Origin of the sequence: Rhodococcus sp. OAS809 (assembly GCF_040546695.1) — a bacterium.
Classification (GTDB): domain Bacteria; phylum Actinomycetota; class Actinomycetes; order Mycobacteriales; family Mycobacteriaceae; genus Rhodococcus_F; species Rhodococcus_F qingshengii.
Map to the genome: position 1 here is coordinate 2,012,578 of NZ_JBEPOI010000002.1, position 230,686 is coordinate 2,243,263.

Here is a 230,686-nt window from a genome sequence, read left to right on the forward strand (position 1 = left end):
CGTGCTTCCCGCTGTTCACCTTCGGCACCGACGAACAGAAGAACCGCTGGCTACCGGACATGCTGGGCGGCAACACCATCGGCGCGTACAGCCTTTCCGAAGCGCAGGCCGGATCCGACGCCGCCGCGTTGTCGTGCAAGGCGACGCCCACCGACGGTGGCTACCGCGTCAACGGCTCGAAAGCCTGGATCACCAACGGCGGCAAAGCGGACTTCTACAACCTCTTCGCACGCACCAGTGACGACGGTTCACGCGGCGTCTCCTGCCTCCTGGTGGACAAGGACACCGAAGGCCTCAGCTTCGGAAAACCCGAAGAGAAGATGGGGCTACGCGCGGTCCCCACTGCCTCCGCGAACTACGACGACGCCTTCATTCCTGAGGAGCGATTGATCGGTCAGCGCGGCCAGGGGCTGCCGATCGCCTTCAGCGCACTCGACTCCGGCCGACTCGGAATCGCTGCCGTTGCCGTCGGAATCGCTCAAGGCGCGCTCGACGACGCGGTCGCTTACGCGAAGGAACGCAAGGCATTCGGCAAGCGGATCATCGATCACCAGGGACTCGGTTTCGTGCTCGCGGACATGGCTGCCGCAGTCGACTCCGCGCGAGCCACCTACCTCGATGCAGCCCGCCGCCGCGACGCCGGAGTTCCGTATTCACGCAACGCGAGCGTCGCCAAGCTCGTGGCCACCGACGCGGCAATGAAGGTCACCACCGACGCCGTTCAGGTATTCGGCGGGTACGGATACACCCAGGACTTCCCCGTCGAGCGCTACATGCGCGAGGCCAAGATCACGCAGATCTTCGAGGGCACCAACCAGATTCAGCGATTGGTCATCGCGCGCCAACTGGCGGGATAGCCCCCCGATACGAATGCCCTCCCACACAGAGTGGGAGGGCATTCGGCATGGTGAAGTTCAGTCGCCGCAGCATCCACCCGAAGACGGAATCTCGCGGGTCTCACGGGTAATCGCGTTGCGGGCAGCCAGTTCCGAGTAGTCGGGGTAGTCCACGCGGACCAACGAAAGTCCGTGCGCCGGCGCAACGAGGATGGAACTGGATCGCGACGTTTCGTCGAGCAAACCTGCCACCCAGTCGGCGGTGCGCCGTCCCTCACCGACGGAGAGGACTGCGCCGACAAGACTGCGAACCATCGACCAGCAGAACGCATCGGCATTCACGTACGCCGTGAACACCGTGCCCTCTTGGGTCCAGTCGAAACGCTGCAGCTCCCGCACCGTCGTAGCGCCTTCTCGACGCTTGCAGAATGCCGCGAAGTTGTGCAGACCCAGCAGCCGATTCGACGCACCCTGCATCGCTCCGAGATCGAGTGGTTTGGGATACGAGACGGTGTCGCGTGCGCGTAGTGGTTCCACTCCGAACGCCGCGTTGGTCACCCGGTACTCGTAATAGCGTCGCATCGCGGAGAAGCGCGCATCGAAGTCACCCGGAACCACCGATATCTGTTTGACCCGAACGTCCTTGGGCAGAAATCGTGCAAGTCTGCGCACGAGTCGCGACGGATCGTCCGGGAGCAACTCTCCCGGAACGTCGACGTGCGCTACCTGACCGGTGGCGTGGACACCGGCGTCGGTTCGACCGGCAACGGTCAACTGAACCGGGCGTCGAAGCACCGTTCCCAACTTGTCTTCGATCTCACCGCACACGGTGCGCAGATCGGTCTGGCGAGCCCAACCCGAGAAGTCGGTGCCGTCGTAGGAGATGTCGAGCCGCAATCGAACGAGCCCGCCGTCCCCGATGGGGGCGGCGGGCTCGTTCGATTCAGCGTGTGCCGAAACCAAGGGAGACTAGTCCTTCTTGGCCTCTTCGGCCTCGGGAGCGTCGGCCGCAGTTGCGGTCTCGTTCTCGATGGCCTCGACGACTGCGTCAGCGTTCTCGACCTCAGCGTCGGTCGCGTCGGCCTCTACGGCCTCGACGACGTTCTCTGCGGCGGGAGCTTCCTGCGAGGACTTGACGCGACGAGCGCGGTCAGCCTCGGAGGTGACGGTCTTTTCCTTGACGAGCTCGATGATTGCCATCGGAGCGTTATCACCCTTGCGGGGGATCGTCTTGATGATGCGGGTGTATCCACCGTTACGGTCCGCGTAGAACGGGCCGATCTCGGCGAACAGGGTGTGAACGACATCCTTGTTGCGGATGACCTTCAGCACCTCACGACGGTGAGCCAGCGTGCCGGCCTTCGCGTGCGTGACGAGCTTCTCGGCGTAGGGGCGCAGTGCCTTGGCCTTGGACTCGGTGGTGGTGATGCGACCGTGCTCGAAGAGCGCGGTAGCCAGATTGGCGAAAATCGCCTTCTGGTGGGAAGCCGACCCGCCGAAGCGGGCACCCTTCTTGGGCTTGGGCATGATGATCTCCTAGTAAAGGACCTGAGCTGCTACAGCTGTTCGGTCTCGGCGTAGTCCTCGGTACCTTCGGCATCGCCGAAGGAACCGGCATCAGTGTCACTCCACGTTCCGGTGGCGGCGTCGTAGCCGGCAACGGTGGTGGGATCGAAGGATGCGGGGCTGTCCTTGAGGGACAGGCCGAGCGAATGCAGCTTGACCTTGACCTCGTCGATGGACTTCTGTCCGAAGTTGCGGATGTCGAGCAGATCGGACTCGGTACGGCCGACAAGCTCACCGACGGTGTGAACACCTTCGCGCTTGAGGCAGTTGTAGGAGCGGACCGTGAGGTCCAGATCCTCGATGGGGAGTCCGAAGGAAGCGATGTGATCGGCCTCGGCAGGCGAGGGTCCGATCTCGATTCCTTCTGCTTCGACGTTCAGCTCACGGGCCAGGCCGAAGAGCTCAACCAGGGTCTTGCCCGCCGAAGCGAGCGCGTCCCGTGCGGTGATGGAGTTCTTCGTTTCCACGTCGAGAACGAGCCGATCGAAGTCGGTGCGCTGTTCGACGCGAGTGGCCTCCACCTTGTAGGTGACCTTGAGCACCGGCGAGTAGATCGAGTCGACCGGGATACGGCCGATCTCTGCGCCGGACGCCTTGTTCTGAACGGCGGGGACATAGCCACGACCGCGCTCGACTACGAGCTCGATCTCCAGCTTTCCCTTGTCGTTCAGGGTGGCGATGTGCAGATCAGGGTTGTTCACGGTGACGCCTGCCGGGGGCACGATGTCGCCCGCAGTAACAGCGCCGGGGCCCTGCTTGCGGACGTACATGGTGACCGGCTCGTCCTCTTCGGAGTTCACGACGAGGCCCTTGAGGTTCAGGATGATGTCGGTGACATCTTCCTTCACGCCCGGGACGGTGGTGAACTCGTGGAGAACGCCGTCGATACGGATGCTGGTAACAGCAGCGCCGGGGATCGACGAGAGCAGCGTGCGGCGCAGCGAATTGCCGAGCGTGTACCCGAAACCTGGCTCCAGGGGCTCGATGACGAACTTCGAGCGGTTATCAGCGATGACCTCTTCGGTCAGCGTGGGTCGCTGAGAAATGAGCATTGGTATTTCCTCCTGTACGGACGTCCACTATTTGACGCCCACGATGGGAAAGGGCCTGCGGCCCTGTGAGTGGTTGAGGAGTCCGGAGACTCCTCAACCACTCACGGGGTGCGAAGCGCCTTACTTCGAGTAGTACTCGACGATGAGCTGTTCCTGCAGAGCGATGTCGATCTGCGCGCGCTCGGGAAGCTGGTGAACCAGGATCCGCAGACGCGAGCCGACAACCTGCAGCCACCCGGGAACCGGGCGATCGCCGACGGTCTCACGCGCAACCTGGAACGGAAGCGTGGAGAGCGACTTCTCCTTGACATCGATGATGTCGTACTGCGAGACGCGGTAGCTCGGGATGTCGACCTTCTTGTTGTTCACGAGAAGGTGACCGTGCGTGACCAGCTGACGTGCCTGACGGCGCGTGCGAGCGAGGCCTGCGCGGTACACGACGTTGTCGAGACGCGACTCGAGGATGCGAAGCAGGTTCTCGCCGGTCTTGCCGGGGCGGTTGTTCGCCTCCTTGTAGTACAGGCGGAACTGCTTCTCCATGACGCCGTAGGTGAAGCGAGCCTTCTGCTTCTCCTGCAGCTGGAGCAGGTACTCGCTCTCCTTGATACGCGCGCGGCCGTGCTGTCCGGGCGGGTACGGGCGACGCTCGAATGCCTGGTCGCCTCCAACGAGGTCGACGCGCAGACGACGCGACTTGCGGGTGATGGGTCCGGTATAACGTGCCATTTTCTTCTACCTATCCTTCCCGCTATACCCGACGCCGCTTGGGCGGACGGCAGCCGTTGTGCGGCTGGGGGGTTACATCGGAAATGGTGCCGACCTCGAGGCCAGCGGCCTGGAGGGAACGGATTGCGGTCTCGCGACCGGATCCCGGTCCCTTGACGAAGACGTCAACCTTCTTGACACCGTGCTCCTGCGCCTTACGGGCAGCGCTCTCAGCAGCAAGCTGAGCGGCGAAGGGAGTCGACTTACGCGAACCCTTGAAGCCGACGTGTCCCGAAGACGCCCAGGAAATGACATTTCCAGCGGGGTCCGTGATGGACACGATGGTGTTGTTGAAGGTGCTCTTGATATGAGCGGCGCCGTGCGGGATGTTCTTCTTATCCCTGCGACGCGTCTTCTGGGTCTTCTTCGGACCGGTGCTACGTGACTTCGGGGGCATTACTTCGCCTTCTTCTTGCCGGCAATGGTGCGCTTCGGACCCTTACGGGTACGGGCGTTGGTCTTGGTGCGCTGACCACGCACGGGCAGACCACGACGGTGGCGCAGGCCCTGGTAGCAGCCGATCTCGATCTTGCGACGGATGTCGGCCTGAACCTCGCGGCGAAGGTCACCCTCGACCTTGAGCGACTCCTCGATGTACTCGCGGAGCTTTGCCAGGTCCTCGTCCGAGAGGTCCTTGCTCCGGAGATCCGGGCTGACGCCGGTGGCGTCAAGGATTTCCTTGGAGCGGGTACGGCCGATGCCGTAGATGTATGTCAGTGCGATCTCCATGCGCTTTTCGCGAGGAAGATCAACACCAGAGAGACGTGCCATGGTGGCATTTCCTTATCGGTGTGCGGAGGTCTGCTCCCAGCCCTTCCCCTGTGCCTCTTGCCGAGTACCGACGCCCGAAGGCGCAGATGATCTCATCAACTAACTCAGTGGGGCCCCGGCCTCCGTGCCGGGGGTGAACCATTGTCCGACCTTGGCGATCGGTGAACGATCGCGTGGGGTCTCGTCAACAATGGCTGGTACTGGGAGGTCTTCTTTGCTTGTTGCCAAGCAGATCTTCGAAAAGCTAGATCTAGCCCTGACGCTGCTTGTGACGCAGGTTCTCGCAGATCACCATGACTCGACCGTTACGGCGAATCACTTTGCACTTCTCGCAGATCTTCTTGACGCTCGGCTGAACCTTCACGTCTTCTGATCTCCTGTTTTGTCGCAGCCTGCCGCGATGAACCGCAGCAGACATACTTCTCCCTGACCCAGGTCAGGTCCGGGAAGTTCGTTACTTGTAGCGGTAAACGATGCGTCCGCGCGACAAATCGTAGGGCGAGAGCTCTACGACAACGCGATCTTCCGGGAGGATGCGAATGTAGTGCTGACGCATCTTTCCGCTGATGTGGGCGAGGACCTTGTGGCCATTCTCGAGCTCAATGCGGAACATCGCATTGGGCAGCGGCTCGACTACTCGTCCTTCGACCTCGATGGCCCCGTCTTTCTTAGCCATATCCTCCGCGATCCGTTTGGTTTGGCATGCTTCGTGCATCGGCTTCCGTTACATTGGCACGCAATGGAAAGATCGTCGGCAGTTCGAAAGCCCGATCCCGGAGTGATCCGAGCGTAGGCACACGAACTATCGACGCGCATAGCGCACCGCCTAGCCATGTTACGCGATGTAAACGACCAGGCCAAATGCGCCTCCGGTCAGGGTGACGACGCACACCGCTCCCCCATCGAAAAAGTCCCAGCCTCGAAATGAGGCTGGGACTTCTCGAACATGAAACATGCTCGCTGCCAACACTTGTCAGCGACTGTGTCGACTACTCCGGCCGGAGTGTCAGAATCCGCGGACCGTCTTCGGTCACTGCGACAGTGTGTTCCCAGTGCGCCGCACGGGACCCGTCGGTCGTCACAACGGTCCAGTCGTCGTCGAGAATCACCGTGTCGGTGGTGCCGAGCGTGAGCATCGGCTCAATCGCCAGGCACGATCCGACAACCAGTTCAGGACCCTTACCCGGGGCACCTTCATTGGCGAGGAACGGATCCATGTGCATTTCCCGGCCGATTCCGTGTCCGCCGTATCCGTCGACGATGCCGTAGGAACGACCGTGCAACTTCTCGGCGGCATGAGTACCGACCTCGATCGCGTGCGAAACATCCGTCAGACGGTTGCCGGCGATCATTGCCGCGATCCCGGCTTCCATAGAAAGCCGAGTGGCTTCGCTGAGCTCCTGATCGGCGACGCTGATCTCACCGACACCGAACGTCCAAGCGGAGTCACCGTGCCATCCGTCGAGGATCGCGCCACAGTCGATGGAAACCAGGTCGCCTTCAGCCAGGATGTCCTGAGCTGAAGGGATTCCGTGAACGACGCGATCGTTGACCGAAGAGCAGATCGAGCCGGTGAAGCCGTGGTACCCGAGGAACGAGGGCACGGCGCCGGCGTCACGAATGACGGATTCAGCGACCGCGTTCAATTCCAAAGTGCTGACACCGGGCTTCGCCGCAGCGCGAACCGCCACCAGAGCCGAACCCACGATCGCGCCGGCAGCAGCCATCGCGTCGAGTTCGCCCGCGGAGCGGAACGGAACAACCTTGCGTTTGCGCCCGAAGACCATTACTTACCCAACGCTGCCAGTGCGCGAGCGTTGACCTCTTCGACCTCGCCGATCGCGTCGACGGAGACGATGCTGTCCTTGTAGTAATCGAACAGCGGTGACGTCTCGTCGCGGTAGACCCGGAGTCGGTTGCGAATGACGTCCTCGGTGTCGTCTGCACGACCACGGGCGAGCATACGCTCGACCACGATGTCCTCGTCGACGACGAAGGAGAGGACACCGTCGAGCTTGGTGTCGAGATCCTTCAAGATTCCCTCGAGTGCCTGAGCCTGTTCGACCGAGCGCGGAAATCCGTCGAGAAGGAAACCGTTTGCTGCGTCCGGTTCTGCGACGCGAGCCTTCACCATGTCGTTGGTGATCGAGCTCGGTACGAGTTCGCCGGCGTCGATGTACTTCTTTGCTTCCACACCGAGAGCGGTGGCCTGACCGATGTTCGCGCGGAAGAGATCACCCGTGGAGATATGGGGAACGCCGAACTTCTCGGACAAGATAGCGGCCTGGGTGCCCTTGCCGGCACCGGGAGGACCAAGGAGGACAAGTCTCACTTGAGGAACCCTTCATAGTTACGCTGCATTAGCTGACTCTCGATCTGCTTCACGGTGTCCAGGCCGACGCTGACCATGATCAGCACCGCGGTGCCACCGAACGGCAGGTTCTGCGCGCCGCCGCCGTTCCCGATGTCGAGGAACAGGTTGGGCAGAACAGCAATGGTGCCGAGGTAAATCGCACCCGGAAGGGTGATGCGACTCAGCACGTAGTTGAGGTAGTCCGCGGTCGGCTGACCGGGTCGGATACCGGGGATGAAGCCGCCGAACTTCTTCATCTCGTCGGCGCGCTCTTCGGGATTGAAGGTGATGGCGACGTAGAAGTACGTGAAGAAGACGATCAGGCCGAAGTAGATCGCGATGTACACCGGGTTGGCCGGATTCACCAGGTAGGTGTTGATGAGGCGCTGCCACCAACTGGGGTCGACCGCTGTACTGGCCGAAGTCAGCTGTGCAATCAAGTTCGGGAGGTACAGCAGTGAAGACGCGAAGATCACCGGGATGACGCCGGCCTGGTTCACCTTCAGAGGCAGGTACGTCGAGGATCCGCCGTACATCTTGCGTCCGACCATCCGCTTCGCGTACTGCACCGGGATACGACGCTGACCCTGCTCGACGAAGACGACACCGGCGATGATCAGCAGCGCTGCGAGGCAGACGAAGGCGAAGACCAGCGGACCACGGCTGTCGAGGATTGCCTTGCCCTCGCTCGGGATACGCGATGCGATACCGGCGAAGATGAGGAGGGACATACCGTTGCCGACGCCACGTTCGGTGATGACCTCGCCGAACCACATGACCATGGCAGCACCGGCAGTCATGACCAGCACGATGATGACAAGTCCGAAGATCGACTTGTCGGCGATGATGTCGTCACAGCCCTGGAGCAACTGTCCGCGTGCCGCAAGAGCGACGATGCCGGTCGACTGCAGGATTGCCAGAGCAATGGACAGGTAACGCGTGTACTGCGTCATCTTGGCCTGGCCGGACTGGCCTTCTTTCCGAAGTTCCTCGAACTTCGGAATCACCACGGTCAGGAGCTGCACGATGATGCTCGCCGTGATGTACGGCATGATGCCGATCGCAAAGATCGACATCTGCAGCAGAGCGCCGCCGGAGAACAGGTTGATCAGCGAGTAGATACCTGCTGAGTCACCGGAGTTGGCGATATCGATGCACTGACGCACACGGCCGTAGTCGACACCTGGGGACGGGATGAGAGCGCCGACCCGATACAGAGCCACCAAGCCGAGGGTGAAGAGGATCTTCCGCCTCAGGTCTGGGGTCCTGAGGGCCGAGACGAAGGCGGAAAGCAAAGATCCTCCTGGCACGACGGTAGGGAGACAGATCGTTTTGACCTGTCGAACTTTTGAACTCTAACAGTGAGCATTTGGGAACTAGGCGGGCAGACCACGAAAACCGGGTAAGCCGAAGATACATTTGCCACTCGGTGACCAGAATACTGGCCCGTCCGAGCACGCACGACCAATCTGTGACACGACCTCGTAGACGCCGATGGCCGCACCGCAGCAAACGCTGCGCTGCGGCCATCGGACTAGCTACGCGTGATCACTCACAGCTCGGTGGCGGAACCACCGGCAGCAGCAATCTTTTCCTTGGCGGAACCGGTGAACTTGTCGACGGTCACCTGAACGGCAACTGTCAGTTCGCCGTCGCCCAGAACCTTGACGAGCTGGTTCTTGCGGACTGCGCCCTTGGCGACGAGATCCTCGACCGTGATTGCTCCACCTTCGGGGAACAGACGGGCGATGTCGCCGACATTGACGACCTGGTACTCGACGCGGAACGGGTTCGTGAAGCCCTTGAGCTTGGGCAGACGCATGTGAAGCGGCATCTGTCCACCCTCGAAGCCCACGCGCACGGTGTTACGTGCCTTGGTGCCCTTGGTACCGCGACCTGCGGTCTTACCACGCTTGCCGCCCTCACCGCGTCCAACACGAATCTTGTTGGACTTGGATCCCGGAGCGGGGCGCAGGTGGTGCAGTTTGATGGTCATGGTTAGACCTCCTCAACTGTTACGAGGTGGCGCACCACGTTGATCAGACCGCGGTTCTGTGCGTTGTCCTCACGAACAACGGTCTGACGGATGCCCTTGAGACCCAGCGTGCGCAGAGAATCCTTCTGGTTCTGCTTGGTCCCGATGATGCTCTTGATCTGAGTGACCTTGAGATCTGCCATTACTTCACACTCCCAGCAGCCTGTGCGCGAGCGCGAAGCATGCCGGCGGGTGCAACCTCTTCGAGGGTGAGGCCGCGGCGAGCCGCAACTTCCTCGGGACGCTGCAGACCCTTGAGCGCAGCAACGGTCGCATGCACGACGTTGATGGCGTTGTCGCTACCGAGCGACTTCGACAGGATGTCCGCGATACCAGCGCACTCCAGCACGGCGCGCACAGCGCCACCGGCGATAACACCGGTACCGGGGCTTGCCGGGCGAAGCATGACGATGCCGGCAGCAGCCTCACCCTGAACGGGGTGAGTGATGGTGTTGGCGATCATCGGGACGCGGAAGAAGCTCTTGCGAGCCTCCTCGACACCCTTCTGGATGGCCGCGGGAACTTCCTTGGCCTTTCCGTAGCCGACGCCGACCAGTCCGTTGCCGTCTCCGACGATCACCAGAGCGGTGAAGCTGAAGCGACGACCACCCTTGACGACCTTGGAAACGCGGTTGATCGTGACAACGCGCTCGATGAACTGTGACTTCTCCGCAGCGTTTCCGCCACGGCCACCGTCGCGACGGTCACGGCCGCCACCACGGTTGTCCCCACGAGCGTTGCTGTTGTCACCGCTGTTGGGGCCATTCTGTCCGGCGGGTCCGCTTCCGCCGTCACGCCTTTGACGTCCCGGCATCAGGCTGTCCTTCCGTTGAAAATGTTGGTCATCAGAACTTCAACCCGCCTTCGCGAGCCGCGTCTGCCAGGGCCGCGATGCGACCGTGGTAGCCGTGTCCGCCGTGGTCGAAGACAACTGCTTCCACGCCGGCAGCCTTGGCGCGCTCGGCGATCAGCTGACCGACCTTCGCGCTCGCAGCCTTCTTGTCGCCTTCTGCCACGCGCACGTCTGCTTCGATGGTCGACGCGGAGGCCAGGGTGTGGCCGGCCAGGTCGTCCACGAGCTGGACGTGAATGTGGCGCGAGGACCGGTTGACGACCAAGCGGGGACGCTCGGGCGTGCCGGAGACCTTCTTGCGGAGACGGAAGTGACGACGCGTCTTCGAGAGACGACGCTTGGTGGACGCATCCTTGCCCAGCGGAATCCGCTTGGCTTTCTGGTTTGCAGTCTGGCTCATATCACTTACCCGTCTTTCCGACCTTGCGGCGGATCTGCTCACCCTCGTAACGCACGCCCTTACCCTTGTACGGGTCCGGACGACGGAGACGACGGATGTTGGCCGAGATCTGCCCGACCTTCTGCTTGTCGATGCCGGACACCGAGAACCGGGTGGGCGACTCGACGACGAAGGTGATGCCTTCAGGAGCCTCGATCGGCACCGGGTGGCTGAAGCCGAGCGCGAACTCGAGGTCCTTGCCCTTCAGTGCCACACGGTAACCAACACCGTGGATCTCCATCTTCTTCGTGTAACCCTCGGTGACACCGGTGATGATGTTCGCAACCAGGGTCCGCGACAGACCGTGCAGCGCGCGGCTACGACGCTCGTCGTCGGGGCGCGTGACGCTCAGCGAGCCGTCCTCTGCCTTTTCGATTGCGATGGGCTCGGAGATGGTCAGCGCGAGGGTGCCCTTGGGACCCTTGACGGTGACATCCTGGCCGCTGATCGTGACGTCAACGCCCGCGGGGACGGTGACCGGAATCTTTCCAATACGCGACATTGTGGTGGCCTCCCTTACCAGACGTAGGCGAGGACTTCCCCGCCTACTCCTTGATTGGCCGCCTGGCGATCGGTGAGCAGACCGGACGACGTGGAGATGATGGCCACGCCGAGGCCTCCGAGGACCTTGGGCAGGTTGGTGGACTTCGCGTAAACCCGGAGACCGGGCTTGGAAACGCGACGCACGCCGGCGAGGCTACGCTCGCGGCTGGGACCGTACTTCAGATCGACGATGAGGGTCTTGCCGACCTCTGCGTCTTCGGTACGGAAATCGGAGATGTAGCCCTCGCGCTTGAGGATCTCGGCGATGTTCGCCTTGATCTTCGAGTGGGGAAGCTTCACCTCATCGTGGTACGCCGTGTTGGCGTTGCGCAGACGCGTCAAGAAGTCTGCGATGGGGTCAGTCATGGTCATAGGTCGACCTCGACACCTTTCTCGCTGTGGTTCCCATGCAACACCGGACGAATCCGATCGTGGGCCTCCAGCAATTCGGCTGGGCCGTCCGACTTGTGTCAGACGGCGTAAGTTACCGCACCGAGCTGAACGCATGCGTCAGCCACGGCAACCGCTCTAGTGTAGGGAACTTTGGCGCAGGTGTCCACCGGGATCCCATGTCGCCTCCCCCACTGCCGCCCGAAGGATGCGATCGGGAAGCTATCGACGCACCCCGAAATCTGAACTGCTCGTTCGGCACCGAAGAACGACACCGACGAACGATGATCGCTTTCAACCAGAGTCGCAGCGGGGCAGTTCTTTTCAGGATCGGCACGATTCACATCTCGATGAAAACCACGAATGGGCGTGGGTTCCAAAGGAACCCACGCCCATTCACATGCGTGGTGTGACGAAGCCCGAGGGCCTCAGATCACCAAGAGCTCTTGCGAACTCCGGGAAGCTCGCCGGCGTGAGCCATCTCGCGAACGCAGATACGGCACAAGCCGAACTTGCGGAACACCGAGTGCGGGCGACCGCACCGCTGGCAGCGGGTGTAGGCGCGAACCGCGAACTTGGGCTTCTTGTTGGCCTTGTTGACCAATGCCTTCTTAGCCATGCGCTCAGTTCTCCTTGAACGGGAAGCCGAGGTGCTTGAGCAGTGCACGGCCTTCTTCGTTGTTGGTTGCGGTGGTCACGACGGTGATGTCCATGCCGCGGGGGCGATCGATCTTGTCCACGTCGATCTCGTGGAACATCGACTGCTCGTTGAGGCCGAACGTGTAGTTGCCGTTGCCGTCGAACTGGTTGCCCGAGAGACCGCGGAAGTCGCGGATACGGGGCAGAGCGACAGACACGAGGCGGTCCAGGAACTCCCACATGCGGTCACCACGGAGGGTGACGCGTGCACCGATGGGCATACCTTCGCGGAGCTTGAACTGCGCGATGGACTTACGTGCCTTGCGGATCTCGGGCTTCTGGCCCGTGATCAGCGACAGGTCATGGACAGCGCCGTTGATCAGCTTGGCGTCACGGGCAGCGTCGCCGACGCCCATGTTGACGACAACCTTGACGACGCCGGGGATCTGCATGACGTTCGAGTAGTCGAACTCGCTGTTGAGCGCGTCCTTGATCTCAGCGCGGTAGCGTGCCTTGAGGCGCGGCTGGACCTTGTTTTCGGTGGAGGTCATGTCAGATGTCCTTCCCGTTCTTCCGGGAAATCCGAACGCGCTTGCCGGACTCTTCGTCGGTGCGGTAGCCCACGCGGGTGGGGTTTCCGTCCGAGTCGACGACTGCAACGTTGGAAACGTGGATCGGGGCTTCCTGCGTGACGATGCCGCCGGAGGATGCTCCGCGCTCGTTCGCGGAAACCGCGGTGTGCTTCTTGATTCGGTTCACGCCTTCGACGAGGACCTTGTCGGTCGCGGGGTAGGCCTGAATGACCTTGCCCTTCGCGCCCTTGTCCTTGCCGGCGATGACCAGAACGGTGTCACCCTTGTGCACCTTCATCACAGCACCTCCGGGGCCAGCGAAACGATCTTCATGAACTTCTTCTCGCGCAGCTCACGGCCGACGGGTCCGAAGATGCGGGTTCCACGGGGATCACTGTCAGCCTTGATGAGCACTGCAGCGTTCTCGTCGAACTTGATGTAGGAACCGTCCGGACGACGGCGCTCCTTGGTCGTGCGAACGATGACGGCCTTGACGACCTCACCCTTCTTGATGTTTCCACCGGGGATTGCGTCCTTGACGGTGGCGACGATGACGTCACCGATCCCGGCGTAGCGACGTGACGAACCGCCGAGAACGCGGATGCAAAGGATTTCCTTGGCACCCGTGTTATCAGCGACGCGAACTCGCGACTCCTGCTGAATCACTTGATCTCCCTAGACCTGGAATTTCGTGCGCAACGGATTACCGACCCGGTGCGCGCGGTCATTGTTGCCACCTGCGTCGTGTCTGAGCTGCAGTCCCACCGACTGACGTCGGGAGACGATCACTGCAAGCACCGTTCGAGCTGCGCACGTGAAGACACACCTCTGCCACAGGCAACCGTTCTATTGTAGGGAAGGGTTCACCGAATACCAAATCAGCCGTACTCGACGCAACTCGAACCCTTCGCCCGGAAAGCCCCGAAAGCCCCCGGAAAGCCGAATGGCCCACTCCCCCAAGGGGAAGCGGGCCATTCGGTGATACTCGATCAGCTCGAGGATTCGATCAGGCTTACTTGGCCTTTTCGAGGACCTCGACCAGACGCCAGTGCTTCGTCGCGGACAGCGGACGGGTTTCCATCAGCTGAACGCGGTCGCCGACGCCGGCAACGCCGTTCTCGTCGTGCGCCTTCACCTTGGTCGTACGGCGGATGATCTTGCCGTAGAGCTTGTGCTTGACGCGGTCTTCGAGCTCGACCACGATCGTCTTTTCCATCTTGTCGGACACGACGTATCCGACACGGACCTTACGGCTCGCGCGCTCTTCTGTGCTCACTGCTTTTTCCTCACTCATGCCGCGTCACCTGCATCCGGACCCACAGCGAGTCCGAGCTCACGCTCACGCAGGACGGTGTAGATGCGCGCGATCTCGTGACGAACGGTGCGCAGTCGTCGGTTGTTGTCCATCTGGCCGGTAGCCATCTGGAAACGAAGGTTGAAAAGCTCTTCCTTCGACTCACGGAGCCGGGTGACCAGCTCGTCTTCACTGAGCTCGCGGAGCTCTGCTGCTGGGGTTCCAGTAGCCATCAGAACTGCTCCTCTCTGGTCACGATCCGGCACTTGCACGGGAGCTTGTGCATCGCGCGGCGCAGGGCCTCACGAGCAATCTCCTCGTTGGGGTATGTCATCTCGAACAGAACGCGTCCGGGCTTGACGTTGGCAATCCACCACTCGGGCGAACCCTTACCGGAACCCATTCGGGTTTCGGCCGGCTTCTTCGTGAGGGGGCGATCCGGGAAGATGTTGATCCAGATCTTGCCGCCACGCTTGATGTGCCGAGTCATGGCGATACGAGCGGACTCGATCTGCCGGTTGGTGATGTAGGCAGGCTCGAGAGCCTGGATGCCGTAGTCACCGAAGGTCACCTGGGTACCGCCCTTGGCGGCACCCGAACGGCTCGGGTGGTGCTGCTTGCGGTGCTTGACCCGCCGTGGGATCAACATGCGTCAGCCCTCCTGATTCTGTTCAGTTGCGGGAGCATCGGCGGTTGCGGTCGCTGCGCGGCCGGCCTCGGTGCTGGTCGCAGTGGTACCGGTGGCACCGGAACGACGCGGACGGCTCGGACGCTCACGACGCGGGCGATCCCCGGCCGGTGCGGCCGTGTTGGCGGCGAGCTCACGCTTGCCACCGACGATGTCGCCCTTGTAGATCCAGACCTTGACGCCGATGCGACCGAAGGTGGTCTTGGCCTCGTAGAGGCCGTAGTCGATGTCCGCACGAAGCGTGTGCAGCGGCACACGGCCTTCGCGGTAGAACTCCGACCGGGACATCTCGGCGCCGCCGAGACGACCGGAGCACTGAACGCGGATTCCCTTGACGTTGGGCTGACGCATGGCCGACTGGATGGCCTTGCGCATTGCACGACGGAAGGCAACGCGGTTCGAGAGCTGCTCGGCCACACCCTGTGCGACGAGCTGTGCTTCAGCTTCTGCGTTCTTGACCTCGAGGATGTTCAGCTGAACCTGCTTGCCGGTCAGCTTCTCGAGCTCGGAGCGGATGCGATCGGCTTCGGCGCCGCGGCGGCCGATGACGATGCCCGGACGTGCAGTGTGGATGTCCACGCGAACACGGTCACGGGTGCGCTCGATTTCGACCTTCGCGATTCCTGCGCGCTCCATGCCGGTGGCGAGGAGCTTACGGATCGCGACGTCTTCCTTGACGTACTCCGCGTACTGCTTGTCTGCGTACCAGCGAGACTTCCAGTCGGTGGTGATGCCGAGACGGAAGCCGTGCGGGTTGATTTTCTGGCCCACTACTGAGCACTTCCCTTCCGGCGATTACGGGTCGATGTTCCGGTCTTCGGCAGGCTCTCCACGATCACGGTGATGTGACTGGTGCGCTTGCGAATACGGAACGCACGTCCCTGTGCACGCGGCTGGAACCGCTTGAGGGTCGCGCCCTCGTCCACGAACGCCGTAGCAACGACAAGCGTGCTGGGGTCGAGGTCGAGGTTGTTCTCGGCGTTGGCTGCTGCGGAGGCGATCACCTTGGCGACCGGCTCGCTCGCTGCCTGCGGCGCGAACTTCAGGATGTTCAGGGCGTCTTCAACCGAGCGCCCGCGGACCAGGTCCACAACTCGACGTGCCTTCATCGGCGTAACGCGAACGTGCTTCGCTACAGCCTTGGCAGTCGGGTTGGCGGTTTCGGTGTTGCTCATCGCCTCTTCGCCTTCCGATCATCCTTGATGTGACCCTTGAACGTGCGGGTCGGTGCAAACTCTCCGAGCTTGTGTCCGACCATGGAGTCGGAAACGAACACGGGGACGTGCTTGCGGCCGTCGTGAACTGCAAACGTGTGGCCGATGAAGTCCGGGATGATTGTCGAACGACGGGACCAGGTCTTGATGACCTGCTTGGTTCCCTTTTCGTTCTGTACATCCACCTTCGCGAGGAGGTGGTCATCGACGAACGGGCCCTTCTTAAGGCTGCGTGGCATCCTTCACTCCCTCCTAGCGCTTGTTCTTGCCGGTGCGGCGGCGACGGACGATCATCTTGTCGCTTGCCTTGTTCTTGCGGGTACGGCCTTCAGGCTTACCCCACGGGCTGACCGGGTGGCGTCCACCTGAGGTCTTGCCCTCGCCGCCACCGTGCGGGTGGTCGACCGGGTTCATCACGACACCACGAACGGTCGGGCGCTTGCCCTTCCAACGCATACGGCCGGCCTTGCCCCAGTTGATGTTCGACTGCTCGGCGTTGCCGACCTCGCCGACGGATGCGCGGCAGCGCACGTCGACGCGACGGATTTCACCGGAAGGCATACGCAGCGTGGCGTAGCTGCCTTCCTTACCGAGGAGCTGGATGCTGGCGCCTGCGGAACGAGCCATCTTGGCTCCGCCGCCGGGACGCAGTTCCACACCGTGGATGGTGGTACCAGTCGGGATGTTGCGCAGCGGCAGGTTGTTGCCCGGCTTGATGTCGGCGCCTGCACCGGACTCGACCGGTGAACCCTGCACCAGGCCCTTGGGGGCGATGATGTAGCGCTTCTCACCGTCTGCGTAATGCAGGAGTGCGATGTTTGCTGTGCGGTTGGGGTCGTACTCGATGTGAGCGACCTTTGCCGGGATGCCGTCCTTGTCGTTGCGACGGAAATCGATCAGTCGGTATGCACGCTTGTGTCCGCCACCCTTGTGACGGGTGGTGATACGACCGTGTGCGTTACGTCCACCGCGACCGTGCAGCGGGCGAACCAGCGACTTCTCGGGGGTCGACCGAGTGATCTCGGCGAAGTCCGAGACGCTCGAGCCACGACGGCCCGGTGTTGTCGGCTTGTACTTACGGATTGCCATGAGTCTTCTCGTCCTCTATGTCTCGTCAAGTCCCGGCGCTTACGCGACCGGTCCTCCGAAGATCTCGATGGGCTTGCTGTCAGCGGACAGGGTCACGAGCGCGCGCTTGGTGTCCTTGCGCTTGCCGTAACCGAATCGGGTCCGCTTACGCTTGCCCTGACGGTTGGCGGTGTTGACGCTGGTCACCTTGACGCCGAAGACCTTCTCGACGGCAATCTTGATCTGCGTCTTGTTCGAGTCCGGGTGCACCAGGAAGGTGTAGGTGCCTTCCTCGATCAGTCCGTAGGACTTCTCGGAGATGACCGGAGCGAGCAGGATGTCGCGGGGGTCAGCGATGGTGCTCACTTGGCGTCCTCCTTGTTCTGAGCGCTCTCTGCGGGCCCGTGGATGAACGCGTTGAGTGCCTCGACGCTGAACACGACATCGTCTGCATTGAGCACGTCGTAGGTGTTGAGCTGGTCGGGTGCAATGGGATGCACGCCTTCCAGGTTCTGCACGCTCTTCCAAGCGGCTACATCCTGGCGACCCACGACGAGCAGCAGCTTCTTGCGATCCGAAATCTCGCCGAGGAACGCGATTGCGCCCTTGGTCGAAGGCGTCTGCCCTGCAACCAGTTCGGTGATGACGTGGATGCGCTCGTTGCGTGCGCGGTCAGAGAGGGCTCCGCGAAGAGCGGCTGCCTTCATCTTCTTGGGGGTGCGCTGGCTGTAGTCACGCGGCTGCGGGCCGTGAACGGTTCCGCCGCCGACGAACTGCGGTGCGCGAGTCGAGCCCTGGCGTGCGCGGCCGGTGCCCTTCTGGCGGTACGGCTTCTTGCCACCGCCGCGGACGTCGCCGCGGGTCTTGGTGGAGTGGGTTCCCTGACGAGCAGCTGCGAGCTGCGCGACGACAACCTGATGGAGAAGCGCGATGTTGGCCGGAGCGTCGAAGATCTCAGCGGGGAGATCGACGGTGCCGTTGGTCTTGCCGCCGGCGACCTTGACGTCCAGGGTCAACTTGGTCTCGGTGCTGGTCATGCCCGTGCACCACCCTTCACTGCACTCTTGACGATCACGAGGCCGCCCTTGCGGCCGGGGATCGCACCCTTGATCAGCAGCAGGCCGTTCTCTGCATCCACCTTGTGGACCGAGAGGTTCTGCGTCGTGATGCGGTCGCTACCCATGCGTCCGGACATGCGCATGCCCTTGAACACGCGGCCGGGAGTTGCACAGCCACCGATGGAGCCCGGGCGGCGGTGAACAGCCTGGGTACCGTGCGACGCGCCCTGTCCCTTGAAGCCGTGACGCTTCATGGTTCCGGCGAAGCCCTTGCCCTTGCTGGTTCCGGTGACGTCGACGTATGCGCCGTCCTCGAAGACCTCGGCGGTGAGCTCCTGGCCGACCTCGTAGTCGGAGGTGTCCGCAACGCGGAGCTCCACTACGTGGCGACGCGGGGTCACACCAGCCTTGGTGAACTGGCCGGAAGTCGGCTTGTTCACCTTGCGCGGGTCGATGGCGCCGAACGCGAGCTGAACGGCGCTGTAGCCGTCACGCTCTTCGGTACGGATCTGGGTTACGACGTTCGGCCCAGCCTTCACGACGGTGACCGGGACAACCCGGTTGTTCTCGTCGAAGACCTGGGTCATGCCGAGCTTGGTGCCCAGGATTCCCTTGATCTTGGTATCAGTCATTGTTTTTGTCTCCGCCGTCACTGAATGTTCACGTCGACACTGGCCGGAAGGTCGATGCGCATGAGCGCGTCAACCGTCTTCGGCGTCGGGTCGAGAATGTCGATCAGCCGCTTGTGAGTACGCATCTCGAAGTGCTCGCGCGAGTCCTTGTACTTGTGCGGCGAGCGGATGACGCAATATACGTTCTTCTCGGTCGGCAACGGCACAGGTCCAACGACGCGGGCACCCGTACGGGTTACCGTCTCGACGATCTTGCGCGCTGACGCGTCGATCGCCTCGTGGTCGTAGGCCTTGAGCCTGATGCGGATCTTTTGTCCCGCCACGCTTAGTGTCCTTTTCTTGCCGCGTTTCGTAGCCCGCCTGGTCAGGCTCGAGCTACCTCGTCTGCACAGTCCTTGCCTGGACGATGACACGACGAACACTGAAGCGATCGGGACCAAGTCCAAGTTCTCGGGAGTACCGAGATTCGGATCGAGATCAGGATCTGCTGCCGCTGTTCGTTTGTCATTGTTCTCCGGTACACGCGGTCGGGCGTGTCGCCTTCTCACTCATCCTGCGCCGGACAATCTTTCGATTATCTGGCGCGTGATGCGTACCGGACGTGTTCGATGTCGAACACAAAGTAGGTACTGCTTCCGTCCTGCATTACTTCTCGTCTTGCATGGTCACAGTCGTTGACCCGATTACCCTGACGGGATCTGCCATCGATCGTCTGTGACGTCTTACCCTTACCCGATCACGGCCGCAATCGACCGCGTCCCGGACAAGGCAACCCGACCAGTATGCCGTACCTGGCCCAAATCCTCAACTCCCCCGAACTGCCTTTTCCGAGTGAGCTGCGCGACAACAACCTTACTCAGAAGTAAGATACGCCTATGACTACCTCCAGCCCTACCTATCGCGGATGGCAGAAATTGCCGGACAACGCCCTCGGACATGCAGTTTTCTCGGCGGCGATGTCCATTCGCGTGCCCTATTTCGCCTCTGTTCTCCCCCGGGTGACCAAGTTGGAACCAGGGCTCTGCGAGGTCCGCTCCCCCAAATGGTGGGGCGTCCACAACCATCTCGGCACTTTTCACGCGATCGCTGCCTGCAACCTCGCGGAGGTCGCGATGGGCATGCTGAGCGAAGCGACGGTTCCGAACTCGCACCGCTGGATCCCCAAGTCGATGAAGGTCGACTACCTCGCCAAGGCCGAGACCGGCCTGCGGGCGGTCGCCCGACTCGAGACTTTGCCGGACTTCGCGGCGATCGAGAGTGGCACGGAACTTCTCGTTCCCATCTCGATCTTCGACCGGGGCGGCAAGGAAGTAGTCCACGCCGAAATCACCACCTGGGTCTCCCCCAAGTAGGCACTCACGAACCCGCCTGCATCGCAACCTGATTCGCCCGCCAAACAGGTTTCGCAGAATTAGGCACCACCGCAGGTTTCGGCGAATGACGATCGTGGAACACCTCCCCGAACGGCGATGGTCGGTCGGGGTGCCGGTGTCCGGAGGTGGGTTGCGTTCCGGGCACCACATTGTCGACCTCGCGTCACGCCGAGCACCGGGAGGCCTCGTGGAAGAGTTCTTGACCACAACGAGTTCCGAAGCAGGCACGCAGACCTCGTCGTATCCGGACGAGGCCGAGGGATTGGACAGCTTCCGGCGCGACCTCGACGCCATCGACGCTCTACTTCTCGAGACGGTGCGGCAGCGGCTGGAACTCTGCCTGCGCATCGGCGAGTGGAAGCGCTCCCGCGAGGTTCCGATGATGCAACCCGGCCGTGTCCGCCTCGTGCAGGAGCGGGCGCGTGAATTCGCCCGTAGACACGACCTCTCCCCCGACTTCTTCAACGCCCTGTACGAGCTGATGATTGCCGAGACCTGTCGACTCGAAGACCTGGTGATCAACGCACCTGTTGAGGAGGAGGACACTGTTCGGGAATCCGTCGGACCGAGATCAGGATCATCGACATGAGTTCCCGCACCCTTCTGGTGGACAATTACGACTCGTTCACCTACAACCTGTTCACCCTGTTGACCGAGGTCAACGGGGTTGTGCCGATCGTGGTCCGCAACGACGCGGATTGGGATTCCCTCGATCTCGCGTCGTACGACAACGTGGTCATCTCCCCAGGTCCCGGCCGGCCGGATCGCGACCGTGATTTCGGAATCAGCCGCCGTTTCATCGAAGAAGCGCCTCTCCCACTTCTCGGTGTCTGTCTCGGCCACCAGGGCCTGTGCGAGTTGTTCGGCGCGGACGTGGTGGTTGCGCCCGTACCGATGCACGGCCGAATTTCGCTGATCGATCACGACGGCTCGGGCATTTTTGCCGGACTTCCGTCGCCGTTCCGAGCTGTTCGCTACCACTCGTTGACCGTCGAGAATCTGCCGAACGCCTTCGTTCGTACCGCGTGGACGTCCGACGGTCTGCTCATGGGTGTCCGGCACCGGACCAAGCCGATGTGGGGAGTTCAGTTCCATCCGGAGTCCATCAGCACCGAGTTCGGCATAGATTTGCTCGCGAACTTCCGCGATCTGTCCGTCGGACGCACTCTGGATTCGGTGATCCGACCCGAACCTGTTCCGCAAACACCCGACCTGCGGCCGGCGATCAACTACGACGTCGACGACGTGATTCTCGATTTTGCAGTGGACCCGTCGGCGGCCTATGCAGCACTGTTCGCCGACGGCCCGAACGCGTTCTGGCTGGACCGCGCGGCAACCGCAGAGCCGAGTGCGCGCTTTTCGATTCTCGGCGATTCGTCGGGGCCGCTGGCTGAGTTCATCACGTACGACGTGCAAGCCGAGGTACTGACTGTCAGCCGAAAAGGCTTGTCCGACGAGCACATTCGAGTTCCGTTCTTCGATTACTTGGACGCACAACTCGCGACGCGCTTCGTGCCCTCCCATCCGGAACTCGACTTCAACCTCGGCTACGTGGGCTACCTCGGCTACGAACTGAAAGCACAGACCGGAGGAAGGGCAGTCCATCCGGCACCCACTCCTGATGCTGCTCTGGTGTTTGCCGACCGCGCCGTCGTCATCGATCACACCGCGGGCCGCACTCACGTTTTGAGGTTGCGCGAGAAAGTCCGCGACGCCGGCTATGACGATTGGCTCGAATCGACCGTCGACACTTTGGCGCGGATCGGCGCGGACCTTCCGGAACGCACCCCGGTTCCGCTGATCAGCGACACCGTCTGGACGCAGGCTCGCCTTCGGCATGATCGCGATCAGTACCTGTCGTTGATCGGAACGGCCCTCTCGGAGATCCGGGCGGGTGAGTCCTACGAGGTGTGTCTGACCAACATGGCGAGCGTCGACGAGACGATCGATGCACAGCAGGCGTTCGAGTATCTGCGCTCGATCAATCCGACGCCGTACAGCGCACTTCTCGACTTCACCGGTATCTCGGTGGTCTCGGCCTCGCCTGAGCGGTTCCTTCGTGTCGACTCGGACGGCAACGTCGAGTCCAAGCCGATCAAAGGGACCCGCCCGCGCGGCGTCACCCGAGCGCGTGATGCTGCCCTACGGCAGGACCTGCTCGACAGCGAGAAGGACCGCGCCGAGAACCTGATGATCGTGGACCTCACCCGCAACGACCTCACCAAGGTCTGCGTTCCGGGAAGTGTCCACGTTCCGAGGCTGTTCGCGATCGAGTCGTACTCGTCCGTTCACCAAATGGTGTCGACGGTGCGCGGACACCTGAGTCCGGGGTCGTCGGCGGTGGACTGTGTGCGTGCCGCGTTCCCCGGTGGATCGATGACCGGCGCCCCGAAGGTACGGACGATGGAGATCATCGACCGTCTCGAATCCGGCCCACGTGGGGTCTACTCGGGATCGATCGGGTACTTCGCGCTCGGTGGCGCCGCGGACCTCTCGATCGTGATCCGGTCGCTGGTCTGCACCGAGAGCGGCGTGACCTTCGGAATCGGCGGTGCCATCACAGCGTTGTCCGATCCGGAAGAAGAATTCGACGAGACCACGGTCAAGGCGTCCACGCTGCTCCGTGCGCTCGATGCGGTGTCCTCGCGGGTCCTCGAGTACGGCGGGTAGATCCAGCCATGACGGCGGCATCAGGCACAGCGACGGTTGTCGGCGGGCTGGGTGCCGTCGGATCCATGTTCGTCGAACTGCTTCGCGCCGGGGGGTCGACCGTCACCGTCGTCGACCCAGCAGGCAGCGATCCCGACGGAGATGTAGTCGTCGGAGACATCACGAAACCCAGTGAGCAAGTCCTCGCGCACGTGGAGTCCTCGCGCATCATCGTGCTCGCGGTTCCCGAACGGGTCGCTCTAGCCGCACTACCGAGCCTTCGGACATCCGGCGCTCTCGTTGTGGACACGCTGTCGGTCAAATCGCGGATGGACGCAGCAATCGCCGACGCCGGCCGAGAAGGGGAGTTCCTCGGACTCAACCCCATGTTCCGTCCGTCGCTCGGGCCACGCGGTCGGGCCGTCATCGCAGTGCCGTACGTCGGCGGTCCGCAGTCCGACAGATTCCTCGACATCGTGCGCTCGTGGGGCGCGTCGGTCGCGGTGATGGACGCCGATCGTCACGACCGGTTGGCTGCGGCCACCCAGGTTCTGACACACGCGTCGGTGCTGGCTTTCGGCGTTGCCCTGGCTGAACTCCGAGTTTCCGCGGACGAACTCCTCGCGGTCGCCCCTCCCCCGCATCGGACCTTGCTCGCGCTCCTGGCGCGTGTAGCCGGCGGCGAGCCGGAGGTGTACTGGGACGTGCAAGCGGGCAATCCGTATGCAGGTGCGACACGAAAAGCACTGTTCGATGCCACCGCACAGGTGGACAGGGCGGCCGAAACCCTCGGCGACTTCACGACGCTGATGAAAACCGCCGACGCAGCGCTCGACAATCGCTCAGGCGAATTGAACGCGGAGTGCCAGAGCTTGTTCGATCGCATTGCCGAAGGGCACAGAGAGATCGCCGAAGGGCACAGAGAGTAGGGCACGATGAGACCTGGAGTGAGTCCGCCCAGCCTCCCGGAGTACGACGCCTCCGATCCGGTCGAGAGTGCAATCGTCCGCCGCCTTGCGAGCAATTGGGCGCGCCGGGCAACCGTGAAGAAGGCGGAACCGGAACTGGACGATCTCTTCGATTCGTCGCTGTCCGACTACCCCGAAGCACTTCTCCCGTTCGCGGAGCATCCGACCTACCTGGCATTGAGCCCCGAGCAGAAGCAACGCCTGCAAGCCTGGGCATGGATCGCGTTCAACAAGAACGTCATGGACATCGAGAAGTACGTCGTCAATCCCGGCTTCGACGTTCTCGCCGAAGACCGACTTAACGTCGGTCTCGGAGATTGGGCTGCAGTGGCGGTCAATCAGGCGATGGTCGACGAGCAATATCACACGCTCATGCACTTCAATGCCAGTTCAGCGACCCGTCGAGGCAGGGGCTGGGGGCTGCCGGCCAAGGCATTGCCCGACGTCCTGACGGTCCGCACGCGGGCGCAAGCCCTCGACGCAGCCGGTGATCCGCGCAAGATCGCGCTGACACAGTTGGCGTTCATGACCGTCGCCGAGGTGTCGATCACCGCATACCTCGACCTGATCTCGGACGATCCGGGCGTGCAGTCGATCAACCGCGCGACAATCCGGCTGCACGCTCGCGACGAGTACTGCCATGCCTCGATTGCCGGGGAATTGGCCGTCCTGGTCTGGGATTCCCTGGGTGGTGGAGATCGCAGCTATCTACTCGAAGGTTTCGAGGACGCAATGCGTGCGTTCAGCGGGACCGACTTCGGCGCGTGGCGAGCAATCATGGAAATTGAAGCCATACCTGGAGGACGGAAGATGCTCGACGATGTCGCATTGGAACCGCACAACGAACTGTTCGTGCAGGACTACAGTGGAATAACGTCCCTGCTCCAAAAGCTACAAGTTACACCAGAAGTAACAATCGCTGCAGATAAATATTCTGCCAGTTAATCCCGTGCAATAAAAGAAATAGTTCGCAACGAACGAGAACCAGCAATAGTCCGCAATTATCGGGCACTCCCGATTTTTCAGCTAGACACGAGCGTTCTCGAATCAATACCGGACGGATTTATCAAGAAAAGACGGGAAGATCCCGCGCCCGCTGCCTCCGACCCAAGACCCGAGACGAGAGTTGTCCGGAATCCTTGTCATAAATTCGATAAAGAGGCCACAAGATTGCATGCAGAATACTGTCTGCTGCAATCAAGAATGTTAACTTCCAATTCGATACACCATGATGCTCGAGGGTTTTCTTCGATGCTCGATTATATCGTGCATACACTCGCGGCGAACTAACTCCACGTCTACCCGAAACCTTTGCGGCCATGCTCGAGATCTGCCCCACTGCGCAACGAACATGCGCCATGCAGAGGGATAGATCGATATCCTCATGAATGTCGGTTCGATCGCTGACCGCACCCCTAACGGCCAACCAAGCCGACCGACGCATCGCCATGTTACTGCCTGGAACTGCAACAACGGGCCGAACCGCCCCCTGAGCCCCGCGACCGAGTCGCCAATTCGTCCATCGGCGCTGAAGGCCGGCGATCGGAGATTCATAAAGGTAAGTCAGGCCAGTTACGCCCGAGAAATCGTCGCGACGCTCGAAGAATTCGTGAACCGCAACGGCCCAGTCTTCCCCCACGATCGTATCCGCGTCGATACGTCCGATAATTTCTCCACTCGCCGCGTCAAACCCTTTGTTTCTCGCATGCACCACCCCGGGGCGGGATTCTTTGAGAAGCCGAACCTTGGGACAACTACTTTGATACTTCTCGATCAACTCGGAAGTGTTGTCCGAGGAATTATTGTCAACGATGATGATTTCGTCGACATATTCACCTTGAGCAATGAGCGCTTCGATGCACGTTTCGATGTATTCAGATTCATTAAAAGCCGGAACAACCACCGACAACGTCGCGTTCGCCATTTCCCAACGGTATCGCGAATCTCTCCACAAGACATCGAGCAGCGGGCCCAGGGGACCAACCGGAAGGAATCGGGGGACTTTCGTCACCGGTCAAATCAAAGACCTCCGGTCCGCGCAACCGAATACCCACCTGCGCAGATGCGCTGAAAATCTATTTGGTCATTCGTTCAATTAGAAGAGATCTTTACGTTACAAAGAATATTTGTGATTCTTGCCACAAGGTGAAATCGAAGGTGAGAGTTGCTGGCAGGAGCCACATACTCCCTCTCACGCGTCCGATTGCCCGAGTGTCGGTTTGACCCTCCGGTAACATCTGAGCGGAGATCACGGATAGAAGACAGAAGGCATCTGTGCGCCCGTCGGGAGCGCGTGCCCGTTCCGACAATGCAGACAGCGGAGTGTTGATGCCCTTTTCCACGGACGCAGCGGTACTAGTGGAGGACGTACACAAGTCCTTCAAGAACGTGCACGCGCTGCGAGGGATCAACTTCACCGCCCCACGTGGGACAGTGCTCGGCATCTTAGGTCCCAACGGCGCAGGCAAGACGACGACGGTGAAGGTCCTCTCCACGCTCATTCGTCCCACCAGTGGACGCGCGATGGTGGCTGGCTACGACGTAGTGCGCAACGCTCCCGAGGTTCGACGCTCCATCATGATGACCGGGCAGTTCGCCGCCCTGGACGATTCACTCACCGGCCGGGAGAACATCGAACTGTTCGGCAGGTTGATGGGTCTCGACCGAATGTCGGCGAAGGTGCGCGCTGCCGACCTGCTCTCTCAATTCGACCTCGTCGAAGCAGGATCTCGAGTAGTGAGGAACTACTCCGGCGGTATGCGCCGACGAATCGATATCGCGTGTGGCCTGGTTGTTCGCCCCGAGGTCGTTTTCCTCGACGAGCCGACCACCGGCTTGGATCCGCGCAGTCGGCAGAGCGTCTGGTCGCTGGTCCAGTCACTGAAGGAGCAGGGAATCACCGTGCTCCTGACAACTCAGTACCTCGAAGAGGCAGATTTACTGAGCGACAACATCATCGTCATCGACAAAGGCGCAGTCATTGCTGAGGGGACTGCTGACCAACTGAAGGCGCGAACCGGCGCAAGCTTCTGCGAGATTGTGCCCGCAGATCTCAAACAGCTGCCTCATGCGGTCCATGCCCTGGGCAATCTGGTCCCCCGCGACTTCAGATTCGATCTGGCACAAGAAAGCGGTCGCATCGCTATCCCCGCACCTGTCGGCGCAGGAACCCTCTCCGAAGCGCTGCGTCGTCTGGACCACGCACGGATTCCGCTTGCAGACATCGCGCTTCGTCGCCCGTCACTCGATGACGTCTTTCTTTCACTCACAGGTGAACAGCACGTAAGCGAGACGCCGTGACGACAACTACAAAATTCGGGGTCGATCAAGTGACTGTCCGCGGGGAAAGTCGCAGCAAGATTGCAGTCCCCGAGGCTTTAAGCGTTGGAAAGCACCGCCGACCGCATCCATCAGCGATCAATCAGTGGTGGGTGCTGACTGCACGCACCGTCAAATCGATGGTCAAGCGCTATGAGCTGCTCGTTGCAGTCATCGCACCGCTGATCTTCACGATCGGGTTCTACCTTCCCTTGAAGTTCGTCATGCAACTTCAAGGGATCAACTACGCGCAGTTCTTGATGCCGATCATTGTCCTGCAGGCGATGGCATTCACATCGATCTCGGCTGCTCAAATGTCTTCGACCGAATCGATCACCGGCTTCAGCAACCGGATGAAAACCATGCCGGTCGTCGGCCCGATCCCGCTGCTGTCCCGTCAATCCAGTGGGTTCGTCAGATCAACAGTCTCGCTTGCTGCCGCATTGGCGTTCGGCCACTTGATCGGTTTTCGATTCTCAGCCGGAGTCGGGCAGGCCGTCTTGTTCTGCGCTGTCGCCCTGGCGTTCAGCACCTGCCTGTCCTTCGCTGGTGACGCCATCGGCTCATTGTCGAAGAGCCCGCAGGCCACCAGTCAAGCGCTGACATTGCCACAGTTGATTCTGGGGATGTTGTCCTGCGGTTTTGCGCCCGAGACCGGCTTTCCCGAGTGGATTCGGCCGTTTGTACGCAATCAACCGGTATCGCAGTTTTCATTCGCCATGCGTGATCTTGCACAAGGCGGAGTCACCTGGAGCGTCCTGTTTCCCGTCGTTGCGTGGACTATCGGGTTGATCGTCGTGTTCGCGCCACTCGCGTTCTGGGCAAGTATGAGGCGGTCATGAACGAACCGACAGATCGATTCATGGCTGTAGTCCGCCCGGTCGAGGGGTTCAACTTCCCTTACCCGGATAAAGCGCTCCCCGAGAACTCGTTCAAGGCGCTGGTCGTGCACAGTGGGATTCAGGCTAAACGCCTGCTGCTCACCTGGCTGCGAGATCCGTCGACGGCCATTCAAGCCCTCATATACCCAGCATTCATGTTGCTCATGTTCCGGGTCGTATTGGGCAATTCGATTACAGCAGCAACCGGCCAGTCGAGTATTTTCGGGACAGTTCCACTGATCATCCTCGTAGGCGCTATGTTCGGGTCGATTGCGAGCGCCGTCGGCCTCAAAGGTGAACGCGCGTCCGGACTGCTGAGTCGATTCTGGACGCTCCCCGCGCATCGCGCCTCGAGTCTCGTCGGACGCATGATCGCAGAAGCAGTCCGAGTTCTTCTCACGTCAATCGTGATTCTCGGCGTCGGCTATCTGCTGGGGTTCCGATTCAATCAAGGTCCGCTGGCGGCCTTCGCGATCTTGGCGTTGCCCGTCATTTTCGGCGTCGGTTTTGCCATGATGGTGACGGCCCTGGCCACTGTCTCCGACAACTTGCCGCTCGTCGAAATCGTATCCATCTCGTGCACACTATTGATGTTCTTCAATTCCGGATTCGTCCCTGTGATGGCCTACCCGAAGTGGCTTCAACCAGTGGTGGCAGAGCAACCGATGTCCGTCGCTATCGACACGATGAGAGGGCTGTCGTTGGGCGGTCCTGTGGCGGAACCCCTCGTCAAGACGCTGATCTGGTCCATCGGCATGATTCTGGTCTTCGTCTACCCAGCAATTCGGGGATACCGACGCGCCGCGGCGATGTCGTAACGAATACAGACCGCAAACCGACTTCACAGTTCGAGAAACAAGTGGCACCAGGGATGAGCATCGATGTACCCGTGCCACGCAACGAGAGGTATCTAACTTGACGCGTACAAGGCAGTCCATGTGGAGGCGCGCTACCGGTGTCGCCGCGGTGACGATGGTGTGCGCTCTGGTTCCGGCCGGTATCGCAACTGCGTCGCCTGTCACTCACCAGGGCGGCGGAGATTCGGTGGAGCCCGTCACGAGTGGTTCTTACGTCGTCTCAGTCGAGCAAGTGAACGATCGCCAAAAGATCGTGAATGTATACGCGGCGTCGATGGACCGCGTTGTTCCAATTCAGGTCATCACTCCTGCCGATGACTCCGCGCCCCGTCCCATCCTGTACTTGCTCAACGGAGCCGGTGGTGGACAAGATTCCGCTACTTGGGAGTACCAGACCGATGTCGTCGACTTCTTCCAGGACAAGAACGTCAACGTCGCGACGCCAGTTGGTGGACGCCTGTCGTACTACACCGACTGGCAGAAGGAAGACCCGAAACTTGGTAAGAACATGTGGAGCACTTTTCTGGGTAAGGAGCTCCCCCCGTTGCTGAACAAGCAACTTGGCAGCAATGGCGAACAGTCGATTGCAGCAATCTCGATGTCGGGTACTTCTGTACTCAACCTGGCGATCGAGTACCCAGGTTTTTACAACTCCGTTGCCGCATTCAGCGGGTGTGCTCAGACCAGCGATCCGCTCGGCCAGCAGTTCGTCAAGACCACCACGGAGTGGATCGGCGGCGTTGACGACGTGCAGAACATGTGGGGTCCGTTCGACGGCCCCGGTTGGCGGGAACACGACCCCCTTGTGAACGCTGAGAAGCTGCGTGGCACACAGATTTACATGAGCACCGGCAGCGGGCTCCCCGGTTTCCCCAATGACACCCCTGCTAATCCGCGCATCCAGGACGGCCGCGCTGCGATGTTCGACCAGATCGTTGTCGGCAGTCCGATCGAGCTTGCAACCAACCTGTGTACCTCCAACATGGCGAAGCGGCTCTTCGAACTGAATATTCCGGCAGTAGTGGATTTCCGACCAACAGGTACCCATTCATGGGGCTACTGGCAAGACGATCTACACAAGTCCTGGCCATTCATCGCACAGTCTCTGGGCGTCTGATTCAAGTGCCTCGTGCTGGCTTCAACTCCAGCACGAGGCACCGATTAGCTTCATAGGAGGAATCAGCGGTGCGGTTCATTCGGATCATGCTGGTCGTACTGGGAACGTGTTTCCTGCTGTCTGGCACCTCAGTTAGTGCCCTGGCGGATGATCGAGAACCCAGCCCTGGTTTCGCGACTATGGGTCCATCGCCGGCGGGCTCCAACAACTGGAATTGCGTTCCGAGCGCCGATCATCCTCGTCCGGTAGTTCTCATCCATGGAACAACCGCGAACATGGTTGATACCTGGGCTGAACTTTCCCCGCAACTTGCTGATCTCGGCTACTGCGTATTTGCTCTCAATTATGGAGGGGCACGGGAAATCTTCAATCCCAACGCTCTCCAATGGGGTATCAGGGACATTGCGACTTCAGCGAAAGAGCTTGCAACCTTCGTTGATTCAGTTCGCCGTCATACGGGTGCAGGCCAGGTGGATCTCGTAGGCCACTCCCAAGGGGGAGTCGTCGCTCGCCAGTACCTGAAGTTCGACGGTGGTTCGACTCCGGAAGATCCGTCGAAAAACGCCGTCCATTCTCTGGTCACCCTCGGCGCTACCAACCACGGAACGACCTTCGGCGGCTTGCAAGCAAACGCCAAACAACTCTCAGATATGGGGCTTCCTGGAGACCTCTTGGTTCAGGCGATTTGGGGACCAGCCGGTGTTCAACAACTTCAAGGGACACCGCTGTTGACTGAGCTCAATGCGGGCTCGGAAACCCAACCGGGAGTTACGTATACCGTAATCGCGACCGCTCACGACCAGATTTCAACCCCTCCGGAAGCTTCGTTCCTTACCGCAGGCCCCAATTCCGTTGTAAACAACGTCTGGGTCCAGGATGGATGCCCAGGCAACACTGCCTCGCATGCGGGGCTGGTTCGTGACGCGCATTCGTTGGACCTCGTAAAATCCGCGCTCGATCCGGAATTCACGCCGATCCCCTGCGCATAGCTGCCCCAGACGTCGAGATGGTCAGCCGCAGCGGTCGAAATCGCACGCTCGACAAACTCCGATCGACAAGCGTGCGCTGTCACGGGTGAACATGACCTCCTACAAGGCCAATCACGAAGAGCGAAGCATACGAGCCTGGCCGTCGCCCGACCAGGCTCGTATACGCCGGTTGATCAATCAGCGGCGCCACCGCGCAACACACGCTCAATGATCAGCCCGATAGCGCGAACGCCTTCAGGAGACATCATCTCCAGGTGGTGAACGTCGACCAATTCATCCGTCAGTTCTCCTTGCGCGTACGGACCCCAAACCTTATCGGCTTGCTTTGCGTCCGAACGATCCAACGAACTCACGAAGGTGATCGGCCCCCCGAACGACTGCGGCCGATGGGCGTTGATCAGCTTCGCCGAAATCGCAATGCTTGTGAGCAACCGCTTGATCGCAGACGCATCGAGTCCGATTCTCTCTCCGTCGACAGCCGTCAAGATCTCTGCAGACCTTTCGACCGACAATTCATCGAGCTTTTCGTTCTCGCCGAAGACAATCCCCATTGCAGCCAACTCAGCGCGCACCTGGACAGCGTGCTCTGATTCGTCGCGTGTTTCCGGCGAACCGTCCAGCAAGATCAACGCCTCAACGATCTCGCCTCGCTCCTCCATCTTCGCCGCAACCGCTTGAGCAATGATCGCGCCGAGCGACCAACCGAGAATTCGGTACGGGCCTGACTGCTGAACCCGGGTGATCTCATCCACGTAGCGATCCGCGTAATCGTCAAGGGATCGTCCTTGGAATGCCTCATCAGTCAGAACAGGGCTCTGCAATCCATAAAGCGGAATCGAACGGTCCACAACAGCCGCCAACGGCGCAAAAGGCCACGCCAGTCCAACGAGTGGATGAACACAGAACAACGGCACATCGCTCCCTGTCGTTCTCAGCGGCAGAAGCGTTCGTAGTGCATCATCGGTTTTCGCATCGAAGCCCACCCGAATTCCGAGTGCAATTCGTTCTGCAAGTTCGCTGACCGTCGAAGTAGCGAAGATGAGTCGCAGTGGGACCTCCACGGAAACTGCCGCGCTCAGCCGAGCAGCAACCCTCGCTGCGACCAATGAGTTGCCACCCAACTCGAAGAAGCTGTCGTCCGCTCCGATGTGCTCGACACCGAGAATCTCCGAAAAGACGCTTGCGACAAGTAGTTCAGCTTCGGTAGTGGGAGCCCGGAACACCGCAACCTCGAACACCGGCTCCGGCAACAACTTCCGATCCAACTTCCCCGAAGCATTGAGCGGCAACGCATCCAACACCACAAACTGCGACGGCACCATATACGACGCCAACCGCTCCCCCACACCCACCTTCACCACATCAACATCAACCGAAGACCCCACCGCAGCAGTGACATACGCAACCAACTGATCACGCCACACCACCACCACAACAGAACCCACACCCACCTGATCCCGAACCGCAGCCTCGATCTCCCCCAACTCGATCCGCTGACCACGCAACTTCACCTGAAAATCACTACGACCGACATACTCGAGCTCACCCGACACACCGATCCACCGCACCACATCCCCCGTGCGATACATCCGCGAACCCACCCCACCGAACGGATTCGCCACAAACCGCTCCGCCGACAAATCCACCCGCCCGAAATACCCACGAGCGACCTGCACACCCGACAAATACAACTCACCCGCAACACCCACCGGCACCGGACGCAACCGCGAATCCAACACCAACACCGACGAATTCCACACCGGAGCACCCATCGGCACCACCACACCCACACCATCGAGCGGACCCGCCGCCGTCGCATGCACCGTGAACTCCGTCGGACCATACAAATTATGAACCTCAACCGACGGCAACACCGACAACACCCGACCCACCACCGACGCCGGCAACGCCTCACCCGCCGCGAAAATCACCCGCAACGAACCCAACCCACCACCACCGAGACGCGAAATCGTCGCCTCCGACGTGTCGACCAACTGATCGACGAACACCTCCAACATCGACGGCACAAACGAGACCATCGACACCGACTCCGCCGCCACCACCGACGCCAAATACCCCGGATCCCGATGACCGTCATGAGTAGCCACCACCAACCGAGCACCCACCGCCAACGGAACAAACAACTCCCACACCGACACATCGAACGTCACCGGAGTCTTGAACAACACCACATCAGAACCCGACACCGCATAACGCTCCGCCAACCACGACACCTGATTGACCACACTGCGATGACTGACCGCCACCCCCTTCGGCCGACCCGTCGACCCCGACGTGAAAATCACATACGCCGTATTCCCCGACCGCAACGGCGCAACCCGATCCACATCCGAGACAGGAGCATCCGAAAAACCAGACACATCAACAACATCAACCTCGACCACCGGCACCACACCAGCATCGAAACCAACATCAGAAGTACTGACCACACACACCGGCGACGCCGCCGCCAACACATACCCATTACGGTCCGCAGGCTGATCCGGATCCACCGGAACATACCCACCACCAGCCCTGAGCACACCGTAAACCGCAACCAACAAATCAACCGACCGACGAACCGCAACACCCACCAACGACTCCGGCCCCACACCCACCGAAACCAAATACCTGGCAAAACGATTCACCCGAGCATCGAACTCCGCATACGACAACGACACACCCTCGAACGAGAGCGCTACCGCATCCGGAGACGCCGCCACCTGCGCAACAAACCCATCCAACACCGACACACCCGCAACCTCACGAGCCGTGTCATTCCACCCCTCGAGCACCAACGAACGCTCAACAGAATCCAAAATATCAACGTCACCAACACGCACCGAAGGATCGGTGGCTACGGAGGAGAGCAGTCGAAGAACTCTGTCCAGCAACGCAGTTGCGTAGTCGGCATCGAAGAAGTCCGGTAGGTACCGCAGCGTCAAGTGCAACTGCTCGTCGAGTGCGATCAGCAGGGTCAACGGGTAGTTCGTGGAATCGTCCGAGGCAATGTCGTCGATCATCATTCCGTCGAGAACATCCGCCTGTGCGGCGAGGCCCTCACGGTCGACCGGGTACGACTCGAATACAACCAACGTGTCGAACAGTGTTCCGACGTCCGCTGCTTTCTGGACATCGGTCAAACCGAGATAGTGATGATCAAGCATTCTCGCCTGCTCGATCTGGACCCTGGCAACCAATTCTTCGACGGACTCCGCGGCGTCGAGGCGCACCCGCACGGGGAGGGTGTTGATGAACAACCCGACCATCGATTCGACGCCGGTGAGCGCCGGTGGCCGGCCGGACACTGTTGCACCGAAGACAACGTCGTCGGTTCCGGTCAACGCACCGAGGAGGACCGCCCACGCGCTCTGCACGATCGTGTTGGCGGTGACCCCGAGTCGTGCGGCCAGAGCGGTGAGCGCCGCGGTTGTCTCCGACGACATCGACACGTTCAGCTTCTGTGACAGCGCGGTGAATTCCTGTCCGCCTGTGACCTGAGCAAGCAGCGTCGGCTCTTCGACGCCGGAAAGCACATCAGCCCAGGCTGTGAGTGATCGATCACGATCCTGATCGACAAGCCACGCCAGGTAATTGCGATAGCTACGCACACGCGGAAGAACCGAGTCGTCACCACGCGTCGCGTACAGCGCCAACAGGTTCTGCAAGAGCAGTGGCACCGACCAACCGTCGAGAATAATGTGGTGATTCGCCACCACCAAGCGATAGTCCCCCTCCGCCATGGTGACGAAGGTGAACCGAATCAACGGCGGTGACGCCATGTCGAAGTGTGTCGCCTGGTCAGCCGTCAAAACTTCGTTCAGAGCTGCCTCACGGTCGACGGCCGCAATATCGCTGAGATCGATGTTCCGCCACGGGACTGGAACGTCTTCGAGGACTATCTGGACCGGCGTTCCGTCGTCGTCGGCCGTGAATGCCGTTCGCAGGTTCGCATAACGGTCGATGATTCCCTGTGCTGCAGTGCGCAAGCGGTCGGCATCCACCTTCCCGGACAGAGTGAGAATCATCTGCACCGAGTAGAGGTCGACGCTGGATTCTGCCAACATCGCGTGGAAGAGCAAACCGGACTGCAGCGGTGCCAGGGGCCAGATGTCGGTCACCGTACCGAATCGATTCTCGAAGCCGTCGATATCTCGTTGGCTCACGGAGACAAGCGGCACGTCGGACGGTGTGAGTCCACCGGCTCCGACGGAGCGAGAATGCTCCGCCAGGGCAGTCAGTGCTTCGACCCAAATCTGTGCAAATGTCTCGACACTCTCGCCGTCGATGGCACCGACGGGGTATGCGAAAGAGGCCTCCAGAACAGCACCGTCTGCGCCGTCGTTGACGATCGCATTGATGTCGACGACCTTGTTTGCGGGCATGTCGACGTCTTCGGGTGCCGACACGTTGGCGAAATCGCCGGCCGGCAGCCACCCGAGTCCCTCGACGCCTGCCGGAAGATCCTCGGCGACAACTCGTCCCAGGTAGTTGAAGCTGACCTGTCCCCCGGCGAAGCGAGAAAGCACTGCGCGCGTGTCTTCGTTCAGGTAGCGCAGCAGTCCGTACCCGACGCCCTTGTCCGGGATCGCCAGAAGCTGTTCCTTCACTGCTTTGATCGCGCGTCCCGCCGAATCACCTCCGGCGAAAGCGTCACCCAGATCTACCTCGGAAAGATCGAGACTGATCGGGAAGGCAGCGGTGAACCAACCAACGGTCCTTGACAGATCCGCGCCAGGAATCACGGCTTCTTCGCGACCATGGCCCTCGAGTTGCAGCAAGGCAGACGTCGAGTCGATTCCGGCTCGGCGACGCCACTCGATCAGCGCGAGTGCCAGTCCAGCGAGCAGGCCGTCGTTGGCGCCGCCGTTGAAAACCTCCGGCAGCGTGGTCAACAGAGTCTCCGTCACCTGAGTGGGGACCGTCACGCTTATCCGCTGAACCGTTGCCGCAACGTCGACGGCAGAGTCGTACGCCCTCTTACCCAGCACCGGGTCCGGTGTCTGCAACACCTTCCGCCACGTATCCAGCTCGGCCACACGCGAATCCCGATGGGCCTCTTCGGACAAAGCATGAGCCCAGCGTCGCATCGACGTACCGGTCGGCTCGAGAGCAACATCCCCCGTCGCTCCGCTCGCCCCGGCCATCTGAGCCGCAGCCGACACCAGATCCGGAACGATGATTCGCCAGGAGACCCCGTCGACGATCAGGTGATGTGCAGCAATGATCAAGCGCCCGGTGCGAGTGGGACCGAAGTCGACCCACACGAACTGAACCATTACGCCGTCCGCCGGATTCAACCGGCCGAGAGCCTCGTCGAGGCCCTTGGAAGCCGTGAGAACAATTGTCGACTCGTCCGCAGCCGCGTCGACATCGACGCGGCTGAGCAGATCCTCGACGTCCACGGTTCCGGGCTCGGAGACCGACATCCCCCATCCGCGACCGTCGGAGATCAGCCGTGAGCGGAACATGTCGTGGTGGTCGACGACTGCCGCGAGTGTTCGCACGATGTCGGCTCGCTGCACTCCGAGTGGAAGCTCGAGAGTCATCGTCTGTGTGAATCGGTTGTAGCTGCCACCGCGCTCGACCATGAATCGTTCGATCGGCGTCAACGGCATCCAGCCGACTCCACCGCCCGGCAACTCCTCGAGCACCACCGCGGCCTCGACGTCGGCGGCATACTTCGCCACTTCGGCCAATGCCGCGACAGTCTTGCTCTCGAAGACGTCACTGGGTGCGAATACGACCCCACGTGCCTTCGCACGAGAGACGAGTTGGATGGACATGATCGAGTCGCCGCCCTGAGCGAAGAACGAGTCGTCGGTGCCGATGCGATCCAGGCCGAGAACGTCCGCGAAGATCTCGCTCAGGATTTGTTCCATCTCGGTGACCGGGGCGCGGAATTCCTTGGTCTCGAAAACCGGTGCTGGGAGCGCTTTTCGGTCCAGCTTGCCTGCCGGACTGAGCGGCATGTCCGAGGAGACCATGACCGAAGCCGGAACCATATGGGCCGGAAGGGTTCTGGAGACGAATTCGATCAATTCCGCCGAAGTGACCGAAGCGTGCTTTCCGGTGAACACGTACGACACCAGCGCCGGGGCACCCGACGGCAGGGTCGTACCCATCGTCGCAGCGAACTCGACCTCGGGGTGTGCCGTCAGCGATGCATCGATTTCGCCCAGTTCGATACGGAAACCGCGAATCTTGACCTGGAAATCGTTGCGGCCCACGTATTCCACGGCGTAGGTGGAGGGTGCCGTTCCAGCGACCCAGCGCACCACGTCACCGGTTCGGTACATTCGCTCGCCCGGATTACCGTGCGGGTTTGCCACGAATCGATCGGCACTCAAGCCTGGACGACGATGATAGCCGCGGGTCACCTGAGGACCGGACAGATACAGCTCGCCCGAGACTCCCAGTGGAACTGGATTGAGTCGTGTGTCCAGGACGAATGCTGCCATGTCACCGATCGTGGCGCCGATGTCCATTCGGTCACCGGGCAGAAGCGGAACGCTGACGTTCGTCACGATCGTCGTCTCGGTCGGGCCGTAGACATTCAGGAATGTCCTGGGAGCCGAAGCCGACGCGGCCGATCCGTCCCCTGTCGTCCACTTGCTGATCAGTTCCGGCGAATACGCTTCGCCACCCACGCCTACCACCGTCAGGTCGTCCAGGCCGCTCGGGTCCATCGACGCCAGGGCAGCGGGTGTGATGAACGCATGCGTGACTCGTTCGCTACGGAACACCTCAGCCAGTTCGTCGCCGCCGTACACCCCAGGCGGGACGATGACCATCGTCGCGCCGGTGGCCACCGCGAGGAACAATTCGAGCATCGACGCGTCGAAACTCGGTGACGCGAAGTGCAATGTCCGCGAGGTGGGCTTCACGAGGTAATGCGCGGCCTGCGTGACACTGAAGCTCGCCAGTCCCGCGTTGGTCGCGACAACGCCCTTCGGCAGTCCTGTCGTGCCGGAGGTGTAGATGACCCAAGCCGGATGAGCAGTCGTCAGTGGACGGACACGTTCCTCGGCATCTATTGGCGCTCCGGACACTCCGGCGATCATCTGTTCGCCGAGCGGTCCGTCCACGACCAACCACTCGACGTCGTCGGCGAGATTCGGACGTTCGACGTCGAGGGTCAGGCCAACCTTCGCACCCGAGTCGCTGAGCATGTGCGCGATACGGTCTGCCGGATAGTGCGGATCGATCGGAACGACCGCTGCCCCGGTCTTCGACACTGCCCAGACCGCGAGTACCGATTCGACGGATCTCGGAATCGACACCGCCACAAGATCTTCAGCCCCGAGACCACGGTTGATCAAAACGCGGGCCAGCCTCGACGACCACTCGTCGACCTCGCGATACGTCATGGACCTACCGGCCGCGGCCTGCGCCGTGCCGGGGTAGCGCAAAGCGACGTTGTCCGGGTAGCGCGCAGCAGCGTCGGCAAGAATCTCGGCCAACGGCGCCTGCGCTACTCCTGACGAAGCCCTTTGACTCGTCAGAACCTCACGCTCGGACGCGTCGAGGATTTCGATGTCACCCACTGAAGTTGCGGGGTCCGTCGCAATTCCGTTCAGAATGCGCATCAATCGTGCGGCGAATCCGCGGACGGTCGATTCGTCGAACAGATCCGTCGCGTACGTGAACGTCGCCGACAGCCCTTCTGATACCTCACTGATCGTGAGCTGCAGGTCGAACTTGGCCACGGCCTCGTCGATTTCGAACTCGGCCGCCGTCAGACCGGGCAGAGCCAACGAGTTCTGCCCCAGGTTCTGAAATGCCAATGCCACCTGGAACAGCGGGTGATGTGCCCTCGACCGAACGGGATCCAGCACTTCCACGAGCCGCTCGAACGGAAGGTCCGAGTGCGCGAACGCCTGAAGGTCGGTTTCCCGAGCCGAGGCCAGAAGTGTTGTGAACGCCGCCGAAGGATCAACCTCGGTACGCAAAACCAGGGTGTTGACGAACATTCCGATCAAATCGTCGAGTTCGGATTCACCTCGCCCGGCCATCGGTGCACCGATGTTGATGTCCGTTGTTCCCGACAGACGAGCGAGAAGCGACGCCAGAGCCGCATGGACCACCATGAACATCGACGCATTGTGTTCCCGGCCCACGCTGATCAGCCGCTCATGCAATTCCTGACCGATCGAGAATTCGAATGTCGCTCCCTGACCGGAGAATACCGCCGGCCGAGCCCGATCCCCCGGAAGATTCAACTGTTCGGGCACGCCGTCCAGTGCTTGCGCCCAGTAAGTGATCTGTTGCGCGATGACGGACTGCGGATCGTCCTCGGACCCGAGAACCTCACGCTGCCACAACGAGTAATCGGCATACTGCACCGGCAACGGCGTCCAGGTCGGAGCCTGGCCGTTGGTTCGGGCGTAGTAGGCGGTCATGACGTCGCGGGTCAACGGGCCCATCGAGAAACCGTCGGTCGAGATGTGATGCACCACGAATACCAGAACGTGCTCGTCGGCCTTGATCTGGAAAAGCTTGGCGCGCAACGGCACCTCGGCCGTCACGTCGAAGCCTGCCGCTACGAAGTTCGTTACCTCGGAAACGATCTCCGAATCCGAGACCGAGGTTGCAGCGAGGTTCACGTCGACATCAGCCGGTGCAACGATCTTCTGGTAGCCGACGCCGTCGACCTCGGGGTAGACCGTGCGCAGAACCTCGTGACGGCCGATAACGTCGGCGACCGCTTGCTCCAGCCCCGAGACGTCCAGTTCTCCGGTGAGAGTTATCGCAACCGGGACGTTGTTCCCTGCCGAGCTCGTATCCAACTGGTTGAGGAACCACATGCGCTGCTGCGCCAACGACAACGGCACCCGAACCGGACGCACCTGCGCAGTCAACGCCGCACGTGAACCGCCACCGACATGAGAACCCAAACGAGCAGCCAACGCCTCCACCGTCGACGCCTCGAACAACTCCCGCACCGACACCGAAGCATCCAACGCCTGACCCAACCGAGACGTCACCTGCGTCGCAATCAGCGAATTACCACCGAGCGCGAAGAAATCATCATCCAAACCAACACGCTCGACGCCCAGAACATCCGCAAACGTCTGCGCAACAACCTCTTCCACCACCGACGTCGGAGCACGGAACACCGCAACCTGCAACGACGGAACCGGCAACGCCCGACGATCCAACTTCCCGTTCACCGTCAACGGAATCGAATCCAACACCACAAACGCCGACGGCACCATGTACTCCGGCAACAACGAACCCACCGACACCCGAAGATCGTCGACCGAAACGCTCACACCCGCAGCCGGAACCACATACGCCACCAACCGCTGATCACCCGGAGAATCCTCACGAACAACCACCGCCGTCTGCGCCACCGACACATCCGCCAACACCGCAGACTCGATCTCACCGATCTCGATCCGGAAACCACGGATCTTCACCTGATCATCCGCGCGACCCAGATACTCCAAATCACCAGCACTGTTCCACGAAGCGACGTCACCCGTGCGGTACAACACCTCGCCGGCATTGAACGGATTCGCCACAAACCGCGTCGACGTCAACCCCGCCTGACCCAGATAACCCCGAGCCAACTGAACACCAGAGACATACATCTCACCAGCGACACCAACAGGCACCGGAGCCAAACGCGTATCGAGCACGAACACCTGCAGACCCGAAATAGCCTGACCCACAACACTCGCCGACGCATCCGCCGCCAACGCAGCATCCAACACACGATGGCTCACATGCACCGTCGTCTCCGTGATGCCGTACATGTTCACCAACGTCGGCGCGAAGTCACCGCGGCGGCCGTACCAATCCGACAAGCGACGCAGCTCGAGCGCCTCGCCGCCGAAAACAACCCACCGCAACGACAACTCAGCAGCCCGACCGGATTCCGACGCCAACCGATCAGCCTCGGCCAACTGATAGAACGCCGACGGCGTCTGATTGAGCACCGTCACCCGCTCAGCAGCAAGCAACTCCAAGAACTGCTCCGGCGACCGCGACGTCACATAATCCACAACCACCAACGTGCCGCCGTACAACAGCGGACCCCACAACTCCCACACCGAGAAGTCGAACGCATAACTGTGGAACATCGTCCACACATCGGATTCGTCGAACCCGTACACACCCTCGGTATTCGCAAACAACTTCGCCACCGTCGTGTGCGGAACCTGCACACCCTTCGGGCGACCCGTCGAACCCGACGTGTAAATCACATACGCAACATTCGACGACCGCAACGGCGCAACACGATCCGCATCCGCCACCACCGAACCATCGAACTCCGACACATCCACCGCGTCGATATCAACCACAGGCAAACCAGCGGGCAACACCAACTCACGCCCGGACCACGAAATCGCAGCCACCGGAGCAGCATCAGCCAACATGAACTCGACACGATCAGCCGGATACGACGGATCCACCGGCAAATACCCCGCACCGGACTTCACCACCGCCAACAACGCCACCACAAGATCCGCCGACCGCGGCAACGCCACCGCCACCAACGACTCCGGACCACAACCCTGAGCAATCAACCTGCGCGCCAAACGATTAGCCCGCACCGACAACTCACCATACGACAACGACTCGCCACCAAACCGCACCGCAACCCGATCACCAAACCGCGCAGCAGCATCATCGAACCACGCCGACAACGTCGAATCCACACCACGATCGGTGCCGACCCCACTCCATGAGAGGACACGGTCCAATTCACCGACAGTGAGTACGTCCACATCACCGACAGCAAGATCCGGATCTGCGGCAGCGCCACGCAGAACATGCAGGAAACGATCGGCGAAGTCGGCAGCGGTCGATTCGTCGAACAGATCCGTCGCATACGTCAGCGTCGCAGACATTCCGGCTTCAGCCTCTTCGAGAGTGAGCTGCAAGTCGAACTTAGCCAGTGCGGCGTCGAACTCGACTGCAGCAGCACGGAGGCCGGGCATTTCGAGAGACGTTTGACCGAGGTTCTGGAACGTCAACGCCACCTGGAACAACGGATGACGAGCCTGCGAACGAACCGGATCGAGAACCTCCACCACACGCTCGAACGGAACATCCGCATGCGCGAACGCCTGCAAATCCACCTCACGCGCCGAAGCCAACAACTCGGCAAACGACATCGACGGATCAACCTCGGTACGCAACACCAAGGTATTGACGAACATACCGATCACGTCATCGAGCTCGGCTTCACCACGACCCGCGATCGGGGCACCGATCGCAATGTCGGTCGTCGCGGACAGTCGTGCCAACAGCACCGCCAGAGCCGAGTGAACAACCATGAACGGAGTTGCGTTCGTTGCCTTGGCCAGTTCGTCCAGCTCGGACCACAGCTGCGGTTCGATGGTGAAACTGTGATTGGCGCCGCGCCCTGAAGCAATCTCGGGACGCGGACGATCACCAGGCAGATCCAACTGCTCCGGAAGATCAGCCAACGCATCCGACCAGAACGCAATCTGCTTCGCGATCACGGACTGCGGATCGTCCTCGGACCCGAGAACCTCACGCTGCCACAACGAATAGTCGGCATACTGCACCGGCAACGGCGTCCAGGTCGGAGCCTGGCCGTTGGTTCGGGCGTAGTAGGCGGTCATGACGTCGCGGGTCAACGGGCCCATCGAGAAGCCGTCGGTCGAGATGTGATGCATCACGAACGACAACACGAAGTCGTCATCGGCGACCTGAAAAAGCTTGGCGCGCAACGGAACCTCGACAGTGACATCGAAGCCCTGAGCGAAGAACGAATACAGCTCCGCCTGGATTCGGTCGTTTGTGACGCGTTCTGCGCCGAGATCGATCGAGACATCTTCTACCGAGCAGATCTTCTGGTAGCCGACGCCGTCGACCTCGGGGTAGACCGTGCGCAGAACCTCGTGGCGGCCGATAACGTCGTGAACTGCCGAATTCAGGGCCGCCAGATCGAGCGCACCCGTGAGCCGAACGGCAACAGGGACATTGTTGACAGCAGAATCGGTGTCGAATCGGTTGAGGAACCACATGCGCTGCTGCGCCAACGACAACGGCACCCGAACCGGACGCACCTGCGCAGTCAACGCCGCACGTGAACCGCCACCGACATGAGAACCCAAACGAGCAGCCAACGCCTCCACCGTCGACGCCTCGAACAACTCCCGCACCGACACCGAAGCATCCAACGCCTGACCCAACCGAGACGTCACCTGCGTCGCAATCAGCGAATTACCACCGAGCGCGAAGAAATCATCATCCAAACCAACACGCTCGACGCCCAGAACATCCGCAAACGTCTGCGCAACAACCTCTTCCACCACCGACGTCGGAGCACGGAACACCGCAACCTGCAACGACGGAACCGGCAACGCCCGACGATCCAACTTCCCGTTCACCGTCAACGGAATCGAATCCAACACCACAAACGCCGACGGCACCATGTACTCCGGCAACAACGAACCCACCGACACCCGAAGATCGTCGACCGAAACGCTCACACCCGCAGCCGGAACCACATACGCCACCAACCGCTGATCACCCGGAGAATCCTCACGAACAACCACCGCCGTCTGCGCCACCGACACATCCGCCAACACCGCAGACTCGATCTCACCGATCTCGATCCGGAAACCACGGATCTTCACCTGATCATCCGCGCGACCCAGATACTCCAAATCACCAGCACTGTTCCACGAAGCGACGTCACCCGTGCGGTACAACACCTCGCCGGCATTGAACGGATTCGCCACAAACCGCGTCGACGTCAACCCCGCCTGACCCAGATAACCCCGAGCCAACTGAACACCAGAGACATACATCTCACCAGCGACACCAACAGGCACCGGAGCCAAACGCGTATCGAGCACGAACACCTGCAGACCCGAAATAGCCTGACCCACAACACTCGCCGACGCATCCGCCGCCAACGCAGCATCCAACACACGATGGCTCACATGCACCGTCGTCTCCGTGATGCCGTACATGTTCACCAACGTCGGCGCGAAGTCACCGCGGCGGCCGTACCAATCCGACAAGCGACGCAGCTCGAGCGCCTCGCCGCCGAAAACAACCCACCGCAACGACAACTCAGCAGCCCGACCGGATTCCGACGCCAACCGATCAGCCTCGGCCAACTGATAGAACGCCGACGGCGTCTGATTGAGCACCGTCACCCGCTCAGCAGCAAGCAACTCCAAGAACTGCTCCGGCGACCGCGACGTCACATAATCCACAACCACCAACGTGCCGCCGTACAACAGCGGACCCCACAACTCCCACACCGAGAAGTCGAACGCATAACTGTGGAACATCGTCCACACATCGGATTCGTCGAACCCGTACACACCCTCGGTATTCGCAAACAACTTCGCCACCGTCGTGTGCGGAACCTGCACACCCTTCGGGCGACCCGTCGAACCCGACGTGTAAATCACATACGCAACATTCGACGACCGCAACGGCGCAACACGATCCGCATCCGCCACCACCGAACCATCGAACTCCGACACATCCACCGCGTCGATATCAACCACAGGCAAACCAGCGGGCAACACCAACTCACGCCCGGACCACGAAATCGCAGCCACCGGAGCAGCATCAGCCAACATGAACTCGACACGATCAGCCGGATACGACGGATCCACCGGCAAATACCCCGCACCGGACTTCACCACCGCCAACAACGCCACCACAAGATCCGCCGACCGCGGCAACGCCACCGCCACCAACGACTCCGGACCACAACCCTGAGCAATCAACCTGCGCGCCAAACGATTAGCCCGCACCGACAACTCACCATACGACAACGACTCGCCACCAAACCGCACCGCAACCCGATCACCAAACCGCGCAGCAGCATCATCGAACCACGCCGACAACGTCGAATCCACACCACGATCGATCTGGCCGGCACTGAAGCGGGACAGCAGGTTTCGTTCTCCATCGACCAAGATGTCAACGTCACCCACCGCTACGGTGGGATCAGCAGTCACCGCACGGAAGGTCCTTACCAGCCGATCACCGAATTCCACAACGGTCGACTCGTCGAACAGATCCGTCGCATACGTCAAAGAGGCGGACATTCCGGCGGGTGCGCCGGCCTCGTCGGTTCGTTCGGTCAGGGTCAACTGGAGGTCGAATTTCGCCAACGCAAGATCGGCACTTTCGATCGACACTTCGAGGTCGCCCAGTTCGAGCGTTGTCTGTTCGTGGTTCTGGAACGTCAACGCCACCTGGAACAACGGATGACGAGCCTGCGAACGAACCGGATCGAGAACCTCCACCACACGCTCGAACGGAACATCCGCATGCGCGAACGCCTGCAAATCCACCTCACGCGCCGAAGCCAACAGATCCGTGAACGACATCGACGGATCAACCTCGGTACGCAACACCAAAGTGTTGACGAACATACCGATCAGATCGTCGAGCTGCGCCTCACCGCGACCCGCGATCGGTGTACCGATCGCGATGTCGGTCGTTGCGGACAAACGAGAAAGTACGACGGCGAGCGCTGCGTGAACAACCATGAATGGTGTCGAGTTACTGCTGTGCGCAATCGAATTGACAGCTTCGTGCAGGGTGGCGTCGATATCGAACTCGACCTCGGCTCCGCGCCCTGAAGCGACCTCGGGACGCGGACGATCGGCAGGCAGATCCAACTGCTCCGGAAGATCAGCCAACGCATCCGACCAGAACGCAATCTGCTTCGCGATCACGGACCGCGGATCGTCCTCGGACCCGAGAACCTCACGCTGCCACAACGAATAGTCGGCGTACTGCACCGGCAACGGCGTCCAAGCCGGCACCGACGCTCGTGTACGTGCTTCGTAGGCAACCATCACGTCACGGGTCAACGGACCCATCGAGAAACCGTCGGTCGAGATGTGATGCACGACGAACACCAGAACGTATTCGCTGTCGCCGACTTTGAAGAGCTTGGCGCGCAACGGGACTTCGGACGTCACGTCGAAGCCGACTGTCGCCAGCTCGGCGACGCCCGCAGCCAGGCGATCTTCCGTGATCGACACGGGGCTGAGATCGACGACAACGTCTTGGACGTCGAGGACGTCCTGATAGCCGACGCCGTCGACGTCTGGATACACAGTTCGCAGTGATTCGTGTCGGCCCACGACATCGATCACGGCGGCGTCAAGAGCTGCCACATCGAGGGCGCCCGAAATCCTGATCGCCGCCGGGACGTTGTTCACTGCCGACGCGGGTTCGAACCTGTTCAGGAACCACATGCGCTGCTGCGCCAACGAAAGTGGGATCCGAGCTGGCCGGGGCTGCTGCACCAGTGGGGCGGTGGCGCCCGAACCGGCGTGCAGCTCGAGCCGGACGGCGAGTGACTGCACGGTCGACGCTTCGAAGAGCGCACGAACCGGAACGCTTGTGTCGAGCGCCTCTCCCAGCCGAGCGGCGACACGGGTCGCGATCAACGAGTTGCCGCCGAGTTCGAAGAAATCGTCGTCGCGGCCAACCTGTGCGACTCCGAGAACTTCGGAGAACACCTGCGCGACAGTCTCTTCGACGGTCGTGATCGGCGCCTGGTACACCTTGGACTCGAACACGGGCGAGGGCAGAGCCTTGATGTCCGTCTTGCCCGCGGTGGTCAACGGAATCGAATCGAGTACCAGTACCGAGTCGGGGACCATGTAGCCGGTCAGGAACGTCGACACCGACTCGATGACCTGTGCGGGATCCACCTCGGCGCCGGCCTGCGGCACGACGTATGCAACGAGACGATCTCCGAAGTGATCGTCGGAACGAACGAGAGCAACAGCTTGCGCAACGCCCGCGCAACGGGTCAGCGCGGCCTCGATCTCGCCGAGTTCGATACGGAACCCACGGATCTTGACCTGGAAGTCACTGCGGCCCACGTACTCCACTGCGCCACCGTCGATCCACCGGACCACATCACCCGTGCGGTACAACCGCTCTCCCGGCGCCCCGAACGGGTCTGCGACAAATCGGCCCGCTGTCAATGCCGGCTGTCCCAGGTATCCACGAGCGACCTGAACACCCGACACGTACAACTCACCTGCGACACCAACCGGAACGGGCTGCAAGCGGCCGTCCAAGATCCGCGCGGCCATTCCCCGAATCGGGCCGCCGATGTTCATACGATCAAACGCGGTCAGCGTATCGCTGATGTTCGAGGCGACTGTCGACTCCGTCGGACCGTACGCATTGAAGAATCCACGCACACCGCCATCCGGAAGCGGCACCGCCCACTTGGCAACGAGAGACCGCGAACTGGCTTCGCCACCGACGACAACCACCCGCAACGCGTCGAGCCCGCTCGGATCCACTGATGCCAGCGCAGCGGGCGTCACGAACGCATGCGTCACGCCCTCCGAGCGCAAGATCTCGGCCAATTCCGCGCCGCCGTACACCGTCGTCGGCGCAATCACCATCGTCGATGCTGCTCCGAATGCCATCAGCAACTCGAGAACAGAAGCATCGAAACTCGGCGAGGCGAAATGCAGCGTTCGAGCATCCGCGGACAGCGCATAGCGCTCGACCTGCTCGGCGCAGAAGTTCGCCACACCCGCATTGGTGACCACAACGCCCTTGGGCAGACCCGTGGTGCCAGAGGTGTAGATGACGTAAGCAGGCTGCCGCTCGTCGATCGCACTGCGTCGATCCGAATCACTCACCGGCACGCAAGATTCTGCCGCGCACGCCGCCACTGTCTTCTCGTCGTCGAGAACAACCCACGTCAACGCCGACGGCAATCCTGCCTCGACGTCACTGAGCGCAAGACCCAGCACCGCACCGGAATCGGAGATCATGTGGACGATACGGTCAACCGGATACGTCGGGTCGACGGGCACGAATGCAGCACCCGTTTTCACCACTGCCCACAGAGCGAGAACCGAATCGGCCGAACGCGGAATCGCGATCGCGACCCGATCCTCCGGCCCGACGCCCTTCGCAATCAGAACACGAGCGAGTCGCGACGACCGCTCGTCGAGTTCGCGGTAGCTGATCGACTGACCGTCGAAGCGAATCGCATCCGCCGACGGATCCACAGCGGCCGCCGCTGTGAGGATCTCGACCAGGGTTCCCGAGACCGACTGACCTCCGTGAACATCGGCCAGCACACCCCGCTCGGCCGCATCGAGAATATCGATGTCACCGACGACAATCGAAGGAACCGACACGACAGTCTCGAGGATACGAACCAGACGCCGAGCAAACCCCTCGACCGTCGAAACGTCGAACAGATCTGCAGCAAACGTGAATTCGGCCGAGAGCCCTTGCTGGATCCCGTCTTCGCCGATCGACTCTGTCACTGCGAGTTCGAGGTCGAACTTGGCAGTGGTCGTGTCGATTTCGGCGGCCTTGATCGCCAGTCCCGGCAGTTCCAATGCCGTTTGCGCGAGATTCTGCAAGGACAGCACGACCTGGAACAGCGGATGTCTGGCCTGCGACCGGGCGGGAGCCAAGACGTCCACCAACCGCTCGAAGGGCACGTCCGAGTGAGCGAACGCTCCGAGCGCAGAATCACTCGCCGCAGCCAGCAGATCCGTGAATGCCTGGGCCGGGTCGACCTCGGTCCGCAGAACAAGCGTGTTGACGAACATGCCGACGAGATCGTCGAGCGCCTCGTCGCCACGACCGGCAACGGGAGTGCCCACGGCGATGTCCGAGGTTCCGCTCAGTCGGGCCATCAGAACGGCAAGCGCCGAGTGCAACGCCATGAAGAGCGTCGCGTTGTTCTGCCGTGCCAGCGCGTCCAATCGACGGTGCACATCCCCGGAGATCTCGAACGCGAATCGCTCGCCGCGCATCGACGCCACATCAGGCCGAGACCGGTCCGACGGAAGCTCGATCACATCCGGTAGGTCTGCCAGAGTCTCGGTCCAGTACGAGATCTGCTGCGAGATCAGTGATTCCGAGTCGTCTTCCGACCCCAGAACCTCACGCTGCCACAACGAATAGTCGGCGTACTGCACAGTCAACGGCTGCCACGCCGGCGCGATCCCGTCCTTGCGTGCCGAGTAGGCAATCATGACATCGCGAGCCAGGGGCGCCATCGACCAACCGTCAGCGGCGATGTGATGAACCACGATCGCAAGGGTGTGCTCGGTGTCGCTGACCGTCAACAGGCGGACACGGATCGGCACGTCGACGGTGACGTCGATCGCTGAGGATCCGATTGCAGCGACTCGACTTTCGAGCTCGTCCTGATCCGAAACCGACTCCACGGTCAGCCCGCCGAACGCCTCCGAGAGCGACAGAATCGACTGCTTCGGTCCGGAAGCCCCGTCCGGATATACCGTTCGGAGCACCTCATGCCGGGCCAGTACGTCCTCCAGCGCCATTTCCATCGCGGCAGTATCGAGATGACCAGTCAGGTGCAGAGCAAAAGTGATGTTGTAAGCAGCTGAGTCGGTGTCGAAGCGGTTCAGGAACCACATGCGCTGCTGCGCCAGCGACAACGGAATTTCCGCGGGACGCACCTGTGCGACGAGCGCCTTCTGCCCGCCGCTACCTACGTGCGACTCGATGTGTGCGGCGAGCGCCTCGACGGTGGAAACGTCGAATAGCGTTCGCACCGGCACCGTAGTGTCGAGCGCCCGCCCCAATCGGGAGGTGACCTGAGTGGCCACCAGGGAGTTGCCACCGAGTTCAAAGAAGTCGTCGTCGAGGCCGACTCGTTCCACTCCGAGAACATCCGCAATCACCTGCGCGACAATCTCTTCCACCGGCGTGGTGGGTGCACGAAACTCGCGGACCTCGAAAACAGGCTCCGGCAAAGCCCGGCGATCCAATTTGCCCACCGGGGTCAACGGAACCTCAGCGAGTTCCATGATGACGGACGGAACCATGTAGCTCGGCAGAGCCTCCGCCACGAACGAGGCGAGCACGTCCCGATCGAAACTCGACCCGTCAGCCAGTTCGACGTAGGAAACGAGGGTTGTGACACCCGCCGCGCCTTCGCTTCCGACCGTCACCGCGAAGCGCACAGACTCGTGCGAGGACAGAACTGCGTCGATCTCACCGAGTTCGATACGGAATCCGCGAACCTTGACCTGGAAGTCACTGCGGCCGACGTATTCGAGAACCCCCGCGTCACCGCGCGCGTCTCCGCCGGTCCAGCGCACGACATCGCCGGTCCGGTACATTCGCTCGCCATCCGGCGAATACGGGTTGGCGACAAACCGTTCCGCAGAAAGGCCTCGCCGCTCATGGTAGCCGCGAGCCAATGCAGCGCCCGCAAAGTAGAGCTCTCCCCTGGTACCGACTGGAACAGGATGCAGACGCTCGTCGAGTACCAATGCCGACATGCCCTCGACGGGACGCCCGATGTCGATCGATCGGCCGATCGCGAGATCGCCGAACGACGAGATGATAGTGGTCTCGGTCGGACCATACCCATTGAAGTAGGCGCGCCCTGGGGCCCATTTCGCCAGCAACTCGGGAGTGGTCACGTCACCGCCGACGGAGACGACTCGCAATTCAGGCAGCTCTGCCGGCTCCATGGTCCCGAGTACTGCGGGAGTGATGATCGCGTGTGTGACCTTCTCGGAATGAAGAAGATCCGACAACTCGTGTCCACCGATAATTGTCGACGGAACGATCACCAAAGTTGCACCCGCGGAGAAGGCGACCATCCATTCGAGTACCGACGGGTCGAAGCTCGGTGAACAGATATGGAGGAAGCGCGAGGACTGTTCTACCCCGTAGCGACGCTGTGCTGCGTCTCTGACGCCACGGAGTCCACCGTGAGTGACGCTGACACCCTTCGGTTTTCCCGTGGAACCGGATGTGTAAATGACATATGCAACGTGAGAACTGTGAATCGGAGCGATTCGGTCCTCGTCCGTGACCGGCGCTGAAGATTGCGCCGACAGTTCTCCGTTCAGCGCCTGGCCGTCAAGGACCAACCATTCTGTGACCGCAGGAAGCTGATCTACGAACTGTCCCGACGTGAGTCCGATCGCGGCCGAAGAATCGGCCAGCATGTGCCGGACACGATCTTCCGGATAACTCGGGTCGACTGGGACGTACGCCGCCCCTGACTTCGCCACCGCCCATACTGCACAGACCATCTCGTACGAGCGAGGAAAGGCGAGAGCAACAATGGTCTCGGGGCCGGCGCCACGTCCGATCAGAACCCGAGCGAGCTTCGACGACTGCTCATCGAGCTCTCGATAGGTGATCGATCGACCCTCGAAGCGCACAGCAACCGAATCCGCCTCAGCCGTGCCGGACAGGAAGATGTCGACGAGACTCTGCCGGGGCATCGTGTCATCCGCGGCTACGACCGTCAGATCGGTGCGCTCGGAGCGTGAGAGCAGGTCGATATCGCCGACGATCGTTTCAGGACGGGTAGCCACGGCATCGAGGATGCGCACGAACCGAGTAGCGAAAGTGTTCACCGTGGCCGGATCGAACAGGTCCGTGGCATAGGTGAAGGTGGCGCTCAAGACGTCCGAGTCTTCGCTGCCTTCAGGATTCTCGGACACCATGAGCTCGAGATCGAATTTGGCGACCGGGACTTCCAATTCAGCTGCAACTGCTTTGACACCTGAGAATTCCAGTTCGCGTCGTCCACTGATCTCCGCAGTGAGCGCAACCTGGAACAGCGGGTGACGAGCCTGCGAACGCGCCGGACTCAGGACTTCGACCAACCGCTCGAACGGCACATCGGCATGCCCGTAGGCAGACAAGCCCGATTCCCTTACCCGAGCGAGCAACTCTTCGAATCGTTCGTTCGGATCGACCTCGGTGCGAAGCACCAGGGTGTTCACGAACATGCCGATCACGTCGTTGAGCGCTTGATCGCCTCGCCCGCCGATCGGGGCACCGATCGCGATGTCGGAGGTACCACTGAGCCGGCTCAACAGCGTTGCATATGCCGCCTGCAACACCATGAACAGCGAGACGCTCCTCGAGCGCGCCAACTCGTTCAACTTGCGCGTCGTGCGTTCGCTGATCTGAAAATGGTGCTTGGCACCGTGATTGGACGCGATGGCAGGACGAGGTCGGTCGGTCGGCAGATCCAACTGATCCGGCAGATCGGCAAGTGCCCGGCGCCAGAAGTTGATCTGGCGAGACGACTCCGAGCGCGGGTCTTCGTCGGATCCCAGTGCTTCGCGCTGCCACAGGGCGTAGTCGGCGTACTGAATCGGCAGCGGCGTCCACGCCGGCGCAGACTTCTCACTTCGCGCCGAGTAGGCGACGAGAAGGTCACGTGCGAGCGGACGGAACGACAGTCCGTCTGCAGCGATGTGATGGAGAACCATCACCAGGACGTAGTCCGTCGGAGACACCTCGAAGAGGGCAACCCGTACCGGGATTTCGAGCGTCACGTCGAAGCCGCGAGACGCCACGTCGAACAGCGCCGCGTCGAGATGCGAATTCCGAATCTTGACCGGATTCAACTCCACCGCGGCCCGGTCGACCGGCAGAACCAGCTGTTGCGCGGTTCCGTCGACATCAGGGTAGATCGTCCGCAAGGACTCGTGTCGCTCGAGAAGATCCATCACCGCGGTATGCAGGGCGGACGGGTCCACCGAACCGGTGAGCCGGACTGTGAACGGAAGATTGTAGGCGGGCGTCGACGGATCGAGACGGTTGATGAACCACATGCGCTGCTGCGCAAGCGAGAGCGGGACGACCTCGGGACGAGGCTTGGCGACCAGCGGGGTGAGCTGCCTGGCGTTGCCCGCCACCGACTCGGCGCGGGCCGCCAGGGTGGCGACCGTGGTGGATTCGAAGAGCTCTCGAACGCCGAGTTGCACTCCCAATGCCGAACCCACTCGCGTCACCAATTGTGTTGCAACCAGAGAGTTTCCACCGAGCTCGAAGAAGTCGTCATCGATACCGACGCGCTCGACACCGAGAACGTCGGCAAACACGTCCGCCACGATGCGTTCGATTTCGGTGCGGGGCTCGCGGTACTGCTTCGCACTCGCGAACACCGGCTCGGGCAACCCGGCACGATCCAATTTGCCACTCGTGTTGAGCGGCAACGCATCGAGCACCATCAACGCGGCCGGAACCATGTACGACGGGAGGCTTCGGCCGGCGAACTCACTGAGCACCGCAGCATCGATGTTTCGGCCTGGACCCGGCACTACGTAGCCGACCAATTGATCACCGGTCGGGGTGACGGTCACCAAAACGACAGCCTGCGAAACGTCGGGGTGCGCCAGAAGGACGGTCTCGATCTCGCCGAGTTCGATGCGCTGCCCGCGGAACTTCACCTGGAAGTCTGTACGCCCGATGTAGTCGAGATTTCCGTCCTCACGGCGACGAACGAGGTCGCCGGTCCGGTACATACGCTCACCGGCCGTGCCGTACGGATTGGCTACGAACCGATCCGAGCTCAGGTCCGGTCGACCAACGTATCCGCGCGCGAGTTGAACGCCGGCGAGATAGAGCTCACCCGGCTGCCCGATGGGGGTCGGGCGAAGTTGTCCGTCCAGTACGTGCGCCTGAGTGTTCCACTGCGGCATACCGATCGGCACGGAAGTAGTATCCGTGGCCACGGCCTCGTAGTACGTGACCGATACCGCGGCTTCGGTCGGACCGTACAGGTTGTGCAGTCCGGCTCCACAGAGTTCGCGGAAGGCGGAAGACGTCTCGGGCGGGAGCGCCTCGCCGATGACAAACACGTGGCGCAACGAATCACAAGATCCGGCAGGTGCATTCGCAGTGAACAGCGTGAGCATGGATGGCACGAAGTCGGTGATCGTGACGCCGAGCTCCGCGATCTTGTTCGCCACGTAGATCGGGTCTCGATGACCGTCCGGAGTCGCGACGACGAGCGTGGCGCCGACCTGCAACGGCATGAAAAATCCCCACAGCGACACGTCGAATGTCGTAGCGGTCTTCTGCAGGTAGATGTCCGACGCCGAAAGCCCGTACTCGGCGTTCATCCACTGAAGCTGATTGTTGATCGCCGCGTGAGTGACCGCGACACCCTTGGGTCGACCGGTCGAACCCGAGGTGTAGATCACGTACGCAGTGTTCGAGAAATGCAAGGGAGACAGGCGATCCGCGTTGACGATCGGTCTGCTGTCGAGCTGCCCATAGTCCAGTGTGTCGATCTCGATGACCCGTGTGCCCGAGGGCAGATCCACGTCGTCCCGCGCAGTGGTCACAACACACGTGGGCTGCGCCGACTCGAGAATGTAGGCGGTGCGGTCGGCTGGGTGGTCGGGATCCACCGGTACCCAGGCCCCGCCGGCCTTGGCGATCGCGTACAAACCGACCATCAAGTCCAGAGACCTGCGGATCGAGAGCCCCACAAGCGATTCGGGTCCGACACCCATGGCGATGAGCTGTCGGGCCAAACCGTTTGCGCGGGCGTCGAATTCGGCGTACGTGAGGCTGGCGCCTTCGAAAACGACAGCGGTGGCATCGGGAGTACTCTCGACCTGACGCTCGAATGCTTCGGTGATGGTCTGCGAGGCAACGTGGAAGCCCGTGCGGTTCCACAAAGCGACCTTGTTCCGCTCCTCGTCGGTAGCGACAGGGAGATCCCAGACCCTGCGGCTCGTTTCGGCCGAGACGAACTTCTCGAGGAACTCCACGAACCGCGAGTGATTCCGCTGGGCGTCAGCGGGCCCGTACAGATTGGGGTTCGACTCGAAGTCGATGTGCGTGCGGGTATCGCCGACGCTCTGATACAGGTTGACACCGAGGTCTTCGATCAAACCCGTGGACAAGATGTGAAGTTCGCCGACGAGGGGCCCGAACGCCAACTCGGTGGAAAACATCATGATGTTGATCCACGGGCCGAAGAATCCGCCCCGGCCCGGCCCGTCACCGCCGCGAACCATGTCCTCGTGTCGGTATCGCTGGTGGCGCAGTGCGCCGGACATTTCGTTCCTGACGTCGTCCAGAAGCTCCTGGACGGTGGTGTCCGCAGTGACGGTCAGTCGCAGCGGCACGACGTTGGAGACCATGCCTCCGGATCGACGCAGCACGGCTGTTGTTCGACCGGAAACGGGCAGACTCAGCGACACGTCCTCTCGCCCGGTCATCTGAGCGAGGTACGCCGCAAACGCCGCGACGACAGTGCCGGCAACAGTGGTCTTCTCGATGCGCTCGAGGAACCGCCCGAGCAGAGCCTCGACGTGGTTGGACAGCGCTGCACTGTCGATCCGACTGACTGGAGCCGGCGCGGCACTTCGACCCGCGAGGCTCGAGATCTCGTCGAGCTTCTCGATCTTGTCTGCCCAGTACTTGCGATCGGTTTCGAAACGACTCGACTGGCGGTACTTGTTGTCCACCTCGTAGACGTTCCGGAGATCGGAGGCCTCACTCGGCTCCGGATCCCGGCCCTCCACGCGCGCCGAGTACAGCTCCGCCACACGAGTGACGAACGTCGACGCACCGAATCCGTCGAGAATTGTGTGGTGGACCCGCGTGTACCAGTAGTAGCGATTCTCGCCGAGCCGCAGGATCGTGGCAGAGATCAAGCGGTCCGTGAGCATGTCGATCGGCCGGCTGCGATCTGCTCGCATCCACCGCATGGCAGCATCGTGCGAGTCGTCTTCACTACGAAGGTCGACGTAACCGACCGAATCATCGAGTGTGGGGTCGATGATCTGGTAAGGCTGGGCGTCGATCTCGAAGATCCGGACGAAGGCCGACCCGATTTCGCGACCGGCGTCTGCGCAGGCCTGCCGAAGGGCGTCAAGTTCCAGAGCACCACGGAGTTCGACGTACTGAGCGATGTTGACCGGAACGGCGGGATCGAGGTGTTGCGCGAACCACATACCGAGCTGGGCCGCGGAAAGCGGGAATGCGTCGGATCGCTGAACGTCTTCCGGCGAGCTGCCGACCTCCGGCTTGCCGCTCCCCAGTTCTCCGTTACCCAGCGAATTCACGCCCACAGCCTCTCTTCCACACCATTGCGCACCCGTGCGAGCCGAACGTCCGATTCGCAGCAGCTACCGACCTCATCCAACCTCGATGAGCCAGAACCACCCATTGTCTCCGATACATAGGTGACAAGAGAAATCCATACCCCGGTGTATCGATGGTTTTGTTGCAATTCGTTACAAATCGCCCAGCTCATCTACCCCCCGATCGCATTGCCGAAACGCACCGTTCAGACGCGGCGCGCGACACCTCTCCCCCTGGGACAATCAATTGCAACCGACGATCTACACCCCAACCCACATCAGTCACCTCGGACAATTTACAGGGCCGCCAGGTACTGGGTGTCTGAGCTCGAACAAGATTCGACAGTCGCTGATCGAGACTATCGGTACTCGCCGACAGACCGACGAAAGAACGCGCCGACCAGCGGTCGGCGCGTTCTTCGATTTACGGTACGAAGCTTCAGGAAAAGCCCACACCAGTCACACTCTTCAGGTGCTCGCTGCTGACCCCTGGAGCCAGCTCCACAAGCTGCAGCCCGTCCGCGGTGACGTCCAGCACTGCCAGGTCGGTGATGATCCGGTTGACGACGCTCTGACCGGTAAGCGGCAGCGTGCAGGCCTCGACGATCTTGGGATTGCCGTCGCGGTCGGTGTGCTCCATCACGACGATGACGCGGCGGGCTCCATGGACCAGGTCCATCGCCCCACCCATGCCCTTGACCATCTTGCCCGGCACCATCCAGTTGGCAAGGTCACCGGTCTTCGATACCTGCATCCCGCCGAGCACCGCGGTGTCGATGTGACCACCGCGGATCATCCCGAACGAGAGGGCCGAGTCGAAGAACGCGGCACCAGGATTGACGGTGACGGTTTCTTTACCGGCATTGATGAGGTCGGCATCGACCTGATCATCGGTCGGATACGGTCCGGTACCGAGGATGCCGTTCTCGCTGTGCAGGACCACTTTGACACCCTCGGGCAGGTAACTGGGGATCAGCGTCGGCAGGCCGATGCCGAGGTTGACGTACTCCCCCGGCCGCATCTCGGCGGCAGCGCGAGCGGCCATCTCGTGGCGAGTCCAACCGATACGGGTTTCCTCTGCACTGGTCACTTGGTGCCTCCTGAGACGGTCCGCTTCTCGATCCGCTTCTCCTGTGGGCCTGTGTGCACGACCCGCGCGACGAACACACCAGGTAGGTGCACGTGTGCGGGGTCGATGTCGCCCGGCTCGACGAGGTTCTCCACCTGCGCGATGGTGATCCGGCCGGCCATGGCAGCAAGCGGGTTGAAGTTCATCGCCGTCTTGTTGAAGACGAGATTTCCTTCGGTGTCACCGTAGTCCGCATGCACGAGCGCGAAGTCAGCCGTGATCGCCTCTTCCAATACATACGTGCGGCCACCGAACACTGCCGTCGCCTTCGGTGGCGACGCCACGGCGATCGAACCGTCCGCGTTGTATCGCCACGGCAAGCCGCCCTCGGCGATCGGTGTGCCGACGCCCGCCGGAGTGTAGAACGCCGGAATGCCGGTACCGCCTGCTCGCAGCCGCTCGGCCAGCGTCCCCTGCGGCGTCAACTCCACTTCGAGCTCACCGGCGAGATACTGACGGGCGAACTCCTTGTTCTCCCCCACATACGACGCCGTCACCCTGGCGATCCGGTGCGCGCCGAGCAGAATGCCGAGACCGTAGTCGTCGACACCGCAGTTGTTGGAGAACACCTCGAGATCGGTGGCGTCGCCGTCGGCGATCGCCGCGATCAGTGCGTCGGGAATACCGCACAGCCCGAAGCCGCCCACTGCGAGCCTGGATCCGCTCGCGATGTCGGCAACTGCCTCAGCTGCCGTATTCACGACTTTGCTCATCCGCTAGTTCTCCTTCTGCTGAAAGATTCCGGCTCGGTGAAGAAGCTTCTCGGCGTGACGGAGAACGGGAGCGTCGACCATCTTGCCCTCGAACGCGAACACACCACGTTCAGTAGACACCGCGGCAAGCACTCGTGTGGCCCAGTCGATCTCTTTTTCCGAAGGTGCGAAGGCCCCGCGGATGACCTCGACCTGACTCGGATGGATCGCAACCTTCACGTCGAAGCCGACTGCGACGGCATCAGCGGACTCGACGCCCAGGCCGACGAGGTCCTTGATGTCGAGGTACACGGAATCGACAGCCAACCGGCCGTAGCTCTTCGCGGCCAGGAGAGACGTCGATCGGACATGCTTGGCAACGTCGCGGTACGAACCGTTCGGGTGCCTGCTCGAATTACCGCCGAGACCGGCCACAAGATCCTCGGCTCCCCACATGACACCGATGGCGTTCGCAGCAAGCGCGATGTCGGCCACGGCGAGGGCTCCTCGCGGGGACTCGACGAGCGCAACCACGTCCGCCGGTGCGAGCGAGAGGACGTCCTCGGCCGATTCGCACTTGGACAGCATGAGACGCGAATAGTGTGTGCCGTCCAGCGCGATCAGATCGAGTTCGTGATCATGTGTACCGACCGGATTGACGCGCACGACCGTCCGCTCCGGATCGAGAGGCGTGTCGATCAGGGCTGCACGTGCGGCTTCCTTGTCGGCCGAAGCCACACCGTCTTCGAGATCGAGGATCACGACGTCGGCAACAGCCGCGGCCTTCGCATAGCGCTCGGGACGATCCGCCGGGCAGAACAACCACGCCGGCCCCGGCGGTGTCCACGTCATGAGGACACCTCTGCCGGACGCAGTTGCACCAGTGTCTTGCGCGTGGCCAGTGCGACGACGTCACCGTGCTGGTTGCGCCCGGTGTGCACGAGCGTCACGATGCCTTCACCTGGACGGCTCTTCGATTCGCGCTTGTCCGCGATGAGCGTCTCGGCATACAAGGTGTCGCCGTGAAAGAGCGGCTTGGGGAAGCTGATCTCGGAGAAACCGAGGTTCGCCACGATGGTGCCCTGCGTCAACTGCGCGACGGACAGGCCGACGATGGTCGACAGGGTGAACATCGAATTGACCAGCCGCACACCGAATTGAGTGTCCTCGCTGTACGCGGCATCGAGATGCAACGCCTGCGTGTTCATCGTCAAAGTCGTGAACAGGACGTTGTCAGCCTCGGTCACCGTCCGGCCTGGGCGATGCTCGTAGATCGCGCCGACCTCGAACTCCTCGAACCAGAGCCCGCGCTGAGTGATCTTCTTGGGGTTCGTCACAGCCCTGCCTCACGAGCGATGAGCATCAACTGCACCTCGGTCGTTCCCTCACCGATTTCGAGGATCTTGCTGTCACGGTAGTGGCGCGCGACGGCGTACTCGTTCATGAAGCCGTATCCGCCGTGAATCTGCGTGGCGTCACGGGCGTTGTCCATGGCAGCTTCGGAGGAAATCAGCTTGGCGATAGACGCCTGCTTCTTGAACGGCTTGCCCGACAACATGAGTGCGGCCGCGTCGTAGTACGCGGTACGTGCGACGTGGGCACGAGCCTCCATACGCGCGATCTTGAACGCGATGGCCTGGTTGTGTCCGATGGGGCGACCGAACGCCTCGCGCTCCTTGGCGTACTTGATCGACTCGTCGACGCAGCCCTGGGCGGCACCGACGCTCAACGCGGAGATGGCGATGCGGCCTTCATCGAGGATGCGCAGGAAGTTCGCGTAGCCGCGGCCGCGCTCACCGAGCAGATTCTCTTCGGGGACACGAACATCGGCGAACGTGAGCGGATGGGTGTCGGATGCGTTCCAACCGACTTTGTTGTACGCCGGTTCGGCCGTGAAGCCGGGCGTCGTGGTCGGCACGAGGATCGTCGAGATCTCCTTCTTGCCGCCGTCCTTGACACCCGTGACCGCGGTGACCGTCACGAGCTTGGTGATGTCGGTGCCCGAGTTGGTGATGAACTGCTTGTTGCCGTTGATGATCCACTCACCGCTGTCGAACTTCGCGGTGGTCTTGGTGCCGCCGGCGTCGCTACCCGCACCGGGTTCGGTCAGGCCGAAGGCAGCCAACGACTTGCCGCTGGTGAGCTGCGGAAGCCACTCCTGCTTCTGCGCCTCGTTACCGAAACGGTAGATCGGCATGGCACCAAGGGACACACCAGCTTCGAGAGTGATCGCGACGCTCTGGTCGACCTTGCCCAGCTCTTCGAGCGCCAGGCAGAGTGCGAAGTAGTCGCCGCCCATTCCGCCGTACTCCTCGGGAAACGGCAGGCCGAACAGTCCCATGTCAGCCATCCCGGCCACTACCTCGTACGGGAAGGTGTGGTTGGCGTCGTGCTCGGCAGCAACCGGTGCCACTACGGTCTTCGCGAAATCCGCAACCGTCTTGGCGAGCTGCTGGTATTCGTCCGGAAGCGCTCCGGTGGCAAGGTAATCGGACATCAGGCGTCTTCCTTCTGCGTCGTGTTCTCGGTCTTTACTTCTGCAGTCTCTTCGTCCGCGACAGGTACCACGCGGGCCAGAACCTGATCCACCATCACCTGATCGCCCTGACGGACAAGCACTTCCACGATCCCGTCGATCGGGGACGTCAAGGAGTGCTCCATCTTCATGGCCTCGACCACGACGAGTGGTTGTCCCGCGCTCACTGCCGCGCCGTTCTCGACGTTGACTGCGATGACGGCACCGGGCATGGGGCTGGCGATTTCGGCGTCACCGGCATGCTTGTCCTCACCGCGAACGCTGACTTCGGCTACCTCGCGCACGTGCCAGGTTCCGCCGCCTGCCAGCCACAGACCGCCATCGGTCTGGGCGACGACAAACGTGCGTCGACGTCCGTCGATCACCACCGCCAGTTCGGATCCCGTCAGGGTCGCGCTGAATGCGCGAGGCTGTGAACCTTCGACCTCGACCTTTGCATCCGCGGGAACGCCGACGATCGCAACGTGCGCCGTTCGGGTGCCGGCGGAGAGCCTGATGCTGGTCGGAGCGGGAGTTCCGACGCGCCACCCACTCGGGACGTCCCAGGGATCAACGGATTCCGAAGTTGTCCACCGCGAGAGCCAGCGATACGCCGCGGCAGCAATGAGCACCTCGTCGGAGGCGTCGGCTGCGACAAAGTCTTCGACGCGACGATCGAGCAGACCGGTGTCGAGGTTGCCCGCGATCACATCCGGATCAGCGAGGAGGAACCGTGCGAATTCGATGTTGGTCACGACTCCGAGCACTGCGGTGTCACCGAGTGCGCGATCGAGCTTGCGCAGTGCGCCCGCGCGGTCGGGAGCGTGGGCGATGACCTTGCTGAGCATCGGGTCGTAGTCACTGCCGACGACGGTGCCCGCGAGCAGTCCGGAATCGACGCGCACGCCGGAACCTGACGGCTCGACCAGATCGACGACGCTGCCGCCGGTCGGCAGGAATCCACGGCCCGGATCCTCCGCGTACACACGAGCTTCGATGGCGTGCCCGGTCAGCGTGATGTCACTCTGGGAGAAGGCCAACTTCTCCCCTGCTGCCACACGGACCTGCCATTCGACCAGATCCAGTCCGGTCACCATTTCGGTGACGGGATGCTCGACCTGGAGGCGGGTGTTCATCTCCATGAAGAAGAACTCGTCCGGCTTGTCGGCGGAGACGATGAACTCCACGGTGCCGGCGCCGGTGTAATCGACGCTTCGAGCGGTGTTGCACGCTGCCGCGCCGATCCGGTCACGGGTCACCTGATCGAGCAGCGGCGAGGGAGCCTCTTCGATGACCTTCTGATGACGCCGCTGCAGGCTGCATTCGCGCTCACCGAGGTGAACGACGTTGCCGTGCTGGTCGGCGAGAACCTGGACCTCGATGTGCCGGGGCCGCAGGACGAATCGCTCGAGGAACAGGGTGTCGTCGCCGAACGACGACGCGGCCTCACGGCGGGCACTGCGAAGAGCCTCGGCCAGATTGGCCGGATCCTCGACCAGACGCATTCCCTTGCCGCCTCCGCCGGCCGAAGGCTTGACCAACACCGGGTAGCCGATGTCCTCGGCCGCTGCGATCAGTTCTTCGTCGGTCAGATTGGGGCGAGCGATACCCGGGACCACCGGCACGTCGAACGCGGCAACGGCGTTCTTCGCGGTGATCTTGTCACCCATCACCTCGATGGCGTGCTCGGAGGGGCCGAGGAAGGCGATTCCGGCAGCCGCACAGGCAGCCGAGAACGCCGAGTTCTCCGACAGGAAGCCGTAACCGGGGTGAATACCCTGAGCACCGGTGGACTTGGCAGCGTCGATGACCTTGTCGATGACGAGGTAGCTTTCACGCGCCGCGGCCGGTCCGATGTTGACGGCAGTGTCGGCCTCGCGGACGTGGCGAGCATTCGCGTCGGCGTCGCTGTAGACGGCGACGCTGCGAATTCCCAACTCACGCAACGTGCGGATCACGCGAACCGCGATCTCACCGCGGTTGGCCACGAGAACAGTATCGATAGTGCGCAACTCAGTCATTTCGCTCACATCCGGAAGACGCCGTAGGAGACCGGCTCGATCGGCGCGTTCGCGCACACCGAAAGGGCCAGGCCGAGAACAGTTCTGGTATCTGCGGGATCGATGACACCGTCATCCCACAGCCGCGCAGTGGAGTAGTACGGATTGCCCTGAGCCTCGTACTGCTCGCGGATCGGCGCCTTGAAGGATTCTTCGTCCTCGGCCGACCACGGATTACCCGCGCTGTCGAGCTGCTCGCTACGAACCGTCGAGAGCACCGAAGCTGCCTGCTCGCCGCCCATGACCGAGATGCGCGCGTTCGGCCACATCCACAGGAAGCGAGGTGAATACGCGCGTCCACACATGGAGTAGTTGCCGGCGCCGTACGAGCCGCCGATGACAACTGTCAGCTTGGGGACCCGCGCACACGCGACTGCGGTGACCATCTTGGCGCCGTGCTTGGCGATGCCGCCGGCCTCGTAGTCGCGTCCCACCATGAAGCCCGCGATGTTCTGCAGGAACAGCAGCGGAACACTGCGCTTGTCACACAGTTCGATGAAATGTGCTCCCTTCATGGCGGATTCGCCGAAGAGCACGCCGTTGTTGGCGATGATGCCGACCGGGTGGCCCTCGATGTGCGCGAAACCGGTGACGAGCGTCTTGCCGTATTCAGCCTTGAACTCCTGGAACGCGCCACCGTCGACGAGCTTGGTGATGACCTCGTGCACGTCGTACGGAGTACGGGGATCAGTCGGAACGACGTCGTACAGCTCGCTCTGATCGGCGACGGGCGGAACCGTGGAGATGACGTCCCACGGGCGCTCGGAGCGGGGGCCGAGCGTGGCAATGATGTTGCGCACGATCCGAAGTGCGTCGCGGTCGTCCTCGGCCAGGTGGTCGGTGACGCCGGAAACCTTGGAGTGCAGGTCGCCGCCGCCGAGCTCTTCCGCCGTCACGATCTCGCCGGTGGCTGCCTTCACCAGCGGCGGGCCGCCGAGGAAGATGGTGCCCTGGTTGCGGACGATCACTGCTTCGTCGCTCATCGCGGGCACGTAGGCGCCGCCCGCGGTGCACGAACCGAGAACCGCGGCGATCTGGGGAATCCCCTTGGCGCTCATGGTCGCCTGGTTGTAGAAGATCCGGCCGAAGTGCTCACGGTCCGGGAAGACCTCGTCCTGGCGCGGCAGGAAGGCGCCGCCGGAGTCGACGAGGTAGATGCAGGGAAGGTTGTTCTGCAGCGCAACTTCCTGCGCGCGCAGGTGCTTCTTCACCGTCATCGGGTAGTAGGTGCCGCCCTTGACCGTCGCGTCGTTGGCAACGATGACGCACTCGCGACCCGACACACGACCGATACCGGTGATGACGCCGGCGCCCGGGCACTCGTCGTCGTACAGGCCGTTGGCCGCCAGTGGGGACAGCTCGAGGAACGGGCTGCCCTGGTCGAGCAGCGAGTCGACGCGATCTCGCGGCAGCAACTTCCCTCTGCTCACGTGGCGCTCGCGAGAGCGCTCGTTGCCACCCAGCGCTGCTTGCGCCAGTTTCTTCTTCAGTTCGTCCACCAGAACGGTGTGATCGGACCGGTAGCCCGATCCTTGCGTGATTCCACTGGGAGTCATCCCGCCGCCTTCGCCATGAGTTAATGCTCGATAACTGAAACTAGATTAACTATGATTAACTGAGTTGTCCAGAACACAAGCGAAGAAAGATCGAGAGAATGACCTCTGAGCAGGTAGCAGCTCCGACGCGACGCGATCAGATGAAGGCCGACCGTCGACGTCAGCTCTTGGACGCCGCCGCACGGTTGATCGCCGAACGCGGATTCGTGAGTGTGCGACTCGAAGACCTCGGCGCGGCCGTCGGCATCAGCGGCCCGGCCGTGTACCGGCACTTTCCGAACAAGGACGCCGTCCTCGTGGAACTTCTCGTCGGCATCAGCACGCGCCTGCACGAAGGCGGCTCTGCGGCAGCGGAGGCAGCGGACTCACCGAGCGCTGCTCTCGACGCACTGGTGGAGTTCCACCTCGACTTCGCACTGGGCGAGCCGGACCTGATCCGCATCCAGGACCGCGACCTCGAAAGCTTGCCGGCCGACGCGCGTCGACAGGTACGCCAGACGCAGCGCAAGTACGTCGAGGTCTGGGTCGGGGTGCTCGAGCAACTCGATCCCCAACTCGATCAGGCGGACGCACGAATCAAAGCGCATGCCACCTTCGGTCTGATCAACTCGACCCCTCACAGCGCCAACCCCGCTTCGCCGGCACGCGCGCGTCGAGTCCTGCGGGATATGACGCTCGCCGCACTGCGCACCCACTGAAACCGGACACGGCACAATCGGTGGCAGACTGGTTACACCAGCTAACAGATGAGGGTGCCGAACGTGGAAGACAGCAGTGGGGTCAGCAGGGCCGATTTCGCCGAACTGCGGACCGAGTTCTCCCGCTTCATGATGTTGTACCAATTCGGAATCTCCGAACTGATGACCAAGGTGAACATCCTCAAGGACGAGTTCACTCACATCAATCAGTACAGCCCCATCGAACACGTCACGTCACGGGTCAAGTCACCGGACAGCATCCTGCGAAAGGCTCAACGCCTGAACGTCCCGCTGACGATCGACGACATCTCGAAGAACATCTTCGACATCGCTGGAGTACGTATCACCTGCAGCTTCATTTCCGACACGTACCGAATCGCCGAGATGCTCACCAGCCAGACGGACCTTCGGGTGATCGAGCGCGAGGACTACATCGCCGATCCGAAACCCAACGGCTACAAGAGCTTGCACTTGATCGTCGAGGTCCCGGTTTTCATGAGTGACCGCGTCAGGCACGTACCGATCGAACTTCAGATCCGCACGATCGCGATGGATTTCTGGGCGAGCCTCGAACACAAGATCTACTACAAGTACAACCGCGAGGTTCCCGTCGAACTCCTCGACGAACTCACCGAGGCTGCAGCCGCGGCACACCGCCTGGACGTCAAGATGGAACGACTCAACGACGAGTTCGCCAAAATCAAAGCGCTACCGCATCCTGACGACGAAATCCTCGAGCAGGATCTGCCGGCGCAGTTCCTCGAGGCGCTGCATCTTCAGCGACGGGCGCTCTGAATTCGGTCCCCCTCCCCTGAGCGAACGCGCCTTTCGGCGCATCTGAGGCGACGAAAGTGCCGTTCGCTCACAACTGGGGTCGGACAACTAGGGCAAACAAAAAGAAGTGCGCCCTCCCGAACTTCGGGAGGGCGCACTTCTCGAATTGGGTCGGCTTGCTATTTCTTGCCAGTGACGGCGCTGTAGCCGATCGAGAGCACGGCCGCCGCGGCGATGCTGATGATCCAGCGGATCCAGTCGATTCCACCCGTGTCGCCCTTGTCCGAGATCGCTCCCCAGACCCAGTACCCGATAAGCGCTCCGGCGATACCCAGCACGACGGTCACGATCATGCCGTACTGCTGCTTACCTGGCAGTACGAGACGAGCCAGGATTCCGATGACTGCGCCGAAAATGATGGTTCCGATAATTTGCCCCATGACAGCCCCTCTCACACGTCGTGCATGCACGCGGACGGAAGATCACCGCTCAGGGAAACAATAACCACAGTCACACACAACTGTCGCTTGTTGACCGAATTGTTGTCCGAGATGCAACCTCGACGCGTTACATCCACGACATTCGCGAGTTATTTTTTCGCAATCAAGCGGACCTACCGTTCCCATCCATGCCAACTTCCGTAAAACTGCCGAACAGCGAGCTCGCGCGACTCGCCAACAAGCCGCCCTGGTACCGATCACTGTTCGTGCAATTGATCGCCGCTATCGTCATCGGTGTTCTCATCGGCTGGTTGTGGCCGGAATTCGGCACGAACCTCAAGCCCCTCGCCGACGGGTTCATCAAGCTGATCAAAATGCTGATCGCGCCGATCATCTTCTGCACCGTTGTGATCGGGATCGCCCACGTCGGGGATCTGAAGGCCGTGGGGCGTATCGGCGTCAAAGCACTCATCTACTTCGAGGTCGTGACCACCTTCGCCCTGTTGTTCGGGCTGCTCATCGGAAATCTGATGAAGCCGGGTGCGGGATTCGACATCGATCCGGAGACGCTGGCGAACGGTGCGGACGCCGTGGCAGCCAAGACCGGAAGTGGCGAACTTCCCCACACCGTCGAATTCCTGCTCAATATCATTCCGGTGTCGATAGTTTCGGCCTTCGCCGAGAACGCACTCCTCCAAGTCCTCTTCTTCGCCGTACTGTTCGGGCTCGCATTGGCCAAGGCGGGTGAGAGTGGACCACCGATCGTGTTCGAACTCGTCGATCGTCTGAGCCATCTGTTCTTCACGATCATCGGCTGGATCATGAGACTGGCGCCGTTGGGCGCTTTGGGCGCGATGGCGTACATCGTCGGTCAGTACGGGATCGCTTCGCTCGGAAGTTACGGAAAGCTGATCGCCGCATGCTATCTCGCCGCCGTCCTGTTCATCCTCATCCTGGCCGCGATAGTCAGGTACTTCGCGGGCGTGAACCTGTGGAAATTCGTCAAGTACATCAAGGACGAACTCTTCCTCGCTTTGGGAACGGCGTCGACCGAAGTAGTTCTGCCCCGAATCATGATCAAGCTCACCAACGCCGGATGCTCGCGCACTACAACAGGATTGGTGGTGCCTACCGGCTACTCGTTCAATCTCGACGGCGCAACGCTGTACCTGTCGATCTGCATGCTGTTTCTGGCGCAGGCACTCGGCGTGGACCTGACACTCGGTGAACAGATCACTGCCGTCCTGGTTCTGATGCTCACCTCGAAGGGAATGGCCGGCGTGCCGGGATCGTCATTCCTGGCGCTGTCGGCCACCGTGGCCGCAATCGGTCACGGCGCAATTCCCGTCGCCGCAGTCGCTCTCCTACTGGGCGCCGATCGAATCATGGATTCGATGCGGGTGTCGGTGAACCTGCTCGGGAACTGTGTCGCAACCTTCGTGGTCGCCAATTGGGAGGGGCAGCTCGACAAGGAGCGCATGCGCCGAGTGCTCGACGGAGAAGACGTTCCACCGCTCGAGGAAGTCGATCCGATCACCGGGAAAACTGTTCCGGCACCGGAGGCCGAAGCACTCAAGACAGTTTCAACGCCGTGATGCGGTCTTCACTGGAACGCAACAGCATCTTGTCCCCCGCCCACAGCTCCCGCGGCATCGCCCAAGGCGTGAACTCGTCGTCCCCGTCCTGATCCACCCGAACCTCCCAACTACGTTGGCCCGTACGGACATCCGTTCCGTAGACGTTTCCCTCGTCGATAACGACATCGCCGTGCCAGACAACCTCCCCGGCGCGCTCGGCGTTCGATCGCCACAGGACCTCACCGGTGAAGAGGTCCACGAACTGGACCTCGGGTCCGGAACCGGAACGGGTCACGGCAACCACGTTGCCGATCACCGCCAACGACTGTGCGGTGTCGAAGAGTTCACTGTTGGACCACAATTTCTCGCCGGAAGTCCGGTCGAAACCGCTGTGTCCCAGAATGATCGGAGTCGATCTTCCCGCGGGATCATCTCGGCTGTATCGCCCGCCGTAGTACGAGGACTCCGAGGGCAGTTCGTCCGTCCTGGCGAACTCGCGCCCGTACTGATCGAGTGCGTACTCACTTGTCGGCCGGCCGTTCCCTTCGCAACCGCCGTCCGACACCAATGTCACACCGTCCGACGACGTATGCGCGGTCGAACAGGTGGAGTAACCGTGTACCCACCGCTGTTCGCCGGTCTTCAGGTCGAATCCCAGAGACTCGTCGAGAGCGATCACACCCAGATCGCCGTGCACCGACATCACCGGATCGACGTATCCGGCTTCCCACGATCCACCGACGTCGAACGCTTTGGACCAGTTCGCTTCCGGATCGTCGACGGTTCCGCTGTGCACGCGAACGTCGTTGCTCTCGATATCACCCTCGAGCGCGAGGACCGTATCACCCGAGACAACCGCGATGATCGGTGCCCACGGCGTCTTGACGTCTCGACGCTCTCCTGTCTCGATGTCGAAAAGTGAGTACGAACCACCGGATACGTACGGCCCGGAGAAACACAGCACCGAACTGCCGAGCAGAGTCTCGGAGCAACCACCGACGTCGACCGCCGACGTGCGCCAACGGACAGTGCCGTTGTCGGCATCGAGTGCGACCAATTCCGCGTCGTCCAGCGAGTATGCCTGGCGGTCCGGCATACCGATCATCGTGACCACGAGTGATCCGGCGTCGATGAATCCGCCCATGTCCATGTTGAATTCGGTTCCAACAAGCGGGCTCCGGAAGATCGCGAACTCGCGCCCGAGAATCTCGGAGGCCTCGACGCTCCATAGCTGCGACGAGATCGCTGTCGGGCCAGAACTCGTCGACGTGACCACCGTGGCGATGGCGGCAGTGGCGGTGACTACGGCTGCGGCGGCCGCGATCCGAAGTCGCGATTTCGGGGAGAATCTGGTGCTCATCGAATCTCCAAGCCTTCGGTCGTCGCGAGAAACTCCAACTGCTCGAACGTCATCGGATCGCTCGGGATCGCAGCCGACGACGAAACCGAGACTTGGGTCCCATTCGGGCGGGTGACGACCACCGACCTGCTCGTTTCCTGCGTCGATTCTGCTTTCGAGCCGTCATTTGTCATGGGCACGGTCGCGTAGTTCCGTTCGTCTCGCTCGATCACGGATCCATCCGGTCGCGTCACGACCTCCAAGGGGTGCCCGTCGTAGGAAGGGTCGTATTTGTTGGGCTCCGTAGGGAGTGGTTGTCCGCCGGTAATTGTCATGTTGAGCGTCGACTCGCTGTCTCCCGTCCGGGTGAGAAGTCTCTGACATGCAGTGGACTTGTCATTCTCCGCCACCGTCAGAGTGCCCGGTCCGGTATCAAGAATCGGAAAACCCGGAGATACAGCGCGCCATCTGATCTCGAGTACCGCGTTGAGACGTTCGATCGTCGCGCGATCGAGTTCAGCCACGTCGCTAGAGTCTCGAGGGATCCCGTGGCACCCGGGCGAAAGGGGTGCCGTACCCGGGGGAACTGGAGTAGTGATTCGCAGCTGTGGCATTTCGACAAGGGTTACAAGGTCGTCGAGAGTCAGTGGCACCACGCCGGAACTCTCGGCGTTCCGACCTCCGTCGTTGTTAGTGTCGTTGACATACGCCTGAATACGGGTCCCGTCGACTCCGTACAACATCGCCGACCGACCAAGGGTGCGTACACCATTGGTTTCGCTCCACGTATCCTGCAGATCCACTACCGACTGGTCAGCCAGCACCCGACGTTCGACGAGCGACCCCGCAACACACGATGGGATCGGATCAGAACTCGAGTGCAGCATCAGGCTGAGCGCGCCGATCTTCCCGTCCCGAATCAGCGTCCCGGACGCAGTGGTGGACGCCAACTCCTCGAGCGAGAAACCCTCGGGCAGCCCATCTGTGTTCGAAGGTGCAGAGATCGGCCCGAACTGCAGCGAATTACCCGGGCTGGCGAACTTCAGCTCGACATCTTTCGGGAGCGCCTGCTTGACCGCTTCCGACATCGCGGCGGCCTTGGCACTCGAGAACCACGGAAAGCGTGGATCGTCGTACGTATCAGATCCGTCGAGAATATAGGAGAAGAACGAATCCTCCTCCGGCGCTTCGACGCTTTCACAACCCGGAATCGTTGTCGGGTACACCGCGCTCGGCGTGACGTACGAGAATTCAGGCACGTCTTCCGCCGGAATCTCGTCCGGTGTGGATGTCATGGTGATCGAAGATGACGCAGCTACCGAGATGTCATCGGACGGCGAACTGCTCCACCGATCCACCAGCCCGGCAACCACTGTCCCGCCGGCGATCAGGGAGACGACCGTCAGCGCGAAGGTCCACTTCTCGGCCCGCTTCAAATCGGTTTGCTCCTTCGACACGTACCCTCGCAGTCACCGTCACGGCTCGCCCCCGATGCGCGTCGCCTCTGGAATTCCTGTCGCGATCACAGCAATTTCTGTTACCAACCGGATGGTTTCCTATCGCGCGGGCTCCGTATGAACACAGAAGAACGGGGTGCCAGTTGCTGTGCAACCGGCACCCCGTTCTGACTGCCTGAGTGCTTACACCCTCACAGGCACCTGATTCGGGTCTGGATCGGAATCCGGATCCTGCTCGATCGGAATCCGTCGAATCGCTTCACCCTCGATGTCGACGTTCGGCAGGATCTTGTCGAGCCACGCCGGCAACTTCCATGCCGAATCACCGAGAATCGACATGACCGCAGGGATCACGATCATGCGGATGATGAAGGCGTCGAAGAAGACTGCAGCCGCGAGGCCGAAGCCCATCATCTTGCTTGTCGTCTCCGAGGACAGCATGAATGCGCCGAACACGGAGATCATGATGATGGCCGCCGACGCGACCACGCGAGCACCATGGGTGTAGCCGGAGATGATGGCGTCCTTGGCCGACAATCCGTGCACGTATTCCTCGCGCATTCGCGTCACGAGGAACACTTGATAGTCCATCGCCAACCCGAAGACCACACCGATCATGAAGATCGGCAGGAACGAGATGATGGGTTGTGTGTGCTCGATCAGCCCGAAGTCACCCTCCTGGAAGATGGCCACCGTGGCGCCGAAGGTCGCACAGACGGAAAACAGGAATCCGAGAGTTGCGGTCAGCGGCACCAGGATCGAGCGGAAGACGACCATCATGATGATGAACGCCAGCCCCACAACCACGATGAGATACGGGATGAGCGCGGAACTGAGCTTCGACGACATGTCGGCAACGATCGCGGTTTGCCCCGCTACACCGAGTTCTGCGCCTTCCGATTTCACCGTCGATCCGTAATCCCGGATCTGATTCATCAGCTCGTGGGTTTCGGGGCCGCTCGGTGACATCTGCGGGGTGACCGCGATCAGCGCAGAGTTGGCGCCCGCCATCGGGTTTGCTGCGTCCGGTCCGTTTCCGACCCACATCAACTGATCCGGAGTTGCGACGTTGTCGAGGCCCTTGATGTGCGCGACAGTGCCTTCGGCAATCGCGGTGATGTCGGTGCCGTCAGGCGCGTCGAGCACGACGAACAATTCGCCATTGACGCCTTCACCGAACCCACGTTGCAGCAGGGCAAGTGCCGGCCGCTCTTCGTCCTGAGTGAACGAGAGTCCGAGTTCGAGCTTCGTCATCGGAATAGCCGCGATCACCAGAAGCACCAGCGCAGCACCCGCGATCGGCCACGGGTACTTGGTGACTATCTTGGCCCAGCGATGTCCGTTGGATTCCATCGTCTCGGGCTCGTCACCGTGGCGCAGCCCGGGGATACGAGGCGAGAACGCGAATCGGCCGAAGATACCCAGAACCGCTGGGATCAATGTGATTGCGCCGAGCACAGCGATGATGACGGCAACCGCTGCCGAGATTCCCATCTGCGTGATCATCGGAACCCCGACCACCGCCAGGGCCGCCAGCGCAACCACCACTGTCAGGCCTGCGAATACGACAGACGAACCGGCAGTACCTACTGCGCGTCCGGCGGCGGCTTCCCTGGTTCCGCCCAGGTTGAGCTCACTGCGGTAGCGCGACACGATGAACAACGCGTAGTCGATCGAGACTGCGATGCCGATCATCGTGACGATTCCCGTGACGCCTTCGTTGATGTCGAAGAAGCCCGAGCCGAGGGTGACAGTCAGAGTGGCCAGCGCAATTCCCAGAATTGCAGTGAACAACGGGATGAACGCCGCGATGAGTGCACCGAACGCCACGATCATCACGATGAACGCCACCGCGAAGCCGAGCATCTCCGACAGACCGCCCGCGGCCTGCACCTGCATCATCGAGCCGGTTCCTTCGACTTGCAAGCCGCCGGTGCGGAACTTTGCCATCAAGTCCAGGAACGCGGTCTTGTTGGCCTGCGTCTGATCCTCGATGCGAATCGACTGATTGAGCTGGATCAGCCCGACCTTGCCGTTGTCGCCGAGAACGGCCGACGCCACCGCTGGATTTGCCTCCGCGAGAGTGACCGGATTGACGATCTTCTCGGGATCGACGATGTCCGGCAACGTCTTCGCCTGCGCGATCAACTGATCGATCTGATCGCTGTGCGCGGCAAGCCCGTCGTCTGCCGCGATGAGAATGCTGGTCGACGCCTGAGTTTGCTGCTCCGCTGCCGCTGCAAAGTTCTCGTTCATCAACTCGGTCGCACGCTGTGAATCAGTGCCCGGAAGATTGAATTCTTTGGAGAACGTCGGATTTGTGGCGCTGATAGCGCCCCCCACCACCGCGATCACGATAATCCACGCGGCCACCACAAGATACTTGTGGCGGAAAGCGAACTTCCCCAACCTGTAAAGATACGTAGCCAACGTAGGCCTCTCTCGCCGTGGACTGGTCTGTCCGAAGAACACGGAGTCTTTCGGTGCCAAGGTCATACGGTACGGACCGACCGGCTCGTTGGCACCTGGTATATCTGCGAAAACGGCATATCCGGCGCGCTCTCCGAGTCCTTTTCAGACCGCTCGGTACCGTGGACACGACACGGGCAGGCGCCTCACCAGAGCAGACGTCGCGTAGCACGAAAGGCAATCCCATGAATCACGGCCAGGCCGTCGATCGCGATCTCCTCCTTGCAGGCCAACAGCGACTCGACGCGCGGGGGCCACGATTGACGGGATCACCTTCGCACCACGCGGTGGTGGAGGAAGTCGCGAACGAACTGACCGAACTGGGCCTCGAAGTCCGGCGTGATTCACACACTTTCGAACGCTGGGATCTACCGGCAACGTCTGACGGACTTCGCATCGAATTGCCCACGGGGCCGATCAAGGTTTCGTCCGCATTCCCCTACTCGGGATTGACCGGCCCTCAGGGAATCTCCGCTCCCCTGGTCCACGTCAGCGCGCGACGCCCCAAGTGGTCCTTGGCCAAGGGCGCGATCGCAGTGATCGAGGTCCCGCACATCGATCTTCCCCGCAAACTACTGGTCAGCGAGTGGGGTCCGATCGCCACCGACGAGACTCTTCGAAATCCGGTTCTCTCCGCGACTCTTCTTGGCCCGAAACTCGACAAGGCCCGCAAAGCCGGAGTGCTCGGCGTGATCGCGGTGTGGCGTGACATCGCTCCGGACAACGCGCTGGGACAATATCTTCCGTTCACGCAGCCGTACCACGACATCCCCGCCGTCTGGGTGGCCGGCGACGAGGGCAGGAAGGTTGTCGCTGCAGCTCGTTCGGGCCAGCGGGCCACTCTGGTTCTGGATGCAACTCTGCATCCGGACACCCGGACCGACACGGTGTGGGCGGTATCCCCGGGGACATCACCGGAAGAGACGATTCTGCTCATCACTCACAGCGACGGAACCAACGGCGTCGAGGAGAACGGGCATCTGGGAATGTTGGCCTTGGCGCGGCACGCCGTCGCGCAGCCGCATCGACGGTCGTACGTTTTTGTGCTGACGACCGGCCACCTTCGCATTCCAGCGGTGTCCAAGCACGGACAGGCAACGTCCACCTGGCTCGAAGCACACCCCGAGATGTGGAAGGGCGAAGACGGTCAGGCGCGCGCAGTAGCGGGGATCGCAATCGAACACCTCGGCGCACTGGGCGATACCGAGAACACCTCGATCGGCAGCTATTCGTTGGAGACCACTCCGGAACCGGAACTGCTCTACGCGACGAGTCGGGAAGTACACGACATCGTTGCACCGCTGTGGCGCGACATCGGGGCAGGCGATCGCCGAATCGTGGCGCCAGGACCGGTCATTCATTTCGGTGAGGGTGAACCGTTGTTCGAGCGGAAGATACCGGCGGTCGCCTTGGTGACGGCGCCGCAGTACCTGCTCGCTCTGCGTGACGCCGACACAGTCACGCACGTCGATCTCGACGCGATGGTCAAACAGGTCGAAAGTTTCCGCGATCTGCTCGACGCCTTCGACGCAACCGACACCGCGGCTTTCGGTCCGGTGGTCTCGCGCTCGGTGTTCGCGAAGTTCTCGGCGCTACTTCAGTTGATGCAGATTTTGTCGAAAGCCAAGAAATAGTGCTGTGCGCCTTTATTAACCGCGGGCGGTTAATAAAGGCGCACAGCACTTGGGGTTACTTGTCGTGAATGATCACGCCACGGATGTTCTTGCCGTCACGTAGATCCTGGTAGCCCTTGTTGACGTCTTCGAGGCTGTAGGTGTTGGTGATCAGTTCGTCGAGCTTGAGCTGACCGGCATCGTAGAGACGCAGCAGTCGCACGATGTCGTACTGCGGATTCATGGACCCGAACAACGTGCCCTTGATCGTCTTCTGATTCAGCGTCAGGTCGGTACCCGACACGTGAACGGTCAGCTTGGCGGGGTCGGCGAGTCCCGTGATCACCACGGTGCCACCCTTGCCGATCACTGCCGTCGCTGCACTGACCACGTCCTCGTCGACGGTGCCGACAAGGATGAGCGCAGCGTCGGCACCCTGTCCCCACGTCAGCTCGTTGACCTTGGCAGCAGCGCTCTCGGCGTCTGCAAAGGCATGGGTTGCACCGAACTTCAGTGCGGTCTCACGCTTGAGAGCAACCGGATCGACCACAACGACGTACTTGCAGCCGGCCGAAACGGCGCCCTGGACGGCGTTGATGCCGAGACCACCGATGCCGTAGATCACAGCGGTGTCACCGGCGCGAAGGTTACCGGCATTTACTGCCGTTCCCCAACCCGAAGGCACGCCGCAGCCGACGACCACCGCTGTCTCCAAGGGAAGCCAGTCGTCGATCTTGACTACCGAGTGCTGAGAAATGGTGGCGCGCTCGGAGAACGTTCCCAACATGCACATTCCGCCGAAATCCATTCCGTTGCCGTGGAAACGGAAGGAACCGTCGGGCATCGAGCCTTCGAGGATGGTGGCACCCATGTCGCAGAGGTTCTGGCGACCGGTCGAGCAGTAGCGACAGGTGCCGCAGTTGGGGATGAAGCTACACACGACATGGTCGCCCGGCTTGACCTTCGTGACGCCTGGGCCGACCTCTTCGATGATGCCCGAGCCTTCGTGTCCGCCGACGATCGGGTAACGCGGCGGGAGATCACCGTCGGTCAGGTGCAGATCCGAATGGCACAGTCCGGCAGCGGTGTACTTGATCAGTACCTCACCCACACCCGGGCCGTCGAGGTCGAGTTCCATGATCTCGAAGGGCTTTCCGGGCTCGAGCAGTACAGCAGCTTTGGTCTTCACTGGTGATCTCCTTGATTGTCGGACGAGAGAATGAGCGATGGGGTCGGTCAGAGAGCGATGTTGACGGCCTTGGTCTGGGTGTAGAGATCGATAGCCGAAGCGCCGAGCTCGCGGCCCCAGCCGGACTGCTTGTATCCACCGAAGGGCATTGCAGTGTCGAAGCCGTTGTACTGGTTGATCCACACCGAACCGGCCTTCAAGCGCTTCGCCGTGCGGTGAGCCTTGGAAATGTCCCGGGTCCAGATGCCGGCGGCCAAGCCGTAGATGGAATCGTTTGCGGCAGTGATCGGTCCGTCGTCCGCGTTGAACGGCAGCGCCGCCACGACGGGTCCGAAGATCTCCTCCTGAACGATGGAGAATTCGGGCTTGACGTCAACGAAGACGGTCGGCTCGACGAAGTAGCCCTGATCGCCCCAGCGGTTGCCGCCCGTCAGTGCACGTGCGCCGTCGGCGATTCCCTCACGCAGGTAGCCGGTCACCTTGTCGAACTGCTCCTGCGAGACCAGCGGTCCGAGCTGGGTGGTGGGATCGAGGCCGGGCCCGATCTTGACCTGGCTCGCTGCGTGCGCGACGGCCTCGGTGAACTTCTCGAAGATGGTGTCCTCGACGTACAGACGAGTACCCGCAACGCAGCACTGTCCGTGGTTGAACAGCCACGCGTTGAGCGAACCCTCCACCGCGGAATCGAAATCGGCGTCGGCGAACACGATATTGGGGCTCTTGCCACCGAGCTCGAGCGTAACCTTCTTCAGATTGCCCTTGGCGGCGTCGACGATCTTCTTACCCACCTCGGTGGAACCGGTGAACGCAACCTTGTCCACGTCGTCGTGGCCGGACAGAGCAGCACCTGCATCGCCGAAGCCGGGAACGATGTTGACGACACCGGGCGGGAAGCCTGCTTCTTCGAAGACCTCCGCGAGAAGCAGTGCGGTGAGCGGGGTCTGCTCAGCGGGCTTGAGGATCACCGTGTTGCCGGCGGCGAGCGCGGGGGCGAGCTTCCACGACGACATCAGCAGCGGGAAGTTCCACGGCACGATCAGTCCACAGACGCCGATCGCCTCACGCAGGGTGTAGGCGTGGAACTCGCCGCCCGGAGAGAAGGGCATCGACACGTTGACGGTGCTGCCTTCGATCTTGGTGGCCCAACCCGCGTAGTAGCGGAAAACGTCTGCGGCCCAAGCTACGTCGACGGCGGTGGCGATGGCAACGGACTTGCCGTTGTCGAGAGCTTCGAGCTGACCGAATTCCTCGGCACGAGCACTGAGAATGTCGCCGACGCGCCAGATCATCCGCTCGCGCTCGTTTGCCTTCATACGTGACCAGGGGCCGTCCTCGAAAGCCGTTCGAGCGGCACGTACCGCGCGGTCGATGTCTTCAGCCTGACCGTGTGCCACGTCTGCGAGCTTCTGTCCGTCAGCCGGGTTGTACGTCGCGAAGGTCTGACCCGAAGCGGCGTCGACGAATTCGCCGCCGATGTAGAGCTTCTTCGGTCCGTTCAGGAAACCCTGTACCGCTGAACTGATGGTGTGTTCGGCTACTGCCGTCATCGGAAACTCCCCTGAAGTAGTGAGGTGCGAATGTGATGCACGCCATACTTCCGCGCTTCCAGGGGTGCTAACTGTCCGAACTTTGTACAACTGAAGTCGGACAGCAAACTACACAGTGATGTCGAGCGCCCGCATCCGTGTGTAGAGAGTGCTTCGGCTGATTCCGAGTTGCGCCGACGCGTGAACCTTGTTGCCGCCGCAGTCTTTCAACGCTCCGATGATCGCCTGGCGCTCGGCTTTCTCCCGCCCTGCCAACCGAGACACCTTGGTCGTGGTGCGATAGTCCTCGGGCAGATCAGCGACGTCGATGCGATTGCTCGAGCGTTCATCCGAGGCGCGATTCAACACGACGCGCAATTCTGCCAGGTTGCCCGGCCAGTTGGCCGCCGCGAGTGCTTCGGCGGCACTGGCGGTCAACCTCAGTTCTGGCGAGATCCCCTCCAACATGGCTTGTGCCAACTCGGCGATCTCAGCCTGTCGCTCGCGCAGTGGGGTGATGACAACCCTGGAGGCGCATCGTGAGAGCAGCGCGGCGATGGTCGGCGGAAGATCAACTGCCGCTCCGCTGGTCAGTACGATTTTCGGCCCCTCGGCGCTGGCGTCGATCAGGTCTGCGACCAGCGGCAACACCGAGTCAGGAAGGAGTTGTACCTGTTCGATCACGACCACGCCCGAACGCTTACGGGCCGCTCGCACGAGATCGGTGACCCACTGCTCACGGCCGTCGAACGCGATTCGCGTGGCATCGAGCCAACTCGCATCGACACTGCCGACTACGTCCGATGCTGCCGAGGTTCGGCCGGATCCCGCTTCACCCGAGATCGCCACGGCGGCAGAGGTTGCCCGCGCCCGCATCAGGTCGCGCCGCAGTCGTTCGCCCGGAGACGGTGCCCGCTCGTGCGTTCTGCGGATCGGTGCCCGTTCCCGTTGGAGTGGTTCGACCAGGAAGAGCGCACCACCGTCAGCCCCGGAAATCCGGTCGGCTTGAACTCGCGCCAGCGCGCCGGACGCCAATTCGACTGTCACCAATCGTGATTGGTCCGGATTCAGGTCGGCAATCAAGGAACGGAGCGATACATGGTCTGCGGTGTCGAGCAGATCCAAAGCGGTTCGGTTGCTCAGCAGGATGTCGTCGCCGATGGCCGCGACGGCAATGTGGCGCTGATGTGAAACTCGCTGGAATGCGTCGACCAGCCGCTGCTCCGATGCTTTCGAGCCTTCGAGCAGCCGTTTCTCGATGTCCGCTGCAGCACGCGCAAGGAAGGGCGCGAACAGTGGGTTGGCCTGCGAGACAACGCCGGTCATGTCGAGAATGCCTTCGACACGACGTGTGACGGGATGCAGGATCGGCTGTCCGTAGCAGCTCAAACCCTTGAGGCTGTCGAGGAAATGCTCGTCACCGTGGATCACCACGCTTCGTCCGACCTCGAGGGGCGTACCGAGCGCGTTGGTGCCGGCGTGCTCTTCGCCGAAGCGTGAACCGTTGACGACGCCCAACCGCTCGATCGTTCGCTCGACGCGACTGTCGGAGTACACCGAAGCGACGACGCGGCATTCTCGATCGGCAAGCAGCACGCAGAAACCGGTGCCCGCGATCTGTTGCGAAACTTCGTCGAGCACGGGTGCGGCTGCCCGGAGCAGACGAGACTCACCGTCCTGCTCCTCGGTGTCCACGGCGATGGCCGACGACGGGTCGAGGCCACTGAGTCGAGAACGCTTCCAGGAGAGCGCGATCTCGGGGCGTACCGGCTCACGCTCCCCTGGGTTCGCGGACATACTCTCAGGCCTGACCGATCAATTCGATCGCCTGTTCTCGCATCGCGATCTTGCGGACCTTGCCCGTGACTGTCATCGGGAACTCGTCGACGACATGGACGTACCGCGGAATCTTGTAGTGCGCGAGCTTGCCGGTGCAGAACGCGCGGACCGAATCGGCGTCGAGATCGTCTGCACCTTCGCGCATCTGGACCCACACCATCAATTCCTCGCCGTACTTTGCGTCGGGTACACCGATGACCTGCGCATCGAGAATGTCGGGGTGGGTGTAGAGGAACTCCTCGATCTCACGCGGATAGACGTTCTCGCCACCGCGGATGACCATGTCCTTGATGCGTCCCGTGATGGCGACGTATCCGGCCTCGTCCATGACTCCGATGTCTCCGGTGTGCATCCACCGGGCAGCGTCGATCGCCTCGGCGGTCTTCTCCGGGTTCTCCCAGTATCCGAGCATGACCGAGTAACCACGCGTGCACAGTTCACCCGGCTCGCCACGGGGCACCGTCAATCCGGTTGCCGGATCGACGATCTTGATCTCGAGATGCGGCCCTACCCGTCCGACCGTTTCGGTGCGCTGCTCGATCGAATCGTCCGAGCGGGTCTGCAACGACACCGGCGAGGTCTCCGTCATGCCGTAGCAGATGGACACCTCCGACATGCCCATGCGATCGATGACCTGCTTCATCACCTCGACCGGGCAGGGCGAGCCCGCCATGATGCCGGTGCGAAGGGACGACAGATCGAAGCTGTCGAAGTCCGGCAACGCCAACTCCGCGATGAACATCGTCGGAACGCCGTAGAGGGACGTGCACTTTTCGGCCTGAACGGCTTCGAGCGAAGCACGCGGATCGAAAGCCGGACCCGGAATGACCATGGCAGCACCGTGACTGGTGCACGCAAGGTTGCCCATTACCATGCCGAAACAGTGGTAGAACGGCACCGGGATGCACACCCGATCGACCTCGCTGTAGTGGCACAACTCGCCGACGAAATAGCCGTTGTTGAGGATGTTGTGGTGACTGAGCGTCGCGCCCTTCGGGAAACCGGTAGTACCCGAGGTGTATTGGATGTTGATCGCGTCGTCGGCCGACAACGCGGCCTGGGCTGCGGCGAGCGGAGCCGGATCGCTTGCCTGCGCCGCCAAGCCGTCTGCAAGCACCGCGTCCCACTCGGGTGAACCGAGCAGGAGCACCGACGTCAGATCCGGGCACTGCGGCCGCACCGTCTCGATCATCGACGCGTAGTCCGAGGTCTTGAAGCTGGCCGCAGACACCAGCGTCGAGATCCCGGCCTGCTCGAGTACGTACTGCAACTCGTGCGAGCGGTACGCCGGATTGATGTTGACCAGGATCGCGCCGACCTTTGCCGTCGCGTATTGCGTGAACGTCCATTCCGGACAGTTGGGAGCCCAGATTCCTACCCGATCGCCCTTCCCCACACCACGGGAAAGTAGTCCGGCAGCGAGCCCGTTCACCTGCTCGGCGAACTCCCGGTACGTCCATCGTCGACCGCTGGCGTGGTCGATCAACGCATCGCGGTCGCCGTGTGCGGCAACCGTGCGATCGAGGTTGTCTCCGATGGTGTCGCCCAGCATCGGACCGTCCCATACTCCGGACGTATAGCTGGGCAGCGGCGTACTCATGTGTTCTGTCCTCTCCGGTTACCTGTTCAGGCACCTATGAGAGGGGCCGCCGCAGCGGACCCTCTCATCTACGAATTTACTCGATTCGGTGTGATGCACGACATACTTCCCGGTGCGGGGTGGCCGTAACTGTTCAGAGTCCGGACACCCCACCCGCCTGCTGTGCGCCTTTATTAACCGCCGGCGGTTAATAAAGGCGCACAGTGGTTACAGCGCGTGGTCCTTGGTCTCGACGAGTGCCCAGGTGCAGATCAGGCTCAACACACCCAGGATCGCCAACATGACTCCGATGGCCATACTCCCGTAGGCCGAGGCCAGCGGTGCGGCGATCAGCGGCGGCACTGCCCCACCGAGCACTCCGGCGAGGTTGTAGCCGAGGCCGGCACCGGTGTAGCGGTAGCGGGTCTGGAACATTTCCGGAAGCAGCGCACCGCAGGGGCCGTAGGCGATTCCGAAGATCATGAGCGTGCCGAACATTCCGATGATGAACGCGATCGGCGATCCCGTGTCGAGGAGCGGGAACAGCACCAGCGCCCAGACGACGGCCAGACCACACGAGATCATGATGACCTTGCGGCGCCCGATGCGGTCCGAGTACAGAGCGGAAACGACGATCGCCGCACCGAAGACAACCGCGGAAGCGATACCGACCGACAGGACGAACGGACGGGAGAAGCCGAGGGTCTTTGTTCCGTAGCTCGTCAGGAAAGCCGTGCCCATGTAGAAGAACGCGAACAGGCAAGCCAGGGCGCCTGCCGAGAGCAGGATCTCCTTGGTCTGGAACCGCCAAGCATCCAGGAACGGAAGGGTGCGCGGTGCTTCGTTCTTCTGCTCCGCGACGCGCTCTGCCTGCTCCGCCTTGAAGACGGGAGTCTCCTCGATAGCGAGTCGCATGTAGAGGCCGATGCCGACCAACACGATGGAGAACAGGAACGGGATACGCCAGCCGTAATCGAGGAAAGCCTGGTTGGTGTCGCCGAGAACTGCGCCGGTGATGAGGAAGGTACTGCTCGAGAGAACGAAGGCGATTGCAGGGCCGAGCTGCGGGAACATCGCATACAGACCACGTTTGCCCGGCGGAGCGTATTCCGCGGTGAGCAAGGTTGCGCCTGCCCACTCACCACCGACCGCGAAACCTTGGCCGAATCGCAAGAGCACCAAGATGATCGGGGCCGCGACACCGATGGTTGCAGCACCCGGCAGCAAGCCGATCAGGAGCGTCGAGATACCCATGAGCAGGAGCGTCGAGATCAGCGTCTTCTTGCGACCGATGCGATCACCGAAGTGTCCGAACAACATTGCGCCGACGGGCCGGGCGATGAATGCGACTGCGAAAGTCGCAAACGATGCGACAGTTCCCGCAGTGGCACCGAGCGCGGGGAAGAACACCGTCGGAAAGACAAGTGCCGCAGCGGTTCCGTAGATGAAGAAGTCGTAGAACTCGATAGTCGTGCCGATGCAACTCGCGATTGCGACGCGCCGCACACTGGTGGTGTTCTGCGGGGGCTGCGTCGCACCTGCGGCACTCGCACCCCCGGCGCCGGCGGCACTGGTGCCGCCTGTGGGAGAGACTGTGGTCACTCGATTCCTCCGTGGTCCCGTGGTGTCGCCCTGTGGGCATCACCGTCGATAGGAGGAAAGGTAGTGATGTGGCTCACCCCCGCACTACCCCCGAAAGGGGGTAGGAGTGATCTCGGTCACCACTTGTATGCAATGGTAACGAGTTTCACGACCCTCGACATGCCGCAGGCCGTCCGATTCGCTCTCACGAATCGGACGGCCCTCGAGAAACGGCGTCACGGTGCAACGCTACGGATCAAGCCTTACCGGCAGCCCCGAACAGTTCCTGACGGATCTCGCCCCACACCGTGGCGTAGGAGTCGATGATCGGTTCGGAAATCCACTTGGACTCCCCCGCTTGCACTTTCGCGAGAGCATCCGAGAAGAGATCCTGGTAACGAGACAACCGCGGAACGAATGCCGACAGATCGTCGAACAGGTTTGCCGCCCGGCGATCCAGCTCTGCAAGGGAATCCGCATCTGCGTCGTCGATGAGCGCGGCGAACTCCTCGTCCAAGGGAAGGAACGCCTCGTACACCTCACCGATGGAGTCCTCGTCGATCGAGACGCGCTCGGCGTCCAACTGATCTTCGAGTTCTGCCAAACCTTTCTCGGTCAGGCTGATGGCGTTTTCCGCTTCGACCGCTTTGCCCTGCGCGACAAGTGCGTCGTACGCAGCTTGACCGGAAGCCGAGCTGACGCCCAGGTGCTCGGCCAGGACGACCGCTCCGACCCGCTCCTTGAGACGTACTGCTTGGAGCAGTGCCAACTCGTCCACATTGCCAGCGAAGGCCATCGATTTCTCCTACTCACGTGCCGCCTCTGCGGCTCCAGCATCACAGCGGACACCCGTGGGTTTCCGCAGCCCGACAAAGGGCTCGACAGAATCAGATCACACCCCGATCGATCGTTGTGAAGTCACCGCGACAAGTCGACCGTCACGCGACGGTATCGGCCTGATCGGGGATCACGCTGCCGTCTGCGCGAGTCACGGCACCTTTTGCCCCGGCCGCGTCGGTGTAAGCATCGGTCGAGCAGCGATAGGGAGCGTCCGCCCGGGACTTCGGTTCGATGAACATGGGGTTGACCAGCCATTTCCCCGTCACTGTTGTCGTAGGCATTGCACATCAGTTCGGGATTGTTGCGGTTGATCACCAGGCGCGCACCGGTCGCATCTCCGAGGAACGTCACGTCGGTGACAGAATCACCGGCAGCAAATACCTGACGTCGATCGGCGGCCAACTGCTCGAACGCCGTAGGCCCTTGAACCCCGTAGACAACCTCGTTGACCTGGCACCGCTTGCCGTCGATGTACGGAATGACAGAGTCGTCGCCGTCCGCAACGCCACCACACCCACGCAGGCGCCCGGTGAGAACCCCGCCCTCGACGATGGGCCGAACTCCCATCACGTGATCGGCGTCCAATCCCAGCTGTTCCGCCCAGACTCGAACGACCGGTTCGGCCGACGCGGAGATGATCCGCACGTCGAATCCATGAGCGCCGAGGGATTTCACCAAATCTTCGATTTGCGCGTAGTACCGCACCGAGCCGTCGACTTCCGTCGTACCGACGGTCTGATCGGATCCTTCTGCAGCAGCGAGATTCTCGGCACGGGCTGCGCGAGCGTACTCGGTGATCTCGTCCTCGGTGTGCCCTGCCATCAACTGCACGGCCCACGCGTATGCGGCTTTTGTCCGGCGGTGATCGTAACCGTCGAATGCGGCCTGCCCGTCGCGAGTCTTCTCTTCGAGTACCGCAACGATCTCGTCCGCGCAGTCCAAGTCGGTGCTGGTTGCCAACGGTTGCCCCGGCGCGGTCTCGGAGCCGCACGCGGCGGAAAGTGCGGCAGCGCCGGCTGGCGTCATGAAGCGGCTGGTGGTTGCCCAGTCCCCTCCGGCAGGCTGTAACACCTTGTTGTTCTTGATCATCCAGAATGCGGTGGCGCTTCCGATGTCGTTCTTGACAACTGTGTTGTCCCAGTCGAAGAGCGCCAACGGAGCTCCGTCATCGACATCACCTGCAGCTCCACACGTTCCGAACTCCGTCATCATGGCATCCAACGTCACACGGTTGTCGCCGTACCACGCAAGACTGGGATCCAACGCAGCACAGGATGAACCCCTTTGCGCCACATCTTCTTTCGGGGCGCTCTCGGCCGAACTACATGCAGTTGCACTCAACAGGACACTACCTACCGCCAACGCGCACAGGGCGCGGGAATGCAGCGAACGGAACATCGATTCCCTCGTTTTCGTCGTGATTCGGGTACGACGGCATACCCGGGTCGATCGACCCGGGTATGCCGTGCAGTTGTCAATTAATCGAGCGTCAGCACTTCTCCCGACGCAACGGCGTCGGCGCGAGAGGTGTCCTTGAGGTCGACGCCGGAGCGGCCCAACTGGCGCGCTCCCGTCACCAATCCCAGGACGACACGAGCAGCCTGCTCGTATCCGAGTCCCTCGGGTGGGTGGACATTGGAAATGCAGTTTCGATCCGCGTCGGTACGACCGACGCGGGGAAGGTGAGTCAGATAGATCCCGACACTGTCCGCAACGGAGAGCCCTGGACGTTCGCCGATCAGGACGATCGCCGTCTGCACTCCCATCGCGGCAGCGATGTGATCACCCAGTGCCACACGGGCATTCGTGGCGATCACGGGCGGCGCGATCGAGTACCGCTCCCCCAACACCGTGACCAACGCGGACAGTAATTGCTCGCCGTGGTCCATCAGTGCTCGCGGCGAGAGTCCGTCGGCGAGGATGAACCCGATTTCCTTGTCGGAACTCGCGATCGCACCCAGGTCAGCCGGTTGGCGCCCCAGGTCGGGTCTCCGGAGATACTCACTGCGGGTGGAGACGCTGCTCGCGACCACCACCGGCGCCCCGATGCCAACCCCTTCGACCCGACTGGCAAGCGTCTCGGAGTCGAGTGGCTCGTGGACCGCGTCGCGGGCTGCGGCGTGAGCTGCCTTGAATTCGAGAACCCGCTTGGTGGGCAACGAATCTCCGGCACGCCCCAGCCCGATACGCGATTGTGTGGTCTTGCGCAGTGGACCCCAGAAATCGAGGATCGGTGCCTGATCTTCGGTCATGAGTTCACCGTCAAAGCCCGCAACGGCGACATTTCGGCATCGATCGGAAGAACCCGACCGTTTGCGTCGGTCATCCCCAAGTTGTGGAGCCAGGTCTCGAACTCCGGGGCGGGCTGCAAACCGAGAACCTTACGCACATACAGCGCGTCGTGGAACGCCAGACTTTGATAGCCGAGCATCACGTCGTCGGCGCCGGGCACCGCGATCACGAACGCCGCGCCGGCGACGCCCAGCAAGGTGAGCAGGTTGTCCATGTCGTCTTGATCGGCTTCGGCGTGGTTGGTGTAGCAGACGTCCACTCCCATCGGCAGCCCGAGGAGTTTTCCGCAGAAGTGATCCTCCAAGCCCGCGCGAATGATCTGCTTGCCGTCGTAGAGATACTCGGGACCGATGAAGCCGACCACGGTGTTGACCAGCAGCGGTTCGAGATCACGTGCCACTGCGTATGCCCTGGTCTCGAGTGTCTGCTGATCGACCGGGGCTCCGCCGGTGCCGTAGTGGGCACCTGAGCTGAGGGCGGACCCCTGCCCCGTCTCCAGGTACATGACGTTGTTGCCGACAGTTCCGCGGTTCAAGGAGCGCCCGGCCTCGTTGCCCTCACGCAGGAGCGGAATGTTCACTCCGAAACCGGAATTGGCGCCTTCGGTACCGGCAATCGATTGGAAGACAAGATCGACCGGCACCCCCGATTCGATCAGTCCGATCGTGGTGGTCACGTGCGAGAGCACGCACGACTGAGTCGGGATCTCGAATCGCTGACGGATGTCGTCGAGCAGGTGGAGCAGATCCGAGGTGGCCTGGGGTGAGTCCGTCGCGGGGTTGATACCGATGACGGCGTCGCCACATCCCATCAGGAGACCGTCCAATGTGGCCGCCGCGATGCCGCGTGGATCGTCTGTCGGGTGGTTTGGCTGGAGTCGGGTGCTCAGCCGGCCGGGCAGTCCGATGGTCGTACGGAACCCCGCGGTCACGGTGATGGCCTTCGCGACGGCGATCAGGTCCTGATTGCGCATGATCTTGCTGACCGCCGCAACCATCTCGGGGGTGAGCCCGGGACTTGCGGCGGACAACCGTGCGGAAGCTTCCGGCGCCGACGCGGTCTCGAGCAACCAGTCTCGTAGTCCGCCGACAGTCAGGTGCGCCACCGGCGCAAAGGCCAGGCGATCGTGGCTGTCGATGATGAGCCTGGTTACCTCGTCGTCCTCGTACGGAACCAACAGATCTTCGAGGAACACCGTCAACGGAAGATCAGCCAGAACCCATTGAGCAGCAGCACGTTCGGCGTCGGAGCTTGCCGCGCAACCGGCTAGTTCGTCACCCGACCGCAGTGGTGTCGCTTTTGCCATCAGATCGACGAGACCGTCGAACGAGTAGTTGGTTCCGGATACCTGCTGGTGATACTTGGCCATCCCGCGACTCATCCCAATTCTTCTTCCGCCTGTGCAAGTACAGCAAACTCCTCGTCCGGCGAGTTGGCAACAAGGTGGTGACGACTGTAGAGACCGAAGTACGCCATCAGAACTCCGAAGGCAACCAACGTCAGCAATGCCGCAACGGGATCGACCAGGAAGGTGGCCACCACCGACACTGCCGCGATCACGAGCGCAAACGAGGTGGTGGCGATACCGCCGGGCGTGCGGTACGGGCGCGGCATGTTCGGCTCACGCTTACGAAGAACGATGTGACTCACCATCATCAGGACGTAGCTTACTGCCGCGCCGAACACTGCCATGTTGAGCAACATTGCACCTTCACCGGTGAGTGAGAGCGCGAAGCCGATGATTCCGGGTACGACGAGCGCGAGAGTGGGGGCCTTGCGCTTGTTGGTCACCGACAGGTTCTTCGGCAGATAGCCGGCGCGGGAGAGCGCAAACGTCTGGCGTGAGTAGGCGTACATGATCGAGAAGAAGCTCGCGACCAGACCGGCAAGTCCGATGTAGTTGACGGCCTTTGCCGCTCCGCTGTCCCCCAGAGCCTCGACGAGCGGATTTCCGGAGGTGGACAGGGCGTCTGCGCCGAGCGCACCGGTGGCGAGGAAGAGAACCGTTGCGCCTGTGACGATCAGGATCAACATGCTGATGATGATGCCGCGGGGGACGTTCTTCTCCGGCTCACGTGCTTCCTCGGCGGCCAGCGGTACACCTTCGACCGCAAGGAAGAACCAGATCGCGAAGGGCACGGCGGCCCAGATTCCGAGCAGACCGAATGGCAGGAACGACGACGATCCGACTGCGCTGGTGTCGACGGCGATATCGGTGAGGTTGGACGAATCGAAAAGGCCGACAGCCGAAACCGCGAACACGACCAGGCCGACGAGTGCAATGGCGGTGATGATGAACATCGCCTTGAGTGCCTCACCGGCGCCGGTGAGGTGAATGCCGATGAAGATCGCGTACACCGCGAGGTACACCCACCAGCCGTCGGTGATCCCGAACAGGTTCAGGGACTCGACGTACGCACCGATGAAGGTCGCGATCGCTGCGGGTGCTATCGAGTACTCGATGAGAATTGCTGTGCCGGTGGCAAATCCGCCCCAGGGCCCCATGGCCCGTCTGGCAAACGTGTATCCACCACCAGCGGCAGGAAGTGCCGACGACATCTCGGCCATACCGAGCACCATCGCCAGGTACATACCCGCGATGACAACCGCCGCGATGAGAAGGCCACCGAAACCACCTTCAGCCAGACCGTTGTTCCAGCCGGCGTAGTCACCGGAAATCACATAGCTGACACCCAACCCCGCAAGCAGCACCCACCCTGCTGTTCCCTTTCGGAGTGTTCGTTTCTCCAGATACGAATTGTCTTCCGCATGGAAGTCTGCGCCGTCGTGGTGTGCACCCGCGGCACCGGCGTTTTTGCCGGTTGCGTGGTCGGAAAGAGACATGTCCATCCTCTGAATCGGTCAAGAATGAGACGACGCACGGTGGATGCGTCGCGTGAAATGAACGGTATGTGGGCGATGTACGGAGAAGGTCGCCTGGAGATGACCGTGCTGTTAACTGGCTGTCATGTGAGCGGCCCCGAGCCTGTTCAGATCTTCTTCAGGCTGCCGTTCTCAGGATCGGGCGGCCGCGCCCGGCACCGGGCAGGCGTCGACGGCCTCGGCGACCACCTGGGGAACCGTCGGGGGCAAAGGACGCACGCCCGCTTCCCAATCAGCGCCCACGAGAATGCTCGACGCGCCGAGTGCTTCGTTTTCGTCCGGTGTGAATGCCCTTGCTCGACTGAGGAATCTGAATCCTTCAGGAGACTCCAGGCTGAATCCACTGCCGCGGCCGGGCACGACGTCCAGTACCAACTGGGTGTGCTTCCAGGCTTCGAACTGTGATCCGGAAATCCAGACCTGTACAGCGTCGGTTCCGGTGGGAAGGTCTTCGGGAGTCTCTCCGACAGCAAGTCGGAGATCGACGATTCCGAGTAGTACGTCACGGTCCCCGACGATGAATTCGCCTGAGGGATAACACATCGGGGCCGAGCCGTCGCAGCATCCGCCGGATTGATGCATCATCAGTTCGCCGTGAGTCCCGCTGAGGCGGCGCAGGAGGTCAGCCGCCCCAGCGGTGGTCACCAACCGGGGTGGAACGGCGCCGGTATCGGGTGTGTCCGTGGCGCTCATTCCAACCTCCGTGTGTTTGTGCAGGTTTCGCGTGTTGCAGTCTTGCTCACCGGCACCCGCAGCGAGGGGCTCACGGGTGCCGGTGGGTAGATCAGAAGAAGCCCTGAGCCTTCTGGGCGTAGCTGACCAGGAGGTTCTTGGTCTGCTGGTAGTGCGAGAGCATCATCAGGTGGTTCTCGCGGCCGATGCCGGACTGCTTGTATCCACCGAAAGCGGCGTGTGCCGGGTACTGGTGGTACGTGTTGGTCCAGACGCGACCGGCTTGGATGTCGCGGCCTGCGCGGTAAGCAACTCCGCCGTCGCGGGACCAGACACCGGCGCCCAAACCGTAGAGCGTGTCGTTGGCGATTTCGATGGCCTCGTCGTAGTCCTTGAACGAGGTGACCGAGACGACGGGTCCGAAGATCTCTTCCTGGAAGATGCGCATCTTGTTGTTGCCGGTGAACACCGTCGGCTGGACGTAGTAGCCGCCGGACAGGTCTCCGCCGAGTTCGGCTCGCTCACCACCGGTGATGACCTTGGCGCCTTCGGCCTTGCCGATCTCGATGTACGAGAGGATCTTCTCGAGCTGATCGTTGCTGGCCTGGGCACCGATCATGGTGTCGGTGTCGAGCGGATCCCCTTGGCGCACAGCCTTGGTGCGGATGGCTGCCATCGCGAGGAACTCGTCGAAGATGTCTTCCTGGATCAGCGAACGTGACGGGCAGGTGCAGACCTCGCCCTGGTTGAGGGCGAACATCGTGAAGCCCTCGAGTGCCTTGTCCTGGTAGTCGTCGTTTGAGGCGAGAACGTCGGAGAAGAAGATGTTGGGGCTCTTGCCACCGAGTTCGAGGGTGACGGGGATAAGGTTCTGCGACGCGTACTGCATGATCAGGCGACCGGTGGTGGTCTCACCGGTGAACGCGATCTTCTTGATACGCGGGCTGGACGCGAGCGGCTTTCCGGCCTCGACGCCGAAGCCGTTGACGATGTTGAGAACGCCGGCAGGCAGCAGGTCACCGATGATGCCGATGAGGTGCAGGATCGAGACTGGCGTCTGCTCGGCAGGCTTGAGCACGATGGCATTGCCGGCAGCGAGGGCGGGGGCAAGCTTCCACACGGCCATGAGGATCGGGAAGTTCCACGGAATGATCTGGCCGACTACGCCGAGCGGCTCGTGGAAGTGGTACGCCACGGTGTCGGAGTTGATCTCCGAGAGCGAACCTTCCTGTGCGCGAATAGCTCCCGCGAAGTATCGGAAGTGATCGATGGCGAGCGGAATGTCGGCGTTGAGGGTCTCGCGGATCGGCTTGCCGTTGTCCCACGACTCGGCGAGTGCGATGGATTCGAGGTTCTCCTCCATACGATCAGCGATCTTGTTCAAGATGATCGCGCGCTCGGCGACCGAGGTCTTGCCCCAGGCCGGAGCTGCTGCGTGCGCTGCGTCGAGAGCGAGTTCGATGTCTTCTGCGGTGGAACGAGCCACATCACAGAAATTCTGTCCGGTCACCGGTGTCGGGTTCTCGAAGTACTGACCCTTGACCGGAGCAACCCATTCGTTGCCGATCCAGTTGTCGTATCGAGACTGGAAGGACATGATCGCGTCGGCGGTACCTGGGCGGGCGTACACGGTCATTGCAAGCTCCTATGTAAACGTGATCTTCCTGGGCGCACCCACCAAATCGGTGACTGCAATCCCACCCCCCGGTGGGGTGTGATTCACAACACTAGGAGTTGCAACGTTGCAAGTACGTTGCGTGCGAGAAACACAGATGATTCTCAGATGCCCAATTGGCGGTCGAGGAGATCAATTCTTGCCTGGACCTGCGAATACAGCGGCGATTGAGGATCCAACGTGGACAGGTAGGCCTCCCACACGACTGAGTCTTCGCGGCCGTGTACCGACGTGGTCCACCGGGCCAGAAGGTTGGCGTCACCTCCACGCAGCAGAGCTGCCTGGACCCTGGTGCGTAGTTCTTCCCGCACCTCTTCGATTCCCGGGGAGGCAGAGCCTGCCAGCACCGGGCCCGAATACAGTTTCATCGCCGTCGCTGCGTCGCCTCGGTCCAACGCTGCCCGCACATCGCCGACATCTGTCGTGAACTCCGTGATGATCCGATAGGGGCGCGAAGCCAGCCGGTCGGCACCGAAAACCTTACGAAGCCGCGACATTTCCGCGCGAATGGTCACTGCGTCGAGTTCGCCCTCGTCGAGCAGGACCGCAAGGTGGTCGGAGCTGAGACCCTCCGGGTGTTCGGAAAGCAGAAGGAGAATCTCAGCGTGACGCTGCGAAATCGGGATGCGGTCACCGCCGCGAACCAGCGTCGGCCGGCCGGCACCGAATGTTTCGAGGCGCGGAGCCGTGGCACTGAGTGGGATGGGCGAGTTCAAGAGATGGAATCGCAATTCCGATTCGGCGGCCGCGACAGTTGCACGGATCAGTGACAGCACTTCGGGAACCGCAACCCTGGGGCCACCGGTGATGTCGATGGCACCAAGGATTTGCCCAGTGGTGGGATCGTGGACGGGTGCGGCCGAACAACTCCAGTCGTGCACGGTTCGGTTGAAATGCTCGGATCCGAAAATCTGTACGGAGTGATCGAGAGCAAGCGCCGTTCCCGGCGCATTGGTGCCGACACGATCTTCGCTCCAGTCGGCGCCTTCAACGAAGTTCATGGACAACGCCTTGTCCTTGGCCGAGTTGTCACCCTCCACCCAGAGCAATCGACCGTGTGCGTCACTGATCGCGATCAGTAGTCCGGTCTCGGCAGCATCTTCCACCAGGAGTTTCCGAATCACCGGACGGATCAGTGACATGGGATGCGCGGAGCGATACTTTTCGAGCTCCAACCCTTCGAGCATCTCAGGGTTGCCGACCACATCGGGATTTACCCCCTTGTTGCGGCTCCGCATCCAGGACTCGAGTACGACCGAGCGGACATGGGAGTCGTCGGTCAGCCCCTGGCCGGGCACGCCGCGAGCATCGATGAACGACTGATGGGCAGACGAAAGTCGCCGCGCGAGTAACGCGACGTCATCGCCTGGCCTGACCGCCACCCACGGGTTGCCGGGCACAGCCTGTTCACGTGCCATATTTTGCGTTCCTCCGCTCCGTGGACCACTGTAACGCCGATCACAGCCCATAGGCGAGAACGACCATTCGGTATGACTGCCGACCCAGCCTGCTACCCCTCGCGGTCACTCGTCACCGAGCAGAATGGCGCTTGCTCGTTCCGCGACCATCACCGCGGTCGCATGCGGGCCGCGGGTCGGGATCGTCGGCAGGATTGACGTGTCAACAATACTGAGTCCTTGCGCGCCGATCACACGGCACCGACCGTCGACGACTGCGAACGGGTCCGCCTCGGCACCCATCACGCAACTACCGGACATATGCAGCGACGTTCCCAGGCGGGATTCGACCCACTCATCGGTGTACTCCACGACGGGGCGATCGATCAACCCCGTCTCGGCGATCGACTCGAGAAGATTCTCGGCGATCCGCATCCCTTCCCGAATGGCAGCTCGATCGTGCGCCGACGCGACATAGTTGTACCGAATACGCGGCGCCCCAGCGGGATCCCCCGATACCAGTTCGATGCTTCCCCGGCTGTGCGGCGCCATCAGGACCACTCCGACGCCGTGGTCCATGCGAGGCACACCGGGAACCAGGTCTGTGAAAGATGCGGTGTACGGACGGATTTCGATCTCAGCGAGGTTGAGGGCTGTCTCCAGCACCGGAGTCTGCGATCGAATCGTGCGGGGCTTCGAAAAATGGTACGGCAGCAGCACTTCCGGGTGGTCGACGAAGTTCTGTCCGACGCCCGGTCGATCGAGAACGACGGAAACTCCCTGCCCTACAAGTTGTTCCGCTGGACCAACACCGGAATTCAGGAGAATGTGCGGTGTCGCCACCGCGCCCGAACACACGACCACATGGTCGGCACGAATGCGTCGGACATTACCGTCGTCGAGAACGTCGACGCCGATCGCACGGGTACCCGAGAACGCGATGCGAATGACGTTCACTCCGGATTCCACCCGCAGATTCGGCCGGTGCAACGCCGGCATCAGATACCCGATCGCCGTACTGATCCGACGATGATCCGAGACGTTCAGTGGCACTCGGCCCACCCCGAACGAGTCCGGCGCATTCTTGTCGACGTCGTCGGGAAAGCCTGCTCCGAGCGCTGCCGCATGAAACTCGCCGCTCAGTGGATGTAGTTGGTCCCACGCTCGACGCTCGACCGGGATCGGTCCGGCGGTCCCGTGGAACTCGCCCTCGAAATCACGATCCGTTTCGGACTTCTTGAAGTACGGCAAGACGTCGTCGTATCGCCATGAACTCGGCCAATTCTCGAAATCAGCACGGGTCGCGCGGGTGAAGTACGCACCGTTGACGGCTCCGGATCCACCGAGTGTCCGCCCCCGCGCAATTGTGGACGCCCGACGCGGCGTCAGTTCGACCGGATAGGTCCACGTGTATTCGCTCGCAGGTCCGACCGGCAGTCGGTACGGATCACCCAGGACGTCCGGGAGTTCGAGCGCCGATCGATATCCGCTTCCCGATTCGAGGAGCATCACCGTGGCGGATGGATCTTCACTGAGCCTGGCTGCGACCACGCAACCACACGTGCCACCACCGACAACCAGGAAATCTGCGTAGTCGGCTTCTGTCACTTGGTGATTCGAGGTTTCAGCGCCGCCCAGTCGCGGGCGTCGAATGCGCCACGCCAGAGTCCGGCTCCATACGCGATGTCGTCGGCTCGTTTGAAGAAGACGTACCGAACCGGTCCCAGCCCGCCTGGCTCACGGTGGCGATACCAGTCCACCAAACCTTCGGTGACTGCTGCAGCGACGGCCAGCCGCCGAATTCGACGGGAGGCGATCACCGCCAGGAGCGTCACGGGCCAGTAGTGACGACACATTGCCGAGGCGAGTTGCCAGAATCCGCCGACAACTCCCTGCGCGGTGAGGATCGCCGCGATCCGGGTGGGTTGACTCAGGCCGGTGAACATCTTTCGCAGCCGGTAAACGGTAAACAGCAAAGCGCCGAGTGCGCCGGCAAGACCGGAACGGGTCAGTGTTGCAGCGGCGATACACGCGAAGAGCGTCGAGAACGACATCGCCATCGGCGGAACCGAACCCTCGTGTCTTGCAGCCAACGGCGCCGCACCCGTGCCGTAGAACGCTCTCCTGGCGAACCACTTGTCGAACTGAACTCGATGATCGTGGGCGACATGCGCAACCGGTTCGTACCTCAGTCGCCAACCCGCAGCCTGCAGTCGCCAGCAGAAATCGACGTCCTCGGCTACTTCGAGACTCTCGTCGAAACCGTTGCATTCGAGTGCCACGTCGCGCCGGACGATCACGGCGGCGCTGGGGACATAGGCGACCGGACTGCCCGACTTCACCGCAGCTTCCTTGCGTCCGAGGTCGAGAGACGATCGCATGTTCTCGTACCGCGCCAGCGCCGTCCCGTACGGATCGAGGGCGACGATGCGGGGTGCAACAAGGGCAACCCCCGGATCGCTGAAGTGGCCCAACATCAACTCGAGCCAACCGGCACGCGGTATGACGTCAGAGTCCAGAAAAGCTACGAAACGTGTTTGGGCCGAACGCAATCCCGAGTTTCTCGCTGCCGAGGGTCCGCGGGCACTCTCGTGCCGGACCACTGTGATGGTGCCGGTGCCCGGGCAGGCGCGACGGGGCTCCACCGGCACTTCCGAACCGTCGTCGACAACGATGACGGTCAGATCCTTGAGGACGGGCAATAGGCGTTCGACGCCGGCCTGGTTGTCCTTGACCGGAATCACGACCGTGACATCGGCAGCGGACGGCGTCGACATCGGACGAGGATTCGCGACACCTGAATCGAGAAGGTGTCGCGCAACCGCAGCGCTCTGCTGATCGACCACCTCGAGGAAGCCGTCACCGATCATCGCCGCAGCCGTCGGCGCCAGCTTGAGCATCCGCGTCGGAGATCCGCCGATGAGTACCCGGCCACCCGAGTACGTGCGCACCTTGGGGTCCAACCGAATGCCGAAGCCGTCGGGGAGTCTTGCTGGTCGCATCAGATGATCGTAAGGGACGTAGCCCGTCGTGCTGCAACTCGTCGCAGCCTCGAAAGCCGTCGCAGGTGGACCGTCCGCCCCCACTCGGTCGTGGTCGTCACCGAAGCCTCCCATCTGGACCAGGCTCCCACCGGGCCAGTCCATCCGTCACGCGTCCTACCAACTCACCGAAGATGTATGCGCCGTCTTCGGCGGTAGCCCCGACTGGATTGCCGAGAACGCCGTTTTGCGACACAGCGACCATACCGCCCGAACGCATTCCTGGCATCAGGTCCGCGATAGGAGACAAATTTCCTGTCTCAGCAAGGCTCATGTGCACCAAATCGGGCGAAAGGTGCAGCAATAGGCTCGTTTCAGTGTGTCCGGCATGCGCGTCGGCACCCGGAACAGCGCACGGCGCCCAAGCAGCATCACGCCCCTCATACCGCAGAAGTGCCACCGCTTTGGCCAATGCGGGACCATTTCCGCCGTGGCCGTTGACGAACAGCACCCTCTTCGTCCATCGGAACGCCGACCTTCCGTATTCGACGACGACGGTTTCCATGGCCTCCGCACCGATCGAAATCGTGCCGGCAAACCCTTCGTGTTCGCCGCTCGCCCCGTATTCGATGGCCGGGGCCACGACGACGTCGGGCAGAGCCTGTGCGACTGCTCTCGCAATCCGAGTGTCGGTATCGAGAGGCAGGTGCGGTCCGTGTTGTTCGAAAGAACCGACCGGGACCACGACGGTGAGCGCAGTGCCCTCGAGCGCAGGACTCGGGATGGCAGCAAGGTCACGCGGAGAACTCATCCCCCGATCGTATTTGGTGTGGGCCCCTCCCACCGCAACACTGCATGCGGATACACCGGGGCATTTTGTTGTGCCCGGCGTATTCGTCAGTTGTCGCGGTTCACGCCGCTGTCGGTGGGCTGTTCCCGCCGATCGGCTGCTGATACGGATCAACAGACATCGGCGGATAGAACACCGTCTTCCGATCCGGCCCGATCTCCACCCGCCACTCCATGTGGTGCAGCGTCCGGTGATGATGACCGCACAACAGAATCAGATTGTCGAGATCCGTTGGGCCACCATCGTTCCAGTGAACAATATGATGAGCATCGCACCACCCCGACGGTGTCCCGCACCCCGGGAACGCACACCCACCATCACGAACCGCCAACGCCCGCCGCTGCGGCACCGTCGCCGTTCTCGCTTCCTTGCCGCAGTCGAGCGGAACACCATTCTCGTCCAGGAGGATCCGCGTCACGGTGCAGTCGCATGCCAGCATCCGGGCAGTGTCGATACTGATCGGGCCCACCCAATCCGTCCACGCAAACCCGAGCTCTTCTGTCGACGGCAACAAATCCTTCAACGCTTTCAGGTCGGTCACGTCTTTTGCACTGGCGGTAACGGTGATGTGTGGTTTCACCCCGCCTTCGATCGGACCCAACCCCGCCCGCTCGTACCGGCGCAGTAGTTCGCAAAACCCGTCCGCGCGCCGTAATGCAGGCGTGCGTGTGTCCTTGACGCCGTCTTTTTCCGGTGTCGGCGCCGACAGGCTCGACAACAACGTGATCAGACGGGCCCCGTTCACCGCATCCAGATCACCCTTCACCGACACTCGCCCGAACAAGCCTTTCGAGGCGTAGAACTCGTTACGCTCCGAATCCTCACCCACCGGAACCCCGTCCTCACGCTTGCCGTACTGCTTCTCGATCCGCCGAATCGCCGCCCGCACCGCATCACAATCCGCGATGTTCTTCGACGCCAACCCCAACAGAATCCCGCGAGCCTTGTCCACATCCGCCAGGGTCATGTTCTTGGGCGGATGCTGACAAAACGACGCCACCTGACGGGCTTTCAACGCATCCACGTCACCACGATGAAACGCATCGCCCACAACGGGTTCGAGCATCAACAACCGCGCCAACCCGACCAGCAGACTGCACTCACCGATCTCCAAATTCGTCGAACCATGCAACCACAGCGCGATCGCCCGAAAACCCTTCCCGCCGAGAACGTCCCGGGAAAACATCTGCACGATCAACAACACCATCCGCGACTGCAACTCGTGCCGGGCGCGCACCAGATCGAGAACCTCGCTCTTGAGGCCCACGCCATCCAGTTGCCACGCTTCCCGACTGTCCATGCTCAAAACATACTTTCGAGAACCAGGGACAAAACGGACGACTATATCGCCAACGCGGCCCGATGCCCCTCGATGACGGCCGCGTGCGAACGCCTCGGAGACAAGGCGTCACCGATGCGAAATTTCTCGAAACAGCTTCCCTGCAAGGTGTTCCACAACTCGTCGACAGGTTCCTGCTGTGTCGCGAAGACCACCCAGTCGACTGCAACTTCCTCGGTCACACCCGTCGGAAGGTGAACCAAGCTCACGAGCGGCGAGGCCCCAGCGCTCACCGAAGTCACCATCAGATCTGTCCGTTGACCGATCGACTTCTCGAACGCTCGGCGGTTCCACCCCTCGAAATCCAGGGTGATGCTCAGGTCCTGCGCGACCACCATACCGTTGGTCGCGATCGTGACGGCACAGCCTCGATCAGCGAGGAACTCCGCCACCGACGTACCTTGATGGAATCCCAGTTCGTCGTAGACGAGCACCGTTCCACTCGGCAGAATCTTGCCGTCGAGAACGTCTCGAACACCCACCACACGCTCTGATCTACCCGCCCACGCTGGGCGTAAAGGCCGCGCTCCGGTTGCAATCACGACCACCTCGGGCGCGCGCTCCTCCACGATCGCGAGATCAGCTCCAGCATCCAACTCGATCGTCACACCACTTCGGCGACACTCAGATTCGAGATTCCGGACGAGGTCGGCGAGCTCACGGCGAGCCGGTACCACCGAGGCGGTAAGAATCTGTCCCCCAAGTCTTCGTTCACGCTCGAACAGCGTCACCGCATGACCTCGCTGGGCCGCTGTAGCCGCAGCTTGCAGGCCGGCGGGGCCGCCACCGACCACCACCACCGTGCGGCCCCGTCGCCGCGGCATCGGCAGCGGTACCGATTCCCGACCAGCGCGCGGATTTGCGGTGCACCCCAACCAACGTCCCAGACCCATCCGCCCGACGCATTCCTGGTTGCAGGACAGGCAGGTTCGCACCTGTACCGATTGACCAGCACGCGCCTTGTTCACAAAATCCGGATCGGCGATCTGCCCGCGAACTACGCCCACCAGATCGCATACACCGTCCTCGAGTGCAGCTTCGGCTTGCTCCGGCGTCTTGAAACGGCCGACTCCGACGACTGGAAGATCGATGACCTCCCTGATCGCAGACGGGACGAAGTTGGCGTAGCCGGTGGGTACAGCCATCGATGCTTCGACCAGATGCAGTGTTTCCGTGGCCATTCCGACGGTGGTGTTGATGTAGTCGACGTGACCGTCAGCTTCGATGAGTTGGGCGGTGGTTACCGCGTCGGACAGTTCGATGCCACCCCGCGTTCCTTCGTATCCACTCAGGCGCACACCGAGCACACGATCAGGGCCGATGGCCTTACGCAGTACCCCGAGCACTTCGAGAAGGAAACGCGCACGATTCGCCACGCCCCCGCCGTAGCGATCAGTGCGCAGGTTGGTCGAGGGTGCGAGAAACGCGCGCACGATGGACGACTGCGACGCCTGCAATTCCACCCCGTCGAAGCCACCGGCAACGCAGTTGCGCGCAACAAGGGCGAACCCTGCGAGAATCTCGGCAATGTCCGCGTCGTCGACAGCCTTGGGCACCTCGCGGAACAACGGATCCGCAACGGCGCTCGGCGCCAACAGCGGCGATCGCGAATAGGTTCCAGCGCCCTGACCCCCATTGTGGTTGATCTGCGCGAGAATCGACGAACCATGCGCATGAACGGCGTCGGTGATCCGCCGGTATCCCTCGATCGCTTCCGGCCGATAGCCCGCAATCATCTTCTCGTACGGTCGATCCGAAGGATGCGTCGAGTGCTCCTCGGTGATGATCAGACCCGCACCGCCGCGTGCCCGCGCCTCGTAGTAGCTCGCGTGCTGCTCCGTCGGCAACCCGTTCTCCGCGTAATTGGTCAGGTGTGCGGAGAACACGACCCGATTGCGGAGTGTCAGGTTGCCCAGGCGCAGTGGCGCGAAGAGGCGCGGGTACGGCGTCATCAGACCTTGGAGTTTCCTTGATCGAGAGCGATATGACTTGCCGTGACGGTGCGGGAACCGTCACCGGCGAGCCACAGGACGGTATCGGCGATCTCGTCAGGTTCGGCGAAAGCGATGTCCGAGAGGATCGGAGTGAAGTTGGGAAGGTACTGCGGAAACTTTGCAAATACCTCGAGAGCGCCCTGGTCGACCCCCATCGGCGTATTCACTCCGTAAGGATGGATCGAGTTGACCCTGATCTTGTACTCCCCCAGTTCCTTTGCTGCGGCCTGCGTCAGACCGACGAGACCGAACTTGGCGCTCGCGTAGTGCGCCTGTCCGGGCAGCGCCTTGAGTCCGGCCACCGAACTGACCACGATGATCGATCCACCGCGCCCACCCTCGATGATCGCCGGCACCGAGGCCTTGAGGGTTTTCCAGACTCCGGTCAGGTTGATGTCGATCAGGGTTTCCCACTGCTCGTCCGACATTTTCCAGAATCGATTCCAGTTGCAGACCCCGGCGTTGGCGACCACGATGTCGAGACGTCCGAACTGTTCGACGCCGTCCTTGACCACCGCGGTGAGCGCTGCGCCGTCACGGACATCGACCTCACGGGCGAGGATCTTCCCGCCCTCCGCTTCCACCAGACGTATCGTCTCGGCAAAGTCCTCGGAAGTTGCTGCGTCGTAGGAATTGTCCGACGCCACCGACGCGCATACGTCGACCGCGATGATCGTTGCTCCCTCGCGCGCCATCTTGACCGCGTGCGCACGTCCTTGACCGCGCGCTGCGCCGGTGATGAAAGCAACGCGACCTTCGAGCGAACGAACTGAACCCTGTGTCATGAGATAGCCCTCTCTGCAGAATTGAAACTCGTTCTAGTAGTAAACCCTGCAAAGCGCCCTTCGCGGATGGATTCGAGAACAGTTCTCGGGGCAACCGAGTCGCCCACCTGAATGTCGGCCTCTTCCTTCAGCGTTTCGTTCGGCAGACGAGGCGAGCAGTCGATCACCACTTCGCACTCGAGCTGTGACCGCTCGCCGGTATGGACGTGTTCGACGCAGACGGCCCCTCGAGCGATTTCGGTGACACGTGACGCGAGCACCCTGGTGACCCCGGCCTGCTGGATGCGCGTGTTGGCGCCGACCAGATCCCCACTCGCACCGAGCCTCGAACCGACGATGCTGTCGGGAGTCACAATCGAGACGGAGATGCCATGGGCCGCGAGTGCTTCTGCGAGCGCCACCGCGATCGGTCCACCGAGGGGATCGATCAGCGCGACCGGACCCGGCCCCACGGTGCTCAACTTCTCGAAGGCTTCCGACGCATCCAACCATCGAACCGAATCGTCGACCGGATACGTCGGCGGCCTCGCAGCACTACCGGTGGCAACGACAACAAACTCGCCCCGGCTGCGTGCGTCACCCAGGTCTTGGGCGTCGAGCGCCGCCCCGGTCCGCATCGTCACGCCGCTACGACCGCATTCGTCCTCCAACCACTGCGCGAGGAGTGCGAACCGGCTACGGCCGTCACCTCGCGCAAAAGTTCGGATCATGCCGCCGAACTGCGATGAACTCTCGACGAGTGTGACCGAGTGCCCCGCCACCGCCGAGATCCGTGCGGCTTCCATCCCAGCGGGGCCACCCCCCACGACCAGCACGGCTCCCGGTGTCGAAATCTGCTCTCGCTCATCGGGGTCCACCGTCTCGAAACCCGCGCTCGGATTCCCGACGCACGTCACGACAGGATTGCGAGGATCACGCACGAGGCACGTCTGATTGCAGAGCACACACGGCCGGGGACGATCGCCGCGCGCGGCTTTCACAACCAGGTCCGGGTCTGCGATCTGGGCCCGGGTCATCTCGACGAACTCACCTACTTCCAGCGCCGCGTGAGCGTCGGCGATGTCCACGACGCTCCCCTGCACGACAACAGGAATCGACAGAGCGGCCTTGATCTCACGGCACAGATCGAGGTTGAAGTTCGGCGGGCAGTGAAAATCGGGGCGGTACCCCTCAGACGAATAGAGTCCGCCACGAACGACGACAAGGAGATCGAGGAACGGAGACACTTCACGCGCGATACCGATGGCAAGATCGGGCGTCAGGCCCGCCCATGGAGCTTCCTCGTCACAGGACAACCGCAGGGAGACAACGTGATCCGACCCGACTTCCTCGCGCACTGCCGAGATGACCTCGCGAACAAGAGCAACGCGATCGCTACCGTATCGGTCTTGCCGAGTGTTGGTCAGACCCGAAAGGAATTGTCGCAGAATGCTTCGAGGACCGGCATCGAGTTCCACTCCGTCCATTCCCGAAGCGACGGCCAGCGCCGACGCCTCACGGAAGCCGGCTATCAACTGGTCGATTTCCGGCTGCCCCATTGCCATCGGCAACTCACGCGTCGCCGGGTCGGCCACTCTTGACGGTCCCCACAGCACCGACTGGGAGTATGCGCTCGATCCCTGCATGCCGGTATGACCGAGCCCGGCCAGAACCAGCGTTCCGTACGGAGCACATGCAGCCGCGATCGACTGCCACCCCGGGCCACATTGCGACGCCAACGGCGCCCGCTCGTACGGCCAGTCGTTCTCCGATACCGAGGCCACTTCGGTGACGACGATCCCGGTTCCGCCCTCGGCGCGGCGCTGGTAGTACGCACGGTGCCGATCGGAAAGCGAGCGTCCCACAGCAAGATTGGTCTCGTGCGGACCGAAAACAACCCTGGACCGGACGAGGCGTCCGGCCAGGGTCGTGTGTTCGTCGAGTGTCAACTCACAGCTCTATCGGAGCCGTAATCTCAGCTGGCACCCAATGTGCGTGTGAAGCCTTCCGGAATCACCAGGTCCGCCGGGCTCAGTTCGGTGATGGACGAGTGGCCGAGGCCCATCAGCCCCGAGTCGATGCCCATCCGCATGAGGTCGAGCACGTTCTCGACACCGGCCTGGCCGTTGGCCGAGAGGCCCCACAGGTAGGCGCGCCCGAGCATGACGGCCTTGGCTCCGAGTGCGAGCGCCTTGACGACGTCGCCGCCGCGTCGAATGCCGCCGTCGAGAACAACTTCCACCTGATCGCCCACGGCCTCGGCAATGCCCGGGAGCACACGGATCGGCGCCGGGGTCCCGTCGAGGTTGTTACCACCGTGGTTGGAGACCGAGATAGCGGAGACACCGGCGTCGACAGCTCGCTTGGCGTCGTCGATGCGCATGATGCCCTTGAGCATGAACGGTCCACCCCACTGCTCACGAAGCCAGGCGATGTCTTCCCACGTCGGAAGCGGAGTCTGCATCCACTCGCCGTATGCGCCGAAGAACGTCGGTGCAGGCTGGCCGGGAGCCGCGAGGTTGGGGGTGGTCAGGTCCGGGATCTTGCCGGTCTTGGCGAACTCGAGCAACCACTTCGGGCGCATGATTCCCTCGGGTGCGAACTGGAACATCGCCTTGAGGTCCATCTTTTCGGGGATGGACGGGCTGCCCCAGTCGCGACCGTACGAGAAGGACCAGTCGGTGGTGATGATCAGGCCCTTGGCACCGGCAGCGCGAGCGCGCTCCATACGCTGCAGGAGCACGTCGCGGCTACCGACCCAATACATCTGGAAGAAGACCTGCGGGTTGGCCGCGGCAACTTCTTCGATGGACTTGCTGGCAAAAGAACTCAGTCCGATGGCTGTTCCCCGTGCTGCAGCCGCACGGGCTACCGCTACTTCACCGTCGGGGTGCACTGCCTGCACACCGGTCGGTGAAATCATGACGGGCAACGAAATGTCCTGGCCCATAATGGTGGTGGACATCTCGCGCTTGTCCGACAGCCCGGCAGCGTGGGGAGCGAAACCCAATTCGCTGAATGCCGCGACGTTGTCGTCGACCGTCAGCCCTTTCTCGGATCCCGCTACCAACGCCGCGTACACGGACTTGGGCAACCTCTTCTTCGCACGGCGCTGTGCTTCTGCCACCGTCTCGAAGAAAGCATTCTTAGCCATTGAACTGACCTCTCTGGGGTGCAGCTTTCGCCGCACTGTCGGTATCGCGCAGTAGTTACTGCATTCCCGCAAGCGGGTTTTCGTCACAAATCTTGGCGGGCGGACGCATCATCAGTGTCAGTGGCACCGATGCGCGTGGGGTCTTACGTTGACCGGAACGGGAGTGGTCGACACTGGACTTCGGGACCTCGCCCGCCGACGCCAGTGCCATTTCACCGTTGCCGATGACGCACTCGGGGTCAGGTCCGTCCATCGGCAGTCCGGTGAAGAACTTGGCCGCCATGCAGCCGCCGCGGCAGGAGTCGTAGTGGTTGCACTTGCTGCAGGCGCCACCGGTTTGGGGCGAGCGCAGCTCCTCGAACAGGTCCGAGTGCTGCCAGACTTCCTGGAATCCACCGTCTTTCACGATGTTTCCGGCGAGGAACTGCTCGTGAATCGCGAAGGGGCATGCGTACACGTCACCGACCGGGTCGATCAGGCACACGACGCGGCCCGCACCACAGAGATTGAGACCGGGCAGTGCATCGCCGAAGGCGGAGAGGTGGAAGAACGAGTCGCCCGTCAGGACGCCTTCGCCATTGGCGACCAGCCAGTTGTAGAGCTCACGCTGCTGCTCCGGACGCGGGTGCAGGTCGTCCCACACGTCGGCGCCGCGGCCCGAAGGACGCAGTCGAGTGATGCGCAGGGTCGCGTCGTACTTGTCCGCGAGAGCCTTGAACTCGTCGAGCTGACTGACGTTGTGCCGCGTGACGACCACCGAAATCTTGGCGTCCTTGAAGCCGGCTTCCTTCAGGTTCGCGAGAGCGCGCTCGGCCATCGCGAACGAACCAGGCCCGCGCACAGCGTCATTGACCTCAGCGGTGGCACCGTCGATGGAAATCTGCACGTCGACGTAGTCACTGGCTGCGAGGCGCGCCGCGACCTTCTTGTCGATCTTCACGCCGTTGGTGGAGAACTTCACACCAACCTGGTGGTCGGTCGCGTAGTCGACGAGCTCCCAGAAGTCGGAGCGTACCGTCGGCTCGCCGCCACCGATGTTGACGTAGAAAACCTGCATACGCTGCAGCTCGTCGATGATGGACTTGCACTGTTCGGTGCTCAGCTCGTTGGGGTCACGACGACCCGACGACGAAAGGCAGTGCACGCAGGACAGGTTGCAGGCGTAGGTGAGTTCCCACGTCAGGCAGATGGGGGCGTCGAGTCCGAGTTCGAACTGATCGACGAGGCGACCCACCTTGGCGGGCGGGGAGGGCTGTTCAAGAACTGAGGTCATGGCTGTGTCCTCGCGAAGAAATGAAGCGGGCGAACGTGCGGAAGGGCTGTTCCGCACGTGGGGGCGAGCGTCTGGCTCAGACAGGCACGATCATGTGCGAGTCGGCGAGAGTGCTCAGCGCGCGGGCATATTGGGGAGCCGCGTCATCTTCGATGCCTTGCGCACGTAGTGCGGACCGGACATCAGGATGGTCTGGCAACGCCTTGACCACCGCAACGATGGTCGTGTTCTTCAGGAACGACAGCTTGCGTGTTCCGAAGTGGTAGAGCAACGCCCCGAAAGGTTCGGGGCGAAGCGCTACCTGCGGGTGGAGTTTCCACCCCGCATCGAGATCCAAAGCAGACACGGTCAGTACACGCCGCACATGCCGTCGATGGAAACTTCCTCCACGAGGGACTCCTCGACGAGGTCGTTCTCGAGCGCCTTGTTGTCACGATCTGACATGGATTCCTCCTGCGGTCGCACTCCGTCTGGAAGTCTGTAGATCAGACTTCCAACCTGGGAGTTGGTGGTCACTAGTGGGACTTCACTGTGACTCGGTTCACCACTGTAATGGCATCGAGTGCAGAATGACACACATGGAGCGAAAAAAGTATGCGTAGCCGCAAGAAACCGTCCGCTCGGATAGGTCGTCGCCCCTCCACAACGAAGGAGGGAATCAGCACGATCGGGATCGAACTGTTTTCGACAGTCGGCTTCAACGAGGTGAGCGTCGACCAGATAGCCGACGCCGCCGGCATCGCGCGTCGGACCTTCTTTCGCTACTTCCCGTCCAAGAACGCCGTCCCCTGGGGAGACTTCGACGGACATCTCGACGAGATGCGCGAGCACCTGGATTCACTGCCCGCTGATATTCCGTTGGTCGACGCACTCGAATCCGCATTGTTGACGTTCAACACCTTCCCACCGGAAGAGACTGCGGTACATCGCAAACGGATGGAATTGATCCTCGAAGTTCCGACGCTTCAGGCATACTCTGTGGTGATGTACGAAGGTTGGCGGCAGGTGGTCGCCGACTACGTCGCACGCCGAATGAATCTCGAGCCGACCGATCACGGCCCACGCACGGTCGGCTATCTTCTGCTCGGGGTCGCGATGTCGGCGTACGAGCAGTGGCTCACCGACGATTCACTCGAGCTACCGGAACTCTTGAAAACAGGTACGCAGTCCCTGCGGACCGGTATCAGCACCTGAGAAAGCATCACCACCTGAGAAAGGCGATCATGTCCACCATCACGAACGAACCCGTCTTGGATTCCCTGGCGCCGTCGACGCCGGGCTTGTGGTCGTTCGGACATGTCACCGTCGAACGCGTCGAGTCCGGTCCGATCTCGCTCGATCGCCGAGGCGGTCGCCTCCACGTCAGGCACTCCCTCACTCCCGCCGATCTGAGTGAGCGACTCGTCGCCGGAGTCACCTCGTCGATCCAGGACGCGGAGTTCGGTCAGGACGAATTCGAGTTGACGATGGTCGGCCTGGTTCGCTCCACCGTGGACGGCGCTCTCGAATCCTGGACCACCTACTACCGGAACTCCCTTGCCGAACTACTGGACGGCACTGCAGATTTCGCGCCGATTCACGACAAAGCCGAAGAGTTGGTCCGCGGTTCCGTGCTCGATCTGGGTTCCTGCTTCGGTTTCCTGCCCCTGCGGCTCGCGCGCGCCGGAATGGACGTGACCGCCACGGACATCCTGCCCGGAACGATGATCCTGCTCGACGCGGTTGCCCCCGAACTCGGCATCACGATCGACACGGTGATCTGCGACGCGGGTGAAGTACCGGCACCGGACAACAGCGCCGACACCGTCACCGCGATTCATCTCCTCGAACACGTCGACGACGCAGTCGGCGAGGCCGTGATCGCGCAAGCACTCCGGATCGCGCGTCAACGGGTCGTCATTGCCGTCCCCTTCGAAGACGAAGCCACCGCGTGCCACGGCCACATCCGCACTTTCGATCTCGAGTCACTGCGTGCGGTCGGCCGGCAGAGCCGTGTGCCGTTCGAGGTATTCGAGCATCACGGCGGCTGGTTGGTGCTGGACGCTTCGGCCGCCTGAAAAGAACTACCCTTCTTTCAGCGTATGGGCGACAAGCGCATTCGCGTGCCCATGACCCATACCGTGCTCCGACTTCAACCAGTTGACCAATTCCATGTGCTTCGTGAGGTCTGAGCTTCTGATCAGCTCTTGCCATTCACCGATCGGCCGACCGTACTTCTTCTCGATCGACGGAAAATACGACGCCGGGCCTTTCACGGGTTCAGTCATGACCGGAATCTACCTCCACCGCCCGACAATATTCGCGCACCGGCGGCGCCCGCATGTCCGCACCTGCGGAATCGCTGGGTAGATACGCGACCATCGCATTATGGTCGAAGAACACCCACCCGAGAGCACAGGAGTTCAGCGATGCGACTGTCCACACGAAATCAACTCACCGGCACCATCACCGAGGTCAACCTCGGCACCGTCATGGCGACGGTCAAGGTGAAGTTGGACGGCGGGAATCAGATTGTGACCTCGTCGATCACCCGCGATGCCGCACTGGATCTCGATCTTGAACCAGGCCAAGCCGCAACGGTATTCGTGAAGTCCACCGAGGTGACGATCGGCGTCGAGTAACTGGCGAGCGATGTGATCAGGGCCGGGTGAGATGCGTGGTCATCGTGTAGTCCTTGCTCGGCCCCGTCACGGTCCAGACGACAGTCCAGGTCGATCGATCTCCGGCAGTGACGTCGATTCGCCCGCGGTAGGTATCCGGACCGCACAGGTGCTCGACTTCCTCCCCCGGCGCCCAGTCGTGGAACTCTCTGCCGTCTTCGAATGTCACGGCCCACTCGAGGCCGCGCTCGGCAATGAACAGAGTTCGGAACACGGGTAATTCCAGGTCGCCGTCACGCAGCGTGCCGCTCTCGTACCAGCGCATCCGACCGTCACCGGCGTCGGAGATAGTGGTCTCGCCGAATACATGCTTGGTGGAACCGGAAAGGCGGTCGACGATGTCCCGCTCGAAGTGCCACTTTCCTACCAGCGCCCTCGGCTCGATTTTCGCGTCGTCGACCATGTGGCGATTCTAGTGACCCTGCATTGCCCGACGACACCGGAGACCGACTCGAACACACTGCGAGAGTATGTTCCGAGTACACCCGGAACACGCAGGAGATTTTCACAACCATGAACGATTCGGCCGCCCTTCACAAACGCGCAGTGTTCGCCGAGGATCTCGAGATCGGCCAAGTGATCCCATTGGGTTCGTATTCGGTGACCGAAGAGGAAATCGTCGAGTTCGCAACTCAGTGGGATCCCCAGTGGTTTCACGTCGACAAGGAAGCCGCCGAGTCCGGCGTCTTCGGCGGGTTGATCGCCAGCGGGCTGCACACCCTGTCGATCTGCCAGAAGTTGGTGGTCGCCAGTCTCTACGACCAGTGGAACGTGATCGCCGGGAAAACCATGCGCGACGTGAGCTTCCTCCGTCCACTTCGCCCCGGTGACACCCTGAGCGGAAAGGTCACCGTCGACAACGTCGTGTTCGACAATCGCGCGCGAGGATTGGTGACCATCACAGCGAAATTGGTCGATGCACACGGCAATCGCGTTCTCGACGTGGTCACTGACGCCTACCTGCACTGCCGCTCGACTCGCGGACAGTGAATTATCGGTAAATTTCGCACCACACTGTCCGAATTGCCGTACTTTCAGTGACGTTGCGACGCAACAATACCCATCCCTGCAATCAGGAGTTCCTCACACATGAGCAGCCTCGGCGAGATCAATCCTCTCGGCATTCTTCAGATCCTCATCTACATGCTCTTCGGTGGGTCGTCCAGCACTCCCGAATAAACCCTAGCTTGCCATAGCCATAGTCAGCATCTAGGGTGCTGACTATGGCAATTACTAGTCAGGCATCAGTGGCGGCCGCTCCGTCGACCGACGCAGCGCGTCATCACACCGAATTCGACTCCAGTTGGCGGAGTTTCGACGGCATCCAGGGCGGACTCGCAATTGCACGGATGCTGCGGGTGGCGGCCGACGCGTCCGGAGCCGAACCGCTGGCAGTCACGGCGCATCTGGACCGCCCCGTTCCTCCTGGGCCGGCCGAGTTGACTGTCGGCGAGATGCGGGGCGGGCGGACCGTCAGTTGCCACGTCACGCTGACCGGTTCGGGATCCGCTCTCGTTCGGTTGGCCCGCGACATAGGAGCTACAACAATGTCCGCCCCTGTCGCCGAACCGGCTCCGGCCGACCCGTCAACCCTGCCGCCGCTGGAGATCCCGGTGGATTTTGTGCCGTTCGCCCAGCACCTCGACATCCGGCCGATCAATTCCGCGAGGCCGTTCGCCGGTGGCGACTCCCCTGAATTCGACGTCTGGATCCGCCTGCTCACAGACCTCGATTTCACGGCCCAAGAGCGTGCCGCGGTCCTTCTCGACGCGCTTCCGCCCGGACTGTTCGCGACACTGACGATGCCCGTGGCCATACCGACCATCGAGTTCACCGCGCATTTCACACCGGAGCACCTCACGGCAGATCCCCGAACGCTGTCACCGTGGTATCGCCTACGCCACGGGACTGCCTGGGCGACGGACACTCTCTGTGTTGACGAATCCGAACTATTCGACTCGACCGGACGACTTGCTGCTCGGGCTCGCCAGCTTCGTCGAATTCTTAGTTGAGTTCAGCTCTCCTACACCTGGAGGTCGCGAGCACGGAACGCAACAAGTGATGCTGTCGAAAGTGCTACTGCCACAACGATCATTGCCAGCAGTGGCAGAACTGTCACCGGCTCGGCAGGGGCACCCGGCACGTGAGTGTAGGGCGACAGATCCAGCACTACCTGCGGAAGCTTCAGCAACGTGCCGAGTTGCCCGAGCACGATGCATGCCGCCAAGATTCCCCAGGAGAGCGCCGACGCGTACGTCGGAAACAGTCCGAAAGCCAACGACACCAACCCCACGACTACGAGCACCGCAGGCAGATAGGCCAACGCGGCGCCAGTCATGCGAAGTGTGTTGCCGCCGATGTCGTCCGTGACGAGCCCGAAGGCAAAACCGGTGAAGGCACCCATCAAGACGTGCGCGAGGATCACGCCGCCCACAACCACACCCAGGTGGGAAAGCATCCACCTCCACCGCGACAAAGACGTTGCCAGCAACGGTTCGAGCCGTCCCGAAGTTTCCTCGCCCCGCATCCGGAGAAGACTCTGGACCGAATACGCCGCGATGACTATCGACGTGAGCCCCAGAGCAGTGGCCAAGTAGGAATCCACCAGATCCGATCCGCCGCCGCCAAGTTTCGCGAACATCTCCGCGGTCTGCTGCGACGATCCCACCATCGCGTCGATCTCGTTGCCCACAGCGCCGTACGCGAACCCGAGTATGACAACGACAAAGATCCACCAGAACATCGTCATTCGCTGCATGCGCCACGCCAGGCCCCAAGCCGACGGTAGCCACGATGCCGCGACTGGCGGGCCGGGTCGGGGCTGAACGAGTCCCGCTCCCTGATCGCGATGGCCGATGAGAACAAAAGCCACCACCACGTGCACAGCCGCGAATCCGATCAGCAACAACAGGATCCACCAGGCGTCGTCGTCGAAAGGTCTGATCTGTTGTGCCCATCCGATCGGCGAGAGCCACGACAACCAGCCACTGACCACGCGAGTTCCGTCGTCGACGACCGTACTGTTCACGTCGCCGATCGCGCGCAGCATGAACGCAACGCCGATCGCGGCACCCGCCAGGCCGTTGGCCGTACGAGCACCGTCGGTGATCTGCGCCGTCACGGCTGCCACTCCGGCAAACGCGATTCCGGTCCCACCTATCGAGGCGCCCAACGCGAACGAACCGACGACAGGCAAACCGACGGCGATCGATCCCAGTGCAATTCCCAGTGCAAGAACGACGTTCGCACCGACCGTTACGATCAGTGCGGAGGTCAGGAGCGCTCGTCGACCTACCACCGCTGCACCGATCATCTCGGCTCGGCCGGTCTCCTCGTTCTGTCGCGTATGGCGAACCACCGCAAGGGTGCTCATCAATGCGGCCACCAACGCGAACACGAGCACCGACTGACTGGCGACTATCGCGCCCTGCGAATCACCGGACACGATCCCGTTGGTCGCCAGCGCGACCGGCGATACCGCGGAACTGACTGCGATGTTTCGTAATTCCTCGGGTGTCGAGTACAGCCCGGTCACACTGGCGACAACCAGCAGCATGAACAAGACGATGGAGATAACCCACACGGAGAGCTGAATTCGGTCCCGCCGCAAAGCCAGCCGAACCAGTCGGCGTGTGCCGGTGAATTGACTTGCCGAGGCCGGTACCGGTGGAGCGGCCTCGACAACAACGGTCACGGCCGTACTCCGGTCTCGGCTCGCAGGTGTACCGAAGTCTCCCTGGCCCGTTCGTCACCGTAATGCCGCAAGAAAAGTTCTTCGAGAGTCGGCGGAGTGGAAGTGAGCGCCACGATTCCGAATCCGACCAAGTACGTCATGAGTGGTCCGAGTTGCGCGCTGTCGACTTCGCAGGTGACGTGGTTACCGTCGATCACCGCGTCGTGGACACCGCCGAGTCCGTCGAGTCCACCGATCGGACGCTGCGTCTCCGCCGCGACGGACGTGCGCGTGAGATGCCTGAGTTCGGACAGTGTTCCCTCTTCCACCGTCCGCCCGTCGCGGATGATGCTCACACGATCGCACAGCGCTTCGACCTCGGCGAGGATATGGCTCGACAGCAGTACCGTCTTTCCGGCGTGAGCCACCTCCTCGACGCAGTCCTGGAATACCGCCTCCATCAACGGGTCGAGCCCCGATGTGGGTTCGTCGAGGACGTAAAGGTCGACGTCGGACGAGAACGCGGCCACGAGTGCAACCTTCTGCCGGTTACCTTTCGAGTACGTACGCGCCTTCTTGGTCGGGTCCAATTCGAAGCGATCGAGCAACTCGCTGCGGCGTTTTCGGTCCAAGCCACCGCGCAGGCCCGCCAACAGATCGATAGCCTCACCGCCGGTGAGGTTGGGCCACAGATTCACGTCGCCAGGCACATAGGCGAGACGTCGATGCAAAGTAACAGCGTCTCGCCACGGATCGCCGCCGAGAACGGTTGCGTCTCCGGAGTCCGAGCGGAGCAGGCCGAGGAGCACCCGAATAGTGGTGGACTTTCCGGAACCGTTCGGCCCCAGGAATCCGTGCACTTCACCCGTCGAGACGTCGAGGTCGAGGCCGTCCAGCGCGCGGGTGGTACCGAAGGTCTTGACGAGGCTTTTCACTGAAATTGCCGCACCCATGAATTTGACCGTACGCCGATTTCACAAATGTGTGAAGATAGAAAAGACGGAAAGATCGAAGGGTTCCGATGACCGACACCAGCCACACCGTTGCACCGGACGAGAGCCGACACTATGTCGAGCGACTCTCACTCGTACTGAGCGACATGGGTTTTCCGCCGATGCCCGCCCGCGTCTGGGCCGCGTTGATGACCAGCGAGACACCCTCGTCCACGCCAGGAGATCTCGGATCTCGGTTGGGAGTGAGCCCCGCCGCCATTTCCGGAGCCGTCCGATACCTCCAGCAAGTCGGATTGATCGAGCGTGTGGCCGTCCCCGGATCGCGGCGTCAGCACTACTGCGTCAGCGTCGACATGTGGGCCGACGCGTTTGTCACGAAACAGTCCTCGCTCTACCAGGTCTCGGCAGTTGCGGACGAGGGCATACGAGTCCTCGGTGAAGGAACAACCGCCGGCGATCGTATGGCAGATCTGCGCGACTTCTTCGACTTCATGGCCGCGGAAATGCCGCGAATGCTCGCGGACTGGCGCTCCCGGCGAAAAGACCGGACACCTGGCAGGTAACTTCAGGTTTACCCGCAATTTCGGCGGGGTACCTCAATTCTCGTTCCAGCATGGTCAGGTGCGGTGTAATCGAGGAGTTGCTGATGAAGCTGTCGATCAGGGGCGCGAACACTTCACCGACTCCACCCTTCGCGCGTACCGCTTCACCCGAAACCTGTGAACGATCGATTTCCCTGAATCGCACCGCCGCCGAGGCATTCGCCGGTGATCACCATGCACTGTCGAAACTACTGGCCCGGTTGCACCCTCGCGTCGTTCTCTACTATCGCGCCAGACTCCTCGGGACGCCCGTCGCGACATTCGCCGACGATCTCGCCCACCAATGCACCCTGGACGTCGTCACACGAATGTCCGACACGATCTCGGCCGACACACGCATCGAGACCTTCGCGTACGAGTTGGCCTCTCGACGAATTGCGTCAATTCCCCAGTCACGCAACATCGACGGACAATTCAAACGCCCGCGTCGCCTGACCGACGACCAACGTGAGGTTCTGGTACTACGAATCGCAGTGGGTCTGACTGCCGAGATGACCGCGTCGACTCTGCGCACAACTCGTTCGAGCGTGCTCCTCCTACAGCATCAAGCGCTGCGCGCCTGGACGGTCTCCGAGCAGAGCTAGATCAGACCTTGCTTACTCGCGGCATAGACGGCCTCTGCTCGACGGCTCACCTCGAGTTTGCGCATGATGTTGCTGACGTGAAACTTGACGGTGGTCGGTGAGATGAACAATCTCTCACCGATCTTGATGTTGGACAAGCCGTTTGCGAGGAGTCTGAGCACTTCGAGTTCGCGATCGGTCAATCGTTCTTTCGACGACGACTGCCCGTTGAGCGATCGCACGACAGCTGACGCGCTGCGCGAATCGAACGCACTCTCACCCCGCGAGACCGCCCTGATCGCACGCACCAATTCGGTGGTGTCGACGTCTTTGACGACATAGCCGCGAGCACCCGCGTGCACCGCTCGCACCACCAGTTGATCGTCGAGAAACGTGGTGAGAACCAACAGTCCGAGGCCGGGATGCGCCGAGGACAGCTGGCCACACAGGGTCAGTCCCTCGTAGTCGGAACTGGCGGAGAGTTTGAGATCCATCAGGACGATGTCCGGGCCGACCTTGTCGACCACGGCGAGGGCCTCGGCGAGGGACGACGCCTCCCCCACGATCTCGAGATCGCTTTCGCGCTCGAGAACCGAGCGGAGCCCTTGCCGCAGAATTGCATGGTCGTCGACCAGGACGATTCGAACCAATCCCTGAACCGGCGATGCTCCGCGGGTGATGACGGGACGCGCAGTGGTCATGATTCCTCGCTCTCGATTTCAGTTGTGGAGCAAAGGTTTTCCATGCCCGAGTCGAACGGCAGTGGTAGTCGCACGAGAATCTGAATCCCACCGATCCGCGCGCGCCGTACTTCGAGCGCACCACCCAACTCGAGTGTTCGCGCCTGCATGTTCGCGAGACCGCGATGGCGGCCGTCGACGTCGTTAGTGGCTGCGAGTTTGAGGATCAGACGCATTCGCGCAGGGTCGCCGTCACCGTCGTCGGAGACCGACAGCAACACGGAGTCCGCCCGATAGGTCAGACGTAGCACCGCCCGATTCGCGTGAGCATGGACCGCTGCATTGAAGAGAGCTTCCCCCGCGATCCGGAGAAGAGCGTGTTCGGCATCGCCCGGAAGTTCGGTCGGGGTACCGCCGACGCGAACGCTCACCGCCAACTCGTCCGGCATGTGAACCACGCCGAGCTGCTCGAGCATCTCGGGCAACGACGTCCGGTCCGCGTCCGACGAATGATTGAGCGCGTAGATCGCCGAACGAAGCTGCTCGACCGCCCTCCTGGTCAAATCCTTTGCCAAGTCCAGTCTTTCACTGCGTTCAGCCTCCGGGATGTCGCTCCGGCAGACCTCGATCTGCATGCCGGCCGACAACACCGCCTGTGTCACACTGTCGTGCAGTTCGCGGGCGATCCGGTGACGTTCGTCGTCGACCACTTGGTGCCGGTGCGCCACTCCGAGTTGACGCTGAGTGGACTCCAATTCGCTGTTGCGCACCGCAAGGTCGGCTGCAGTACGATTGGCCTCCGCATACGCATCTTCGGCACGCTCGAGCAGTAGTTGTCCGCGCTGATAGAGCGCCGAATTCTGCAGAGCCACAGCAGTCTGGCTGGCCAGAATGCTGAGCACGGCTCCGTCCGTCGTGTCGAGGGTTCGGTTGGCCGGCGTCCAGGCCGCAAAGGCACCTACCACGCCGCCACCGAGCACGATCGGCACAAACGCGTAGTGCGCGTCGATCACCGAGTTGGATTCGATTCTTCCGTACCGGATGTCGTCGAGGCATTCGACGACATCCTCCGGAAGTGGCGGCCCCTCGACGTTGTCGACCAGAAAAGGGGTGGCGTCCGGGCCGAGAACCAGTCGCCGTGGTCCGGCGTCGGGCAAAGTTCCGTCAGCCAAGGCGAAGACTATCCAGTTGGCACTCAGATGCGCACGGGCAGCTTCCGCGACCGCGCAGACGAGGGTTTCCGGCCCCTCGACGGTGCGCACCAAAGCCCGCGAGATCAACTCCAAGGCATGCACGACGCGTTCGAGGCGCTCGGCCGCACCGCGATACTGCGGGTAGAACGAACTCTTACCCGATCGTAATCCGGTGAGCCGGGACAGGTCCGCGGTCATCGCCTGCACCAATTCACAGCGGCCCTCTTCACAGCGTCCATCTTCACAAGGCACCTCGGAACAACGCCACCATCTGTTCCTGCGTCGCTTCCCTGGGATTGGTGGACATGCAGGCGTCGAGCAACGCGAAGCTGGCGAGCCTACTCAGGTCTTCCTCGCGAACACCCAACTCCCCCAGCCCCTTCGGCACACCGACCTCCCGTGCGAGACGTTCGACCCGGTCGGCCACTGCCAGCGCTGCTTCCTCCGGGGTGCCGCGTTGCTCGGGAAGACTCAGTGCCGCAGCGATGGCGACAAAGGGGGCGGCGTCCGTGGTGGAATTGAACCGGATGACGTGGGGCAAGAGAATTCCGTTGATGACGCCGTGCGGAAGGTCGAGCATGCCGCCCACCTGATGGCTCATGGCGTGCGCGGCTCCGAGTATCGCGTTGGTGAACGCCAACCCGGCCTCGAGGCTCGCCTGCGCCATCACCGATCGAGCTTCCATCTCCATCGGGTCCTGGATCGTGTGCACCAGATTCTCGGTCACGAGGCCGACAGCGCGGAGCGCGTGATGATCGGTCAACGGATTGTGCGCCAGTGAGACGAAGGCTTCGATTCCGTGCGTCAGTGCGTCCAATCCTGTTGCCGCATTGAGCCACTCGGGCATCGTCGTGAGCAACCGCGGATCGATGACCGTCACATCTGGAACCAGCGCCCGGCCGATGATGGTGATCTTGGTGCCGCGGGTCGTGTCCGTGACGATGCAGAACTGCGACACGTCCGCGCCCGTGCCGGACGTGGAGGGAACCATCACCAACGGCGGGATCGGTTTGGTCGCCTGATCTACCCCCTCGTAGTCGAGTATGTTGCCACCGTTGGCAGCGAGGACGGCTACACCTTTAGCCGCGTCGATGACCGAACCGCCGCCGAGCGCGATGATGACGTCACACTCGCCTTCCTGGTACACCTCGAAACCGGCCGCGATCTCGAAGTCCTTGGGATTGGGCGTCAGCCCTGACCACACCGTCGCCGTCAATCCCTGCTCCGTGAGATGGTCTTCGAGTTCGCTGACCCACCCCGCGTCGATCAGACCGGGATCGGTGACCAGGAATGGTCGGAACCCGCCGAACCTCAGAGTCGCGTGTGCTGCCTCGACCAGGGAACCGATACCGAAGACGATCTCGGGGGCGTGAAATTTGACCAGTCGAGCAGCAGTGCCGCGGCGATGAACACCGTGGTTCACAGCATCCGGGTATGCCACGGACACGACCCCACTCTCCTCTCGCTGCTCTGAGATCTCCGGTCGGGATTTCGCATCCGTCGCTCTCAGCGCATCAACTCCCACGTGCACACACTGGTGTGATCCACCTTACAATCGCTGGCCCCGAGCCTACGCGGACAGCAGACGGGGCACACCCACCGAAGGAGAGGCGCTTACCTACCCGTTCGGGCAGGTAAGGCGTCTCGGGAAAATGAATGGCGCGGCGAGAAGGTCCCGCTGTACTTTCGGTTGCGGCCAGAGTGGCCCGTAGAACCGATTCAGAAGGTGTTTATGACCCAGCCCGCGCCGAGCGCGCCTCTCGCCCCTGCACTGCCGGCAACCTCGAGGGTCACATGCTGATCCTCGAACCGTCGGACTGACAGCCGCGAGGCCCCCTCGGCCTGCTCCTACTGCTTTGTTCACTCAGCTAGGAGTTCTCCAGTGCCTCAATCACACAATTCCATCTCGAAAACCGACACCTTCTCGTGCATTCAGTGCGGACTCACAGTCATGACGTACGGCCCCGATGGTGATCGCCGAAACCACTGCCCCAGTTGCCTGCATTCCCGACACCTGTTCGACCAGGTGAAAGGTGGACCGTCGGACTGCGGAATGCGGATGGCTCCCATTTCGATCGCAGTACTGCGCAGTGGCGATTGGATGATCATCCACCGCTGCGCACAGTGCCTCGAGCTCACCTCCAACCCCGTCAGCCGAGACGACAACCAGTTGTTGTTGATGAGAATGGCAGTGCGGCCGCTCGCGCAACCGCCCTTCCCGCTCGAAGCCTTCGGCGACTTGTGAGGAGGAATCAGATGCCACGTAGGAATCCCAGCACCCGCCCGCGGCGGGCACCGCAACGGGCCAAGCACGTACTGCACGGAATCGGTGGAGAACAAGGATCGAGCTTCCGTTGTCTCACATGCCGTTTGGACATCTCCACTGCGGCGCCGGGTACCGCTCATCGGAACCACTGCCCGAACTGTCTGGCCAGCCGCCACGTGGACGGTCGCGTTCCGGGCGACCGAGCACAACAGTGCCGAGGTGCCATGGCGGCGCTCTGCCTGTCGGTCCGTCAAGACGGTGAATGGATGCTCGTTCACCAGTGTGTCGAGTGCAATACGTTGAAAGTCAACAGGATTGCCGGCGACGACAACGTCTTGGTCCTGCTGCGCTTGGCGCTACGTCCGTTGGCAGACCCTCGCCTGCGCTCGCGCGCGTTGCTAGCGCTCTGATGATTCGTCCGGTGTACTCGCGCGGCTCTGCGCACGATTACACCGGACGAAGACCACGAACACGATCCCGGCGAGCAAGCCCACCGCCGTCGGTCCGAGGACCAGTCCCGAGTACAACCACGGGGCAGGTTCTGCCGGAAAGAGGTCCATGAATATGGGTCCGGTGTATGTCGGTTCGGAAAACGGCTCCCGATAGGATCCTCCGGTGAGAATGTGCGGTGACGCCAACGACTTCCACCACCACTGAAACACGCCGAGCGCCACAACCCCACACACGGCGCCGAGCACTGTCAGCGCCGCGATCGGTCGCCAGATCGATCCCCTGATTTCGGACACGAGATCAAACTAGTTCACGACAGATCGCGCAGTGACATCGGTGAAGTGCACTGACATCAGCGAAGTGCGTGCCCCAGCTCGGCGGCCTTTGCCATCAGTTGCGCGGCATCTCGGGCAACAACAACCTCGTCGCAGATCTCCGAATACTCCGGCATCGCGCACGATGCCTGGTTCCAGTAACGCTGTGGTTCAGGCGTGATCCAGGCCAGACGGTGGACCTTTCGGCGGAGTTCCTCGAGCTTGTCCACCTGCGGGGGCAACCCGTTGCACCGACCGTCGCCCACGATGATGACAGACGTCCGTGAGTTCAAGGTGTTTCCGTGCTCGTCCAACAATTCTGTGAGCACCCGCCCGTAATCGCTGCTGGCTTCCAGATCCAGACCCGGGTGCGCGAGTACCGCGGCCAGTGCGCCGTCACCACTACTGGCGAGAAGGGTGTCGGTCACGTCGACCGGACGATCGACGAAGGCGAGGACTTCACAACGATCTGCTCGGCGATGCATTGCCTGAGCCAAGCGCAGAGTGAACGCGGTGATGGGGCGCACGGACAGCGACACGTCGGCGATGAGAAGTAGTCGAACACGATCGGGGCGAGGAGCTTTCACGACGAGATGGAAGGGTATCCCGTCGGTGCGCAGGCTCGAACGCACCGTGCGCCGCATGTCGAGATGCCCACGAGAGCGCTCACGGGGCCGAGGTCTGGACGGTCCTCTCATCCGCCGAAGCACTTCGTGGCACGCGAGTTCGATGTCGTTGTGCGTTGCGCCCGCGGCAGATTCACTGTCGGGCGCATCGGGAGCGGTTTCGGCGAGTGCAGCTGCCGAGAGTGCTTGCACGAACGCTTCGACCGCCTCGACGAGCCGGTTCAATTGTGCTTGCGTCAACGGCCCGTCGTCGGAGACATCTGCATACGCTTTGCTCGGGTCGTAGGCATCCAACCAGGCGAGGATCGACGTCGGATCGTCCCAGGACAGCGAGCCGACCACTGCTGCAGCAACACTGGTGCTCAGGTCACCGACCACCGCCGATGCTGCACGGTCCACGTCGACCGTGTAACTGACTCCGCGTCGACCGGTCTCCGAACCGGTATCGACCGACAGTTCGGCATCGCTCGACGTCATCGACACATCGTCGTCGTCCTTGTGCGGGTTGAAGCCCTTCTCCGCTTCCGGAGTGTCGAAGTAGTCGCCGACCTCGGCTGCACGCTCGTTGTACTCGGCGTACCGACCAACTTCTTGATCCTCGTCGATCCCCAGCGCGGTGGGCAGACCGTCCGCCACCTCGGCGCGCGACCCCATCCGCTCGCCGTGCGCTTTGCCTGCGGCCGGCCGGAACAGCGCGTCGAATGCCCGATCGAAACCGGCCTGCTCGTGAGAGTACTTGGCGCACACTGCCCGAAGACATGCTCGCAACGTCTCACGATCCGAAGCGCCGACCATCGCGAGAACACGCCGAACCTCGATGACCTCGGCCGGTGACGCGGAAACTCCGGCCGCCCTCAGCAATCGGCCGAAACTCGCGGACACCACGTCGAGAACAAACGACGGTTGCCACACGGCAAGGCCACCGAGCGTCGTCATCGCGTCGAACGGATTCCGCTGCCGCCGCGGATTCCCTGTTGATGAGGGTCACGTCCACCCGTGCCCCGGAACACGGCCGTCGTCGTGTTGGCGGGTTTGCTTGCCACCGTGGCCCGCTCGATCGGCTCGCCACCGTCACGCGACGATGATTCGAAACGCTTTCCGTCGAATCGTTCCTTGGCCAGCGTCACATCGGACGAGTACTTGAGCAACGCCGTGAGCAGGATGTCGCGCACCTTGGCGTCGGAAGCGGTGTCGAATCCGCCGGCCGCGAGCACTGTTGCCGCTCTGGCCGCGTCGATGACCTCCGAGATGGACGGGCTCTTGCGCAGCGGGAGATCACGCAAGATGCGAGCCAATTCGACGACCTCGGTGGCCGTAGCCGTATCCACCTCAGGCGCTCGGGCCGTGACGATCTCGCGTTCACGCTCCGATGTCGGATAGCCGAGATGGTAATGCAGACAACGACGCTTGAGCGCGGGTGAGAGCTCGCGGGTGTCGTTGGACGTCAGGATGACCCAGGGCTGCGAGCGGGCAACGAACGTACCGACCTCGGGAATGGTGATCTGCTGTTCGGCGAGAATCTCGAGGAGCAGTGCTTCCATCGATTCCTCGGTGCGATCTACCTCGTCGACCAGAAGCACTACCGGATCGGGTGAGAGGATTGCTTCGAGCAGCGGTCGTACGGACAGGAAGTTCTCGGAGTACAAACCGAAATCCTGATCGGCCAGAAACTTGGACGCTTCGGCGACGCTGTCGAATTCGGAAACCTGATCGCTGATCCGGTCGCGGAGCATCTGCACGTGCAGGAGTTGCTTCGCGTAGTCCCATTCGTACAGGGCGCGATTGTCGTCCAGCCCTTCGTAGCACTGCAATCGCACCAGTTTGCGGCCCCCGATCGCAGCCAGAGACTTAGCCAGTTCCGTCTTGCCGACACCGGCCGGCCCTTCGAGCAGGAGCGGACGCCCCAGCGCCGTCGCCAGATGAACGACTACCGCGAACTCGTCATCGGCAATGTAGTCCTGCTCTCGCAGAGCATCTTTCACTTCGATTCCGCTGGAGAAACTGCGACCGGGCATGGAACACCTTTCATGGGGGGCAAGCCCCTGTGCGCCTTTTTGGTAGTGCGGGCTACCAAAAAGGCGCACGGGGCCGAAGGCCCTGCTAGAAGTACGACTTGTTGATCGCGTGATCGACAACCGGGATCATCGACTCCACGGTCACCTCACGGGGATTGCCCGGGGTGCACCAGTCGTCCTGAATGTGCTCGGAGATGGCGCGCACAGTCTTCTCGTCACCCTTGATGACATCACCACGGCCCTCGTACTTCTTGGTGTTCATCTGGTTCTTCGCGTACGAGTCGGTGCGAACCTGACCGAAGTTGTCGGGGATACCGACGTCCTTGGCCAGACGGATGGCAGCCTCGACGGCAGCATCCGCGGCCTGAACCGTGGTGAGGTTGCGAGTGTCGACACCGAGTGCGCCGGCCAACTGGGCGTAGCGCTCGTAGCGCGAAGGCAGGTTGTACTCCCACACACGCGGCAACGCGATGGCGTTGTTCAAACCGTGGTGGCTGTCGAAGAAGGCACTGACCGCGTGCGAGATCGAGTGAACGATGCCGAGGCCACCGGAGTTGAAGGCCTGCCCGGCAATGTACTGCGCGTTCATCATTCCCTCGCGGGCCTTGAGGTTGCGCGGCTCGAAGACGGCCTCGCGCAGGTTCTTCGCGACCAACTCGACCGAGTAGATCGCATTACCGAGCGAAGGTGCGAAATCGAGACGAGACACGAAAGGCTCACTGCCGTGCGCGAGTACGTCGAAGCCGCAGTACGCGGTGAAATGCTGAGGGCAGGTGTAGTAGAGCAGCGGATCGTCGATCGCCAGGGTGACGATGGTCGCCTCGTCGAAACCCACCCACTTGTGCGGGTTGTTCATGTCCGACGTGTCGGTGATGACGTACGCCCACGACGTCTCGGAACCCGTTCCGGCCGTGGTGGATACGGCGATATGGGGCGGGTTCTCCTTGTTGGTGGACTTGGCGAAGCCCTCGAACTCGTTGATGTTGCGACCGTCGTGTGCGATCACGACGCGAGCGCCCTTGGCGGCGTCGTGGCTCGAACCACCGCCGATCGAGATGATCGAGTCGCACTTCTCCTTCTGGTAGAGAGCCGCGGCCTCCATGACGTTGTAGTCCTTGGGATTCGACTCGACCTTGTCGTAGAGCACGACCTCGACACCCTGGTACTCGATCTTGCCGACGAGTTCCTCGATGATGCCCGAACCGCGCAGACCGGTCGTCATCAGAAGGGTGCGCTTGAAGCCGAGGTTCTTGGCCTCCACCCCGATGATGTCGTGAGCGCCCACACCCATCAGGGCGCGAGGGAAGGGGTGGAACTCCTTGATGGGAAAGTCCCAGATCTGGTTGAGCTCGATAGCCATCGGTATCTCCTCAGGGATGTGCACGAATGTGACTGCGGGAGGGATTCGAGCCGATTCTTTGTGACCGGCGTCTCACCTGGTTCCCACTGTGTACCGACAAACAGCCCGTGCACAGACTTCGGCAGCTCAACCGCCCGGACGCCGCCCACGAACCGCCCGTTCGGGCAGGTCGACGCCACCCCGGACTGCCAGGACGGCTGGATCAGACCGCCGTGGTTCCCGCTGATCGGGAACGTGTTGCTCGGCGACTACGATCCCCAGTAGCTTTTCATCACTGCTAACATTGAACTAGAACACGTTCTAGATGTTGCACTTCACTGACCTGCGCTTTACCCAGCTTCACGAGAGGACTAGCTTCGCGATGACGACAGTCGAGGTACCGCACAGCTCGCGATCGGCGGTACTCACCGTGTCCGGAGTCATCGAAGAGACTTCCGACGCCCGGTCGCTGGTGTTCGAGATTCCCGCAGAACTGAAGGACAAGTTCGACTACAAGCCAGGTCAATTCCTGACCCTGCGCATCCCGAGTGATCAGACCGGCTCGGTCGCACGCTGCTACTCGCTGGCCAGTTCACCCTTCACCGACGACGCCCCCAAGGTGACCGTCAAGCGAACCGTCGACGGCTACGGCTCCAACTGGTTGTGCGACAAGCTCCAGGTCGGCGACACCATCGAAGTGCTGCCGCCGTCAGGTGTCTTCACGCCCAAGTCGCTCGATCACGACTTCCTGCTCTTCGGTGCAGGCAGCGGTATCACTCCGGTGATCTCGATCCTCAAGTCCGCCCTCACGCAGGGCAGCGGCAACGTCGTGCTCATCTACGCGAATCGCGACGAGAAGTCCGTCATCTTCGGCGCCGAACTTCGCGAATTGGCAGCGCAACACCCCGGCCGCCTCACCGTTGTCCACTGGATCGAAACCGTGCAGGGACTCCCCGCCGTCTCACAGTTGGCGACACTGGCCAAGCCATTTGTCGCGTACGAGGCCTTCATGTGCGGTCCGGGCCCCTTCATGGACGCCGTCCACAAGGCACTGGCAGAGGCCGGCATGCCCCGCACGCAGGTTCACGCCGAGGTCTTCAATTCACTCGCGGGTGACCCGTTCCGTGACGTCGAGGTAGCCGAGGTCTCCGACGAGGAAGCAGCCGACGCCGCAACCGTCGAGGTCGAACTGGACGGTGAAACCCACACCCTCGTCTGGCCGCGCAAGCAGACGCTCGTCGACATCATGCTCGCCAAGGGCCTCGACGTGCCGTACTCCTGCCAGGAAGGCGAGTGCGGGTCGTGTGCCTGCACCGTCACCGAAGGCGAAGTTCAGATGGACAACTCCGAAATCCTCGACGCCGAGGACGTGGCGAACGGCTACATCCTCGGTTGCCAGGCGAAGCCGATCACCGATCACCTGAAGATCGAGTTCTGAACCCTGCTTCGATGCATGACGGCCCCTGATTCCCTGCGGAATCGGGGGCTTTGTCATGTTCGGAGTCTCCCGAGTCATCTCCCGAGTCATCTTCCGAGTCCCGCCGCGAAACCCACGCAGGCTCCGTTGTGGGCAACCTCCACAGCGCAAGAATCAGTGCGAGGGTCACGATCAGGAAACCCTCACGAAGGACCAACCCGAACGGCAGCAGGAGCGGTGACGTCTCGATGAACTGCTGCCCCATGCTCGGCCCGCAATAGACGACGGCCAACCCCACAGCGGCCGCACCGAACTGCAGCGGCGATCGAAGCCGAAAGAGAACCGTGACGGCAGCAGGCACGAGATACACCCAGTGATGAATCCAGCTGATCGGCGAAAGAATCGGCGCGCTCAATCCGATCACCAACGCCGCATCGACCGCTCGCCCGACGCGATAGACATCTCGGGCGATCCATAGCGCTACCCCCGCGCACAGCACGGTCGACGGCATCGCCAGAGACGCTGTCCATGGGCCCAGCGCGGCAAGTCCGCCCTGCAGCGAACTGTTGCCGGCACTCGCGATCGCCTGCCCGCTCAAATCCACCCGGTCGCTGAGGTTCCAGACGACGTCCGACCAGAAGGTCCAGCTGACGGCCGGGTCCACCACTGCTGCGACGGCGGTCGCCGCGGCAAATCCGATCGAACTCCAGATCGCGAGTCGCCACTGCTTCGTGACGACGAAGTAGACGATGAAGAGAGCCGGAGTCAGCTTGATCGCGGCCGCGACGCCAATCAGCAGTCCTCGCGGAAACCACCGGCCGAATCTCGAATCCTCTCGGCGAGTCACGTCGAGCAGTACGAGCACCATCAGCACCAAGTTCACCTGGCCGAATGAGATGTGCGCACTGACAATGGGAGTCACCGACACGGCCAGGACCAATGCCGCCATGACGAGCGGCCGCTTGGGGACGCGAGCGGGAGTGAGCCTCGCAACCGTCCACACCAACGCCGCGATGCACAATCCCGACCACAGCAGATAGGCAGTCCACCAGTCGAAGAGGACAGTCGGCCAGAGGAAGATCACCGCGAACGGGGTGTAGGTGAACGGCATCCCTTCGTCGACGATCAACGGGCCGACGAGATTGCCCTCGTAGATGTTCGATCCCGCTGCGAACGCCTGGGCAGCGTAGCGGTAGACGAGAAAATCAACGGGTTCGACGGCTCGAACGGAGTACACGAGATAACACAGAGCTGCGACGCCGGCAGCGATCAGTGAACCGATCGTCACAATTCGAGACGCCTCGACACGGGTGGCGGGCATACCGAGAATCGTCCCACAACCTACCGAGCGGTACTTCGCTAGCGGGCCGCCCGGAAGTGCGCTCGCTCGTCTGCGGTCAGGTGTTCGCACGCGTAGCTCAGCGCCGTGCGTCCCATGTCTGCTGCATTCTTCGCGAGGAAACCGGTCAACAAATCCCGGTCCACCCGCTTGCCCACCTCGCGGAGCATCCAGCCCATCGCTTTCTGGGTCAGGTCTCGTCGATCACCCAGCACCCGCGCGGCAAGCTCGAGCGTGGTCGACCCGTCGCCGCGAGTGATGAATCCGTACGTCGTCAGCAGCGCCACCCGTCGTCGCCACAGGTCACCCGAATCGGAAAGCTCGAAGATCAGCCGGCGATCTCGGTCGTACAGCCAGCCGCCGAGGATCTGTCCGGCGGACGAATCCACGAGATCCCAATTGTTCACCCGCCCGTCCTCGACAGCGCTGAGATAGAAGTCGGCGATGCGGGAGCGACTCTCGTCGTCGAAAAATTTTGGGCGACTGACCTTTTCGAATCGAGCAACAAGGATCAACAGACCGGCCAAGCGATGCTCGTGGACGTCGCTGTCGAGAAGGAGGCGTACCTGAGGCAACTCGAGACCGACATGCTTCTTCACCACCGAACGCGTCTTCGGTACTCGCACGCCGATGAAGACGTCACCCTCGCCGTACTCCCCCGGCGCTGTCTTGAAGAACTTCTGTAGCTGGACGGCATCCGCGGGATCCGCGAGGTCGGCCAACTGTTCGATCACGTCCTGGGCACTCGATTGCGTCACCCCAGAACCTTCTCACGGGTCGTCTGTGCGGACTCTTCGATTCTCTCAGCGTCCTCACACCGTGTGCCCTGCTCGGCCACAGGTCGGCAGACGACACTCGAGGACAGTCAGTGAAAGGACCACCCATGATCACCGCCGCTATCGCATTCACCACTCTCACCCTCATGGCACTCTCGGGACATATCGCGGCCAGCGCTCCGCGCGGGCTCGTGGCAATCCGGACGAATAGTCACAAATCTTGATATTCGAGCCTCCACATCGCCTCTAACTGCAACGCGAATGCAATTGGCGGAGAGTTGATCTCGATCTGCCGCGGGCGTGTACTACAGGTGGACACACTCTCGTCTTTGGAGGTCTCGTCATGAAGTCGTGGAATCGAATGCAAGATGCCGTCGCGGTGGTTCTCGGCGTCTTTGCGGCTCTCTCGCCGATGTGGCTCGACACCACCGATCGGGCAATGTGGTCACTCGTCGTCCTGGGTGTCCTGGTTGCACTGTCGGGTCTGGCGCACATGGCACGTCCGGACATGGCCATGGCGGATTACGCGATGGGCGTTTTCGGCGTCTTGATGTTCATTTCACCCTGGGTCATGAGCTTCGACGCTCTACGCGGTGCGTCGTGGACGGCCTGGGTGGTCGGGGTCCTGACCGTTGTGGTCGCGGTGAGTGCGATGCCGGTGATGAGTGCGCGGATGCATCACGGGGGCCACGGCGGCGTAGCCGCACATTGACGGAGCGGCGTAGCCGCCCATTGACAGAGCGGAGTAGCTGCCCGTTGATGAATGGCTGAATACAGGTTGGATCAGGCTTTGATCGCGCCCAACAACCGCCCGGCGTCGAAGGCTTCGGCGCTGGGCGGTAGCGCGCCCGGACGACCACTCACGAAAACCTCGACGGTTCCCGATCCTTCACCCGCGTCACCGAGCCCGTCGATCCGCCGCAGGGTCTGTCGTGCAACGGCTTCGGCACTGTCGAAGAGTGTGACGCCGGCGGGTAGCCGCGCTGCGATTTCGTCCGCGAGCAGTGGGTAGTGCGTGCAGCCGAGGACAACGCCGTTGACGTCGTCCGGCGTCCGTGTCACTGCGGATTCGATAGCTGCAAGTGCGGCTGCACGATCACCGAGGTCTATCGAATCGGCCAGGCCGTGGCACGGCACCCCGACGACCTTGGCGCCGTTGCCGAACTGTTCGATCAGATCGGCTTGGTACCGGCTGGCAGTCGTCGCGGCGGTAGCCCAGATCGCCACTGAATCGCACGCGGCGGCCGCGGGCTTGATCGCGGGCACCGTTCCGATGACCGGCACCCCCGGTCCGACCAGTTCGCGGACGTGTGGGAGAGCGGTGACGCTCGCGGTATTGCATGGAAGAACGATGACCTGAGCCCCACGATCGAGGCTCCGCCGCACCGCACCGAGTACCCGGTCGACGACCCACTGCTCGGGCTTGGGTCCCCAGGGGGCGCCGTCCGGATCGAGGGACAGCACAAGATCGAGATCCGGGCGCAGGCGTCTGAGCCACGCAGAGGTAGGGAGCAGGCCCAGTCCCGAGTCGATGAGTGCAACGATCACCGCACAAATCTATCGCCTCGGAACCGGTCCTGCCTCATCCGTTCAGGCCGGTGTGGACTCCAACACGTCCGAGATGGGCGTGCCGGCTGCGATCTTCGCGCGCATCTTCATCACAGCTCCCGCGCTACCGCCGCCGACGACAGCTGCCAGCACACCGTCGCGCTCGTAGTAGGCGACGAACTTTCGGCCGTCGTCCTTCACGATGTGAACGGTGTCCGTGGGTGCGACGGTCCCCAATGCCTGGATCTTGACGTCGTACTGATCGCTCCAGAAGTACGGAACCTGCGCCGGCGCGTCCGGATCACCCGTTCCGGTGATCGCTCCCGCCAGGATCTTGGCCTGGTCCCCAGCATTGGTCCAGTGTTCGACACGCTTGCGTCGATCTCCGATCTGCCAGGACGCGACGTCGCCGACCGCCCAGACGTGTTCGGTGCTGGTGCGGCCGACGCCGTCGCAGAGCACTCCGTTGTCGAGTTCGATCCCCGAACCGTCGAGCCATCCCGTGACCGGCACCGAACCGACTCCGATCGCGACCACGTCGACCGGGATTTCCGAACCGTCGCTCAAGGTCGCCGCGGCAACCGCTCCGTCGCCGGACAACGAGGTCAAGCCCGTACCAACTCGGACGTCGATGCCCTCGTTCCGATGCAGACGTTCGACGAGGGCGCCGACCGTGGGGCCGAGCACCGACGCCAGCGGCGTCGGCTGGGGTTCGAGCAACACGACGTCGACGCCGTGAGACTTCATGCTCGCGGCCAGTTCGCAGCCGATGAAGCCGGCCCCGACGATCAGCGCACGCTTACCGGGAGCAAGGTCGGCGCGGAGGGCCAACGCTTCCTCGATGGAGCGCAGAACGTGCACTCCGGACAACTCCGGAAGGCCGGCGATGCGACGCGGAGTCAGTCCGGTCGCGATGACCAACTCGTCGTAGTCCAGGGTGGATCCGTCCGCGAACGCCACCGACTTGGCGGCCGTGTCCACCGAGGTTGCCGGCGAACCGAGCTTGAGATCGACCTTGTTCTCGACGTAGAACTCGGCCGGACGCAAGGTCGTCTCGTCCTTGTCGCCGCGGATCACTTCCTTCGACAACGGAGGCCTGTCGTAGGGCAGATGCGTTTCCCCACCCGCGAGCGTCAATTCACCTTCGAAACCAGCTCGTCGCAGTTCCTCGACGGTCCGCAGTCCCGACAAACCCGCACCCACGATCACTATCCGTGCCACCACGTACCACCCTGTCCGACCCACGTCACTTGCAGCGCTCACTATGAACGCCGTCACTATTTGCCTCCGACTCTGCCATACCAAATGCCGGAGTAGGTGTGGTGCATCCCGCATGGTCACCTACCAGTCACTACAGTTGGAGGTACTTCAGACGCACGCACTGACACATGAGCAGGGAGCCCCCATGACCAGCGATTCCAGTGAAAAGAACAGCGTCCGATTCGGCGCCGACGGTGGCGCGGAACTAGTCAGCACCCAGGGTAAGACGATCATCGCCGACGCCGTGGTCGCCAAGATCGCCGGTATCGCGACCCGCGAGATCAACGGCGTGTACGACGTCGGCGGGGGCACAGCGCGTGCGGTGGGGGCACTTCGCGACCGCATACCGGGCGCCCGCGTCAACCATGCCCAGGGCGTGGCGGTGGAGGTAGGCGAGAAACAAGCCGCCATCGACATCGGCATTGTCGCCGAGTACGGCGTCGCACTCCACGAACTGGCGGTAGGTATCCGCCGCAACGTCATTGCCGCAGTGGAAAGCATGACGGGTCTCGAGGTCACCGAGGTCAACATCACCGTCTTCGACGTCATGCTCTTCGAGGATGCAGAGAGCGGCGGCAGTACCGATCCGGAAGCCAAGCCGAGGGTTCAGTGAGTACCGCCGACGCCGGCCGCGAGATCGACGCGGCCGAGGTAGTCGCCGACGCGGTTCTTGCCATCCCGGAAGTGGCAGATCTGCACGGAGGACAGTTCGGCGAAGTGGGAACCTACCTCCCCGGACGCCGCATCACCGGCGTCGTCGTCGACGAAAACTCTTGTGCTGTACACATTTCCGTTCACTATCCGGCAGACGTTCGCAGCGTCGCCGAACGCGTACGAGCGGTGGTGGCGAGATTGGTCGACGTACCGGTGAACGTGACCGTCGGCGACCTGTCGACAGCGGGATATCTACCCGTTGATTCCGAAAATGCAGTCACCGAGCCTGCCACCGTCACAGACATTGCACCGAACATTCGAGAAGGGAACTGACATGAACAGCACCACCGTCGGACTGCTGGTCGGTCTGCTCCTCGCACTCGCCGGAATCATGGGTGGGTTCAGCGGTTTCGTCTTCGCAGTCCTGCTCGGCGCCGCCGGTATGGCGATCGGAGCACACCGCGACGGACATCTCGACCTCGGCGCGATCCTCCGAAGCCGTGGCCGTGGCTGAGCCGTCCGATCCCAGCGCAGCGGACGATCCTGGCCTACGCGGCTCCTTGGTCATCAAGGACCGTGCGATGGCCAAGATCGCCACGGCCGCAGCGGTGAACGTCCCGGGGGTGGTCCGCCAGTCCGGTGGCTTGACTCGCCTGACCGGACGCGACCTTCCGCGAGCCGACATCTCGATGGGTAGCGACGCCGTCGCCATCAATCTCTTCCTCGCCGTGTCCTGGCCGTGTTCGGTCACCGAGTTGACCGGCCGGGTGCGAACGGAAGTCGGACGCAGCGTCGAATCGCTGACCGGGCTTCCACTCCACGACATGAACGTGATGATCGCGGCAACCGAGGGTTCTGACGACTCCTGTGTTTCCGGCGTCGAGATCGCGGAGGGCCCGGCACAGCAGGCACTCTCGGATCCGATTCCGCCGCGGGTCCCCTCTGCGAACCCGGCGGCCGCGGTTTCGGCCGTCGTCATCGCGTGTGGTCTACTCGCACTCGCCTTCGTCGTCTCGCGCGAATGGTTCATCAACCGTGGAACTTTCGAATCGGCGCCCTGGATCCGAAACTCCGTGGAGTGGACGTCTCGCCTGCACTGGCAACCGTGGCTACTTCCGGTGGCGATCGCTGCCGTTGTCGCGGGTGTTGTCCTGATAATGTCGGCGATCAAACGCCGTGCGAAAACCCATGTCCCACTCGGGAACCCGAGCGCATCGACGGTGTGGATGCGGCCGACTGACATTGCACGTCTGTGCAGTAGCCACGCAGCGGTCGTTCCCGGCGTCGGCTCGGCTCACACCAGCGTCGACCGTAAACACGTCAAGGTCCACATCGAATCGACCGGTGGCGATCGAGCTGAACTTGCCGCAGCCGTCGACGCGGCGGTTCGGCCCCACCTCGCGATACTGCAGCGGCCACTGCAACTTTCGGTTGTCGTGCGAGAAACTGTAGTACGACGAAAGGACGCCTCGTGAACCGTTGGATCTCCGCGGTCGATCGGATCATCGTCCTCATCGTCGGAATCGCACTCCTCGCGGCGGGCGCATACGCCATCGCGTGGGACGCGGGCGCGTCGCTGATTCGAACCTGGGTGTCACGCCTCGATCGGGAGGTCCTCTTCGGCCTTCCGGAGGAGCCGTGGTGGCACTGGGTACTGTCGGGCACCTTCGTCCTCTGTGTCTTCGCCGGTTTCGGGCTGTTGTACCTGAACCTTCGCCGGCGCCGCACAAGCGCAGTCACATTGCGGCACAACGAATCCGGTACCGACGTCAGCGTGGATCTCGGACCCGTCGCAGACGGCGTAGCGGCCGAGCTCGCTCAGCTGACCGGCGTGCGGAGCACCAAGAGCAAAGCGACGGTCGATCGCGGACTGCCGACGCTGTCGATTGTCGTCACTGCAGATCCGTCGATCGACGTCGCCGGATTCTCCGCTTCGGCCGAACGTATCGCCGGCGCAACCAGGCGCAGCCTGGACGGCTCAACCGTCGCAGTACAGGTTCTGCTGCACCTCGACCGGGTGGAAGCCAACAAGTAAGTAAGAACCACGCAGGCACCCGATCACCGAACACTCGATCACAGGCCACCCGATGGAAGACACAGAAAAGGCGCTCACTCCCCGAAGGGAATGAGCGCCTTTTTCAGTGCTGTGAATCAGCTAGCGAGACAAGAGTCTCACTTGATGATCTTGGCAACCTTGCCGGCGCCGACCGTACGGCCGCCTTCGCGAATTGCGAAGCGCAGGCCCTCGTCCATGGCGACAGGCTGGATCAGCTTGACGGACATCTCGGTGTTGTCACCGGGCATGACCATCTCGGTGCCCTCAGGCAGCGTCACGACGCCCGTAACGTCCGTGGTACGGAAGTAGAACTGCGGGCGGTAGTTGTTGAAGAACGGGGTGTGGCGGCCGCCCTCGTCCTTCGACAGGATGTATGCCTGGCCCTCGAACTCCGTGTGGGGAGTCGTGGTGCCCGGCTTGACGACAACCTGTCCACGCTCGACATCTTCGCGCTTGATGCCACGAACGAGCAGTCCGACGTTGTCGCCGGCCTGGCCCGAGTCGAGCAGCTTGCGGAACATCTCGATACCCGTGACCGTGGTCTTGGTCGAGGTTTCCTTGATGCCGACGATCTCGACCTCTTCGTTGACGTTGACAACGCCACGCTCGATACGACCGGTGACAACGGTGCCACGGCCGGTGATCGTGAAGACGTCCTCGACGGGCATGAGGAAGGGCTTCTCGGTCTCACGAATCGGGTCCGGGATGGACTCGTCGACAGCAGCCATCAGGTCGAGAATGGACTGCGTCCACTTCGGGTCACCCTCGAGTGCCTTGAGTGCCGAGATCGGAATGACGGGGGCTTCCTCGTCGAATTCCTGAGCGGCCAGCAGTTCGCGGACCTCCATCTCGACGAGCTCGAGGATCTCGTCGTCGTCAACCATGTCGGCCTTGTTCAGGGCGACGAGGATGTAAGGAACGCCAACCTGGCGAGCGAGCAGGACATGCTCGCGCGTCTGGGGCATCGGGCCGTCGGTAGCTGCGACGACGAGAATAGCGCCGTCCATCTGAGCTGCGCCGGTGATCATGTTCTTGATGTAGTCGGCGTGACCCGGTGCATCGACGTGCGCGTAGTGGCGCTTTTCCGTCTGGTACTCAACATGCGAGATGTTGATCGTGATGCCACGAGCCTTTTCCTCGGGAGCCTTGTCGATCTGATCGAAGGCCGAAGCCTCGTTCAGGTCGGGGAATGCATCCGCGAGAACCTTGGTGATGGCCGCCGTCGTCGTGGTCTTGCCGTGGTCGACGTGACCAATGGTGCCGATGTTCACGTGCGGCTTCGTCCGCTCGAACTTCGCCTTCGCCACTTTGTGTCCTCCTGGACTGTTGTTGCTTGCCGTATGCAGCAGTGCGGTTGGTTGTTACTAGGTCGTGCTTCGTGCCGGAAGAAACCGAGGTTACTTGCCGGCGCGGGCTGGGGAGCTCGCTGTGCTTACTCGCCCGTCGCCTTGGCGATGATTTCCTTCGAGACGTTCGCGGGAACCTCTGCGTAGGAATCGAACACCATGGAGAAGTTCGCTCGGCCCTGGGTCTTCGACCGCAGGTCACCGATGTAACCGAACATCTCCGAGAGCGGAACCAGCGCCTTCACGACACGGGCACCACTGCGTTCCTCCATGGCCTGGATCTGGCCACGGCGGGAGTTGAGGTCGCCGATCACGTCGCCCATGTACTCCTCGGGCGTTGTGACCTCGACAGCCATGAGCGGCTCGAGAATGACGGGGCCGGCCTTGCGGGCGGCTTCCTTCAGTGCCTGCGAACCGGCAACCTTGAACGCCATTTCCGAGGAGTCGACGTCGTGGTAAGCACCATCGAGCAGCGACAGCTTCAGGTTCACGAGCGGGTAGCCGGCGAGAACACCGTACTGCATCGCGTCCTGCGCACCGGCATCCACGGAGGGGATGTACTCGCGCGGGATACGTCCGCCGGAGACCTTGTTCTCGAACTCGTAGGTAGCACCGTCTTCGCCCACGAAAGGCTCCAGAGCGATGATGACCTTTGCGAACTGGCCCGAGCCACCCGTCTGCTTCTTGTGGGTGTAGTCGTGCTTCTCGACCTTCTTGGTGATGGTCTCGCGGTACGCAACCTGCGGCTTACCGACGTTCGCCTCGACCTTGAACTCGCGACGCATGCGGTCGACGAGGATGTCGAGGTGGAGCTCGCCCATACCGCCGATGACGGTCTGACCGGTCTCTTCGTCGAGCTCGACCGAGAAGGTCGGGTCCTCTTCGGCGAGCTTCTGGATCGCGACGCCCAGCTTTTCCTGGTCGGACTTGGTCTTGGGCTCGATGGAGACCTGGATGACCGGCGCGGGGAACGACATCGACTCGAGGACGATGGGGCTCGCCTGATCGCACAAGGTGTCACCGGTGGTGGTGTCCTTGAGGCCGATCATTGCGTAGATGTGGCCGGCTACGGCCTCGTCTACCGGGTTCTCCTTGTTGGCGTGCATCTGGAAGAGCTTTCCGATGCGCTCCTTCTTGCCCTTGGTTGCGTTGAGCACCTGAGCACCCGGATCGATACGACCCGAGTACACGCGGACGAAGGTCAGCTTGCCGAAGAACGGGTGAGCAGCGATCTTGAAGGCGAGAGCCGAGAACGGCTCGTCCTTGCTCGGCTTGCGAGTGATCTCTACTTCTTCGTCACCGAGCTTGTGGCCGATGACCTCGCCGATGTCCAGCGGGTTCGGAAGGTAGTCGATGACAGCGTCGAGCATGGGCTGAACGCCCTTGTTCTTGAACGCGGAGCCACAGAGAACCGGGTACAGCTCGGAGGCGACCGTCATCTTGCGGATGGCGCCCTTGATCTCCTCGATGGTGAGCTCTTCGCCGCCGAAGTACTTCTCCATGAGAGCTTCGTCGGACTCTGCAACCGTCTCGAGCAGCTTCTCGCGGTACTCGGCAGCCTTCTCGACGAGATCCGCGGGGATCTCCTCGATGGTCGGAGCGGTTCCCGTCGGGACCACGCCGCGCCAGGTGATGGCCTTCATCTCGACCAGGTCGACGACGCCGTCGAAGTCGTCCTCAGCGCCGATGGGCAGCTGGAGAACGAGCGGCTTCGCGCCCAAGCGGTCGATGATGGTCTGGACTGTGAAGTAGAAGTCCGCGCCCATCTTGTCCATCTTGTTGACGAAGCAGATGCGCGGAACGTCGTACTTGGCAGCCTGACGCCAAACCTGCTCGGACTGCGGCTCGACACCCTCTTTACCGTCGAAGACAGCAACTGCGCCGTCGAGCACGCGCAGCGACCGCTCCACCTCGACCGTGAAGTCGACGTGGCCGGGGGTGTCGATGATGTTGATCTGGTTGTTGTTCCAGAAGCAAGTCACGGCGGCAGACGTGATCGTGATGCCGCGTTCCTTCTCCTGCTCCATCCAGTCCGTCGTCGACGCACCGTCGTGCGTCTCACCGATCTTGTAATTGACACCGGTGTAGAACAGGATGCGCTCGGTGGTGGTGGTCTTGCCGGCATCGATGTGCGCCATGATGCCGATGTTGCGGACCTTGTTCAGGTCAGTCAGCACTTCCTGTGCCACAGGTTTCTTCCCCGCTCGTTGCTTGGTTTTCGGGTGTCGGCCTTATCGGTGTGTTCCACCGTCAGGGCCATGGTCTTTCAATTATGTCTCTGCCGAGGCGAACCTTGCCACCTGCGTCCGGAATCGGTCGCGATGATCAGGCCGCCAACGGCGACAAGCGTCGGAGCCCCACCCGATGGCAGTTGCTCCGACGCTTTACATCACCAGCGGTAGTGGGCGAATGCCTTGTTGGCTTCGGCCATCTTGTGAGTGTCTTCGCGACGCTTCACAGCTGCACCGAGGCCATTGCTGGCATCGAGGAGCTCGTTGGCGAGACGCTCGACCATGGTCTTCTCACGACGTGCACGCGAGAAGGTGACCAGCCAGCGCAGTGCCAGCGTGGTGGAACGACCGGGGCGAACCTCGACCGGCACCTGGTAGGTAGCGCCACCGACGCGGCGGCTACGAACCTCGAGTGCAGGCTTGACGTTGTCCAGGGCGCGCTTGAGGGTGACGACCGGATCGGTGCCGGTCTTCTCGCGTGCCTGCTCGAGAGCCTGGTACACGATTCGCTCTGCGGTGGACTTCTTGCCGTCCAGCAGGATCTTGTTGACGAGCTGCGTCACCAACGGGGAACCGTAAACCGGGTCGTTGATGAGCGGGCGCTTCGGAGCGGGGCCCTTACGTGGCATTAGCTCTTCTCCTTCTTGGCGCCGTAGCGGCTGCGTGCCTGCTTGCGACCCTTGACACCCTGGGTGTCGAGGGAGCCGCGGATGATCTTGTAACGGACACCCGGGAGGTCCTTCACACGACCGCCACGGACGAGCACCATGGAGTGCTCCTGAAGGTTGTGACCTTCACCGGGGATGTACGCGGTGACCTCGACCGAAGTCGTGAGGCGAACACGTGCGACCTTACGGAGCGCGGAGTTCGGCTTCTTGGGGGTGGTGGTGTACACGCGAGTGCACACGCCACGACGCTGCGGGCTGCCCTTGAGGGCTGCCGTCTTGACCTTGGCGGTCTTGTCGCGGCGACCCTTGCGGACCAGCTGGTTGATGGTTGGCATTTACCGGCTTTCTTGTGACGAACAGACTGCTCGAGCGAACTCGGGCCGTTCGAAAACGTGGCTGTTCTGAAATTAGGGATCTAGCAGTTGGAGCAAGAGAGCTGCTGCTCCTCACCCACCTCAGAGTCTGTACTCAGCACTTTCATGCCGCGCACTGCCCCCGAGGTCGGGCGTGTCGCATACCCCCACACAGGCAGCCGGATGCTCGTTCATCAGCAGTTTCTGCTCGAACGCGCGCACGGCAATACCTAGCTAGGCACACAGATCGGCCCGGGCATGCCGGACACGACCCATAACGATACCTGTCGGCGCGCCACGAGGTCAAAGCGAGGCCACGGTGATAGTGACCTCACGCTCTGACCAGACACTCTGGCTGCACACTCAGACCACGCAGCCGGACCGGTCGCGATCAGATGCTGCGGTTCAACGTCAACGCGCCGAGCTTTGCCGCAGCCTCGCACGGATCCGCGCCGCCTTGCGGCTCGGTGACCCACCAACCGAACACTCCCCCGGCCGGTGCGCTCGCGCTCACCCCGCAGCTCTGCGGATCGGCCGGCTGGCGAACCTGGTACCCGCCACTGCCGTTGATGTCGATTTTCGCCACCACGTATCCCAGGTGCTCGAATGCAGCGCGCTCGTGATCGAGGGTGCCCGTCTCGAACCAGTTGAAGGTGATCTTGATCGGACCCGCGGCTCCGATGCCGTCCCAACGGCAGATAGCGCCGAAGAACCCACGCCCGACGGCGTCGGCACCCACGGCACCGGCGATCTGCTCGTCGGTGACGGCTTCGCATTCTTGGAGGACGTTCGCGAATTCCTGGCTGTCACTACCGCCGTAGCTGCCCTCCGCACGAGGAGTCCCGGTGACCACCGAGCCGCAGCCTGTCAGCAGAACCAGCGACCCCGCCAAGGCGAGTCCGATCCTTATGCGCTTCACGGCGCCCTCGAACTTCACTGTGCCCTCGAAACTGTTTTTTCCATCAGATCCCGCGCCACCGTGCATGGATCCGCGGTCGGTGGCAGCAAACCGTAGGTGATCGACCAGTGCACGAAGTCTCCGCCGAACGCGATACCCAACTCGCACAACGAACCTGCGGTGGACGCGATGAAGCCCTGGTGTCCACCGATCGTGATGTCGTCGGCAGGACGTCCGAGCAGGTCGGACCCGGCCCGTTCGCGGCCGATCGGGCTACCGCGGTACCAGGAGAAACTGACGCTCGGACCGTTCGAACCGGCGACTTCCCACTGGCACCCGACGCCGTTGCGCGTCGTCGTCGCAAAAGCGCCGAGATTGAAGGCGTTGACAACTTCCTCGTCGGTCACCGAGCCGCATTCGGCGAACATCGGGCCCGGATCCGTAGGTGCGAGTGCCTGCGAACCCGCACCGTCGCCCGGCTGATCGACGGACCCGTCGCCGGAGCTGCAGCCGACCACGGCCGAGAGCACGGCAGCCGAGACCAATACCGAAGTCCCGATCGAAGTGAGAGTGCGTGCGGCCATGGAGCCGACTGTACTTCTCGGTGGCCCCCGACACACGCCACGTGCGCGTCGAGAGCACCGGCGCCGGCCCCGCCGCTACCGATTCAGGGAGTTGCCACCGGTACCCGAACAAGTGTGGAATCCAATTGCGCCGCCCACTGTTTGACCACCTCGGTGCGTCGGCGCGAGTCGTCTGTCAAGACATCAGCCAGCCCCAGCCCGCGGGCCAGGTCCAGGGTCGCCTGTACCAAGCGGTGCGTCACCGGGTCGGAGTCGTCGACACCCAGACTCTCGACGGCCATGCGGTGCGCGATGCGCCCGAATCGTTCCTCGAGGGGCAGTACGCGGGCACGCAGGTCGGGGTCGGAGGCAGCGGCCGTCCACACCTGCAGTGCTGCTTTGAACAGAGTCCCGGTGTAGTACTCCACCAACCGCGAAATGATCGCCTCGGTTCGTCCGGCACCCACCGGAAGGTCGGTCGATTCCTTTCGTGCCTGATCCATCCGGGCGTCGAACATCACCTCGAGCGCCGCGGTGATGAGGTCCTCGCGGGTCGGGAAGTGATGCTGCATGGCGCCTCTGGACACCCCGGCACGCTGCGCGACGACGCTCATCGTCGTTGCGCTCCACCCGAGTTCGGCGAGACACTCCACAGTCACTTCGAGCAGGTGGGAGCGCGTGACTCGACTTCGGTCCTGCTTGGGCTCTCGAGTCATCGCGCCGCCATCCCTTCTACTTCTGTGTTCCAGCGCTTCTGTGTCCCAGCTGCGCAGTTTCTACTGCGCCCAGGCCGCTGGACGCTTCTGCAAGAAAGACATCATGCCCTCACGAGCCTCGTCAGAGGAAAACAGCCGAGCCGACTGCGCGATCATCTCCTCGCCGTCCCGGTCGAATCCAGCCAGGACCGAACGCGTCGTGATCCACTTCGATTCGGCAAGTCCCTGCGGTGAACATTGGCGCAAGGTGCCGAGCAGTTCGGTGATCGACTCCTCCGTGTCCTGCGACGCGGAGGTGACGAGTCCGATGGATTCGGCCTCGTGCTGGCCGAACTTCTCGCCGGTGAGCAGATAGCGGCTCGCAGATCGCTGGTCGAGCCTCGGTAGGACCGTGAGCGAAATGATGGACGCTGCCAAACCCAACCGTGATTCCGTCACCGCGAAGGTGCTCGCCGGTCCGGCGACGACGATGTCGCACGCCCCGACAAGACCCATGCCTCCGGCCCGGACGTGACCGTCGATCCGCCCGATCACCGGCTTGGGAAGCTCGAGAATGCTGCGCAAGAGTGTCAGCATCCCCCGTCCTCGCTCCTTGACGGCGTCCTCCGGTGATGCGGACGAACCGGAGGCCTCACTGAGATCGGCTCCCGCACAGAATGTTCCACCGGTGTGGGTGAGTACCACCGCTCGAACTGCCGGATCGGCGGCAGCCGACGTCAACCCAGCCTGCAACTCCGTGACCAACCGCGTCGAAATCGCGTTGCGGTTGTGGGGTGAGTCGAGAGTGATCGTGGCAGCACCGCCCGATACTTCGTACCGTACGTATGGCTTGTCCTGATCCGTCATGAGTCGCCTCTTCCTAGTAGGACCGTGGCAGACCGAGGGAATGCTGTGAGACGAAGTTGAGGATCATCTCGCGGCTCACCGGCGCGACACGGGCGATACGAGCCGCACCGAGCATGGCGGCCAGTCCGTATTCCTTCGTCAGTCCTGCGCCGCCATGCGTCTGGATCGCCTGATCGAGCGCCTTGATGCTGGCTTCGGCGGCGGCGTACTTGGCCATGTTCGCGGCTTCGGCAGCACCGAAATCGTCACCGCTGTCGTAGAGCACCGCGGCCTTCTGCATCATCAGCTTGGCGAGCTCGAGTTCGATCTTCACCTGCGCGAGTGGATGCGAAATGCCTTGGTGCGCACCGATCGGCGTCTTCCACACCGTGCGCTCGTTGGCGAACTTCACTGCGGCATTCAGGGCGTAACGGCCCATGCCGATGGCCATCGACGCACCCAGGATGCGCTCGGGGTTGAGGCCGGCGAACAACTGCATCAGGGCGGCATCGGCTTCGCCGACCAGAGCGTCGGCCGGCAGACGGACGTCGTCGAGGAAGAGGATGAACTGGTGGTCCGGTTCGATGATGTCCATCTCCATCTGCGTCTTCACGAATCCGGGAGAATCCGTGGGGACGATGAACAGAGCGGGCTTGAGCTTGCCCGTCTTGGAGTCCTCGGTGCGCGCAACGACGAGGACCGCGTCAGCCTGATCGACACCCGAGATGTAGATCTTGTTGCCGCTCAGGATCCAGTCGTCGCCATCCCTGCGTGCCGTCGTGGTGATCTGATGAGAGTTGGAACCAGCGTCGGCCTCGGTGATTCCGAACGCCATGATCTTGGAGCCGTCGGCGAGGCTGGGTAGCCACTGCTGCTTCTGCTCCGCCGTGCCGTACTTGCCGATGATGGTGCCGCAGATGGCCGGGGATACGACAACCAGGAGCAGACCGGCACCCTGCGCCGCCAATTCCTCCTGCACCAGCGCGAGTTCGTAGATGCCTGCACCGCCGCCGCCGTATTCCTCAGGCAGGTTGACGCCCAGGAATCCGAGTTTGCCCGCCTCGTTCCACAATTCGGTGAGCGGCTCCCCCTTTCGCGCCTTGGGCAGCACGTAGTCGACGTAGTTGAAGCGCTCACCCAGTTTGGAAACGGATGCCCGCAGTTCCTTCTGCTCTTCGGTTTCGATGAAACTCATCATGCTTCCTCTTCTGTAGCGGGTTCTTCCACACGTGCGAGTACCGATCCGACCTCGACCTGCTGGCCGACGGCGACCGGAAGTTCCACCAGGACACCGGCAGTCGGCGCGGTGACGGTGTGTTCCATCTTCATGGCCTCCAGCCACAGAATCGGCTGGCCGGCGGTGACGGTGTCACCGAGTGCGGCACCGAGGCGGATGACCGATCCCGGCATCGGAGCGAGCAACGAACCGGCGGCGACTTCTGCCGACGGATCCACGAAGCGCGGTGCTGCCGTCAACGCGACGGGTCCGAGCGAGGAGTCGACAAAAATCTCACTCCCGTAGGCCGCAACGTCGAACGAGCGCTGTACTCCGCTCTGCTCGAGCACTACCCGGGTCGCAGTTGCCGATACCAGGCGCACGTCGTCGAAGCCTTCTGCACTCAGCACGCCGCTTCGGCTCAGGGAGTAGCGGACGTCGTACTCGCCCGACGCAGTGGAGTAGCTCTTGCTCTGCGGCTGCGACGGGAGGTTGCGCCACCCGCTGGGCAAGCGGCCGATGACGCGGGCCGACGCCCGGTTGTGCGCGGCATCGGCAAGTGCCGCCGCCAGCGCCGAGAGTCTTTCGGCGGCGGTATCGGCCAAGGGCGTAGACAGCTTCTCGAGGTCGTGAGTCTCGAAGAAGGCAGTGTCGGTGTCTCCGGCAATGAAGGCGGGGTGGGCCAGGACGTTGACGAGCAGGTCGCGGTTGGTGCGCAGTCCGTGAATCCTGGTGCGCGCCAGCGTCGATGCGAGCAGCCGGGCAGCTGCGGTCCGCGTCGGCGCGTACGAGATGACCTTGGCCAACATCGGGTCGTAGTGGACGCCGACAACACTGCCGTCGACGACGCCGGAGTCGAGGCGAACGCCCTGCTCACGCAGAACACTGAATTCTTGCGGGTCACCGGGCAACTCGATGTGGTGGACGGTTCCGCTCTGCGGCTGCCAGTTCTTGGCGGGGTCCTCGGCGTACAGGCGCACTTCGATCGAATGCCCACGGATCTCCGGCTGATCGTCCGGAAGTGCTTCACCTGAAGCGACCTGCAATTGCAGTTCCACCAGATCGAGTCCAGTGGTGCACTCGGTGACCGGATGCTCCACCTGCAAACGCGTGTTCATTTCGAGGAAGAAGAAGTCGCCCTTCTCGTCGGCGAGGAACTCGACGGTTCCTGCGCCCTCGTAACCGATGGCGTTGGCTGCGAGCCGCGAGGCGTCGAACAGCCTGTCGCGCATGGCGGGGATGCGTTGCACGAGCGGCGACGGGGCCTCTTCGACCACCTTCTGATGCCGACGCTGGATCGAGCACTCGCGCTCCCCCACCGCCCACACCGCACCGTGGCGGTCGGCCATGACCTGGACCTCGATGTGCCGACCGGTCTCGAGGTAACGCTCACAGAAGACTGTCGGGTCGCCGAAAGCGGACTGCGCCTCACGCCGCGCCGCTTCCAGTTCGCCGTCCAGCGCCGACAATTCACGAACGACACGCATTCCGCGTCCGCCGCCGCCCGCCGACGCCTTGATCAGCACCGGCAGATGAGCCTCGGTCACCGCGGCGGGATCGAGTTCGGAGAGCACCGGCACTCCGGCGGCGTCCATGATCTTCTTGGACTCGACCTTCGACCCCATGAGCTCGATGGATTCGACGGGCGGGCCGATCCACGTCAGTCCCGCGTCGATGACGCTGCGCGCGAACTCCGCGTTCTCGGAGAGGAATCCGTATCCGGGGTGAATTCCGTCGGCGCCCGAAGCCTTGGCGGCGGCGATGACGAGCTCACCCCGCAAGTAGGTCTCGGCAGGCGTGTTACCCGGTAGGCGAACCGAAGCATCGGCTTCGGCGACGTGCGGGCTGTCGGCATCTGCGTCGGAAAATACCGCGACCGTGCCGATTCCGTTCTTGCGGCAGGTTGCAAAGACACGGCGGGCGATTTCGCCACGATTGGCGACCAGTACTGAAGTGATTGTCACGGCGTGCCTCACATACGGAAGACGCCGAAGTTCTCGGTGCCTTCGATCGGGGCGGTGGCGATGGCCGACAGGCACATTCCCACCACGGTGCGGGTGTCTCGGGGATCGATGACGCCGTCGTCGTACAGACGACCCGACAGGAACATCGGAAGTGACTCGGCCTCGATCTGGTTCTCGATCATCGCGCGCATGCCGGCGTCGGCCTGCTCGTCGAAGACCTGGCCGCGGGCCTCGGCAGCAGCGCGTCCCACGATGGAGATGACGCCGGCGAGCTGCGCACCGCCCATGACGGCGGACTTGGAACTGGGCCACGCAAAGAGGAACCGCGGATCGAACGCGCGTCCGCACATACCGTAGTGACCGGCGCCGTACGACGCTCCGAGCAGGATCGAGATGTGCGGAACCTTGGAGTTGGCAACCGCATTGATCATCATCGATCCGTGCTTGATCATGCCGCCCTCCTCGTATTCCTTACCCACCATGTAGCCGGTGGTGTTGTGCAGGAACAGCAACGGCGTGTTGGAACGATTGGCGAGCTGGATGAACTGCGTGGCCTTCTGTGATTCCTCACTGAAGAGCACTCCACGTGCGTTCGCCAGGATGCCGATCGGGTAGCCGTTCAGCTCGGCCCACCCGGTCACGAGGGAGGAGCCGTAGAGCGGCTTGAACTCGTCGAAGTCGGAGCCGTCGACGATACGGGCGATGACCTCACGCGGATCGAACGGGATCTTCAGGTCGGCCGGAACGATGCCGAGCAACTCTTCCGGATCCTCGAGCGGTTCGATGATCTCCGCGCGCGGCGCCGGCCCCTTCTTGGTCCAGTTGAGCCGCTTGACGATCGAGCGCCCGATGCGGATCGCGTCCTGCTCGTCGGCGGCGAAGTAGTCGGCCAACCCGGACTTGCGAGCGTGCATTTCGGCGCCGCCGAGTGCCTCGTCGTCGGATTCCTCACCGGTGGCCATCTTGACCAGCGGCGGGCCTGCGAGGAACACCTTGGAGCGTTCCTTGATCATCACGACGTGATCGGACATGCCCGGGATGTACGCACCGCCGGCCGTCGAGTTACCGAAGACCAGTGCAATGGTGGGGATTCCGGCTGCGGACAGCTGAGTGAGGTCACGGAACATACGCCCGCCCGGGATGAACACCTCTTTCTGCGTCGGCAAGTCTGCGCCGCCGGACTCTACGAGGGAGATCACCGGGAGGCGGTTCTGCATGGCGATGTCGTTGGCCCGGAAACCCTTACGCAGCGTCCACGGATTGCTGGTGCCGCCGCGCACGGTGGGATCGTTGGCGACGATCAGGCATTCGACACCTTCGACGACGCCGATACCGACCACGGTGCTGGCTCCGACCGGGAAGTCACTCCCCCACGCAGCGAGGGGACACAGTTCGAGGAACGGTGAATCCTGATCGAGCAGGAGTTCGATCCGCTCGCGTGCCAGGAGCTTTCCCCGCTTGTGGTGCCGCTCGGTGTACTTCTCACCGCCACCCGCCAACGCCTTGGCGTGCTCGACCTCGATCTCGGCGAGCTTGGTGTTCATGGTCGATGTTGCGGTCTTGTACACCTCGGAATTGGTGTCCAGTGTTGACCGGATGACACTCATGACTGATACCCCAATCGCTTGGCCGCGAGGCCGGTGAGGATTTCGGTGGTTCCGCCACCGATTCCCAGAATTCGCATGTCCCGGTACTGCCTCTCCACTTCGCTTTCCTGCATGTATCCGAGGCCGCCGAACAGCTGAACAGCTTGGTTCGCAACCCATTCGCCCGTCTCGACTGCCGTGTTCTTCGCAAAGCACACCTCGGCGATCAGATCGCCGTCACCGGCCATGTACCGCTCGATCACCGAGTGCGTGTACACCTTGGCGACGTCGATCTTGCGGGCCATCTCGGTGACGGTGTTCTGGACGGCCTGCCGACTGATCAGGGGGCGACCGAAAGTCTCACGGGCGCGGCACCATTCGAGCGTCAGCTCCAGGCAACGTTCTGCACTGGCATACGCCTGCGCGGCGAGCGCTACCCGCTCGGAGACAAATGCCTGGGCGATCTGCGCGAAGCCGCTGTTCTCTGCACCGACCAGATTCTCCACCGGAACCCGGGCGTCGACAAAGGAGAGTTCCGCGGTATCGGATGCGCGCCAGCCCATCTTCTCGAGTTTGCGCGAGACGGTGAATCCCGGTGTGCCCTTCTCGATCACGAGCAGTGAGACACCACCCGCGCCGGGACCACCGGTGCGCACCGCTGTAACGACGAAGTCCGCTCGAACGCCGGAGGTGATGAACGTCTTGGCGCCGTTCACGACGTAATGATCGCCGTCGCGCTTGGCTGTAGTTGTCAGGTGCCCGACGTCGCTGCCTCCGCCGGGCTCGGTGATGGCGAGCGAGCCGATCTTGTCGCCGCGCAGGGTCGGCTTGACCCACTTCTCGATCTGCGCCTCGTCGCCGGCCGCGATCAGGTGCGGCACCGCGATGCCGCAGGTGAAGAGCGATGCGAACAGCCCGCCCGACGCACCTGCCTGATGCATCTCCTCACAGATCACGATGGAGTCGACGGCGTCGCCGCCCTCACCACCGGCCGATTCGGGTGCACTGGCCCCGAGGAGTCCGAGAGCGCCTGCCTTGCGGTGCAATTCGCGCGGAATCTCGCCGTCGCGCTCCCACTGCGTCAGATGCGGCAGAATCTCCTGGTTCACGAATCCGCGTACGGTCTCGCGAAGCGCAAGCCTTTCCGGTGTGGTCCACACGGTCACCGTGAATCCTCTTTCTCGTCAGTTACGGGGAGTAGCGAAATCGGGATGTCGATGTGGCGCGAACGCAGCCATTCACCAATTCCCTTGGCCTGCGGATCGAACCGCGCCTGCGAGGCGACACCCTGACCGAGAATTCCCTCGATCACGAAGTTGACGGCACGAAGGTGCGGAAGCTGGTAGCGAGTGACGTTCAGGTCTACTGCTTCCGGTAGCAGTTCCTTGAGCATCTCGACGGTCAGTGTGTGCGCCAACCACTTCCACTGATCGTCCGTGCGAACCCAGACGCCGACGTTGGCATTTCCGCCCTTGTCGCCGCTACGGGCACCCGCAATCGTGCCGAGTGGTACCGACAGCGAAGACTGTGGCGGCAACGGCTCCGGACGCTCCGGTTCGCCGACGGGCTCGAGGTCCTGCGTCAACGTGGACGGAGCGATGTCCACGCGCGTGCCGTCCGGCAGTACGGCCACGTGCGGCACCGATCCCGCGTCGACGTAGCCGGGGGTGAACACTCCGTACGGTTGGCCGTTGCTCGGCGGAGCCGTCAGCGAGAAGCCGGGGTAGCTGGCAAGTGCCATTTCCACCGCAACCGCGGAGAAAGGGCGACCGATCACCTTGGGGTCGGAATCGCGAACCACGCAGCGCAGCAACGCACTCGCGGTTTCCTCGGTGTCGGAATCCGGATGATCCGTGCGAGCGAGAGTCCAGACCAGTTCGGCGGGCTTCTTCGTCAGCCAGGATTCGAGCTGAGTCTTCGCCAGATCGGCCTTGGCCTCGATGTCGAGACCCGTGAGGATGAAGGTGGCCTCGTTACGGAACCCGGCCAGCGTGTTCAGGGAGACCTTGTACTGCGGCGGCGGAGCCTCGCCCGTGACGCCGCTGATCAACACCCGGTCCGGGCCTTCCTGGGTGAGCACTGCGTTGTCGATGCGGGTCGTCACGTCCGGGCCCGCGTAGCGTCCACCGGTGATCTCGTACAGCAGCTGCGCCGTCACCGTGCCGACGCTCACCTCGCCGTCCGTTCCGGCGTGTTTGGTGATGACCGAAGATCCGTCCGCGTTGATCTCGGCGATCGGGAAGCCAGGCCGGCCCAGATTGGGAATCTCTGCGAAGAACGCGTAGTTGCCGCCGGTGGCCTGGGTTCCGCACTCGATGACGTGGCCCGCCGCGACAGCACCGGCAAGCTGATCGAAATCATCTCGCTTCCAACCGAAATGGTGAGCGGCCGGACCGACGATCACCGAGGCATCGGTGACCCGTCCGGTGACCACGACATCGGCGTCGGCCGACAATGCTTCGACGATGCCCCAGGCGCCGAGGTACGCGTTGGCCGTCAGTGGGGAGCCGAGTCCGAGTTCGTCTGCCCGAGAGATCAAATCGTCGCCCTCGACGTGGGCGATCTTCGCGTTCAACCCCAGCTTGGTGTTGACCTCGCGCAACGCGTCGGCCAGTCCGGCGGGATTGAGACCGCCTGCATTCGCGACGATCTTCACCCCCTTGTCGAGCGCAAGGCCGAGCGTGTCCTCCACCTGCCGCAGGAACGTCTTCGCGTAGCCGAGCGACGGGTCCTTCATCCGATCCCGCCCGAGGATCAACATCGTCAGTTCGGCCAGGTAGTCGCCGGTCAGGTAGTCGAGTTCGCCGCCCTCGAGCATCTCGCGCATCGCCGAGACGCGGTCGCCGTAGAACCCGGAGCAGTTACCGATCCGTACCGAACTCATTTGCCCACCTTCGATGCTCGTCCCTCATCGCTGGATCCGACGGCGGCTCGTCCCTCACCGCTGGGTCCGGCAAAGGCCTGCGCGAACCCGAGCCACTCGTCCGCATCGGCACCCACGGCGACCAGATCGAGATCGGCGCGATTGGCGCGCTGGGTGACCAGCAAGCAGAAGTCCAACGCCGGCCCGGTAACCTTCTGCGGCGCATCTTCCGGCCCCCAGGTCCAGAGCGACCCGTCCGGCGCGGTCAACTCAACCCGGAAATCGTCGGCGGGCGGCGTCTTCTCGTTGACCGAGTACGCGAAGTTTCGCGTCCGCACACCCAGGTGAGCGATGTTCTTGATGCGCGCCGTCGGAGCGCGTTCGACGCCGAGTGCGTCGGCAACGTCCTGCCCGTGCGCCCACGTCTCCATCAGTCGCGCGGTAGCCATGGAGACACCGCCCATGGGCGGGCCGTACCAAGGGAACTTGGTTCCGGCCGGGGCGGCGGTGAGCGCCTCGACGAGTGCGGTGCGCCCCGCTCGCCAATCGGCGAGCAACTCCGCCGGCTGGCGGGCCGCCTGTTCGGCAGCACCGTCGTCGACAAACCCTGCCGGGTTCACGAACGCCGCCTTCAACTGCTCCGCGAACCCGTCCGGGTCGGTGATCGCCAGGATCGCTGCACTGTCCGTCCAGTGCAGGTGCCCGATCTGATGTGCGATGGTCCACCCTTCCGCAGGCGTCATTGTCGCCCACTTCTCCTCGGGCAGATCCGCAACCAGGGCGTCGAGGCTCTCGCCTTCGGCCCGCAAGTCATCGATGAACGTCTGAAGTTCGGCCATGCGACCAGCATCACACCCACATCCATAAAAATCAAGCACGAATGATTGTTATTGCGAAATCCTGTGGTGAGAGACTGAGTTCAACTGCCATCGACAACCAGGAGCACCCATGAGCGACGCCGTACTGATCTCGCGAACCGGCGATGTGGTCACGTGGACCCTCAATCGCCCGGACACCCGCAATGCGATCTCCGAGATCGACATGATCGAGGCCCTCGAAGACGCAGTCACCGCGGTCAACCGAGATCAGAGTGTGCGCACGGTCATTCTGACGGGGGCCGGATCGGCCTTCTCCTCCGGCGGCAACGTCAAGCACATGCGAGACAAGGAGGGCATGTTCGGTGGCGCACCCGGCGAGATCCGCCAGGGCTACCGGCACGGCATCCAACGCATCCCGCTCGCGCTGTACACGTGTGAGGTGCCGACCATCGCGGCGGTCAACGGCCCGGCCATCGGAGCGGGCTGCGACCTCTCACTCATGTGCGACCTCCGCATCGCCTCGACCGCCGCAGTCTTCGCCGAGAGTTTCGTCAAGGTAGGACTCATTCCCGGCGACGGCGGAGCGTGGCTGCTCCCCCGCGCGATCGGTAACGCCCGCGCGGCCGAGATGGCGTTCACCGGTGAACCGATCGATGCTGCGAGAGCACTCGACTGGGGTCTGGTCTCGCAGGTGACCGAACCCGAGGAATTGCTTTCCGCAGCGCACGCTTTGGCAGCTCGAGTAGCCGCCAATCCCCCGCAGGTACTCCGCATGACCAAAAAGCTCCTCCGCGAGGGCCAGCACCAGAGCCTCGAGAGCTTGCTCGAACTCTCCGCCGCCATGCAGTCGATCGCCCACCACACCCGAGATCACCACGAAGCCGTCGCCGCGATGCTCGAGCGTCGAAGTCCCGAGTTCACCGGAGAATGAAGGCCGGCAGTCAGCTACTGCCGGTCGGAGCAGTCCTCACGTCGATACTGTCGCTCCAGTTCGGAGCGGCATTCGCGACGACACTGTTCTCGCAGATCGGGCCGGCCGGAGCCACGACGCTGCGGCTGACGATCGCCGCGATCATCCTCGGCGTCATCGTCCGCCCGCGATGGAGCAGATGGTCGAACCGGCAGCGCAAAGGCATCTTCGCGCTGGGCATCGCCCTCGCCGTGATGAACGGCGCCTTCTACCTCGCCCTCGACACGGTGCCCATCGGAACGGCCGTCACCATCGAGTTCCTCGGACCGCTCACCCTGGCCGCAGTTCTGTCTCGTCGGTGGGCCGACGGAGCATGGGTGCTGCTCGCCTTCGGCGGAGTGTTGCTGCTCGGGTTGGGCGATCACGGCGAATCCGGTTTGGACCCGATCGGGGTGATGTTCGCGTTGATCGCCGCTACTGCGTGGGCCGGATACATCGTGGCCGGTTCCCACCTGGCCGCGACGCTCCCGAGCGCCGACGGGTTGGCAGGCGCAAGCATCGTCGCGGCCGTATTGACGCTGCCCTTCGGCGTCGTCTCGGGCGGAAGTGAACTGCTGGATCCGACGATGCTCGCCGCAGGCGCAGCCGTCGCCGTCCTCTCGTCCGTCATCCCGTACAGCTTGGAAATGTGGGCGCTGCGCTCTCTAGCCAAGAAAGTCTTTGCCGTCCTCATCGCCCTCGAACCCGCAGCGGCCGCACTGGCCGGAGTCCTCGTGATCGGGCAAACGCTCGACGCATTCACACTCGTGGCCATCGCACTGGTGGTGACCGCGGGTGTCGGCACTGTCGTCATGAATCGAAAACCCACAGCGAAGTAGTCCAGGTACCGTCAGAGCACGTCATTCCAACGCACAGGAGAACCATGACCAACCCGATCATCGCCACCGTTCTCGGTAACACCCCGCAGATCGACGAAAGTGCGTTCATCGCACCCAACGCCACCGTTGTCGGCGCGGTGACCATCGCTGCGGGAGCCAGCATCTGGTACGGCGCGGTTATCCGCGGCGACGCAGAATCGATCTCCATCGGCGCTGACACGAACATTCAGGACAACTGCACCGTGCACGCCGACCCGACGTTCCCCGCAGTGCTGGGCGAACGAATCTCGGTCGGCCACAACGCAGTGCTGCACGGGTGCACCGTCGAAGACGACGTTCTCGTCGGCATGGGTGCCGTGGTGCTCAACGGCGCACACATCGGCTCGGGGTCACTGATTGCAGCCGGCGCCGTCGTGTCTCAGGGGATGCAAATCCCACCTGGATCACTGGTCGCCGGCGTGCCCGCCAAGGTCAAACGTGAACTCTCCGAAGGCGAAAAGGCCGGTATCACCGCCAACGGCGCCGGCTACATCATGCTCGCGAAGGCTCACCAGGACATCGAACAAGCCTGATCGAAACGACGCTCGCGGCCGGTAGCAGCAAGAGCAACGACTAGCCTCGGGGCCGCAACGTGCTGTTCGGCAACTCGGGTGCCGGGAGCGCCGGACCGTCGTATCCCGGCACGACGCCGAAACGCCGGTCCGGGACGCTGCCGTCGAATCCGGAGGCAAGCTCGGCCTGCCACTTGCGTCGATACTCGACGATCTCTTCGTGTGTACGGCCCATGAAGTTCCACCACATGATGACCTGCTCGCCCAACGGTTTCCCGCCGAGAAGTAGCAGTCGAGCCGGTTCGGATCCCGGATTGCGCAAAGTCAGTTTTCCGAAACCCGGTGCTTGATAACCCAACTCGGCCCAGCCGACAGTGGTACCACGCAGAACAACCGATCCTTGATCGACGATCACGCCGTGCTCATGTGAACGATCGACATCGAGGGCGATCTCGGCCCCAGGATCGAGAATCACCTCGGCACCGAGTAATTCGGTGAAGGTAGACACCGGAGACGTTTCACCGGCGAGCGAACCGAGGAACACACTGAGCGTGACACCATCGGTTGTCACCGGCTCCGGTCGATAGTGAACGAACGCGGGTGCGGTATCGCGCGCCGCATCCGGCAGGGCCACCCACAACTGCATCCCGTGCAGAACCTTCGTATTCGGCGTCGACACCTCGGAGTGCGCGATCCCACTCCCGGCCGTCATCAGATTCAGTTCACCCGGCCGCACCATCGCATGGGAACCGATGCTGTCACGGTGCTCGATCTCTCCGGTGAACAGCCAACTCACCGTCTGCAAACCGGTATGCGGATGCGGCGGCACATGCATGCCCCGTCCTGAGCCGACGTCATCCGGACCGTAATGATCTGCAAAACACCATCCCCCGATCAGCGAACGCTCGCGTTGCGGGAGGGTGCGTCGCACTCGCATGGCCCGCGGGCCACCGAGCGGTACGTCGCGCGGGGTGAGGATCTGAATCTCGCTCTCCGCCGGATGGCCTTCGCATTCCTGCTCGACGGGCTGCGCTTCGAGGTTGCTCATATCGTCCATCCTGCCTCCAGTCATGACTGCGCGAGACGCAGACGCGTGCACAATTCGGCCAACAGTCGAAGTTCATCCGCGTCCAGGGCCGGTCCGACGTGGCGGCGGATGCTCGCGGCATGACGGCGACCCACTGATTTCTGCAGCGCTGCACCCGTTTCGGTGAGTTGCACGATCGTCCCGCGGCGATCCTGTGGATCAACACTTCTCGTTACCAGACCTTCGCCCTCCAACCGTTCCACCAGGCGACTGAGCGAAGGCTGGCTCAGCAATATCTCCCGATTCAGGTCATGCAGGCGAAGGGAACTACTCGGCGCAAGACTCAGCGTGAACAGCACGTCGTACTCGCGCATCGACACCTGATCCCAGACGTCATCGGCAGAGAGCCGCCGCATCACCGACACCTGGGCGCGAAACAAGGCTTCCCAGGCGTCGGTGGCGAGTTCGGTGGTGCTGACCGGAACCTCAGGCGGTTGCTCGTCAGGCAGTGACACTGCTTGCCTCACGAGCCGCCTTCATCGACGCGTGAGTGGGCGGGTTGTCCGGCACATGTGCAGGCCGCCTGGCCGCGAACTCACGGCGCAGAACCGGAACAACTTCCTCACCGAGCAGATCGAGCTGCTCGAGCACCGTCTTCAGCGGCAGTCCGGCGTGATCCATCAGGAACAGCTGGCGCTGGTAGTCACCGAAGAAATCGGCAAACGCCAACGTCTTCTCGATGACCTGCTCGGGGGAACCGACCGTCAGCGGGGTCTGCTCCGTGAACTCTTCGAGTGAGGGCCCGTGGCCGTACACCGGGGCATTGTCGAAATACGGACGGAATTCCTTGACCGCGTCCTGACTGTTCTTGCGCATGAAGACCTGACCACCGAGACCGACGATCGCCTGATCCGCGGACCCGTGGCCGTAATGCTCGTAACGCCGGCGGTAAAGATTGATCAGCTCGATGTAGTGCTCTTTCGGCCAGAAGATGTTGTTCGCGAAGAATCCGTCGCCGTGATACGCCGCGATCTCCGCGATCTCGGGGCTGCGGATCGAGCCGTGCCACACGAACGGCGCGACGCCGTCCAGCGGGCGCGGTGTGGACGTGAATCCCTGCAGCGGTGTGCGGTACTCCCCTTGCCAGTTCACGACCTCCTCGTCCCAGAGCCGGCGAAGAAGTTGATAGTTCTCGAGCGCCAACGGGATACCGGCGCGAATGTCCTTGCCGAACCACGGGTACACAGGCGCGGTGTTTCCGCGACCCATCATCAGATCGACGCGCCCCTCGGCGAGGTGCTGGAGCATCGCGTAATCCTCGGCGATCTTCACCGGGTCGTTGGTGGTGATCAGCGTCGTGGACGTGGAGAGCGTGATCTTCTCGGTCTGGGCCGCGATGTATCCGAGCATCGTGGTCGGAGATGACGGCACGAACGGCTTGTTGTGATGCTCGCCGGTCGCGAAGACGTCGAGACCGACTTCCTCGGCGTGCTTGGCGATGGTCGTCATGGCCTTGATGCGCTCGTGCTCTGTCGGGGTCGCCCCCGTCGTGGGATCAGTGGTGACGTCACCGACCGTGAAGATTCCGAACTGCATGGTTGCTCCTCCGCGAACTAGATCCATGCGTTTGCATGTAACTGATCAAACATTCAACCATCCGGCTGTATTCCACGGCAAAAAGGTGAGGGCGGCACACAAGATGTGTGCCGCCCTCACCTGGACGAACGATCTACCGAAAAGCGGTCAGTGCATAACGATCGGCGTTGCCGTCTCGCCCTCGGCCACCGGCCTGGTGGTCTTGCTCCGCGGCAGGAAGAACGCCGGGATGAGGGTCAGGACGATCAGCACAGTGGCAACGAGGAAGGTGTTACCGAAGGCATCCGACGCCGCACTGAGAATCGAATTCGCAGCAGACTCCTGCGGACTTCCCGGTTCGGTCGGAATGTGCGAGGCCGCACCGACCATCGTCGTGTCGAGGCCACGATCGAGAAGCTGGTTGGTCAAGACCACCGACATCACGGCGGTACCGATCGAACCTGCGGTCTGCTGAACGATGTTCATCAGGGTGGAGCCGCGAGCAATCTGCTCGTTGGAGAGCGTCACGATAGCTGCGGTCATCAGCGGCATCATGGTGCAACCCATACCGAGGCCCATGACGAACAAGGCACCCATCAGCAGCCACGTCGGGGAATCCGAGGCAACCTGTGTGAACACACCCAAGCCGATCAGAATCAACGGCAAACCGGTCAGGACGATCTTGCCCGGGCCGATCTTGTCGACCAGTCGACCAGCGATGGGCATGGTGACCATAGCGCCGAGACCCTGCGGAGCCATCAACAATCCGGCAGCGAGCGTGGTGTGACCGCCGACCTGGATGAAGTAGCTCGGGAACAGCAACCCGGCGCCCATGAACGCGACGATGAACAGCGACGTCGTGATGACGGCGGTGGTCAACTGACGGTTCTTGAACAGGTGCAGGTCGATCAGCGGGTGATCCTTGTTGAGCGCGTGGAACACGAAGGCGATGATCAGCGCCAGACCGATACCGGCCGACACCAGAACCCGAGCCGACGCAACCGTTCCCACCTCAGGGATGGACGACACACCGAACAAGAACAGCGCGAGGCCGGGTGACAGCAGGATCATGCCGAGGAAGTCGAAGGACTCCGAAGGCTTCGCCTTGTCGGACGGCAGAATGATGAATGCCGCTGCCAACGCGATGATGCCGATCGGCAGGTTGATCAGGAAGATCCAGTGCCAGCTCGCGGCCTCGATCAGCCAACCACCGAGGATCGGGCCACCGATGGGGCCGAGCAGCATCGGGATACCGAGAACTGCCATGACGCGACCGACGCGGTCCGGACCGGCGGCCCGGGTCATGATCGTCATACCGAGCGGCATCAACATGCCGCCGCCGAGGCCCTGGAGCACACGGAAGCCGATGAGCGAGGTGATGTCCCACGCCATCGCACAGGCGACCGAACCGAGCACGAACAGCACCAGGGCCGTCATGTAGAGGCGCTTGGTGCCGAAACGGTCGGCAGCCCAACCGGTAACCGGAATGACCGTCGCCAAAGCGAGGGTGTAGGCCGTCATCGTCCACGCGACGGTGGCGTACGAAGTTTCGAAGTCCTCGGCAAAGGTGGTGAGCGCGACGCTCACCACGGTTACGTCGAGAATCGACATGATGGCGCCGAGCACCACCACGGAAGCGATCTTGAGGACCGCCCCGTCAAGTTTGTCGGACGCCGGTGCCGGCGCGTTCGGCGATGTCATCGCGAAGTCTCCTGGTTAAGTGCTCGCAGATAGTCACCCGCGAGAATGGGCTTGAGAGCCTCGAACAAACGAATCCGCTCTGGCTCAGGAACACGCGACGCGAATTCGCGAAGCTGGCCGCGCTTGCACTCGATGTGGTTGGTCGTCACCTTACGACCGGCCTCCGACAAGGAAACCCGCTTGACGCGTCGGTCCCGCTCGTCTTCACGGCGATCGACCAGACCCATGTTCACGAGCTGATCGATGTTTCGCCCCGTAGCTGCCACCGAGAGCCGAAGCTCGTCGGCAACCTCGTTGATCGGGATCGCCGCATCACGTTGTGCAAGTACGAACAGCACACGCACCTGAGAGAACGAGAGATCCAGTTCGATCAACGCATCGATCGACTCCGAATCACCGGCGCTCATCAGGCGAGTGAACAACTCGTCGAGTGCTCCATACAGGTCATCAGAATCGGAAGCGATCACCTGGCAAATGGTAGTGCGGTTGCAACTATTGCCCAAATGAAAACATGTTGCAACTTATTATTTGGTGACCACCATCACGTTGCAAAGAATCATTCCTGCAGCAAGATGGCCTTTCCGAGAACTTTGCCGCTTTCGAGATCAGCCAGGGCAACTGCTGCGTCGGCAAGCGGATACCGTGCCTTGACCAGCGGACGCAAGCCGTTTCGGACGTGCTCTACCAGCGATGCGTGTACCTCGGCTACCGCCTCGGGATTGGTACGCGTGAACTCACCCCATGCCGCGCCGACAATGCTGATATTGCGAAACAGCACCCGGTTCACCTTTACCTCGGGAATACCGCCGCCGGCGAATCCGATCACCACGAGTCGTCCTTCGGGTGCCAGAACCCGGACCGCGTCGTCGAACGCATCGCCGCCCACCGGATCCACCACGATCTGAGCGCCGACGCCGTCGGTCAGTTCCCGAATCCGCTCTCCCCATCCCGGAGCCAGCGCGACCACCTCGTCGGCACCGAGCTCACGCAAGAAGTCATCGACGCCCTCGCGTCGTACCACGGCGATCACCCGGGCACCGTGCGCCTTGGCCAGCTGGATGGTTGCCGTTCCGACTCCGCCTGCAGCGCCCAGCACGACGACTGTCTCCCCCGCGACGATCTTCGCGCGACGAGCGAGCGCGAACTCCATCGTCTGATAGTTGATGATCAGCGAGGCCGCCTCGTCGAAGGCGAGTCCGTCCGGAATTCGGAGTACCTGCGCCGGGTTGACGGCAATCCGCTCTGCATACCCACCCAGATACGCGGCCGCCAGAACACGATCACCCGGAGCGAAACCCGACCCTTCCGGCGCGGAGACCACGACGCCCGATATCTCCGCTCCGGGAATGAACGGCGGTTCCGGGCGGATCTGATACTTGCCGTAGGTGATGAGCAGGTCCGGAAAGCAGACGCCACTTGCCTTCACATCGATGAGAACAAGACCTTCGGCTGCGGGCTCGGGAACCTCCTGCGCGACAATTCCTTCGGGACCGGACAGTTCCGTAACCACCATGGCGCGCACAGAAAGCTCCTCTTCGGGACATCTGAAGTCTGGACCGGTAACCCGGTTTTCTCGACTTTAACCCGGTACTCACGTCAGATCATCGTTCGCTCCCGATGTGCAGACGTTCGAGTCCGTCGAGAATCAGATCGAGACCGAAAGCGAATTCGGCGGCGTAGCTGTATCCCGGAGCAAGGACGTGCTCGGTGGTCAACTCGGCCAGGTGCGGATACTGACCGCTCTCGAACGAGCCCATGATCGCCTTCGCCAGTTCCGTCGTTTCCTGCGCTGTTTCGAACGGCAAGCTCACTTCTTGCAGCACGAAGCCGTAGATGTACGCATCCATGATCGAAAAGGCATGCGCAGCAAGGGCGACGGGAAAGTCGGCGGCGCGTAGCGTTCCGATGACGGCATCGTGGTGGCGCAGGGTCGCGGGACCAGGCGTCGTTCGGGACTCCATCAACGGAGTTGCCCACGGGTGCCTCCCCAACACTTCCCTTGTCGATACCGCTCGCACGTGAAGTTCCGTGCGCCACGGGCGTCCCGGCGTCGGCAGATCGATCTCCGCGAAGACCGCATCGACCATTCCGTCGAGCAGATCCCCCTTGTCCGAAACATGGTTGTACAGAGACATCGCTTCGACGCCCAGTTCGGTGCCCAACTTCCGCATGGTCATCGAATCGATTCCGACGGAATCGGCAAGCGCGACAGCAGCGTGTACGACGTCGTCTCGGGTCAATCTTGCGCGCTTCTCCACGTTGACAGAACTTACACCGTAAGTGCAATACTTACGCTGTAAGTATTCGACGAACGGAGACTCGCATGCCGAAGGAACTGATGACCGCCGTCGTACAGGATCGCTACGGCGAGGCCGACGTTCTCTACGTCGACCACATTCCGCGCCCCGCTGTCGCCGACAACGAAGTGCTGATACGCGTCGAGGCCGCGTCCGTCGACCGCGGGGCATGGCATCTCATGGCCGGACTGCCATATCCGTTGCGCCTCGCGGGTTTCGGGCTGCGCAGACCTAGGAACCGGGTACGCGGACTGGACGTATCCGGCCGAGTCGAGGCCGTCGGCAGTTCGGTGACCCGCGTGGCAGTCGGCCAGGAGGTATACGGGATCGCGGTCGGTTCGTTCGCGGAGTACGCACGCGCACTCGAGACGAAGATTGCCGCAAAACCTGCCCGGTTGTCGTTCGCACAAGCAGCAGCGGTGCCGGTCTCCGCCCTCACAGCGTTGCAAGCCGTGCGCGACCACGGCCGCGTGCAGGCGGGCCAATCCGTCCTCGTACTCGGCGCATCCGGTGGCGTCGGGATCTACGCGGTGCAGGTGGCAAAAGCCATGGGCGCTCACGTCACCGGCGTGTGCAGCACCTCGAAAACCGATACCGTCCGCTCCATCGGTGCCGACGAGGTTCTCGACTACCGCGTCGACGACGCCACCGACGGATCGCATCGGTACGACGTCATCATCGACACCGGCGGCAACCGCCGACTGCGAGATCTTCGACGGGCGCTCACACGCACCGGAACGCTGGTGATCGTCGGCGGCGAGAACGGCGGACGGTGGCTCGGCGGAACCGATCGCCAAATACGCGCACAGTGCTTGTCTCCGTTCATATCTCAGAAAATGGGCACCTTCATCGCTTCGGAGAACGCCGACGATCTGGAGGTCCTGACGCAGATGATCGACGCAGGTGACATCACCCCGGTGATCGACTCCGTTCATCCCCTTGCCGACACCGCCGTCGCCGTGGCACGAATGGTCGACGGCTCCGGCTGCGGAAAGCAGATAATCGCCACTCGCTGAAAAGCCTGACAGAATCGGCTCACTCCAGCGAACAGGAATCTCACGTGAACCCAGATCTCACGCTCGCGCAACAGCCGGACCGAGGACCGATCTTCGTCAAGTCCCGCCCGGTCCGCACCGGCGACATCGACGTCGCCAAGCAGGTCAGGCTCGACGCCGTCGCCCGCTACCTGCAGGACATCGGCAACGACAACATCGAGGCCGCGGGAGCCATCGACACCCATCCGCTCTGGATAGTGCGTCGTACGGTCGTCGACGTCGTACGCCCGGCGATCTGGCCGGAAGAGTTGACGATGACTCGCTGGTGCTCCGGCTTCTCCACGAGATGGGCGAACATGCGTGTGCGCTTCGACGGCAGCAACGGCGCGCTGATGGAAACCGAAGGCTTCTGGATCAACATCAGCGCCGAGTCGGGCATGCCCACGCGGATGAGTGACGACTTCATGCGGCCACTGGAGGAATCCACCGACGAGCATCGCCTGAAGTGGAAGCGGGTACTCGCCGAGAACGCACCGGAGGCGGACGGCGCGGGTGTTCTGGACACGCCGTTCGCTCTGCGCGCCACGGATATCGACCCGTTCGACCACGTCAACAACGCCGTCTACTGGCAGGCAGTCGAAGAGGTCCTCAGCGCTCGCACCGAACTACGGACAGTTCCGCATCGAGCACTGATCGAGTACCTCTCCCCCATCGTCTCCAGCGACGACGTCGTCCTGCGCAGCCGCGTCGACGACAAGACCGTCACGGTCTGGTTCCTGGTCGGCGAAGCGCTCCGCGCAGTTGCGCAGGTGAGCGCCCTCTAACGCAGTTTCTGGGTCGCGACAGCCGCGACACCGAACACCAACGCAAGAAGAATCGCGGCCCAGAAACCGAAGAGCCACCACACCACGCCGAACACGACCACTGCCGGGGCAACGGTGATGAAAGCGATGGTGGGGCTTTCGCGTACCACCTCGAGTGCAGTTCGGGCATTAGTTCGATCGAGCTTCTTACCGGCCATCGAAAACCTCCTTCAAGGTCCTGACCATCCAGAGTAACCGGACTGACGGGCACAAAGCGGATACCGTGAACGCATGGCCGACCACCGCACCCTCGTCCTCATGCGACACGGCAAGTCCAGCTACCCCGAGGGCATCCGTGATCACGAGCGTCCGCTCGCCGAACGGGGCCTGCGCGAGGCCCGCATCGGCGGCGAATGGATCCGCGAAAACGTCCCGCCCGTCGACGCCGTTCTGTGCTCCACCTCCCGGCGGACCGTCGAAACCCTTGCCTCGACGGGAATCGAAGCTCCCGCCGGGTTCGAGAAGTCCATCTACGGCGGCTCACCCGCAGACGTCATTGCAGCTGCGCGAACCACGTCCGACCACGTCAAGACGCTCCTGATCGTCGGACACGAACCCGGAATTCCCTGGACTGCACTCGATCTCGCATCGAACGAAAACTCCGAAGCGGCCCAACGTATCCGCGACAAGTTCCCGACTTCGGCGATCGCCGTCCTCTCCGTACCGGTGCCGTGGACCGAACTCGACGACTCCGTCGCCACTCTGCTCGAGTTTCACGTGCCTCGTTAGATCAACCACACCGCTAAACCACCTCACGTAGCAGGCGGTCCGAAAGTGCAAGCGCGTCACGGTCGTACGTCGATGTCGACGCCAACACTTCGTCGGCACCGGTCCGTTCGGCGAGAGAGTGAAGTTGCTGTTTCACCTCGACGGGTGTGCCGTGCAGCGCCGAAGCCGTGAACGACTCGATCCGCCTGGCGTTTCGATCACTGCGCGGAGCACGCCTGATCTCGTCCAGCGACGCGAGCGGCGGAAACTCCCCCGTCCGTGACGATTCTGCGAGCGCGTATGCCTCCGAGATCAGCAACTCACGCGCCGCGTCGGTGGAATCGGCAACCGCCACTTCGAGAGAAACCACCACATAAGGTTCGGGATGAGCGTCGGTGGCCCGGAAAGCTCGGCGGTACTCGTCCAACGCATCCACCCGGCCGGTACCCCCGATTCCGAGTATCGGCCCACCCACGACCACCGGAAGCCCCAGCTGCGCTGCCACTTTCAGACCTGTGCGCGTCGCCAGCACGAAGATCGGGACTCCAGTCTGCGACGCCGGCCGTGCCGTCACTGCCGCGGAACCGTCCAGATAACGCCTCACCTCGTCCAGGTCCGACACAAACGTGTCCGGAGCGTCCTTGCCACGTCGTAGTGCCTGACGAACAGGCTCCGTGAATCCCAGCGATCGGCCGAGGCCGAGATCGATTCGCCCCGGGTACAGAGCCTCCAGCATCAAGAACTGCTCGGCGACGATCAGCGGTTGGTGATTCGGCAGCATGACCCCACCGCTGCCGAGTCTGATATCGCGCGTATGCGCGCCGATCGCGGCAAGCAGTACTGCCGGCGACCCGCTCCCGATCCCGGGCACCGCGTGATGCTCGGCCACCCAGAACCGGTGGTAGCCGAGAGCGTCGGCGTGCGCGGCACGTTCGACGGAATGCGTCAGAGCTGCGGAGTCGGGGTATCCGCTCCTGGTTCGGGATCGGTCGAGCAGTGAGAGAAGCACCCTCGGAGCAACAAGGAATTCGGAAAGTTTCATCCGGACGCCGAACGAGGACCGTTTCTGACCGCAATACCCGCAACACTGGACCTGTCGCCGGAATTCACCATCACATGAAGGGCACGTCATGGACATCAAGCTCGAACTGGTCGCCATTCCCGTCACCGACATCGACCGCGCCAAGGACTTCTACGTCCGCCTCGGATTCAATGCCGACCACGATCACACGGTCAGCGAAGACCTGCGATTCGTCCAGCTGACCCCTCCCGGTTCGGCCTGCTCGATCTGCATCGGCAAGGGAATCACCGACGCCGAGCCCGGCTCGGTCGTCGGCATGCAGGTAGTGGTCAAAGACATCGAAGAGGCCGAGCGCGAGTTCAAGAGCCGCGGCATCGATATCAGCCCGATCGACGACCAGGCCTGGGGGCGGTTCATCTACTTCGCCGACCCCGACGGGAACAAGTGGGCCGTCCAGGAGATCGTCATCCCGGACCTCAGCGGCAGCAACTCCTGAAAACGTCCCACTCCTGACATGAAAAATCCCCCCACCTCTTTCGAAGTGGGGGGATTTCTACGAACTAACGCTTAGCGGTAGTCGTTGCTGAAGCCGTAGTCGTCCAGCGGAACTGCAGCACCGGTGTTCTGGCCGAAGCCGTCCGGGCTGTAGTACTGGTCGTCGTACGACGGCACTGCGTAAGCAGCGGCGCGTGCCTCTTCGGTGGGCTGAACCTGGATGTTGCGGTAACGGTTGATACCGGTACCCGCAGGGATCAGCTTGCCGATGATGACATTTTCCTTCAGACCGATCAGCTTGTCCGAGCGGCAGTTGATAGCCGCGTCGGTCAAGACACGAGTGGTCTCCTGGAACGATGCCGCGGACAGCCACGAATCCGTCGCGAGCGACGCCTTCGTGATACCCATGAGCACCGGACGGCCGGCTGCGGGCTCGCCACCCTCGGCGACAACGCGGCGGTTTGCCGACTCGAACTCGGCGCGCTCGGTGAGCGAACCGGGCAGGAACTCGGTGGCACCGGAATCGATGATCGTCACGCGACGAAGCATCTGGCGCACGATGACCTCGATGTGCTTGTCGTGGATCGACACACCCTGGCTCCGGTACACCTCCTGGACCTCGTTGACCAAGTGGATCTGAACCTGACGCGGACCCATGACTCGCAGGACCTCGTGGGGATCGGCAGCACCTTCCATGAGCTGCTGTCCGACCTCGACGTGGTCACCGTCAGCCAAGAGGCTTTCGCGACCGTCGGCGTGCTTGAAGACACGCAGACGCTGACGCTTGCTGAGCTTGTCGTAGACAACCTCTTCGCCGCCGTCGTCCGGAACGATGGTGATCTTGTAGAAACGATCGCCGTCTTCGAGCTGTACCCGACCGGTGACGTCCGCGATAGGAGCCTTGCCCTTGGGCACACGTGCCTCGAACAGCTCCTGGACACGCGGCAGACCGCCGGTGATGTCATCTCCTGCGACACCACCCTGGTGGAAGGTACGCATGGTCAGCTGGGTACCGGGCTCACCGATCGACTGTGCGGCGACGATACCGACAGCCTCACCGATGTCGACCAGCTTGCCGGTGGCCATCGAGCGGCCGTAGCAAGTGGCGCAAACGCCGGTGCCGGTGGTGCAGGTCAGGACCGAGCGGACCTTGACCGTCGTGATGCCGGCTTCGAGCAGAGCATCGATCGCGGGGTCACCGAGATCGTGGCCACGCTCGACGATGACGGTGCCGTTCGCGTCGACTGCATCGGCCGCCAAGGTACGGGCGTACGTGCTGGTCTCCACGTGAGCATCGCGGATCATCGTGCCGTCGGCCTGCTTCTCGGCGATCGTGGTGACGATGCCGCGCTCTGTTCCACAGTCGACCTCGCGGACGATGACGTCCTGCGAAACGTCCACCAGACGACGGGTCAGGTAACCCGAGTCGGCGGTGCGGAGTGCGGTATCGGCCAGACCCTTACGAGCACCGTGCGTGTTGATGAAGTACTCGAGAACGGTCAGGCCTTCCTTGAAGGAAGACTTGATCGGACGCGGGATGAACTCACCCTTCGGGTTTGTCACCAGACCCTTCATACCGGCGAGCGAGCGAACCTGAGTCATGTTGCCGGCTGCGCCGGACTTCACGATCATCGGGATCGGGTTGCTGTCGGGGAAGTGAGCCTCCATGGCCTTGCCGACCTTGTCGGTCGCTTCCTGCCAAATGGTGACCAGAGCGCTGTTGCGCTCCTTCTTGTCCAGAGCACCACGCTGGTACTGCTTCTCGATCTTGTCGGCCTGAGCCTCGAAGTCCTCGATGATGGCAGGCTTCTCCGGCGGCACGAGCACGTCGGAGATCGAGACCGTGACACCCGAACGGGTGGCCCAGTAGAACCCGACGTCCTTGAGCTTGTCGACGGTCTGAGCAACCACGATCATCGGGTACCGCTCGGCGAGATCGTTGATGATCGTCGCCTGGCGCTTCTTCGGCATCTGCTCGTTGACGAACGGGTAGTCCGCCGGAAGCAGCTCGTTGAAGAGCACCCGGCCGAGTGTCGTGGTGGCGGTCCAGCCGTCACCGTAGTTCCAGCCCTCGGGGAACAGTTCGTTCTCGAGGTCGCGCGGCGGACGCTGCTGCGTCAGACGCACCTTGATCTGAGCCTGAACCGAGAGCGCGCCGCGGTCGACTGCCATCTGAGCCTCGGCGGGCGAGGAGTACACGCCCTGCTCTGCCTCGTCGTTGGTCGGAGCAACGAGCTCACCGGTGACACCCTCGTCGAGACGGGTCAGGTGGAACAGACCCGTGACCATGTCCAGACGCGGCATGGCGAGCGGGCGACCCGAAGCAGGCGAGAGGATGTTGTTCGAGGACAGCATCAGGATGCGTGCCTCGGCCTGTGCCTCTGCCGACAGCGGGAGGTGAACAGCCATCTGGTCACCGTCGAAGTCGGCGTTGAAGGCCTCACACACCAGCGGGTGGAGCTGAATGGCCTTGCCCTCGACGAGCTGCGGCTCGAATGCCTGGATACCCAGACGGTGCAGCGTAGGTGCACGGTTGAGCAGCACGGGGTGCTCGGCGATGACCTCTTCGAGGACGTCCCACACCTGGACGCGCTTGCGCTCGACCATGCGCTTTGCCGACTTGATGTTCTGCGCGTGGTTCAGATCGACCAGACGCTTCATCACGAACGGCTTGAACAGCTCGAGAGCCATCAGCTTGGGCAGACCACACTGGTGCAGCTTGAGCTGAGGACCGACGACGATGACGGAACGACCCGAGTAGTCGACGCGCTTACCGAGCAGGTTCTGACGGAAGCGACCCTGCTTGCCCTTGAGCAGATCGCTCAGGGACTTCAGCGGGCGGTTACCCGGTCCGGTGACCGGACGTCCACGACGACCGTTGTCGAACAGGGCGTCGACCGACTCCTGCAGCATCCGCTTCTCGTTGTTGACGATGATCTCGGGAGCACCGAGGTCGATCAGTCGCTTGAGGCGGTTGTTGCGGTTGATGACGCGGCGGTACAGGTCGTTGAGGTCGGAAGTCGCGAAACGTCCACCGTCGAGCTGAACCATCGGGCGAAGCTCCGGCGGGATCACCGGAACAGCGTTGAGGACCATGCCCATCGGCGAGTTGCCGTTGGTCTGGAATGCCGCAACCACCTTGAGGCGCTTGAGTGCACGCAGCTTCTTCTGGCCCTTGCCGCTGCGGATGGTCTCGCGGAGAGACTCTGCCTCGGCGTCGAGGTCGAAGTTCTGCATCAGGATCTGGATGGACTCTGCGCCCATCGCACCCGTGAAGTACTCGCCGTAACGGTCGACCAGCTCGCGGTACAGGAGCTCGTCGATGATGAGCTGCTTGACGCTCAGCTTGGTGAAGGTGGTCCAGATCTCGTCGAGACGATCCAGCTCACGCTGCGCGCGGTCACGGAGCTGACGCATTTCGCGCTCGCCGCCGTCCTTGACCTTGCGGCGGACATCGGACTTCGCGCCCTCTGCCTCGAGCTCGGCGATGTCGGCTTCGAGCTTCTGCGCACGTGCCTCGAGATCGGCGTCGCGCTGATCTGCGACGGTCTTCTTTTCGACCTGCATCTCGGCTTCGAGGGTGGACAGCTCGTTGTGACGGAGCTCCTCGTCGACACCGACGATGACGTAGGCAGCGAAGTAGATGATCTTTTCGAGATCCTTCGGAGCCAGGTCGAGCAGGTAACCGAGACGGCTCGGAACACCCTTGAAGTACCAGATGTGCGTGACCGGTGCGGCCAGTTCGATGTGACCCATGCGCTCACGACGAACCTTGGCGCGAGTGACCTCGACGCCACAGCGCTCACAGATGATGCCCTTGAAGCGGACACGCTTGTACTTACCGCAGTAGCACTCCCAGTCCCGAGTGGGGCCGAAGATCTTCTCGCAGAAGAGGCCGTCCTTCTCGGGCTTGAGCGTGCGGTAGTTGATGGTCTCCGGCTTCTTGACCTCGCCGTAGGACCAATTGCGGATGTCCTCCGCACTGGCCAAGCCAATGCGGAGTTCATCGAAGAAGTTGACGTCGAGCACGTAACTTCCTTTCCCCGTTGGGGTTACGGTTGCCGGTCACCCGGCAACCTGACTGCCAATTCAAATGTGAACTACGCCCCCGGGCCGCTCTCTCAAGAGCAACCCGGGGACCGAAACCTAGTTCGCGAGGTCGTCGACCGTCGCAGCTTCGTTCCTGGACAGGTTGATGCCCAGGTTCGCTGCGGCCCGCTCCAAGTCCTCGTCGTCGCCGTCCGCCATCGTGATGGCCGCGCCGTCCGAGGACAGCACCTCCACGTTGAGGCAGAGCGACTGGAGCTCCTTGAGGAGCACCTTGAACGATTCGGGGATGCCGGGTTCGGGGATGTTCTCGCCCTTGACGATGGCTTCGTACACCTTGACTCGACCGACCACGTCGTCAGACTTGATGGTCAGCAGTTCCTGCAGCGTGTAAGCCGCGCCGTAGGCCTGCATCGCCCAGCACTCCATCTCACCGAAGCGCTGGCCACCGAACTGGGCCTTACCGCCGAGAGGCTGCTGCGTGATCATCGAGTACGGACCGGTCGAACGAGCGTGGATCTTGTCGTCGACCAAGTGGTGCAGCTTGATGATGTACATGTAACCGACCGAGACCGGGTACGGGAACGGCTCGCCGGAGCGGCCGTCGAACAAGGTGGCCTTTCCGTCGGGTCCGACCATCTGCTCGCCGTCACGGTTCGGCAGCGTCGCGCCGAGGAGACCGGTGAGCTCGTCTTCCTTCGCACCGTCGAACACCGGGGTGGCGATGTTCGAGTCGGCCGGAGCGGACAGCATCTCTTCCGGCAGGGTCGCAGCCCAGTCGGGACGAGAGCCGTCGGACGCGATCTGAACGTTCCAGCCGGTCTTGCCGATCCACCCGAGGTGGGTCTCCAAGACCTGACCGATGTTCATACGACGCGGGACGCCGTGCGTGTTCAAGATGATGTCGACAGGCGTGCCGTCCGAGAGGAACGGCATGTCTTCCTGCGGCAGGATCTTGCCGATGACGCCCTTGTTACCGTGGCGGCCGGCGAGCTTGTCGCCGTCCTGGATCTTGCGCTTCTGTGCCACGTAGACGCGGACCAGCTCGTTGACACCGGGAGGCAGATCGTCGTCTTCGTCACGCGAGAACACGCGGATTCCGATGACCTTGCCGGTCTCACCGTGAGGAACCTTGAGGGACGTGTCACGAACCTCGCGAGCCTTCTCACCGAAGATGGCGCGAAGGAGGCGCTCTTCGGGGGTCAGCTCGGTCTCGCCCTTCGGCGTGACCTTTCCGACCAGCACGTCGCCGTCACGAACCTCGGCACCGATACGGATGATGCCGCGCTCGTCGAGGTCGGCGAGGACCTCGTCGGAGACGTTCGGGATGTCGCGAGTGATTTCCTCGGCACCGAGCTTGGTGTCGCGGGCATCGATCTCGTGCTCCTCGATGTGAATCGAGGTCAGGACGTCCTCTTCCACGAGACGCTGCGACAGAATGATCGCGTCCTCGTAGTTGTGGCCTTCCCACGGCATGATCGCGACGAGCAAGTTCTTGCCCAGCGCCATCTCACCGTTCTCGGTGCAAGGGCCGTCGGCCAGAACCTGGCCGGCCTCGACACGCTGTCCCTCGTCCACGATCGGACGCTGGTTGGCGCACGTGCCCTGGTTGGAACGCGCGAACTTGCGCATCCGGTACGTCTTGCGGCTTCCGTCGTCAGCCATCACCGTGACGTAGTCCGCGGAGATCTCCTCCACGACACCGGTCTTCTCGGTGATGATGACGTCGCCGGCATCCACAGCTGCACGCAGCTCCATGCCGGTACCGACGAGAGGTGCCTCGCTGCGAACCAGCGGGACAGCCTGACGCTGCATGTTCGCGCCCATCAGGGCACGGTTTGCATCGTCGTGCTCGAGGAACGGAATCATCGCGGTTGCGACGGACACCATCTGACGCGGCGAAACGTCCATGTAGTCGATGTCGGAGGACGCGACGAACTCGACCTCGCCACCCTTACGGCGGACGAGAATCTTCGAGTCGGTGAAGCGACCCTCGCGGTCGATGGCCGAGTTGGCCTGCGCGACTACGTGGCGGTCTTCTTCGTCAGCGGTCAGGTAGTCGACCTCGTCGGTCACCTGTCCGTCGACGACGCGACGGTACGGGGTCTCGATGAAACCGAACGGGTTGACGCGGGCGTAGACCGACAGCGAACCGATCAGGCCGATGTTCGGGCCTTCCGGGGTCTCGATCGGGCACATGCGGCCGTAGTGCGACGGGTGAACGTCGCGAACCTCGAGGCCGGCGCGCTCACGGGACAGACCACCCGGGCCGAGGGCGGACAGACGACGCTTGTGCGTCAGCCCCGACAGCGGGTTGTTCTGGTCCATGAACTGCGACAGCTGGGAGGTTCCGAAGAACTCCCTGATCGCAGCGACGACGGGACGGATGTTGATCAGCGTCTGAGGCGTGATTGCCTCGACGTCCTGTGTGGTCATGCGCTCACGAACCACACGCTCCATGCGGGACAGGCCCACGCGGATCTGGTTCTGGATGAGCTCGCCGACGGTACGCAGACGACGGTTGCCGAAGTGGTCGATGTCGTCGACCTCGACGGGAACCTCGACGCCGCCCGGAGCCGTCATCGAGGTGTCACCTGCGTGCAGACGCACGAGGTACTCGACGGTGGCGACGATGTCTTCTTCGGTGAGCGTGGATGCAACGATCGGCTGACCCGCGTTCAGGCCGAGCTTCTTGTTGATCTTGTAACGACCCACGCGAGCGAGGTCGTAGCGCTTGTCCTTGAAGAACAGGTTCTCCAGCAGGGTCTGCGCGCTCTCCTTGGTGGGGGGCTCGCCCGGACGCAGCTTGCGGTAGATGTCGAGCAACGCCTCATCGGTGCCGGCTGTGTTGTCCTTCTCCAGCGTGGCCATGAGGATCTCGGAGAAGCCGAAGCGCTCCGTGATCTGCTCGGTGGTCCAGCCGAGTGCCTTGAGCAGGACGGTGACAGGCTGACGACGCTTGCGGTCGATACGGACACCAACGGTGTCGCGCTTGTCGACGTCGAACTCGAGCCATGCGCCGCGACCCGGGATCACCTTGACGCTGTGCAGATCCTTCTCGGTGCTCTTGTCGACGCTCATGTCGAAGTACACACCGGGGGAACGCACGAGCTGCGAGACGACCACACGCTCGGTGCCGTTGATGATGAAGGTGCCCTTGTCGGTCATCATCGGGAAATCTCCCATGAAGACCGTCTGGCTCTTGATCTCACCAGTGTTGTTGTTGATGAACTCCGCGGTGACGAACAACGGCGCCGCGTAGGTCATGTCCTTGTCTTTGCACTCGTCCGTCGAGGCCTTGACCTCGTCGAATCGAGGGTCGGAGAAGGACAGCGACATAGTGCCGTTGAAATCCTCGATCGGAGAAAGCTCCGCGAGGATGTCCTCGAGACCACCGGACACTGCATTGTCGCCGAGTGCCGCTGCTCGTTCACGCCAACTCTGCGCGCCGATCAGCCACTCGAACGAATCTGTCTGTACGTCAAGAAGCCCGGGAACTTCGAGGGGTTCGCGAACTTTCGCGAACGAAACCCTCTTCGGGGCTCCGGGGATTCCGGAAACTGCCTTGGTCTGGCTAGAGACTGCCAAGATGCGTCCTTCCAGCACCTCACGCGGGCCGCTCCGTGCTGTTGCGACCGCCGCTGTATCTGCTTCGAATTTCGCTGGTTACAACCCGAACGAAACCCGTCGCAGAAAGCAAGAAGTACTTGACTTCGCAGCGGTTGAGACGAGGGGTGGACAGGAGGCAGCCAGCGCAACGTCCAAAAGTACACCCTTACTCTGGAAATGTCGAGTCGGGTGTAACTGAGGGTCGAATTCAGATACTGACGTGAGACTGCCGATCACTCGTCCGTGCATGTTCACCGATCAGAGTGGACCTTGCGGACCGCTCCGTCAAGGGCGAGAGCGCGTGTCGCAGCATTCGAACATTCGTGACGCGCATTCGAACACTGCCACCGGGAGTGTAGCCAGCAACGGCGTCACATACGAAAAATCTGGACCGACATCGTGCGTCGATCCAGATCTTCGCGCTGGTGCGCAGGTGCTACTGGTCGCGAATCTCCGAGCTACTGGTCGCGAATCTCCGAGCTACTGGTCGCGAATCTCCGAGATCAGCCAGTTTCCGTCCTGCTTCTCCAGACTCACGATGACCATTCCGGAGCGAGAGTCTGCCGCCACACCGTTCTGCGTCGAGCTGACGTTCAGTTGGGCGAGCAACTGCGCCCGGTCCTTCTCGAGCCGTGTGATCCCGATCAGCGGGACATCAGCGGTCGTTGCCGTCTGGGTTTGTTCGACGCCGGCCTTCTGCGTGTCCTTGTACTGCGTCAGCTGATCGCGCATCGACTGGTTCAGGCCCTGGACACCCTTGTCGAAATCGGCGTCGAAGGTGTCGGGAGAAAACGTGAAGACTGCAGCCAACGCCGACGGCGTCACACGAAGAACTTCAGCCGTGGCGCCTTCGTCCACCCAGGCGATGTCGCCCGTCTTCGCGCCGACTTTGAAGAAGGCGATGCCGGCGAGGATCGCGACGATGACCGCTGCGGCCCCCAGGATCGCGACCAGGCGCCAACCGGCCTTGGATTGTGTAGGTGTTGTCGCCGACTCCCCCGCGCCCGTCTCCGGGGTAGCAGGGGCCTTGGGCTCGTCTGCGACGGTTTTCGCCGGTTTGGTCAGATCGGGGCCTGGTGTGGATTCCGGAGCGTCGGTTTCCGTCTTCGGCGGCTCGATGTCTCCGGACTCTGCCTTCGTGAGCGTCGGCTTCGCAACCTCCGGCTTCACAGCCTCCTGTGTTTCCTCTTCCGGCTGTTCGATCGTGGGCTCGACCGGATCCGAATCGGACGTCCCCGCGGGGACGTTGAGCGAGCGAGCGCTTCCGGCGATCTTCGGCCGACGGTTCTGCGGGGAGGACGGTCCGCCGGTACGACGTTTGGGTGGCATTACGCGCTTCTCCTTCGAGGGATGTCGGTGTGCAGGTTCGACGAACTACTGGCCACCGGAATCACCACCCTCGGTTGTCGGTGCAGGAGTACCGGACGCAGGTGCCTCGGTCCCCGAACCAGGGGCAGGCGTTGCATCAGGTGCAGGCGTGGAGCCGTCGGCCGCCGGCAGGGTGCCGGAGCCGAGATCGAGTCGCGATCCGATCGGATCAGCCGACTGCGCCTTCCAGACCCCGTCGATCTCGACCATGCCCAGCCGCATGCCGAGCTGATTCTTGACGAACTGGTTGCCCTGGGTCGTGGTGACACGAACGACGACCAGTGCCGTGGCGGTCCGGTCATCGGTATTGAGCTCGGTCAGCGCGGACTGAACGACTTCGGTGTCAGCCTTCGAGCCCGAGTTACGCAACTCGTCGGTGATGGAATCCTGAACGGTCTGCAGATACGTCGTCATCTCGTCACCGGTCACCGAAGAACGCATGTTCTCGATCGACTGGTCGAGATTGGCCGAATCCGCGTTGTTGAGGTTGATCGCGACTTGCTGCGCACCGATAAGCGCGTCGTCACGCATCTCGGCGGTGGTGCGGTCGGTGGTGAGCGCCCGAACGTACGGGACGCCGAACACACCGAGCGCAACCACTGCCGCCAGAAGCAAGACACCGACCGCAATCAGAGACGCTGTCAGCCCCTTCGGTCTACCGGTTGTCGGCGCTCCCGATTCGACTTGCTCGGGCCCGCCGGACTGCGGGGAACTGTTTCTCTGAATCACACTCACTACCCTACTTACCTGTTTTGCCCAGCCTCTGGCCGCGAATCGTCAACTGCCACAACTCAGTAGCCTGAACTGCACAAACTCGACCACATTCGGATCGGTCTACTTCGGTGTCACTCCGAGCAACGGCGCCAACTGCGTCGCGATCGGGTTGAGGTTCAACTTGTCCGGATCGACCTTCGGCTTGAAGTCCCAAGGCTGGATCGTGTCGGGATCGGCGTACACCACGCGGTTGGCACTGCGGACGCCCGTCTCGCTGCCCAGCGGCGTCTCACACGACGCGGCGGTGTTGAGCGGGAAGTCCTGCTGGGTGTCGTCGAAATTGGGATTCTGACGCTTCATCTCGTCCAGGATCGCCATGGTGCCTTCGTAACCCACCGTGCACGAGAGCGGATTGTTGGTCTCCAGCACCAAGCCCTGATGGACCGTTCCGTCGCCGGGAGCAACCGTCGGTGCGGCAGCGGCCAGACCGGGAAGGAAGATCAGGAACGGCTGCAGCGCGATCGTTCGCGGCGCAAGCGTCTTGGTGGTCGCGGCAAGATTGGTCAGGTCAGTCGTCAGGCTCGGGCCCGCCTCGTTGATGAGGGCACCGATCTGATCGCTGGCCGGGATGCCGTTGTCGATCAAGCGACGGATGTCCGGATCACTGGTCCGCAACTGCGCCGTGACAGCATCGAGATCGGTACTGAACTGCTTGATCGCGGAGGACTGATCCGACTGCGTCGTCAGTACCGTCTCACTGTTCCGAATCAGCGCGAGCGTCTGAGGCAGAGTGTCGAGCCCGGACTGCGAGAGGCCGGACAGCGAATCGGCCAGGACCTGAATGTCCTCGCCCTTGCCGTTGAACGCTGCACCGAGTTCGACGGCGACGGTGTGGAGCGCGTCGACGGGCACGGACTTGACCAAGCCGTTGGCACTGGTCAGCACATCCTCGATCGGGATCGGAGTTGTGGTGTCCCCCACCGCGATCACCGAGCCGTCCTCGAGAAACGGTCCCTGGTCGGTATCGGGCTGAAGGTCGACGTACTGCTCACCGATGGCGGAGCGGTTGGCCACGACGGCACGGGCCGACGCGGGAATCTCCGGAGCACTGTTGTCGATCTTCAGGTCGACCTGAATTCCGTCCTCGGTCAACGACATGTCGCCCACTCGCCCGACCGGCACGCCGCGATACGTCACCTCGGCGTTGGTGAAAATTCCACCGGACGTGGCCAATTCGGTCTTGACCGTGTACTGACCGAACCCCATGAGGTTGTCCAGGCGCACGTACTTGGCGCCGACGTAGATGAGACCCAGGAGCGCAACCACGACAAAGCCGACGAGCTGCCATCTGACCAGAGCTGATCTCACTGTCCATCACCGCCGATTCCGAACTGTTCCAGCATTCCCTGGATGGGGTTGAGTGGGTTCGCCGCGGGCGCCGGCGTTGCCGGGTCACCCGCTGTTGTGGCGGGAAGGCCGGCGACAACGGGAACCTGCGGCAGGATCGGAGCGATCGGCAGCAGTGACACTGTCGGCCACCCCGGTCGCGGCCCGTTGCCGTTGTAGTACGGGTTGGAGGGGTCGACCACCGGCTTGGGATTGCCGAACTTGGGCTGGCGGTATTCCGGTTCTCCCTGCCCGACACCGAGACCCGAGAGTGTATTGCCGATCTGCAGGTCGACACTCAGGAAGAGGTTGACGGAACCACCCTGTGCAATCTTCTCGACACCGTCCGGGAACGGGAACGTCGGAAGGAACGGAAGTGCCCCCACGAAGTCGTCACCGGAGTCTGCGAGCGCCTGCAGCGTCGGACGCAGAGCCTGAAGATCAGCGATCAGATCGTCCTTGGACTGTGTGAGGACGTCGGTTCCCACTGTTCCGAGTCGATCCACCTGAGCGAGCATCTGCGTCAGCTGCGGACGCTGCTCGTTGAGAACCTGTGTCGCAACGGGGAGTTCCTCGAGAATCTTCCCGATCTTCTCGTTCTGATCGTTGACGCGAGTCGAGAGCACATCCAGGCCGTCGAGGGCGCGTGTGATGTCGTCACGCTGCTCGTTGAGTCCACCGATGAGTGTGTTCGCCTGCTCCAGAAGACTTCTCGTCTTGCCTTCGCGACCGTCGAACGCGGCACCGAGTTCTTCGACGATGGGCTGCAACTGGCCCACACCGCCGCCGTTGAGCAGCAGCGACAATGCGCCGAGAACCTGCTCGATCTCCGTGGCGTGGCGAGTGCGATCCAGCGGAATGAGGTCACCGTCGGCCAGCTTCGCAGAGTCCGGTCCGGACGGCGGGGCCGACAGCTGGATGAACTTCTCGCCGAGCAGGTTGGTCTGCTCGACCGCGGCAATTGCGTTGGCGGGCAGATCAACCGACGAGTCGAGGATGATTCCGACGTCCGCGGTCCATCCGTCCGGTCCGACCGACACGTCGTCGACTCGACCGACCGGAACACCGTCGACCTTCACAGCGGACTGCGGAACAAGGTCCAAGACATCGTCGAACTGAATGGTCAAGTGCATCGGATCGGAACCCACATCAGGACCGCCGGGAAGCGGGACAGCGTAGATCCCCTCGGACGAGCAGGCGGTTGCCGAGATCAGGACGGCGCACAATCCGGCGCCGACTATCAATGAACGCTTCACTCGCCCTCCCCGTTTCCACTGGTCAGTCGCGGTGACACGACGCCGGGCACAGTGCCCGGAACTACCTGCATCTGTCGTTCGGAACCGGCAAGGATGCCGAAGGGAAGGTTCAGGCCTGCAGCCTGATTGGCTGCGTCGGTCATCGCTGCGACGTTTGCGCACTGGTCGATGGCCGGTTGCATCTGCCGTCCCAACGCCTCAAACCGCGGATCACCAGGCAATAGTTTGCCGAGGTCCATCAACTTGCAGAGCACTCCGGCCGGGTTCTGAAGATCAGGGAACGCCAGACGTGAAGCCAGCACACCTGATTCGGCGTCGTACGAGTTGACCAGGTTGGAGATCGCCAGCGGAAGCATGGTGAGCGTGTTGGCCAGTGCTTCCTTGTTGTTCGCCAATGTCTGTGTCGGTTCGACGAGACCCTCGGTTGTCTGGACCAACTGATCGCGGTTGTCGGCCACGAACTTCGCGACGTCGCCGAGAGCAATCGAGAGCTGGTTCAGAGCGGCACCGAGATCGTCGCGCTCACCTGCCAGGAATCCGGTCAGGTCCGACAACTGCGTGTTGAACTGGCGCACCTGCTGATCGTTGGCCGCGAGAGCGCCCACAAAAGTATCCAGGTTCTTGATGGTGAGCGAGATGTTGTCACGCGAATCGTTGAGCGTCCGTGCGGCATCCGAGAGGTTGGTGATGCTGTCTCCCAACGCTTCACCGTTGCCCTCGAGGTTGGCCGCACCTGTCTCGACGAAATCGGACAGTGCTCCGTTCTTGTTGGCACCTTCAGGACCGAGAGCCGACGCGAGTTCGTCGATGCTGGAGTACAACTGGTCGACCTCGACAGGCGTCGCCGTCTTCTCGATCGGAATTACTGCACCGCTGGCCATCTTGTCGCCGCCGGTGAAGACCGGTGTCAGCTGGATGTAGCGGTCGGCAACCACCGACGGCGTGATCTGAGCGGCACTGGCACCCGCGGGAATGTCGATCCCACGATCGACACGCAGCTCGACCTTGACCTGATCTCCCTGGGGTTCGACGGATTCGACGGTGCCGACCTTGACACCGAGAACACGAACGTCGGAGCCGTCGTAGATACCCACCGACTTGTCGAAGTAGGCGGTGATCTTGGTGGTTCCGGCGCGAGTGAACACCCACCACAGCGCGCCACCGATTACGAGTAACCCGATCAGAACAGCGGCGATGATCGCGACCGAGCGCTTCTTGGAGCCGCTTCCGGCTTCGGCAGTATCAGCCATCAGTTGCCTCCCAACGTACGAACGGGGTCACGGTAGCCCGGAATGTCCGGTAGACCCGGCGGAAGGAGGTTCACGACGACCTGGTCGAACCAACGGCCGTTGCCGACCACGTTGGCATACAAGCGAATGAAGGGTTCGTAGAGCTTCAGTGCCTTGTCCAGGTTCTCGTTGTTTGCCTTCAGGATGTCGATGACGCCGTTGAGCTGCGTCAGCGCCGGCCCGATTGCCGCCTCGTTGTCACGAACGAGACCGGTGAGCTGCTGAGAGACGCGCTGAGTTCCGGTGAGCAGCTGCGAAATCGCTTGCTGGCGATTGTTGAGCTCCTGCACCAGTAGTCCACCGTCTCGGATCAGCTGGGTGAATTCCTTGTTGCGGTCAGCAAGAATCTGCGACGTCTTCCCGGTGGCGGCGAAGAGCTTCTGCAAGTCCTGATCGCGGCTCGCGATCGTCTGCGACAGCCGACTGACACCGTCGAGCGAAGCGCGGACATCGCCAGGTGTCTCGGAGAATGCCTGGGACAACGTCTCCATGCTCTTCGCCAACTGGTCGGTGTCGATGTCGCCGACGGTGTCCGCCGCGGCCGAGAAGGCCTGAACGACGTCGTACGGAGAGGTGGTGCGCTCTAGCGGAATCCGATCCTTGGGATCGAGGTTGTCGGTTCCGCGCGGATCTAGTGCGAGGTACTTCTGTCCCAGAATGGTCTTGATCTGAATGGACGCAGAGGTTTGATCTCCCACCCACGCGTCACTGACCTTGAAGTCGACGAGAACACGGTCACCGTCGAGATCGACGGAAGTGACCTTGCCGACCTTCACGCCGGCGATACGAACCTCGTTACCAGGCTTGAGACCCGCGGCTTCGGAGAACTCGGCGGAGTAGGACGAGCCTGCTCCCACGAACGGAAGCGAATCGAGGAAGAACGCGGACAAAGTGGCCAGCAGCACCACGAAGATACCGATGGCTCCGGCCATTGCCGGACTGCGACGTTTACTCATCGACCTTGCAACTCCCTCATACCGTCTTGAGTGCATCGCGTGGCCGCGTTGGTGTAAATCGGCTGATTGACCGTCGGCAGGCCGGTGGGCAGATTCAGCGACGCAGACTGTCCTGGACCGGCAACGATGTCGATTCCGCACAGATAGAACTGGAACCAGGAACCGTAGCTCGCTACGCGTGCGAGCTTCTCGAGCTTGACCGGCAAGGTCTCGAGCACCGCGTTGACGTCGTCACTCCGACGATTGAGTGTGGTCGCCAGTGTGTTGAGCGCCGTGATCGAGCCCTGAATCGACGGCCGCGTCGGCTCGAGCAGGTCTGCCGTCGCGTCGGTCAGGCCGGCGAGTGAGGTGACGGCCGAACCGACCACCCCACGCTCGTTGGCCAACCCGGTGACGAGTTGCTGGGTGTTGACGATCAGTGAATCGAGGTTCTTGTCGTTCGCGTTGACGGTGTCGAGAACGTCGTTGAGGTTCTTGATCACCGCGCCGATGACCGCGTCCTTGTCCGCGACGGTGTTGGTCAGGCTCGCGGTGTTGCGCACGAGCTCACTGATGGTGCCCGATTCGCCTTGGAACACCTGGATGATCTGGTACGACAGCTTGTTGACGTCGTCCGCGCTCAGGGTGGTGAACAGCGGCTTGAAGCCGTTGAAGAGTGTCGTGAGGTTGACTGCCGGGCGCGTCTGAGACAGCGGCAGGGTATCGCCGCCGGTGATCTTCTTGCCTTGGCTGCCTTCACCCTGCGAGAGCGAGATGTACCGCTGCCCCACCAGGTTGCGGAACCGGATGGTGGCGATGGAACTGGCCGGCAACCAATCACGATCGGACACCGAGAACTGGACCTCGGCCTGGTTGTCGTTGACGATGGCAATCTTCTCGACCTGGCCGACACGAACACCGGCAATGCGGACCTCGTCGCCCTCGTTCAACGAAGTGACGTCGGAGAAGACGGCGTTGAACTTGGTGCCGCCACCGCCGCCGAGGTTGGCGATACTGGCTGCCAGCAGTCCTGTCGCCAGGACCGTCACCACAACGAAGATGATGAGCTTTGTCAGCGGAGCTGCGAGTCCTCTCATTGGACGCTCACCTCCGCACCTGCGAATGCCGGAGCGCTGACCATCGTGGTCCACGCCGGAACATCGTCCGGCGCAACACCGTTGGCCTGTCCGTAGATCACCTTCAACGTATCCTCTTCGAGTTTCGAGCCCGCGTAGCCGGCCTGCTGAGCCGGACCGCTGTTGTTGGTCGAGAACAACTGAGGTCCGGAGCCCTCGGGTGCAGGCAGGAATTCCATGGTGGCGGGACCTGGATTGCGGGAAGGAACCTGGTAGGAACCGTCACCGTACGAACCGCCGGGGTACTGCGGGAACGGACGACCGGGCTCGGTGACGTTGTCGTAGCAAACCGGGCCGCGGTTGTCGACGAGCCGTGGCTCGTCTTGGTTGGGCAGGTAGCGACCCTTGGGGTTCACGATCTGAATACTCGCACGCACACCAGGATTGGGCGCGTCGGTGGACAGGATCTTGGCAGCTTCCGGAGCGGTGTCCGAGAAGCCCTTGAACGTGCACCCGAAGGTCGGAGAGTACTGGGCCAGAAGCTGGAGAGCTTCCTTCGAATCCGCAGCGAGCGTGATGATCGAGGACGAGTTCGCTTCGAGGAAGGCTGCGGTGTCAGACGATGTCACGGTGAGCGACGCCAGCAGTGTCCGCAACTGGTCCTGCTTCTGCACCACCGTGTTACCCGTGGTCCGCAGATTGTCGAGAGCGTTGATCAGATCGGGCGCAGCGTCCGAGTACGTCTGGGAGAAGTCCGCGAACTTGCGCAGATCCTCTTGCACCGCGGGCAGTTCGGTATTGACGCCGCGGAAGATCTCCTCGAGACGATCGACCGTCAGACCGAGCTCGGCGCCGCGTCCCGTCAGACCCTGCGCGAGAGAACCGAGAGTGTTCGCCAGATCCTGCGGCGGAATCGCCTGCAGAAGTGGGAGCAGTCCGTCCAGAACGTCGCCGACCTCGACAGCATTGCCGCTCTTGTCCTGGTGGATCACCGTTCCCGCGGAAATCGGGGTCGCGGTGGTTCCCTCCGGAATGATCAGGGAGACGTAGCGCTCACCGAAAAGCGTCTTCGGGAGCAGACGCGCCGTGACGTTGGACGGAATGAGATCAGCCTTGTCCGGCTCGATCGCGAGGACCGAGGTGACCTGGCCGTCTTTCGTCGACGCGGATCGCACCTCGCCGACCAGCAGCCCACGGACCTTGACGTCCGCGTTGGGTGGCAACGCATTTCCGACTGTGTCGGTCACGAGGTCGATCTTCACGACGTCCTTGAACGTCTTGTTGAAGGTTCCGATGGTGAAGGCCAGGAACAATGCCAACACCACGAAGAACACGAGTCCGAGCACACGGCGGCGCAGGACTGACGGAGCCTCGATCATCCGGCCACCCTCACTGTCGTCGTGGTGCCCCAGATTGCGAGGCTGAGGAAGAAGTCGAGAACGGCGATCGTCACGATTGCGGCGCGAACAGCGCGGCCGACGGCCACGCCGACACCTGCGGGACCACCTGAGGCATGGAACCCGTAGTAGCAGTGGATCAGGATCAGCACGAAGGCGAATACCAGGACTTTCGCAAACGAATACAGCACGTCCTGCGGTGGCAGGAACAGGTTGAAGTAGTGGTCGTAGGAACCCGTCGACTGCCCGTTGAAGACCGTGCTGATCACTCTCGAGGCGAGGTACGCCGCGAGTAGACCCACGATGTACAGCGGAATGACGGCGACGAAGCCGGCGATCATGCGCGTCGTGACCAGGAACGGCACCGACGGAACTGCCATGACCTCGAGCGCGTCGATCTCTTCGGAGATTCGCATGGCACCGAGCTGGGCGGTGAAACCACAACCAACCGTGGCCGAGAGCGCAAGAGCCGCAACGATCGGAGCGATCTCACGGGTGTTGACGTATGCGGAGAGGAAGCCGGTCAGGACCGAGCTACCCAACTGCTCCAGAGCGGCGAAGCCCTGGAGGCCGACGACGACACCCGTGAATCCGGACATCATCGCGATGACGCCGATGGTTCCGCCGATCACAGCGAGCGCACCGCTACCGAAGGTCACTTCGGCGAGTAGTCGAAGCGTCTCCTTCCGGTACCGATGCAGCGTGCGAGGGGTCCACGCGATGGCGCGCGCGTAGAACGACATCTGCTCGCCCGCGCGGTCCAACGCGTTCACTGGAATTCTGGCTACTTTGCGACTCTTCAGCAGGAACTGATCGCCGCGGCCTCGTGCGATGGTCATTTAGGTCAAGATCCCTTCGCCGGCACGATCTGGAGGTACACCATCGTCAGAATCAGATTGGCGAAGAACAACAGCAGGAACGTGATGACGACGGCCTGGTTCACCGCCTCACCGACGCCCTTCGGGCCACCGGACGGGTGGAGTCCCTTGTACGCGGAGATCACACCAGCGATGACACCGAACACCGCGGCTTTGATCTCACCGCTCCAAATGTCCGGTAGCTGCGCAAAGGCTGAGAATGACGAGATGTAGGCACCGGGGTTACCGCCCTGCAGGATCACGTTGAAGAAGTAACCACCCGCGATACCGACGACGGACACCAGTCCGTTGAGCAGAACAGCGATCAGCACCATCGCGAGTACACGCGGAACCACCAGGCGCTGAATCGGATTGATTCCGAGGACTTCCATCGCGTCGATCTCTTCACGGATGGTTCGAGAACCGAGATCGGCCGTCACGGCCGATCCGGCCGCACCGGCGACCAGCAACGCTGTCACCAGGGGGCTACCCTGCTGGATCACCGCCAGGACGCTGGCAGCGCCGGTGAACGATTCTGCACCCAACTGCTTGATCAGCGAACCGGTCTGCAGTGAGACGACGGCGCCGAAAGGGATGGCTACCAATGCCGTCGGCAAAATTGTCACGCTGGCGATGAACCAGGCCTGCTCGATGAACTCACGGAACTGAAATGGACGCCGGAACGTATTCCTGACGACGTCGACAAACAGTTCGACGATGTTTCCGGCCTGAGTTAATGCTCCGTTGACCGGACTCAGAACCGAGTTGCGGGTAACCCCCATCCGATATGCCTACCCTTGCCCGTGTGTCGTGTTTCCGTAGGGATCGCCCTCGTATGCAGGAATGACCTGCGTGTCTTGCGAGTTGTCGTTCCACTCCCCCTGATAGCCGCTCGCTTCGGCGTACTGGGGATCGTACTGCCCAGTTCCGTCAACCTCGTCGAGGCTGTCCTGAATCGCCGCCTGTGCGTTAGCTGGGAGGGTGTGCATGATCTGACGGACGCGCTCCTGGCGACGACGAACAGCCTGACGCTCCGGGTTTCCGGGGGTGGCCTTCATCTGCGGCACGATGCCCTCGACGTCGTCGACACCACCGGCGTGGTGACCGGCGTCGACGAGCGCCTGCTCGTGCGCCATCTGAGCCTCGTCCTTCTCCTCCGACATACCGATCGGACCGATCATCGTTCCGTTGAGGAACTGCTTGACGACGGGCTCGTCCGAGGTGAGCAGCACCTCACGAGGACCGAACATCACCAACTGACGACGGAAGAGCATGCCGATGTTGTCCGGCACCGTGCGTGCGAGGTTGATGTTGTGCGAGACGATCAGAATCGTCGCGTCCGACTGGGCGTTGATGTCGATCAGCGTTTGGCTGATGTACGTCGTACGCACCGGATCCAGACCGGAGTCGGGCTCGTCGACGAGGATGATCTCGGGATCGAGAACGAGTGCACGCGCCAGACCGGCACGCTTGCGCATACCGCCGGAGATCTCACCGGGAAGCTTGTCCTCGGCGCCGACCAGACCCGTGAGGTCCAACTTCTCCATCACGATCTTGCGGATATCGGATTCCGACTTCTTGGTGTGCTCACGAAGCGGGAAGGCGATGTTGTCGTACAAGTTCATCGAGCCGAACAGTGCGCCGTCCTGGAAGAGAACGCCGAACAGCTTGCGGATCTCGTAGAGCTCCTTGGAGGAGCACTGCAGGATGTCCGTGCCGTCGATGACGATGGAGCCTTGTTCAGGGCGGAGCAGTCCGATCAGGGACTTCAGGAACACCGACTTACCGGTACCCGAAGGCCCGAGCAGTGCGCTGACCTCACCCGCGGGAAGTGTCAACGACACGTCCTGCCAAATCCTCTGCGACCCGAAAGACTTTGTCAGTCCTTGTACCGCTACCTCGACTCCCACCATTACCTCCGCGACGTCCGTTGCATGCATGCACCCGTGTGGGTTGGGTCACTCTATCGCATGGGAGTGGTACCCGTGACTGCGAATACTACTAACGAGTAGGGAAGAAGCATAATTCAGATCACAGCCTAGTTCGGACACCCCTCCCACCTGCATGAATTCCTGCATATCACCCGCGAAAAAAGTTCAAAAAAAGAGGGCCACTCCCCGTGGGGAGTGGCCCTCTTCGTTACTACTCGCGAAGAGCAGCGGGAAAACCGTCTTACTTGATGACGATCTTTGCTCCGGCAGCTTCGAGCTTTTCCTTGGCAGCCTCTGCGGCGTCCTTGGCAACCTTCTCGAGGATGGCCTTCGGAGCGCTCTCGACGAGGTCCTTGGCTTCCTTCAGGCCGAGGCCGGAAACGACCTCACGGACGACCTTGATGACCTGGATCTTCTTGTCGCCAGCCGACTCGAGGACGACGTCGAACTCGTCCTGCTCTTCAGCAGCTTCTGCGCCGGCAGCCGGTGCGCCTGCAGCGGCGACGGCGACGGGAGCAGCAGCGGTGACCTCGAAGGTCTCCTCGAATGCCTTAACGAACTCCGAGAGCTCGAGGAGGGTGAGCTCCTTGAACTGGTCCAACAACTCTTCGGTGCTGAGCTTCGCCATTGTGGCGGTCCTTCCTGTAAGTCCCATGTCGCTGATCCGCGACCGGGCGGGGTTATAGCAGTGATGCGCGGGTGCGGATCAGCTTTCGGCTTCGGCCTCGGCCGGAGCCTCGGTGGCAGCCTCTGCGGGGGCCTCTGCGGCTCCGCCTTCTGCAGCCTTCTTCTCCTGCAGGGCAGCGGCCAGACGGGCCATCTGCGAAGCGGGAGCATTGAACAGGCCTGCGGCCTTTGCCAAGTTGCCCTTCATCGCGCCGGCAAGCTTTGCCAACAGGATTTCGCGGGATTCGAGATCCGCGATCTTGTTGACCTCTTCCACGGACAGCGCAGCGCCGTCCATGTAGCCGCCCTTGATGATGAGCGCCTTGTTGTCCTTAGCGAAGTTCTTCAGAGCCTTCGCAGCGTCGACCGGTTCGCCCTTGATGAATGCAATGGCGGTCGGACCAACGAACAGGTCATCAAGGCCCTCGATGCCAGCCTCTGCGGCGGCACGCTTGACCAGGGTGTTCTTGGCGACGGAGTAGGTGGCACCTTCTCCGAGAGCGCGTCGCAGTGTCGTGATGTTGCCAACCGAAAGGCCACGGTATTCCGTGACCACAGCGGCGGTCGAACCCTTGAACTGCTCGGTGATTTCCGCAACTGCGGAAACCTTCTCAGGCTTTGCCATACTTCGCCTCCTCTCGTGACAGTCGTTGTCCCACTCAGGAACCGCTGCACCTCATCGGGGTGAACCCGAGAAGACACAGTCCGCGACATGCAAAACGCCCCGGCGCAAGCGCACGGGGCGTACAGAGGAAACATGAAGAAGAGGCTTACGAATCAGCGTAACGATGCAAAGCGAGGCAGTGCATAACCAGGCAAACTGTAGAACCACTACATCAAGCTATCCCCCTACCTCGTTCACCTACGTGGGCCGCCGGGCACTCCCGGACTTTCAACCACACCCATCACTGAGTGCAATCACCAACGGTCTTGGGTAGAACATGATTTTGGGGTGAAGTTCATATCCAGCACTGAACTCCGCCTCGAAGACTACCTGACTGCTCGCTGCACAACCAAATCGGGTTCGTCACGCACCCGATTCCTTCAAGCACCGATAGCCCTGGCGATCTTGTGTTCGATTGCTGCCCGAGCTCGGTCCGGCAACACCAGCAGTCCATCGAGTTCCTTGTGGGCCTTCCGGTACGCACTCTGACGTTCCTGTGGCGTCGCGCCCTCGTCCATGGCCAGTCGCAGCAGACGTTGCGCCCTTACCAGGCGTTCTTGTTCGTCGAGGGTGAATCCGCTCCGTCGGCGGCGCTTCGCCTCAGCTTCCGCGATTTCGAAGGCGATCGAGTAAGCGTGCACCGCCTCGCGGTACTCGGTTTGTGCCTGCTGGTTGCCGATCATCGTCTCCGGATTGCCTGGGCGAAGCAGATCGGCACGGTATTTGGCTCGATGAAAATCGGCGGTCAAAGGCTCGCGCATGTCCGTCATCATCGGGGTGTCGAGCAGTGTGACCGGATCGAGCTCGTACGAGAACCATCGGGCGTCGACCGCATCGTGCTGCTCGATTGCCTTGGCCAGCTCTCGGCGCTGTGTTTCTTCGTCGGCGTGATGTTGTGCGTTGGCTTGCGCGATGGCGACCTTGGTCTGCTGCTTGAGCCGGAAGCGCTCTTGCCGGCGCTCGATCCGCCTTTCGTTGGCAACCGCGACACCCTTCAGCGCCCCACCGATGGTGCCGCCGAAAACGAAGATCAGCCACCAAAAGTTTCCGAGGAACTGGAACGCTTCGTGCATACCCCGATGATGCCACCGTTGGATCGATACCACCGTTGGACCGATACCACCGGCAGAGGCAGGCCCTCCCGACACAGACAAGAAGGCCGGCAGGGAGTGATCCCTGCCGGCCTTCTTGTTCGTATGCGGACTGCTTACGCGTCTGCAGCATCCTCGAGGAGGTTGCGAGTACGGTTCGGATCCACCGGGATGCCCGGACCGGTGGTGGTCGAGACCGTGATCTTCTTCACGTAGCGACCCTTGGCCGACGAGGGCTTCGCACGCAGGATCTCGTCCAGGGCTGCGCCGTAGTTCTCCACCAGCTTCTCATCGTCGAACGATGCCTTGCCGATGACGAAGTGCAGGTTGGCCTGCTTGTCGACGCGGAAGTTGATCTTTCCGCCCTTGATGTCGTTGACAGCCTTGGTGACATCCGCCGTGACGGTGCCCGTCTTCGGGTTCGGCATCAGGCCACGCGGTCCGAGGACACGGGCGATGCGGCCGACCTTGGCCATCTGATCAGGAGTCGCGATTGCGGCGTCGAAATCGACCCATCCACCCTGGATGCGCTCGATCAGGTCTTCTGCACCGACTACGTCAGCGCCTGCAGCCTCGGCTTCTGCTGCCTTCTCGCCAACAGCGAACACGATGACGCGAGCGGTCTTACCGGTGCCGTGGGGCAGGTTGACCGTTCCGCGGACCATCTGGTCAGCCTTACGGGGGTCGACGCCCAGACGAACTGCAACCTCAACGGTTGCATCCATCTTGGTGGACGACGTCTCCTTGGCGAGCTTTGCAGCCTGAAGCGGGCTGTAGAGCTTGTCTGCGTCGATCTTCTCAGCGGCGGCGAGGTACGCCTTGCTGCGCTTTGCCATTTGTTCTGTCCTTACTTGTCACTGCAGCGAATTACCTGTGCAGTGGTGAATGGTTCAGTTGTGGTCGGGGCCTGGCCGGCCCTCCCACGTAATGCTGTGGAGCGGACTATCAGCCCTGGACCGTGATGCCCATGGAACGAGCGGTGCCGGCGATGATCTTCGCGGCCTGCTCGATGTCATTGGCATTGAGGTCTTCAGCCTTGGTCTTCGCGATTTCGCGCACCTGATCCATGGTCACCGAGGCAACCTTGGTCTTGTGCGGTTCGCCGGAGCCCTTGGCGACGCCGGCTGCCTTGAGGAGCAGCTTGGCGGCGGGAGGGGTCTTCAGCTTGAAATCGAAGGTCCGGTCTTCGTAGACCGAGATCTCGACCGGCACAACGTTGCCGCGCTGGGACTCAGTCGCCGCGTTGTAGGCCTTGCAGAACTCCATGATGTTCACGCCGTGCTGACCGAGCGCGGGACCCACGGGAGGTGCAGGGTTAGCCTGACCTGCCTGGATCTGCAGCTTGATGAGCCCGGCGAGCTTCTTCTTCTTTGGGGGCATCTCTAGTTCCTAGTTTCTAGCTTGGGTGTGTGTCTTGCGTCGAACAAATTGCAAGTTTTGGGGTGGTCAGATCTTCGCGACCTGGTTGAAGTTGAGCTCAACCGGGGTTTCACGACCGAAGATCGACACGAGAACCTTGAGCTTCTGCTGCTCGCCGTTGACCTCGCTGATGCTGGCCGGAAGGGTTGCGAACGGGCCGTCCATGACGGTGACCGACTCGCCGACCTCGAAGTCGACCTCGATGAGGGGCTTGCCGAAGGACTCGGACGGTGCCTCGCCTGCTGCGACGGCGGCCGCTGCAGCCTGCTGCTTCTTCTGCTCCTGCTGCGGGAGCAGGAACTTGACGACCTCGTTGAGGGTCAGCGGCGAGGGACGCGACGTGGCACCGACAAAACCGGTGACACCAGGCGTGTTGCGCACGGCGCCCCACGACTCGTCGTTGAGCTCCATGCGAACGAGGATGTATCCGGGCAGAACCTTGCGGTTGACCTGCTTGCGCTGGCCGTTCTTGATCTCGGTGACCTCTTCGGTGGGAACTTCCACCTGGAAGATGTAGTCGCCGACATCGAGGTTCTGAACGCGAGTCTCGAGGTTGGTCTTGACCTTGTTCTCGTAACCGGCGTACGAGTGGATGACGTACCAGTCACCCGGGGCGCGGCGCAGCGCAGCCTTGAGTTCGGCAACGGGATCCTCGACCTCGAGCTCGGCGGCGGGAGCGGCCTCGTCGGAGTTCTCGGCATCGTCGGAGATGACGTCCTCGGTCGCTGCAGCGTCTGCATCAGTGCCTTCGGCAACGTCTGCATCGGTGCCTTCGGCAACCACGACGTCTACTTCGGCTGCCGCCTCGGCAGAAACACGCTCTTCGGCCAAAGCCTCATTCGTGTCGTTCTCGGGGGTGCTCACTGGGGCACTCGCTTCCTCTCGTTACTCGGACCCGGGTCGGGTCTTGTCGCGCTCGCAGGCAAAGACGCCCGACTGCTACGGCGATCAGCCGAACAGCCAGGTGACACCCTTGATCACAGCGATATCGACGCCGCTGATGAAAGCGACCATGAAGACCACGAACGTCAGCACGACGCTGGTGTAGGTGATCATCTGCTTGCGGTTCGGCCAGATGACCTTACGGAGTTCTGCGATGACCTCGCGGAAGAATTTGCGCAGGCGCTTGAAGATGTTGTCCTTCTTCGCCTTGGGCTTCTTGCCGGGGTTCGTTGCAGTCGGCTTGGCCGAAGATGTCCGGGATGCCGTCCGGGCCGGAGTCTTCACGGTGGACGCGCTGACCGAGGCGCCGCGTGCAGCGCGCTTGCCGGTCGGCTTGTTGGAAACCCCACTGGATGCGGAGGGAGCCTTTTCGGCACCGTCCTTGTCCAACGAAAGATCGGAACGCGTAGTCGCGTCAGCTGCAGTGTCGTCGACACCGGTCGAATCGGCAGACAGTGAAGTCTCCGCATCCGAAGTGTCGGCGTCGCGCTTGGCGCGCTCCTCGCTCACGTCGTTCCTCTCAGTCGCTGGCATCCGGGGGCAGGGGCGACAGGACTTGAACCTGCAACCTGCGGTTTTGGAGACCGCTGCTCTGCCAGTTGAGCTACGCCCCTTTGGTTGACCTCGACAGGTAGACCCTGCCTGAATCAACCGTTCTGCGATCACACAACATACGCGCTACCCGAGGTGAATGTCTTGCAACATTCAGGGCAGCGCGCAGCGCTGAGGAATCCCAGAAATCTCAGTGTACTTCAAAGCCCCGGAACAAACACAATCCGCCCTGCGATCAGGCTAGACGGACCGTGGCAGTGGCACGACCGAAGATCTTCTTACCTTCGGACTTGGCCACAATTGCCAGTACTGCGGTCTTGCTTTCTTCGTCGATCGACTTCACCTTGGCGGTGAACTCGATCTCGGCAGCCTTGTCGGCTGCCACGATCACCGGGCTCGTGAACCGTACGTTGTACTCGGTCACTGCGCCCGGATCTCCCAGCCATTCGGTGACGTAGCCGGCACCGATGCCCATGGAGAGCATGCCGTGCGCGACGACGTCCGGCAAGCCGGCAAGTCGTGCGACCTCGTCACTGAAGTGAATCGGATTGGGATCTCCCGAAACACCCGCGTAGTTGGCGAGGTTTCCACGCGTCAGGGTGACGGACTTCTCGGGGAGAAGTTCGCCGACACTCACGTCGGAAAATTTACGAAGCGACATGCATCATCACGTCCTTGACTGCGTGGGCGATGTTCTCGTCCACTTCCCCACCCGTTCGAGCAACAAGCGTCGTCCACGTGGTGACGACGGCTTCGTCGTTCTGATCGGTGATGATGTTCTTGGTCACGATGATGTCGCTACCTGCGGCCTGCCTGAACGAATCCAGGAAGACGTCGCAGAAGAGTCGGTCACCGACCTGCATGGGCTTGTGCAGCACCAAGCGCTGATCGGTCTGAAGAATCTGACTCAGGTCGTAGCCTGTGACGATCTCTTCGAACAGACGTCGCTGAGCAATGGCACCCACGATGGCGACGAACGTGATGGGAGCGATCAGGCCGTCGTATCCGAGGCCCTTGGCTGCCGACTCGTCGTAGTGCGCGGGATGGGCGTCCTGGACGGCGCGAGCGAACTCGCGCACCTTCTCGCGTCCGACCTCGTAGAAGTCTTCGACACGATAGTGGTGACCGACCATCTGGACGGCATGAGCGGCCGGGTCCGTAGGGACCTCGGCCGCTGCCTGGTTCTCTTGCAAATCTGTCACGCGGTGAGACTCTCTTCTAGCTAGGACCCGAAGACGCAGGCCCAGAGAGGGTCTTCCGCGAAAATCGTCGTCCTGTTAAGGACTTACTACTTCGACTCGCGATGCGACTGGTGGGTTCCGCAGTTGGGGCAGAACTTCTTGAGCTCCAGGCGATCGGGGTCGTTGCGCCGATTCTTCTTGGTGATGTAGTTGCGGTGCTTGCATACCTCGCAGGCCAAGGTGATCTTGGGCCGAACGTCAGTCGAGGAGGCCACGGGATGCCTTCTTTCGGGTGTATCTGATTACGAGCAATCAGGGTGGATCATGCATATTGTGTAGCGGTGACCGGACTTGAACCGGCGACGCAACGATTATGAGTCGTTTGCTCTACCAACTGAGCTACACCGCCTCGGTGTCGAGTGTCGCGCGGAAAGCACGGCACCACAATCCAGCGAGCCCCCTAACGGAATCGAACCGTTGACCTTTTCCTTACCATGGAAACGCTCTACCGACTGAGCTAAGGGGGCGTGGCTCAGGAGCGCGTTGCCGCTCTCTTGAAGCCTCCGAAAGATTACACACGAACGAGCGCCAGCACCAAATCCGCTGGTCATCGGGGCAAAAATGGTGCCGGAGCCCATTGTTGCACCGATCGAGGCCGCTGGCGAGGGCTTTGCGGGAACCAACTTGACCCCGCACTCCCCCTGAAACCATCCCCCGGGGCCCATCCCGAGGCCCTGAGCCTCCGACACCCCTGAGCCGAAGCCGGCGCCTGCGTCGCCAACGCGCGCTCGACCTCGGTACACGCACAAAAAAGTCAGCCCCGACTCTCGCGAAGAGAATCGGGGCTGACTTGGTGTGGCAGATGTAGGATTCGAACCTACGTAGGCATAAGCCGACGGATTTACAGTCCGCTCCCATTGGCCGCTCGGGCAATCTGCCGTGCTTGCACCAGGCTTCGATCCGGCGCATTCGCAAGTATATCGCGACGTGCGGCGGCCGAAAACGGCTTCCTCGGTGCGGTGAGAAGAATACAACGAACACACCCCCATTTTGCAAACCGGGTGGTAACGGGCGGTGCCGACCCGATAACGTCGAGGTGTCCACCGGTATGGAAGGTGGGCGGAACTCGATGTTCGTGAACTACCGGAAAGCGGGAGTGTGAAGTGGCTGATTCGTCCTTCGACGTGGTGAGCAAGGTTGACCGTCAAGAGGTGGACAACGCCCTGCATCAGGCTGCCAAGGAGTTGACCACGCGTTTCGACTTCCGAAACACGGGAGCGTCGATCGAGTGGTCTGGTGAAGAGACGATCACGTTGAACGCCGACACCGAGGAGCGACTGCTGGCCGCCCTCGACGTGTTCAAGGAGAAGTTGATCCGTCGTGACATCTCGCTGAAGGCATTCGATGCCGGCGAGCCGGCGCAGTCCGGAAAGATCTACAAGCTGTCCGGAACCTTGGTCCAGGGCATCAGCAGCGAGAACGCGAAGAAGATCACCAAGAAGATTCGCGACGAGGGCCCCAAGGGCGTCAAGGCGCAGATCCAGGGTGAGGAACTTCGTGTGAGCAGCAAGAAGCGCGACGACCTCCAGGGCGTCATCTCCCTGCTCAAGGGTGAGGACTTCGGGATCGCCCTGCAGTTCGTGAACTACCGGTAGTAGGGGCTGCGCCCCTGTGCGCCTTTTTGGTAGTTCCGACGACCAGAAAGGCTCACAGGGGCCGAAGGCCCCTACATCCCCGCCATCTTCTCCAAACGCTCGATCCGGTCCGCCATGGGCGGATGCGTCGAGAACAGCTTGCTGACCTTGTCGCCCGCTCTGAAGGGGTTGGCGATCATCAGGTGGGACTGCGCCGCGAGCTTGGGCTCAGGCGGCAACGGCGCGGCTGCGACGCCCGACTCGAGCTTGCGCAGCGCCGACGCCAACGCCAGCGGGTCACCGGTGAGCTCGGCTCCCGATTGATCAGCCTGATACTCGCGAGAGCGCGAAACGGCCAGCTTGACCACGGTTGCCGCGATCGGTCCCAGTAGGGAGACGAGCAGCAGCGCGATCGGATTGCTTCCCTGCCCGTTCCCTCGGCCGCCGAAGATGCTCGCGTACATCGCGAAGTTGGCCAGGCCAGAGATGACGCTGGCCATCGCGCCGGCCACGGACGAGATCAAAATGTCCCGGTTGTAGACGTGGGAGAGTTCGTGCCCGAGCACGGCACGCAGTTCGCGTTCGTTCAGGATCTGCATGATGCCGCTGGTCACGCACACCGCGGCGTGCCGAGGGCTACGACCGGTGGCAAACGCGTTCGGGGCGTTCGTGGGGCTGATGTACAGCCTGGGCATCGGTTGGTGCGCCGTAGTGGCGAGTTCGCGCACGATCCGGTAGATCGCCGGTGCCTCGACCTCGGTGATGGGCTGGGCGCGCATCGATCGAAGCGCCAGCTTGTCGCTGTTGAAGTACACGTAGGCATTCATGCCGACGGCAAACAGAACGGATCCCCACAGAAGGAACGGGCTGTTGAACAGCGAGCCGATGAAGACGATCAGCGCCGACATCCCCACCAACAAGCCGAATGTCTTCGCACCGTTCGCGTAGCCGTGCAAACCGCTCACCTCTTGCCTCGCTGGAGCCGAAGGCTCACCCGAACTCCCCGGTGTATGCACCGGTTCTGTTCAGTCAACGAAGGACAGGGTCATCAGGGTTCCCACCCAATGACTGTCGGGGTTTCCACCCGGTAGCCCCGATTCGCCGAGGTGTCAGCCGACTCGTTCGATCGTGTAATCGACGAGACGCACGAGCGCTTCGTTGGCCGGTCCCTGCGGGAGCTCAGCCAACTGAGCTTTCGCCGCGACGGCATACTCGCCCAGCTTTGCCTTCGCCTTGACCATGCCCGGCGAACGCTCGAGCAGTTCGAGAGCTTCTTCTACCAGGGCATCTTCGGTAACCGGGCCCGCGAGCAGCTCCCGCAGGCGATCTGCGTCGGCCCCTTCTTCGCGGAACGCGTACAGGACGGGCAGGGTGTGGACACCCTCGCGCAGGTCGGTGCCCGGAGTCTTGCCGGACTGCGCCGAGACGGACGAGATGTCGATGATGTCGTCGGAGATCTGGAACGCGGTGCCGACGGCATCACCCAGGCGCTCGAGGCGCTCGATGTGAGCTGCGTCGGCGCCGGAGAAGGTGCCGCCGAAGCGTCCCGAAGCAGCGATCAGCGAACCGGTCTTCTCCCACACGACCTTGAGGTAGTGCTCGACCGGATCCTGCTCCTTCTTGACACCGATCGTCTCGCGCATCTGGCCGGTGACCAGTTCGGCGAATGTTTCGGCGATGATCCGAACGGCCTCGGGTCCGAGCGTCGACACCAGTCGTGATGCGTGCGCGAACAGATAGTCGCCGGCCAGGATCGCCACACTGTTTCCCCAGCGGGCGTTGGCGCTGGGTGCTCCGCGCCGCATGGACGCCTCGTCCATGACGTCGTCGTGATAGAGCGTCGCCAGGTGAACGAGTTCGGTGACAGTCGCTGCGGTGATGATCGACGGATCGTTCGGCACCGGTCCGAGTTGCGCGGTCAGGATCGTGAACAACGGACGGAAGCGCTTTCCACCAGCTCGCGCGAGATGCAGCGCGGCCTCGGTGAGGAAGTCTTCTCCGTCGGACAGCTCGCTGACCAACAACTCCTCGACATCGGAGAGTCCACCACGCACTACTGCGGCGAGCTGTTCGTCGCCCAGGTCGATGCCTGCAACGACGGTGCTCGATGCGGTTGCGTCGGCAGCAGTCTTTTCGGTGCTCACGATGTCAGTACCCATTCCTGTCGTCAGTGACGGCTCGGTTCCCACGGTAGTGAACCTAGCGGTTCGCACTCGGGACGGCCTCGCCACGGTGGCGATCGCGAGCCTGGGAAGATGTGAGTGTGTCCGTAGAAGAGCAGTCCCCCGTCGTCGATTCGCTTCCGAACGAAACCGACATTGTGGTCATCGGCGCAGGTCCCGCGGGTTCTTCGGCCGCGGCGTGGGCCGCCCGCAGCGGCCGAGACGTCGTGCTGGTGGACGCTGCCGTCTTCCCGCGAGACAAGACTTGTGGTGATGGACTCACTCCGCGCGCCGTGGCCGAACTGGATCTCCTCGGCCTCGGCGAGTGGGTTCGGTCACACACGACGAACAAGGGACTACGGTTGTCCGGCTTCGGACAAGAACTCGAACTCGAGTGGCCGGGGACGTCGTTCCCGCCGATCGGCAGTGCAATCCCCCGGACCGAACTCGACGACGCCATTCGCCGGTGCGCCGTCGAATCGGGCGCGGTCATGGTCGAGGGCACCAAGGCCGTCGACGTCGAGCTCGACGGTGATCGAGTAGCCGCCGTCGTACTCGCCGGCCCCTCGGGACGAAGCACCCTTCGTTGTCGGACGCTGATCATCGCCGACGGCGTTCGCTCGACGCTCGGCAAGAAGCTGGGACGGCAGTGGCACCGGGACACCGCGTACGGCGTCGCGGCACGCGCGTACGTCGCGACGCCGCGCAGCGCCGACCCGTGGATCACCTCGCATCTGGAACTGCGGGACACCGAGGGCACGTTGCAGGCGGGGTACGGCTGGATCTTCCCGCTCGGCACCGGCGAGGTGAACATCGGCGTCGGGACACTGGCGACGTCCAAGCGCCCGGCACCAGGTGCCCTGCGACCTTTGCTGGACCTCTACACCGATCAGCGCCGAAGCGAGTGGCAGTGGAGCAGCGAAATACATTCCGTCGCTTCGGCTTTGCTACCCATGGGTGGAGCAGTTTCCAACATCGCCGGACGCAACTGGGCCGTGATCGGCGACGCCGCAGCGTGCGTGAACCCGCTCAACGGTGAGGGCATCGACTACGGCCTCGAAGGCGGACGTCTGGTGGTCGAACAGCTCGGCGCCGACGACCTCACGGAGCTGTGGCCGACCGTGCTTCGGGAGCATTACGGCCAGGCGTTCTCGGTCGCGCGCCGGCTCGCAGGCCTGCTGACGGTTCCGCAGTTCCTGCCCGCGTCGGGCCCGATTGCGATGCGCTCACGTGCACTGATGACGGTCGCCGTTCGGGTGATGGGGAACCTCGTCACCGACGCCGACGTCGACCTGACGGCGAGGGCCTGGCGGGCGTCGGGGGCCGCGTCGAGAAAGATCGACTCCCGGCCGCTGTTCGGTTGAGCAAGTGCTGTGCGCCTTTATTAACCGCCGGGGGTTGATAAAGGCGCACAGCAGTTCAGGCAGTGGCGTAATGCAGCGCCACGATGCCGCCGGTGAGGTTGCGCCACTTGACGTTCTTCCAGCCGGCAGCCTCGATCTTGCGGGCCAACTCTTCCTGGGTCGGCCAGGCGCGGATCGATTCGGCGAGGTACACGTAGGCGTCGGGGTTGCTGCTGACGGTGCGTGCGACCTGCGGGAGCGCCTTCATCAGGTACTCCATGTAGACCGTGCGGAAGGGACCGAAAACGGGCGTCGAGAACTCGCTGACGACGAGACGTCCGCCCGGCTTGGTGACGCGGGCGATCTCACGCAGTCCGGCTTCGAAGTCGGAGACGTTGCGCAGGCCGAAGGAAATCGTCGCGGCGTCGAACACGTTGTCGGCATAGGGCAGGTACATCGCGTCACCTGCGACCATCGGGACCTTGCGCGAGATTCCAGCCTTGAGCATTCCCTTGGAGAAGTCGGTGGCGACGCACCAGGCACCGGAGCGCCCCAGTTCGACGGTCGAGACTCCGGTTCCGGCGGCGAGGTCGAGCACCTTCTCGCCCGGCTTCAGATCGAGGGCTTCGCGGGTGGCCTTGCGCCAACCCTTGTCCTGGCCGAAGGACAGCACGGTGTTGGTGAGGTCGTATCGCTCCGCGACGTCGTCGAACATCGACGCTACTTCGTGCGGTTGCTTCTCGAGAGTTGCTCGGGTTCCGTGTGTAGTGGCCACACCCGAAACGCTACCAACCCTCGTGCAGCGAGGGCGTTCAGGCTGCTCTGGCACCCGTTCGCCGCCCGAGGCCCTGCACGTCCTCGTAGTGACGGAGCAACTCTTCGCAGATTGCCGGCCAGGTCCGGTGCAGCACCGAGCGCCTCGCCGCGGAGCCGAACTGCACCCGCAGATCACGCTGACGAAGTGCGTCCACGGCGCTTGGCAGGAGTTCGGTGAACCTGTCCGTCGGCAGGAGGTAGCCGTTGCGGCAATGCGAGATCAGGTCACGTGGTCCGCCGGCGTCCGGTCCGACGACAGGCACACCGCTCGCGAGGGCTTCCTGGACCGCCTGGCAAAAGGTCTCGTGCTCGCCGGGGTGAACGAATACGTCCAGGCTCGCATAGGCGTCGGCCAGCTCGGTACCGCCCAGTTGTCCGGTGAAGATCGCGTCCGGCATCAGTCGTCGTAGGTTCTCACGATCCGGGCCGTCTCCGACGACGACGATCTGCACACTGGGATCGCCGGCCAGGGCCGCCAATCGTTCGACGTGCTTTTCGGGCGCGAGGCGACCGACGAAGCCGACCACCAACCGGTCGCTGTCACCGATCCAGGACTGCCGCAACGCCGAACTACGACGCGAAGGCGCGAATCGTTGTGCGTCGACGCCGCGGGCCCATCGGTGCACGCGCGGAATGCCGTGCTCTTCGAGGGCGTCGACTGCCGACGTGGAGGGCGCGAGTGTCCTGTTGCAGCTCTTGTGGATTCGACGGGTCCACGCCCACGCGGCGCGGCTGGTGACGCCGAGACCGTAGCTTTCGGCAAATCCGGCGACGTCGGTCTGGTAGACCGCGACGGTGGGGATTCCGAGGCGTTTGGCGACGGCCACTCCCCCGGCGCCGAGCAGGAACGGTGACGCCAGATGGACGACGTCGGGCGCGAAGGTCCGCACGGCCGTGGTCAATCGTGGTTGCGGCAGGCCGACGGGAAGTGAACTGACTTTGGGCACCATGACGGCTGGCACCCGAACCACCTGAACGCCTTCGTGTTCGGTGGCGGCAGAGGTGTCGGATCCGACAGTGTCCGGCGCAATGACCATGGCGTCGTGGCCAGTGCGATCGAGGTGTTCGAGCACGCGTAGTACCGAGTTGGTGACGCCGTTCATGTTGGGCAGGAATGACTCCGCAACGATGGCTACTCTCACACCGAGAACGGTGACAGGGCCAGGAAAAGTCCACGTCATGTTCGTGTGAAGTTCGGGCGAAGCGCGAACTAACTCGAGGCGACCGGCGCCGAACCCGGAGCTCCCGCTTCCCGCTTGCGCAGGTACCAGATCGACGGTCCGGCCAGGAGCCACGTCACGACGATCACCGATCCTGCCGGGATCAGCGCCACCGTCGCGTTACGTCCTGCTACCCGAACCAAATCGGGCTCGGTCTTGTAGTACTCCACCTCGATGCGCTGTCCCACAGTCAGATTGGTGGGGTAGAGCACGCCGAGTTCAGGGTTGTGATTCGCGCCGTCCGGTGTCACGAAGCTGATCGCCGAACGTAGCGAGCCCGCCGAGAGCACCTCGGCGGTTGCGGTCCCCATGTTCGATTCGATGGTCCGATCGTTGCGCCAGGCACCGAGAACCAGAATCACCGCGAGCACGGAAATGCCGACCGCAACCACCAGCACACCGATGCGGAGGCGACGCAGAACTGTTTGCGTCACAGCTGTGCCCGCACGGAAGCGTGGAGTTCGCGCAGCCCACTGCGATCCGTCGCGACCTCGAGCACACGAATGCCGTTGGCCGGTTGCGCCAGCGTCGTTGCCAGGGCGTCGACGGTGACCGCTGCGTGCGGCACGCGGTAGGCCGCGCACAGCGCAGCGAGGTCCATGCCGTGTGGTGTTCCGAACACTCGCTCGAAGACGCCGGCGTACTGCGGGTCGCCTTGTTCGAGGAGCTCGAAGATACCGCCGCCGTCGTCGTTGGCGACGACGATGGTGAGGTCGCTCGGCCTCGGCTCACCGGTCCCGATCAGCAGCCCGGACGCGTCGTGCAGGAAGGTCAGGTCGCCCATGAGAGCGACGGTCCGGCCGCCCTCGTACGCCAACGCGGCGCCCACCGCCGCCGAGACGGTGCCGTCGATACCTGCGACGCCGCGATTCGACAGCACCCGCACGGCGGGCTTGGGATAGCTCACGAGTGCCGCGTCGCGAACAGGGTTGGATGCGCCGAGCAGAAGCTGGTCGCCGTCCGCGAGAGCATCCATCACAGCAGCTGCCACGTGCAGGCCGGTGGCCTTGGGGTGGGCGTCGAGTTGCTTGCGGACGGCAGTTTCGGCGTGTTCGGTCAGCGCGGCACATCGAGCGATCCAGGCGGGATCGGGAGTCCCGGTGACCACTGCTCTGGTTCCGGTGGCGAGTACGTTGCCGGATACGTCCGGCCAGCGCGGCCCGGTAGTCAGCGCGTAGACGTCGACGCCCGGGTCGGCCAGCACCTTCGATACCTGACGATGCAACGTCGGGCGGCCGGTGATGATCGCCTGCTTGGGCTTGAGTTGCGAGAGCGCGAGTGGATGCAGCGCGATCCCGTGCATCGGAGCCGTCGGCTCGGCCACCGTCGGCAGGCCGGCCAGCTCAGGCCGAAGTGCGCTGCCGTGTCCGGAGATGACCACCGTGTCCGCGGTGAGGTCCAGATCGACCGGAACGTCGAGCGTCGCGTTCTGCGTGGTGGTCCAGGCCGCACCACCGGGACGGCCTTCCGGAACCGGTCCCTGGACGTGCACGTCCGGCACCAGCGGCTCACGGAGCGGGATGTCGAAATGCACCGGACCCGCGTTTCCGGATCGGGTTCCGCGGGCAGCGGCGAGGACCCGGCAGACCGCCGAGCGCCACTGGCTGTTCTGCGTCGAATCGTCCTCCGCCAGGCCCAGGCTGATGGTTGCGCGGACTTGACTGCCGAAGAGCCCGAGTTGCTCGACGGTCTGGTTGGCGCCGGTGCCGAGCATCTCGTACGGCCGGTTGGCGCTCAGGACCACCAGCGGCACTCGCGCGTAGTTGGCCTCGAGGACAGCGGGTCCGAGATTCGCGACGGCGGTCCCGGAAGTCATCACGATGGGGACCGGTCGTTTCCCGGCGATTGCCAGTCCGAGTGCCAGAAAGCCTGCTGTCCGCTCGTCGATCCGCATGTGCAGACGCAACCGGCCGTCGAGATCGGCGGCCTGGAGGGCAAATGCGAGGGGCGCGTTGCGAGAGCCTGGACACAGCACGACTTCACGCACGCCACCACGAACCAGTTCGTCGACGACGGCTGTGGCTTGTGCAGTGGACGGATTCACGCCTTCAAGAGTGTCAGATGTTCGGGCACAAGCATGCCCAGGGGCGGGGACAGCGGCATTATGTGTGGGTGCGCACACTCTTCGATCCAGCCGAGCTCGAACCCCGTCGGTTCTATCAGTTACTCACCGCTTCGGTGGTCCCCCGGCCGATTGCCTGGGTGTCCACCCTGTCGGCGGACGGCGTCGGCAATCTGGCTCCGTACAGCTTTTTCACCGTGGCAAGTTCGGCGCCGCCGATCGTGCAGTTCACGTCGGTCGGACGCAAGGACAGTCTGCGCAACATAGAAGCGACCGGCGAATTCGTGATCAACCTGGCGACTGCCAGGCTTGCCGACGTGGTGAACCAGAGTTCCGCCTTCTACGACGCCCAGGCCGACGAGTTTCTCGAGTTGAACATCCGTAGCGAGCCGAGCGAGCGGGTTCGCCCCGTCCGGGTCGCCGACTCCCCGATCGCCATCGAATGCACGCTCCACCAGGTCATCGAGGTCGGTAATTCATTTGTCGTGATGGGAAATGTGGTCGCGGTCGCAGTACGTCCCGAGGCTGTCGCCGACGACGGCCTACCGGACTTCGCGGCAATCGCACCGATGAGCCGACTTGGCCGAGCGCAGTGGGGCCTTCCTCCCGAAGTCGTCGAAAAGGACAGACCCACCACTCCACAGCGACCGTAAATCAGGTTAGGGTTACCTGATTAGGTACGAGTAACAGATAATCAGGGAGCAACCAGTCATGGCCAAGCGCGCCAAGTTCGTGAAACCGGCCTCACGCAGCATCGTGTCGGCGCGGGTCGTGGCGAACAAACGAATCAGCCCCAGCTTCATCCGGGTGACCATTGCCGGCGAAGAGCTGTCCACCATCGCTCCGATGGGTGCCGATCAGTGGTTCCGCATGTTCATCCCGCAGGTCGGCCAGAGTGAACTCCGGTTGCCGAGCGCGGCCAGCAATCTCTGGTATGCGCAGTACCTGTTGATGTCCAAGGACACGCGACCCGTCGTGCGCAACTACACGATTCGCGCCTACCGTGCCGCCGGATCCGGTCTCTTCGGCGAGACCACGGAGATCGACATCGACTTCGCTTATCACGGCGACATCGGCCCGGCATCCGCGTGGGCGGACACCGCGTCGGCCGGCGACGAGGTCGCCCTCTTGGACGAAGGCTGCATCTACAACCCCACACCCGAGGCCAAGTGGCAACTGCTCGTCGGCGACGAGAGTGCACTTCCCGCGATCATCGGCATTCTGGAATCCGCGCCCGCAGACCTGCGTGCCGAGGTCTTCGTCGAGATTCCGAACATCGAAGACAAGCAAGACATTCCGGAGTTGGCGAACGTCAACGTGCATTGGCTCGTTCGCGAGGACGAACACGCGACGCCGGGTGTTCTGACCCTCGAGACCGTCCGCGCCGCCGAACTGCCCGAGGGGCCGTCGTACACCTTTGTCGCCGGCGAACAGGCACTCACCACCGGGCTGCGTCGGCACCTCGTGAACGACCGGAAGTTCGCCAAAACCGACATCACCTTCACCGGCTTCTGGCGCCACGGACATTCGGCTCACTGACAAACGCACCGAAAACGACGAGTGGCCCGAGAGAAACTCCCGGGCCACTCGTCGTTTTACGTTCGCTTATGCAGCGTGCTTCTGGATCACATCGCCCAGACGCGGCAGAGCTGCAGTCACATGCTTCTTCGCCGAACCGCGCAGCTTCGAGTACATCGACTTGACGACGGCCTTGTCGCTGCCCTCGATACGCTCGTCCGTCACCTCGAGGAGGGAATCGGCAACCGCGTCACCGCGGGCGCTGATGAAATCGGCGAAGCTGCCTTCGCCGGAAGCCGAGAATTCCTGCCAGTACGGCTCGAGCTTTGCCACGAAAGCCGGCAGAAGCGCGGTGACGGCGTCCGGCACGATGGACGGGCTCACCTTCTTGACCGCGCCGTAGCCACCCTTGAGAGCCAGCCCTGAGGCCCCCGACTTATCCGAAACCTCTGCGTCGATCAAGGTCTGCACGTCCGCGACGACCGCGGGAACCCGTGATTCCTCGAGCAGGGTTTCGTTCAGAGCTGCAACCACTTTCGATCCCTTCATTCTTCACTGATGTTCATCAGGTCGCGCCCGAGACTATACGAAATTCGGCTGGTCTCTACTGCCGAGTATCCGATGGCAGCGCCTGGCCCTCTCCAACCACCAGTCGCGCCGGTCTGCGGGCGCGGCCAGCGTCTCGAGCAGAACCGGATCAGGCTCGACGGCACCAACGGATAAAGCCCCGTCGACGGCTGCTCCGGTGACCGCGACATCCCGGACGAACAGGCCGCCTGTACCGAGACCGCAGGCAAACGGAAGCGAAGGCAACGCTGCCGCGGCCGCCAGTCCCGCGGACATCCCCACAGCCGTGTCCAGAGCACTCGAGACCACCACCGGCACCCCGTAGTCCACCAGCTGCGCCGACAGCGCCACCACAGCACGCATTCCGCCCAGCGGCGGCACCTTCACGACGGCGACGTCCGCTCCCCCGGCTCGTACGACGCGCAACGGGTCCTCGGCACGGCGAATGCTCTCGTCGGCAGCGATCCGCACACCGGTCCCCGCGGCGCGGACCCTGACCAGTTCCTCGACGCTTGCACAAGGCTGCTCGGCGTATTCGAGTTCACCGTCATCGGTGATCGCTCGCAAGGCCGTGATCGCCTCGTCCACGCTCCACCCGCCGTTGGCGTCGACGCGTACGTTCGGGATGTGCCGACGCACCTCGTTCACCCGGGCGACGTCCTGCGCCAGCGACTGTCCCTTCTCGGCGACCTTGACCTTGGCGGTCCGGGCCCCGGGGAAGCGCTCCAGCAATTCCGGAACGGCAGACGCGTCGATCGCCGGCACGGTCGCGTTGACGGGAACTGCGTCACGAAGCGCAGGCGGCGGACCCAGCCACGCCGCTTCGATACCCGAGAGCAGCCACTGCGACGCCTCGTCGTCGTCGTACTCGACGAACGGGGCGAATTCTCCCCACCCGGCCGGGCCGCGAACGAGCAGGGCCTCACGAGTCGTGATGCCGCGAAAGCGAACTCGCATCGGCAGCGCGAGAACCACGGCGTCCGCGATCAGATCGTCGAACGAGGGGAACATGTCAGGGCTGTCCCGGAAGCAGTTCGATCATGAGCGCCTCACCGTCGGCGAGGAGCTTGCCGTCGAGATCGGTCAGGCGCGCGCTGACAAAAGTCTTGCGACCCTCGACCCGATCCACCTGCCCCTCGATCACCAGTTGTTGATTGAGCGGAGTGATCGCGCGGTAATTGATGTGGAGGTAGCCGGTGCGGGAGATCGGACGGCCACCCGCGTGGACCGTCATCCCGAAGACGTCGTCGAACAGCAAGGGCAGGACACCGCCGTGAGCGGCGCCGTTGCCGCCCAGGTGGTAGCGACGGAAGACGCCGGTACTGCGGACTCCTTCGGTGTCGAACTTCTCGACCATCCACGGGAGCATGAGGAGGCTGCCGCGTCCGGGCAGTTGGATGTTCGAGCCCGCGGGCGACTTGCCTTCCGGGACCTCGTACGGAGTCAACCGATCGGCAAGCTCTTCGGCTTGCGTAGCGATGTCTGCGAGTACGTCGTCGGGAACATTGGTCGAGACGGCAAGGTCCTGCAACCTGCGCATCGCTTCGACGAAGCGGCCGAAGTCCGGACCTGCGGGAGTGTGCCGGAACCGTGGAAATCCGCCCCGCTTCTCACCGTCTGTGACGATCTCCGTGCCGTCTGCGGTTTGTTCGCTCATGACCTGCACGTTAGCGCGCCCGGGAACGTGTTCTACCTCAGGTATCCGTTAGACGCGCGAGCCGTGCCTCTATCGTGGCTCAGGTGACCTTCAACCCGCAGCTCTGGCGCCCTGTCCCCGGATTCGAGAACCTCACCGACATCACCTACCACCGGCATGTCAGCCAAGGCACCGTTCGCGTCGCCTTCGACCGACCGGAAGTGCGTAATGCGTTCCGCCCGCACACCGTCGACGAGTTGTACCGCGCGCTCGATCACGCCCGGATGACCTCCGACGTGGGAGCGGTGCTCCTGACCGGCAACGGACCGAGCGAGAAGGACGGCGGTTGGGCGTTCTGCTCCGGCGGAGACCAGCGCATCCGTGGTCGCAGCGGCTACCAGTACGCCGAAGGAGAAACGGCGGACACCGTCGACAAAGCACGCGCCGGGCGCCTGCACATCCTCGAGGTCCAGCGCTTGATCCGCTTCATGCCGAAGGTCGTGATCTGCCTGGTCAACGGCTGGGCTGCGGGCGGCGGCCACAGCCTGCACGTGGTGTGCGACCTGACGCTCGCCAGCCGCGAGCACGCACGGTTCAAGCAGACCGACGCCGACGTCGGAAGCTTCGACGGCGGCTACGGCAGCGCCTATCTGGCAAAGATGGTGGGCCAGAAGTTCGCTCGCGAGATCTTCTTCCTGGGTGAGACCTACACCGCCGAGGAAATGCATCAGATGGGCGCGGTCAACAAGGTTGTCGACCACGCTGAACTCGAAAACGTCGCGATCGACTGGGCCGGCAAGATCAACGGCAAGTCGCCGCAGGCACAGCGGATGCTCAAGTACGCGTTCAACCTGCAGGACGACGGGTTGGTCGGCCAGCAGCTGTTCGCCGGTGAGGCAACACGTTTGGCGTACATGACCGACGAGGCCGTCGAGGGTCGTGACTCGTTCCTCGAAAAGCGTGATCCCGACTGGTCACCATATCCCTGGTATTTCTGACACAGTAGGTGCGAGAGGGAGGTCGGACGTGGAGATTCTGAGCAGTCGGACGATATTGCGCCCGAGCGAGTACGAACGAACGCTGAGCTTCTACCGAGACACCCTCGGTCTGGCGATCGCTCGTGAATATCCCGGCGGCACAGTCTTCTTCGCCGGCCAAGGTCTGATCGAAGTCGCTGCGCACGGCGGCACCGGCGAGGGCGGCTTTCGCGGCGCGATCTGGCTGCAGGTCCGGGACCTCACTGCCGTTCAGACCGAACTGGTTCTCGCCGGGGTCAAGATCGCGCGCGAGGCAAGACAGGAACCGTGGGGTCTACACGAGATGTGGATCGCCGACCCGGACGGGACACCGATCGTGATGGTGCAGATCCCGGAGGACCATCCCATCCGACGCGATTCCCGGCCACCGTCCGCGTAGTCGAGACACCGCTGTAGCCGAGACACAGCTGTAGCCGAGCAGTGACAGATGCCCGCCACGACTTTCGTGGCGGGCATCTGTCGGTTCTTCGCAGAGATCAGTTGCGCGTGCTCAGCGCCTGAGAGATCTGATCTGTCTGGGCCTGACCCTCGAGCAGTTGGCGAACCAACCACAGCCGCAGCACCTTTGCCACCGATGCGGCCAGGAAGAGTGCGGCACCGACCACTGTCAGGGCGAGGAAAACCACGGTGAGGATCTGGTACGACACCAGATCCCGCAGGTCCGAGAGCGTCAGCGAAGAGATGTAGACGACGAAGGCGCCGACCACTCCGACGACCATGAGCACCAGGCCCGCGATGCGCGTCGCCGCGTCGCCGCCTGCCTGCTTCTTGTCCAGCTTCAACTCTGCGATGTTCTTCTTGAATTCCTCACGGCGATCTTCGGCGAGAGTAGTCATCGTCATCCTCCTAGATAACTGGTAGAAAGTTCGTTTTCGATGTCGTGTGGATCGCCGGTCTTGACGACGCGTCCCTGCAACATCAGTGCGGCCGAGGTCGCGATGGGCAGCACCGCTCGCGCGAACTGCTCGGCGACGAGAATGGAAATGCCTTCGGCTGCAAGCGAGCCGACGACGTCGTACATCTGCGAGACGATTCGAGGTGCGAGACCCATCGACAGCTCGTCGAGCAGGAGCACCGTCGGGTGAGTGCCGAGTGCCCGTGACAGCGCCAGCATCTGCTGCTCACCACCGGACATCGATCCGGCCAACTGTCCGCGCCGCTCCCCCAGGATCGGGAACCTGCCGTACGCAACCTCTTCGAGTTCGGCCAGCCCGACGCCCGTTCCGGTGACGATCCACAGGTTTTCCCGCACAGTGAGGTTGGCGAAGATCCCGCGTCCTTCGGGGATGGAGCAGACCCCCAGCCGAGCCAACTCCGAAGGCTCGACTCCGTTCACGACCTGGCCCGCGAGCCGGAACTCGCCGCGGGTGACCGGAAGGACGCCCGAGCAGATCTTGAGCGTCGACGTCTTGCCGCCACCGTTGGGTCCGAGTAGCGCCACCACGGCGCCCGGTTCCAGAATCAGGTCCACCCCGTGCAGAACTTCGATGGATCCGTAACCGGCGCGGACACCGGACAGTTCGAGCAACGGTTCGGCGCGGTCGGGGCTGCGTATACCCTCGTCGATTTTCGCCTCGCCAATTTTCGCTGACGTCATACCGCCTCCTCCTCGGTCCCGATGTAGGCCGCGATCACTTCCGGATCCGTCCGGATCTTCTCCGGATCACCCGAGGCGAGGACTGCGCCGTAGTCGAGCACGTGGATGGTCGAGCACACTTTCATCACCAGCGGAATGTCGTGCTCCACCAGACAGATTCCGAGTCCACCCGCAGCAAGTTCGGTGAGCATCTCGGCAAAGACCTCGGTTTCCTGCTCGGTCTGACCCGAGGCCGGTTCGTCGAGCAGCAGCACTCGCGGGTCGGTCATGAGCGCCCGTGCAACTTCGACGACGCGGGCGCGTCCGGTGGGGATGTCCGCGACGTCCTTGTCCGCGACATCCGTCAGCCCGGTCAGCTCCAGCAGACGATCCGTCTCGCTGTCCACGTCGATCTTGTTGCGGCCGTTCGCCTTGTGGATGTCTCCGGCGACGCGCAGGTTGTCACGCACCGAGAGCGAGACGAACAGTTCGAGCCGCTGGAAGGTACGTGCAAGCCCGCGACCTGCCCGCTTGTGCGGCGGTAGCTTCGTCACGTCGACGCCGCCGAGGAACACCTGACCGGACGTGGGTTTCTGCAGCCCGGTGATGGTGTTGAAGAGCGTCGTCTTGCCCGCACCATTCGGTCCGATGAGTCCCGTCACCGTTCCGGGTTGCACGGTGAGCGAAACGTCCTTGACCGCGACGTGTCCACCGAAACGAACGCTCACACCGCGCGTTTCGAGAAGTGGTGTATCAGACATGGACGGTCAACTCCTTCGGCGAGCCACCCTGGTACTGAGGAATCCCCAGTTCGCGGTCGATCTCGTCACGGATCTCGGGGCTGTAAGGGACATCGATCCCGATGTCCTCGGGAACGACTGTCGCTTTGGCGGCCAGTTCCTCCGGAGTGAGAACCGCGCTGGGCATGACCATCTCACCGATCACCGGCAGCATGAACACCACCGCGATCGTGATGGACGCGAACCACCAGTTGCCGAGTACACCGGTCAGAGCAAGGACGTAGGTCAGCAGAACGACTGCGGCGCCGCCGATCAGAACAGGCTTGGCACCGGCGAGCCGTCGGTAGCCCTCGATCACGCTGTGGACCGTTCCGCTGGGGTTCGCGCCGACGCCGATGCCGATCAGTGCCGGGCTGACTGCCGCGATGTTGCCGAAGAGCAGCCACATTCCCTCCAACTCCGGTTGCGCCGAAGCCAGATTGGTGAACGAGACCATGATGACCGCAAACCCGATTCCGGCCATCAGTCCACCGAACAGGGCGCCGGTGACGTATCCGATACCCGCGACGACGGTCAGCATGAGCAGCGAGAGGCTGACCATGATGGCAAAGCTCTCACCCGAGACGGACCCCATGGCGCTCGACATCAGAATGCCGCCGAGACCGGCGATCCCCGAAGAGATCATGAAGACGCTCAGCTTGAGCCGAACCAGGCTCTGTCCGAGCATGGCCGAACCGGCCGGGCTGTCCTTCATCGCCGCGAGTCGGCGCCCGTAGCCGCTGTTACGCAACGCGATGACGCCGACGCCGAGTATCGAGAACAGCGCGGTCACGGTCATCAGGAACACCGTCTCGTTGCTCAGATCGAGCGGACCGATCTTCAGCGGAGGGAGGGCGATGTTCCCGTCCTTGAACAGCGAGTACTTCATGCCGAACATCTCGTGTTCGGTGGTGTCACGAAGAACCATGTTGGAGAGGAACACTCCGAAGGCCATGGTTGCCAGCGCGAGATACAGCCCTCTCAGCCGCAGCGCCGGTAGGGCGACGAGGCCACCGATCACGGCGGTGACGAGGACTCCGACGACGATGCCCCACAGGTTGAGGTGCGCAGCCAACCCGGAACCGGAGATCCCGAAGTGGAAGGCCACGATGGTAGCGATAGCGCCGAAAGACACCGGCGCCAAGTTCAATTCACCCGCGTAACCGGTGAGGAGTGTGAGCGAGAGCGCGATGATCGCGAAAGTCATTCCGATGGTCAGTGTGGTGACGGCGGACGTCACCATCAGCAGACGGATCAGGTAGACGATGACGATCAGTGCCAAGCCCCAGACGACGGCCTTGCGCACGCTCGGCACGTGGTAACGCTCGCGAGTACGGGTGACCGCTCCACGCAACCGGTCCTGTGGGAGCACGATCAGCACCACGAACAGCGCGATCATCGGCAGGGAGACACGGAAATTCGACGTCCAACTCCAACTCGTCGGGAAGTACGCCAATACGTACGTACCGGCAAGCCCGAGGACCACGGCGCCGACGAACGTGCGCGGAATGCTGCGCAACCGGCCGAACATGGCCGCGGCAAACGCGTCGATCACCAAGAGTGTCAACATGTTCGCCTCGAGTGTGCCGCCACTGATCGGGGTGATCAGGATGCCGGCCAGGACTGCGAGCGTCGAACCCATCGCCCAGGACAGGGCCGCAAGACGCTCCGGATTGTGGCCGTTGAGGCGCAACAGTTCCGGATCGTCGACGACGCCGCGCATCGCGACACCGGCGCGGGTGCGCGTGAACAGGATGCGCAGGCCGACGGCGATGGCGATCGCAACGAGGATGCAGATCAACTCGTGGTAGCGGATGCTCGCGCCGAACACCGTGATCTTGGACTGGTCGCCGAAGAACATCTGCATCGTCCGAGCGGTCTCGGGGTGCCAGAACCAGTGCGAGATCGAGAGCATTCCGAGCAGGATCGAGACCGTCACAACGATTTTGGTGACCTCGGCGGTATCGCGCAGACCCTTCATGATCAAGACGTAGAGGCCGAGGCCCATCAGTGGCCCGACCAGGACCAACGAGATCAGCAAGGCGACGAAAGTGGGAAGTTCCCAGCCGTAGCGCAACTGCCAGTAGATGAACGCACCGAGCATTGCCTGTGCACCGTGCGCGAAGTTGAAGATTCCTGACGTGTTGTACGTGAGTACCAGCCCGGAGGCGGCGATCGCGTACACCGACCCCAGGACCAGGCCCAGGATCGTGAAAGTGACAAAAGTGTTCATGGCTGAACCCTCGTTAGGGACTCGGGCGGCGGTTGGCGCTCGCCGCCCGAGTCGGAAGAATCAGGACTGCGGCTTGATGACGTTGGCGTTCTGGTACTTCGTCGACACGCGGTCAGCGCCGAGTTCGGTTCCCCAGGTGCTCTTGTCGGTCGCGACGAGGTACTTGGGGTCACACTTGAATTCGCCCGCGGTGGACGGGAACGCCTGCGCGTAGGTACTGCCCTTCAGAGAGGTCATGAGTCCGCAGGTGGCCGGCATGTTCTTGCCGGGATCGGTGACGGCGTGCAATCCGCCGCCGTCCCACTCGTGAATGTTCGAGAGTTCGTTCACCATGCACTGACGCGTCAGATCGCTACCGCACTCGTCCGCGGCGGCCGCCCACAGCAGGAACGACGACGCCGCCTGCATACCGAGGAGCGCGGTCTTGCCACCCTGCTCGGAGACCAGATCCACGTACTTCTTCACTGCGGGCACCTTGTCCGCGTTCTCGAGCATCTGGAAGGTCATGCCCGCGTTGAGGTTGTCGAGCAGTCCGGTGTCCTTGTTCCAATCGGAGACGGTCGCGCCGTACCAGGTGGCTTCACCGAAGAAGATGGGATCGATCCCGACCTGATCGAGCGCCTTCACGAAGTTCAGCTCCGACGGGCTTGCCGATCGTGACGTCCAGATACCCTTCGCACCGCACTCCTTGTACTTCTCGGCAAACGGCACGTAGCTCGATTCGCCCTCGTAGTTGAGTGTGACGCCGCAATCCTTGAGCTTGAAACCCGCAGCCTCGGCGATCGAGCGAATCTTCGTGGTGGAGCTGATGATCGTGGGCATCGTGCTGTTGACGACGTCGAAGTCGTTCACCAGATCGGGGTGCATCTCGGCCATCTGGAACCACTGCGAACCGTTCGCGTAGTCGACCGGGAACGGGACACCCTGGAATGTCATCGGTCCGTTGGCTGCGTCGGGTGACACGGTGAAGCCTGGCACGGACACCAGGTTGCACGCGACACGCGTCTGCTCGGCGGTCTGATCCATCGCGAAGCCGTAGCCGACCATCATGAACTGGCTCGCGCACGCTTCCTGCATGACCGAGTTGGCCTGCGTCATCGCGGCGTCGTAGTCGGTACCGACAACCTTGCGGCCGTTGATGCCGCCCTGATCGTTGCACCAAGAGATGAGCGCGTTCACCGCATCGCTCATTTCCTTGTTCAGCCCAGGAGACTTCACATAACCGCGGTCGTCACCGAACCCGATTTTGATCTCGGTGTCGCTGACGCCTTGATCGGTTGCGCCGGTGGCGTCGCCTTCACCACAGGGCGAATCGAGGGTGCCGAACTTCGCGTCGGATGTGCTCGACGCAAGGTCTGCGCTGACGCCGGGTCCGCCGACAGCGACGGCGTAGGGATCGTCACCACGATTCGATGCGCAGGCTGACGCCAGAACGGCGGTCGCGGCGAGTGCCACGATCAGCTTCGTGGACTTGTTGGGCTTCACGGTCGGAGCTCTCCTTCTCACTGACAGACACCGAGAAACAGGGGTGAAACCCCTGTTCCGGTGCGCTCGGTGCCCGTAGGTAATCAGCGTTTAAAACGGTCCGAATGTGCCTTCCCGGTGAGTGAGACCAAAAAGTGAGGTCCCACACAGGGTTCCGATTTCGTGGCGCTGAACACATCGCGAACGGCAGCGCCGCAGCCCACGCGCGGGGACGTACTCCGCGGAGCCCCTGTTCGCATCCCGTTCGCTGTACTTTTACGCGTTCGATACGCACAATTCACGTTGTGACCGCAGAGCTCGTAATCCTCCTGGTGGTAGTTGTCACCGCCCTCGCGTTCGATTTCACGAATGGTTTTCACGACACCGGTAACGCAATGGCCACCTCCATCGCGACCGGAGCACTCAAGCCCAAAGTTGCGGTCACACTTTCCGCGATCCTGAACCTGGTCGGTGCGTTCCTGTCCGTCGAGGTCGCCGCGACGGTAGCCAAAGGCGTCGTCAACCTCGGTGCGGTCAGTGGGCAGGATCTGCTGCTGATCGTCTTCGCCGGTCTCGTCGGCGGAATCATCTGGAATCTGGCGACCTGGCTGCTCGGATTGCCGTCGAGCTCCTCACACGCACTGTTCGGCGGATTGATCGGCGCCGCAATCGCCTCCATCGGTATGGGCGGCGTCGAGTGGGGTGGAGTTCTGACCAAGGTCGTCGTCCCCGCGATCCTCGCGCCGGTCGTCGCGGCCCTGGTCGCAGGCGTCGGTACCAAGCTCGTGTACCGAATCACCGCATCCGTCAAGGAAGACGAGCGTGAGCGCGGTTTCCGTTTCGGCCAGATCGGCACCGCCTCATTGATCTCACTTGCGCACGGCACCAATGACGCCCAGAAGACTATGGGCGTCATCTTTTTGGCCCTGGTCGCTCACGGCACCATCACCGCCGAGACCGAGATGCCGTTCTGGGTGAAGTTCACCTGTGCCGTCGCGATCGCTCTCGGCACATACCTGGGCGGTTGGCGCATCATCCGCACCCTGGGCAAGGGCCTTGTCGAGATCGCCGCGCCGCAGGGTCTGGCAGCCGAAGCGTCGTCCGCAGCCATCATTCTCACGTCGAGCCACCTCGGACTCCCCCTCTCGACCACCCACGTCGCCACCGGATCGATCCTCGGTACCGGCATCGGGCGCAAGGGCGCCGAGGTCCGCTGGGGCGTCGCAGGCCGGATGGCCGCCGCCTGGTTGATCACCTTGCCGTCGGCCGCAGTGGTCGGCGCCATCTGCTGGGCACTCGCGCATCTGATCGGCGGCCTGGCCGGCGTGCTCGTCGTCTTCGCTGCCCTCATCGCGTTCGCGATCTTCATGTACCTGCGTTCGCGTAAGGAACCCGTAGACGCCGCCAACGTGACCGCCGAATGGGACGAGAATCCGGATGCGACGGCTCGCGAGATTCCGACTGCTGATCCCACTCCGTCCACCGAACCCACTCGCAACTCCTGAAAGGGGCGCAAGAGAATGCATCTACTCACCGATACCCTCGATTCGCTCTGGCAGGTAGTGGCAGTCGGACTGCTCTTCGGAGCCGGACTGCCGGCGATCTTCGCCTTCGGCCTCAAGTCGCTGAGTCTGCCGAACGCCGACGGCACCGAAGGACCGTCCACCCTGGGTAAAATGGGTGCGTACCTCTGTTTTGCGGTCGTGCTCGTCACGATCTTCGCCGGAATTCTGTTGTTGATGAAGAACTTCTTGGCCAGCACGTTCGGAATCCACGTCTTCTGAGTGGTCGTCGCGGCGCACCACTGAAACCACCGAAACGAAAATGAGGCCGAGGATTTGAGCAAGTATTCATTGCGCAGCGTGCTCGACTGGCTGCGTGCCGGGTATCCCGAGGGCATCCCGGACAAGGATCATTTTGCGCTGCTCGCCGTTCTCCGTCGTCGTCTGACCGACGAGGAGATCGAGCAGGTCGTTTCGATGTCCATCGAGTCGGCACACGAAGTGCCGGACCGCCACGTCGACTACGACACCATCCGCGCCATCATCGAGGGAATCCTCAACGAGGAGCCGTCCGAGGACGACGTCGATCGTGTCACCGAAAGGCTGCGCGCAGGTGGGTGGCCGGTCATCGAAGACGTGGACACCGACAACGAAGTTCGAGACGTGAGCTGACGTCATGGCCCTTCCGCCCTTCCTCACGTCGATAGTCGGCTGGTTGCGGGCCGGCTATCCCAATGGCGTCCCCGAGCAGGACTACATCCCACTTTTCGCGCTCCTCACTCGCAGACTCTCCGAAACCGAGGTCGACGCCGTCGCCGACGCGTTGATCGAGGACGGCGATCTACCCATCGAGAAGACCGACATCCAGGTCCTCATCACGAAGATCACCAACGAGATGCCACTCGAAACCGACGTCGACCGCGTACGAAGCCATCTGGCTGCCGGTGGTTGGCCGCTGGCTGGACCGGACGTCCGGTGAACGTTCTTCGCACACTGGCTGTTCCACAGGGTGAGGCGGTCTTCGAGGTACTGCCTGCCATCGCGCAGATCCTGGACGGCGTGCACGACGCCGTGCTTCCCGTCCCTGCGGCCGACGCACGCGAGACGGCCCGACTGAGCGACGCTCTGCACCCAGATCAGCCCATCGACGACGGCATCTCGCTGGTGGTCGCCACGTCGGGGACCACCGGAACCCCGAAGGGCGCGATGCTCACCGCGAGCGCACTGCGAGCCAGCGGCGACGCGACCCATGAACGCCTCGGCGGCACCGGATCCTGGTTGCTGGTTCTCCCCCCGCACCACATCGCCGGGATGCAAGTTCTGTTGCGCAGTGTCCTCGCCGAAACACGACCGGTGATCGTCGACGTCAGTGCGGGTTTCGACCCTGCCGCATTGCCGGGCGCTGTCGCCGCGATGAGCGGACCGCGCCGCTACACCTCGTTGGTGCCGACGCAGTTGGTCAAGGCACTCGGTGATCGCTCCGCGGTCGAGGCTCTGGCTTCGCTCGACGCGGTTCTGCTCGGCGGCGCTGCTACTCCCGCACCGGTACTCGCGCAGGCCACCGAAGCGGGCATCACCGTCGTCCGCACCTACGGGATGAGCGAAACGTCCGGCGGTTGCGTCTACGACGGAATCCCGTTGTCCGAAGCACAGATTCGTATCGACGACGGGCGAGTACTGCTGGGCGGACCGATGCTCGCGTCCGGGTACCGCGGGCTTCCCGACCACCCCGCTTTCGCCGAGCCCGGGTGGTTCCGGACCGACGACGCCGGATCAGTGGTCGACGGAGTCCTGCGCATCACCGGCCGGTTGGACGAGGCAATCTCCACCGGCGGGCTGACCGTCGTACCGCAGGTGGTCGAGGCCGCGCTGGCCGATCACCCCGCCGTTCGCGAGTGCGCGGTGATCGGCATCGAGGACCCGCGGCTGGGGCAGCGGGTGGTGGCCGTCGTCGTACCAGAGGGCGAAGCTCCGACGCTCGACGAACTGCGCGCACATGCTCAGCGGACACTCGACGTCACCGCGGCGCCGCGGGAACTCTTCGTCGTGGACGCGCTCCCCCTGCGTGGACCGGGCAAGCTCGACCGCGCCGCCCTGGTGGCTCGGTTCAGCTAGCAGCCGCAGCACCGACCTCGCGCGCTGTGCAAGTAACCGCAAGTTCCACGCAAGGTCCATGCAAGATCGGTCTGCCAAGCTTCATCCCATGAACCACACAGCTTCGCCTCTTGCCATCGAGGCCGACGGACTCGTCAAGAAGTTCGGCGAGCACCGCGCGGTCGACGGCGTCAGCCTCACCGTCCCCACCGGCTCGGTGTTCGGCGTCCTCGGGCCGAACGGCGCCGGCAAGACCACCACCGTCCGCATGCTCGCCACTCTCCTGCGCCCCGACGGCGGTGAGGCGCGCATCTTCGGCCACGACGTCAGCCGTGAACCCACCGCGGTCCGATCCCTGATCGGCGTCACCGGTCAGTACGCCTCCGTCGACGAGGATCTGACGGCGACCGAGAACCTCGTGATCTTCTCGCGGCTGCTCGGCCTGAGCCGCCGCGATGCGCGCACCAAGTCCCTGGAACTCCTCGAGGAGTTCGATCTGGTCGAGGCCGCGACCAAACCGCTGAAGAACTTCTCCGGTGGCATGCGTCGACGCCTGGATCTGGCGGCAAGCCTGATCGCGCGCCCGCCGCTGCTGTTTCTCGACGAGCCCACCACCGGCCTCGATCCGCGCACCCGCGCCCAGATGTGGGTGACCATCCGGCGACTCGTCGCCGAGGGTTCGACGGTGTTGCTCACCACGCAGTACCTCGACGAAGCCGATCAACTGGCCGATCGCATCGCGGTGATCGACCGCGGCCGCGTGATCGCCAACGGCACCGCCGACGAACTCAAGGCTTCGGTCGGGATCTCCTCGCTCCAACTCAAGCTGGTCGATCGTGATCGCACCGAGGAGGCTCGCTCGCTCATCGCCGCTGCGCTGAGCGTCGAGGTGGGTGTCACTCCCGAGGTCGGGCGGATCACCGCCCCGCTGAGCGACCCGTCGATCACGGCGGACCTGTTGATCCGTCTGCGTGAGCAAGGTATCGCCGTCGACGAAATCAACGTACAGAAACCCAGCCTGGACGAAGTGTTCCTGACCATCACCGGGCACCAGCCCGAAGACACTGGTCGCAACGACGCCCAGTCCGACAACGACTCCGATCGGAGCGTCGCATGACAACCACTCTCACCAAACCCCGGTCGCCGATAGCCCAGCCGGATGCCGCACCCCGCCGCATCAGCCTGCAGCAGAGCTTCGCGAACACGTTCACGATGGCGTACCGCGGAATTCTCAAGATCAAGCACAACCCCGAGCAACTGTTCGACGTCGTCATCCAGCCGATCATCTTCACGTTGATGTTCACCTACATCTTCGGCGGCGCGATCGCCGGTGACGTGACGGCATATCTGCCGACGATCATCCCCGGCATCCTCGTCCAGACCGTCATCACCGGTTCCATCGTCACGGGCACTCAGCTTCGTGAGGACATGGACAAGGGCGTGTTCGACCGCTTCAAGTCCCTTCCCATCGCTCGTATCGCCCCGCTGTCCGGTGCATTGCTCGCCGACGTCGTGCGCTACGGCATCGCCACGACCATCACGTTCATCGTCGGTTTCGCGATGGGTTACCGCCCCGCAGGCGGCGTGGTCGGCATTCTGTCTGCCGCGATCCTGGTCATGGTGTGCGCGTTCTCCATCAGCTGGATCTTCGCTCTCATGGGCGTGCTGATGAACAAAGCGTCCACGGTGCAGGGTGTTTCGATGCTCGTGCTGTTCCCGCTGACGTTCCTGTCGAATGCGTTCGTCGATCCTGCCACCATGCCGAGTTGGCTTCAGAAGTTCGTGAACGTCAATCCGGTCTCACACCTGGTGACCGCGGTTCGCGAGCTGGCCAACGACGGCCACTTCGGTATCCACGTCGTGTGGTCGCTGGTGGGCGCCGCGGTGATCGTTGCCGTCATGGCACCTTTGACCGTGCGGATGTACATGCGCAAGACATAAGTCCCGCACCATCGTCCAGACCTAGTCCAGCACCGGTCCGCGAAGCGCAGCCAACACTGCTTCGCGGACCGCTCTGCGTGAGTAACCCGATACCTTCTCGGTTTCCACAGACCACCTGTCGGCTCCGACCAGACCAACCGCGAAGTCGGAGAGGCGCGCGTGATGGAGCGAGACGAAGTCTTGTCTCCCCGGCATTTTCAACGACAAAGCCATCAGTTCGACTCCGCGTTCGATGTTGCCCGTGACAAGATCGAACGACCCGATCGCCGACGCCAACGAACCCGCGAGCGGCAGGTCCGCGTAACCGTTGGGATCGAGCTTGAGAGCACTCGACTCCTTCATCTGCAGAACGCGGCCCGCCACCAGTTCGTGCCGGCCGTGAACTGCGTGAGCGCACACAGCCGCGGCACCGAGCAGAACGACGAAGGGATCACCGAAGATGTTCTCGATCGCAGAACCCAACAGCTCCAGCGCTTCTCGATACCGAGCCAAGCCCTCGTCGATACGGCCGTCCGCGAGATCCGCCTCGGCGATACTCGCTATGAGCGCCGCGCGCCGTTGATCGGTTTCGATGGCCCCGGTCCCACCCGAATGCGCCAATGCCGGACGTGCACGATCGAGAAGCACCCGACCACCAGCGGTGTCACCGGCCGCGATCATTGCTCCGGCTTGAAAGCAGATGAGCTGCATCGCCTCGTCACGCGCACCGAGGCGTTCCATCGACGCCGCCGCGATCGCGTAGAACTCGATGGCCTCGCCATAGCGGGCGGATTGGCTGTGAACCGACCCGACATGTTGGGCCGCCATCGCCAGACCCCACTCGTCACCGATGCTGGTGGCGTAGTCGAACAGAGTCTCCCCGTCCAGCAACGCACCGCGCAGATCTCCGATGTTCTCCCGCATGTTCGAACGCGCGGACAGCGCCGCCATTCGGGTCTCGGGATCGGAACTGCGAACGCCTTCGGCCACCAACCGCGCAAGTTTGTGGTTGGCGATCCCACTCGTGGCCAGCTTGATCAGAAATGCGAACAACGGACCGAGATCATCGCGCTCACGCAACAGCTTTCGAAGTCGGATCCGCGCACGGGCATGGTTTCGATCGGCCTCTCCGAAGAAGAGATGCATCGCCACCAGGATGAACGTAGCGCCCACCAGTTCTGCATTCACGTCGCGCAGATCGTTGTCCGCGGTCGCCCCGACGATCTTCGACGCCCAGTTCGATATTTCCGAGTTCGATCCTCGTACGGCCCACAGAATCGCAAGGACGGGGAAGACATTGGCTACGGTCACCGCGTCGCCGCGTTCCACGGCCCAGCGAAGTACAGCCAGAAGGTTGTCGTGCTCGGCATCGAGGTCGGCAATCAGACGGAGCTGATCCGTCCGTGCACGCACGACGGCATCCTCGGCGATCGCAATCGCCCAGTCGTCGAGGCGCCGAATCACTTCCGGTCCCTCCCCGGACGCGGCGAGTTGCTCCTCGCCGTATTCACGGACAGTCTCGAGCATGTAGTACCGAAGATCTCCCTGCCCGTCGCTGACGGATAGAAGTGACTGATTCACCAGCGCTTCGACGGCGCTTGCCACATCGGTCAACTCGCCCCACCCGGCAACGGCCTGCGCCGAAGAAAGGGTGAAGCCGGCCGGGAATCGGCACAATCGACGCAGCGCAATCTGATCCCCGCTGCCCAACAGATTCCAGCTCCAGTCGATCACCGCGTGCAGGGTGCGATGCCGATCCGGAGACGTCGGATCATCGGAGCGCAACAACGCGAACCTGTCTCGCAGTCTCGAACCGATTTCGTCGACGCTCATGGTGCGGACCCGCGCGGCAGCGAGCTCGATCGCCAGCGGGAGTCCGTCGAGCGTCGTACACAGCTTGACTACCGCGTCGACGTCCAGATGAACAGACGGCCGCACCGCACGGGCTCTCGCCGAGAAGAGTTCGACTGCCGAGCCGGTTCCGTCTTCGATCGCCAACGGCGGCAACGGGTACACCGCCTCGGCACTGATCATGAGCGGAGAACGACTGGTGGTCAGAACCGTCAGCTGACGACCGGCCGCGATCATCTCGGCCACGATCTCCGAACACGCGCCGATCACGTGCTCACAATTGTCGAGGATGAGCAACATCGGACCGGCGGACAGCGCCTCTTTGAGTCGCTCTCTCGCCGAATGCGTTCGGCCGACGGTCAATTTGCCTGGCGCCAGATCGGATTCGCTGATTCCGAGGGTGCCTCCGATGGCCGCGATGACATCTTCGCTGCTGCGCAACGACGCCAACTCCACGAGGACCACCGAGACGCCCGGCTGATTCACGGATCCGCGCAGGCCCAATTCGTGTGCGAGACGGGTCTTTCCGGCGCCACCAGGTCCGAGAATGGTGACGACGCGCGAGCGGGCGAGCAAGGATTCGATCTGGTCGATGTCGTTGTCGCGACCGAGCAAGGTGTTGGGGGCAGCGCGGAGACCGATCGCACGCGCGGCCCGCGGTGTAGCCGCAGGTGCCCCGAGAAGTTCCGCGTTGAGAGTCACCAGTGCGGGTGACGGATCAGCGCCCAGGCGATTGGCGAGGTGGTTGCGGAACTCCGCGAACACTTCGAGTGCCTCGTTGACTCGGCCTGCTCCGGCGAGCGCACGCATCAACGCCTCGGCCGCTGTGTCGTCGAATGGGCTCGCCAGATGGCGTCCGCGCACCAGGGGAATGGCTGCCGCGTACTCCCCCAATGTGAGCAACGCGTCGATCTGCGCCGTCTCCAGTTCGTCGTACACCCGGCCTGCGTCGAGCGCCAGACGATCTGCAACGTCGCCGACGACGTCACTCCCGGGGGTACCGCGCCACAGGCGCAATGACGCGGTCGTGACGGCGAGCGCTTCGGACGCTTCGGCGCCGACGGTGCGCAGACCACGGGCGGCGTCCGCTGCCCTGGCCAGGTCGACACGCTCCCGAGCGAGAGTGAGCCGGTATCCGGCCGCCGTGACTTCGAGGGCCCCGTCCGGGAGTGCAGATCGCAGGCGCGAGACCTGAGTGTGGAGGGCGTTCATCGGTGAGCGCGGCGGCTCCAGCCCCCAGACGTCGTCGATCAGGCTCTGCGCGGTACGTGGCTCACCCGGATTGCGAGCCAGCGCAACCAGCAGAGTTCGAGCTCGCGGACCCGGCAACGGAACCAGACGACCGCCCACTTTGGTCGAAACGGGTCCGAGCAAGGCAATGTCTGCCAGGTCTTCGCCCGACTGCGCGTACCTGGCGCGCTCACTCACGTCTCGAGTCATGTGCTGATCCACCGCGTTCGATCGTATTGCACAGTGCAAAGATCGTTGTATGGCAACAGCTGCTCAATGGATCGAAGGCGCGAGGCCGCGCACACTCCCGAACGCGATTGCGCCCGTGCTGGTCGGCACCGGAGCCGCGGCGTCCCTGGACCTCGCAGTGTGGTGGAAGGCGCTCCTGGCACTGATCGTCTCCTTGGCCTTGATCGTCGGGGTGAATTTCGCGAACGACTACTCCGACGGAATCCGCGGAACGGACGACGACCGCGTCGGGCCACTGCGCTTGGTCGGATCGAAGTTGGTCAGTCCCGGAGCCGTGAAGGCCGCGGCGATCAGCTGCTTCACCGTTGCCGCGGTAGCCGGGTTCGTTCTGGCGGCGACCACAGCCTGGTGGCTGGTTGCGGTCGGCGTGTTCTGCATCATCGGTGCCTGGTTCTACACCGGCGGCAAGAAGCCGTACGGATACAGCGGGTTCGGCGAGATCGCCGTGTTCATCTTCTTCGGACTGATTGCAGTGCTGGGAACTCAGTTCGTACAGGCCGAACGGGTGGATCTGGCCGGGCTGGCCGGCGCGATCGCCATCGGTTCGTTCTCGAGCGCGGTGCTCGTTGCCAACAATCTTCGAGACATCCCGACCGACACCGAGTCCGGAAAGATCACTCTCGCAGTCCGGCTCGGCGACGCCAAGACCCGCACACTGCACGTGATCCTGCTGGCCGTCCCGTTCGTCGCGACCCTGCTGCTGATCCTGCGCACTCCGTGGGCATTGCTCGGATTGCTGGCGTTGCCACTGGCAATCCGAGCCAACGCCCCACTGCGTTCGGGCGGGCAGGGTATGGCCCTGATCCCCGCGTTGCGCGACACCGGACTCGCCATGCTCGTCTGGGGTGCCGCGACCGCAGTTGCGCTCAGTCTCGCCTGAAAGTCGACGGACTCAACGGTTGTCCGGGACGAACGCGCTGAGCAGGAAGTTCACGATCGAGATGATCAGCGCGCCCCAGACTGCCGTCCAGAAGCCGTCGACCGTCAAGCCGTAGGACGTTCCAGACGAGATCCACGCCGTCAGCATCAGCATGAGGGCGTTGATCACGAGCGTGAACAATCCGAGAGTCAGGATGAGCAGCGGTAGCGAGAGAAGCTGCACTACCGGCTTGATGAACGCGTTGACCACCGTGAAGATCAAAGCGATCACCGCGATCACGAGAACCGTGCCCCAGGTGCCGTTGTCGTGGTTGGCGATCGTGATGCCGGTGACCCACGCCGACGCCAGCCAGATGGCTATGCCGTTGATGATGAGACGTGCCAGAAATGTCATGTCTGAATGCTGGCACATCCCGCCCCGTGCATGCGGAGCCGTGCCGAATCTAGGCGGCGCGATTCATCTTCGCTTCCAAGCGCTCACGGATCACCGACATCGTGACCTGCGTTTCGAGGGCCTGACGGGTAGGCCCGTCGGCGACACGCAGGATGCCGAGCAGGATGTGTTCGGCGCCGATGCGATTGTCCTTGTGCGCGAGCGCTTCACGGAGCGAGAGTTCCAACACCTTCTTGGAGTCCTTCTCGAATCGTGAACGAGGGAACCCGAATCGGCTCTTGCGAGAAGTGTCGACGCCGTCCGGCACAGGAGTCTCGTCCAGCACACCTTCGCCGAAGGACTGCTCGAGACTCTCCCGAACCGCATCGAGATCGATGCCGATCGACTTGAGTATCTCGGCGTCGTCGTCGAAATTGTTGGAGCTACCTTCGTTCGATCCGGCGCCGGCGTGGCGGATCACGTCGAGCGTGACACCAGACTCGGTGAGCACCTCGGTGGCGATGCCCCGATCAGAGGTGATCAGCGCGGTCAGAAGTTCCATCGGCGTGACAGGACCGGAGCCGGCGACAGCATCGACAACGACGCTTCGAGCCTGTGCGGAGAACCTTTCGAACATGGCAATTACCTGCCCTTCTCGCGCAGTGAACGCAGCATCGATTCCGACTGCGCGGACGCGTATTTCTTGTGGACGGCTTGACGGCTGACCTCGAGAGCTTCCGCGATCGCCTGCCAGGACCATCCGTGACGGCGCGCATTGGCGACCTGAATGGCCTCGAGTTTTTCGAGAAGACGACGCAGCGCTCGAACAGCACGCAATCCCTCGGTGGGATCCGGGCTACCGGCGGCAGCAGCGAGAGAGGTTGCTTCGGTCATGTTGTCAATTTAGGTTGACAACCGGAATTTGTCAACCAAAATTGACAGGCGCGCCTAGTACCCGGCGACGGCCCCGTCCACTGCCACCTGCAAGTCGGCCTGCACAGTTCGGGCGATATCCATCGGCTTGTCCGGAAGTTCGGTCACCGGCATTCCGACAAAGACACTCGCAGCCTTGACGTCGCCGGCCACTGGACCGTAATTGATGCCGATCGACACCAGTGCCGGTGAGCATCCCAACTTCTCGGCGCGCGCGACGATGTGGCCGATTCCGCTGTTGACGTGCTGCAGCCGCGTCGGATCTTCGGTGTTGCACGTCCCTTCCGGGAAAATCGCCAGACAGTCCCCGTTGCCCAGCCGCTCGGCCGCGACGTCCATCATCACTCGGCCGGCATCCGAAACTGCACGGAGGCCGTAGTTCTTGCTGCGAAAAACCGGGATGCTGCCCATCATGTCGACCTTCTTGCGCTGTGAAGGATCAACGAAGAGTTCGTCTTTGGCGAGGACCCGGGTCCGTCCGATCACTCGACGCAACGGAGTACGCCACGCGGTCGCGGCGAGCGTGAACTGGTCGCTCTCGGTCAGATGATTGACTGCCACGACCAACTGCGTCTTACGTTCCAGCAGAGTCTTCAGCGCACCTTCCGCACCCGGCGCGTACCTCACTCGCGGGCGGTACTTCAGCGCCAATGCGGCATAAGCGAGCTTCGCCACGAATCGGTTCTGCTGATGACTGCGGTAGTACTCGTACACAGCCTCGTAATTGTCGAGTGAAACTTCAGGATTGCCCATGATCCGCCCTCGCTGGAGAAGTGCCCCTTGACCAAACGATACACAACCTACGGTTGCGTAGGTTTGCGTTACAGAAGGCGTAGCGCTGGGAGAAACGCACTTCTCGAGGTAAAACGGTTTCTGTGATCCGCTCGGCCATATCCACCGACCTACCCGCACTGCAACAGATCGAGATCGCCGCGGGCGAACCGTTCCGAGACATCGGGATGGACGCCATCGCAGACGATCCACCGCCGACGCTCGACGAGTTGAACGATTTTCTCGCAGCCGAGCACATCTGGGTTCAGACCGACGCGAACGACGTACCCGTTGCGTACGCACTCGTCGAGATCGTGGACGGCGGCGCGCATATCGAGCAGGTCTCCGTTCACCCCGATCATGCCCGGAAAGGCCTCGGAGCCCAGCTGATCGACGCCGTCACCGAATGGGCGGCGGACCATCACCACGATCTCGTGACTCTGACGACGTTCGTCGACGTTCCGTGGAACGCGCCGTACTACGAGCGCCTCGGGTTCGTGCGCCTGGCCGAGAACACGCTCTCCCCCGGCCTGATACGCATCAGAACGGACGAGCAGTCGTCCGGGTTGGACGCCTGGCCGCGCGTGACGATGAGCCGCCCGTCACACGGTCCAGCGCCGGCGATTCAGGAACTGGCCGTCCACGCACCCGAACGGACGAACTCGTCCAGCACTGTCGTCGGGCCGAGCAGGTCGATCCCTTCCGAAGCCACCCATTCGTCGTTGTAATACGTGCCTGAGTAACGCTCTCCGCCGTCGCACAGGAGGGTGACGACGCTGCCGCTGCGCCCGGCCGCCATCATTTCGGCAATCAACGCAAAAGCTCCCCACAGGTTCGTCCCCGTCGAGCCGCCCACTTTGCGCCCCAGGGCTGCGCTGGCATGCCGGGCAGCCGCGATCGAGCCTGCGTCCGGCACCTTGATCATTCGGTCGACCACCTGACCGACAAAAGACGGTTCGACGCGCGGACGGCCGATGCCCTCGATCCGGGAACCTCGAGTACCGACGATCGACGGATCGCTCGCTCGCCACGCGTCGAAAAACACGGAGTGCTCCGGGTCCACCACGCACAGCCCCGTGTCGAATTTCCGGTAACGAAGAAAGCGGCCGATCGTGGCACCGGTTCCGCCCGTCCCGGCTCCGACGACCACCCAGTCGGGAATCGGATGTTCCTCGTGTTCGAGCTGAGTGAAGATCGATTCGGCGATGTTGTTGTTTCCTCGCCAATCCGTCGCGCGCTCGGCGTGGGTGAACTGGTCCATGTAGTGACCGTTCAACTCACTCGCGAGCCGATGCGATTCCGAGTAGATCGACGACGGATCGCTCACGAAATGACAACGTCCCCCCTGCGCCTCGATCAACGCGATCTTGGCGGGACTCGTGCTCGCGGGCATCACCGCGACAAAATCCAGGCCCAGCAACTTCGCGAAATACGCCTCGCTGACAGCCGTCGATCCGGACGACGCTTCGATGACAGTGGTCTCTTCGGTAACCCAGCCGTTGCAGATCGCGTAGAGGAAAAGCGACCGTGCGAGTCGATGCTTGAGACTCCCCGTGATGTGGGTCGACTCGTCCTTCAGATAAAGCTGGACGGTCCAGTTACTCGGCAGCGGATAGCGCAGCAGGTGAGTGTCCGCGCTGCGTTGCGCGTCGGCTTCGATCAACCGCACCGCGTTGTCGACCCACTGGCGTGAGGTCCGACGGTCGACGTCGAGCGACCCCGTGGTCACCGCCCGTCTCCGCGCAGCTTGGAGCGAAGATCGTCACGATCGGACCGACGCTGGGCGTCGACCGCCGCAATGCCCGCATTGACACGCTTGCGCAGTTTCGCGAAGAGCAGCAACGACAGCGGCAGCGCGATCAGAACTGCGAACAGCGCCGCGACGATCAAGGGAACGTCCGTGCCGGCGAGCTTTCCGCCACCGATGATGACGGCACCGATCACGACGACAAGCAGCAGCCGAGCGACCGAGTACAGCACCACATCGCGGGCTAGTTGACCCTTGGTCACCGGCCCGGAAGCCGACTTTGCTTGCCCAGAGTTTGCGGAAGGTTTACTGGCCTTGACCGGCTCAGAAGGAACATTTTCGGGGTTTTCAGACAACTGACTCACCCTCTCAGGTTACCCATTCCGAATACGGGTGGGACCGAGCCCGCTATATCCATTTTGTCCTTTACTTAAACATTACTTTTTCTTGAAAGATCGACTACCCGGCTATATCTGTGCAAACATTGCGCTACCACTCAGAAAACGGTCGAATGTGAGCGAAGGACTTCGAAACAAACTCGACGCAGGTTTTTGGCAACTGGTCGACACACCGGTTCGGAACCAAAGTTCGGAATCACTGCTCGGTTCGGAATCACTGTTCGTCAAACGTTCGACATCAACATGGAGGACCTCACAATGAGCGCACCAACCTTCAATACCGCCGCAGACGCACTCATGACGCCCGGACAGGTAGCGGCATTGTTTCATGTCGATCCCAAGACCGTGACCCGCTGGGCACACGCAGGACGACTGGGCTCGCTTCGCACGCCAGGAGGACATCGTCGATTCCGTGAGACCGAGGTCATGCAGCTTCTGCGCTCGCTGACCACCGAAGCAGACAACAACTGAGCAACTTCAGCTCACTTCGAAGCACTTTGCGGTACCCGACAGATCTTGCAGTACCCGACAGATACAGCACTAGCGCACTGAGCCGAAACGCTTGTCCGCACCACTTCTGGTGAAGCGGGGCGGAGACTGAGTAGGCTCGACTTCAGTTCCCTGAGGAGGTGCGCCGTGTTGTATCTGTTGGCGTTGGTGGGTTTGGTGACATTGATCGTTCTGATGTGGAAGGCATTCGGGCCCGATCCGTCGACGCGCACCCCGGTGAGCGGTGTACGCGGGCCGGATGACGATCCCGAATTCCTGTGGAATGTGAACCAGCAAACACGACGCAAGCGCACGGAAGGTCCGGACGTACCGCCGACTGACGCGTCGACGTAGCGTCCGGGCTCGCCCGGCTATCCGATTACCGCCCCGTCAACGCGAACGGGGAGGCCGGAAAGTCCTGCGCAACCACCGCAGCCAACTCCAGCACCGCTTCCCGAGTACCTGGACGCAGCCGGTCCAGATCGATTTCGGCGCCCTCTTCCAAATGCGGATCGAACGGAATCAGTTTCACCGCTCGACAGCGCTGCTCGAAGTGCTCGACGACCCGCGGCAGATCAACCTTGCCCGAGCGAGGCCGTACCGCGTTGATGACAGCCACGGACGTGGCGACCAGCCTGCTGTAACCGTGAGCGTCGAGCCAGTCAAGTGTTGCGGAGGCGCTACGTGCACCGTCGACGGAACCGGAACTGACGACGATCAACGAATCTGCACCTTCGAGAATGGCCTGCATCGCCGAGTGCATCAATCCGGTGCCGCAATCGGTCAGAACTATGCTGTAGAACTTCTCGAGCATGTCGACCGTGCGCGTGTAGTCCCCACCGCTGAAGGCCTCTGAAACTGCTGGATCGCTGTCGGAGGCAAGCACTTCGAGCCGGTGTCGATTTTGCGATGTGTAGCCACGGACGTCGCTGTACTTCTCGATGCTGTTCTCGTCGCGCAGCAGGTTTCGCACTGTTGCCGGAGTTTCGAGCGGGATCTTCTGGCTCAGCGTTCCCCGGTCGGGGTTTGCATCGACAGCGACGACGCGATCGCCGCGGATCGAGCCGAACATCGACCCCAGTGTCGCTGTGGTCGTGGTCTTTCCGACGCCGCCTTTGAGACTGAGCACCGCAACCTTGTAGCAGCCCTGCAGCGGCTGGTTGATCTGGCGCGTCAACTCGACGAGGTGCTGCTCCTTTGCACCGTTTCCGAGGTTCACCGATCGGCCGGACAACGTGTACAGCGCCTTGCGCCAGCCGCCCACCGGCGCAGGCCGGACAGGCCGCTTGACGAGGAGCGCAGCCGAGAGATCTTGCGCAGTCATCGGGAGAGCGGACTCGAAGCGACTGTCCGGAGCCGAGGTGAGTCCGGTCTGCGGCATCGGAGCGCGAGTAGGTGGCACTGTCGGCGGGGCCATCGGCACGGCCTGACCATTCTGGAGGGTGTGGCCGTTCTGCACCGGCGCAGCGCCGGGATGACCGAACTGCCGAATCGCGGGATTGGGCGGATGGACGCCGGGCGAAAAAGGTGCCTGCGGTTGCTGGAGCGGTCTCGCGGATGAATGCGCCGTCGGGCCGGGCTGCGAATTCTGAACAGGATGCAGGTTCTGAACAGGCTGCGAGTTCCGAACAGGCTGCGAATTCTGAACAGGCTGCGGAACGCCAGTTCGTGAATCCGGAAGCGACCCTCCACGATTCGTAGGTTCGTAGGTCTGCATCGGCATCGCAGGCGAGGTCGAGAACTGGCCGTTGATCGGGCCTGGCTGCGCTGCCGGATACTGGATGACCGGAGTCTTGGGACCTGGTACCGGAGCCGCTGGGGTCGTCGTCGGCGGCGGAGCGGCGGGTGCACTGGGCGCCTGGCCGGCGACTTGCTGGAGCGGCCCGGAGTCGACCGGGGCCACGAAGAGACTACGAACGTCGCTGGGAACCGAGTCCGATGACGGCTCGGGCGCGGATGCGCGCGGCTCGCGCCGCGTCGGCTCGGCAGGGCGCACCGGCTCCCACAATCCTGCTCCGGCGTCTTCAATCTTGTCGGCCATCTCGCCGCTCCCCCTCGTCGATCCCACAGCTACCAGACAGCTAGTAATTCGCCAAGCTGCATCGTAACTGTTGCCCGCCCCTGACGTACCTACCGGTAATACCTACAGACCGGTCGGCAGCCACCCACGGTACCTCGAGAGGATCAGGTGAGTCCCGCGTAGGAGTGCAAGCCGGAGACGACCATGTTGATGATGAAGAGATTGAACAGCATCGCAACAAAACCGGCGATGTTGATCCAGGCGGCCTTCGTCTCCCGCCACCCGGAGGTTGCCCTCGCATGCAGGTAGGCCGCGTAGATCACCCAGGCGATGAAGGACATCGTCTCCTTCGGATCCCAACCCCAGAAGCGTCCCCACGCAGCTTCCGCCCAGATGGCACCGAGGATGACGCCGGCGCCGAACAGCGGAAACGCGATGATCGTGCTCTTGTACGCCAAGCGGTCGAGAGTCTGGGCATCCGGCAGTCGCTCTGCGATCCGGCCACCGATGCTCGTGCCTTCCTCACCGGGCGGGAACTTCAGTCGCAGCAGGAACAGAAGGCTCGCGATACCGCCGATCATGAAGATTCCGGAGCCGACGCTGACGATCGTCACGTGAATCGGAAGCCAGTACGAGCGTAGCGCCGGCACCACGGGAGCCGCGTCGGCGTAGAGGACCGTGCCGGCGAGGAACATCAAGATCAGAACCGGCACCAGCAAGAAGACCCACATCGGACGGTACGCCGGCTTGATCAACAGGACGTGCCCGACCAGCAACGACGCCGCACACGCCATCGCCACGAATTCGTACATGTTGCCGAGCGGGAATCGTTCCGTCGCAAATCCGCGGAGCACGATCGACGCGATGATCAGCACCGTTCCGACGACCAGGACAGCTCGGCCCATTCCGCCGAATCGTTCCGAGAGCGACTTGCTCGGAGTCTCCGCGACCCTGCCAGGCACGGATGCGTCGACACCGCCGGCGGAGACCAGTTCCTTGTCCTGAACCGCCTTTGCTCTGGCCGACGCGTACTGCACGATGAGCAGCACAAACGCCAGCACGAGCACGGTGAAGGCGGACTTGAAGGCCCAGTCGCTGTACTGCGCGAGTGTCTCGTTCGTTGTCATCGGGCGTTCTCCTGCGCGTGCGGTTGGTTCACCGCGGTGGTCGGATTGCTTTTCAGCAAGCGGTCGGCGAGGCGGTCGAACTCGTCGCCCCAGCCTGCGTGGTCGGTGCGGGCAAGCCCACCAAGTTCTACTACAGTACGTCGTTCGTCATCTGGATAGATACGTGCCCAGACGCGGCGACGCTTGATCACGAGCGAGACGAGTAGGCCCGCCATCATGGTCAACGCCGAAACCAACACCCACACCTGAGCGGGATCGTGGGAGACCTGCAGGTTCACAAAGTCGACGGCACCATCGAATCGCACCTGGGTTCCGTCGGCAAGCGTCGCGCTCTCCCCCGGAAACAGATTGACTCGATCCTGCTTGACCAGTCGGCCCTGATTGATCAGTTCGGTGTTGAGTTCGAACAGCGATTGCGGGTTACCGGTATCGAGTCCGGTGTCGCCCTTGTAGATGTCGATGGCGACTGCCGGATCGTTCATCGCCGGGTAACTCGACGACAGCAGGTTGCCGTGGAACAGCGCGGTGGGCGCGAACAATCCTTCGATGGCAATCTGATTCTTCCGACGCTCGTCCGCATCGGGATACATGCCGCCCGGCGGGTCGAAGCGCATCGCGCCACTGCTCAGGAACGTCGTGGCGTCGTCCGGACGCCACTGGAGCGTCTCGGTGCGGGTCTCACCGTTCGGGAACGTGACGGTGAACGTCGGCGCGTATCCGTGTCCCTGCAGGTACACACGATCGCCGGCGATCCGCAGCGGGTGGTTCACCTGGATGGTCGTGTCCCGCCAGGTATCGGACTCGAGGTCGTCGCCTGCCTGGTACGAGATGTCCGAGGTGAACATCTCGGCCTGACCGGTCTCGAGGTAGTCGGCCTGGAAATTCTTCACACGTACACACAGCGGGGTCATGCCGGTGCCGTCGAGGCTCAGACCGGCGACGAAGGAGTCGAACACTGCCGGCGAGGTCGTGCAGAACCCGGGGCCGTCGTTGGCGATGACGATGCGATTGCCCTCGTAGCCGAACAACTTGCCCGCGGCGATCGCGATCAACAATCCGACCAGCGAGAGGTGGAACACGAGGTTGCCGAACTCGCGAAGGTATCCCTTCTCCGCCGAGATGGTGATCTCGCCTTCGCGTCGTGATTTCGAATCGCCGCGACGCGTTTCGACGCGCCACCCGCGCAGTTCTTTCGACACCCGGGCAGCAAGTTCGTCGGGAGTCTCGCCGTCCACGACGCTCGTGGTGTGGTGCGGCAGGCGAGCAAGATTGCGCGGCGCATTCACCGGACGGGTGCGCAGCGCCTTCGCGTGCTCCACGCAACGCGGCAGGATGCAGCCGACCAGCGAGATGAAGAGCAATGCATAGATCGCGGTGAACCAGAAACTGCTGAACACGTCGAACAATTCGAGGCGGTCCATCCACGGACCGAGCGTCGGACGCGCGGCGATGTAGTCGGTGACCTTGCCCTCGTTGAGGGTTCGCTGTGGCAGCAGGGCGCCGGGGATCGCAGCGAGCGCGAGGAGGAACAGCAGTACCAGCGCGGTCCGCATCGAGGTGAGCCCGCGCCAGGTGTTGCGCCCGAGTGCAACGACTCGACCGATCACCGACTGCTTCGGCAGCACGGGTTTCGGGTGGTCGTTATTGTCGTCAGCTGTCATATCGGCAGCGTCACCTCCGAGATAAATGCGTCGCGAACCCAGCCGACGAACTGGTCCCACGCGCCGGTGACGAGGGCGATTCCCACTGCCACCAACATGATTCCGCCGAAAATTTGAATGGTGCGTGCATTACGACGCAACCAGCCGACGCCGGTCAGCGCGCGCGCCGATCCCAGCGCCAAGATGATGAACGGCAGGCCGAGTCCGATGCAGTACGCGACGATCAACGTGACACCACGCGCGGCGGTCATCCCGTCGGTTCCCGCCGCTACGGACATCACGCCTGCCAATGTCGGACCGAGGCACGGCGTCCAGCCCAGAGCGAACACTCCCCCGAGCAGCGGCGCACCCACCCAGTGACGACACGCGACGCGGTTCGAAACGAACGTCCTTCTGCAGCGCCGGAATCAGCCCGATGAAGACGAGACCCATTGCGATGGTGACGACACCGCCCACTCGCATCAGGACCTCGCGGTTGACGAGCAGCGTGGAGATCACGCCGAATACCGACGCGGTCGCGAGGACGAACACAACGGTGAAGCCCGCGACGAACAGTCCGGCCGCACCGGCCACCCTCAGTCGACTGCTCCGGGTGATCGTCCGCGTCTTCGCCTCTTCGGCGGTGATCGCGGGAGCGTCGGCACCGACGACGCCGGCCAGGTAGGACAGGTAGCCGGGAACGAGCGGCACGACGCACGGTGAAGCGAACGACACCAGACCGGCGAGCACACAGGCGCCGAGGGCGAGCAGAAGCGGACCGGACGACGCCGCGTTCTGAAACGCTTCGCCCACACCGGCACTCAATGTGTCGCTGCCGGCCAGCAGCGTAGTGGTCGTGGTTGTCATCTTTACTGCGCGTCTTCCTGAGCTACTCGCTGGACGACGGGCAGTAAATCCTCGGCGAGAAGTTCTTGGAGGAACACCGCGGCGACGCGATGCTGGCGGTCCAGGACGATCGTCGTCGGAATGACCGACGTGGGGTAGCCGTCACCGAGGGCGATCAGCGAACGCATCGACGGGTCGTAGATCGACGGGTACGAGACCTTGTTGTCGACCACGAAGTCCTGCGCTTTGTTCTTGGTGTCGTCGCGGACGTTGATGCCGAGGAACTGCACGCTCGAATCCTTGGTCTGCTCGTAGACCTGTTCCAGGTCGTCGGCTTCGGCGCGGCACGGTCCGCACCACTGACCCCAGACGTTGAGAACGACGACCTTGCCCTCGAAGTCCTCGACACCGACCTTCTGACCTTCGTTCATCAGGTCGGGCCCGGAGAGCTTGCCGATGGTGCCTCGGTCGGACGGCGGATCGTAGAAGATCTTGGTTTGTCCGCCCGGTGAGACGAAGTCGAAAGTTCCGCCCTGTGCGACGGCGTCATCGCCGGTCGCGCAGGACGAGAGAAGAAGCATCGCCGACGCAGCGGCTGCGAATGCTGCGGCGATGCGGCGCGAAATCATGCTCCTGTCACTCTCGGGTCGGAGGCGCCGGCAGGTTCGGAGTAGACGATGTCGACCAGGGTGTCGCCTTCGTAGACCAGTGAAGTCAACGAGGCCAGTCCACACTGACGGTGACGGGGATCGTGCCAGAGACGCTCGCCCTGCAGGAATCGACGCAGTGTCCAGACCGGAAGTTGATGGCTGACGACGACGGCTTCGTGTCCGACTGCCGCGACGCGTGCGGCATTGACGGCTGCGAGCATGCGATGGGCGATCTGCAGGTAGGGCTCGCCCCAGGACGGGGTGAACGGGTCACGCAGTTTCCACCAGTGACGCGGACGCGAGAGCGCACCGTCCCCGACGGCAACCTTGAGACCCTCGAACTCGTTGCCTGCCTCGATCAGGTTTTCGTCCGTGACGATGTCGAGCTTGTGTGCCTCGGCGATCGGAGTCGCGGTCTCTTGTGCCCGCTGCAGCGGCGACGCGACCACGTGGGTGATGTCGTGATCGGCGAGCACCGACGCGACCGCACGAGCCTGAGCTTCGCCCGCCACCGACAACCGGAAACCCGGGAGCCGTCCGTAGAGGATCCCGCGCGGGTTGTGTACTTCGCCGTGGCGCAGGACGTGGACGATGGTGCGGGTGGACGTGTGGTCGGGGTGATCGGCGTCGGTCACAGTCGAGGGTCCTCGCTGAAGATGATGGATGTCGGAAGCGTGCGGTGTTCTGGAACTGGAACTGCTCAGGGCTTGACGGCAGCAGCTGCGGCCTTGGCTGCGTGAGGCATGGCGTCGGCGATGATCGAGAAGGCTCGATCGTCGAGGGCTGCGGAGACGAACCACGCTTCGAACGCGCTCGGCGGCGGGTACACGCCGCGGGAGAGCAGTGCGTGGAAGAAGGCGGGGAATCGCCAGGTCTGCGCGGCTTTGGCTTCGTCGTAGTTGGTCACCGTGTTCTCGGTGAAGAACACGCTCACCAAGGTGCCTGCGTACTGCACTCGGTGTTCGACGCCTTCGGCGGTGAGTGCTTGGGTCATGAGGTCGCCGAGGGCGGTCGCGTTCCGGCCGAGCTTGGCGTACACCTCGGCGTCGGCGGCGCGCAGGCTCGCGAGTCCGGCGGCGACGGCTACGGGGTTACCCGAGAGGGTGCCTGCCTGGTAGACGGGACCGTCCGGTGCGAGGTGGCCCATGATGTCGGCGCGGCCGCCGAATGCTGCGGCAGGCAGGCCGCCGCTCATGACCTTGCCGAAGGTGTAGAGGTCGCCTGCGACGTTGTCGATGCCGTACCAACCCGAGGCACTGACGCGGAATCCGGTCATCACCTCGTCCATGATCAGGAGTGCGCCGTGCTCACGGGTGAGACGACGCAGACCCTCGTTGAAACCGGGAAGCGGTGCGACGGCGCCCATGTTTCCGGCGGCAGCTTCGGTGATGACGCACGCGATGGCGCCGGGATTGGCCGCGAAGGCCGCGGCCACCGCGTCGAGATCGTTGTAGCGCACGACGATGGTGTCTTCTGCTTGAGCGCCGGTCACGCCGGGAGAGGTCGGCAGCCCGAACGTCGCGAGGCCGGATCCGGCGTCGGCGAGAAGGGCGTCGACGTGGCCGTGATAGCAACCGGAGAACTTGACGATCTTGGTCCGCCCGGTGAATCCGCGGGCGAGGCGGACTGCGCTCATCGTGGCTTCGGTTCCGGAGTTGACCAGACGAACCTTTTCCACGGGCGCGACGCGGGCGACGATTTCCTCGGCGAGAGCAACTTCGCCTTCGGTCGGCGCACCGAAGGAGAGACCTCCGAGGGCTGCTTCGCGAACTGCTTCGACGACTGCCGGGTGAGCGTGCCCGAGAATCATCGGACCCCAGGACGACACCAGGTCGACGTAGTTGTTTCCGTCGACGTCGGTGAGGGTGTAGCCGGATGCTTCGCGAATGAATCGCGGTGTTCCGCCGACCGAACCGAACGCGCGGACGGGCGAGTTGACGCCACCCGGAATCACGTTGCCGGCACGTTCGAAGAGCCGAGCGGAGTTCGTTGCATGCACGTCGGGATCACCGGAAGACACAGTCACGGCTTCCAGTGTCCCAGTTCTGTCGAATCTGACAACGACAGGGTGTAGGACTTCGGTGCTCGAGGCGAGTTTTCCGGTCGAACCGGGCCCCGCGTGAGACGATTCCGGGCATGAAGCGACTGTTGACGACGCTGATGGTCTCGGCTGCGATTCTTCTCACATCGTGTGGTTCGGACGCTTCGAACGACGACAAGGCGACAGTTTCGTCGCCGCCGAGCGCCACCGACTCGGCACGAACCACCGCGGCGACGAGCACCGACCCCGCGTTTCTCGGCGGGTGTTCGGCGGTGTCCGTCTACGTTCAGCAGCGTGTTCAGAGCGGCGACACGTCGACCCAGACGGCGGGCGCCGACTTCCTGAAGATCGTCGAGAACGACCCTTCGTACCAGGCTATGTCCGAGAGCGAGAAGGAACTCTTCCGCCAAGGAATCGAAGCGGGTGCCGCGGGCTCCTGCTGAATGTGAGGTTGGGATCGAACCGGGTTGCCCGCGGTGCGCTACGCGCTATCGTCGGTTCCATGGCCACCACAGCGGACCACCTCAGGACAACACTCGACGGACGCTGGCGGGAGGTGCGTGAGCGCGTTCGCGGCGAATTGAACGACGAACGTTTTGCTCCGCACTACACACCCAACACCGCCATTGCGCGCTCCAAGGCTCTCGAACAGATGCGGGTCCTCGCCGATCTCGGGTACGCCGCAAACGGTTTCGCCGTCTCTCACGGCGGAACGGGCGACGCGGGTGGCGCCGTCACCAGCATCGAGATGCTCGCGATGTCCGACCTCTCACTGATGGTCAAGGCCGGCGTCCAGTGGGGTCTGTTCGGCGGCGCCATCGAAAACCTCGGCACCGAGCGTCACCACCAGGCGTACGTCAAGCCGCTGATCGATCTGGATCTGCTCGGTTGCTTTGCGATGACCGAGACCGGTCACGGCAGCGACGTCCAGGAACTCGAAACCACGGCGACCTACGACGTCGAGACGGGCGAGTTCGTCGTCAACTCCCCCACTCCGTCCTCTCGCAAGGACTACATCGGCGGCGCTGCCCAGCACGCCACCGTCGCAGCGGTGTTCGCACAGCTGATCACTGGAGGCGAAAGTCAGGGCGTCCACTGCTTTGTCGTGCCGATTCGTGACGACGCCGGCAACGACCTCCCCGGCGTCACGACGTCCGACTGCGGGCTCAAGGGTGGACTGCCCGGAGTCGACAACGGCCGCATCGTCTTCGACCAGGTCCGCATCCCGCGTGAGAATCTACTCAACCGTTACGCCGACGTCGCCGAGGACGGCACGTACAGCTCGGCGATCGAGAACCCGAACCGTCGTTTCTTCACGATGGTCGGCACACTGGTTCGTGGACGTGTCACCGTCGGTGGTTCCGCGGCAGCGGCCGCCCGCGTCGGATTGGCCATCGCCGGTCGATACGCCCTGCAGCGCAGGCAGTTCAGTGCTCCGAAGAGTGACGACGAAGTCCTGATCATGGACTACCTCGTCCACCAGAAGCGTCTGCTGCCGTTGATCGCCCGCTCGTACGCTCTGCAGTTCGCACAGAACGAACTCGTAGCCGCGATGCACGACATCCAGAGCAGCGACGACCCGGATCCGCAGGAGCAGCGCGAACTCGAAGGTCGCGCCGCCGGACTCAAGGCCGCCAACACCTGGCATGCCACTCGGGCCATCCAGGAGGCACGCGAAGCCTGCGGCGGCGCAGGCTATCTCGCCGAGAACCGCCTCACCGCACTCAAGGCGGACACCGACGTCTTCACCACGTTCGAGGGTGACAACCACGTTCTGACGCAGTTGGTCGCAAAAGAACTCCTCACCTCCTACGCCGACGAAGTCCGCGGCATGAGCCCGGTCGACTGGATGCGCTTCGCCGCTACGACGGTCTCCGACGTGGTCAAGAAACGCACGGCAGCGCAGCAGATCCTGCAGACGATCGTCGACACTCGCCAGGACAACGAAGAGGACGGCAGCCTCTTCAATCGCGGCACCCAGATGAAGATGTTCGAAGACCGCGAAGAGTACCTACTCGCCACTGCGGCAAGGCGATTGCAGGCAGCGCAGAAGCGCGAGGAGAACCCGTTCGACGCGTTCAACTTCGTGCAGGACCACGTGCTCAAAGCCGCTCAGGCGCACATCGAGC

213 protein-coding genes, 4 tRNA genes and 2 pseudogenes (2 of these 219 running past the window's edge) are annotated in these 230,686 nt (G+C 62.5%); 57 read left to right on the forward strand and 162 right to left on the reverse strand.

What is annotated here, in order from left to right:
* On the forward strand, positions 1–857 hold the 3' portion of the coding sequence (locus ABIE52_RS12300) for an acyl-CoA dehydrogenase family protein (RefSeq protein ID WP_007728582.1). Its footprint begins 286 nt before the window's first position; 857 of the gene's 1,143 nt are visible here — the last part of the coding sequence; its start codon lies beyond the left edge, outside the window; its stop codon occupies positions 855–857.
* A 57-nt stretch (positions 858–914) separates the two neighbouring features.
* Here ABIE52_RS12300 and truA read toward each other — a convergent pair whose 3' ends face one another.
* From truA to rpsJ, 32 genes are all read right to left on the reverse strand, one after another.
* A complete protein-coding gene (truA, locus tag ABIE52_RS12305; RefSeq protein ID WP_192712587.1) occupies positions 915–1,799 on the reverse strand; it encodes a tRNA pseudouridine(38-40) synthase TruA in 885 nt (294 codons plus the stop codon).
* A 6-nt stretch (positions 1,800–1,805) separates the two neighbouring features.
* On the reverse strand, positions 1,806–2,363 hold the full coding sequence (gene rplQ, locus ABIE52_RS12310; protein WP_054188117.1) for a 50S ribosomal protein L17: 558 nt from the start codon (positions 2,361–2,363) through the stop codon (positions 1,806–1,808).
* Between the two features lie 29 nt (positions 2,364–2,392).
* Complete coding sequence (locus ABIE52_RS12315; protein WP_003941016.1) at positions 2,393–3,454, reverse strand: DNA-directed RNA polymerase subunit alpha; 1,062 nt, start codon at positions 3,452–3,454, stop codon at positions 2,393–2,395.
* Between the two features lie 120 nt (positions 3,455–3,574).
* The gene (gene rpsD / locus ABIE52_RS12320) at positions 3,575–4,180 is read right to left on the reverse strand and encodes a 30S ribosomal protein S4 (protein WP_003940769.1); all 606 of its coding nucleotides are present in this window, start codon (positions 4,178–4,180) and stop codon (positions 3,575–3,577) included.
* 22 nt (positions 4,181–4,202) lie between these two features.
* Positions 4,203–4,616, reverse strand: coding sequence for a 30S ribosomal protein S11 (gene rpsK / locus ABIE52_RS12325; RefSeq protein WP_003940683.1), 414 nt, complete (start codon positions 4,614–4,616; stop codon positions 4,203–4,205).
* The gene (gene rpsM, locus ABIE52_RS12330) at positions 4,616–4,990 is read right to left on the reverse strand and encodes a 30S ribosomal protein S13 (protein ID WP_003940834.1); all 375 of its coding nucleotides are present in this window, start codon (positions 4,988–4,990) and stop codon (positions 4,616–4,618) included. Before rpsM ends, rpsK begins: the two co-directional genes overlap by 1 nt.
* Positions 4,991–5,240: 250 nt before the next feature.
* Positions 5,241–5,354 (reverse strand): 50S ribosomal protein L36, encoded by a 114-nt coding sequence (rpmJ, locus tag ABIE52_RS12335; protein ID WP_003938068.1) that lies wholly within the window; start codon positions 5,352–5,354, stop codon positions 5,241–5,243.
* A 90-nt stretch (positions 5,355–5,444) separates the two neighbouring features.
* Positions 5,445–5,666 (reverse strand): translation initiation factor IF-1, encoded by a 222-nt coding sequence (gene infA, locus ABIE52_RS12340; protein WP_003418601.1) that lies wholly within the window; start codon positions 5,664–5,666, stop codon positions 5,445–5,447.
* 313 nt (positions 5,667–5,979) lie between these two features.
* On the reverse strand, positions 5,980–6,777 hold the full coding sequence (gene map, locus ABIE52_RS12345; RefSeq protein ID WP_003940806.1) for a type I methionyl aminopeptidase: 798 nt from the start codon (positions 6,775–6,777) through the stop codon (positions 5,980–5,982).
* The gene (locus ABIE52_RS12350; protein WP_003940868.1) at positions 6,777–7,322 is read right to left on the reverse strand and encodes an adenylate kinase; all 546 of its coding nucleotides are present in this window, start codon (positions 7,320–7,322) and stop codon (positions 6,777–6,779) included. Before ABIE52_RS12350 ends, map begins: the two co-directional genes overlap by 1 nt.
* Positions 7,319–8,638 carry a preprotein translocase subunit SecY gene (gene secY / locus ABIE52_RS12355; protein ID WP_003940773.1) on the reverse strand — a complete coding sequence of 440 codons (1,320 nt, stop codon included), beginning with the start codon at positions 8,636–8,638 and terminating at the stop codon, positions 7,319–7,321. The genes ABIE52_RS12350 and secY overlap by 4 nt, the downstream gene beginning before the upstream one ends.
* Positions 8,639–8,895: 257 nt before the next feature.
* The gene (gene rplO, locus ABIE52_RS12360; protein WP_003940829.1) at positions 8,896–9,339 is read right to left on the reverse strand and encodes a 50S ribosomal protein L15; all 444 of its coding nucleotides are present in this window, start codon (positions 9,337–9,339) and stop codon (positions 8,896–8,898) included.
* 2 nt (positions 9,340–9,341) lie between these two features.
* A complete protein-coding gene (rpmD, locus tag ABIE52_RS12365) occupies positions 9,342–9,521 on the reverse strand; it encodes a 50S ribosomal protein L30 (protein WP_003940751.1) in 180 nt (59 codons plus the stop codon).
* Complete coding sequence (gene rpsE / locus ABIE52_RS12370; protein ID WP_003940718.1) at positions 9,521–10,192, reverse strand: 30S ribosomal protein S5; 672 nt, start codon at positions 10,190–10,192, stop codon at positions 9,521–9,523. Before rpsE ends, rpmD begins: the two co-directional genes overlap by 1 nt.
* A gap of 31 nt (positions 10,193–10,223) precedes the next feature.
* Complete coding sequence (rplR, locus tag ABIE52_RS12375; RefSeq protein ID WP_003940996.1) at positions 10,224–10,631, reverse strand: 50S ribosomal protein L18; 408 nt, start codon at positions 10,629–10,631, stop codon at positions 10,224–10,226.
* Position 10,632: 1 nt separating this feature from the next.
* Positions 10,633–11,172 (reverse strand): 50S ribosomal protein L6, encoded by a 540-nt coding sequence (gene rplF, locus ABIE52_RS12380; protein ID WP_003940970.1) that lies wholly within the window; start codon positions 11,170–11,172, stop codon positions 10,633–10,635.
* Positions 11,173–11,186: 14 nt separating this feature from the next.
* A complete protein-coding gene (gene rpsH / locus ABIE52_RS12385; RefSeq protein WP_003940873.1) occupies positions 11,187–11,585 on the reverse strand; it encodes a 30S ribosomal protein S8 in 399 nt (132 codons plus the stop codon).
* 451 nt (positions 11,586–12,036) lie between these two features.
* On the reverse strand, positions 12,037–12,222 hold the full coding sequence (locus ABIE52_RS12390) for a type Z 30S ribosomal protein S14 (RefSeq protein ID WP_003940698.1): 186 nt from the start codon (positions 12,220–12,222) through the stop codon (positions 12,037–12,039).
* Between the two features lie 4 nt (positions 12,223–12,226).
* Positions 12,227–12,793 (reverse strand): 50S ribosomal protein L5, encoded by a 567-nt coding sequence (rplE, locus tag ABIE52_RS12395; RefSeq protein WP_003940924.1) that lies wholly within the window; start codon positions 12,791–12,793, stop codon positions 12,227–12,229.
* Between the two features lies 1 nt (position 12,794).
* The gene (gene rplX, locus ABIE52_RS12400; protein ID WP_003941019.1) at positions 12,795–13,112 is read right to left on the reverse strand and encodes a 50S ribosomal protein L24; all 318 of its coding nucleotides are present in this window, start codon (positions 13,110–13,112) and stop codon (positions 12,795–12,797) included.
* A complete protein-coding gene (rplN, locus tag ABIE52_RS12405; RefSeq protein ID WP_003940951.1) occupies positions 13,112–13,480 on the reverse strand; it encodes a 50S ribosomal protein L14 in 369 nt (122 codons plus the stop codon). Before rplN ends, rplX begins: the two co-directional genes overlap by 1 nt.
* A gap of 346 nt (positions 13,481–13,826) precedes the next feature.
* The gene (gene rpsQ, locus ABIE52_RS12410) at positions 13,827–14,108 is read right to left on the reverse strand and encodes a 30S ribosomal protein S17 (protein ID WP_003941020.1); all 282 of its coding nucleotides are present in this window, start codon (positions 14,106–14,108) and stop codon (positions 13,827–13,829) included.
* Positions 14,105–14,341 carry a 50S ribosomal protein L29 gene (rpmC, locus tag ABIE52_RS12415; RefSeq protein ID WP_003940734.1) on the reverse strand — a complete coding sequence of 79 codons (237 nt, stop codon included), beginning with the start codon at positions 14,339–14,341 and terminating at the stop codon, positions 14,105–14,107. Before rpmC ends, rpsQ begins: the two co-directional genes overlap by 4 nt.
* Positions 14,341–14,757, reverse strand: coding sequence for a 50S ribosomal protein L16 (gene rplP / locus ABIE52_RS12420; protein ID WP_003940899.1), 417 nt, complete (start codon positions 14,755–14,757; stop codon positions 14,341–14,343). Before rplP ends, rpmC begins: the two co-directional genes overlap by 1 nt.
* Positions 14,758–14,760: 3 nt before the next feature.
* On the reverse strand, positions 14,761–15,567 hold the full coding sequence (gene rpsC, locus ABIE52_RS12425) for a 30S ribosomal protein S3 (RefSeq protein ID WP_003941003.1): 807 nt from the start codon (positions 15,565–15,567) through the stop codon (positions 14,761–14,763).
* Complete coding sequence (gene rplV, locus ABIE52_RS12430) at positions 15,567–15,971, reverse strand: 50S ribosomal protein L22 (RefSeq protein ID WP_003940717.1); 405 nt, start codon at positions 15,969–15,971, stop codon at positions 15,567–15,569. The genes rpsC and rplV overlap by 1 nt, the downstream gene beginning before the upstream one ends.
* The gene (gene rpsS / locus ABIE52_RS12435) at positions 15,968–16,249 is read right to left on the reverse strand and encodes a 30S ribosomal protein S19 (protein ID WP_003940820.1); all 282 of its coding nucleotides are present in this window, start codon (positions 16,247–16,249) and stop codon (positions 15,968–15,970) included. Before rpsS ends, rplV begins: the two co-directional genes overlap by 4 nt.
* Before the next feature lie 13 nt (positions 16,250–16,262).
* Positions 16,263–17,099 (reverse strand): 50S ribosomal protein L2, encoded by an 837-nt coding sequence (gene rplB / locus ABIE52_RS12440; protein WP_003940895.1) that lies wholly within the window; start codon positions 17,097–17,099, stop codon positions 16,263–16,265.
* 39 nt (positions 17,100–17,138) lie between these two features.
* On the reverse strand, positions 17,139–17,444 hold the full coding sequence (gene rplW, locus ABIE52_RS12445; protein ID WP_003940990.1) for a 50S ribosomal protein L23: 306 nt from the start codon (positions 17,442–17,444) through the stop codon (positions 17,139–17,141).
* Positions 17,441–18,115, reverse strand: coding sequence for a 50S ribosomal protein L4 (gene rplD / locus ABIE52_RS12450; protein ID WP_003940723.1), 675 nt, complete (start codon positions 18,113–18,115; stop codon positions 17,441–17,443). The genes rplW and rplD overlap by 4 nt, the downstream gene beginning before the upstream one ends.
* Positions 18,112–18,768: a 50S ribosomal protein L3 gene (gene rplC, locus ABIE52_RS12455; protein ID WP_003940826.1), complete on the reverse strand. Its 657-nt coding sequence runs from the start codon at positions 18,766–18,768 to the stop codon at positions 18,112–18,114. The genes rplD and rplC overlap by 4 nt, the downstream gene beginning before the upstream one ends.
* A 17-nt stretch (positions 18,769–18,785) precedes the next feature.
* A complete protein-coding gene (gene rpsJ / locus ABIE52_RS12460; RefSeq protein ID WP_003938093.1) occupies positions 18,786–19,091 on the reverse strand; it encodes a 30S ribosomal protein S10 in 306 nt (101 codons plus the stop codon).
* A gap of 552 nt (positions 19,092–19,643) precedes the next feature.
* Between rpsJ and ABIE52_RS12465 the strand changes: the two genes are divergently transcribed.
* From ABIE52_RS12465 to ABIE52_RS12485, 5 genes are all read left to right on the forward strand, one after another.
* On the forward strand, positions 19,644–20,120 hold the full coding sequence (locus ABIE52_RS12465; RefSeq protein ID WP_003940943.1) for a hotdog fold domain-containing protein: 477 nt from the start codon (positions 19,644–19,646) through the stop codon (positions 20,118–20,120).
* Between the two features lie 85 nt (positions 20,121–20,205).
* On the forward strand, positions 20,206–20,730 hold the full coding sequence (locus ABIE52_RS12470; RefSeq protein ID WP_019747551.1) for a chorismate mutase family protein: 525 nt from the start codon (positions 20,206–20,208) through the stop codon (positions 20,728–20,730).
* Positions 20,727–22,811 (forward strand): aminodeoxychorismate synthase component I, encoded by a 2,085-nt coding sequence (gene pabB, locus ABIE52_RS12475; RefSeq protein WP_065352168.1) that lies wholly within the window; start codon positions 20,727–20,729, stop codon positions 22,809–22,811. Before ABIE52_RS12470 ends, pabB begins: the two co-directional genes overlap by 4 nt.
* A gap of 8 nt (positions 22,812–22,819) precedes the next feature.
* Positions 22,820–23,719 (forward strand): prephenate dehydrogenase dimerization domain-containing protein, encoded by a 900-nt coding sequence (locus ABIE52_RS12480; RefSeq protein ID WP_065352167.1) that lies wholly within the window; start codon positions 22,820–22,822, stop codon positions 23,717–23,719.
* A 6-nt stretch (positions 23,720–23,725) separates the two neighbouring features.
* Entirely contained in the window at positions 23,726–24,703 is a 978-nt protein-coding gene (locus ABIE52_RS12485) for a diiron oxygenase (RefSeq protein WP_065352166.1), read from the forward strand.
* A gap of 121 nt (positions 24,704–24,824) precedes the next feature.
* Here ABIE52_RS12485 and ABIE52_RS12490 read toward each other — a convergent pair whose 3' ends face one another.
* Positions 24,825–25,682: a glycosyltransferase family 2 protein gene (locus ABIE52_RS12490; protein WP_064073940.1), complete on the reverse strand. Its 858-nt coding sequence runs from the start codon at positions 25,680–25,682 to the stop codon at positions 24,825–24,827.
* A gap of 404 nt (positions 25,683–26,086) precedes the next feature.
* On the opposite strand from ABIE52_RS12490, the gene ABIE52_RS12495 reads away from it, so the two are divergent.
* The 5 genes from ABIE52_RS12495 to ABIE52_RS12515 all read left to right on the forward strand — a co-directional run bounded on the left by ABIE52_RS12495 (position 26,087) and on the right by ABIE52_RS12515 (position 30,920).
* The gene (locus ABIE52_RS12495) at positions 26,087–27,058 is read left to right on the forward strand and encodes a daunorubicin resistance protein DrrA family ABC transporter ATP-binding protein (protein ID WP_020969036.1); all 972 of its coding nucleotides are present in this window, start codon (positions 26,087–26,089) and stop codon (positions 27,056–27,058) included.
* Positions 27,055–27,918, forward strand: a complete 864-nt coding sequence (locus tag ABIE52_RS12500; RefSeq protein WP_054781949.1) for an ABC transporter permease — start codon at positions 27,055–27,057, stop codon at positions 27,916–27,918. The genes ABIE52_RS12495 and ABIE52_RS12500 overlap by 4 nt, the downstream gene beginning before the upstream one ends.
* Positions 27,915–28,775, forward strand: coding sequence for an ABC transporter permease (locus tag ABIE52_RS12505; protein WP_058039006.1), 861 nt, complete (start codon positions 27,915–27,917; stop codon positions 28,773–28,775). Before ABIE52_RS12500 ends, ABIE52_RS12505 begins: the two co-directional genes overlap by 4 nt.
* Positions 28,776–28,893: 118 nt before the next feature.
* Positions 28,894–29,931, forward strand: coding sequence for an alpha/beta hydrolase (locus ABIE52_RS12510; protein WP_058039005.1), 1,038 nt, complete (start codon positions 28,894–28,896; stop codon positions 29,929–29,931).
* Positions 29,932–30,110: 179 nt separating this feature from the next.
* Positions 30,111–30,920 (forward strand): esterase/lipase family protein, encoded by an 810-nt coding sequence (locus ABIE52_RS12515; protein ID WP_256082506.1) that lies wholly within the window; start codon positions 30,111–30,113, stop codon positions 30,918–30,920.
* Between the two features lie 173 nt (positions 30,921–31,093).
* On the opposite strand, the gene ABIE52_RS12520 is transcribed toward ABIE52_RS12515, so the two are convergent.
* From ABIE52_RS12520 to ABIE52_RS12555, 8 genes are all read right to left on the reverse strand, one after another.
* Positions 31,094–55,759 carry a non-ribosomal peptide synthase/polyketide synthase gene (locus ABIE52_RS12520; protein ID WP_354541490.1) on the reverse strand — a complete coding sequence of 8,222 codons (24,666 nt, stop codon included), beginning with the start codon at positions 55,757–55,759 and terminating at the stop codon, positions 31,094–31,096.
* 451 nt (positions 55,760–56,210) lie between these two features.
* Positions 56,211–56,816: a 3-oxoacid CoA-transferase subunit B gene (locus tag ABIE52_RS12525; protein ID WP_178377296.1), complete on the reverse strand. Its 606-nt coding sequence runs from the start codon at positions 56,814–56,816 to the stop codon at positions 56,211–56,213.
* 41 nt (positions 56,817–56,857) lie between these two features.
* Complete coding sequence (locus tag ABIE52_RS12530; RefSeq protein ID WP_042453312.1) at positions 56,858–57,613, reverse strand: CoA transferase subunit A; 756 nt, start codon at positions 57,611–57,613, stop codon at positions 56,858–56,860.
* A gap of 3 nt (positions 57,614–57,616) precedes the next feature.
* Complete coding sequence (locus ABIE52_RS12535) at positions 57,617–58,444, reverse strand: HpcH/HpaI aldolase/citrate lyase family protein (RefSeq protein ID WP_192712130.1); 828 nt, start codon at positions 58,442–58,444, stop codon at positions 57,617–57,619.
* Positions 58,441–58,929, reverse strand: coding sequence for a MaoC family dehydratase (locus tag ABIE52_RS12540; protein WP_003942078.1), 489 nt, complete (start codon positions 58,927–58,929; stop codon positions 58,441–58,443). The genes ABIE52_RS12535 and ABIE52_RS12540 overlap by 4 nt, the downstream gene beginning before the upstream one ends.
* Positions 58,926–60,089 (reverse strand): acyl-CoA dehydrogenase family protein, encoded by a 1,164-nt coding sequence (locus ABIE52_RS12545; RefSeq protein ID WP_007730190.1) that lies wholly within the window; start codon positions 60,087–60,089, stop codon positions 58,926–58,928. The genes ABIE52_RS12540 and ABIE52_RS12545 overlap by 4 nt, the downstream gene beginning before the upstream one ends.
* Positions 60,089–62,128, reverse strand: coding sequence for an acetyl-CoA carboxylase biotin carboxylase subunit (locus ABIE52_RS12550; protein ID WP_042453639.1), 2,040 nt, complete (start codon positions 62,126–62,128; stop codon positions 60,089–60,091). Before ABIE52_RS12550 ends, ABIE52_RS12545 begins: the two co-directional genes overlap by 1 nt.
* Positions 62,129–62,133: 5 nt before the next feature.
* Complete coding sequence (locus tag ABIE52_RS12555; RefSeq protein ID WP_021334316.1) at positions 62,134–63,723, reverse strand: carboxyl transferase domain-containing protein; 1,590 nt, start codon at positions 63,721–63,723, stop codon at positions 62,134–62,136.
* 98 nt (positions 63,724–63,821) lie between these two features.
* Here ABIE52_RS12555 and ABIE52_RS12560 point away from each other — a divergent pair, with 98 nt between their 5' ends.
* Positions 63,822–64,421 (forward strand): SACE_7040 family transcriptional regulator, encoded by a 600-nt coding sequence (locus ABIE52_RS12560; protein WP_003941968.1) that lies wholly within the window; start codon positions 63,822–63,824, stop codon positions 64,419–64,421.
* 48 nt (positions 64,422–64,469) lie between these two features.
* Positions 64,470–65,216 (forward strand): GTP pyrophosphokinase, encoded by a 747-nt coding sequence (locus ABIE52_RS12565; RefSeq protein ID WP_024487832.1) that lies wholly within the window; start codon positions 64,470–64,472, stop codon positions 65,214–65,216.
* Between the two features lie 158 nt (positions 65,217–65,374).
* Here the strand turns inward: ABIE52_RS12565 and ABIE52_RS12570 are convergent, their stop codons facing one another.
* Positions 65,375–65,635 carry a GlsB/YeaQ/YmgE family stress response membrane protein gene (locus ABIE52_RS12570; RefSeq protein ID WP_003942027.1) on the reverse strand — a complete coding sequence of 87 codons (261 nt, stop codon included), beginning with the start codon at positions 65,633–65,635 and terminating at the stop codon, positions 65,375–65,377.
* Positions 65,636–65,823: 188 nt separating this feature from the next.
* Between ABIE52_RS12570 and dctA the strand changes: the two genes are divergently transcribed.
* Entirely contained in the window at positions 65,824–67,230 is a 1,407-nt protein-coding gene (gene dctA / locus ABIE52_RS12575; RefSeq protein WP_192712129.1) for a C4-dicarboxylate transporter DctA, read from the forward strand.
* Here the strand turns inward: dctA and ABIE52_RS12580 are convergent.
* The 3 genes from ABIE52_RS12580 to ABIE52_RS12590 form a co-directional block, all read right to left on the reverse strand.
* Positions 67,208–68,572 carry an outer membrane protein assembly factor BamB family protein gene (locus ABIE52_RS12580; RefSeq protein ID WP_118606285.1) on the reverse strand — a complete coding sequence of 455 codons (1,365 nt, stop codon included), beginning with the start codon at positions 68,570–68,572 and terminating at the stop codon, positions 67,208–67,210. The two genes, dctA and ABIE52_RS12580, sit on opposite strands and share 23 nt — an antisense overlap.
* A complete protein-coding gene (locus ABIE52_RS12585) occupies positions 68,569–70,008 on the reverse strand; it encodes a hypothetical protein (RefSeq protein ID WP_064443339.1) in 1,440 nt (479 codons plus the stop codon). Before ABIE52_RS12585 ends, ABIE52_RS12580 begins: the two co-directional genes overlap by 4 nt.
* A gap of 183 nt (positions 70,009–70,191) precedes the next feature.
* Complete coding sequence (locus ABIE52_RS12590) at positions 70,192–72,438, reverse strand: MMPL family transporter (protein ID WP_047268953.1); 2,247 nt, start codon at positions 72,436–72,438, stop codon at positions 70,192–70,194.
* 224 nt (positions 72,439–72,662) lie between these two features.
* On the opposite strand from ABIE52_RS12590, the gene ABIE52_RS12595 reads away from it, so the two are divergent.
* Positions 72,663–74,111, forward strand: coding sequence for a zinc-binding metallopeptidase family protein (locus ABIE52_RS12595; RefSeq protein WP_064074169.1), 1,449 nt, complete (start codon positions 72,663–72,665; stop codon positions 74,109–74,111).
* A 55-nt stretch (positions 74,112–74,166) separates the two neighbouring features.
* On the opposite strand, the gene ABIE52_RS12600 is transcribed toward ABIE52_RS12595, so the two are convergent.
* The 24 genes and pseudogenes from ABIE52_RS12600 to mftA all read right to left on the reverse strand — a co-directional run bounded on the left by ABIE52_RS12600 (position 74,167) and on the right by mftA (position 104,362).
* Positions 74,167–75,279 (reverse strand): NDMA-dependent alcohol dehydrogenase, encoded by a 1,113-nt coding sequence (locus ABIE52_RS12600; RefSeq protein WP_003942086.1) that lies wholly within the window; start codon positions 75,277–75,279, stop codon positions 74,167–74,169.
* 47 nt (positions 75,280–75,326) lie between these two features.
* Positions 75,327–76,826 (reverse strand): aldehyde dehydrogenase family protein, encoded by a 1,500-nt coding sequence (locus ABIE52_RS12605; RefSeq protein WP_019744236.1) that lies wholly within the window; start codon positions 76,824–76,826, stop codon positions 75,327–75,329.
* Positions 76,827–76,934: 108 nt separating this feature from the next.
* Positions 76,935–78,602 (reverse strand): sigma-54-dependent Fis family transcriptional regulator, encoded by a 1,668-nt coding sequence (locus ABIE52_RS12610; RefSeq protein WP_192712128.1) that lies wholly within the window; start codon positions 78,600–78,602, stop codon positions 76,935–76,937.
* A 4-nt stretch (positions 78,603–78,606) separates the two neighbouring features.
* Complete coding sequence (locus tag ABIE52_RS12615; RefSeq protein WP_039973143.1) at positions 78,607–80,244, reverse strand: AMP-binding protein; 1,638 nt, start codon at positions 80,242–80,244, stop codon at positions 78,607–78,609.
* A 207-nt stretch (positions 80,245–80,451) separates the two neighbouring features.
* Positions 80,452–81,729, reverse strand: a complete 1,278-nt coding sequence (locus tag ABIE52_RS12620; protein WP_085998903.1) for an MFS transporter — start codon at positions 81,727–81,729, stop codon at positions 80,452–80,454.
* 331 nt (positions 81,730–82,060) lie between these two features.
* Complete coding sequence (locus ABIE52_RS12625; protein ID WP_007730168.1) at positions 82,061–82,600, reverse strand: hypothetical protein; 540 nt, start codon at positions 82,598–82,600, stop codon at positions 82,061–82,063.
* A gap of 142 nt (positions 82,601–82,742) precedes the next feature.
* Positions 82,743–84,042 (reverse strand): annotated as a pseudogene (locus ABIE52_RS12630) (HAD family hydrolase).
* An 80-nt stretch (positions 84,043–84,122) separates the two neighbouring features.
* Positions 84,123–84,896, reverse strand: coding sequence for an ethanolamine ammonia-lyase subunit EutC (gene eutC, locus ABIE52_RS12635; protein WP_054827682.1), 774 nt, complete (start codon positions 84,894–84,896; stop codon positions 84,123–84,125).
* Complete coding sequence (locus ABIE52_RS12640) at positions 84,893–86,317, reverse strand: ethanolamine ammonia-lyase subunit EutB (RefSeq protein WP_192712127.1); 1,425 nt, start codon at positions 86,315–86,317, stop codon at positions 84,893–84,895. The genes eutC and ABIE52_RS12640 overlap by 4 nt, the downstream gene beginning before the upstream one ends.
* The gene (eat, locus tag ABIE52_RS12645; protein WP_003941913.1) at positions 86,314–87,786 is read right to left on the reverse strand and encodes an ethanolamine permease; all 1,473 of its coding nucleotides are present in this window, start codon (positions 87,784–87,786) and stop codon (positions 86,314–86,316) included. The genes ABIE52_RS12640 and eat overlap by 4 nt, the downstream gene beginning before the upstream one ends.
* A 165-nt stretch (positions 87,787–87,951) precedes the next feature.
* Positions 87,952–88,512 (reverse strand): DUF779 domain-containing protein, encoded by a 561-nt coding sequence (locus ABIE52_RS12650; protein WP_003942021.1) that lies wholly within the window; start codon positions 88,510–88,512, stop codon positions 87,952–87,954.
* 91 nt (positions 88,513–88,603) lie between these two features.
* Entirely contained in the window at positions 88,604–90,127 is a 1,524-nt protein-coding gene (gene adh / locus ABIE52_RS12655) for an aldehyde dehydrogenase (protein WP_007730158.1), read from the reverse strand.
* A 143-nt stretch (positions 90,128–90,270) separates the two neighbouring features.
* Positions 90,271–91,584 carry a sigma-54-dependent transcriptional regulator family protein gene (locus ABIE52_RS12660; RefSeq protein WP_007730155.1) on the reverse strand — a complete coding sequence of 438 codons (1,314 nt, stop codon included), beginning with the start codon at positions 91,582–91,584 and terminating at the stop codon, positions 90,271–90,273.
* Positions 91,585–91,689: 105 nt separating this feature from the next.
* Positions 91,690–93,171: a mycofactocin dehydrogenase MftG gene (mftG, locus tag ABIE52_RS12665; protein ID WP_007730154.1), complete on the reverse strand. Its 1,482-nt coding sequence runs from the start codon at positions 93,169–93,171 to the stop codon at positions 91,690–91,692.
* Positions 93,168–94,565: a mycofactocin biosynthesis glycosyltransferase MftF gene (gene mftF, locus ABIE52_RS12670; RefSeq protein ID WP_007730153.1), complete on the reverse strand. Its 1,398-nt coding sequence runs from the start codon at positions 94,563–94,565 to the stop codon at positions 93,168–93,170. The genes mftG and mftF overlap by 4 nt, the downstream gene beginning before the upstream one ends.
* Positions 94,566–94,662: 97 nt before the next feature.
* A complete protein-coding gene (mftE, locus tag ABIE52_RS12675) occupies positions 94,663–95,355 on the reverse strand; it encodes a mycofactocin biosynthesis peptidyl-dipeptidase MftE (RefSeq protein ID WP_054186896.1) in 693 nt (230 codons plus the stop codon).
* 100 nt (positions 95,356–95,455) lie between these two features.
* Positions 95,456–96,694 (reverse strand): HNH endonuclease signature motif containing protein, encoded by a 1,239-nt coding sequence (locus tag ABIE52_RS12680; protein ID WP_192712126.1) that lies wholly within the window; start codon positions 96,692–96,694, stop codon positions 95,456–95,458.
* A gap of 41 nt (positions 96,695–96,735) precedes the next feature.
* Positions 96,736–98,685 (reverse strand): mycofactocin system FadH/OYE family oxidoreductase 2, encoded by a 1,950-nt coding sequence (locus tag ABIE52_RS12685; RefSeq protein WP_192712125.1) that lies wholly within the window; start codon positions 98,683–98,685, stop codon positions 96,736–96,738.
* Positions 98,685–99,512: a mycofactocin-coupled SDR family oxidoreductase gene (locus ABIE52_RS12690; protein ID WP_192712124.1), complete on the reverse strand. Its 828-nt coding sequence runs from the start codon at positions 99,510–99,512 to the stop codon at positions 98,685–98,687. The genes ABIE52_RS12685 and ABIE52_RS12690 overlap by 1 nt, the downstream gene beginning before the upstream one ends.
* Positions 99,509–101,440 carry a mycofactocin system FadH/OYE family oxidoreductase 1 gene (locus ABIE52_RS12695; RefSeq protein ID WP_192712123.1) on the reverse strand — a complete coding sequence of 644 codons (1,932 nt, stop codon included), beginning with the start codon at positions 101,438–101,440 and terminating at the stop codon, positions 99,509–99,511. The genes ABIE52_RS12690 and ABIE52_RS12695 overlap by 4 nt, the downstream gene beginning before the upstream one ends.
* A 26-nt stretch (positions 101,441–101,466) precedes the next feature.
* Entirely contained in the window at positions 101,467–102,645 is a 1,179-nt protein-coding gene (mftD, locus tag ABIE52_RS12700; RefSeq protein WP_003942047.1) for a pre-mycofactocin synthase MftD, read from the reverse strand.
* Positions 102,646–102,700: 55 nt separating this feature from the next.
* A complete protein-coding gene (gene mftC / locus ABIE52_RS12705) occupies positions 102,701–103,918 on the reverse strand; it encodes a mycofactocin radical SAM maturase (protein WP_003942089.1) in 1,218 nt (405 codons plus the stop codon).
* 76 nt (positions 103,919–103,994) lie between these two features.
* Complete coding sequence (gene mftB, locus ABIE52_RS12710) at positions 103,995–104,282, reverse strand: mycofactocin biosynthesis chaperone MftB (protein ID WP_007728309.1); 288 nt, start codon at positions 104,280–104,282, stop codon at positions 103,995–103,997.
* Positions 104,267–104,362, reverse strand: a complete 96-nt coding sequence (gene mftA, locus ABIE52_RS12715) for a mycofactocin precursor MftA (protein WP_063836238.1) — start codon at positions 104,360–104,362, stop codon at positions 104,267–104,269. The genes mftB and mftA overlap by 16 nt, the downstream gene beginning before the upstream one ends.
* A gap of 150 nt (positions 104,363–104,512) precedes the next feature.
* Here mftA and mftR point away from each other — a divergent pair, with 150 nt between their 5' ends.
* Both mftR and mftM read left to right on the forward strand, forming a co-directional pair.
* Positions 104,513–105,112 (forward strand): mycofactocin system transcriptional regulator MftR, encoded by a 600-nt coding sequence (mftR, locus tag ABIE52_RS12720; protein ID WP_007728311.1) that lies wholly within the window; start codon positions 104,513–104,515, stop codon positions 105,110–105,112.
* 29 nt (positions 105,113–105,141) lie between these two features.
* Positions 105,142–105,975 (forward strand): mycofactocin oligosaccharide methyltransferase MftM, encoded by an 834-nt coding sequence (gene mftM, locus ABIE52_RS12725; protein WP_058038123.1) that lies wholly within the window; start codon positions 105,142–105,144, stop codon positions 105,973–105,975.
* Positions 105,976–105,981: 6 nt separating this feature from the next.
* On the opposite strand, the gene ABIE52_RS12730 is transcribed toward mftM, so the two are convergent.
* On the reverse strand, positions 105,982–106,185 hold the full coding sequence (locus ABIE52_RS12730) for a DUF4287 domain-containing protein (RefSeq protein ID WP_007728313.1): 204 nt from the start codon (positions 106,183–106,185) through the stop codon (positions 105,982–105,984).
* A 141-nt stretch (positions 106,186–106,326) separates the two neighbouring features.
* On the opposite strand from ABIE52_RS12730, the gene ABIE52_RS12735 reads away from it, so the two are divergent.
* Complete coding sequence (locus ABIE52_RS12735; protein WP_003942061.1) at positions 106,327–106,539, forward strand: TOBE domain-containing protein; 213 nt, start codon at positions 106,327–106,329, stop codon at positions 106,537–106,539.
* 16 nt (positions 106,540–106,555) lie between these two features.
* Here ABIE52_RS12735 and ABIE52_RS12740 read toward each other — a convergent pair whose 3' ends face one another.
* Complete coding sequence (locus ABIE52_RS12740) at positions 106,556–106,981, reverse strand: DUF6314 family protein (RefSeq protein ID WP_083058958.1); 426 nt, start codon at positions 106,979–106,981, stop codon at positions 106,556–106,558.
* Positions 106,982–107,091: 110 nt separating this feature from the next.
* Between ABIE52_RS12740 and ABIE52_RS12745 the strand changes: the two genes are divergently transcribed.
* Both ABIE52_RS12745 and ABIE52_RS12750 read left to right on the forward strand, forming a co-directional pair.
* Positions 107,092–107,568, forward strand: a complete 477-nt coding sequence (locus ABIE52_RS12745; protein WP_007728315.1) for a MaoC/PaaZ C-terminal domain-containing protein — start codon at positions 107,092–107,094, stop codon at positions 107,566–107,568.
* 233 nt (positions 107,569–107,801) lie between these two features.
* Positions 107,802–108,590 (forward strand): thioesterase family protein, encoded by a 789-nt coding sequence (locus ABIE52_RS12750; RefSeq protein WP_042920993.1) that lies wholly within the window; start codon positions 107,802–107,804, stop codon positions 108,588–108,590.
* Positions 108,591–108,601: 11 nt separating this feature from the next.
* Here the strand turns inward: ABIE52_RS12750 and ABIE52_RS12755 are convergent, their stop codons facing one another.
* Both ABIE52_RS12755 and ABIE52_RS12760 read right to left on the reverse strand, forming a co-directional pair.
* Positions 108,602–110,272, reverse strand: a complete 1,671-nt coding sequence (locus ABIE52_RS12755) for an ABC transporter permease (protein ID WP_192712122.1) — start codon at positions 110,270–110,272, stop codon at positions 108,602–108,604.
* Positions 110,269–111,204, reverse strand: coding sequence for an ABC transporter ATP-binding protein (locus ABIE52_RS12760; protein WP_003942009.1), 936 nt, complete (start codon positions 111,202–111,204; stop codon positions 110,269–110,271). The genes ABIE52_RS12755 and ABIE52_RS12760 overlap by 4 nt, the downstream gene beginning before the upstream one ends.
* 68 nt (positions 111,205–111,272) lie before the next feature.
* Here ABIE52_RS12760 and ABIE52_RS12765 point away from each other — a divergent pair, with 68 nt between their 5' ends.
* Both ABIE52_RS12765 and ABIE52_RS12770 read left to right on the forward strand, forming a co-directional pair.
* Positions 111,273–111,767: a GbsR/MarR family transcriptional regulator gene (locus ABIE52_RS12765; protein WP_007728322.1), complete on the forward strand. Its 495-nt coding sequence runs from the start codon at positions 111,273–111,275 to the stop codon at positions 111,765–111,767.
* Positions 111,768–111,850: 83 nt separating this feature from the next.
* Positions 111,851–112,390, forward strand: coding sequence for a hypothetical protein (locus tag ABIE52_RS12770; protein ID WP_007728324.1), 540 nt, complete (start codon positions 111,851–111,853; stop codon positions 112,388–112,390).
* Here ABIE52_RS12770 and ABIE52_RS12775 read toward each other — a convergent pair.
* The 3 genes from ABIE52_RS12775 to ABIE52_RS12785 are packed head-to-tail and all read right to left on the reverse strand — an operon-like array spanning position 112,387 to position 115,689.
* Positions 112,387–113,070, reverse strand: coding sequence for a MadR family response regulator transcription factor (locus tag ABIE52_RS12775; RefSeq protein WP_003942005.1), 684 nt, complete (start codon positions 113,068–113,070; stop codon positions 112,387–112,389). The genes ABIE52_RS12770 and ABIE52_RS12775 overlap by 4 nt on opposite strands.
* Positions 113,067–114,440 carry a MadS family sensor histidine kinase gene (locus tag ABIE52_RS12780; RefSeq protein WP_003941844.1) on the reverse strand — a complete coding sequence of 458 codons (1,374 nt, stop codon included), beginning with the start codon at positions 114,438–114,440 and terminating at the stop codon, positions 113,067–113,069. Before ABIE52_RS12780 ends, ABIE52_RS12775 begins: the two co-directional genes overlap by 4 nt.
* A 43-nt stretch (positions 114,441–114,483) precedes the next feature.
* Positions 114,484–115,689 (reverse strand): iron-containing alcohol dehydrogenase, encoded by a 1,206-nt coding sequence (locus tag ABIE52_RS12785; RefSeq protein ID WP_192712121.1) that lies wholly within the window; start codon positions 115,687–115,689, stop codon positions 114,484–114,486.
* A 435-nt stretch (positions 115,690–116,124) separates the two neighbouring features.
* On the opposite strand from ABIE52_RS12785, the gene ABIE52_RS12790 reads away from it, so the two are divergent.
* Entirely contained in the window at positions 116,125–116,487 is a 363-nt protein-coding gene (locus ABIE52_RS12790; RefSeq protein ID WP_065455903.1) for an RNHCP domain-containing protein, read from the forward strand.
* Positions 116,488–116,498: 11 nt separating this feature from the next.
* On the forward strand, positions 116,499–116,918 hold the full coding sequence (locus ABIE52_RS12795) for an RNHCP domain-containing protein (RefSeq protein WP_037129880.1): 420 nt from the start codon (positions 116,499–116,501) through the stop codon (positions 116,916–116,918).
* Here ABIE52_RS12795 and ABIE52_RS12800 read toward each other — a convergent pair.
* From ABIE52_RS12800 to mdo, 4 genes are all read right to left on the reverse strand, one after another.
* Positions 116,907–117,254: a hypothetical protein gene (locus tag ABIE52_RS12800; RefSeq protein ID WP_064443330.1), complete on the reverse strand. Its 348-nt coding sequence runs from the start codon at positions 117,252–117,254 to the stop codon at positions 116,907–116,909. The two genes, ABIE52_RS12795 and ABIE52_RS12800, sit on opposite strands and share 12 nt — an antisense overlap.
* A 56-nt stretch (positions 117,255–117,310) precedes the next feature.
* A complete protein-coding gene (gene madC, locus ABIE52_RS12805; protein WP_064443329.1) occupies positions 117,311–118,834 on the reverse strand; it encodes a MadC family VWA domain-containing protein in 1,524 nt (507 codons plus the stop codon).
* Positions 118,831–119,913, reverse strand: coding sequence for a MadB family AAA-type ATPase (locus ABIE52_RS12810; RefSeq protein WP_065352147.1), 1,083 nt, complete (start codon positions 119,911–119,913; stop codon positions 118,831–118,833). The genes madC and ABIE52_RS12810 overlap by 4 nt, the downstream gene beginning before the upstream one ends.
* An 85-nt stretch (positions 119,914–119,998) precedes the next feature.
* Positions 119,999–121,273, reverse strand: a complete 1,275-nt coding sequence (gene mdo / locus ABIE52_RS12815) for an NDMA-dependent methanol dehydrogenase (protein WP_003942095.1) — start codon at positions 121,271–121,273, stop codon at positions 119,999–120,001.
* A 361-nt stretch (positions 121,274–121,634) separates the two neighbouring features.
* Here mdo and ABIE52_RS12820 point away from each other — a divergent pair, with 361 nt between their 5' ends.
* Positions 121,635–122,690 carry a ferredoxin--NADP reductase gene (locus tag ABIE52_RS12820; RefSeq protein ID WP_003941851.1) on the forward strand — a complete coding sequence of 352 codons (1,056 nt, stop codon included), beginning with the start codon at positions 121,635–121,637 and terminating at the stop codon, positions 122,688–122,690.
* Here ABIE52_RS12820 and ABIE52_RS12825 read toward each other — a convergent pair.
* Both ABIE52_RS12825 and ABIE52_RS12830 read right to left on the reverse strand, forming a co-directional pair.
* Positions 122,662–123,990 carry a glycosyltransferase 87 family protein gene (locus ABIE52_RS12825; RefSeq protein ID WP_192712120.1) on the reverse strand — a complete coding sequence of 443 codons (1,329 nt, stop codon included), beginning with the start codon at positions 123,988–123,990 and terminating at the stop codon, positions 122,662–122,664. The genes ABIE52_RS12820 and ABIE52_RS12825 overlap by 29 nt on opposite strands.
* A 38-nt stretch (positions 123,991–124,028) precedes the next feature.
* Positions 124,029–124,766 carry a DNA alkylation repair protein gene (locus ABIE52_RS12830; protein WP_007728380.1) on the reverse strand — a complete coding sequence of 246 codons (738 nt, stop codon included), beginning with the start codon at positions 124,764–124,766 and terminating at the stop codon, positions 124,029–124,031.
* A 361-nt stretch (positions 124,767–125,127) separates the two neighbouring features.
* Here ABIE52_RS12830 and ABIE52_RS12835 point away from each other — a divergent pair, with 361 nt between their 5' ends.
* On the forward strand, positions 125,128–125,496 hold the full coding sequence (locus tag ABIE52_RS12835; protein ID WP_003941901.1) for an SPW repeat domain-containing protein: 369 nt from the start codon (positions 125,128–125,130) through the stop codon (positions 125,494–125,496).
* Positions 125,497–125,567: 71 nt separating this feature from the next.
* On the opposite strand, the gene ABIE52_RS12840 is transcribed toward ABIE52_RS12835, so the two are convergent.
* Both ABIE52_RS12840 and ABIE52_RS12845 read right to left on the reverse strand, forming a co-directional pair.
* Positions 125,568–126,332 carry a glutamate racemase gene (locus ABIE52_RS12840; RefSeq protein WP_007728383.1) on the reverse strand — a complete coding sequence of 255 codons (765 nt, stop codon included), beginning with the start codon at positions 126,330–126,332 and terminating at the stop codon, positions 125,568–125,570.
* 42 nt (positions 126,333–126,374) lie between these two features.
* The gene (locus ABIE52_RS12845) at positions 126,375–127,553 is read right to left on the reverse strand and encodes an NAD(P)/FAD-dependent oxidoreductase (RefSeq protein ID WP_238565183.1); all 1,179 of its coding nucleotides are present in this window, start codon (positions 127,551–127,553) and stop codon (positions 126,375–126,377) included.
* Between the two features lie 184 nt (positions 127,554–127,737).
* Between ABIE52_RS12845 and ABIE52_RS12850 the strand changes: the two genes are divergently transcribed.
* The 5 genes from ABIE52_RS12850 to ABIE52_RS12870 are packed head-to-tail and all read left to right on the forward strand — an operon-like array spanning position 127,738 to position 130,281.
* Positions 127,738–128,205: an Asp23/Gls24 family envelope stress response protein gene (locus ABIE52_RS12850; protein WP_003941912.1), complete on the forward strand. Its 468-nt coding sequence runs from the start codon at positions 127,738–127,740 to the stop codon at positions 128,203–128,205.
* Positions 128,202–128,579 carry a hypothetical protein gene (locus ABIE52_RS12855; RefSeq protein ID WP_003941945.1) on the forward strand — a complete coding sequence of 126 codons (378 nt, stop codon included), beginning with the start codon at positions 128,202–128,204 and terminating at the stop codon, positions 128,577–128,579. The genes ABIE52_RS12850 and ABIE52_RS12855 overlap by 4 nt, the downstream gene beginning before the upstream one ends.
* Position 128,580: 1 nt before the next feature.
* Positions 128,581–128,760, forward strand: coding sequence for a hypothetical protein (locus ABIE52_RS12860; RefSeq protein ID WP_003942043.1), 180 nt, complete (start codon positions 128,581–128,583; stop codon positions 128,758–128,760).
* Positions 128,747–129,721 (forward strand): Asp23/Gls24 family envelope stress response protein, encoded by a 975-nt coding sequence (locus tag ABIE52_RS12865; RefSeq protein ID WP_007728390.1) that lies wholly within the window; start codon positions 128,747–128,749, stop codon positions 129,719–129,721. The genes ABIE52_RS12860 and ABIE52_RS12865 overlap by 14 nt, the downstream gene beginning before the upstream one ends.
* Entirely contained in the window at positions 129,718–130,281 is a 564-nt protein-coding gene (locus tag ABIE52_RS12870) for a hypothetical protein (protein WP_007728392.1), read from the forward strand. Before ABIE52_RS12865 ends, ABIE52_RS12870 begins: the two co-directional genes overlap by 4 nt.
* Positions 130,282–130,418: 137 nt before the next feature.
* Here the strand turns inward: ABIE52_RS12870 and tuf are convergent, their stop codons facing one another.
* The 14 genes from tuf to ABIE52_RS12940 form a co-directional block, all read right to left on the reverse strand.
* Positions 130,419–131,609 (reverse strand): elongation factor Tu, encoded by a 1,191-nt coding sequence (gene tuf, locus ABIE52_RS12875; protein ID WP_003941926.1) that lies wholly within the window; start codon positions 131,607–131,609, stop codon positions 130,419–130,421.
* 125 nt (positions 131,610–131,734) lie between these two features.
* On the reverse strand, positions 131,735–133,837 hold the full coding sequence (fusA, locus tag ABIE52_RS12880; RefSeq protein WP_007728394.1) for an elongation factor G: 2,103 nt from the start codon (positions 133,835–133,837) through the stop codon (positions 131,735–131,737).
* Positions 133,838–134,037: 200 nt separating this feature from the next.
* Entirely contained in the window at positions 134,038–134,508 is a 471-nt protein-coding gene (rpsG, locus tag ABIE52_RS12885; protein WP_003941856.1) for a 30S ribosomal protein S7, read from the reverse strand.
* A complete protein-coding gene (rpsL, locus tag ABIE52_RS12890; protein WP_003941908.1) occupies positions 134,508–134,882 on the reverse strand; it encodes a 30S ribosomal protein S12 in 375 nt (124 codons plus the stop codon). The genes rpsG and rpsL overlap by 1 nt, the downstream gene beginning before the upstream one ends.
* A 409-nt stretch (positions 134,883–135,291) precedes the next feature.
* Positions 135,292–135,837, reverse strand: a complete 546-nt coding sequence (locus tag ABIE52_RS12895) for a DUF3558 domain-containing protein (RefSeq protein WP_003942022.1) — start codon at positions 135,835–135,837, stop codon at positions 135,292–135,294.
* Positions 135,834–136,382, reverse strand: coding sequence for a DUF3558 domain-containing protein (locus tag ABIE52_RS12900; RefSeq protein WP_003941874.1), 549 nt, complete (start codon positions 136,380–136,382; stop codon positions 135,834–135,836). Before ABIE52_RS12900 ends, ABIE52_RS12895 begins: the two co-directional genes overlap by 4 nt.
* A gap of 83 nt (positions 136,383–136,465) precedes the next feature.
* Entirely contained in the window at positions 136,466–137,077 is a 612-nt protein-coding gene (locus tag ABIE52_RS12905) for a TetR/AcrR family transcriptional regulator (protein WP_003942008.1), read from the reverse strand.
* A gap of 60 nt (positions 137,078–137,137) precedes the next feature.
* On the reverse strand, positions 137,138–137,923 hold the full coding sequence (locus ABIE52_RS12910) for an enoyl-CoA hydratase family protein (protein WP_007728400.1): 786 nt from the start codon (positions 137,921–137,923) through the stop codon (positions 137,138–137,140).
* 13 nt (positions 137,924–137,936) lie between these two features.
* Positions 137,937–139,097 (reverse strand): acyl-CoA dehydrogenase family protein, encoded by a 1,161-nt coding sequence (locus ABIE52_RS12915; RefSeq protein WP_003942033.1) that lies wholly within the window; start codon positions 139,095–139,097, stop codon positions 137,937–137,939.
* Positions 139,097–141,082 carry an acetyl/propionyl/methylcrotonyl-CoA carboxylase subunit alpha gene (locus ABIE52_RS12920; protein ID WP_007728402.1) on the reverse strand — a complete coding sequence of 662 codons (1,986 nt, stop codon included), beginning with the start codon at positions 141,080–141,082 and terminating at the stop codon, positions 139,097–139,099. The genes ABIE52_RS12915 and ABIE52_RS12920 overlap by 1 nt, the downstream gene beginning before the upstream one ends.
* 8 nt (positions 141,083–141,090) lie before the next feature.
* On the reverse strand, positions 141,091–142,689 hold the full coding sequence (locus ABIE52_RS12925; RefSeq protein ID WP_003941989.1) for an acyl-CoA carboxylase subunit beta: 1,599 nt from the start codon (positions 142,687–142,689) through the stop codon (positions 141,091–141,093).
* On the reverse strand, positions 142,686–143,834 hold the full coding sequence (locus ABIE52_RS12930) for an acyl-CoA dehydrogenase family protein (RefSeq protein WP_007728404.1): 1,149 nt from the start codon (positions 143,832–143,834) through the stop codon (positions 142,686–142,688). Before ABIE52_RS12930 ends, ABIE52_RS12925 begins: the two co-directional genes overlap by 4 nt.
* Complete coding sequence (locus ABIE52_RS12935; RefSeq protein WP_007728405.1) at positions 143,831–145,552, reverse strand: acyclic terpene utilization AtuA family protein; 1,722 nt, start codon at positions 145,550–145,552, stop codon at positions 143,831–143,833. Before ABIE52_RS12935 ends, ABIE52_RS12930 begins: the two co-directional genes overlap by 4 nt.
* Positions 145,549–146,370, reverse strand: coding sequence for a TIGR03084 family metal-binding protein (locus ABIE52_RS12940; RefSeq protein WP_007728406.1), 822 nt, complete (start codon positions 146,368–146,370; stop codon positions 145,549–145,551). Before ABIE52_RS12940 ends, ABIE52_RS12935 begins: the two co-directional genes overlap by 4 nt.
* A gap of 109 nt (positions 146,371–146,479) precedes the next feature.
* On the opposite strand from ABIE52_RS12940, the gene ABIE52_RS12945 reads away from it, so the two are divergent.
* From ABIE52_RS12945 to ABIE52_RS12955, 3 genes are read left to right on the forward strand one after another with little or no spacing between them, the layout of a single operon-like run.
* Positions 146,480–147,280 carry a crotonase/enoyl-CoA hydratase family protein gene (locus ABIE52_RS12945; protein WP_003942035.1) on the forward strand — a complete coding sequence of 267 codons (801 nt, stop codon included), beginning with the start codon at positions 146,480–146,482 and terminating at the stop codon, positions 147,278–147,280.
* Positions 147,277–148,137, forward strand: coding sequence for an EamA family transporter (locus ABIE52_RS12950; protein WP_042453112.1), 861 nt, complete (start codon positions 147,277–147,279; stop codon positions 148,135–148,137). The genes ABIE52_RS12945 and ABIE52_RS12950 overlap by 4 nt, the downstream gene beginning before the upstream one ends.
* Before the next feature lie 44 nt (positions 148,138–148,181).
* The gene (locus ABIE52_RS12955; protein WP_003941993.1) at positions 148,182–148,709 is read left to right on the forward strand and encodes a gamma carbonic anhydrase family protein; all 528 of its coding nucleotides are present in this window, start codon (positions 148,182–148,184) and stop codon (positions 148,707–148,709) included.
* A 40-nt stretch (positions 148,710–148,749) separates the two neighbouring features.
* Here the strand turns inward: ABIE52_RS12955 and ABIE52_RS12960 are convergent, their stop codons facing one another.
* The 7 genes from ABIE52_RS12960 to ABIE52_RS12990 all read right to left on the reverse strand — a co-directional run bounded on the left by ABIE52_RS12960 (position 148,750) and on the right by ABIE52_RS12990 (position 155,249).
* Entirely contained in the window at positions 148,750–149,736 is a 987-nt protein-coding gene (locus ABIE52_RS12960; RefSeq protein WP_192712119.1) for a pirin family protein, read from the reverse strand.
* Between the two features lie 20 nt (positions 149,737–149,756).
* Positions 149,757–150,230, reverse strand: a complete 474-nt coding sequence (locus ABIE52_RS12965; protein ID WP_007728410.1) for a MarR family winged helix-turn-helix transcriptional regulator — start codon at positions 150,228–150,230, stop codon at positions 149,757–149,759.
* Positions 150,217–151,311, reverse strand: a complete 1,095-nt coding sequence (locus ABIE52_RS12970; RefSeq protein ID WP_007728412.1) for an LLM class flavin-dependent oxidoreductase — start codon at positions 151,309–151,311, stop codon at positions 150,217–150,219. The genes ABIE52_RS12965 and ABIE52_RS12970 overlap by 14 nt, the downstream gene beginning before the upstream one ends.
* Before the next feature lie 147 nt (positions 151,312–151,458).
* A complete protein-coding gene (locus ABIE52_RS12975) occupies positions 151,459–152,991 on the reverse strand; it encodes a DHA2 family efflux MFS transporter permease subunit (RefSeq protein ID WP_003942006.1) in 1,533 nt (510 codons plus the stop codon).
* A complete protein-coding gene (locus ABIE52_RS12980; RefSeq protein ID WP_003941890.1) occupies positions 152,988–153,458 on the reverse strand; it encodes a MarR family winged helix-turn-helix transcriptional regulator in 471 nt (156 codons plus the stop codon). Before ABIE52_RS12980 ends, ABIE52_RS12975 begins: the two co-directional genes overlap by 4 nt.
* A gap of 89 nt (positions 153,459–153,547) precedes the next feature.
* Entirely contained in the window at positions 153,548–154,513 is a 966-nt protein-coding gene (locus ABIE52_RS12985; RefSeq protein WP_003941986.1) for an NADPH:quinone oxidoreductase family protein, read from the reverse strand.
* A gap of 79 nt (positions 154,514–154,592) precedes the next feature.
* Positions 154,593–155,249, reverse strand: coding sequence for a TetR/AcrR family transcriptional regulator (locus ABIE52_RS12990; protein ID WP_003941871.1), 657 nt, complete (start codon positions 155,247–155,249; stop codon positions 154,593–154,595).
* Positions 155,250–155,314: 65 nt separating this feature from the next.
* Between ABIE52_RS12990 and ABIE52_RS12995 the strand changes: the two genes are divergently transcribed.
* Together ABIE52_RS12995 and ABIE52_RS13000 are read left to right on the forward strand one after the other, a co-directional pair.
* Positions 155,315–156,304, forward strand: a complete 990-nt coding sequence (locus tag ABIE52_RS12995) for an NAD(P)-dependent alcohol dehydrogenase (protein WP_192712118.1) — start codon at positions 155,315–155,317, stop codon at positions 156,302–156,304.
* 44 nt (positions 156,305–156,348) lie between these two features.
* Positions 156,349–157,107 carry an acyl-[acyl-carrier-protein] thioesterase gene (locus tag ABIE52_RS13000; RefSeq protein ID WP_083291738.1) on the forward strand — a complete coding sequence of 253 codons (759 nt, stop codon included), beginning with the start codon at positions 156,349–156,351 and terminating at the stop codon, positions 157,105–157,107.
* Here the strand turns inward: ABIE52_RS13000 and ABIE52_RS13005 are convergent.
* Positions 157,104–157,304 (reverse strand): hypothetical protein, encoded by a 201-nt coding sequence (locus ABIE52_RS13005; protein WP_003941897.1) that lies wholly within the window; start codon positions 157,302–157,304, stop codon positions 157,104–157,106. The two genes, ABIE52_RS13000 and ABIE52_RS13005, sit on opposite strands and share 4 nt — an antisense overlap.
* Positions 157,305–157,377: 73 nt before the next feature.
* Between ABIE52_RS13005 and ABIE52_RS13010 the strand changes: the two genes are divergently transcribed.
* Positions 157,378–157,875: a SixA phosphatase family protein gene (locus ABIE52_RS13010; protein WP_007728426.1), complete on the forward strand. Its 498-nt coding sequence runs from the start codon at positions 157,378–157,380 to the stop codon at positions 157,873–157,875.
* Between the two features lie 13 nt (positions 157,876–157,888).
* On the opposite strand, the gene ABIE52_RS13015 is transcribed toward ABIE52_RS13010, so the two are convergent.
* Positions 157,889–158,896: an LLM class flavin-dependent oxidoreductase gene (locus tag ABIE52_RS13015; RefSeq protein WP_192712117.1), complete on the reverse strand. Its 1,008-nt coding sequence runs from the start codon at positions 158,894–158,896 to the stop codon at positions 157,889–157,891.
* Between the two features lie 88 nt (positions 158,897–158,984).
* Here ABIE52_RS13015 and ABIE52_RS13020 point away from each other — a divergent pair, with 88 nt between their 5' ends.
* Positions 158,985–159,371, forward strand: coding sequence for a glyoxalase superfamily protein (locus ABIE52_RS13020; protein ID WP_003942070.1), 387 nt, complete (start codon positions 158,985–158,987; stop codon positions 159,369–159,371).
* Positions 159,372–159,442: 71 nt separating this feature from the next.
* Here ABIE52_RS13020 and ABIE52_RS13025 read toward each other — a convergent pair whose 3' ends face one another.
* From ABIE52_RS13025 to ABIE52_RS13155, 27 genes are all read right to left on the reverse strand, one after another.
* Positions 159,443–163,399, reverse strand: a complete 3,957-nt coding sequence (locus ABIE52_RS13025; protein ID WP_003941914.1) for a DNA-directed RNA polymerase subunit beta' — start codon at positions 163,397–163,399, stop codon at positions 159,443–159,445.
* Positions 163,400–163,516: 117 nt separating this feature from the next.
* On the reverse strand, positions 163,517–167,023 hold the full coding sequence (gene rpoB / locus ABIE52_RS13030) for a DNA-directed RNA polymerase subunit beta (RefSeq protein WP_003942068.1): 3,507 nt from the start codon (positions 167,021–167,023) through the stop codon (positions 163,517–163,519).
* 483 nt (positions 167,024–167,506) lie between these two features.
* Positions 167,507–168,355 carry a superantigen-like protein SSL4 gene (locus tag ABIE52_RS13035; protein WP_192712116.1) on the reverse strand — a complete coding sequence of 283 codons (849 nt, stop codon included), beginning with the start codon at positions 168,353–168,355 and terminating at the stop codon, positions 167,507–167,509.
* A 45-nt stretch (positions 168,356–168,400) separates the two neighbouring features.
* Positions 168,401–169,129, reverse strand: a complete 729-nt coding sequence (locus tag ABIE52_RS13040) for a hypothetical protein (RefSeq protein WP_192712115.1) — start codon at positions 169,127–169,129, stop codon at positions 168,401–168,403.
* Between the two features lie 99 nt (positions 169,130–169,228).
* Entirely contained in the window at positions 169,229–170,476 is a 1,248-nt protein-coding gene (locus ABIE52_RS13045; RefSeq protein ID WP_003942085.1) for an MCE family protein, read from the reverse strand.
* Positions 170,473–171,750, reverse strand: coding sequence for an MCE family protein (locus ABIE52_RS13050; RefSeq protein WP_003941859.1), 1,278 nt, complete (start codon positions 171,748–171,750; stop codon positions 170,473–170,475). The genes ABIE52_RS13045 and ABIE52_RS13050 overlap by 4 nt, the downstream gene beginning before the upstream one ends.
* Positions 171,747–173,000, reverse strand: coding sequence for an MCE family protein (locus tag ABIE52_RS13055; protein WP_003941941.1), 1,254 nt, complete (start codon positions 172,998–173,000; stop codon positions 171,747–171,749). The genes ABIE52_RS13050 and ABIE52_RS13055 overlap by 4 nt, the downstream gene beginning before the upstream one ends.
* Positions 173,000–173,995 (reverse strand): MCE family protein, encoded by a 996-nt coding sequence (locus tag ABIE52_RS13060; RefSeq protein WP_003942053.1) that lies wholly within the window; start codon positions 173,993–173,995, stop codon positions 173,000–173,002. The genes ABIE52_RS13055 and ABIE52_RS13060 overlap by 1 nt, the downstream gene beginning before the upstream one ends.
* Positions 173,992–175,071, reverse strand: coding sequence for an MCE family protein (locus ABIE52_RS13065; protein WP_003941932.1), 1,080 nt, complete (start codon positions 175,069–175,071; stop codon positions 173,992–173,994). The genes ABIE52_RS13060 and ABIE52_RS13065 overlap by 4 nt, the downstream gene beginning before the upstream one ends.
* Positions 175,068–176,429, reverse strand: a complete 1,362-nt coding sequence (locus ABIE52_RS13070) for an MCE family protein (protein WP_003942007.1) — start codon at positions 176,427–176,429, stop codon at positions 175,068–175,070. The genes ABIE52_RS13065 and ABIE52_RS13070 overlap by 4 nt, the downstream gene beginning before the upstream one ends.
* Positions 176,426–177,286 (reverse strand): MlaE family ABC transporter permease, encoded by an 861-nt coding sequence (locus ABIE52_RS13075; protein WP_003941894.1) that lies wholly within the window; start codon positions 177,284–177,286, stop codon positions 176,426–176,428. Before ABIE52_RS13075 ends, ABIE52_RS13070 begins: the two co-directional genes overlap by 4 nt.
* Positions 177,287–177,291: 5 nt before the next feature.
* The gene (locus tag ABIE52_RS13080; RefSeq protein WP_003942038.1) at positions 177,292–178,086 is read right to left on the reverse strand and encodes an MlaE family ABC transporter permease; all 795 of its coding nucleotides are present in this window, start codon (positions 178,084–178,086) and stop codon (positions 177,292–177,294) included.
* A 9-nt stretch (positions 178,087–178,095) separates the two neighbouring features.
* The gene (locus ABIE52_RS13085; protein ID WP_007728450.1) at positions 178,096–179,217 is read right to left on the reverse strand and encodes an ABC transporter ATP-binding protein; all 1,122 of its coding nucleotides are present in this window, start codon (positions 179,215–179,217) and stop codon (positions 178,096–178,098) included.
* 259 nt (positions 179,218–179,476) lie between these two features.
* Positions 179,477–179,863, reverse strand: coding sequence for a 50S ribosomal protein L7/L12 (gene rplL, locus ABIE52_RS13090; protein ID WP_003941857.1), 387 nt, complete (start codon positions 179,861–179,863; stop codon positions 179,477–179,479).
* A gap of 78 nt (positions 179,864–179,941) precedes the next feature.
* Complete coding sequence (rplJ, locus tag ABIE52_RS13095) at positions 179,942–180,526, reverse strand: 50S ribosomal protein L10 (protein ID WP_003942074.1); 585 nt, start codon at positions 180,524–180,526, stop codon at positions 179,942–179,944.
* Positions 180,527–180,945: 419 nt separating this feature from the next.
* Entirely contained in the window at positions 180,946–181,638 is a 693-nt protein-coding gene (locus ABIE52_RS13100) for a hypothetical protein (protein ID WP_042453090.1), read from the reverse strand.
* Positions 181,639–181,772: 134 nt separating this feature from the next.
* Positions 181,773–182,492: a 50S ribosomal protein L1 gene (gene rplA / locus ABIE52_RS13105; protein WP_003941982.1), complete on the reverse strand. Its 720-nt coding sequence runs from the start codon at positions 182,490–182,492 to the stop codon at positions 181,773–181,775.
* A gap of 109 nt (positions 182,493–182,601) precedes the next feature.
* Positions 182,602–183,036: a 50S ribosomal protein L11 gene (rplK, locus tag ABIE52_RS13110; RefSeq protein ID WP_003941896.1), complete on the reverse strand. Its 435-nt coding sequence runs from the start codon at positions 183,034–183,036 to the stop codon at positions 182,602–182,604.
* A gap of 66 nt (positions 183,037–183,102) precedes the next feature.
* The gene (gene nusG, locus ABIE52_RS13115; protein WP_003942049.1) at positions 183,103–183,939 is read right to left on the reverse strand and encodes a transcription termination/antitermination protein NusG; all 837 of its coding nucleotides are present in this window, start codon (positions 183,937–183,939) and stop codon (positions 183,103–183,105) included.
* Between the two features lie 84 nt (positions 183,940–184,023).
* A complete protein-coding gene (gene secE / locus ABIE52_RS13120) occupies positions 184,024–184,527 on the reverse strand; it encodes a preprotein translocase subunit SecE (RefSeq protein ID WP_064113968.1) in 504 nt (167 codons plus the stop codon).
* A gap of 31 nt (positions 184,528–184,558) precedes the next feature.
* Positions 184,559–184,631, reverse strand: a tRNA-Trp gene (locus ABIE52_RS13125).
* Between the two features lie 173 nt (positions 184,632–184,804).
* On the reverse strand, positions 184,805–185,230 hold the full coding sequence (gene hadB, locus ABIE52_RS13130) for a (3R)-hydroxyacyl-ACP dehydratase subunit HadB (protein WP_003941909.1): 426 nt from the start codon (positions 185,228–185,230) through the stop codon (positions 184,805–184,807).
* Positions 185,217–185,771 carry a (3R)-hydroxyacyl-ACP dehydratase subunit HadA gene (hadA, locus tag ABIE52_RS13135; protein WP_019744315.1) on the reverse strand — a complete coding sequence of 185 codons (555 nt, stop codon included), beginning with the start codon at positions 185,769–185,771 and terminating at the stop codon, positions 185,217–185,219. The genes hadB and hadA overlap by 14 nt, the downstream gene beginning before the upstream one ends.
* An 86-nt stretch (positions 185,772–185,857) precedes the next feature.
* Positions 185,858–186,025 carry a 50S ribosomal protein L33 gene (gene rpmG / locus ABIE52_RS13140; protein WP_003941903.1) on the reverse strand — a complete coding sequence of 56 codons (168 nt, stop codon included), beginning with the start codon at positions 186,023–186,025 and terminating at the stop codon, positions 185,858–185,860.
* Between the two features lie 61 nt (positions 186,026–186,086).
* Positions 186,087–186,159: transfer RNA gene (locus ABIE52_RS13145), tRNA-Met, on the reverse strand.
* Between the two features lie 45 nt (positions 186,160–186,204).
* Positions 186,205–186,277: transfer RNA gene (locus ABIE52_RS13150), tRNA-Thr, on the reverse strand.
* A 329-nt stretch (positions 186,278–186,606) separates the two neighbouring features.
* Positions 186,607–186,689, reverse strand: a tRNA-Tyr gene (locus ABIE52_RS13155).
* A 224-nt stretch (positions 186,690–186,913) separates the two neighbouring features.
* Between ABIE52_RS13155 and ABIE52_RS13160 the strand changes: the two genes are divergently transcribed.
* Complete coding sequence (locus ABIE52_RS13160) at positions 186,914–187,405, forward strand: YajQ family cyclic di-GMP-binding protein (protein ID WP_003941854.1); 492 nt, start codon at positions 186,914–186,916, stop codon at positions 187,403–187,405.
* Positions 187,406–187,476: 71 nt separating this feature from the next.
* Here the strand turns inward: ABIE52_RS13160 and htpX are convergent, their stop codons facing one another.
* Together htpX and ABIE52_RS13170 are read right to left on the reverse strand one after the other, a co-directional pair.
* Entirely contained in the window at positions 187,477–188,340 is an 864-nt protein-coding gene (gene htpX / locus ABIE52_RS13165) for a zinc metalloprotease HtpX (RefSeq protein WP_029254860.1), read from the reverse strand.
* Between the two features lie 153 nt (positions 188,341–188,493).
* Complete coding sequence (locus ABIE52_RS13170) at positions 188,494–189,543, reverse strand: polyprenyl synthetase family protein (protein ID WP_037129929.1); 1,050 nt, start codon at positions 189,541–189,543, stop codon at positions 188,494–188,496.
* A gap of 104 nt (positions 189,544–189,647) precedes the next feature.
* Here ABIE52_RS13170 and ABIE52_RS13175 point away from each other — a divergent pair, with 104 nt between their 5' ends.
* Positions 189,648–190,910 (forward strand): geranylgeranyl reductase family protein, encoded by a 1,263-nt coding sequence (locus ABIE52_RS13175; protein WP_371747842.1) that lies wholly within the window; start codon positions 189,648–189,650, stop codon positions 190,908–190,910.
* Positions 190,911–190,965: 55 nt separating this feature from the next.
* Here ABIE52_RS13175 and ABIE52_RS13180 read toward each other — a convergent pair whose 3' ends face one another.
* From ABIE52_RS13180 to menD, 4 genes are all read right to left on the reverse strand, one after another.
* Positions 190,966–191,664 (reverse strand): demethylmenaquinone methyltransferase, encoded by a 699-nt coding sequence (locus ABIE52_RS13180; protein ID WP_003941879.1) that lies wholly within the window; start codon positions 191,662–191,664, stop codon positions 190,966–190,968.
* Positions 191,665–191,701: 37 nt separating this feature from the next.
* The gene (locus tag ABIE52_RS13185; RefSeq protein ID WP_354541492.1) at positions 191,702–192,847 is read right to left on the reverse strand and encodes a glycosyltransferase family 4 protein; all 1,146 of its coding nucleotides are present in this window, start codon (positions 192,845–192,847) and stop codon (positions 191,702–191,704) included.
* 68 nt (positions 192,848–192,915) lie between these two features.
* Complete coding sequence (locus tag ABIE52_RS13190; protein WP_192712113.1) at positions 192,916–193,359, reverse strand: DUF3592 domain-containing protein; 444 nt, start codon at positions 193,357–193,359, stop codon at positions 192,916–192,918.
* Entirely contained in the window at positions 193,356–194,969 is a 1,614-nt protein-coding gene (gene menD, locus ABIE52_RS13195) for a 2-succinyl-5-enolpyruvyl-6-hydroxy-3-cyclohexene-1-carboxylic-acid synthase (protein ID WP_003942063.1), read from the reverse strand. Before menD ends, ABIE52_RS13190 begins: the two co-directional genes overlap by 4 nt.
* Positions 194,970–195,037: 68 nt before the next feature.
* Here menD and ABIE52_RS13200 point away from each other — a divergent pair, with 68 nt between their 5' ends.
* Together ABIE52_RS13200 and ABIE52_RS13205 are read left to right on the forward strand one after the other, a co-directional pair.
* Complete coding sequence (locus tag ABIE52_RS13200; RefSeq protein ID WP_083059088.1) at positions 195,038–195,640, forward strand: flavin reductase family protein; 603 nt, start codon at positions 195,038–195,040, stop codon at positions 195,638–195,640.
* Between the two features lie 58 nt (positions 195,641–195,698).
* Positions 195,699–196,526: a siderophore-interacting protein gene (locus ABIE52_RS13205; protein ID WP_003941977.1), complete on the forward strand. Its 828-nt coding sequence runs from the start codon at positions 195,699–195,701 to the stop codon at positions 196,524–196,526.
* 66 nt (positions 196,527–196,592) lie between these two features.
* Here the strand turns inward: ABIE52_RS13205 and ABIE52_RS13210 are convergent, their stop codons facing one another.
* Genes ABIE52_RS13210 through ABIE52_RS13220 form a run of 3 tightly spaced genes read right to left on the reverse strand, consistent with a single transcriptional unit; the run spans position 196,593 to position 198,729 of the window.
* On the reverse strand, positions 196,593–197,039 hold the full coding sequence (locus ABIE52_RS13210; RefSeq protein ID WP_003941973.1) for a DUF6918 family protein: 447 nt from the start codon (positions 197,037–197,039) through the stop codon (positions 196,593–196,595).
* 48 nt (positions 197,040–197,087) lie between these two features.
* Complete coding sequence (locus ABIE52_RS13215) at positions 197,088–198,083, reverse strand: o-succinylbenzoate synthase (protein ID WP_192712112.1); 996 nt, start codon at positions 198,081–198,083, stop codon at positions 197,088–197,090.
* A gap of 1 nt (position 198,084) precedes the next feature.
* A complete protein-coding gene (locus tag ABIE52_RS13220) occupies positions 198,085–198,729 on the reverse strand; it encodes a PaaI family thioesterase (RefSeq protein WP_037129937.1) in 645 nt (214 codons plus the stop codon).
* Positions 198,730–198,812: 83 nt separating this feature from the next.
* Here ABIE52_RS13220 and ABIE52_RS13225 point away from each other — a divergent pair, with 83 nt between their 5' ends.
* Complete coding sequence (locus ABIE52_RS13225) at positions 198,813–199,706, forward strand: 1,4-dihydroxy-2-naphthoyl-CoA synthase (RefSeq protein ID WP_024487301.1); 894 nt, start codon at positions 198,813–198,815, stop codon at positions 199,704–199,706.
* Positions 199,707–199,734: 28 nt separating this feature from the next.
* Positions 199,735–200,124 (forward strand): VOC family protein, encoded by a 390-nt coding sequence (locus ABIE52_RS13230; protein WP_003941917.1) that lies wholly within the window; start codon positions 199,735–199,737, stop codon positions 200,122–200,124.
* 97 nt (positions 200,125–200,221) lie between these two features.
* On the opposite strand, the gene ABIE52_RS13235 is transcribed toward ABIE52_RS13230, so the two are convergent.
* The 5 genes from ABIE52_RS13235 to ABIE52_RS13255 are packed head-to-tail and all read right to left on the reverse strand — an operon-like array spanning position 200,222 to position 205,818.
* Positions 200,222–200,581 (reverse strand): hypothetical protein, encoded by a 360-nt coding sequence (locus ABIE52_RS13235; protein ID WP_003942018.1) that lies wholly within the window; start codon positions 200,579–200,581, stop codon positions 200,222–200,224.
* A gap of 2 nt (positions 200,582–200,583) precedes the next feature.
* Positions 200,584–201,342 (reverse strand): ABC transporter ATP-binding protein, encoded by a 759-nt coding sequence (locus ABIE52_RS13240; RefSeq protein ID WP_354541493.1) that lies wholly within the window; start codon positions 201,340–201,342, stop codon positions 200,584–200,586.
* The gene (locus ABIE52_RS13245; RefSeq protein WP_007728482.1) at positions 201,339–202,082 is read right to left on the reverse strand and encodes an ABC transporter ATP-binding protein; all 744 of its coding nucleotides are present in this window, start codon (positions 202,080–202,082) and stop codon (positions 201,339–201,341) included. Before ABIE52_RS13245 ends, ABIE52_RS13240 begins: the two co-directional genes overlap by 4 nt.
* Entirely contained in the window at positions 202,075–204,333 is a 2,259-nt protein-coding gene (locus ABIE52_RS13250; RefSeq protein WP_058227491.1) for an ABC transporter permease, read from the reverse strand. The genes ABIE52_RS13245 and ABIE52_RS13250 overlap by 8 nt, the downstream gene beginning before the upstream one ends.
* A 60-nt stretch (positions 204,334–204,393) precedes the next feature.
* Entirely contained in the window at positions 204,394–205,818 is a 1,425-nt protein-coding gene (locus tag ABIE52_RS13255; protein WP_003942040.1) for an ABC transporter substrate-binding protein, read from the reverse strand.
* Between the two features lie 284 nt (positions 205,819–206,102).
* Here ABIE52_RS13255 and ABIE52_RS13260 point away from each other — a divergent pair, with 284 nt between their 5' ends.
* From ABIE52_RS13260 to ABIE52_RS13290, 7 genes are all read left to right on the forward strand, one after another.
* Positions 206,103–207,302 (forward strand): inorganic phosphate transporter, encoded by a 1,200-nt coding sequence (locus ABIE52_RS13260; RefSeq protein ID WP_007728486.1) that lies wholly within the window; start codon positions 206,103–206,105, stop codon positions 207,300–207,302.
* Between the two features lie 15 nt (positions 207,303–207,317).
* Positions 207,318–207,581, forward strand: coding sequence for a hypothetical protein (locus ABIE52_RS13265; RefSeq protein WP_003942079.1), 264 nt, complete (start codon positions 207,318–207,320; stop codon positions 207,579–207,581).
* Positions 207,582–207,635: 54 nt separating this feature from the next.
* Positions 207,636–207,971: a DUF3349 domain-containing protein gene (locus tag ABIE52_RS13270; protein ID WP_003941853.1), complete on the forward strand. Its 336-nt coding sequence runs from the start codon at positions 207,636–207,638 to the stop codon at positions 207,969–207,971.
* 4 nt (positions 207,972–207,975) lie between these two features.
* Complete coding sequence (locus ABIE52_RS13275; RefSeq protein ID WP_003941976.1) at positions 207,976–208,278, forward strand: DUF3349 domain-containing protein; 303 nt, start codon at positions 207,976–207,978, stop codon at positions 208,276–208,278.
* Positions 208,275–209,414, forward strand: a complete 1,140-nt coding sequence (menE, locus tag ABIE52_RS13280) for an o-succinylbenzoate--CoA ligase (RefSeq protein ID WP_192712111.1) — start codon at positions 208,275–208,277, stop codon at positions 209,412–209,414. Before ABIE52_RS13275 ends, menE begins: the two co-directional genes overlap by 4 nt.
* Positions 209,415–209,502: 88 nt before the next feature.
* Positions 209,503–210,510: an ATP-binding cassette domain-containing protein gene (locus ABIE52_RS13285; protein WP_192712110.1), complete on the forward strand. Its 1,008-nt coding sequence runs from the start codon at positions 209,503–209,505 to the stop codon at positions 210,508–210,510.
* Positions 210,507–211,334, forward strand: coding sequence for an ABC transporter permease (locus ABIE52_RS13290; RefSeq protein ID WP_003941848.1), 828 nt, complete (start codon positions 210,507–210,509; stop codon positions 211,332–211,334). Before ABIE52_RS13285 ends, ABIE52_RS13290 begins: the two co-directional genes overlap by 4 nt.
* 21 nt (positions 211,335–211,355) lie before the next feature.
* Here the strand turns inward: ABIE52_RS13290 and ABIE52_RS13295 are convergent, their stop codons facing one another.
* Positions 211,356–214,604 carry an AfsR/SARP family transcriptional regulator gene (locus tag ABIE52_RS13295; RefSeq protein WP_192712109.1) on the reverse strand — a complete coding sequence of 1,083 codons (3,249 nt, stop codon included), beginning with the start codon at positions 214,602–214,604 and terminating at the stop codon, positions 211,356–211,358.
* A 49-nt stretch (positions 214,605–214,653) separates the two neighbouring features.
* Here ABIE52_RS13295 and ABIE52_RS13300 point away from each other — a divergent pair, with 49 nt between their 5' ends.
* Complete coding sequence (locus tag ABIE52_RS13300; protein ID WP_019744341.1) at positions 214,654–215,523, forward strand: 1,4-dihydroxy-2-naphthoate polyprenyltransferase; 870 nt, start codon at positions 214,654–214,656, stop codon at positions 215,521–215,523.
* A 12-nt stretch (positions 215,524–215,535) separates the two neighbouring features.
* Here ABIE52_RS13300 and ABIE52_RS13305 read toward each other — a convergent pair whose 3' ends face one another.
* Genes ABIE52_RS13305 through ABIE52_RS13320 form a run of 4 tightly spaced genes read right to left on the reverse strand, consistent with a single transcriptional unit; the run spans position 215,536 to position 217,581 of the window.
* Positions 215,536–215,916 carry a phage holin family protein gene (locus ABIE52_RS13305; RefSeq protein WP_003941998.1) on the reverse strand — a complete coding sequence of 127 codons (381 nt, stop codon included), beginning with the start codon at positions 215,914–215,916 and terminating at the stop codon, positions 215,536–215,538.
* Between the two features lie 49 nt (positions 215,917–215,965).
* Positions 215,966–216,532 (reverse strand): Clp protease N-terminal domain-containing protein, encoded by a 567-nt coding sequence (locus ABIE52_RS13310; RefSeq protein WP_192712108.1) that lies wholly within the window; start codon positions 216,530–216,532, stop codon positions 215,966–215,968.
* Positions 216,533–216,537: 5 nt separating this feature from the next.
* Positions 216,538–216,789: a helix-turn-helix domain-containing protein gene (locus ABIE52_RS13315; RefSeq protein ID WP_003941869.1), complete on the reverse strand. Its 252-nt coding sequence runs from the start codon at positions 216,787–216,789 to the stop codon at positions 216,538–216,540.
* Positions 216,790–216,843: 54 nt separating this feature from the next.
* Complete coding sequence (locus ABIE52_RS13320) at positions 216,844–217,581, reverse strand: lysophospholipid acyltransferase family protein (RefSeq protein ID WP_065352133.1); 738 nt, start codon at positions 217,579–217,581, stop codon at positions 216,844–216,846.
* A gap of 122 nt (positions 217,582–217,703) precedes the next feature.
* Here ABIE52_RS13320 and ABIE52_RS13325 point away from each other — a divergent pair, with 122 nt between their 5' ends.
* Positions 217,704–218,327: a GNAT family N-acetyltransferase gene (locus ABIE52_RS13325; RefSeq protein WP_054187825.1), complete on the forward strand. Its 624-nt coding sequence runs from the start codon at positions 217,704–217,706 to the stop codon at positions 218,325–218,327.
* Here the strand turns inward: ABIE52_RS13325 and cds1 are convergent.
* Together cds1 and ABIE52_RS13335 are read right to left on the reverse strand one after the other, a co-directional pair.
* Positions 218,225–219,328, reverse strand: a complete 1,104-nt coding sequence (gene cds1, locus ABIE52_RS13330; RefSeq protein WP_003941980.1) for an L-cysteine desulfhydrase Cds1 — start codon at positions 219,326–219,328, stop codon at positions 218,225–218,227. The genes ABIE52_RS13325 and cds1 overlap by 103 nt on opposite strands.
* On the reverse strand, positions 219,325–219,711 hold the full coding sequence (locus ABIE52_RS13335) for a DUF4229 domain-containing protein (protein ID WP_030535490.1): 387 nt from the start codon (positions 219,709–219,711) through the stop codon (positions 219,325–219,327). The genes cds1 and ABIE52_RS13335 overlap by 4 nt, the downstream gene beginning before the upstream one ends.
* Positions 219,712–220,002: 291 nt before the next feature.
* On the opposite strand from ABIE52_RS13335, the gene ABIE52_RS13340 reads away from it, so the two are divergent.
* Positions 220,003–220,215: a BldC family transcriptional regulator gene (locus tag ABIE52_RS13340; RefSeq protein WP_003942029.1), complete on the forward strand. Its 213-nt coding sequence runs from the start codon at positions 220,003–220,005 to the stop codon at positions 220,213–220,215.
* Between the two features lie 165 nt (positions 220,216–220,380).
* The gene (locus ABIE52_RS13345; RefSeq protein WP_003941996.1) at positions 220,381–220,587 is read left to right on the forward strand and encodes a hypothetical protein; all 207 of its coding nucleotides are present in this window, start codon (positions 220,381–220,383) and stop codon (positions 220,585–220,587) included.
* 25 nt (positions 220,588–220,612) lie between these two features.
* Here the strand turns inward: ABIE52_RS13345 and ABIE52_RS13350 are convergent, their stop codons facing one another.
* From ABIE52_RS13350 to hemL, 7 genes and pseudogenes are all read right to left on the reverse strand, one after another.
* The gene (locus tag ABIE52_RS13350) at positions 220,613–222,274 is read right to left on the reverse strand and encodes a MinD/ParA family ATP-binding protein (RefSeq protein ID WP_118606343.1); all 1,662 of its coding nucleotides are present in this window, start codon (positions 222,272–222,274) and stop codon (positions 220,613–220,615) included.
* A 143-nt stretch (positions 222,275–222,417) separates the two neighbouring features.
* Positions 222,418–223,380 (reverse strand): c-type cytochrome biogenesis protein CcsB, encoded by a 963-nt coding sequence (gene ccsB / locus ABIE52_RS13355; protein WP_047268895.1) that lies wholly within the window; start codon positions 223,378–223,380, stop codon positions 222,418–222,420.
* Positions 223,377–225,041, reverse strand: a complete 1,665-nt coding sequence (gene resB, locus ABIE52_RS13360) for a cytochrome c biogenesis protein ResB (RefSeq protein ID WP_042453041.1) — start codon at positions 225,039–225,041, stop codon at positions 223,377–223,379. Before resB ends, ccsB begins: the two co-directional genes overlap by 4 nt.
* Positions 225,038–225,887 (reverse strand): annotated as a pseudogene (locus ABIE52_RS13365) (cytochrome c biogenesis CcdA family protein). The gene resB and the pseudogene ABIE52_RS13365 overlap by 4 nt, the downstream one beginning before the upstream one ends.
* Positions 225,888–225,889: 2 nt before the next feature.
* Positions 225,890–226,495, reverse strand: a complete 606-nt coding sequence (locus tag ABIE52_RS13370) for a TlpA disulfide reductase family protein (RefSeq protein ID WP_192712107.1) — start codon at positions 226,493–226,495, stop codon at positions 225,890–225,892.
* Complete coding sequence (locus ABIE52_RS13375; RefSeq protein WP_003941868.1) at positions 226,492–227,151, reverse strand: histidine phosphatase family protein; 660 nt, start codon at positions 227,149–227,151, stop codon at positions 226,492–226,494. The genes ABIE52_RS13370 and ABIE52_RS13375 overlap by 4 nt, the downstream gene beginning before the upstream one ends.
* A gap of 65 nt (positions 227,152–227,216) precedes the next feature.
* Positions 227,217–228,542, reverse strand: coding sequence for a glutamate-1-semialdehyde 2,1-aminomutase (gene hemL, locus ABIE52_RS13380; protein WP_037129903.1), 1,326 nt, complete (start codon positions 228,540–228,542; stop codon positions 227,217–227,219).
* A gap of 110 nt (positions 228,543–228,652) precedes the next feature.
* Between hemL and ABIE52_RS13385 the strand changes: the two genes are divergently transcribed.
* Positions 228,653–229,000, forward strand: a complete 348-nt coding sequence (locus ABIE52_RS13385; RefSeq protein ID WP_007735283.1) for a hypothetical protein — start codon at positions 228,653–228,655, stop codon at positions 228,998–229,000.
* A 59-nt stretch (positions 229,001–229,059) separates the two neighbouring features.
* Positions 229,060–230,686, forward strand: partial view of an acyl-CoA dehydrogenase family protein gene (locus ABIE52_RS13390; RefSeq protein ID WP_024487810.1) — the 5' portion only. 305 nt of this gene lie beyond the right edge of the window; the window shows 1,627 of its 1,932 coding nt (coding positions 1–1,627); it begins with the start codon at positions 229,060–229,062; its stop codon lies beyond the right edge, outside the window.

What these genes read in the sequence shown, in the direction of transcription:
- rplQ (WP_054188117.1), bottom strand. Translation starts at nt 2,363, where the DNA reads ATGCCCAAGCCCAAGAAGGGTGCCCGCTTCGGCGGGTCGGCTTCCCAC.
- ABIE52_RS12315 (WP_003941016.1), bottom strand. Translation starts at nt 3,454, where the DNA reads ATGCTCATTTCTCAGCGACCCACGCTGACCGAAGAGGTCATCGCTGAT.
- rpsD (WP_003940769.1), bottom strand. Translation starts at nt 4,180, where the DNA reads ATGGCACGTTATACCGGACCCATCACCCGCAAGTCGCGTCGTCTGCGC.
- rpsK (WP_003940683.1), bottom strand. Translation starts at nt 4,616, where the DNA reads ATGCCCCCGAAGTCACGTAGCACCGGTCCGAAGAAGACCCAGAAGACG.
- rpsM (WP_003940834.1), bottom strand. Translation starts at nt 4,990, where the DNA reads ATGGCACGTCTCTCTGGTGTTGATCTTCCTCGCGAAAAGCGCATGGAG.
- infA (WP_003418601.1), bottom strand. Translation starts at nt 5,666, where the DNA reads ATGGCTAAGAAAGACGGGGCCATCGAGGTCGAAGGACGAGTAGTCGAG.
- map (WP_003940806.1), bottom strand. Translation starts at nt 6,777, where the DNA reads ATGGTCTTCGGGCGCAAACGCAAGGTTGTTCCGTTCCGCTCCGCGGGC.
- rplO (WP_003940829.1), bottom strand. Translation starts at nt 9,339, where the DNA reads ATGACCATCAAACTGCACCACCTGCGCCCCGCTCCGGGATCCAAGTCC.
- rpmD (WP_003940751.1), bottom strand. Translation starts at nt 9,521, where the DNA reads ATGGCAGATCTCAAGGTCACTCAGATCAAGAGCATCATCGGGACCAAG.
- rpsE (WP_003940718.1), bottom strand. Translation starts at nt 10,192, where the DNA reads ATGCCGGGACGTCAAAGGCGTGACGGCGGAAGCGGACCCGCCGGACAG.
- rplR (WP_003940996.1), bottom strand. Translation starts at nt 10,631, where the DNA reads ATGAGCCAGACTGCAAACCAGAAAGCCAAGCGGATTCCGCTGGGCAAG.
- rplF (WP_003940970.1), bottom strand. Translation starts at nt 11,172, where the DNA reads ATGTCGCGTATTGGAAAGATTCCGGTCACCGTCCCCGCGGGCGTTGAC.
- rpsH (WP_003940873.1), bottom strand. Translation starts at nt 11,585, where the DNA reads ATGACCATGACTGACCCCATCGCAGACTTCTTGACGCGTCTGCGCAAC.
- ABIE52_RS12390 (WP_003940698.1), bottom strand. Translation starts at nt 12,222, where the DNA reads ATGGCTAAGAAGGCATTGGTCAACAAGGCCAACAAGAAGCCCAAGTTC.
- rplE (WP_003940924.1), bottom strand. Translation starts at nt 12,793, where the DNA reads ATGACCTCCACCGAAAACAAGGTCCAGCCGCGCCTCAAGGCACGCTAC.
- rplX (WP_003941019.1), bottom strand. Translation starts at nt 13,112, where the DNA reads ATGAAGGTGCACAAGGGTGACACCGTTCTGGTCATCGCCGGCAAGGAC.
- rpsQ (WP_003941020.1), bottom strand. Translation starts at nt 14,108, where the DNA reads ATGAGTGAGGAAAAAGCAGTGAGCACAGAAGAGCGCGCGAGCCGTAAG.
- rpmC (WP_003940734.1), bottom strand. Translation starts at nt 14,341, where the DNA reads ATGGCTACTGGAACCCCAGCAGCAGAGCTCCGCGAGCTCAGTGAAGAC.
- rplP (WP_003940899.1), bottom strand. Translation starts at nt 14,757, where the DNA reads ATGTTGATCCCACGGCGGGTCAAGCACCGCAAGCAGCACCACCCGAGC.
- rplV (WP_003940717.1), bottom strand. Translation starts at nt 15,971, where the DNA reads ATGAGCAACACCGAAACCGCCAACCCGACTGCCAAGGCTGTAGCGAAG.
- rpsS (WP_003940820.1), bottom strand. Translation starts at nt 16,249, where the DNA reads ATGCCACGCAGCCTTAAGAAGGGCCCGTTCGTCGATGACCACCTCCTC.
- rplB (WP_003940895.1), bottom strand. Translation starts at nt 17,099, where the DNA reads ATGGCAATCCGTAAGTACAAGCCGACAACACCGGGCCGTCGTGGCTCG.
- rplD (WP_003940723.1), bottom strand. Translation starts at nt 18,115, where the DNA reads ATGACCAGCACCGAGACCAAGTTGACCCTGGACGTCAAGGTCGCCGGC.
- rplC (WP_003940826.1), bottom strand. Translation starts at nt 18,768, where the DNA reads ATGACTGATACCAAGATCAAGGGAATCCTGGGCACCAAGCTCGGCATG.
- ABIE52_RS12465 (WP_003940943.1), top strand. Translation starts at nt 19,644, where the DNA reads ATGACTACCTCCAGCCCTACCTATCGCGGATGGCAGAAATTGCCGGAC.
- ABIE52_RS12470 (WP_019747551.1), top strand. Translation starts at nt 20,206, where the DNA reads ATGACGATCGTGGAACACCTCCCCGAACGGCGATGGTCGGTCGGGGTG.
- pabB (WP_065352168.1), top strand. Translation starts at nt 20,727, where the DNA reads ATGAGTTCCCGCACCCTTCTGGTGGACAATTACGACTCGTTCACCTAC.
- ABIE52_RS12480 (WP_065352167.1), top strand. Translation starts at nt 22,820, where the DNA reads ATGACGGCGGCATCAGGCACAGCGACGGTTGTCGGCGGGCTGGGTGCC.
- ABIE52_RS12485 (WP_065352166.1), top strand. Translation starts at nt 23,726, where the DNA reads ATGAGACCTGGAGTGAGTCCGCCCAGCCTCCCGGAGTACGACGCCTCC.
- ABIE52_RS12490 (WP_064073940.1), bottom strand. Translation starts at nt 25,682, where the DNA reads ATGGCGAACGCGACGTTGTCGGTGGTTGTTCCGGCTTTTAATGAATCT.
- ABIE52_RS12495 (WP_020969036.1), top strand. Translation starts at nt 26,087, where the DNA reads ATGCCCTTTTCCACGGACGCAGCGGTACTAGTGGAGGACGTACACAAG.
- ABIE52_RS12505 (WP_058039006.1), top strand. Translation starts at nt 27,915, where the DNA reads ATGAACGAACCGACAGATCGATTCATGGCTGTAGTCCGCCCGGTCGAG.
- ABIE52_RS12510 (WP_058039005.1), top strand. Translation starts at nt 28,894, where the DNA reads ATGTGGAGGCGCGCTACCGGTGTCGCCGCGGTGACGATGGTGTGCGCT.
- ABIE52_RS12515 (WP_256082506.1), top strand. Translation starts at nt 30,111, where the DNA reads ATGGGTCCATCGCCGGCGGGCTCCAACAACTGGAATTGCGTTCCGAGC.
- ABIE52_RS12525 (WP_178377296.1), bottom strand. Translation starts at nt 56,816, where the DNA reads ATGGCCGCTCGCGCTGCCGCCGAGATGCGGCCGGGGGAGTACGTCAAC.
- ABIE52_RS12530 (WP_042453312.1), bottom strand. Translation starts at nt 57,613, where the DNA reads ATGAGCAAAGTCGTGAATACGGCAGCTGAGGCAGTTGCCGACATCGCG.
- ABIE52_RS12535 (WP_192712130.1), bottom strand. Translation starts at nt 58,444, where the DNA reads ATGACGTGGACACCGCCGGGGCCGGCGTGGTTGTTCTGCCCGGCGGAT.
- ABIE52_RS12545 (WP_007730190.1), bottom strand. Translation starts at nt 60,089, where the DNA reads ATGTCCGATTACCTTGCCACCGGAGCGCTTCCGGACGAATACCAGCAG.
- ABIE52_RS12550 (WP_042453639.1), bottom strand. Translation starts at nt 62,128, where the DNA reads ATGACTGAGTTGCGCACTATCGATACTGTTCTCGTGGCCAACCGCGGT.
- ABIE52_RS12555 (WP_021334316.1), bottom strand. Translation starts at nt 63,723, where the DNA reads ATGACTCCCAGTGGAATCACGCAAGGATCGGGCTACCGGTCCGATCAC.
- ABIE52_RS12560 (WP_003941968.1), top strand. Translation starts at nt 63,822, where the DNA reads ATGACCTCTGAGCAGGTAGCAGCTCCGACGCGACGCGATCAGATGAAG.
- ABIE52_RS12565 (WP_024487832.1), top strand. Translation starts at nt 64,470, where the DNA reads ATGAGGGTGCCGAACGTGGAAGACAGCAGTGGGGTCAGCAGGGCCGAT.
- ABIE52_RS12570 (WP_003942027.1), bottom strand. Translation starts at nt 65,635, where the DNA reads ATGGGGCAAATTATCGGAACCATCATTTTCGGCGCAGTCATCGGAATC.
- dctA (WP_192712129.1), top strand. Translation starts at nt 65,824, where the DNA reads ATGCCAACTTCCGTAAAACTGCCGAACAGCGAGCTCGCGCGACTCGCC.
- ABIE52_RS12580 (WP_118606285.1), bottom strand. Translation starts at nt 68,572, where the DNA reads ATGAGCACCAGATTCTCCCCGAAATCGCGACTTCGGATCGCGGCCGCC.
- ABIE52_RS12595 (WP_064074169.1), top strand. Translation starts at nt 72,663, where the DNA reads ATGAATCACGGCCAGGCCGTCGATCGCGATCTCCTCCTTGCAGGCCAA.
- ABIE52_RS12605 (WP_019744236.1), bottom strand. Translation starts at nt 76,826, where the DNA reads ATGACGGCAGTAGCCGAACACACCATCAGTTCAGCGGTACAGGGTTTC.
- ABIE52_RS12610 (WP_192712128.1), bottom strand. Translation starts at nt 78,602, where the DNA reads ATGTCCGCGAACCCAGGGGAGCGTGAGCCGGTACGCCCCGAGATCGCG.
- ABIE52_RS12615 (WP_039973143.1), bottom strand. Translation starts at nt 80,244, where the DNA reads ATGAGTACGCCGCTGCCCAGCTATACGTCCGGAGTATGGGACGGTCCG.
- ABIE52_RS12625 (WP_007730168.1), bottom strand. Translation starts at nt 82,600, where the DNA reads ATGGCCTTCGCTGGCAATGTGGACGAGTTGGCACTGCTCCAAGCAGTA.
- eutC (WP_054827682.1), bottom strand. Translation starts at nt 84,896, where the DNA reads ATGACCGAAGATCAGGCACCGATCCTCGATTTCTGGGGTCCACTGCGC.
- ABIE52_RS12640 (WP_192712127.1), bottom strand. Translation starts at nt 86,317, where the DNA reads ATGAGTCGCGGGATGGCCAAGTATCACCAGCAGGTATCCGGAACCAAC.
- eat (WP_003941913.1), bottom strand. Translation starts at nt 87,786, where the DNA reads ATGGACATGTCTCTTTCCGACCACGCAACCGGCAAAAACGCCGGTGCC.
- ABIE52_RS12650 (WP_003942021.1), bottom strand. Translation starts at nt 88,512, where the DNA reads ATGAGCGCCACGGACACACCCGATACCGGCGCCGTTCCACCCCGGTTG.
- adh (WP_007730158.1), bottom strand. Translation starts at nt 90,127, where the DNA reads ATGACCGTGTACGCCCGCCCAGGTACCGCCGACGCGATCATGTCCTTC.
- ABIE52_RS12660 (WP_007730155.1), bottom strand. Translation starts at nt 91,584, where the DNA reads ATGGCACGTGAACAGGCTGTGCCCGGCAACCCGTGGGTGGCGGTCAGG.
- mftF (WP_007730153.1), bottom strand. Translation starts at nt 94,565, where the DNA reads ATGCGACCAGCAAGACTCCCCGACGGCTTCGGCATTCGGTTGGACCCC.
- mftE (WP_054186896.1), bottom strand. Translation starts at nt 95,355, where the DNA reads ATGAGTTCTCCGCGTGACCTTGCTGCCATCCCGAGTCCTGCGCTCGAG.
- ABIE52_RS12680 (WP_192712126.1), bottom strand. Translation starts at nt 96,694, where the DNA reads ATGGACAGTCGGGAAGCGTGGCAACTGGATGGCGTGGGCCTCAAGAGC.
- ABIE52_RS12685 (WP_192712125.1), bottom strand. Translation starts at nt 98,685, where the DNA reads ATGACGCCGTACCCGCGCCTCTTCGCGCCACTGCGCCTGGGCAACCTG.
- ABIE52_RS12690 (WP_192712124.1), bottom strand. Translation starts at nt 99,512, where the DNA reads ATGACACAGGGTTCAGTTCGTTCGCTCGAAGGTCGCGTTGCTTTCATC.
- mftD (WP_003942047.1), bottom strand. Translation starts at nt 102,645, where the DNA reads ATGGCTAAGAATGCTTTCTTCGAGACGGTGGCAGAAGCACAGCGCCGT.
- mftC (WP_003942089.1), bottom strand. Translation starts at nt 103,918, where the DNA reads ATGACCTCAGTTCTTGAACAGCCCTCCCCGCCCGCCAAGGTGGGTCGC.
- mftA (WP_063836238.1), bottom strand. Translation starts at nt 104,362, where the DNA reads ATGTCAGATCGTGACAACAAGGCGCTCGAGAACGACCTCGTCGAGGAG.
- mftR (WP_007728311.1), top strand. Translation starts at nt 104,513, where the DNA reads ATGCGTAGCCGCAAGAAACCGTCCGCTCGGATAGGTCGTCGCCCCTCC.
- mftM (WP_058038123.1), top strand. Translation starts at nt 105,142, where the DNA reads ATGTCCACCATCACGAACGAACCCGTCTTGGATTCCCTGGCGCCGTCG.
- ABIE52_RS12730 (WP_007728313.1), bottom strand. Translation starts at nt 106,185, where the DNA reads ATGACTGAACCCGTGAAAGGCCCGGCGTCGTATTTTCCGTCGATCGAG.
- ABIE52_RS12735 (WP_003942061.1), top strand. Translation starts at nt 106,327, where the DNA reads ATGCGACTGTCCACACGAAATCAACTCACCGGCACCATCACCGAGGTC.
- ABIE52_RS12740 (WP_083058958.1), bottom strand. Translation starts at nt 106,981, where the DNA reads ATGGTCGACGACGCGAAAATCGAGCCGAGGGCGCTGGTAGGAAAGTGG.
- ABIE52_RS12745 (WP_007728315.1), top strand. Translation starts at nt 107,092, where the DNA reads ATGAACGATTCGGCCGCCCTTCACAAACGCGCAGTGTTCGCCGAGGAT.
- ABIE52_RS12750 (WP_042920993.1), top strand. Translation starts at nt 107,802, where the DNA reads ATGGCAATTACTAGTCAGGCATCAGTGGCGGCCGCTCCGTCGACCGAC.
- ABIE52_RS12760 (WP_003942009.1), bottom strand. Translation starts at nt 111,204, where the DNA reads ATGGGTGCGGCAATTTCAGTGAAAAGCCTCGTCAAGACCTTCGGTACC.
- ABIE52_RS12765 (WP_007728322.1), top strand. Translation starts at nt 111,273, where the DNA reads ATGACCGACACCAGCCACACCGTTGCACCGGACGAGAGCCGACACTAT.
- ABIE52_RS12770 (WP_007728324.1), top strand. Translation starts at nt 111,851, where the DNA reads ATGAAGCTGTCGATCAGGGGCGCGAACACTTCACCGACTCCACCCTTC.
- ABIE52_RS12775 (WP_003942005.1), bottom strand. Translation starts at nt 113,070, where the DNA reads ATGACCACTGCGCGTCCCGTCATCACCCGCGGAGCATCGCCGGTTCAG.
- ABIE52_RS12780 (WP_003941844.1), bottom strand. Translation starts at nt 114,440, where the DNA reads ATGACCGCGGACCTGTCCCGGCTCACCGGATTACGATCGGGTAAGAGT.
- ABIE52_RS12795 (WP_037129880.1), top strand. Translation starts at nt 116,499, where the DNA reads ATGCCACGTAGGAATCCCAGCACCCGCCCGCGGCGGGCACCGCAACGG.
- madC (WP_064443329.1), bottom strand. Translation starts at nt 118,834, where the DNA reads ATGACGACGCTCGGTGGCCTTGCCGTGTGGCAACCGTCGTTTGTTCTC.
- ABIE52_RS12810 (WP_065352147.1), bottom strand. Translation starts at nt 119,913, where the DNA reads ATGCCCGGTCGCAGTTTCTCCAGCGGAATCGAAGTGAAAGATGCTCTG.
- mdo (WP_003942095.1), bottom strand. Translation starts at nt 121,273, where the DNA reads ATGGCTATCGAGCTCAACCAGATCTGGGACTTTCCCATCAAGGAGTTC.
- ABIE52_RS12820 (WP_003941851.1), top strand. Translation starts at nt 121,635, where the DNA reads ATGACGACAGTCGAGGTACCGCACAGCTCGCGATCGGCGGTACTCACC.
- ABIE52_RS12825 (WP_192712120.1), bottom strand. Translation starts at nt 123,990, where the DNA reads ATGCCCGCCACCCGTGTCGAGGCGTCTCGAATTGTGACGATCGGTTCA.
- ABIE52_RS12835 (WP_003941901.1), top strand. Translation starts at nt 125,128, where the DNA reads ATGAAGTCGTGGAATCGAATGCAAGATGCCGTCGCGGTGGTTCTCGGC.
- ABIE52_RS12850 (WP_003941912.1), top strand. Translation starts at nt 127,738, where the DNA reads ATGACCAGCGATTCCAGTGAAAAGAACAGCGTCCGATTCGGCGCCGAC.
- ABIE52_RS12860 (WP_003942043.1), top strand. Translation starts at nt 128,581, where the DNA reads ATGAACAGCACCACCGTCGGACTGCTGGTCGGTCTGCTCCTCGCACTC.
- rpsG (WP_003941856.1), bottom strand. Translation starts at nt 134,508, where the DNA reads ATGCCACGTAAGGGCCCCGCTCCGAAGCGCCCGCTCATCAACGACCCG.
- rpsL (WP_003941908.1), bottom strand. Translation starts at nt 134,882, where the DNA reads ATGCCAACCATCAACCAGCTGGTCCGCAAGGGTCGCCGCGACAAGACC.
- ABIE52_RS12900 (WP_003941874.1), bottom strand. Translation starts at nt 136,382, where the DNA reads ATGGCCGCACGCACTCTCACTTCGATCGGGACTTCGGTATTGGTCTCG.
- ABIE52_RS12905 (WP_003942008.1), bottom strand. Translation starts at nt 137,077, where the DNA reads ATGACTCGAGAGCCCAAGCAGGACCGAAGTCGAGTCACGCGCTCCCAC.
- ABIE52_RS12910 (WP_007728400.1), bottom strand. Translation starts at nt 137,923, where the DNA reads ATGACGGATCAGGACAAGCCATACGTACGGTACGAAGTATCGGGCGGT.
- ABIE52_RS12915 (WP_003942033.1), bottom strand. Translation starts at nt 139,097, where the DNA reads ATGAGTTTCATCGAAACCGAAGAGCAGAAGGAACTGCGGGCATCCGTT.
- ABIE52_RS12925 (WP_003941989.1), bottom strand. Translation starts at nt 142,689, where the DNA reads ATGAGTGTCATCCGGTCAACACTGGACACCAATTCCGAGGTGTACAAG.
- ABIE52_RS12935 (WP_007728405.1), bottom strand. Translation starts at nt 145,552, where the DNA reads ATGAGTTCGGTACGGATCGGTAACTGCTCCGGGTTCTACGGCGACCGC.
- ABIE52_RS12940 (WP_007728406.1), bottom strand. Translation starts at nt 146,370, where the DNA reads ATGGCCGAACTTCAGACGTTCATCGATGACTTGCGGGCCGAAGGCGAG.
- ABIE52_RS12945 (WP_003942035.1), top strand. Translation starts at nt 146,480, where the DNA reads ATGAGCGACGCCGTACTGATCTCGCGAACCGGCGATGTGGTCACGTGG.
- ABIE52_RS12950 (WP_042453112.1), top strand. Translation starts at nt 147,277, where the DNA reads ATGAAGGCCGGCAGTCAGCTACTGCCGGTCGGAGCAGTCCTCACGTCG.
- ABIE52_RS12955 (WP_003941993.1), top strand. Translation starts at nt 148,182, where the DNA reads ATGACCAACCCGATCATCGCCACCGTTCTCGGTAACACCCCGCAGATC.
- ABIE52_RS12960 (WP_192712119.1), bottom strand. Translation starts at nt 149,736, where the DNA reads ATGAGCAACCTCGAAGCGCAGCCCGTCGAGCAGGAATGCGAAGGCCAT.
- ABIE52_RS12970 (WP_007728412.1), bottom strand. Translation starts at nt 151,311, where the DNA reads ATGCAGTTCGGAATCTTCACGGTCGGTGACGTCACCACTGATCCCACG.
- ABIE52_RS12975 (WP_003942006.1), bottom strand. Translation starts at nt 152,991, where the DNA reads ATGACATCGCCGAACGCGCCGGCACCGGCGTCCGACAAACTTGACGGG.
- ABIE52_RS12995 (WP_192712118.1), top strand. Translation starts at nt 155,315, where the DNA reads ATGCCGAAGGAACTGATGACCGCCGTCGTACAGGATCGCTACGGCGAG.
- ABIE52_RS13005 (WP_003941897.1), bottom strand. Translation starts at nt 157,304, where the DNA reads ATGGCCGGTAAGAAGCTCGATCGAACTAATGCCCGAACTGCACTCGAG.
- ABIE52_RS13010 (WP_007728426.1), top strand. Translation starts at nt 157,378, where the DNA reads ATGGCCGACCACCGCACCCTCGTCCTCATGCGACACGGCAAGTCCAGC.
- ABIE52_RS13015 (WP_192712117.1), bottom strand. Translation starts at nt 158,896, where the DNA reads ATGAAACTTTCCGAATTCCTTGTTGCTCCGAGGGTGCTTCTCTCACTG.
- ABIE52_RS13020 (WP_003942070.1), top strand. Translation starts at nt 158,985, where the DNA reads ATGGACATCAAGCTCGAACTGGTCGCCATTCCCGTCACCGACATCGAC.
- ABIE52_RS13035 (WP_192712116.1), bottom strand. Translation starts at nt 168,355, where the DNA reads ATGCCACCCAAACGTCGTACCGGCGGACCGTCCTCCCCGCAGAACCGT.
- ABIE52_RS13055 (WP_003941941.1), bottom strand. Translation starts at nt 173,000, where the DNA reads ATGGCTGATACTGCCGAAGCCGGAAGCGGCTCCAAGAAGCGCTCGGTC.
- ABIE52_RS13060 (WP_003942053.1), bottom strand. Translation starts at nt 173,995, where the DNA reads ATGAGTAAACGTCGCAGTCCGGCAATGGCCGGAGCCATCGGTATCTTC.
- ABIE52_RS13065 (WP_003941932.1), bottom strand. Translation starts at nt 175,071, where the DNA reads ATGAGAGGACTCGCAGCTCCGCTGACAAAGCTCATCATCTTCGTTGTG.
- ABIE52_RS13070 (WP_003942007.1), bottom strand. Translation starts at nt 176,429, where the DNA reads ATGATCGAGGCTCCGTCAGTCCTGCGCCGCCGTGTGCTCGGACTCGTG.
- ABIE52_RS13075 (WP_003941894.1), bottom strand. Translation starts at nt 177,286, where the DNA reads ATGACCATCGCACGAGGCCGCGGCGATCAGTTCCTGCTGAAGAGTCGC.
- ABIE52_RS13080 (WP_003942038.1), bottom strand. Translation starts at nt 178,086, where the DNA reads ATGGGGGTTACCCGCAACTCGGTTCTGAGTCCGGTCAACGGAGCATTA.
- ABIE52_RS13085 (WP_007728450.1), bottom strand. Translation starts at nt 179,217, where the DNA reads ATGGTGGGAGTCGAGGTAGCGGTACAAGGACTGACAAAGTCTTTCGGG.
- rplL (WP_003941857.1), bottom strand. Translation starts at nt 179,863, where the DNA reads ATGGCGAAGCTCAGCACCGAAGAGTTGTTGGACCAGTTCAAGGAGCTC.
- rplJ (WP_003942074.1), bottom strand. Translation starts at nt 180,526, where the DNA reads ATGGCAAAGCCTGAGAAGGTTTCCGCAGTTGCGGAAATCACCGAGCAG.
- ABIE52_RS13100 (WP_042453090.1), bottom strand. Translation starts at nt 181,638, where the DNA reads ATGCACGAAGCGTTCCAGTTCCTCGGAAACTTTTGGTGGCTGATCTTC.
- rplA (WP_003941982.1), bottom strand. Translation starts at nt 182,492, where the DNA reads ATGGCAAAGCGCAGCAAGGCGTACCTCGCCGCCGCTGAGAAGATCGAC.
- rplK (WP_003941896.1), bottom strand. Translation starts at nt 183,036, where the DNA reads ATGCCCCCAAAGAAGAAGAAGCTCGCCGGGCTCATCAAGCTGCAGATC.
- hadB (WP_003941909.1), bottom strand. Translation starts at nt 185,230, where the DNA reads ATGTCGCTTCGTAAATTTTCCGACGTGAGTGTCGGCGAACTTCTCCCC.
- ABIE52_RS13170 (WP_037129929.1), bottom strand. Translation starts at nt 189,543, where the DNA reads ATGGGTACTGACATCGTGAGCACCGAAAAGACTGCTGCCGACGCAACC.
- ABIE52_RS13205 (WP_003941977.1), top strand. Translation starts at nt 195,699, where the DNA reads ATGGCCAAGCGCGCCAAGTTCGTGAAACCGGCCTCACGCAGCATCGTG.
- ABIE52_RS13215 (WP_192712112.1), bottom strand. Translation starts at nt 198,083, where the DNA reads ATGTTCCCCTCGTTCGACGATCTGATCGCGGACGCCGTGGTTCTCGCG.
- ABIE52_RS13220 (WP_037129937.1), bottom strand. Translation starts at nt 198,729, where the DNA reads ATGAGCGAACAAACCGCAGACGGCACGGAGATCGTCACAGACGGTGAG.
- ABIE52_RS13235 (WP_003942018.1), bottom strand. Translation starts at nt 200,581, where the DNA reads ATGACTACTCTCGCCGAAGATCGCCGTGAGGAATTCAAGAAGAACATC.
- ABIE52_RS13240 (WP_354541493.1), bottom strand. Translation starts at nt 201,342, where the DNA reads ATGACGTCAGCGAAAATTGGCGAGGCGAAAATCGACGAGGGTATACGC.
- ABIE52_RS13245 (WP_007728482.1), bottom strand. Translation starts at nt 202,082, where the DNA reads ATGTCTGATACACCACTTCTCGAAACGCGCGGTGTGAGCGTTCGTTTC.
- ABIE52_RS13250 (WP_058227491.1), bottom strand. Translation starts at nt 204,333, where the DNA reads ATGAACACTTTTGTCACTTTCACGATCCTGGGCCTGGTCCTGGGGTCG.
- ABIE52_RS13265 (WP_003942079.1), top strand. Translation starts at nt 207,318, where the DNA reads ATGCATCTACTCACCGATACCCTCGATTCGCTCTGGCAGGTAGTGGCA.
- ABIE52_RS13275 (WP_003941976.1), top strand. Translation starts at nt 207,976, where the DNA reads ATGGCCCTTCCGCCCTTCCTCACGTCGATAGTCGGCTGGTTGCGGGCC.
- ABIE52_RS13285 (WP_192712110.1), top strand. Translation starts at nt 209,503, where the DNA reads ATGAACCACACAGCTTCGCCTCTTGCCATCGAGGCCGACGGACTCGTC.
- ABIE52_RS13290 (WP_003941848.1), top strand. Translation starts at nt 210,507, where the DNA reads ATGACAACCACTCTCACCAAACCCCGGTCGCCGATAGCCCAGCCGGAT.
- ABIE52_RS13295 (WP_192712109.1), bottom strand. Translation starts at nt 214,604, where the DNA reads ATGACTCGAGACGTGAGTGAGCGCGCCAGGTACGCGCAGTCGGGCGAA.
- ABIE52_RS13300 (WP_019744341.1), top strand. Translation starts at nt 214,654, where the DNA reads ATGGCAACAGCTGCTCAATGGATCGAAGGCGCGAGGCCGCGCACACTC.
- ABIE52_RS13305 (WP_003941998.1), bottom strand. Translation starts at nt 215,916, where the DNA reads ATGACATTTCTGGCACGTCTCATCATCAACGGCATAGCCATCTGGCTG.
- ABIE52_RS13310 (WP_192712108.1), bottom strand. Translation starts at nt 216,532, where the DNA reads ATGTTCGAAAGGTTCTCCGCACAGGCTCGAAGCGTCGTTGTCGATGCT.
- ABIE52_RS13315 (WP_003941869.1), bottom strand. Translation starts at nt 216,789, where the DNA reads ATGACCGAAGCAACCTCTCTCGCTGCTGCCGCCGGTAGCCCGGATCCC.
- ABIE52_RS13320 (WP_065352133.1), bottom strand. Translation starts at nt 217,581, where the DNA reads ATGGGCAATCCTGAAGTTTCACTCGACAATTACGAGGCTGTGTACGAG.
- ABIE52_RS13340 (WP_003942029.1), top strand. Translation starts at nt 220,003, where the DNA reads ATGAGCGCACCAACCTTCAATACCGCCGCAGACGCACTCATGACGCCC.
- ABIE52_RS13350 (WP_118606343.1), bottom strand. Translation starts at nt 222,274, where the DNA reads ATGGCCGACAAGATTGAAGACGCCGGAGCAGGATTGTGGGAGCCGGTG.
- ccsB (WP_047268895.1), bottom strand. Translation starts at nt 223,380, where the DNA reads ATGACAACGAACGAGACACTCGCGCAGTACAGCGACTGGGCCTTCAAG.
- resB (WP_042453041.1), bottom strand. Translation starts at nt 225,041, where the DNA reads ATGACAGCTGACGACAATAACGACCACCCGAAACCCGTGCTGCCGAAG.
- ABIE52_RS13370 (WP_192712107.1), bottom strand. Translation starts at nt 226,495, where the DNA reads ATGATTTCGCGCCGCATCGCCGCAGCATTCGCAGCCGCTGCGTCGGCG.
- ABIE52_RS13385 (WP_007735283.1), top strand. Translation starts at nt 228,653, where the DNA reads ATGAAGCGACTGTTGACGACGCTGATGGTCTCGGCTGCGATTCTTCTC.